The organism is Octadecabacter algicola (assembly GCF_021532625.1).
In the GTDB taxonomy this organism is placed as follows: domain Bacteria; phylum Pseudomonadota; class Alphaproteobacteria; order Rhodobacterales; family Rhodobacteraceae; genus Octadecabacter; species Octadecabacter algicola.
In genome coordinates this window covers 1-230,686 of the sequence record NZ_JAKGAR010000004.1, presented here as the reverse complement: position 1 = coordinate 230,686, position 230,686 = coordinate 1, and the positions used below count along the sequence as shown (strand labels likewise).

Below are 230,686 nucleotides of genomic sequence, written 5' to 3'. Positions count from 1 at the left end.
GTGGCAGCGTCAGCCTCGATTAAAGCCTGAACGCGATATCCAAGCGGGGTTTGAGCTTGCGAAACTCAATCCGTTGGACGGGGTGAACGGTATGCCCTTTGCGGGTGATGGTTGCCCAGTCGATCAACAGGCGACCACGGATAGCGACATCTAGGACGTCTTGGTTTATTTTGTGTTTGTAGCCTTTGAAGAACATTTCGCGGTGCGCTTTGGTGATGCCAGCGCTGTCGACCTCTTCTAGCGGGGTTTCACGGTGGATGTCGCATTTCAGGAAATCCACGATGTCGTATACGGCCATTTTTCGGCGCGCTTCTGTGAAATCGAAACCATAGGTCATCCCCGGCCCAAGCATCATGTTTTCACTATGAAAGTCGCCATGAGAAGTCGCGTGAAGATCGTCGGTGTCGTTTACCTTCTTAAGCTGTTCACGCAGCATCGCACGCATCAGTTGGATATCTGCGCGGGGCGCTTGCATCTCGTTCGCTTCGAGCAAGACATCCAATTCCTTGGTCATCCAGTTGCCCCAGAACTTGTTCTTTTTGATAGGCTCATATTCGTGCATCGCATGAAGCCACAGTCCCGCACGGCGGAAGACCTGACGGCGGGTTTGTTCGTTGCCGACGGTTTGTAAGCGCTCACCAGCGGTCAGGTGGTCGAGGAATTCTGTCACGCAGAATTGCCCTGTCGGGGACAAATAGACAGGGGTCGCAATGCCGAGTTTTTCATATTTCGCGAAATGCGAGCTGAGGGTCTGCAACTCGGCAAATTCCTTTGCCAAGCGGCCATCGCTGTCGGCCTCATAGTCCAGTTTCAGTGCATAGACTTCGGGCCCAAGTTCGACCCGCCAGACTTGGCGGGTGTTCGGATAGGAAAGGGCCTTATAGATCAGCCGGTGATCGGGCATGCCAGTGAACCCTTTATGGGCGGCAAATTCGCGGATCATTGCATTCACGCGAGAGTCGATAAGAGGGGAGCCAATTGTCATGGGCCTAGTGTTGCGTGTAGCGGGGCTAGGGTCAAACGCTTGGTAATCCGTTGGATTGTTCGCCTGAACGCCAAAACCTATCCTAAAATACAGGCTAAGTTGTCCGTTTTCGCCACAATTGGGTCACCACATGGACGGGTTGGACGGCTAATTCATGTGTAGTGTTAGCCAAGTGAGGAGGCCGCACATGAGATATCAGCCGGAACTACAAGCCCTGTCCCCTTGGGTATCCGCCTTTGGCGTGACGCCTGATACACGTATTGCGACGCCTGAAGGTGAACGTCTGGCCGCTGATTTGGCGGTTGGGGATCTGATTAACACTCGCGATTACGGGCCGCAGCCGATCACGGGCCTTCGTGAGGCTCTTGCCGCTCCGTCCGAGCGCAACCATTTCCCCGTACGCATCGCCCAAGGTGCACTTGGGTTTGGATTGCCGCGCGCAGACTTGCAACTTGGACCACAACATCGGGTGCTGTTTGAACACATCCGCGTTCCGTTAATGTTTGGGGCAGAGGCCGTATTGGTGCGGGCGAAATCCCTCGCCGTGAGCCATGACCGCGTGAGCGTTCAGGATGCAAAAACCCCCACCAGTTTCATTCAAATTTCGGTCGCGAAACAAGGCATCATCTTTGCAGAAGGCGTGCCCGTAGAAACGATTATTCATGATGGCGCATGTGATCTTGGTTACATGACATTACGTTCATGGGAACTGATGGCAGCAGTAGCCTAGCGACGAACTTCAGAAAGTTGAGTTACAGGCCTGCGCTAAAGGGGCCACATCATCATATTGAATACGGTTGAGAGGTGCTGCGCGCGCCCAATCGACGCTAAGGGCAAACGGGTCCGAATAGGACATCCGGCGCGCCGCAGTGCTTTCCAGTTCTTGGATAAAGCTTTCGACAGCTGGTCTGCCGAATTCTTGAACCATTGCAGACAAAAGGCAGGCCTTGCCGTTGCGATCGGCGGCGGTCCAATCCCGATAGCGTGCTCCGCTGCCGTGAAGGACTAAAACCTGTTCGCGGATCGCTTCTTCTGAGGTCTCCCAACGCGATAACATATCCGCCTGTGCGGTGCTGGCGAAGAGGGTAAATGCGAATCCAAAACAAAGAGCTTTCATGGCTACGTTAGGTAACGTTCAGGCGAAAGCTTTGCAATAATATCTGCCGGCAATTCGGGTTGTCGGCCTGCAGTCAAATCGGCGACCAATTGGCTGGCGGCGGGGGCAGTTTGGAAACCGTAGCCGCCTTGGCCTGCCATCCAGATGAATGACGGATCATGCGGGTCTGACCCAAGCACAAGGTTGCGGTCAGGTGAGAAGCTACGCAGGCCAGCCCAGTTGGATAAAAGTCGGGTGACGGGTTCAGTGACATGTGCCTCGTATCGCGCAAGGCCTTCGGCGAGCACCATATCATCCGCCCACGCATCCATCGGCGGCATCGGGGCTTCTTCGGCGGGGGAGACGATCAGAGCGCCTGCGTCGGGCTTGCAATACCAGTTTTCCCCTGTTCCGAACATCATCGGCCAACTGGACACATCCAGCCCACCCGGCGCGGGGATACGTGCCATGGAGCGGCGCAGGGGCGTGATGCCAATCGGCGCGATCCCTGCCATTTGGGCCACAACGTCAACCCACGCACCTGCGGCATTCACAAGGGTTTTGGCGCTTAAGACGTCATCGCCGACGGTGACCTCCCAGCCATTCCCCGTGCGGGTTATGCCAGTGACTTCGGCAGAGGTGCGTACTGTGCCGCCATTCGCGCGGATGTCGCTGGCAAAGTTTTGCACCATGCGGTCGGTGTCTAAATCCCATGCTTCGGCGTGATATCCGACCCGCGTAACGGTCTCGTTGAGGATCGGCATCATCGCGCGGGCATCAGACAAAGATATGTCGTGCAGGTTCATTGATTTGAGGTCAGCCTCGAACTCTGCGTCATCGTCCTTGGTTCCGATAAGCAGGATGCCACGTGGGCTGGTGACGCCGCCGTGGGCTTCGAAATGGTGTTGTTTGCTGGCGGTATTCAGCGCGACGGTTGAGGGTGAGCCGTAGCATTCTTCGAACATCGCAGCCGAGCGGCCCGAGGCGTGGTAGGCCAGTGCGCTTTCGCGCTCAAGCACCGTTACTGACCCAAGCTGCGCCAACCGCGCGCCCACAGACACCCCAGCAATACCGCCACCGACAACGAGGAAATCGATCATGTCTACCGCGACCAAAGAGAACGCAAAAACAACCCGATTCCCCCGACTAAGAGGATAAGGATCATTAACAAGTCAAAGGCGCTCATCCGTACAAGAGTGAAGTTGATGCTGGCGATCACACCTACAACCAGCGCGATGACCGATCCGCCCGACAGCAGCCAGCCCAACCAGTTGCGGCTGTTGTAAAAGATCATGCCGACGCCAAAGGCGAAGGGAACCAGAACCAGACCTGTCGTGACCGGAAAGCCGCCAATCGAATACATTTGATTGCCCAGCCCAAACTGGGGCCGCACCATGATCCCCCGCAAGAGAAGATAGCCCCCCGCAATCATCATGATGATCCCTAAAAGGAACGATCCTTCGCCGCCCCGTGTTCCGCCTGCGCCCCGATATGGCATACTGAAACTCCACTTGTTGTTGCAGACACATTGAAGGCCCATTGCAAAAAGTTCTAGAAAATTCGTGTGACAGCGACAAATCTTCGGAACCGCTGCGTAGAATGCATAGATCAATTGTTAAAGGCTAATCGTATGACACATTTTCGGCTCACCTCGGCAGCAGCCTTAATCACCCTCGCGCCGTTTGCGGCACAGGCTCAGATTGACGGCGGGCAGATATCTTCTGACGCGCTTGTGTCTGATCCAACGGTGGTGGAATGCACTCTGACAGACGGAAGCGCCGCGTCCTGCCTTGAGATTACAGTTAAGTATCAACCTGACGACCTAGAGATCGGGCCGTTTTGCCCGACGACGATCGAAGACGAAGGTGGTATTTGGGACTGGGACGGCGATGAGGCCGGTTTGTACCGTATTGATGGTGAATTCCTGAAGATGCTCGATGACATGGGATATCATTTTTACGACGAAGACGGCACGGTCCATGTCTTTGATATCCGCGTTGAAGGGCCGACTGAGGCAAACGAATGTATCAGCGGGTCCGTCGATGAGGCCGTTGAAATGACCATGCTGATCCCGACCACACCGCAGATGGCGGATGCTCCGGTGTCCTTGGGGACCGTCGCAAAGGTGGGTGTGTCGCTCAGCGGTGTGCCGATTTTCGCGGATGCGCCGAGCGTTCTAGACACCGGTCACATGCCAGCGCTGGATGTTTGCGCGGGTCACGTTGATCCGGGGGGATGGTATCATTACCACGGCACCGCAAGCGATCTGGACACCGTTTATGAGCACAATGATGTCGATGGGTCCTGTGCGAATGCAATCCAAGATTCCAAAGCGCAGTTTGGCTATGCCTTTGACGGCTACGCGATCATGGGCAGCCTTGAACATGATGGCAGCGTTCCGCGCGACTTAGATGAGTGTGGCGGCCATATGGACGGTAATACATATCACTACCATTCAACCGGTGAATTCCCCAACTTGCCGACATGTCTTGTCGGGCTTCAGGCCGAGGATAATTTCAGCACCACGGCTGCGGCTGGCATTGGTTCAGCCGGTGGCCCCGGTGGCGGCCAAGGTGGCCCCGACGGTGGGGGACGCCCTGATTTTGAGGCCATCGCTTCGGATCTGGGCATTGATGCGCAGTTGTTGATGCAAGCGATGCAAGACGCAGGTGGCCCAAATGCAGATTTGGCCGCAGTAGCCTCCAGCCTTGGCATAGACGAAGCCGCCTTGCGCGCCGCTTTGCCACAACGCCCCTAATACGAACGAGCAAGACCACCACTCCCCAAGAACGAGAAAGGCCCGCCAGATTGGCGGGCCTTTCTGCATTTGCTTTAAAGAGCTTACTGCGGAATTTCAGCAGTCAGGCCTTCGACGTAGAACGCCATGCCAGCAAGGCCGTCATCACCAAAGTCAGCGGCGGTTTCGCCCTCGGCCAACCAAGGTGTGCCGTCTTGCTTGTTAATCGGGCCAGTAAAGGCGTGGTATTCACCAGACGCCAATTCTGCGACCATGGCTTCTGCGCTTGCTTTTACTTCGGCAGGGATCGCATCAGAGATTTCACCGATGCCGACCATGCCAGCGCCGATGCCATCCCATGTGGATACGGATTCCCATGTGCCATCCATGACAGCTTGGGTCCGTGCGACGTAGTATGGGCCCCAGTCATCAATGATGGAAGATACGCGTGGCATTGGGCCAAATTCAGCCATGTCAGACGCCTGACCGAAGGTATAGACAGTTGCGCCTGCTTCGTTGGCAGCTTGCGCGGCAGCCTGTGGTGCTGTGGAGTCAGTGTGTTGCAAGATCACGTCAGCGCCTTGTTCGATCAGAACGGAAGCGGCTTCTGCTTCTTTTGCAGGGTCGAACCATGTGTAAGCCCAGATGATTTTGAACTCGACATCAGGGTTCACTTCAAGCGCGTGAAGGTATGCGGAGTTGATGCCGCGAATTACTTCTGGGATCGGGAAGGACGCGATGTAGCCGATCACGTTGGATTCAGTGATCTGACCTGCAATGTGGCCTTGAACGGCACGGCCTTCGTAGAAACGCGCAGAGTAAACGGACACGTTGTCGGCTTGTTTGTAGCCGGTTGCGTGTTCGAACATCACATCTGGGAACTGTGCCGCAACGTTGATCGTCGGGTCCATGTAGCCAAAGGATGTGGTGAAGATCAGGTCAGCACCCTCAAGCGCCATCTGTGTCATCACACGCTCAGCGTCTGGGCCTTCTGGCACGTTTTCAACAAACACGGTTTCAACCGCGTCACCGAATGCTTCCTCTACGGCCAAACGACCTTGGTTATGTTCGTAGGTCCAGCCACCGTCGCCAACTGGGCCAACGTAAACGAAACCTACTTTTACTGGCTCGTGGCCATCTGCTGCCGCGATACCGCCCAACATGGCAGTTGCTGCTGCGCTCGCCAAAAGTGTTCTTCTAAGCATGTGTAATCCCCCTGTGGATTTCTTCGGTTATTAAGCGCCCCTATCGAGAGGCATGGAACGTCTTGCCAAGTGACCCTGGCGCTCCGCCGCTGGCCATAATGACCAGAACGAAGATGGTGGCAATATAAGGTGATGAGGAAAGCCATAGTGTTTCGTTAAATGGCCAACCCATCGCGGCGTAGAAATAGATCAGGACCGCGGCGATCAGAAGCCCCAAAGCCCAGAGCATCATCTTTTTCGTCACCGTCCGGAGCTTGATGGCTCCGATCAGAATGACGAGCACTGCCGAGATGAACAAGATTGCACTTAGGATATCGAGTAACGACAGCATTGCCGCCTGCAAATTCAACTGCAAAACGGTCACGCCGCCGAACAAATAAGCCCCAAGCAAAAGTCGCAGTGGTTTCCAGCTGGCGAAGACGACAATTGCCAGCGCGATCCAACCGGCACCTGCTGTAAGCCCGTCTGCATAAGTCGGTACCCGCACGATAGATAGATACGCGCCACCAAGACCCGCACAGGCCCCGCCAAACATGATCGCCAGAAGTCGTGTCCGCACAACGTGATAACCCAAAGCGTGGGCCGCTTCGTGGTTTTCACCCACGGCGCGCAAGACCAATCCTGCACGGGACTTATTCAGGAACCACCAGACACCAGCGACGATTATAAGTCCCACATAAACCATTGGATCGTGCTGAAACACTATGGGGCCAATCACCGGGATGTCACCGAGCAGCGGGATGTGCCAATCGGGAAAGCTAGGTGCTTTCACGCCGAGATACCCTTGCCCGAGAAGCGATGCGAGCCCGAGGCCGAACAGGGTCAACGCAAGACCCGTGGCTACCTGATTGGATAAGAAGAACTGCGTCAAGATGCCAAATATCAAGGCCATGCCTGCGCCGCCAAGCGCCGCGACAAAGAAGCCGACCCAGGCGTTGCCAGTCGCAATTGCCGCGACAAAGCCGAGCACAGAGCCGGAAATCATCATGCCCTCAACACCGAGATTGAGAACGCCAGAGCGTTCAACAACCAGCTCACCAATGGCGGCCAGCAAGATTGGCGTCGCTGCAACCATTAAAGACGCAAGAAGGAGGATCGGGTCGATTGAGCCTAGGTTCATCTCAAACGCCTCCCAGTCCGTGAATACTCAAGTGGATGGCCCCCACGACCATCGCGGCACCGCCCAGCATGGCTGCGAAATGATGCAAAGATGGACGATGTAAGCGATCCATCCAGCCACGCAGGCGAGGTGATAGACGCGTTGAGAACAGTGCGGCACTTAGTGCGACCAAGACTAGCACCACATGCGCGCCGATAAATACAGTCTGTGCGCTGCCGCTGAGCTGTGAATCACCAGTTATCAGGCCGTGCAGCATCCAAATCATCATCAGGCCCATCAGGGCACCCATCATCACCGGCTTGATCATGCCACCGCCCCCTGTTTGATCCGTACGCGGTAATTCGTCAGCACATCCACGGCCAAAAGGAAGAACAACAGCATGCCTTGGAAAACTTGGATCGCTGCACCCGGAAGGCCGAGGGACGACTGCGCCACGTCACCGCCGATATAGGTCAGCGCCATCAGCGCCCCTGCGAAAAGGATACCGATTGGGTTCAGGCGCCCCAAGAAGGCGACGATGATCGCGGTGAACCCGTAGCCCACATTGAAATCGATACTGACCAGTCCGGCGGGGCCCGAAACCTCCGTAAGGCCCGCAAGTCCCGCCAGTGCGCCCGATGTGCCAAGGCAAAACAGCACCAATCGCGCGGGGTTAACGCCCGAAAATGCCGCCGCGCGTGGGGCTTGGCCTGCCAGTTTGATTTGGAACCCGAGAATGTGTTTTGAGAACAGGATATAGGCGAAGATCACGGCGATCAGGGCGATAACGACGCCCCAGTGCATGCCGTAGCCTTGGTCGATCCAACTGCTTGATGAGGCGTATTGCGACAAGTTGCGCGACCCCGGAAAGCCCATACCTTCGGGGTTCTTCATGAGGCCAAGCGCCATTGAGGCCAGCAATTGTTCAGCCACATAGACGAGCATTAACGAAACAAGGATTTCGTTCGTGTTAAATTTTACCCGCAAGATTCCGGGGATCATGGCCCATGCAAACCCGCCCAAGGCCCCAGCAATCAGCATTAGTGGAAAGATAAGCCAGCGGGATTCCATGGGGTAAAACGCTAGGCCGACCGCCGCACCGCACAGTGCACCGATGATGTATTGCCCTTCGGCCCCAATGTTCCAGATGCCTGCCTTGAACCCAAGCGACAGACCTAAAGCGATCGCGACCAAAGGTGCGCCCTTCACCAAAAGTTGCGGCAGATAGAAAAAGTTGAATTCGCCAAACAGCGGTTCCCAAAAGATTTTCGAAAGCGCTTCGATGGGCGGCGTGCCGAGGGATGCAAATAGGGCCGCACCTGCAATCATTGTCAGGACAACAGCCACCAATGGCGCCGCGTAGGACCAAAATTGCGAGGGCTGGGGGCGTTTTTCAAGCGTCAACATGGGCGACCTCCATATCGTGGGCACCACCAAGCATGAGCCCGACTTCGTCGACCGTAAGCCCTTGCGCTGGGCGGAGTGGCGATAGCCGTCCTTCGTTCAGCGCGGCGAAATAGTCAGAGATTTCCATGAGTTCATCAAGGTCTTGGCTGATCACGATGACCGCGGCCCCCTTGGCCGCGAGGTCAAGTAAGGCTTGCCGGATCGCGGCGGCGGCAGACGCATCCACGCCCCATGTCGGTTGGTTCACGATCAAGACTTGAGGGTCTTGCAAGATTTCCCGCCCGATAACGAATTTCTGCAGGTTCCCGCCGGATAGGGACCGCGCAGCGTTGGCAGTTCCTGGCGTGCGAACGTCAAAGCGTTCGATTATTTCTTCTGCGAAGGTGCGTGCACTTGCCCAATCGATAAAGCCGTTCTTGGTGAGGTTTTTCCGCTTACGGCCCGTCAAGGCGGCGTTCTCGGTTAGGGACATGTCGGGTGCGGCGGCGTGGCCCATACGTTCTTCTGGGGCGGCACAAATGCCGAGACTGCGGCGCAAATCCGGCGCATGGTGGCCGATGTCTTGATCGTGAAAGAAGATGTTACCCGCTGGGGTTCGAATTTCACCAGACAGCGCCGCCAGAAGTTCATCCTGACCATTGCCCGCAACGCCACCGATACCAATGACGTCGCCCGCGCGGATATCCAGATTGATGCCTTTCAAAGACGTGCCAAATTCAGCGGGCGAGGCCACGGACAAGCCTTTGATCTTCATAAGCGTTTCGCCGGACTCCCCGATTTCGCGTTCGGGCACGTGCAGTGTGCCGCCGACCATCAGCTCCGCCATTTCGCGGGCACTGCTCGTGCGTGGATCACAGGTTCCTACGACCTCGCCAAGGCGTAGGACTGTGGCTTCATCACACAACGCGCGAATTTCTTCGAGCTTGTGGGAAATGTATAATATTGCGGTGCCTTCGGACTGCAATTTGCGCAGGGTTTCAAACAGGATTTCAACCTCTTGCGGGGTCAGGACCGAGGTCGGTTCATCCATGATCAGCACTTTGGGGTCTTGCAAAAGACAGCGGATAATTTCGACCCGTTGGCGTTCACCTGCGCTAAGGTCGCCGACGATACGCGATGGATCAAGCGGCAGGCCGTAGGTTTCCGATACCTCCTTGATGCGCGCGGCGAGGTCGCGCATGGGCGGTGGGTTTTCCATGCCTAAGGCGACGTTTTCCGCGACGTCTAAGGCTTCGAATAGGGAAAAGTGCTGGAAGACCATCGCGATACCAGCGGCACGCGCCACACGGGGTTCTGCAGGGGTGAATGGCGCACCCTCAAGCGTCATGGTGCCGCTGTCGGGTTTGACCAACCCGTAAATGGTTTTGACCAATGTGGATTTTCCAGCCCCGTTTTCCCCCAACAACGCGTGCACTTCACCGGCGCGGATATTGAAAGACACATCGTTGTTGGCAACGACTCCGGGATACGCCTTGGTGAGGCCTGATAGTTTCAGGAGAGGGTCGTTCATCCAGTTCGGTCCTTTGCGGCCATTCGTGCCGACGCAGAGATTAACGCCGCCGCAACGCCAACCGCAATGGCCTGCGGGTGCTTTCCAAGGGAAGGATCGCCTATTGGACAGGCAATGCGCGTAATTTGGGCAGGCTCATGCCCCATAGAGGCGAGCCGAGACCGGAAGCGCGCCCATTTGGTTGTAGAACCAATCAACCCGACGCTAGCGAAGTCATGTCGCAGAAGGGCATCGCACAAGGCGAGGTCGATGTCGTGTGAATAGGTAAGGATCAGATGATCCGCGTTTATCGGGGCATGCGGCACTGCAAGCACAGGCTTTGCTGCGACGAGTGGTGAAACAGTCGCTGCAAGCGTCTCGGGCATCCGTTCGTGCGTTGTGTCGATCAGCGTGATGTCACGGTCTTCTAGCGGGGCAAGGACATTTGCGATGGACCGTCCGACATGGCCTGCGCCCCAAATCCAAAGCGGCGGTTCCGTAAAAGTCGGCTCAGACGCTGTGCGGGTAAACGCTAGGGTGACAGACCCGCCGCAGCATTGCCCCAGATCAGGGCCCAGCGGGATAGTGCGTGTTGTGTCTTGGCCGCCTGATGTCAGCATGTCGCGCGCAATGCGGGCGGCGTCCCATTCCAAAGCGCCGCCGCCAATGGTGCCGCTTTGACGATCCGCCCAAACGCGCATGGTTGTTCCTGCATCACGCGGCGCTGACCCTCGGGTGTTTTGGACTGTGACCGTGATAAAATCGTTCATCCGCGGGCCCGTTTCACTGCCTGCAGAACTTCCTCGGCTGTCGCGGGCGCCTGAAGGTCAGGGTAGGTTGGTCCGCAGGCTGCGCAGGCGTCTGCTAATGCAAGATGAGCCGAGATTCCAAGCATGAACGGCGGTTCACCCACTGCCTTGGAACGATAAACCGTTTCGGCGCGGTTTTCGCCGTCCCAAAGAGTGACGTTAAAGACTTCGGGGCGGTCGCTGCAGGCGGGGATTTTGTAGGTGCTGGGCGCATGGGTGCGCAGTCGCCCAGCGTCATCCCAAACCAGTTCTTCGGTGGTCAGCCATCCTGCGCCTTGAACGTAGCCTCCTTCAATCTGCCCGATATCAAGGGCAGGGTTCAGAGATGCGCCTGCATCGTGCAGGATGTCTGTGCGAAGGATGCGGTTTTCGCCGGTGTTGGTGTCGATCACGACTTCGGTCAGGGCGGCGCCGTAAGCAAAGTAAAAGAACGGGCGTCCTTTGCCTGCGATACGATCCCACGCCACGTCGGGTGTTTTGTAAAACCCCGTCGCGCTGAGCGAGACACGGTTTTCATAAGAGAGCTTTGCGGCGTCAGAAAAGGACAGCGTTTTGTCAGCAACATGAACCTGCCCATCGTGGAAAGTGACGGTTTCTGGTGAGGTGTCATGAAGTTCTGCCATGCATGCCGCAATCCGGTCACGGATCGTATCGCAGGCATTTTGGACGGCCATCCCGTTGAGGTCGGTTCCCGACGAGGCCGCCGTTGCAGATGTGTTTGGGACTTTGCCAGTGTCCGTCGCGGTGATCTTGACTGCGCCAATGTCCACGCCGAACCGTTTTGCGGCGACTTGCGCGACTTTCTGGAACAAGCCTTGGCCCATTTCGGTGCCGCCATGGTTCAGGTGGATCGATCCGTCCTGATAGACGTGTACCAAGGCCCCCGCCTGGTTCAGGTGTGTGAGCGTAAAGGAAATACCGAATTTGACGGGGTTAAAGGCGAGGCCTTTCTTGAGCGTTGCATGGCTGGCGTTCCAATCTGCAACGGCGGCCTTTCGGGCCCGATAGTCTGCACCGCTCAGCAAGCTGTCCGTCATCTCGTGCAAGATGAAATCCGTGACTTCCATCGCATAAGGCGTGGTGTTGTCTTTAGGTGTGGCGTTCGGGGAATGCGCGCCGCCGAACCGTTTTCCTGTGCCAGCACCAGTCTGACCTGACGGCGTGTCATCCGCGGCTGCGTAGTAATTGGTGCGACGCACGTCGGCTGCATCAAGGTTCAAAGTGTGGGCAATGTGATCCATCGCCCGCTCAATACCGATCATCCCCTGTGGTCCGCCAAAGCCGCGATAGGCGGTTGCGCTTTGCATATTGGTTTTTAGACGGTGCGACGTGATGCGCGCTGCGGGCAGCAGATAGGCGTTGTCCGCATGCAACATGGCGCGATCGGCAACGGGCAGGGACAGGTCCTGCGCCCAGCCACAGCGTGTGTATTGCGTAAAGTCGATCCCGTGGATGCGGCCCGTCGCATCGAACCCCACGTCGTATTCAATGCGGAAATCGTGGCGCTTGCCGGTGATCATCATATCGTCGTCGCGGTCATAGCGCATCTTGCAGGGCTTGCCCGTAAGGGATGCCGCGATGGCGCAGCTAACAGCCAAAGCGTTGCCTTGGCTTTCTTTGCCGCCAAACCCGCCACCCATGCGGCGGATTTCGACGCGCACGCTGTGCATTGGCACGCCCAAGGCATCCGCGACTTTATGCTGGATTTCGGTCGGGTGCTGGGTCGATGAGTGCACCACCATGTCACCGCCTTCTTGCGGTAGGGCTAAGGCGGCTTGCCCTTCAAGGTAGAAGTGTTCCTGCCCGCCCATGTCAAAGGACCCCGTTAGGCGGTTGGGCGCGGCGGCTAGCGCTATATCGACGTCGCCTTTGGCGTAAATTCGCGGGCCGTCTTCAAAGCGTGAATCCGCAGCGAGCGCGTCTTCGATTGATAGGATCGGGGTGTCTTCGGAGTAAGTAACATCGCCCAGCCGGGCTGCGTTGCGGGCGTTGAGGTGGCTGTCGGCCACCACTAAAAACAGCGGCTGGCCAAGATAGTGAACACTACTGTCCGACAGTAAGGGTTCGTCGTGGATAGAGGGCGAGACATCGTTTTCAAACGGCAAATCATCTGCCGTTAGGACGTGGATCACACCTGGCACATTTCTTACGCGATCGAGGGTCATCGTCGTGATGGTGCCGCGCGCAATCGTGCTGGTGCCAAAGGCAAGGTGCAGCGTGCCGCTGGGCAATGGTACATCGTCAACATAGCGCGCAGTGCCTGTTACATGTAGGCGGGCCGCGTCATGGGGGAGGGGTTTTGAAACACTCATGCGCGGACCTCCAACACGTCGGTCTCATTGCCGTTCATGTCATCGAAATAGCGGTGCAACTGGCCGATAGCGGCCTCCATCCGGTAGTCGGCTGAGGCGCGCATGTCGGACATCGGTTGGAAGTCTTTGCGCAGGCCGGCTGCCGCGTTTGAAATGGTTTCGAGCGACCAAGGTTTTCCGATCAGGGCGGCCTCGCTCAATGGGGCGCGTTTTGGCGTGCCCGCCATGCCGCCGAATGCGATGCGGGCGTCCGTTATTTGTTCGTCTATTACCGTGATGTTGAATGCGCCGCAGACAGCAGAGATGTCTTGGTCAAAGCGTTTGGACAGTTTGTAGCACCGAAGTGCGGCGGCCGATTTCGGGATGGTAACGGCTTCGACAAACTCACCTGGTTTGCGGTCTTGTTTGCCATAGTCGATGAAGTAGTCCTCAATCGGGAGGTCACGGCGGGTATCGCCTTGGCGCAGGTGCAAAATTGCTCCGAGGGCGATCAAGGCCGGCGGGTTGTCCCCAATGGGTGATCCGTTGGCGATATTTCCGCCGATGGTCGCGGCGTTGCGCACCTGAAGGGACCCATAACGGCGGATCATTTCAGCATAGGACGGATGCAGATCGCCTACAGCGGCCAAAACATCGGTCATGGTAACACCGGCGCCGATGCGTAGGGCATCGCCTTGATCGTCGATCTTTTGCAGGTCGGTGCAGCGGTTCAGGAACGCTACCTCGTCGAGCTTTCCATCACGATCCGCGAAATTTTTGGTCACCCAGAGCCCAACGTCTGTGGCGCCCGCGATAAGCGTGCCTTCGGGATGGGCGAGGCACCACTGTGCAAGAGCATCGCTGGTTTCGGGTGCGGGGATTTGCGTTTCATTTGGAAGTTCAAGAGGCGTGTCGCGCACGTGATCTGGGATGGGCGCGTCCTCAGCCGATTTGGCGGCGCGGATGATGGGAGCGTAGCCTGTGCAGCGGCACAGATTGCCCGCCAACGCTTCGTTGTGATCTGTGCGGCCATTCAGGTGGGCCGTTGCCATCGACATGACAAAACCTGGTGTGCAGAACCCGCATTGACTGCCGTGATGATCGATCATCGCTTGTTGCACGGGGTGCAAAGTACCGTCCGGCGCCGCAAGTCCTTCGACGGTGCGAACGGCCTTACCGTGCAACTGCGGTAGGAAAAGAATGCATGCGTTAAGGCTGCGGGCACCGGTCGCGTCTGTGACCATGATCGAACAGGCCCCGCAGTCGCCTTCATTGCAGCCTTCTTTGGTGCCTTTAAGGTCGCGGGTCTCGCGCAGGTAATCCAGCAGCGTTTGCGTCGGTGGGGTGTCCACCTCCACGATTTCCCCGTTGAGAAGAAACGTCACGATCATATGAATGCTCTGCCGCGGTACTAATGTGCCGTATGGGCGCAAGGTCGATGCGGCGTAGACCCCAGCGCTGGAACGGATCAAAGCCGTTCAGGCTGGGATTGGCAAGCCCTTTGCCCAGATCAATCAGTCTTGGGCCGCAACCAAACGGTCGAGGTTTTCCATGCTGCCGGTCCAACCACTTTGGAATTCGGCGATCATTTCGGGGCCTACGAAAGATGAAACGGCGACGGTGACAGACAGGGATGATCCGGCGCCTTTTGCGACCAGTTCAAGTGTTACCAGACTTGCGCCAAGTGCCATGCCACCTGCTTCGATGACTTCTGTGTAAACGGCGCGGGTGGCGTCTTCGAGGTGATACCAGCGGGTGTGTGATTCAAACTCAGGAGCATCGGCAGGGCCACATCTTTGGTGGTCAGTGCCGCCGACACGAACGTCTGAGGACAGGGTTTCGAGAACCATGCCTTCGCCCGGCGCGCCCCATGTCGCGCGCATGTCCGGCTGCGTGAGAAGTGGCCATATGCGGGTAGGGTTCAGGGCGAGGTCACGGGTGAACGTGAACGTGTCGGTGCTGTTGTCGGTCATGATGTGTTCCTGTTGATTTTTTCGGCGAGGGTAGACAGGCGGTCAAGGCGCTGATCCCAGACGCGGCGTTGCCATTCGAGCCAACCCTGCAATTCCATCAGAGGCGCGGCTTCTATGTGGCAGGTCCGCACGCGGCCCTTCTTTACGCTGCGCACGAGGCCACTGTCTTCGAGCACTTTTAGGTGGCGCATGAAGGTTGGCAAGGCCATGTCGTGCGGGCTGGCAAGGTCAGACACAGAGGCCGGGCCATTGACCAACCGCTCGATTACAGCGCGGCGGGTTGGATCAGAGAGGGCAGAAAAGGATGAGTCGAGTTGGCTTTGCATGGGGTGCAGTATTGGGGGCGAAATCGCAGCTGTCAAGATACTTAGCTAAATAGCTAAGTATTGCGCGATCAGAAGTTAATCACGCGGGTTTACAGGGGGTTACGGTCGCGTATCGGCTGTCGTTACAATCGGGTCTTTTGGCTGTTGGCGCGGGCAGGTAGACTGGTCTTCATGGCTGATCCAAAATTCATTCACCTGCGCACGCATACGGAATATTCGCTTCTTGAGGGAGCGGTTCCTGTTAAAAAACTTAGCGGCTTAGCCGAGGGCGCGGGCATGCCTGCGGTTGCCGTAACTGATACAAATAACATGTTCTGCGCGCTGGAGTTTTCCGAATACGCCGCAAAGGCAGGCGTGCAGCCAATTATTGGGTGTCAGGTCGATGTGAGCATGGAAGGCGGCGACCCAAGAGGCCGCCCCACACCGCCCGCGCCGATCGTTTTGTTGGCGCAAACCGAAGCTGGCTACATGAACCTGATGAAGCTGAACTCCTGCGCCTATATCGACGCGAACGGGGAACTGCCGCAGGTTTCATTGGAGGATCTTGAGCGTCACTCAGACGGGTTGATATGTTTGTCTGGCGGCCCCGACGGACCGATTGGCCGTCTGTTGCGCGCTGGGCAACGCCCCGCAGCCGAAGCGATGATGATGAAATTGGCCTCGTCGTTTCCCGATCGCTTATATGTGGAATTGCAGCGCCATCCCGTGGATGGCGGTTTGCCCGAGGCCGAGGCGTTGTCTGAACAAGGCCATGTCGAGATGGCCTATGCATTGGACCTACCGCTGGTCGCCACCAATGACGTCTATTTCCCGAAGGCTGCAATCTATGAGGCCCATGATGCCCTGATCTGCATTTCCGAGGGCGCCTACGTCGATCAGAATGAACCGCGCCGCCGTCTGACGCCGCAGCATTATTTTAAGTCGCAAGAAGAAATGGTCACGCTGTTCGCGGATCTTCCCGAAGCGATCGCGAATACTGTTGAGATCGCAAAACGCTGCGCGTTCAAGGTTTATAAGCGCGATCCGATTCTCCCGAAATTTGCCGATGATGAGGTCGCTGAATTGCGTCGTCAGGCCGAACAGGGGCTAAAGAACCGTTTGGCGATTATTCCCCATGCGGCGGATGTGGCGGAATACGAAGCGCGGTTGGAATTCGAGTTGGGCATCATCGAAGGAATGGGATTCCCTGGTTACTTTCTGATCGTTGCGGACTTCATCAAATGGTCCAAGGACCACAACATTCCCGTTGGGCCGGGCCGTGGGTCTGGTGCGGGGTCTTTGGTGGCCTATGCGCTGTTGATCACGGACTTGGACCCACTGCGCTATTCGCTGCTGTTCGAACGTTTCTTGAACCCCGAACGTGTGTCCATGCCAGATTTCGATATCGACTTTTGCATGGACCGCCGCGAAGAAGTCATTCGCTACGTTCAGGAAAAATATGGTCGCGACAAGGTCGGCCAGATCATCACATTTGGTGCGTTGCTGAGTAAAGCCGCCGTGCGTGACGTTGGCCGCGTGTTGCAGCTGCCCTATGGGCAGGTCGATAAACTGTCCAAGATGATCCCTGTTGAGGGCGTCAAACCTGTCAGCATTGTTAAGGCGCTGGCCGATGAGCCACGCCTTCGCGAGGCCGCGAATGCCGAAGAGGTCGTGGACCGCTTGTTGACCTATGGCCAACAGATCGAAGGGTTGCTCAGGAATGCGTCGACCCACGCGGCGGGTGTTGTAATCGGGGACCGTTCGCTTGATGAACTGGTGCCGCTTTATCAGGATCCACGATCCGACATGCCCGCAACCCAATTCAATATGAAATGGGTCGAGCAAGCGGGTCTGGTAAAGTTTGACTTCTTGGGCCTGAAGACACTGACGGTCATCCAGAACGCAATCGATCTGATCCGCAAATCTGGCCGCGATATTCACATCGCTGCGGATGGTACGGAATTGTATGAACCCGCCGAGGGCGCGGTAAACGAGATCAACGCGATCCCCTTGGATGATGACGCGTCATACAAGCTTTATGCGGCGGCGAAGACAGTTGCGGTGTTCCAGGTGGAATCCAGCGGCATGATGGATGCGTTGCGGCGTATGAAACCGGACTGTATCGAAGACATCATCGCGCTTGTGGCGCTGTATCGCCCCGGCCCGATGGAGAATATCCCGAAGTTCTGCGAAGTGAAAAACGGAACCTCGGATCGCGACACGCTGCACCCGTCGATCGACCATATCTTGGACGAGACGCAGGGCATCATTGTTTACCAAGAACAGGTTATGCAGATCGCCCAAGAGATGGCGGGCTACAGCCTCGGCGGTGCCGATTTGCTGCGCCGCGCGATGGGTAAAAAGCTGCAAGAAGCGATGGACGCCGAGAAACCGAAGTTTATTGCAGGTGCGGCTGAAAACAACGTCGATAAGAAGAAGGCGCAGGAGGTTTGGGACCTGTTGGACAAGTTTGCCAACTACGGGTTCAACAAATCCCACGCTGCGGCCTACGCGGTGGTGAGCTACCAAACGGCCTGGTTAAAGGCGAACCATCCGGTCGAATTTATGGCCGGCGTGATGAACTGCGATATTCACCTGACGGATAAGCTCGCCGTTTATTTCCAAGAAGTGAAAAAGGGACTTGAGCTGCCATGGTCACCGCCATGTGTGAACACGTCACTTGCTACGTTTGATGTACAGGACGGCACGTTGGTTTACGGGCTTGGCGCGCTTAAGAACGTTGGCGTGGATGCCATGGGTCTAATCGTCGAAGGGCGAACAGCGGACGGGGGCAAACCGTTTGCAACGTTGTTCGATCTGGCCCGTCGTGTCGACCTCAAACGCGTGGGTAAACGCCCGATGGAGATGCTGACACGGGCGGGGGCGTTTGATGTGCTCGATCCGAACCGTCGCCGCGTGTTTGACAGTTTGGATGCCTTGGTGGGCTATTCCGCCGCAATCCACGACCAGAAGAACTCTAATCAAGTTAGCCTTTTTGGCGAAGCTGGCGATGATCTGCCGGAACCGCGCTTGTCTCCGGTTGAGGATTGGTTGCCAGCGCATCGCTTGGCGGAAGAATTCAAAGCTGTCGGATTCTACCTGTCCGGTCACCCGTTGGATGATTACATGGCAGCGTTGAAACGATCCGAAAAAGTGCTGACCTTGGATGAGGTCACTGCGAAGGCAGCAGGCGGTGCGTTCGTCGCCAAGATGGCCGGAACCGTGGCCGGACGGCAGGAACGTAAATCTGCGCGGGGCAACCGATTTGCCTTTGTTCAGTTGTCAGACCCTACCGGCCAATACGAAGTCACAATGTTCAGCGATACATTGGAAGTGGCGCGCGAGCACCTTGAGACCGGCAATCAGGTCGTCATCGGGGTTGAGGCCACGATGGAATCCGAACAGCTTAAACTGTTGGGCCGTTCGGTCACGCCTGCCGATATGGCCGTGGCGAACGCTGGGTCGTCAGGCTTGCGGGTTTTTGTTGGTGACGTTGGTGCGATTGAGACCGTGAACGGTATCTTGCAAAACGCGATCCGTGACGGTGTCAAAGGCGGGCGTGGTCCGATTACGTTTACCATTGATGATGCCGAATTAGGTGAAATCGATGTCGAACTCGACACTGATTTCCCAGTGAACCCGCAAATCAAGGGGGCCTTGCGCAGCCTAGGTGGGGTGATCGAGGTTCTTGAAATCTAAGCGCCTAGAAAATCCGCCGTTTGCGCAGAGTGATCACTGTCGCCAGCAACGTAAAAGCGCAAAGGGTGATCTTAGATGCGGTGCCCATGGTTCCGTCAATCAGGACGGCATGGGCCACGCTAAAGGAGACGATCAGCAGCCCTGTCGCCCCATGTACCCGCCGCCACAGACGAGGCGGGATACGCCACCAAAGACGCAAAAACGCAAAAAAGCCCGTCGCGATCAATAGCCACATCGCGAGAACACCCCAAAGGGAAAACGGAGTGGGCGAACTAAAAGTGAGCGCGTCGACCACATCGGGCGGGCTGGTGAGCCAAAGCGCGACGATGTGCAAAACGACCGACGCAATCAACGCACCACCGCAAATGCGGTGCACGCGGCGCGCGGGTCGGCCATTTATCCCCGCCAAAGCCTCCCCGACGAGAAGTGGCTGAGCTAGCAAAAGGATCATAGCGACAACGCCTGCGATCCCCGCTGCGATGTAGATCGGATCGCGGTAGGCCAGCAGCGGGCTTGAGGCCGCGTCTATCAGGGACCAAACCGATACCGAAATCAGGGCGATCCAAATCCAGACACGGGCAGAATTGCGGTCCGTCATGCAGGAGTGAGAACGAAACCCACGTTCAGGGATGTGTCAGAGGAGCGCTCGAGAATGGGGCGCAGGAAAACGGTCTCGAATTCGTCGCTGTCATAAGCGAGATGGCCATGAGCCTGTCCGAAGGCAGGGACGATCTGCGGCATCTCAAGGCGGAATGTCCCGTCGGCCTGTGTCAATGTCGCGCCGTGGCTGTGGGGGTCTCGTTCATGGCCTTCGGTGGTGTGCGCCCAGACCTGAATACGAATACCTTCTAGTGGGGCGCCATCACCTACTCGGCGCACGCTCCCTGTCATCCAAAATCCACCACCGCCGATTTTTTCAACGATGGGTGCATCGGGGCGATAGTTATTGGCTCCGCCTCGCATTGAAGGAGTGGGGGCTAAGGTCTGCGCATGGGCTGGTGTCATCACGCCAAAGGTTCCGGTTAGGGCAGCAGCACCTGTCAGGCTGGTCCCGCTTGCTATGAATCGTCGGCGGGTCTGTTTTAGATGTGTCATGGCTCTCACACTGTTTGCACTGCGATTGACCTAAGACTAGGGCGTTGGGCCGCCAAGGGAACCCATTGCGCGTAAATGTGATCGCGTTGTGTGAGGGCGGAGCGCGTAGTGGCGAAACCTTGCCTGCCATGAGGGTTATCTAGACGCATGCAGGGCGATCCGTTAAGAACGCTTTAATAACAGGTTAAAGGACGCTGAATGCGCCGTATTTTATTGGGTTTTGGGGTCGTCGCCACCTTGGCGGGATGTGGTGATCCGCTGCGCGATATAGCGCGGCTGAACGATGTGACCGTTTCTGAACGTTCGGCATCCGTCGCGCAGGTCCCCTCTGAGGCAGGCAACACAGGCGGCGGCTTGTTTGGCCGTCTTTTGAACCGCCAACCTGATGATCCGACGAATGCAGCCGTCGAAGCCGCCCTTCAGGACGCAGAAATCACACCCGCCGCTGGAGGTGTTGGAGCCGAAGACGCCGAGGTGATTGAGGTCTCCGTAGCGCCGGAACCAGAATTAGAACAACCGCGACGAGGCCTTGGTGGCCTTTTCCGCAGATCGCCCGATCGCGCGGCCCCACGCACGGGCCCTGATGCGTCTGATGTTGACGCAGGCACCGTCCTTCCATTTGGACAAATCGCCCGCGTTTGCGGAATTCCGCCCCGTGAACTTGGCGGTCAGGTTGATGCCGCAGCAGGGTATCGCATTTACGACACGTCACCGGGGTCAACGGGGTTGCGTCCGTTTTATATCACTGGCTTTAAAGACGACTGCGTTCGTACGTTCACGGGTGCTGTTGTTGTCACGGGCGATGTCGAAACCCACGAATTCGTCCGCTACCGCCCCAGCAACGAACGGATCGCCTATACAACCACCGACAACGCCTATGAGGCCCTAAAGGCCAGCGAATGTCGGGTTGGTCGCGGTCAGCCTTGTGGTGAACGCCGCACGCGTCTGGATCGCAACACGCAGTTCATCACCGTCTACAATTTCTTTGGTGGCACGTTTAGTGCTGTCCCGACGCAATGGGCGCAAATCTTGGTTCATGACGGCGAAGTGCTCGCGATGTCGATCAAGAGCGGTGAATAACGCCGTTTAGTAGTGCGGTGGTCGCTGATCGGCCAAGGGCACGGAACTGCCCGTGTCCATCTCGCGGCTGGCTTCGCGCTCCATCAACATTTTGACGCGGTGCGTCAGCTTGCTGATTTCCGTTTCCTGCCGCGCCACAATATCTGACAGATCGTCGACAGTGCGGTTCAGGTGGGCCAGTTGTTCTTCTAGGTGTGTTTGATCGCTCATACTGCTCATTAAGGGGCGTTGGGGTAATTTGCCAACCGCTTTCTTGGCCCCGCTGTTGCGTGGGGGCAGCGGGCGGGGTAAAGCGCGGGGGATATTATTCAACGAGCGGAGCCTGTCATGGCCAAGCAGAAAAAACCCCAACGTCCAAAGGCGCAAACCCCAAAGGGTTTCCGCGATTATTTCGGAGCAGAGGTTGCACAGCGTACAGAAATGTTGCGCGTGATCGCTGGGGTTTATCATCGCTACGGGTTCGAAGCGCTTGAGTCGGCTGCCGTTGAAACCGTAGAGGCGCTAGGCAAGTTCCTTCCGGATGTGGACCGCCCGAATGAAGGCGTGTTCGCGTGGCAGGAAGAGGATGAGAATGACAACGGCGATTGGCTGGCATTGCGCTATGATCTGACGGCGCCACTGGCCCGTGTTTTCGCGCAGCACCGCAATGATTTGCCAACCCCTTATCGCCGCTTTGCGATGGGTCCGGTGTGGCGCAATGAAAAGCCGGGACCGGGTCGGTTCCGTCAATTCTATCAGTGCGATGCCGATACAGTCGGGTCTGGCAATGTCGCCGCAGATGCAGAGATTTGCGCGATGCTGGCTGATACGCTTGAGGCCGTTGGTATTGAACGCGGTGACTATGTCGTGCGCATCAACAACCGTAAGGTTTTGAACGGTGTGCTTGAGGTCATGGGTCTGTCTGATGACGACCAAAAAGCCAACGTCCTGCGCACTATCGACAAGTTTGATAAGGTCGGCGAAAGTGGCGTGCGTGAATTGCTGGGCAAGGGGCGTCTGGATGCGTCTGGTGCTTACATTGACGGTGTGGGCCTGAGCGACGCTCAGGCGGAACCTGTATTGATGTTTCTGACCGCAAAAGGGGTAGATACAGAGTCAACTTTGGGAATGTTGGGAAATGCAATTCGGAACAGCGTAGTCGGAGCGCAAGGTCTTGATGAACTTCGACAGATGGCCGATCTCTTGGCTGCTGGCGGCTATGGTGCTGATCGGATCGTGATCGATCCATCAGTTGTGCGTGGCCTTGGCTACTACACGGGCCCCGTGTTCGAAGCGGAACTGACGTTCGAGATCAAAGACGAGAAGGGCCGTCCGCGTTCCTTTGGTTCTGTCGCTGGTGGTGGTCGTTACGACGACCTCGTGAAACGCTTCACCGGCCAAGAAGTCCCAGCGACGGGTGTTTCTATTGGCGTTGACCGCCTTCTTGCAGCCTTGCACATGAAGGGTCGTCTGGACACGGACACCACTGGGCCTGTTGTGGTCACGGTTATGGATAAGCACCGCATGGCAGATTATCAGGCGATTGTTTCTGAACTGCGCAATGCGGGCATTCGGGCCGAAGTCTACCTCGGTAATCCAAAAAGCTTTGGCAATCAGTTGAAATATGCGGACCAACGCAACAGCCCAATCGCCATCATCCAAGGCGGCGATGAGTTGGAGGCAGGGACGTTGCAGGTAAAAGATCTGATCCTAGGGGCGAAGATTGCAGAGACCGCGTCGCAGGAAGAATGGAGCGAGCGTCCGCAACAGTTCGAAATTCCACGCGCCGATCTGGTTGACCGGATCAAGGCGCTCTTGGAAGAGCAAAGCCAGTGAGCACAAACAGCCAAGCCTTATGGACCCGTGCGCGGGCCTACCAAGATAAGTTCGCAGCCCTTGGGGCTGTTGTAACGGATGCCGACGTTTTACAGCCTGCGGGTACTTTGCTGGACCTCTACGGCGAGGACATCCGTGCGCGCGCCTTTACCACGCACGATGCGTTGCGCGGTGAGCTGATGATGCGGCCAGACTTTACCGTGCCGATTGTGCAGCAACATATGGCAGTTGGTGCAGAACCGGCCCGATATACCTACGTCGGCAAAGTGTTCCGTCAACAGGAACAAGATGAAAGCCGTCCTACCGAGTATGTGCAGGTTGGTTATGAAGTCTTTGACGGTGCCGATCCTGCCGCCGCAGATGCCGAAGTGTTCGCGGCGATTTCAGAACTATTGAGCGACCTTCCGGTCACTGCGTCGACTGGTGATATTGGAATTTTGCGAGCTGCAGTTCAGGGCCTTGCGACAACGGAACGCCGACGTGCGGCGTTGATGCGTCATCTTTGGCGGCCGCGTCGTTTCAAGGCTTTGTTGGACCGTTTTGGCGGGCGAATGCCGATTCCTGCAAGCCGCACAGCACTTTTGGAACAGGCGGATCCGATGGCTGGAATGCCGCCGCTACTGGGATTGCGGACGGAATCTGAAATCGCGCTGCGGATTGACGCTTTGCGCGATGATGCATCCTCTGACCCCATTTCAAACGTCGAACGCGATTTGATGGATGCCTTGCTGAAGGTGCGGGAAACCGCGCCGAATGCTTTGACTGCTTTGCGTGATATTTCTGTTGATCTGCCGTCGATTGGCGTCGCAGTTGATGGTTTGGCCAAAAGGTTGGACGCATTGGCGGCGCGTGGCATTGATGTGGACGCCTTGCCGTTTGAGACCTCTTATGGACGTACGTCGATGGAATACTACGATGGTTTCGTTTTTGGCTTTGCTGCGGATGCCGAATTAAACCTACCACCTATCGCAACGGGCGGCCGGTATGATGCGCTGACCACTGTGCTTGGCGGTGGAACAGGCGTTCCTGCCGTTGGCGGTGTGATCCGTCCTGATCTTGTGGCCATCGCGGAGGGCGCGCAATGACGTTGAAATTGGGTGTGCCGTCTAAGGGGCGGCTAATGGACAAGACCTTTGACTGGTTTGCTGCGCGAGGTGTGATCCTTCGCAAGTCCGGATCAGACCGCGAATATGCCGGTGCAGTCGAAGGAATCGACGGCATCGAACTGGTATTGCTATCAGCTGGTGAAATTCCGCGTGAGCTGGATGCTGGACGCATTCATCTTGGCGTGACGGGATCGGACCTTGTGCGCGAAAAACTGTCCGGCTGGGACCAACGTGTGGTCGAGATTGCGAAGATGGGGTTTGGCGGCGCGGATTTGATTATCGCAGTGCCGAATGCTTGGATCGACGTGGATACCTTGGATGATTTAGATGCCGTTGCGGCGGCGTTTCGCGCCAACCACGGGTTCCGCCTGCGGATTGCCACAAAATACCACCGTCTGGTTCGGGATTTTCTGCGCGAAAACGGGGTGGCCGATTACCAACTGATCGACAGCCAAGGCGCCACTGAAGGCACCATTCGCAATGAAACAGCCGAAGCAGTTGCTGACATTACCTCGACCGGAGAGACCCTGCGTGCAAACGGGTTGAAAATTCTCAGCGATGGGATGATCCACTCGAGCCAAGCGACGCTGTTTCGCGGTCGTCGCCATGGGTGGTCACAAGAGCAACGCAATACGCTTAAGGCGTTGGACGAAAAGCTGACCGGCTAGCGCTATTTCAGCGCGGCCGGTTGCGATGGCGACGCTATAGAACGCCAATCTCCGCAAGCGCCGCGCTCAACGTTTCGGGCAATGCTTCTTCAGCTTCGCGGCCCTGCGGTAAATCCATCGGGGCGTCTTCGGGTTTAAGGTACCGCCAACCCTGAAACGGGCGCTTTAGAGTCGGGACAACACGAATGAGTTCGGGGTCCAGTACAATTGCACAACGCCGGATGCCATCCGCGCCGATGACTTCATCAAGGCGCAGCACTTTTTGGCGGCAGGCAAGCTGCCCTTTTATGACCCAATAAATTGACCCACCTTCAAGGATTTCAGTCTCGCGTTTTGGCCACATTCGGGTTACGTGACGTGGTAGCCCATCTGCCGTTTGGGCACGTTTCTCGTCTTGCCACAGAGTGAGATCTGAGACATTTTCCGTGCCAACGGACAGCTTTTGTAAATGAAGTATGTTCTTCAAAAGTTCCCCCTACATATGGTAGGGTAAGACCTTCTTAATGATTCTGCTACCATCCCAAAGGACCCGCCATGACCCGCTTTGCTGCCCCTATTGCCGAACAAATCTGGGACATGAAATACCGCCTGAAAGAGGGTGATGGTACACCGATTGATGCCACAGTCGAAGACACGTGGGCGCGGGTCGCAAAATCCTTGGCCAGCGTTGAAAAAAAGCCAAGCGAATGGGAGCCGAAGTTCTACAAAGCGCTCGAGGATTTCCGTTATCTGCCTGCTGGGCGTATCACAGCTGGGGCAGGGACGGACCGTGCCGTCACCTTGTTCAACTGTTTTGTCATGGGCACGATTCCTGACACCATGTCAGGCATTTTCGACAACCTGCGCGAGGCGGCGTTGACGATGCAGCAGGGTGGCGGGATCGGGTATGATTTCTCGACCATTCGCCCCAAAGGTGCTGTCGTTAAAGGTGTTGCCGCGGATGCGTCTGGTCCGCTGTCTTTCATGGATGTGTGGGACGCGATGTGCCGCACGATCATGTCCGCCGGATCGCGTCGTGGCGCGATGATGGCAACGATGCGCTGTGACCACCCTGACGTAGAAGATTTTATTACTGCCAAATCGGATGCGGCACGACTGCGGATGTTCAATATGTCCGTCCTTGTAACGGACCCGTTCATGGAGGCTGTAAAGGCCGATCAGCCTTGGGATCTGGTCTGGGACGGTGCGACTGTGCGCACGGTTCAAGCGCGTGAATTGTGGGACAGCATCATGTCGTCCACCTACAGCCACGCCGAACCGGGAGTTATTTTCATCGACCGTATCAACGAGATGAACAACCTCAACTATGTAGAGACCATCGCCGCGACGAACCCTTGTGGTGAACAGCCTTTGCCACCTTATGGGGCGTGCTTGCTGGGATCGATCAACCTTGCACGATTGGTGCATTTCCCGTTCGAAGAGGCCGCACAGGTCAAAGAAGACGAGCTGACAGAGTTGGTCGCAACAGCCGTTCGCATGATGGATAACGTGGTTGATGCGTCAAAGTTCCCGCTCGAGGCGCAGGCAAAAGAAGCCGCTGCAAAGCGACGGATCGGGCTTGGCGTTACGGGTCTTGCGGATGCTTTGCTGATGGTGGGCTTGCGCTATGGATCGGAAGAAGCGGCGCGTCAGACGGAAGTCTGGATGAAAGCGATCGCACGCGCCGCGTATCTGGCGTCGGTTGACTTGGCTAAGGAGAAGGGCGCGTTCCCGTTGTTCGATGCGGACCAATATTTGGCGTCGGGCAATATGAAACAGATGGATGATGATGTGCGTGATGCCATTCGCGAACATGGCATTCGCAACGCTTTGCTGACGTCCGTTGCGCCAACTGGGACGATTTCGCTTTATGCAGGGAATGTGTCCAGCGGGATCGAGCCGGTATTTGCTTATGCTTATACTCGCAAGGTCTTGCAAAAGGACGGCAGTCGCACCGAGGAAGAAGTCGTGGATTATGCAGTCAAGATGTGGCGTGATCTGCACGGCGATGTCGAATTGCCCGACTATTTTGTCAATGCGCAGACGTTGCCGGCACTGGAGCATGTCCGCATGCAAGCGGCGGCTCAGAAATGGGTCGACAGCTCAATCTCCAAGACCATCAACGTACCAGAAGACATAGATTTCCAGTCTTTCAAAGACGTCTACATGGAAGCATGGGACAGTGGCTGCAAGGGCTGTACGACTTATCGTCCGAATGAGGTTACAGGGTCGGTTTTGTCGGTCGCGGAAGATCCAAAACCGGAAGTGATCGCGGATCAGAACGTCGGTGACGTAATCTACATGACCGAACCGCTGGACCGCCCAGGTGAACTGACGGGGCAGACCTATAAGCTAAAATGGCCCGATAGTGAGCACGCGATTTATATCACAGTAAACGACATCCAGCATCAGGGCCAAAGCCGCCCGTTCGAGGTGTTCATCAATTCCAAGAACATGGAACACTTTGCGTGGACCGTCGCGTTAACGCGGATGATTTCAGCCGTGTTCCGCCGTGGCGGCGACGTGAGCTTTGTTGTTGAAGAACTGAAAGCCGTTTTCGACCCGCGTGGTGGCGCATGGATGCAGGGTAAGTATGTGCCGTCCATTCTTGCCGCGATCGGCGGAGTCATTGAAAAGCACATGGTTTCGACGGGCTTTTTGGCGGGCGAGGGAATGGGGCTGAAATCAGACCCGCATGCGGACGTCGTTCCGATGACACCCAAAGGCAACGCTTGCCCGAGCTGCGGCCAATACACGCTACGTATGGTCGAGGGCTGTATGACGTGCTCCGACTGCGGGCATTCAAAATGTGGCTGAGCCAAACGTTTAGGAACTTGTGAAACGACAGGCAATTCAGCGCCACTTTGGCTGAATTGCCTTCCACTAATCAGGTCTAATTCTTCCACTGATGTCTAAGTGTCTGAAAACATTAAGGTGATAGAACTCGGCCCTAGTAGCGGGCATTTTGATTTTCTGTAACGGCTTCAATTTCAATCATGCTTGATGTGTGCTTATTCGTTGCGGCTAAAAAACTAGAGACGGCTATGTGTCAAACCGTGTTTATTGATGGATTTTTCACCAAAGTGGTATGACGTCTCACGACACTAAGGGCGGAAAGCTGACTTTCGCTATGCTCGCAAATTGTAAATGCGCAGCCATCCAAAGCAGACGTTGGCTGCTCCAGCGAGTTCACAACGAATGGCGTTCAAGGTAGTTGCTTTGGCTTGTTCTTCAGATTGAAATTTGCAGCATTGCACGAACACCGAAGCCCGTCGGGCGAAGTACCTTTGGGCGTGATGTACAGCCAAGAACCGCAGTCATCGCATTGCGCGCACGCCAAAAGATCTTTGAACGCTTGAACAACCGGCTTGAAGTCATTCGGACTAAAGTTGGCCCACTCATTGAAGTGTATTGCCTTGTTGATCGTCCAATCTTCCTCACCCTTATGGGTGTTTGCCTGCTTTAGCCGCTGTCTACGCGCGAGTGCCTCGGATTTTTGGTCTTCGTTACCCCAAGATTGCGCCGAGTCGATGGCCTTACCTAAAAGGTCTGACAGCCTGGACATAGCACTTGGTAAGAGCCCTCCAAGATCGTAGCTGTTGTCAGCTCGAAAGACAGTTTGTGCTCCCAGTTGATCCGCTAGCAATCGAGCGACAAACTCCATGTGACGCCGCAATATCGGTGCAGCAACTTCGACCTTGCCCTTCGCCAAGGCTGCATCAATCTCTACCCAAATCTCCGGGTTGGACTCCACCAAAGGACCAGTCTCCACTGACCAACTGTCAAATATCATTGACGTCTTTCGCGACACCAACTTCGATGAGCGCATCTGCTCTGCCCAAACTTTGTCGTGCGTTGCTATTATGAATTGCGTGTCTGGAAATTCCGACATCAACAGCTTGCAGAACTGGTATCTATGGTCTGCATCGACTGACATGACTACGTCATCAAGCAGCGCGACCGTAAAGCTATCGCCGAGTAGCCGCTTCATCAAAGCAAGGTAGAGACAGACCCCCATTCCGTCCTGATGTCCTTCGCTATGGAAAGCCCCTGGCGGGAAAAGGCCCCGCTCATAAAAGTTCACATCGAAATCGAGACGCCCTTCAGTGGCCTTAAATCGGGCGACGAACTTCTGCTCGTCGCCATCATTCAAGATGCGGTAGAAGTTGCTGAAGTCATCCTCCACAGCCTCATATAGCTCGTCGAGCTCAGACTCCATTGCCGCGCACCATGCGTCGTAAGCAACTTTCCCGGCGTCACGAGCCTTTTGTGCCTTTTTCTCAGCCTGCCGAGCTGCTTTGTAGTCCTTAAACCTTTGTTCTGCGTTGATTAGAAAACTCTGTGCGGCCAAGGTCGCTGACTGGTCGGGCTTCGCACGTATCGCGTCAACAAAAGCCGCAAGCTTTGCTTCGAAGTCTTCCGGAATGTCCGGCCATCCGGAAGTTAGCCAATCCCTGAGCTCCAATATCTCCGTAAATGACTTTAGCCGTTCCTGTAGTGAGGCGAGGTTTTTGCCCCAAGCCGTCACGCTAGCCAAAATCTCGGTCGCGTTTTCAAGCTTCGCAATACGATGCGTTTCGATCAAGAGCGCCTTCAGGGCTCCAACCTCCGTTGAGAGCGCCGACGCATGATCCAAAAGTTGCTGCTTAAGTTCCCCAGCAGCGTTCGATTTCTGCTGCTTTGCATGCAGATGCGAAAGTAGGTGTGCTTCATCTGGCCATTCATGGTCGCACATCGGACATGCGGGGCCATCGACCAATTTCAATCCGCGTTCTACCAACTCACGTTGCTGCAGCGAAACAAGGAGCTGCGCGTCATTTTCAAGTTGCTCGATCTGAACAACAAGCGCCTGCGCGTCTGGCGAATTTGCCTGGCCAAACCCCGCTATCGCCCTAGTCAGCTTGTCTAGTTCAATCAGTGCGGCAGGCTTGTTGAGTGATTTTTCTTGGCTAGGCTCTGCCAAGCCTTGGTCGATGACGGTCTCGGCCGTAATGGCATGATGGACCGCGAGGCCGAGCAGCTCGCGCTTTGCATTCACGGCTCCCAGCATCTCGGCTGCAGACAATGAGGCAATCTCCAAGTGCTGCATCAAGGTGTTTTTCTTGTTTAGCGTATCCTTTTCAGCTGCGATCGCAGCCCGATTGAGTTTGCCAGAAGCAGTGTTCAATGCCGAACGAGTCTGGCCCAGTTCATCGATCTTCAAAATCTCTTGAATTTGCGCAGAGCGTTTTGTTGGTTCGACCAGGATGAACTTCAAAATTTCCCGTCTCGCCAAAGTGATTTCGGGATGCTGAGCAACCTCATCCAATATCGCCACGATGTCCGGATCGCTTGGCTCAATCATTTGATTTTTGGGGGCAGAAATCTTACGGGTCAGCTTGGCATTCTTGCCCAGCGTCGGAAACGATACTTCGAGCTCTACGAATGCCGCATCTGGGAATTTGATACGGTCAACGTGCGGACCATGATCTCCGAGCGACAACCCTTTGGTTCCCGGTCCGGTCAGACGACCAATCTGACCTGTGAGTGCAAATTCAATTGCATCGATGACCCCGCTTTTTCCCGAGCCATTCGGGCCAGATACTGCGAAGGATTTTTCGGCAAAGTCGATGTCCAGCTTCCGAATGCCGCGAAACTCCTCGATATGCGCCGAAGCAATCTTGATCATAGGATCTCTCCACCGTCCGGGAGGGCGAAGATCGCGGCAAGATCGTCCGGTTTGATCTTCCCGTCTGCCTTTAGGAGCGCTTCAAGCTTTGCGGTCTTCGATTGATCGAATGTCTCATTTTCGTCCAGGGTCTGGAGGAACTTTCTTACAACTGCTTCTTGAAGCGACGCCATATTTCACCGTTTCTGCTTAATCCAATTAACTATAGGTTGAGCGGCGCATTTCAGGAAGCGGCAATCGTCAGCCTTACTTATAGTCTCCACCTCTAGTGATCTTGCTCGACATCCCGCAGAAAACAATCAAGAGTTGCAGAAGCAAATAGTTTTGGAGAACGTATGTACGCTGGAGATGATTTTCAGTTGCTAGAAGCGCGCACTGCAGATGTGCCCGTAGAAATACCCTGGCGACGGAAAGGTATTCCGTACATCAACCCTCACGCATTTTTTAGTCGAATTGCCCATCCAAACGGCGAGCAGCACGAGCAACTCACCGCCATCATAGGCAAAAATGGAACGGGTAAATCGCATCTTCTAAGTGCAATTATTCAGACTTTCTTGCGCGTTGAGGAATTACAAAGAGGTAAGCGAAAACAGATTAGGGGCGTCCTGCCGTTAGACTTGTTAGTCTACCAGGTTGATGGTCACAATTGCACGATCACTCAAAGAAAAGATCGTACAATTACTGCGCACGTTGATGGTCGCGAAGTGGCACCAGAAGAGCTCCCGCTGCCTAGACGCATCGTTGCGCTGACGATCAGTCCCTTCGACAAGTTTCCGGTGCCGCGAACGATTCCAAGGTCAGTGGCGCCATTGGAAGTTGCGTCACCAATGTATCGCTACCTGGGGCTACGAGACAATTTCGGGAAAGCTTCGATCCGGACACTGCTCTTTCGCTCTCTAAGCAGCCTGTTCGATAGTTCCGATAACAGCGCACTGCGCCGTAGTAACATTGGCGCAGTTTTCGATTTTCTCGGCATGGTTCCCATGGTCACAGCGGTCTACCGGCTCCGGGAAAAGTCACTACTGCGTGAGTTTGCAAACGGGCTCGACCCTTCTGTGTCCAACAATGAACCATACTCGAGGAGAAGGTTACTTGACGACATCATGCGAAGTGAACTTACAACTGCAAATTTGAGGGAGTTGGCCAATCTCGCGCTGAATAAAGCTGAGCGTAGTCAAATCGAGACACACGCGGATCTCCAATCGGGGTTCCAAGATCCACTTTTTCTCGAATTGCAACCATTGCGCCGTGCGGGCTTTCTTAGTCTCTCTGGTGTTGGTGTTGAGCTCATCGATGGTGGGCCTACGGACTTGCTTCAGGCGAGTTCCGGTCAGCTGAGCATGGTGTCTGCACTTATCGCGCTTGCATCGGTTATCGAGAATGGCAGCCTAGTGCTGATTGATGAACCAGAGCTCAGCCTGCATCCAGAATGGCAGGTCAAGTACGTCGATCTTCTTCTGCGCACGTTCGCGCGATACAAGGGCTGTCACTTTGTGGTGGCGACGCACTCGCCAATGGTGATCTCAGAGCTGCCAGAGCATGCTGAAGTCATTTCTTTGGATCAAGAAAAGCTTCCTTCGAAAAAAGAACTTCAAGGGCAGTCGGCAGACTATCTCCTTGCTGAAATCTTCGGTACGCCGACACCAAATAATCTCCATGTACGGGACCGCATAGTCAGCGCTTTGCGCATGATAGCCAACGGGGATGTAAATTCTGCGGCATTTTCGGAGACTCTCGCGGACCTACGCAAATTTGCCATTGAGTTGGAACCCACTGATCCGGCAGTTGAGCTGATCAAAAATGTTGAAAATGCTGCGCGGGACGCTGGGACAGAAGCTCAACCATGAATCCCGTCCAATACAGCGCGCCCAATAAGACACTGGTTGATGCATTTGAAGCCCGTCAGCCTGATGAGAAGGACCCGAAGTACTGGAATGACGATGAAGTTAACTCAGTGCGTGCGGAAATAAAGGACCACTACATTGCTGAGCAAGGACGCCAGTGCTGCTACTGCGGTCGTAAGTATCCTACCGGCAACAAAGCGGTTTGGGATGGCGAGCACATAATTGCAAAGAACCTCGCCCCGCAGTTCATGTTCGAACCGCGCAACTTGGCTGCATCATGCAAAGACTGCAATATAGCGAAACATGAGGATGAAGTGCGGGCGAACCCCAAGCGTAAGAGCTTTCCCGACCAGTCACAGAACTACGTTATCGTTCACCCTCATTTCGACAACTACAATGATCACATCCGTTGGTATGGTGAGGTGGTGCGAGCGCTTACACCGAAGGGTAAAGCTCTGATAATCATGTGCGATCTCTTACGTTTTGGTTGCACAAAGGCGGGCTTAGAAGTCGCCCCCCCGAACGCGCAGGTGGATGGGATGATAGGAACTATGGTGGACCCACAGGCAACACAGGCGGACAAGGCAACCGCAATCGAGTTGTATAGTGCTTATGTGAAGGCACGAGCGCAAAAACCAGCAGACTAATCCGAAGCTTCGAATAAGCTCCGCACGTCTACCCCTAGTCACTTCAGAAAACCGCATTGGCAGCGAATGACCGGTCCGGTGAAGCTGCGCTGCGGCACAACGCAATGGGATAAACGGCAGCTTAGGGCCGTTCGTGTCGTGAGTTCTCGGTTAATAACCTATGATGCTGCAAAGCGGAGAATGGCCGCTATGAGCCCACTTTGAACGATGCTGCAGTATGCCCGAATGACTGAAGATCACACATTCCGGACCTTGGACTTTGAAAGTCGACACCGCGGCGCAGAAAAGGCACATTGTAGAACACGGAAGTTCAGGTAGTATTTTATCTTATGAAAATCTTGCTTGCAGAAGACGATGAAACGTCTGCCGAATACGTTCAAAAAGGTTTAGTTGAGCAGGGCTTTGTAGTCGATTGGGTGACGGACGGTCGGGAGGCATTAACCCATTGCCTTTATAACGAAGTCGACCTCCTAATAGCTGACCGAATGATGCCGGGGATGGATGGGTTGTCGCTTGTGAAGTCGTTGCGCTCGGCTAAGGTTGAGCTTCCAGTTATTTTTCTAACGGCCTTGTCCGATGTAGAGGACCGTGTCGATGGATTGATGGCGGGGGGCGACGATTACATGGTCAAGCCATTCCATTTTTCGGAACTATTGGCACGGATCACGGCGTTATCCAGGCGCCCCAAGGAGACTGAGCAGCGAACGAAACTTACAGTGCATGATCTCACCCTTGATCTGTTGGAGCGCACGGCAAACCGGCAAAGCCAAACAATCGAACTGCACAACAAGGAGTATTCCCTACTTCAACTTTTGATGGAAAACGCGGGACGCGTGATTAGCCGCACGATGATCCTAGAGAGGGTTTGGGATTTCAACTTCGATCCAGGGACGACAGTTGTTGAAACGCATATTAGCAAGCTACGCCAGAAGATCGACAAGCCTTTTGATGTGACGTTGCTGCATACCATGCGCGGGATGGGATACACGATCCGTGCGCCTAGATAGCCTAATCCGCAGTGAGCCGTTTAAAGCTACCTTTCGGGTGCTCTGCGTCTTTCTGGTTTTGTATTCAATCGCATCTTGGGCGCTCATTAAATCGGTTGAGACAACCTTGCGTGAGGACCTACAGGCTCTCATTCGTGTTGAAACGGAACTGTTGAAACAGATCTATCGCGATGAAGGAACGACAGGGCTGGTTAGTGCGATAGACACATTAGGGAAGCAAAGCCGCAGCACTGACCGCGTCTACGGCCTCTTTGATGAACGCAATCTCAACCTCACAGGACCGATTTCTGCTCAACCAGATTTTATCGGATTTGGAACACGCGATCTCAGTGTTCTGACCGGCGGTCGAATTGCCGGCCTGTTCGTTCTGCAGGTGGATCATTTTGATGCGCTCACGGTTATAGTTGGTCGCAATGGCGATATGATCGCGCATGCCCGAAAACGTCTCCTGTTCGGGCTTGTCAGTTTTGGCATACTTTTGGGTGCGGCCACGTTGACTTTAGGGCTCTGGGCGGCGCGGCGGTCACAGGTTCGTTTGAATGACATGGAGGCTGCACTTCGCGACATATCGACGGGTCAATTAGACAGGCGGCTGCCTGTTGGATCCAAGAATGATCAGTTTGACCGTGTATCGGCGCGCATGAACGCAAATTTAGCGCAACTTGAGCGACTTGTATCGAGTGTGAAAACTACTGCTTCAGCCATCGCGCACGACCTTAAGACACCGCTTTCCCACGCGCAGATCGCAATGCACCAAGCCGCAGATGCCGTCACGGCCAATGAGTTGGCCAGCAGCAAGATTGCGGACGCGCTTGCTGAAACTGATAGGCTCAACACTCTATTTGAGACGATCCTTCGTCTGTCGAGCATTCAAAACGCAAAGGATCGTAGGAATTTTTGCAATGTCTCACTTTGGGATGTTACCGACAATGCCATTAGCTTCTTGGCGCCAATGGCGGAGGAAAACGGCCAGACACTGAAGCTCTGCGGGGTCGAAGCGCAGATAGACGCAGACCCTGACATGATCCAGCAGGCGGTGATCAATCTTGTTCAAAACGCAGTTGTTCATGCGGGAACAGGGGCTTCAATTGATGCTGTGATTGCATCCGATACTGACGCCGTTTCACTGATCATTAAGGATACAGGGCCGGGCATTTTAGAGGTCAGCAAAGAAACCATCCTTGAGCCGTTTGCGCGCGGCGCGTCCGATCGTGGGACGCCGGGTCATGGCTTGGGGTTAGCGATTGTTAGGGCGATTTCTGAATTGCACGATGCCCAAATCTCCCTCGACAACACATCTACGGGGTTCGAAGTCTCGCTACGTTTTCCTATCCTCAAAAATTCCTGAAGTTCGCGACAGGTTCACGCAATCTAACACAATTAACAGCTTAGTCAGTTCTGACTGGCGTGCCCCCCCCCGAACGGGCTCCGTACAAGGCAGAACGGTCACTCACGGAGGGCGCGCTTTGCCATCTAAAATGTTTGGCGTAGGATTATGAAAAACAAGAGGGACTAAAATGGACTACGCCGAACTCACCAAAGCATTTGGGGCATTTTTTGCGATTATGAACCCATTTGTGAACTTGCCGATCTTTCTGGCGCTGACTGCGGGTTTCACGATCGCGCAACAACGGACACTGGCGCTGAAGATCACGATATTCTCAGCAATTATGTGCGTAATCATCTTGTTCGCAGGCCAAAAAATCATCGGTTTCTTTGGCATTACCGTTGATCAGTTTCGGATCGCCGGTGGTGTTGTATTGGCCCATATTGCGTGGTCCATGCTGAACGGAAGTAGTATTACATCGCACCACGGCACCGACAAAGAACAAGATCACATGCAAGATCTGTCCGGTCTTGCGTTCTACCCAATTACCTTCCCGATGATCGTCGGACCCGGCACAATCGCAACGCTGATAATCTATGCCGGACATGCCAAAGGGATGACTGGACTGATCGCCGTTGGTGGCGTCGTGGGGGTGATTCTTGCGATGCTGTTTGTTGTGCTGTTCTTTGCCTCGTTCTTTGGCAAGGTTCTTACAGATACGATGCGCGTTATCATGACACGTCTGATGGGTATGATATTATTGGCAATCGCAGTTGAGATGATCGTTGCGGGTATAAAAGCTGTTCTTCCGGGGCTGGCATAAGGGGACGAAAATGAAACTGTTTAATCCAGACAACCACACCAAATCCGAAGATCATAAGCGGCTCTACGCTTTGTGCGAAATGGCCTACACAGTGGTTGATTTCTCTGCAGCAGCACTGTTCGTCATCGGAAGTTTTCTGTTCTTCAATGAAAGTACAACCTACTTCGGAACATGGCTTTTTGTCGTCGGGTCCGTGCTGTTTGGGTTGCGCCCCACAATTAAGCTTTATCGTGAGATCGGATACCTTAGGCTTGGTGATTACGACGATATCGCCAAAGGATGAAACGTGCAGGTCGGTTGGTACTTCAACGCCTATGATTGCCCTCCTGACGAGGCGGGGTGCGGATCTACAGCCATGCACTTCGGACCAGTCGCTTCAATTCAACGGCGAATGAGCTAGATTACACGGAGTAAATCCAATGACTGAATTTCTGCTCACTCTACATCTACTTATCGTAGTCGGGTTTACCGTTCGTATCTTGTTGCGAGATGATCTTTCACCACCCGCACGACTGGCATGGTTCATTGTCCTGATGGTGCTGCCTTTTGTCGGTAGCGTTATCTACTTTCTGTTTGGGGAAATCGATCTTGGGAATAAGGCCAATAAACGCCATACAGAAATCTTCGATCAAATCCGAGCTAAAGCGACTCATCTTATGGGAAGCAAGGAGGAGGCAAACCGCCTGATCGATCCCCTTTACAGGTCCGCGTTTCAGTATGCGGGTTCGATCAACGGATTCCATACAGTCGAAGGAAATAGGGCCGAGTTGATGGCGAATGCGGCTGCGACCAATGCGCGCCTGATTGCTGACATCGATGCCGCGCAAAGCCATGTCCATGTCCTGTACTATATTTGGCTGGGCGACCAAACCGGCACAGACGTTGCGCACGCCTTGATCCGTGCCGCGCGCAGGGGCGTTATCTGCCGCGCCATGGCGGACGGTTTGGGGTCGCGGGCCTTGATCAAATCGCCTCTGTGGCAAGACATGAAGGATGCCGGTGTCCACATGGCAGCGGCTTTGCCGTTGAACAACTTGATCCGCACACTTCTGACGAGCCGGTTTGATCTTCGAAATCACCGCAAAATAACCGTCATCGATAGCAAGATAACCTATTGTGGAAGCCGGAACTCCGCTGATCCCGAGTTTCTGGTTAAAGCGAAATACGCCCCATGGGTCGACATCATGCTGCGGTTTGAGGGCCCCATCGTTGCGCAGAATGAATTGCTGTTTCTCAGTGACTGGATACAGGCAACAGATGAAAACCTTGATGAGTTCGAATTAACCGCCGCCGCAAAGCAGGGCGGGTTCGCGGCCCAAGTCATGGGCGACGGGCCAACTGAACGCAAAGGGGCCACCCCGCAGCTGTTCGCGAGCCTCATAGCATGTGCGCAAGACACTTTGACACTTTCAACGCCCTATTTCGTGCCGGATGCTACCGTGCTGGAGGCGCTTTGTGCGGCCGCGCATCGTGGTGTCATCGTTACTTTGATCTTCCCACAAACCAACGACAGCTGGATCGTGGCTGCCGCAAGTCGAAGCTACTATCGCAAACTTCTGTCGGCTGGGTGCGAGATACATGAATTCAAGGGCGGGCTGCTCCACGCCAAGACGCTCACGATTGATGGTAAGGTTTCTTTGATTGGTTCCTCAAACCTCGACTTGCGCAGCTTTGATTTGAACTACGAAAACAACATCCTGTTGCAGGACAATGAAACAACTGCGGCAATCCGAAAACGCCAGGGTGAGTACATTATTCAATCAGACCGGGTCGCGCTGTCGGATGTCATCGCTTGGCGCGCGCATCGACGCATCTGGAACAACGTCATAGCCACCATTGGTCCGGTACTTTGAAAGGATAGTCCTTATGACAATGCTCGATATTACAATGATCGCAGGGTTGGTGATCGCCTTTTTCATATTGGTCAGCGGACCAGTACGAAACAACAAAGGGTGGTCGGCGACGGTCACACCTTTAGCATCGATCATTGGTAGTGGCTTCTTGGTGTCGGTGCCTCTCTTGGCCAGTGCGATTGGCATTTGGGCCGTGGCCGCCGTTGTTGGTTTGACATTCTTGGCCTTCTTGATTGGCGGTGCCATTCGCTACAACATTGCGAAGGGCGAACCTATCTTTGACGCGGCTGAAGTTGGCCACCCGATAAAGTCGATTGAGACACTTTCGCATCTGGTTCTGATAGGTGCGTACTTTATCTCAGTTGCGTACTACCTCGTATTGTTGTCTGCATTTGGCCTAAAATTGATCGGCTGGAATGACCCGTTTTTAGGAAAGGCCGTGGCGACAGCAATGATCTCGGCAATTTGTTTCGTTGGTGCAACCAAAGGGTTGGAGGGCGTCGAGCGTGCAGAGAAATTCACTGTCAGTGCTAACCTTGCGGCCATTGCTGCACTGCTGGTGTCTTTGGTCATTTTTGGATTCACGCTGCCAGAAACTTATAGTTGGACAGCGGCCTCGAAACAGACTCACGAATTTGATTGGGACACCCTTCGGTTCCTGATGGGGCTTTTGATTATCGTACAAGGCTTTGAGACAACACGTTTCATGGGGCAGATGTATAGCGGAAAGGTTCGCATATCCGCAATGAAACGTGCACAGATCGTTTCTTCATTGGTTTACGTTTGTTTTTTCATTCTGATGATCCCACTGTTCCCTTACTTCACGTCCACAGCGGATGTTGCCGGATTTATTGATGTGATTGGGCGCGTATCGCCTTGGTTGCCCTATGTTGTCACTGCGGGTGCAATCGCCAGCCAGTTTAGTGCCTCCGTAGCAGATTCGATTGGCGCAAGCGGATTGGTTAGCACGACAACCAAAGGGCACATTACCCCGAAACACGCCTACCTTGTTATCGGTGCCGTTGCGATTTGCGTTATTTGGTCAACCGATGTGGTGTCCATCGTTACTCTCGCCTCGCGAGCGTTTGCACTGTTTTATGCATTGCAATGCGTGGTTGCCGTTCTCGTCGCGCGTCACAAAGGCGATAGTGGCAAAGAGAAGTGGTTTGGTTTCCTGGCACTTGTTGCATTTGCCATAGCGGTTCTGGGGATTCCGGCCAGTGGCTAACTTCAAAAAGAATTAAACTTCGGAACAGGTCAAATTGAGGACAGGTCCTTACGTCTTTGTAGCAAATGCAAATGGAGACGAAAATGCAAAGAATCAAAACTCAACACCGTTCAATTGGTGCCCTCAGCGTCATAGCAACCCTTGGCGCGATGGTGTCGACTTCCGCTATGGCCGCTGCAAACGGCGGCAACGGTTATGTAGAACTTGTCGAGGATGTAAGCCCCGCCGTGGTGTTCGTAGAAGTTACGGCCAGTGTTCAATTGGCGGGTGCTGAAGCAAGCCCTATGGACGACCCTCGCTTCGAAGAATTCATGAAACGATTTGGCGGTGAGATACCTCAACAAGGCCGCAGCACCCCTCAACAGGGCGTCGGTTCCGGCTTTATCATTTCTGATGACGGCCTGATCGTGACCAACCACCACGTCATTGATGGCGCGGCACAAGTCACGATCAAGATGGCCGACGGTGAAGAATATGATGCGACCATAATCGGCTCTGACCCGCTGACAGATATTGCTCTGTTAGATATCGAAGGCGATGATTTTCCGACAGTTTCATTTGGCTCATCTGACGAACTGCGCGTTGGCGAAGAAGTGATCGCAGTCGGCAGCCCCTTTGGCCTTGGTGGGACGGTGACGTCTGGCATCATCTCTGCCAAATCCCGCAATATCAACGCGGGCCCGTTCGATGACTATATTCAAACCGATGCTGCTATCAATCGTGGAAACTCAGGTGGCCCTCTGTTCAACATGGACGGTGAAGTTGTTGGCGTGAACACAGCGATCTATTCACCAGACGGCGGTTCGGTTGGGATCGGCTTCTCAGTTCCAGCCGATCTAGTCACAAACATCGTGGCAGACCTAAAGGATGATGGTGAGATTGAGCGCAGTTGGCTAGGCGTTCAAATCAAACCCGTGAGCGAAGACGTCGCGCATGTGCTTGGGCTAAAGGCTGGCGAAGGCGTGATGGTCGAAGACGTTGTGGCCGATAGCCCTGCGGAAGCCGCAGGTATTGAGAATGGCGACGTGATCTTGCGGTTCGCAGGACAGGACATTGTTGAACTGCGTGATCTGACGCGGGGCGTCGCAAACGAAGCATCTGGGTCAGTTGCCGAAATCGAAGTGTTCCGCGGTGGCGAGCAATTTGCGCTCGAGGTCACTCTGGAAACTCGTGAAGACAAGGAAGCTTAAGGCCAATAGCCCGATGACGAACGGCCCAAATCTACGACACTTCCGGGTGTGAGGTTTTCTCTCACCCGGAATAATCAAAGGAACTTAGAATGACTGGATCAAATGTGCTGCGCGAACGACTGGACGCGCTTTCTGCAAAACTCAAGGAAGTAACAGCCTCAAAGCATGCAAAGAACCGCTGGCATGATGGCCACACAGCAACGAATGCAGAGCTGTCAAAGCGGTATCACGACATTAAATCTCGTGTCGACGAAGACGTTGAACATGAGGATGCGTTAGGAAATCATGTGTCCGATTTAGAGTACTCTTTGCGAGAATGGCTGGAAGACCTCAATTATTCAACGGATTGATCTCGCTGCATGTTGAGCAACAATAACGGCCATCCAGTACGCAAAGGCGAATTTAGAAATGACTAACCTTCCAGAAGATGATGCGGCCACTGAAACCCGGCGTGACTTCCTATATTACGCGACCGCTGGCGCAGGTACTGTTGCAACTGGCGCTGCTGTTTGGCCGCTAATTAATAGTATGAACCCTTCCGCAGATGTGCAGGCACTCTCAAAGATCCGTGTCGATCTGTCAGAGATCGAACTGGGGACGCAGCTCACCGTGATTTGGGGTGGGAAGCCAGTGTTCATCCGGCGGCGTACGGAAGAAGATATCCAAGAAGCCCAGAGCGTCGACGTTGACGCATTACCCGACCCGATTGATAGAAACCAAAACAAGCCCGGACTGCCTGCAACTGATGAGAACCGCGCATTGGACGAAAGCGGAGAATGGCTCGTCATGATCGGAGTCTGCACACATCTGGGATGTGTTCCGCTTGCCGATTCCGGCGATTTCGGTGGTTGGTTCTGCCCATGCCACGGGTCACATTATGATTCCGCTGGGCGCATTCGCAAAGGGCCTGCTCCACAAAATCTTCTTGTTCCGACAGCTAAGTTCACATCCCAAAGTATACTGGAGCTTGGTTGAGTTTGTTTGAGATTAGGCTGCCAAGTTCATGGGCTCTGAACAACATCCGGAGGAACGCAATGTGTGAAGACCGGCCGTTAAATAAATCTGATCGAAAGTCTGCTTTGTCCGCATTGCGGTCATCGCACCCCGAAATTGCTGCGCTCCCACTGCAATGACCGCTTAGGGAAAGCTTCGCTGCAGCGTGGCGCCCCATCGCGAGCGGCAGCTTTGGGCCGTTCACGTCATTCGACACTAGGGGCGGGAAGCGGTCATTCGCTGCGGCCGCGCAGTATTCCTGGGAGGGGCGCGAAAGCTGCCATTTAGTGAGTTACCCTGATAGAGATTCCCTTGACCGATTTGGTCTTGGCATCGCACCTAACGGCGCATCCGGTTCACTAGATCAGTTCGCGAGTCAATCACGCTGAATAACGAAGCGGGCCGCTATGCCGGTTGCCGTGTCCTCAAATGAGAGGGAGCCACCATGTAGCTTAGCTATCGTCGCTACAATCGTCAGGCCCAAGCCGTGACCATCGATCGTCGCCGTGTTCTCGCCACGCTGAAACGGTGCTAACAGGTTTTCGATGTCGGCAGCAGTGCTTTGAGACCCCTCATCCTCAACCAAAATGGTGACAGTGCGCGCGTCCGTTTCCAACGATACAGTGGCGCGGCGCCCATATTTAAGTGCATTGTCTATCAGATTGGTTATGGCCCGTTCGAGGGAAACAGGCCGTCCCGAGACGACAACATCGCGATCGTTGGACAACACTCCGTATCCTTGGCGGGACATGAAAATCGATTTCGCGCCTGGCATGATGACGTCTTTGACAATTCGGAATGTAACAGGCCTGCCGACGTCTTGGTAGTTTGCAACAACCGCATCCAAGAGTGACGTCAGCGACAGGTTGCGTGGTTTCTCAGCGCCCATTTCAACATGCGTGTAGGTTAGCACACTTTCGATGATGCCCGTCATGCTATCGAGGTCTGCTTCGAATTTGCGCCGCAGTTTTTGATCTTGAACCAAAGCTGCACGCAGGCGAAGCCGAGTGGCCGGAGTGCCAAGATCGTGGCTGACACCCGACAGAACCGCGGCTCGACCCGCCAATTGCTCGCGTTCAATTTCAAGGTAACTGTTTACCGCGCCAACGATTTCCTGCAGTTCCTGCGGGCCTTCGGCTTCATATCGGGTGGGTCCACCGACGCGACGGCGGTTTCGCAATTGCCCCGCGAAAGCTGAGAAACTGGAGGGGAGGTTCAGCGCCACCGTCATAAGAATACCAGTCCCGATGACGGCTACCAACCCCGCCAGAATGCGTCGATCGGGCGGCAAAGCGGCACAGCCCCATATCCTTTGGCCATCAAAGTGGACCCAAGCGCCATCGCCCATGCGGGCCACCACAAACGGGTCGCTGCAAAAAACTGCCAGCTTACGGGTGATCTCTCCCATGGTTTCAGCGGCGGTCTGGCCGTCGCGATGAGGCAGATCCGCAAGGCCATAGGTGAGGCTCGGGGATAGGATGGCCATTGTCACGGCGGCCCCGGTTGTCTGATTGGCGGCATCGGGCAAGATTGGAACGATGGTGATTAGCGGCGCCTTAGGAGTGCCATGGATTTGGCGAAATGTCCCAGCGTTTGCATGGATTTGATCGACGTCGGGTAAGGCGCGCATCGATACCCCCTCCGGTGGTGCCGTGCCATTTTGCATAGCGTAATACAGTGTCACACCGGCAGCGTAGGCACTGGCGCTGTGGGCGCGCCAACTGGCGGAGGATTTCGTCCACGTCCAAAGGGTGCCCGCACCGATAACAAGGGCGGCCAGCACCAGCGTAGGGCCAATCACGCGCAGGCTGTTGAACCTGACGCTCATGTTTCAGAGACCTCGACGTCCACAGCAAAAACATACCCGACGCCCCGCTCCGTCTTAAGAATCTGAGGATCCTTGGGGTTGGTTTCGATCTTGTTGCGTAAACGGCCAACAAGCACATCAATCGCCCGGCCGGAAGCTTCGTTTGCGGTCTGGGTTTCTCCAGTGACATCCAGTGACGTCGCGATTTCTTCGCGTGTCAGGGGGATATGTGGATTGGCGAGGAGCACTTGCAGCAAGGCGGTTTCACGGCGCGACAGGGTGATCTGGATATGTGCGGGTGACAGGACCTCGCCCGATTTGGCGTCATATAGCCAGCCGCTGAAACGGAATGAGTTGGTGTTGCGGCGGTGAACAAGGGATGCGGAGCGGCGCGTGCGTGACAACACGGCCTTTACCCTCGCCAACAACAACTCTGGGTTAAAGGGTTTGGCAATGTAGTCGTCCGCGCCAACGGCGTAGCCTTCCATACGTTGGCTGTCCGCGGATAGGGCGGAAACCATGATGATCGGCACATCCTGTTCTGCGCGCAATTGGCGGCAGATTTCCAACCCGTTTTCATCGCCGAGCATTACGTCAAGCAACACGAGGTCAACGCGCCCTCCATCGATATGGGTTCGCACTTCTGCCTCGTTGGCGGCCGGCAATGCTATTGTTCCATTTTGGCGTAGGAACTGCGTCATCATCTGACGCATGTCCATGTCATCATCAACAACTAGGATTCGTGGAATTGCCATGCATTGCCCCTTTCTGATCTAGTTCTATGTAACATCGTGCAACAGAATCCACGCCTTCGTAACGTTGTGTAACGAACCTGCCGAATAATTGCATGATCAGTGTGAAAGGCCGCATCCCAGCCGTTGCATGGCTGAAGCTGGGGCACCAAGGTCACGGCACTCTGCCCGTGATGGGCATTTCTTTGGGAGGAAACCAAAATGAAATCTTACGTATTGAGCACCGCATCCGCGATTGCAGTTTGTGCCGCTGGCCCAGCTTTTGCTGACGGTCACGCGGAAGCTGAAGTTCTGCACTACTGGACATCTGGCGGCGAAGCTAAGTCCGTTGCCGTTCTACAAGAAGAATTTGCGGCCAACGGTGGCACTTGGACTGACATGCCAGTCGCTGGCGGCGGCGGTGACGCGGCTGGTACAGCGCTGCGTGCACGTGTTCTGGCTGGCAACGCACCGACAGCAGCGCAAATCAAAGGCCCAGCCATTCAGGAATGGTTCCAAGAGGGCGTTCTGGCTGATATCTCTGCCGTTGCGGAAACTGAAGATTGGGCAAACTTGCTGCCAGCATCCATCGCAGCACACATGCAGTGCGAAGGCACTTGGTGTGCGGCTCCTGTAAACGTTCACCGTGTTGACTGGATCTGGGCAAACACAGAAATCCTTGCCGCTAACGGTATCGAGATGCCGACGACTTGGGACGAGTTCAACGCTGCAGCCGAAACACTGCAAGCGGCGGGCATCATCCCGCTCGCACACGGTGGTCAGGCTTGGCAGGACGCGACTGTGTTCGAAACTGTTGTTCTTGGTCTTGGCGGAGCTGAATTCTATCAGGCAGCTCTCGTAGACCTTGATCCAGAAGCATTGACATCTGATACGATGGTTGCTGTTTTCGATCAGATGCGCACCATGCGCGGCTACGTTGACGAAAACTTCTCTGGCCGTGACTGGAACCTCGCTACTGCAATGGTCATGAACGGCGAAGCCGCATTCCAAATCATGGGTGACTGGGCAAAAGGTGAATTCATCGCTGCTGGTAAAGTGCCGGGTGTTGATTTCACATGTGCATCCACTCCAGGTGATGGCTACCTCTACAACGTCGACAGCTTTGCAATGTTCGAAGTTGACGGCGAGGAAAAAGCAGCTGGTCAGGCGCTTTTGGCTGAACTCATCATGGGGCCAAACTTCCAAGAAGTGTTTAACATGAACAAAGGCTCCATCCCGGCACGTACAGACGTAGATCTGTCCGGCTTTGATGAGTGTGCGCAGATTTCCGCGGCTGACATGGCGTCCACCAACGAGGGTGGCACACTGATGCCATCTTACGCACATGGCATGGCGCTGTTTGGTGCGCAGTCTGGCGCGATCACGGATGTTGTGACAGCTCACTTCAACTCTGACATGTCCTCCGCCGAGGCTGTTCAGATGTTGGCGGATGCTGTTGCGAACTCCCTGTAATCGCTAGCGATTACTGAAACCGGTCCCATCCCGTTCGGGGTGGGGCCACCAAACAAAGGGGGGACATCACATGACACGCTGGTTGCAAGACAACATGCCAAAGATCGTATTGGCGCCATCATTCATCATAGTCATGGTGTTTGTGTATGGTTTTATCGCCTGGACCGCATGGGTGTCGCTGACTCGCTCGCGGCTGATGCCGCGCTACGAGATCGACAGCTTTATTCAATATGAACGCCTTGCCGCATCTCCGCGCTTTGAAACCGCGATGGTCAATCTTGCCATTTTTGGCACGCTGTTCATTGTGATCGCCATGGTGCTGGGCCTGCTTCTGGCAATTCTGCTAGACCAAAAAATCCGCACTGAAGGGGCGATCCGCACGATCTACCTTTACCCTATGGCTCTGTCGATGATCGTCACAGGCACCGCATGGAAGTGGATCCTGAATCCTGAGCTCGGGATTGAGGCAACAGTCCAAGGCTGGGGCTTTGCCGGTTTCGAGTTCGGATGGCTCGTCGATCCTGACAAAGCGATCTACACGGTTGTGATTGCCGCGATCTGGCAGAGTTCCGGTTTTGTGATGGCACTGTTTCTAGCTGGCCTGCGGTCTGTGGACGAAGAAATCATCAAGGCCGCGCAAGTTGATGGCATCCCCACATGGCGCGTCTATTCTGCTATTATTATTCCGTCGATGGCCCCGATTTTCCTCAGTGCGTTTATCGTGCTGGCGCACCTTGCGATCAAAAGCTTTGACCTTGTCATTGCCTTGACGGGAGGGGGCCCCGGATATGCTACCGATCTCCCCGCGACCTACATGTATGCGATGGCATTTTCGCGCGGTGATATTGGTCAGGCGGCCAGCTCTGCCATGGTGATGATGCTCGTCGTCTTCGCGATTGTTGTCCCCTACCTCTATTCGGAATTGAGGACCAAAGATGACTGATTTGTCTTACAACCCGTCCCGCGGCCAAAGCCCGGCAACAAAAATGGCTCTGCGCATTGTGCTTTATCTCCTGCTGGGCCTGTTCGCACTGTTCTATTTGATGCCGCTGTTTGTGATGCTCACAACCTCGCTCAAATCGCTGGATGAAATCCGCACGGGCGATTTGGTGTCATTGCCACGAGAAGTGACATTTGATGCGTGGCGCACCGCATGGTCCACTGCTTGTACAGGCATTCAATGCGAAGGCGTGCGCCCCTACTTCCTCAACTCGCTGCTTATTGCGATCCCTGCCGTGATGATCTCGACTCTTGTAGGCGCGCTGAACGGCTATGTTGTGGCGCAGTGGCGGTTCAAAGGTGCAAACATCTTCTTTGCGCTGATGCTGTTTGGCTGCTTCATTCCGTTTCAGGTGGTTCTGCTTCCAATGGCGCGGATGTTGGGGATCATGGGCGTCGCGGGCACTATTCCCGGCTTGATCTTTGTTCACGTGATCTACGGCCTCGGCTTTACCACGCTGTTCTTTCGCAACTACTACGTCAGCATCCCATCAGAGCTGACAAAGGCGGCGAAAGTAGACGGCGCAGGGTTCTTCCGCATCTTCTGGTCGATCTTCCTCCCCCTGTCTTTGCCGATCATCGTTGTGACTGTCATTTGGCAGTTCACCCAAATCTGGAACGACTTCCTATTCGGCGTGAGCTTTAGCCAAGCGGGCACACAGCCTGTGACGGTCGCTCTCAATAACATCGTAAACTCAACCACTGGCGTCAAAGAATACAATGTAGATATGGCCGCTGCGATCATCGCCGCCTTGCCAACTCTGTTTGTGTATGTCGTTGCCGGCAAATATTTCATCCGCGGTCTGACCGCAGGTTCTGTGAAAGGATAATTTCCATGGCCCCCATTTTAGAAGTGAAGAACCTGTTCAAGAACTACGGCAGCACCGAAGTCCTGAAAGACATCAATGTGTCCATCGACGAAGGCGATTTTCTTGTCCTCGTCGGCCCGTCGGGTTGTGGTAAATCCACGCTGCTGAACTGCATCGCAGGGCTGGAGCCGATCACCGGAGGGGATTTGTTCATTGGCGGGCAGAACATGACCAACGTCAGCCCCAAGGATCGCGACATCGCGATGGTGTTCCAATCTTACGCCTTGTACCCGACCATGACGGTTGCAAAGAACATCACGTTCGGGATGAAGGTGCGCGGCATTGATCAGGCGACACAAGATGCCAAGCTCAACCAAGTGGCGACGCAGCTGCAGATCGAACCCCTTTTGCACCGTAAACCGGGGCAATTGTCCGGCGGCCAGCGCCAACGTGTAGCCATGGGGCGCGCCCTTGTGCGTGACCCCAAGCTGTTCCTGTTTGACGAACCGCTGTCCAACCTCGATGCCAAACTGCGCGTTGAAATGCGCACCGAAATCAAATCGCTGCACCAACGCCTTGGGGCATCCATGGTTTACGTTACCCACGACCAGATCGAGGCCATGACACTGGCTACCAAGATCGTTGTGATGAAAGGTGGGATAATACAGCAAATCGGCACCCCTGCTGAAATTTACAATCGCCCTGCCAATTTGTTCGTTGCTGACTTCATGGGGTCCCCTGCCATGAATCTTATCCCCGCCAAAACTCGTATGAATGGCAAAGGGATGCTGGTTGAAATAGACCGCAAAGACGGTGACCCGATAGTGCTGACAGATACACGCAACAAGGACTTGCCCGAGAATGTGATCCTTGGCGTGCGTCCGGAAGACATTGCCGATGCTGCACTTGGCCGCGCCGGGGAGACGCAGGAAGCGGATTGCGTGATCGACATTGTCGAACCTGCTGGTGCCGACACTTTTGCGGTGATGCAACTTGGCGGCAAACATGTAACAGCGCGACTGCACGCCGAGACGTCCGCGTTAGCGGGGCAAGCCCAACGTCTTACGTTTGATCTTGGAAAGGTGTCCTACTTTGAACCTGAAACTGGGCTTCGATTGAACTAGCACATGCGTTTGGTAGCTGACATTGGGGGGACCAACGCGCGTATCGGGTTGTGTGAGGACGGCAAGATCGTGCCAGAGACGATCCAAAGCTACGCAAATGACCAGTGGCCCAGTTTTTATGAAATGCTAGCGAGCTACCTTAAAGGCCAGTCACCCGCAGAGCTTACTGAAATGGTGATTGCAGTTGCAGGTCCTGTCAGAGATGCCCGGGCTGAGTTGACCAATCGAAATTGGGTTATTGAAACCGCAGGGTTGGAAAAGTCATTCGGTATCGTGCAGGCAACTCTGCTTAATGATCTAACCGCCTTGGGACATGCGGTGTCTGTTCTTGCGCCTAAGAGCCTCCAAACTCTCTACCGAGGCCCAAAGCCCTATCCGCAGGTCGGGCAATCCTTGGTTGTCGGGGTTGGAACCGGCTTCAATGCGAGCGCCATCATCAAGACCAAGGGGGCGGTGAATTGCCTGAGCGCAGAGGTAGGGCATATTTCAATGCCACTCAGCATATCTAAGGGCCTTGAAAAGAACGGCGTGCAAGTTGACAGATTTCCAACCGTCGAATCTTTGTTTTCAGGTCGGGGCTTCAGTGCATATTGCCAGATTGTCAGCAATGACAACAAGCTTCAGGGTGTCGATGCAATCGCAACGTACGGACAACCGGATGCGACCTTTGCAACTTCTGCTGTGGATCAATACGCGGCCCTCTTCGGCCAACTGTTACGCGAATTGTGTCTGGTCTACATGCCGGACTCCGGTATCTACCTTGCAGGCAGCGTAGCGAGGGCGGTAACTGCCAAATCGGCGGGTCATTGTACTGAAACCTTTGCAAGGCATTGCGATATCCGAGACGTACAATCTTCTGATCTGTTCACAATTTTGGATGACCACGCGGCACTCAACGGGTGCACTGCATTCGTGCAAACGAGCTAGGTATAGTCCGAGTGAACCTCGTTTTTCTTGCACGGCAATTCGAAATGAGGCGTGGACGTTAGAATCTCAGAATGCAAATCTGCTATGGAGGGCCGCATTGTCTGCACCGTGATTTCGACACAATCCTGATCTCGCGCTCTCAGCGAACGGCCGGTTTGACGGGCCGCAACGCAGCGAGGCGAGTGCGCGATGAATGTCTCTTGTGGGCCGTAAGTGTCAGCCAACATCGCCCCCGGAGGCCGGGATGCTGCAGGGCGGAGAATGATCGGATAGAGCCCAGAATGACTGATGCTGCGTCATGCTGGAATGACTGCTGTACGAAGGATAGCTGGAAAGGTCCGGCTCAACTTGTTTCATAAGGGTTGGATAACGGAACGGGCTTCTTTGCGTTTGTACAGAGCAATGGCCAATGGCATCTTGTGAGAGAACACTGAGCAGGAGCAATAATGCTAATTAAAGTTGGCGATGATCGCACCTCAAACATTGATCTGGTTCTGGCAGGCCTTTTGTCCTCAATAGCAGGGGCGCTAAACGCCGTCGGATTCCTTATTGCAGGGACGTTTACAGCGAATATGACGGGCAACATTTCGGCCTTTGCTGACAGCTTTGCAAATGGTGCCGTTGTTATGTCGATGTCGTTCTTGGGTCTGGTCGCAGCGTTTATCTGTGGTGCAAGCATAGCGGCCTTGGTCATACAAGCGGGAGAAAAGAGGAACCTTCGGTCAATCTACGCCCTCGCAATAACTGCCGAGGCCGTCATACTTCTGCTGATTGGCGCGGCGCTTATTCTGTCGTTCGCTCACCCTCATGAGACATTTCCAGTCTTTGTTCTCAGTTTCGTTATGGGACTTCAAAACGCGGTCACGACGATGATCTCACGGGCGCGGGTACGCACAACCCATGTGTCAGGAATGGCAACCGATATAGGAATCGAGCTGGCGGCTGCAGTAGGTGACGCAAAGTCTCGGAAAGATGCCTCGCCAAAGCTCAAACTACACAGCTTGACCCTCGTCAGCTTTACCATTGGGGGCGTCAGCGGGGCGCTACTGTTTCAACTTGTAGGGAGTTGGTTGTTTGTGATCGCTGCGTCTGTGTTGTTGCTCATAGCTGTCCCTGAAGCCCTCCGAGCGCATCGTACCTGACTTCAGCTTCTGACTCCCGAAAATGACAGCCTATTGAACGGTTCGCAGAACCGTAGATTGGCGAACTTAAAGCGAAGGTCTGAAAGGCCCGCTCAGCCGACCTCGGACATGTCTAAATGTTGCGCGACCCTGTCAATGTCGGCTTTCTGGAAGCTGCGTCGCAGCAACTGGCTAACTCGCGAAGGTCCGGTTTGGGCCGTTCGTGAACATGTTGCCCTTCGCTTTGGGGCCGTGACGCCGCACCGCCGCTAACGGCAGGTTGCGGACCTTCGCTGCGCCCGCGAACTAGTTCAGGCGATCAGAGTACAGCGGACGCAAGGGACCGCCACTCAGTTTCTTCGATGTGCAAACGCAGCTAATGTATGGAGCGAGGTCATTGCGTAAGAGGTGGTTTCTTGCGGTGTCTACTCACAACATTAGATGCAGCTTTTATGCAGGCGATTTGCGCTGAAATGCAAGAAGGCCAGTTGTTTGGGACTCTTGCATTGGTCGCGCTACAGCCAAGAGTCGTCGCCGCGCCATAGACGCATCAACGGACGGGAAAACCTCTCGGCACCATAAGCTACAAGCGCTTTGCGATGACGCCAGCCGGAGGCTCGTAGTAGCTTGTTATTGTTCTAGCAAGTCGTTCAGCGATCAAGGTAGTATGTGATATTCAAGCGGACTATGCCATTTTCGTTAGATTGCCGCGCCTGAACAATTATACGCGCATCGTCTTTCACTAGTATTTCGCGCGTTCGGCCTCCCACCTGTTCCTGACTTGATGTAAAACCGAGCCTTGCTGACGCGGCGGCTGAACGAGCAATAAGCTCTCTATGGGCTGGTTCGATTTGTCTTATATTACTGCCACTATCCAAACCGTAAATGCTGATCCCGCAAACTGATTGTCTCGTTTCATGTGGCCTAAAGCGAACCGAAACAGAAGATCGAGTCGCCAGCAATTGGACTTTCGGTCCCTCTTTTTCCCACGAACCAGACGATAGTACATAGCCAAACGCAGCAAGGGAAATGTCGCTTTGCTGGTCATTTTCAAGCGCATTCAAACAAGCCGCCGTCGCAACATCGACTTCTGCGCCGAAGTTTAATGGCGGTTGTGATTCCGCCACAGCAATCTCTTCCGCAGTCAAGGCTTTGTCAGGCAGATCACAGGCGGTCAATCCAAAGAAGGCGGCTGCCATTAGCGTCGCACTTTGGAATGAACGAAAGTTATGTCCAAAGCGTGCCGTAAAGATTGTCATCAAAAACACTCCAGTTTGCGCGCATACGATGGGAAAAAGTTTATAAGCGCAACAGGTTTGTCACTGTTGCGAAATTTAACTAAGATCACGGCGGCGTCCGCTGACTAATTGCAAGGAAATAGCTTTCACGCATGAGACACCCATAGGTGATGACGTCAGACAGTTTTTGAGGTTATCGAGCATGTGCAGAATCTTCCTAACACTTATGATTTCAGCCCTAATTCCGACGGTTCCGGCAAATGCACAAAGTTTGGCTGATCTAACAAAACTGTCAGATGCCGTTTGGTCGGTATCCGCCTCTCAGTCCGACAACATACGCGTCCTCGAAGACGTCGCCCTAGGTTATTATCCGTCGGCTACTTTCAATGATGACACACTTCAGGTCCTTCAATCTGACTGGGCTGATGACGCCCAACAATATTCCGTTCATTTTCCCAACTACGGTCGACTTGACTCGATAACCTGTATGATACTGAACACAGGGGGGATTGCCCGCGTTAACACCCTCATTACGCAGTATGGGGATGATGTGCGCGACCACCTTCCGCCTCCGCTCCATGAGTTTCTTTGGCCGACATTGGCTGAAGAGCTGAACAAAAATATTATATCGATTCAGATATGTAGTGGTACCTATCACCCACCTGAAGATCGGGTAAACTACAGCGCCTGGAACCAATGGTATGACTTTCTTGAACTACAGTTTCAAGCTGCAAACATGAAGGTATATCGACAGACAAGCCCGTCTGAATCGTATTTGGCAGGTTTCCTGACTGCTGAGGGAGATGTGTGCGAAGAGAATAGCTGCATAATTGCAGCCGGACCATTCAGTGTCGTGGTACCTGAATTGAATACCAATCAAGCTACTTTTGCGGTGATGTCGGTGATACGTCCGTAATGATCAATGTCGCTCAATCTGAACGGCAAGAAAGACGTATACAACAAGCCCAGCTGAAAAATTCCGAGACTCGATCTAACCGGATGAGTCAAACTCTCAAAGTATAAGCCGACAGAGCTTCTAAGAACGCTGACGATGTCTAGAGGCGGCGCAAGGCCTTTCACCGTCCAATCAAATCTAACAATGCCAGAACCATTTCAGCGCTCCAACGAGCCTAACAACAAACCCTCTCTTAGCAAATGACCCTATTTGGACCCATAGGTGTTGACGTCAGACAAAAACACCTGACGCAAAAATGGCCGCCTTAGGGCGGCTTTTTTTATGTTTTGATGAAATTAACTGTGGAAAACTTATACTGCATCGAATGGAAGTCTAGCCTGTACAATGGAAATAGCCTGTATAATAACAAGGGCTTATAGATTTGAGTGGGCCTGAATTGGTTGATTTTTCAACTTGTTGATGCGCCAAACAGTGGCTTTCAAACTTTGTTGATCTATCTTCGCCGGCTCACCTAACAATTGCGTCAATCCAGTCACGGAAACATGCGACTGCGGAACGGATTTTGCGGTCTGGGTCGGCAACTAAATAAAAGTTCTGGGTGGTGGGGACAGCCTGTTCGAAAGGAATAACTAAATCGCCGCGCTTGACGTAGTTTTCAGTAAACAAGGTATCCACAATTGCGATACCGCGACCCGCCGCAAGACTTTCGAGCGCAAGTAACGAGGATTCCACCGATATCCAAGTGGGCGGAACCGCACTATCCACCCCCAATTTACCAAACATGCGCGGCCAGTCGTTTTCGGAACCAACAATACTAACAATGTCTGCATTCTTGAGCTGACTTGGATCCCCTTTCAGAGAATTGGCAACTTGCGGGCTGCAAATCAGAGAAGCGTGACCCCGCCTTAACTGCCAAATGTCGCGTTCTGGCCAGTCGCCGTTGCCATAGCGAATATCCACGTCGATAGTTGCATCATTCAGCCGATCCGACCACACAGTGGTCGACACCACGATGTTAATCTCCGGGTGCAAGGCGCGGAATTCGTGCAATCTGGGAACAAGCACAATCACCCCAAACGAGATAGACGCACGCACGTGCAGTGTCGTCTTTTTCTGGGTCTGGAAAAGCCCGTCCGTTGCGGTCTGAAGGTCGACAAATGATTGCCGAACAGGTTGTGCATAGGCCTGACCGATGTCTGTCAATTCGACACCCTTCGGCAACCTTTTGAACAGCTTCATCTCAAGTGTTTCTTCGAGCAGCTTGATATGTTGGCTAACAGCCGCGGGCGTGAGACTTAATTCATCTGCAGCAGCTGCAAAAGATCCATGGCGCGCTGCGGCCTCAAAGGTGCTCAGCCAGGTTACATGCGGAAGGCGTCTCATGGCGGTGTCCTAATCGTTCTTGTAGCACAATTGCCGGCATTTTTATTGCCAATCAACCCTCGATGCGCAATCAAAATTAGGTCTAAGCCGCAAGTTTGTTTGTTTGCGCAGGCGCGTCTGGTCGGCTCTTTTGGTGGCTCCTAGTAAGGCGGACGCACACTTTGTATACCTGTGATTTTGATTACATCATTGTTGGCGCGGGATCTGCCGGTTGCGTTTTGGCCAACCGGCTATCCGAAGGGGGTAGGTTTACTGTAGCCCTGCTTGAAAGTGGGGGGAGTGATGCGCGTTTCTGGGTCAAGGTACCTTTGGGCTATGCCGTTAACGTCGCCAATCCTAAAGTGAATTGGGGGTTTCGCACCGAGGCCGACGAAGGGTTAAATTCCCGTTCTATCAGTTGGCCCAGAGGGCGGCTCATTGGCGGCTCGAGCTCGATAAACGCAATGACCTACATAAGGGGGCTGGCGCAGGATTTTGATGATTGGGCGCAGGCGGGTGCTTCCGGCTGGCACTGGGACAACGTGCGCAGTGTTTTCGAGCGTTTAGAAACCCACTCCGAGCTTACGCCAGATGGGCGCCACACGCGCGGTGATGGGCCGGTCTGGGTGTCGGACTTGTCTGACCGCATGATGCCGTTCTCTGACACCTTTTTGGACGCAAGTCGGGACGTCGGCCATTCTGTTATCCCTGACCTGAACGCAGACGGGGCTGACGGCATCGGATATTACCGCAGCACGGTGCGCGGCGGGTTAAGGTGGTCTTCTGCGGACGCGTTCTTGCGGTCTGCAAAGCGGCGCGCGAATTTGCGCATTATCCGCAATGCGGATGTTGCTCGTTTGACGATTGAGCGCGGGAGAGCCACTGGCGTCTCCTTTGTTCGAGGGGGGGAAACCAGCCAGATCACCGCCCGCAAAGAGGTTATTGTGTGTGCTGGCGCGATCAATTCCGCGAAATTGTTGCATTTGTCGGGTATTGGTCCCGCCGCGTTACTGAAATCTCACGGTATTTCGGTGGTGCGCGACCTGCAGCAGGTTGGGCAAGGGTTGCAGGACCATTTGGCCATTTCCTATCAATTTGGAGCAACAGAACCGACGCTGAACACGCAGTTGGGCGGGATATTGGGCAAGCTTCTGATGGGCGCGAAGTATTTGCTGACTCGTTCAGGCCCATTGTCTGTGCCCGTCAATCAGGTGGGTGGGTTTGTACGCTCAGATCCGCGCAAACGAATGCCGGACATGCAAGTTTACTTTAATCCGGCGTCTTATGCGATGACGCCGTCAGGCAAAGCAATTCTTGATCGCACTCCCGGCTTCCAGATTTCAGCACAGCCGTGTCGTCCGACGAGCAGGGGGCGTGTCGAGATCGTGTCGTCTGACCCGCTGGTTGCACCCAGCATCCAGCCTAATTCGCTCGCGACGGATGAAGACAAGGGCGCAGCTGTTCAGGCGGGCAAGGTTCTGCAGAAATTTGCCGCGGCAGAAAGCCTGATGGCCGTGACAACACAAGCCAAAACACCTGACTTGATGGCGCTGGACGACGATGGTTTGCTTTCTGATTTTAAACAACGTGCCTCTACCGTCTATCATCCGACCTGTACGTGCCGGATGGGGCGTGATGAAAAGACATCGGTCTTGGACGCACGTTTGCGAGTTCATGGCGTTGGCGGAGTGCGTGTGGTTGATGCATCTGCCTTTCCCAACATTACCTCCGGCAATACAAATGCACCGACAATGATGTTGGCCATGCGTGCCGCCGATTTGATCTTGGAGGATGCTTTGTGAAACTTGCCACGTTAGAAACCTTTGTGGTGGGCAATCCGCCGCCGCGCCATGGTGGCCGATATTTCGTCTTTGTCCGCCTAACGACGACCTGCGGCATCACGGGCGTTGGCGAGATTTACAACGCCACATTTGGCCCCGATATCTGCTGTGCTATGGCCCGCGATATGTTCTCCCGCCACTTCGAGGGGGCCGATCCCCACCACATCGAGGCCCTGTTTCGCAAATCCTATGGGGCGGGGTTCACCCAACGGCCGGACGTTAGCGTCATGGGCGTTTTCAGCGGCTTGGAAATGGCCTGTTGGGATATTGTCGGAAAGGCAGCTGATACGCCTGTTTATGAGCTTTTGGGAGGGCGCGTAAACGACCGCTTGCGCAGTTATTCCTACATATATCCAGCCAGCGGTGACGTTTATCCGGACCCCGAAACACCCAATGCCTACAATGATCCCGCCATCGCCGCCGAAGTGGCCGTAAGTATGGTCGAACAAGGTTTCACCGCCTTAAAATTTGACCCTGCCGGACCGTTTTCGATTTATGATGGTCGCCAGCCCGGACTGGAGGATATTGCCCTTAGCGTAGCATTCTGCCGTGAGATCCGTGCAGCCGTTGGGACGCGCGCGGACCTTCTGTTTGGCACGCATGGTCAGTTCACGGTATCTGGTGCCAAGCGCATGGCACGCGCGCTAGAGCCCTTTGATCCGTTGTGGTTCGAGGAACCCATCCCGCCTGAAAATCCCGCTGATATGGCACAGGTCGCCGCCTATACATCCATCCCGGTCGCCGCCGGAGAGCGGTTGTGCACCAAGCACGAATTTGCCCGTATGCTTGAGGTCAGCGCCGCGTCAATTCTGCAACTCAATCTCGGGCGTGTCGGTGGCTTGTTGGAGGCCAAAAAAATCGCATCGATGGCTGAAACACGTTCAGCCCAGATTGCGCCGCACCTTTATTGCGGCCCCATCGCCGCGTCTGCCAACATTCACATAGCCACCTGCACCCCGAATTTTTTGATCCTCGAAAGCATCGGCACATTTGATGGGCCGTATATGTCCGCCGTCAAAGGCGGGATCACATGGGACGACGGCTATATTATTCCGCCAACTGCGCCCGGTTTGGGGCTGGAACTGGATGACGCTGCAATTGCAAAACTGCCATACAAGGACGACGCGCTTCACCTAGAAATGGCGCAAACACCAATCACACCATGACAAAGGATTTCTCATGCTAATACTCAATAAATTCTACATTGATGGCGCGTGGGTTGATCCTGCGACTGATACAACAATGCCCATTATGAATCCCGCCACGGCAACACAGATTGGCACGATAAGCATGGGCCACGGGGCGGATGTTGACCGCGCCGTGGCCGCCGCCAAGCGCGCGTTTGAAACGTTTTCAATGACGTCCAAAGAAGAGCGCCTTGCGCTCTTGGAGAAGCTTCGTCTTGAAACGAAAGCCCGTCTGGGTGACCTCGCCGCTGCAATGACATCGGAAATGGGCGCGCCCGCGACGATGTCGCTTGAGGTTCAGGCCGATGCCGGACTTGGCCACCTTGAGGATTTCATCAGGGCGCTCGAGGAGATGGATGAGGAAGAGGTTTTGCCAAACGGTGACATCATCACCCGTGAACCAATAGGGGTTTGCGGCCTCATTACGCCATGGAACTGGCCGATCAACCAGATCGCCTTAAAAGTGGTTCCAGCGCTTGCCACTGGCGCGACCTGCGTTCTTAAACCGTCGGAACACACACCGATTTCCGCGCAAATCTATGCTGAAATTGTGGACGCTGCCGGATACCCGGCCGGTGTATTCAATCTTGTACAGGGGGATGGGCCATCCGTGGGCGCCGCAATGTCACAGCACCCCGATATCGACATGATGTCGTTTACCGGGTCGACCCGTGCGGGCACTGCTGTTTCGCGCGATGCAGCCAGCGACATCAAGCGTGTCACGCTTGAGCTTGGCGGCAAATCACCCAATCTTGTGTTCGCTGATGCCGATCTGCCCAAGCGCGTTGCCGAAAGCGTTGAGGGTTGTTTTTACAACACCGGCCAGTCTTGCAATGCACCGACGCGCCTTCTGGTGGAGCGCAGCTGTTACGACGAGGTTCTGACCCTCGCCAAAACTGCAGGCGAGGCCCAAACGGTCGGCGACCCCGCGCAATTGGGCGATCACATCGGCCCGTTGTTCGACAAAATTCAATACGACCGTGTGCAAGAAATGATTCAGGTCGGGATTGATGAAGGTGCCAAGCTGCTGGTCGGCGGACTCGGCAAGCCTGAAGGTCTTGAAAACGGATGGTTCGTGAAGCCCACGATCTTCTACGATGTTGACCACGACATGCGGATATCGCGTGAGGAAATCTTTGGCCCTGTTCTTGTGATTACTCCTTTTGACGGCGAAGAAGACGCGATCGCCATGGCCAATGACACCGACTATGGATTGGCCGCCTATGTGCAATCCGGCGACGAAGCGCGCGTGTCACGCGTTGTGCGGCGTCTGCGTGCGGGGACGATCCAGATTAACGGGCGTGGGCCGGATTACGGGTCGCCGTTCGGGGGCTATAAGCAATCTGGCAACGGACGCGAGGGTGGGGTGTTTGGCCTTGAAGACTACCTAGAAGTGAAGGTGCGCCCACCCTTCACGCAGTAAGACCCAGACTCGAAAACAAAACGGCGCGGAAGTCTCCGCGCCGTTGTTCTATCAAGGGCAGCTTTGATCACAGCCCTTTAGACGCGATCCTATAGGTACTGCGCATCGCGGCACGGTCGGTATAGCATCCGCGTAAATGGCGGCTTCCGCTTTCAGCGACATAGCCTTCGCGGCCATGCACGATGCGATGATTGTCAAAGACAATGCAATTTCCTGGCTCTGATCGGAATTTCATAACAAAGCGGTCGTCTTGCATCATGCGGATGAACTTGATGAAGGCGGGGTAATAAGTGTCCAGCAGCTCTTGCGGGAGGTCCATCGTATCCTGCAAGTGCTGGGAAATCGTTACGCCCGTCACATTGCCGTTTTGATCTGTTTCGATGACCCGCTGATGAGATTGGTAATCAATGGTGTCGTGGCGATAAAAGAACGGAATTTTGTGTGTCGCAAGCAGATCAAACGCATCGGGGTCTTCGTCTTTCAACGCCATCGCCACAGCAATACCATCCAAGAACAAGGACGCGCCGCCATCTACGGTGTTTTCGATACAGTGCAAAAATTGAACGCCGGGAGCAGCTTCTTCACCAGGAAGGTCCGTGTGCATTTCCAACGGACCTGCGGTGAACGCCAGATTGGTTGGGTTGATCTCAACACGGACATTGAAAAACAGGCCTTCGCCAGACGGGGTGACAGGGCCGATTGCTTCGACCAGATTGGGCAGGCTTTCCTCTGACGGGTCCATGTCCGTGACAATGGCAATACCGCCTTCGATCAACGCCCGTGTGAGTGCCACGCGACCTGCCGCAGAATCGATAACATCAGCTTGTGAGACACGCGGAATATGAGCGAGGTGGTCACTGTACCAAACGTGACGCGGCAGGTCCGCGATGTCAGTTGGTCGACCTTTGGTGGCAATGTCCTCGAGAAGCTGAAGGGAAATTTCGCTTGTGGTGTCTTCCGCTTCCCAATCAATGATCACTGCGCCCTCTCGCAGAGCAAGCGACTTTGCTTTGGGGGCTTGGGACAATTGCGAAACATCAAAAATCCGTTCGCGGGTTTGTGGGTCAATATTCGAGTTACTCGCATCACGCAGCCAGTAATAGTTGAAATACTTTGGGCCGTTCGAAAGCTGGATCACCGCGCCGCATTCCTGAAGATCAAACTCTATCTGTGTCATATCAATCGTCTTTTCTGAAGGGGTGTAGGTTATTGGGCGTAGATGTTATTTTCTGCATCAAGACGCATACGTATTTCCCGCAGATGCGCGTCGGCCTGCCCGGGGTAATCATCAAGTTCGCGCGCCGTTTTTTCCGCGATGTCATCGGATAGGACACGCAATTTTTGACCGGTCTGCAGCGCGCGGACATATGTTTCAGCCGCACGTTCAAAATAATAGAGCCGGTTGAATGTATCCGCGACCGAAGCCCCCACAACAAGAACACCGTGGTTGCCCATCACCATGACCTTCTTGGCAGGGTCAGACAGCATTTTAGCGCAGCGGATGCCTTCGTCCTCGAAAGCGAGTCCGCCAAAGGCGTCATCGACAACGTAGCGATTAAAGAAGGTCGCCGTATTCTGATCGATCGGAAGGAGGGTGCTGTCCTCCAGACAGGCCAGGACGGTCGCCCAGATCGAGTGGGTGTGCATTAGGCATCGTGCATGTGGGCACTGCCGGTGTATCGACGCATGCAGACCCCATGCCGTGGGATCAGGCGCATTGGGGCCGGATAACACATCTGGGTCATTGGCATCCAACAGTAGCAAATCAGAAGCACGGATGTTCGAAAAATGCACTTGATTGGGGTTGATCAAAAATTGCGTGCCGTCCTCGTCAACCGCGAGGCTGAAATGATTTGCGACCCCTTCGTGCATGTTCAGACGCGCAGCCCATTGAAAGGTCGCTGCAAGGTCGGTCCGTTCGGGCCAGTGATCCATGTTCGCGCCGCTCATCGTTAGCTGGCCAAAACGGGTTTCGACAAGCCAGTCGGAATTACCTCGTATCCAGCCTCCTCTGGTTCGTCGTCTACCAGCTCTGTCGGAAAGCCGGGGGCTGTGATCTGTAGGCCTGTGGCGTCTTCGAGGCGGCGGATGATGTTGGGGGACAGCTCACGTTCGCCGTACTTGGCAATTCCGTCATCAAAGATCTCAACCAGCAGCGGGCTGATCTCAAGCGGCACATCTGCAGCCGCGGCCAAGCTTTGAAATAAACCAATGTCCTTTTTCACAAGGTCCATCGTAAAGGAAACGTCGCGTGATCCATTCAAGATCAGCTGGCTTTCGGTTTCATGAACGAAGGATGTTCCTGAGCTGATTTTCATAGCCTCATAGGTCGTGTTCAGATCAATGCCCGCGGCCTTCATGGTTACAAGCGCTTCGCAACATGTCAGCAAATTGGCAGTCGCCAAGTAATTCGTCATCACCTTAAGCGTTGAGGCCGAGCCGATTTCACCGGTATGCAGAACCCGCCGACCCAGCGTCGTCAGAGTTGGCAGCATCCGTTCAAACGTGGCGCGATCGCAGCCCGCAAAAATCGAGATGTTGCCCGTATCGGCGCGATGGCACCCGCCTGAAACAGGGCATTCGATTGCTGAGCCCCCTTTTTCCGTTACGAGCGCGGCAAGGCGTTTCACTTCTGAGACTTCAGTCGTGGACATTTCCATCCAGATTTTCGTCTCGTCAACATGGGGTAACATTGCCTCGACGACGGCTGCGCAGGCTTGTGGGGATGGCAAACAGGTGATGACAGCGTCGCACGATTGCATAAGCGCCGCTGGACTGTCGGCGGCCTTTGCACCCTTGGCGACAAAAGCGGCCACCAATTCGGGGTTGAGATCACAAACGGTAAGATCAAACCCGTTGCGCAACAAACTGCCCGCGAGCTTGCTGCCAACATTGCCAAGCCCTACAAATCCCATTCTCATATCGTTCTATCTTTCAACCGGTGCTTCATTCCGTTTGATTTTTAGCCATGGGTAATTTGGCATAAAGCAATTAATTCAAGGGCTTTGGGGCTGTATTATTTAAGGGTCCTTCTTGCTCAAAAGCACTGCGCAACTTTTCACTGCTAAACCCACGCAAGAACTATGGCGGGCAGCGACGCAGTATTTCGACAAGGTCGCGAACGTCCGCTGCGGGCCGGGAGTGCCGGCATCGGATGTTTTATCTGTGCAGTTGTATCGGTGCTTAAAAAATCAGCTGTTAGTTCAATATTGGGAGTTTGAACTCAGCAGTATTTCTCTGGTCCGATCCATTGGGATGCAGAATAACGGTCACCGTGAGCCCAACCAATTGGTAAAGTGGCCTCAATCGCCTGAAGGTCATCAGGCGTCAAAACGCGATTGGCGGCTTGTAACAGTTCGCCGAAATGCGCGATTGAGCGCGTTCCCGGAATAGGGATAACGTGATCACCCTGCGCAAGAACCCATGCGATAGCCAAACCCGCAGCCGAAAGATTCATGTCGGCCGCCAGCCCCCGGAACGAGGCTGTGGCAGCGAGGTTGGCGTGGTAATTGGGCGTCATAAAGCGCGGATTGTTTTTGAGGAAGGGGAGGTCTTGCACGGCCTCGAAGCTAATTGGAGCATCGGTCAGCAATGAGCGACCTACCGGCGAGAAAGCAACCGTTGCAACGCCAAGTTCGGCGCAGGTTTGCAACAAGCCCAATTCGGGGGACCGGGTGGAAAGCGAGTATTCTGACTGCACAGCGGCCACTGGATGTACTGCATGGGCGCGGCGTAGCGTGGTGGGCGCGATTTCGGAGAAACCGATCGCCTTGGCTTTGCCTGATTTAACGAGAGCGGCAAGCGTCTCGGTCACCTCTTCGATAGGAACATTCGCGTCGCGACGATGCAGGTAATAAAGATCAACCGCCTCAACACCTAAGCGTTTCAAGCTGTTGTCGAGCTCGGTTTGCAAATGTTCAGGAGAATTGTTGAAGATATTGCCGGGACCGTTTGGGTTCCGCGTAATTCCGCCCTTGGTCGCGATGCAAAAGTGATCGCGCGCATGCGGATTGGATTTTAGATAGCTGCCGATGACCGTTTCAGACCGGCCCATGCCGTATACGTTGGACGTGTCGAGATGCGTGACGCCGACGTCCAGTGCCATGTCCAAGATCGCATGGCTTTCGTGCTCGTTGGTCGCCCCGTAAAAGTCGGAGAAAGACATAGCGCCGAAACCAATCGGGTGGATCATTGGTCCGTCGCGACCAAGCTGCCTGCTTTGCATAATCTGCCCCCCTATTTTCCCTTATGAGAACAATTAGCTGGGAGGACCTTCGTGAGCAACTATTTGATGCGGATCTTGTCGTTGAGGCGACAGGTGTTCAGGCCGTGTCCGGTACCTTTCGTGAAACGCTGATTGAGAGGCCGAGTTGCAGGCAGATAATATGGGTGGGGCTCGCGGCTCCACCCATATTTCATTCTTACAATCAGAACCTTCTTCAAAGGCTTCTTCTGACTTTAGGCTGGGGTGTCTTTAGCAGGAGCCTGCGCTTTTGGCGCGGGCTTGGCCTCAGGCTCGGTTACGTCGAGCATTTCGTTAGCCGCGCCGGCGACGCCGTTTTCAAGGCTGATACCCAGTTCCTTACCAAGAGCTTGCATCGCAGGCATCTGGAGCGCCATTCCTAGGACCGAGTCCAGCGCTTGATTGACTGGCGTACCCGTCGCACCTGAACCGTCGCCGCCCCCTTCGCCGATGCCACGACCCATACCGGTTACCTGATGGATTTTGATCGAGTCGATTTTCTCGGCGGGCTTCACCATCTCCGCAATGATCTTTGGCATGGCCTCAAGGCTTGCAAGGCGGACTTTCATCGCAACGATTTCGGCGCTCAGCTCGTTTTCGGAGTTTGCAATCGCGGTCTGTCCCTCGGCTGTCGCCAACAGGTCGGTCTTTTTGGCCTCTGCACGAACGGTCATCGCGTTCGCATCCGCCTGCGCTTCTTCGAGTTTGGCAGCAGCGCGGTCGCTTGCCGCGTCTTTCTCGGCTTCAGCCGCAAGACGCACACCGGTTGCCATACGTTCCGCTTCTTTCTGGGCCTCGATCAGTGCGATTTGCTTTTGACGCTCTGCTTCGGCAACAGCGCGAGCCGTTTCAATCGCCTCAGATGCTTTCTTTGCCTCTGCGCGGGCGTTGTCTGCCGATGCACGGGCCTGGCTTTCTTCTTCAGACTTGCGTGCGACGATGATCTGACGTTCTTGATCAGCCACTTCAAGCTCACGCTCTTTGGCGATCTCGGCTTCGCGGATTGTGCGTTCGCGCTCAATCTCGGATGCGCGGACTGCACGTTCGCGTTCAATGCGGGCCTGTTCCTTGGCCTGATCCGAAGCTTCTTGATTGCGCGCAATCTCAGCTTCTTGGCTGGCCTGCAAAGTCTTGATTTCACGAACCTGAGAGATCGAAGCCTCTTCTTGTTCGCGGTCAATCTCGTAGCGCTTTTTCACGGCTTCCATTTCCGACTTGGCAACTGCAACATCCGCTTCCGCCGTAATCTCAGCACGTTCTTTGCGGGACGTGGCGATGACGGCTGCCAGCTTTTGCATACCGACCGCGTTAAATGCGTTGTTTTCGTCAAGCTGCTCGAAGGGTGTTTGATCGAGGGCCGTGAGGGACACGGCTTCAAGCTCAAGCCCGTTTTTCAAAAGGTCCTCTGAGATAGCGTTCTGCACCTCTTGAACAAAGCTCGCGCGATTTTCATGAAGCTCGTCCATTGTCATTTGAGCAGCAACGGCACGCAGACCATCAATCAGCTTACCCTCAATCATCTCGCGCAATTGCTCGACGTGGAAAGTGCGGTCACCCAAGGTCTGGGCAGCACGTGAAATCCCGTCCTCAGTGGCGTTGACCGAGACGTAGAATTCTACGCCAACATCAACACGCATCCGGTCTTTGGTGATCAGCGATTGCTCGTTCACACGCGACACCTCAAGGCGCAGGGTCTTCATGTTAACCTTTGCGATTTCATGGAGGAACGGCACGACAATTGTGCCCCCGTCCATGATGACCTTTTTGCCGCCTGACCCTGTTTTCACCAAGCTGGTTTCTCGCGTAGCACGTTTGTAAAGACGAGCCATGATTAGGCCGATAAAAATAAGCAGTCCGATGATCGCACCGGCAATGATAAGAATTTCAGTAAATTCCATTATGGTCTCCTAATTAGGGTTTGAATTATGTTTGCGGGCCATCCCGCTTAGATGACAAAAAACTTGTCACCGCGTTTTCGGATCAAGGTGACATCGCTGCCTTCTGGAAAGACCCCGTCGTCGTCTAGGGGTTCCACCCGCAGGTAGTGGATGTTGCCATGGCGGTCCTTGATCTTAACTTCGGCAGGTTTGCCACGCATGGCGGTGCCTTGGGTAATGGTGCCGCGATGACCGCCCAGAAATCGAGTGCGCATGGCGCTGGTTTCTGTCTTTGGCATGATCAGAGCGACCCAATTCGCGATGATCCGCGTGACCGCGATTGCGGGCACCAATGAGATTGCAACAGCTAACCAAGTGAACAGTGGGACCCCAATGGCGCTGGTCGCGATAGATTGCACAATCAGACCCGACAGGCCGAACAATGTCAGGAAGGATACGAGCCAGATCAAAAAAGGCACATCTCGCGCTCCGAGCCAGCCCAGAAGACCCGCAGGTGTCGCCGGCGCATCGCCGATATCCGCTGCAACATCCATATCCAAGTCGGCAGCGTCGATATCAATATCGGCGGACAAATCAAAGTCCGCATCGATGTCGATATCGGGCCCTTCACCACCCAATCCCAAAACAGTTGCACCCAGAAGTGAACCCAAAATTTCAAGAACAAACAGGCCAACCACGACTGCGAGCGCAATTGAGAACGGTAGCGCTTCGGGCGCCAAAAACACATTGATCATTATCTCTCCTTCGAGATTTATATAGGTATTAATTGTAAAAATGTTAGGTATATATGTGCAAAAAGTTCAAATATACCCTAAATAAATTGATACAACTGTGGATTTTAACTAAAGGATAGGGTGAATGAGTTACGGAAAAGTGCTAAGGATGCGATATGCCGGACTTTTTACAGCGTCGACGATTGGCCCGAATTTTAGATCGAAGTGCCGACAGGCTCGCCGATGTTCAAAAACCTGAAAAAGGGTGGATAGCGACGATGCGGTTGGCGCTTGGCATGTCTGCCGAACAAGTGGCCAGGCGCAAGGGCGTAAGCCGAAATGCCGTCTATCAAGCTGAGCGCAGTGAGATAGACGGGGCGGTTTCCCTCAAGCAGATGGAAAAAATTGCGCAGGCCATGGGTGGGAAATTCGTTTATGCAATTGTCCCTGATGCGCCGATAGAACAGTTGAAGCATAAGCAAGCTATGCTGCGAGCCCATGCACTGGCCAAGCTGGAGCCTGAATTTGCGAATTGGTCCAAAGATGAACAGCAAGACTGGTTAGATGACGCGGCGGCTCAGCAAGTACATGACATGCCGTCTGATTTCTGGGACAGCAATAGTTTGGGGCTCTAACACCAGTATTTGAAGCGGCACTCTGCTAGAGCAATACCAAGACAAAATCCGCATAGGCCGTGCTGCGTGGCGGTTAGAACTATTGAGGGGCTGAAAATGCTCAACCCCTCAATAAGTTTTGCTTCAATTTCATTCAGGCGTCAGGTCATCTGGCATATTCTGGAAGCAAACTGGACGCACGAACCTACGGATCGAGAGGGTTCCAACAGAGGTCGCTCCGAAATTGGTAGACGCAGGGTATGGCCCGCCATGCACCATAGAATCGCAGACTTCGACACCAGTCGGAAAACCGTTAGCCAACACGCGACCGGCCTTGCGTTCAAGCATCGGCATCAAGTCTTTTGCAAGCGCCGTATCCGCCCCATCCATATGAAGTGTGCACGTCAATTGCCCCTGCAGGGACTTCGCAATCTGGATCATCTCTGCATGGTCTTTCACGCGGACGACCAAACCAAGCGGGCCAAACACCTCTTCGCCGAGCTCTTCGTTTGCAAGCCATTCTTCGCCTGTGGTGGCGTAGAGATAAGGAGTTGCATTTCGCATGTCACACGTCGAAGTGACCAATTCGGTCACGCCTTTCGCGCTCGAAATGCGATCGCGGCCTTGGCGAAATGCATCTGCTATACCATCAGTCAGCATCGTTTGTGCTGCCGTGACCTGAAGGCCCTCGGTGGCGGCTTCCACAAATACATCAGCGTCAGGGCTGTCGATCACAATCGTAATGCCGGGGTTTGTACAGAATTGCCCAGCCCCCATTGTTAGCGATGCCGCCCATCCAGCTCCGATTTCGCGACCGCGGTTCGCAGCTGCAGCCGGTAACAAAAACATTGGATTGACTGAGCCGAGCTCGCCAAAGAACGGAATTGGGATAGGGCGCTGTGCACATAGATCGAACAGGGCGCGACCACCGCCTAGAGAGCCTGTAAAGCCAACTGCATTTATCAATGGATGTTGGACCAATGCCGTTCCAACGTCCCGCTTGCCACCTTGGATGAGTGAAAAAACACCAGGATTAACGCCACAACGCGCGATAGCTGCGTGAATTGCTTCGGCAATAATCTCAGCCGTTCCTGGATGGGCGCTATGCCCTTTGACAACGACAGGACATCCAGCAGCGAGCGCAGATGCGGTGTCCCCACCCGCCGTTGAGAACGCGAGTGGAAAGTTGGACGCCCCAAAGACGGCGACAGGCCCGATCGGACGTTGCACCATTTTGAGGTCGGGACGTGGCAGCGGTGCGCGATCAGGCAGGGCTTGGTCGTGGCGCCGATCAAGGTAATCTCCAGCCAGAATGTGGCTCGCAAAGAGGCGCAGCTGGCCGGTCGTCCGGCCGCGCTCTCCTTCTAGGCGCGCTGTCGGTAAACCGGTTTCTTGTGTCCCGATTTCGGTAATTTGGGCAGCACGCGCTTCGATTTCATCGGCGATTGCGTTCAGGAATTCAGCCCGTTCCTGACGGGTCGAATACCCGTATGACCAGAAGGCTTCCTCGGCTGCAGTGCAGGCGGCGTCGACCAACTCAGGCGTTCCGACAGAGTAATCGTGGCTTGGCCCATGTGAAGGCTCAGACGCAAACGTTTGCGCGCCAGTAACCCAAGCGCCAGCGATCAAGTGTTTTCCGTGGGGCGTGAAATTCATTGTTGAGTTCTCTTTTTGTTGTTGTCGCGATGGTATGGAAATTCAAGGCTTAACGGCCGTTCTTGGCGCGCCATTCGTCGAACTCTTTTAGGTTTTCTTCTTTGGTCGCAGGATAGAGGCCCGTGATCGTCGCGCCGTCTTGCACCTTACTCAGCGCGAAATCTTCGAATGCGGTCATTTCAACGGCTTCGATGGCCACTTCGTCGGCCATATGTGCGGGAATAACGATCACGCTGTCATCGTCACCGACGATAATATCACCGGGAAATACGGGTGCGTCACCGCAGCCAATCGGCACATTGATGTCGATGGCTTCGTTGGTGGTAAGGTTTGTCGGGCTGGATGGACGGTTGTGATAACTTGGCATTTCAAGTTCGCCGATATTCATTGCGTCCCGAAACCCCCCGTCGGTCACAACACCCGCTGCACCGCGCACCATCAACCGAGTGATTAAGATGTCACCTGCTGAGGCTGCCGTTGCACTTTTTCGGCTATCCATCACCATGACATGACCCGGAGGGCAGGTTTCAATCGCGTGACGTTGCGGGTGTTTGGGATTGCGGAACTCGACCAGTTGGTTGCGGTCTTCACGGGCTGGCATGTACCGAAGCGTGAATGCGGGGCCGACCATGTTTCTCCCTTTTCGTTGCAGCGGGTGCACGTCCTGAATGACCTGACTGCGCAGACCACGCTTATAAAGCGCGGTCGCCAACGTGGCGACAGACACTGTTTTCAACCGTTCAAGAGTTTCTAGAGAAAGGGGGTGTTCAGACATCGAATTTCCTTCTGTATCGGAATGAGGATTATGGGGGAAAGCGCGTTTGGTCATGCTTGGCCACTCAATTTATTGTGCCGGATGGACGAAAAGAGAGAGAGCCCGATAAGCCCCGCACCAGCCAAGCCGGTGATGACTTCGTGCACGTGCCAGATCGACTGCGCATACATGATGATGGACAGCGCCAACACAGAATAGAACGCGCCGTGTTCAAGGTAACGAAACTGCGACAGGGTGTTCCGCTCAACCAGCATGATTGTCATTGAGCGGACGTACAACGCGCCGATGCCAAGGCCGATTGCGATCAGGAAAAGATTGTTCGTTAGTGCGAACGCCCCGATCACGCCGTCAAAGGAAAAGCTGGCGTCGAGGACTTCAAGGTAAAGGAAGGCGCCAAACCCACCCTTGGCAGCCGCCGCTCTAGTTTCCTTTTCGGCATCCAAGAAATGCGCCAAGAGCTCAACCGCGAGGAACGTAACCAGCCCACAAATCGCAGCAAATAGGAAAGTCGCACTTTTAGCGTCAGGAAGAACCACTGACATCAGCAACGCTGCGCAAAGAACAAAAGCGATCTCAAGGCCGCGAATAGACGCCCATTTCCTAAGGCGGGATTCAATCAGCTTGATCCAATCCACCTCTTTTGATTGGTCCAGAAAATACGTCAAGGCAACCATCATCAGGAACGTCCCGCCAAATGCGGAGATCCCGATATGAGCCTCGTCCATGATCCGCGCATATTCTTGTGGGTCGGTCGCCGCAAGGACAACGGCGGCCACCGGACCGATGTGGGCGGCGACAACAACAACGAGCAATGGAAAGACGATCCGCATGCCAAAGACCGCAATGAGAATACCCCAAGTCAGGAACCGTTGTTGCCACTTTGGTTCCATTGTCTTGAGAATGTTAGCGTTGACGATTGCGTTGTCAAAACTCAATGAAATTTCGAGGATCGCCAAAATAGAACCGATCATAAAGAACGATAGCGCGCCCGCAACGGTTCCGGTCGTTTGATATCCAAGCCAGTACGACAAGGCCAAACCAGTGGCGGTGAACAAAAACGGCCAGCGGAAGTATGAAAGTGTCGACTTCATTTGAGGCCCCTTTGTATGTGGATGGGTCCGTTGACCGATAGACAAAGGCGCGCGTGCTGAGGTCCGAGCGTGAACGGAGACTGCACAATGATGTGTTCGGGCGTCATGGATTCGCCCCCTGTAGTTCATCCAGCGCGATGCGACGTGTGGCTTGGATTTCGGGGTCTGGGCTTAAACTCGCAGCGATCAAATTGCGGGTATAGGCTTCGCGAGGGGCGTCGAAAATTTGCTCAACCGGACCCTGTTCAACGATTTTGCCGTTCTGCATGACGATCACTCGATGGGCGAAGTCACGGACCAAAAGCAAGTCGTGAGCGATGAAAAGGTAACTTATACCCAAATCGTCTTGTAGCTGCTTTAACAGCGTCATTACCTGCGCTTGGATAGAGACATCCAACGCGGAAACGGCTTCGTCGCAGACGATCAGTTTCGGTTCTAACGCCAAGGCTCGTGCGATCGCGATACGTTGTCTTTGGCCACCGGAAAATTGGTGGGGATGGCGATACATATGATCTGGCTTCAATCCCACCTGTTGCAAAAGTTCGCAGACCCGCGCCTTCCAGTGCTGTTTGTCGAGGATTTCAGGATGGATCACAAAAGCCTCTGAAATGATGTCATAGATCGACATCCGCGGATTCAGCGATTGGGTCGGATCTTGAAACACCATTTGAATGTCGCGGCGTACTTTGAATAGGTCTTTTCGGTCCATTTGGACGAGGTCACGACCTTCAAAAAGCGCTTCGCCGCTGGTGGCGTCTTGCAGCCGCAGCACCGTCTTTGCCAACGTGGACTTGCCGGAACCGGACTCGCCGACGACGGCCACAGTTTCCCCCGGCAAAACCGTCAAACTGACCTCATCCAACGCAACGAAAGCGCCGTAATGCTTTGAAAGTTTTTCGATTTGGAGTATCGGCGCCGTTTGATCCAACTGCTGCGCCATAATGCCATTGCCCGGGATCGCCGCAATAAGCTGCTTTGTGTAGGGATGCTGAGGGTTGTGATAAACATCGCTCGCGCTTCCTGTTTCAACAATCTCACCGGAATTCATGACAACGACCCGATCAGCGATTTCCGCAACAACACCAAGGTCATGGGTGATCAACAAAAGCCCCATACCAGTCTCTTGTTGGAGTTCCTCCAACAAGGTCAAAATTTGGGCCTGCACTGTCACATCAAGCGCAGTTGTGGGTTCATCGGCAATCAAGATGTCCGGTTTCAACGCAAGGGCCATCGCGATCATTATGCGCTGGCGTTGGCCACCAGAGAATTGATGAGGGTAGGCGTCAACCTTGGTCTCGGCGTTGGGGATACCTACGCGTTCTAACAGCTCTATGGTTTTAGCTCTTGTTCCGGCTTTGCTTTGACCGTGTGCGGTCATTGTCTCGGCGATTTGGAAGCCAACAGAGTAGACTGGGTTCAAGTGGCTTAGTGGATCTTGAAAAATCATCGCGATGCGGCAGCCGTTAAGTTTTCGACGCTCTTCAGCGTGCATGGTAAGAAGGTCAGCCCCCTCAAACAGGATTTCGCCTGAGGTAATTTCACCTGGTGGCATATCTATTAAGTTTAGGATCGCAGATGCCGAGACGGATTTGCCTGAGCCGGACTCGCCAAGGATGGCTAAGGTTTCACCGCGATCCAAATGCCAATTCACATCGCGTACCGCATGAACCGTGCCATGGGTTGTATGGAAATCAACCGATAGGTTACGGACATCTAAAAGGCGTTCACCCATTTTTCTTCCTCACGATTTCAAGACGCCAGCGCTGGGCAGGGTCGAGCGCAGTCCGAAGCCAGTTCGATACGAGATTCAGCGAAAGCGTAGTTAGGATGATCGCAAGTCCCGGCCAGAATGACAGCCACCACGCCGTAGTCAGATAGGGCCGCCCCTGTGACACCATCAAACCCCATGTGATTTCAGGCGGTTGAATTCCGATACCGAGAAAGGACAACGCAGATTCCGCGAGCATGACAAACGCAAAATCAAGCGTTGCGATTGTGATGAGTGTCGGAAAGACGACCGGTAGGATGTGGCGAAAGATGATGCGCCCATTCGAGGCCCCCATCACTTTGGCGGCTTGCACGAACATGCGCTCGCGTACTTCCATGGTTTCGGCACGTGCAGTCCGCAAGTAGACAGGTATCCGCGTAATGGCCAAGACGATCACCAAGTTGAACACTGAACTGTCCAACATGAACAGCACGATCACTGCGAGCAAAAGCGACGGAAAAGACATGATAATGTCAGCCAAACGCATAATGATCTGACTGATAATTCTGGACGTGTAGCCCGCTATCAGCCCCAAGGTTGTGCCGATCAGGAGTGAGAAAAAGACAGCGCCCGCGGCAACGAAAATAGTATTCTGTGCCGCGACGATGATCCGCGCAAGCAGGGGGCGTCCCAAGGCATCACCGCCAAGCCAATAGGGCCAAGCCGTCGAGAAATCGAACGGCGGTGCGTTACGCCCCCGCAAGTTTTGTTTGGTTGCGGCATCTTCCAATAGGAAGGGCCCAACAATGGCGCACAGCAAGACGATCAACAGAAAGACAACCGAAACGAACGCGAATTTATCATTCCAAAGCATTCGCATTGTCCGGATCACCGGATTGGGTGCCTCGGTGACATCGGGTAGGGTTGTATCTTGGTCTTGGGTATTGGTCATTGATTAGTACCTGATGCGGGGGTCGAGGATCGAGTAAAGGATATCGATCACGAGATTCATTACGAAGATAGCAGTCGCGGTCAGCATGATGGCGGCCATCACGACCGTGAAGTCCCGCTGCAGGATCGAGTCGATCATGAGTTTCCCGACGCCGGGAAAGCCGAAGATGGTCTCGACAACAACAGCACCGTTCAACAGCGCTGCTGCCTGATCGCCAATGACCGTGATGACGGGCAACAGCGCATTGCGGAGCGCGTGTACAAAGATAATTGCTTTGTTCTTGATCCCTTTGGCACGGGCGGTTTTGACGTAGGCCGAACTGAGCGCCGTGATCATCGAACCACGGACAATCTGTAAAATGAGGCCAAATGGGCGAATGAACAAAACGCTTACAGGCAGTATCCAATGCCACACGGTTCCCGTCCCCGACGTCGGGACCCAGCCAAGGTTCACCGAAAAAATCACAATAGCGACGATGGCAATCCAAAAGTCAGGTGCGCTTGCGCCAATCAAAGAAAAGAAAGTCGCGATGCGGTCGAAAACCCCACCAACATGGAACGCTGCAAGCGACCCCAAAATGATTGAAAAAACAACGACCAACGACATGGTGACAACAGCGAGCTGCAGCGTCCAGCCAAAGCCACGCAAGACGACGTCGATTGCGGGTTCTGAACGGCGGATAGACTCGCCAAAATCTAAACGGACGAGATCGCCCAGGTAGTTGAAAAATTGAATGAGCAGTGGGTCATTAAGACCATGGATTTCCCTAAACTGATTTCGGCTCTCTTCGGATGCATCAAGCGGCAAATACAAACCTGTTGGATCGCCCGTCAGTCGGCTTAGAAAGAACACCAGCAGGATCAATCCGACGAGAGAAATGGCGCTGGCAATCGCACGTGATCCCAAGAATTTTAGCATTTCGATTGATCCTTGAAAGAGGGCAGCGCAGGCCGCAACGCAGCCTGCGCCGATTTCAGATTAGTTGAACTGAATTTGTGAAAGTTGCAGTTCGCTATTGGTCCGTATGGACGGTGTGAAATCCAGACGTTCATTGACGCGGCTGAACCCAACCATGTGGAACAACATAACGTCCGCAATAGATTCCTCGTGGAGGTACGTGAAGAGTTCGCTCCACTTTGCTGCACGCTCGTCACCTGTTGCCGCCGTAGCGTCGACAATCATTGCGTCAACGTTTGGATCCAAAAGACCGGATTGCTGACCGTCCGAATGGTACTTGAAGTACATCGAGAAGACAGGATCTCCGTTTGCATTGTCGTGCTGCGCTTGGATCAGCTGAGGACCACGGTCTTCAGGGAACGGTTTGGCATAGCGTTCAAGCCATTCAGCGACTTCAACCATTTCGAGCTTCATGTTGAAGCCGACGTCCTGATACATGGCAAGCAGGGCTTCCATCGTCTCAAGTACGTTTGCGAAGTTGTTTGTCCGGCCGATCAACGTGATTTCGGTTTCGATGGCAACTCCATCAGCAGCTGCCTCTGCCAGCAATTCACGCGCACGCTCCGGATCGAATGGGTAGGGCGCAAGGTCACGGTTGTAGCCGATTGTTGACGGTGGCGTCATGCCTGTCGCCAGCAAAGTGCCGTTGGCAAGGATCGTGCCTACGAATGCTTCACGATCAACTGCGAGGCTAAGTGCTTCGCGAACCCGACGGTCATTTAGCGGTTCTTGTGCATGTTCGATGCGAAGGAACAACGTTTCAGAGTTTGGATAGGAGAAGTCCAACGCATCGTCTGTCGCATCTTGAAGCGCGATGTTGGGTGCAATGTCGGCTTCGCCCGCAGCAACCATGGCAGCACGAACAGCGCTATCGCCACGGAAGACATATGTCGCGGATTGTACGGTTGGTTGCTCACCCCAATAGTTTGGATTGGCATTCAACGTGATGGATTCTCCGCGAATGTATTCGTCAAAGGTGTAAGGCCCTGTGCCGATCGGATGATCGACAAAACTGTCCAATGGCGTATCGGACGGCGTAACCGTCACTGTCGACATCAACATGGGCAAAATCGGCTGAGCCGGGCTGGCTGTCACGTCGATTGTGTATTCATCGATGATGTTTGTCGTGATTTCGATACCGCCAAAGAACTTTGCGCCAATCTCACAAGCAATATCGGGTGATTTCATACGTACGAGCGAGTGCGCGACATCGTCAGTCCGCATGTCTGTGCCATCACTAAACGTCACATCTGGGCGCAGTGTAAAACGCCATGTGCCGTTGCCCATGTCCTCCCAGCTTTCGGCCAAGCGTGGCTGAAGACCTGTGTTCGGGTCCATTTCGGTTACAGTTTCTGAAATGTTCTGGAAAAGCACACGTCCAACATTGGATTTCGTGGCCGAACAGGGCTCCACAATTTCAAGCTCTTCCGACAACACAACGGTCACGGAATTTTCCTGAGCTGCCACGCCAAACGCGACGTTTGTCGCAAGCGCCGAGGCTAGCAAAAGGTGTATTTTACGGTTCATCTTATCCTCCCTAAGTGATGAGGCTCTCGCAATCGACGCATCAACAGACGGCAAAAAGCGGATCCCCAGCCCATAGGATTGAGAGTTTTCAAAATCTTGTAAATTTCAAATTTGGATTGCAATGATACACTTATTGGATCAATCATTTGGTCGTTACATAAGCCGCAAAGGGAAACCAATGGCGCAAGGGCAGTTCGAATACTTCCAGATGAGATGCTTTGTGGCAGTCGCAGAAGAGCTCAGTTTTCGACGGGCAGCCGACCGGATGAACATGACACAGCCGCCGCTGTCGCGTCAGATAAAGTTGCTGGAAGAGCGGGTGAATCTTGTCTTGCTAGAACGCAGCAATCGTCATGTTCGTTTGACGTCAGCGGGTGAAAATTTTTATCACAGTGCTGTCGATATTATTCAACGATCAGAACACGCTGTCTTGAATGCACGGCAAGCGGAAAGGGGTGAAACGGGTAGCGTCGCAATCGGTTTTGTGCCCTCGGCGGCGTTCAAATTCATGCCCTTGATCGCTCAACGAATGGCTGTCGAAATGCCCAAGGTGACGTTAACGCCAATCGAGATGATGGGATATGAAGTTATCGAGGCCCAGCGTTCAGGTCGTATCGATTTGGGGCTTACAAGAATGGAAAGCCAAAGAAACGAAATTGAACGGGAAAGGGTGGTAAGTGAACCCTTCATCTTGGCGATACCAAAGGGGCATCGGCTAACGCAAAAAACAGATCTAACGATCTCGGATTTTGACGGAGAGCCCTATATTGCCTTCACGAAGGACCGAGGCGGGTACCTTAAAGAGACCCTCAACGCCCTTTTCAATGCGTCCGGAATCGTGCCGAATACGCAATTGGAAACCAGTCAAACCCATGCAGTGATCAGCTTTGTCAATCACGGGCTTGGGTTCGCGTTCGTCCCTCGGTCGGCGAGAATAATAGAAATGCCCGATGTGGTTTACCGTGAGATTGAGCTGCCTGCCCAATTTCGATCCGACATGTATCTGGTTTCTAAATCAGGCGGCGGCTCGATCGTCAGAGACCGTGTCCGAAGCCTCATATCAGATGTCTTGAGGCAGTTCAGAGAGACCGATTGAAGGCGATATTCCCAACCAAAACCAAATCGTAATATCCTGATCGCAGTTGCGAAGACTAGTTTCCGGCGCGTCATTTCTTGAAACCTAATACTTGCGCAATCGTAAAGGGGTGAAATTCGCCCTGTGGCCCGACCCAGCGTCAAACTGGACACCGTATTGGCAAGCTGCGCTTATCTCCAAAATAGGAGGACGTCGTGACTGAACCAACCAAAGCGGAAATACTTGAAATCGTAACCAAACGATCAAAAAATCGGATCAAAGGCAGTGTGCGGCTTGAGATGCCCGATATGGCGACGATCTATGTCGATGAAACCGGCGCTATCGAGAGCGATCAAGCCGCGGATATCGTTCTGACTGCCGACTCTCGCGTATTCTATGAGATTGCAACTGGTGTGAAAAATCCAGCAAAGGCGTTTATGATGCGCCAGTTAAAAGTCGATGGTAACCCGATGAAGGCTCTCAAAATAGGCGAAATATTGAGCTCCCAAGATTAGGGCCTTGTGCGGCATGTAGCCGATTTTCCACACAAGACCCTGATGTGGTGCCTAGTGCGGAAAACGGGTCGAATTGGTTTGGTGTGACAAACGCGAAAATAGATGGTGGTTAAAGGGAAGGGTATGCTGTACTTCTCTTTCTTGATTATTCAATAAAATCAATGGCCGAATTTCGCGACGCCAAAGGTATTTGGGTTGCCCAGCAGACACATCTTACCTCGGAGCGCTTTGGCAGCTTTGATGCCCAATGAAGAGATTATTATGACAAGAAATGCGCAAGAGTTGTCACAATGGTTTTGGGGCCCGTTCTTGTCGGATTGGCTTGCGCGTGTTCAGGACGGCGAGAATGGCGTTTTTGATGCCCTTGATGTGGACGGCAACCCTGACCTGACATCTGGCAAGACGCTTTTGGCGCAAGCCAGGACGTTATTCACGATTGCGCATATTGCACTGGCGTCCGGTAATCCCGCGCACGTTGAAGCGGCTCGAAAGCAGGCGGAGTTTGTTAAGAAGTTCCAAAAGACAAAGGGGCTTTATCGATGCAAAGCGACGCGAGACGGGACCGTTTCCGGGCGCGAAGAAGATGACGTAGCCCGCAGTTATGATCAGACTTTTGTTATCCTTGGGTTTGTAACTTGGAACAAAATCTCACCGTCTGCCGAAGTGAGCACCCTGATTGATGAATGTTGGGACGCCTTGCAATCCCACCTGACGGACCCTGATACAGGGTTGTTGCGAAATGACGATAGTGGTGCGGATACTGGACCTGCGCAAAACCCGCACATGCATTTGTACGAAGCCTGTTTACAAGGATTTCGCATGACGCAAGACCTCATTTGGCTTGAACGGGCGGCGAGTTTGCGGGCCGTTGGACTGCAGTATTTTATGGATGAGAACAGCGGCAGTATAGCCGAGTTCTTGACCCCTGATTTGCAGCCCTTGGCCGGTGGTGATGGCCAACGGCGCGAAGTTGGGCATCAATGCGAATGGGCTTGGCTTTTGTTGGAAGAGGCGGAGCTGGCCAAGACATCGACCCCAATCGATCCAGCTGGCCGTTTGGTCAAGTTCGCAGATGTCTATGGTTTTGCTACAGAAGGGCTGTTTGATGGCGCGGTCTATGATGCTGTGTCCTCTGCCGGGGATGTCGTTGAAAACACGTTCCTCATGTGGCCCCAGACCGAGGCCATCAAGATCTTGGCGATCCGTCATGTAGCGGGAGACACAACCGCAGGCGAAAGAGCGCAGCGCCTGATGTGTTTGATGTTTGAACGTTGGTTTGCTGGCTATACGTATTTCGTTAATCAGCTTGACGCGGACGGTACTGTCCTTTGGGATGAAGGGCTAACTCGACTTATGTATCACCTTGTCATCGCCATGAGCGAAGGTGCGCGGGCTGGTCTTTGGGCGGATATCCCAAAAGCATAAGGCTGATGCGTTTGACGTGGTCAGGGCGGGCCCGATTAGCCACACTCTTGCCGAATTCGTCGCCTATGCGGGTCGCCAGATGATGATGCTGTGCCTATAGGTTAGCAGTACCGTCACGCAGAACACATAAGTTGGGGAACTAGATGCGTCTATTGTCAGTTATTTGCGCCGGGCTTTGTGCTGGGCTTTTAGGTGTCGCACCAGCGAGCGCGCAGGACCGCGAAACACTTGGTTTCGGGCGTCTTCTTACCAATGATTTCTTTGGCGACAACGAGGACCGCTGGCGGACAGGGTCGTATTCTTACTCCTTGGTTCGCGGTTACGACTACGACGGGAGCCTGCCAACGACACCAGGGGCAATCCTCGAGTATCGCCTGCGCTCGGAGCTCATCGCACCGTCTGCGTTGAACGGTTCCGGGTCCAACGATCGTGCATATGTCGGCGCGCTGTCGGCTGGTCTACATACGCATTTCGCGCGCGGTGGCCTGGATATCACAGCAGGTGTCGATCTAGTTGCGGTCGGGCCGCAAACCGGAATGGCCGACATGCAAGACTGGTTCCACGACATTGTAAGCGCACCCAATATTTCTAGTTCAGTTGAATCCAATCAGGTGGCGAACGCCGTCTATCCGACCGCTTTAATGGATGTGTCTTATCCGATCGTAATCGGACAACGGACACAGTTGCGACCGTTCATCGAAACTCAATACGGCGTCGAAGACTTCGTGCGAGTGGGCGCTGATGTGCTGATTGGTGAGGTCCTGCACAACGACCTTTGGATCCGTGACAGTGCGTCTGGTCAGCTTTATAGCGGGATCGAAGAGGGTGTCGCCGGAAACGGATTTGTACTTGGTGCAGATTATGCCGTTGTCGGTGACAGCGCTTATTTCCCAGCAAATTTCGGTACTGTTGCAGAAGATGAACGTTTTCGCGCACGGGCAGGGATGCATTGGCGTCTTGGGCCGAACGTCTCTTATTTTTATGGCGTAACGTATCTTAGCGAAGAGTATGTTGGCCAACCTGAGGGCCAATTCATCGGGTCACTGAAACTCAATTTCAACTTTTAAACAAAAAGTTAACGGCTTTCCTTAAAGTCACTTGATCGGTTTGAATCACCTCTGTTAACGTCTGCTTCAGAACCCTGCACGCAGAGGCGGGGCAAGACAGAGGCAGTAACGGGCATGAAAACGGGCTTTAAGGGCACGTTCGTCATTTCCTGGTCACAAACGGAACTCGATGGGTTCTGGTCGGCACCGCTTGAAAACTTGCGGGTCGGGACAGCGTGGTCGTGGACAGGCGAAGCGGTGCGGGTGGATGGACCCGCAGACATTCTACCATTGGGCGACGCTGCGGGCGAAGCCGACATTCGAGCGCGGGCTGCAATGTCCGTACGCCGATTGCTACGGGCAGTTGAAGTCAACACATCACGGCTTGATCTGGTTCAGGTTGATGCTCCCCATTTCGAACAGAGTTTCACCGTCACAGACGGACACGAGACGTGGACAATAACGTTAATCGAAGGTGCTGTACCATCGGCACGTTTGTGTATGTTCATCGGTGAAATTCCGCCGCGCACCGCAGACCTTTGGATCGTAAATCACACGGTCGATCTGAAATCCCGTGACCAGAACGATGACCCAGCCGGTGGTGTGATCTGCTTTACGCCCGGCACCATGATCCAAACTGAAAACGGGTTGATGCGGGTCGAAGATATCAACGAAGGTGCGCGCGTTCAGACAAAAGACAACGGTTGCCAAGAAGTGTTGTGGACGGGCGCGCGACGCGTCACTGGTGCGCGGCTCTATGCGATGCCGCATCTGTGCCCGATCCGTTTGCGGGCGGGATCATTGGATAACGATGTGCCGGATGCCGGCCTGCTTGTCAGTCCCGATCATCGTGTCATGGTCAAAGGCGCGCGGGCGCGGGCCTTGTTCAATACGGACGAAGTTCTGGTGGCAGCACGTGATCTGGTGAATGATCAATCGATCTATGTTGACCGTTCGTTGCGTCAGGTCGACTACATCCACATGCTTTTGCCGAGCCATGAAGTAATGTTTGCCAATGGTGTCGAAAGCGAAAGCTTCCACCCCGCCAGCGCAGGCCTTGAGACACTTGATGAGCACGATCGCGCACGCCTATTCGCGCAGGTGCCCGAGATCGCTGCAGACGTCAACGCTTACGGTGCCTATGCGCGCCGTGTGGTTTCGGCATCTGAAGCAGCTATTCTACGCCACGACGCTGCTTAAGCGATGCGGCCGCTCGCCAGCTTTGTGAAAGGCCACTGGCAATTGCTGGTTTTGGCGGCACTTCTCTTTGCACTTTGGGACACGGACTACGTTTGGCCCTTGCGGGTAATGATCGTGCTTTTTCACGAGTTATCCCATGCTGGCATAGCTCTTCTGACGGGCGGGGAGGTTCTGGAGCTGACTATAAACCGGCGCGAGGGTGGTCAGGTCTCGTTTCGAGGCGGAAGCTATATTTGGACAGCAATGGCTGGATATCTTGGATCACTCTTCATCGGTGTGTGCTTATTCCTGATGGGGGTGCATACCCGATTGGATAGATACGTGACGATAGGGCTTGGGCTGATTATTCTGCTAACAACCGTCCTATTCGTTCGCGAATGGTTTGCGATTGCCTTCATGACCGTAACAGCCGTTGCCTTAATCGCGATGGGCTGGAAACTACCCCGTCAGATATCTGATCTGTTTTTGCGGCTTATTGGGCTGGTCAGCATGCTTTACGTTCCATGGGACATCGCCGTTGATACGATTTTCACGGGCAACCGCACCTCCTTGATGGCTACGGATGCTCAGGCAATTGCCTATCAGCTCGGCCTGACGGAAAAGATTGTAGGTGTGCTCTGGGTTATTGTTGCTTTGACTGTCACGGCACTGACACTGCGGTTCGCATTGCGATCGCCCAGCAACTTGGTCTTTCGGAGCACGTCAGATTTGCGTTGACTCATGATTGGCTCGCGCGTAGAGGGGCCGTTCATTGGTGTTGGTGGTTCCCGCAAGGGAGTGCCTGTCGGGCTTCGGCCAGAGGACAACGCCCTTCATAGCCCGCTTTGGGCGCTCTAATCGAAGGAGATCAGCGTATGACTAAACGTACCGCTGCCAAGTACAAAATTGACCGCCGGATGGGTGAAAACATCTGGGGTCGTCCGAAATCCCCTGTTAACCGTCGTGAATATGGCCCAGGCCAGCACGGTCAGCGCCGTAAGGGCAAATTGTCCGACTTCGGTATGCAGCTGCGCGCCAAGCAGAAGCTGAAAGGCTACTACGGCGACCTGACAGAGAAACAGTTCCGCCGCATCTTTACAGAAGCTGAACGTGTAAAAGGCGATACAGGTGAAAACTTGATTGGTTTGCTTGAGCGTCGTTTGGACGCTGTTGTGTACCGCGCCAAGTTCGTTCCAACTGTTTTCGCAGCGCGTCAGTTCGTGAACCACGGCCACGTCAAAGTGAACGGCAAGAAGGTAAACATCCCATCTTACCGCGTTAAAGAAGGCGACGTTATCGAGATCCGTGACCGTTCCAAGCAGAACGTTGCAGTGATCGACGCTGTTGCACTGACTGAGCGTGACGTTCCTGACTACATGGACGTTGACCACAACAAAATGACAGCGACATTCGTGCGCACTCCTGGTCTGGGTGACGTGCCGTATCCGGTCATGATGGAACCAAACCTCGTCATCGAATATTACGCTCAGAACTAAGTCTGGGCAGGGCGCACGCGCGCCGTTAAAGATAGGGCCTGCCACCTTCTGTGTGGCGGGCCTTTTTTGTTTTACGATCCGAAGGAAAGATCATGGCGATCACACCACAGCCTGGCATTATGGAAATTGACCTTTATGTCGGCGGCAAAAGCCATGTGGACGGGCTCAGCAATGTGTTGAAACTGTCCTCAAACGAGAACCCCTTGGGGTCTTCTGATGCCGCCAAAGAAGCCGTGGTGCGCGCGTCGCATACGTTGAATAGATATCCTTCGTCTGATCACGCATCCTTACGCGAAGCGATCGGTGACGTTTGGGGCCTGGACCCAGAGCGCATCATTTGTGGCGCTGGGTCCGACGAAATCATCGCATTCCTATGTCAGGCCTATGCCGGGCAGGGCGATGAGGTAATATACACAGAGCACGGGTTTGCGATGTATCGCATCGGAGCCTTGGCCGTCGGCGCAACCCCTGTTGAAGTAGCTGAACGAGAACGGGTCGTGGATGTCGATGCTATTCTGGCCGCCTGCACGAAGAAGACCAAGCTGGTCTTCATTGCCAATCCAGCAAACCCGACAGGTACGATGATCGGTGAAGCAGATGCCACACGGTTGGCCGAAGGTCTGCCTGAACAAGCTATTCTGGTGCTAGATGGGGCCTATGCAGAATATGTTGAGGGTTATGACGCCGGAAAACAGCTGGTTGAAAGCCGCGACAATGTTGTGATGACACGTACGTTTTCGAAGATTTACGGGTTGGGCGGCCTGCGGGTTGGCTACGGTTATGCGCCAAAGCCGATTCTTGATGTCTTGAACCGCATTCGTGGGCCATTCAATGTCTCTTCGGTAGGTTTGGTCGCGGCAGAAGCTGCTGTGCGTGATACCGCCCACACCGAAAAGTGCCGCGCGGAGAATGCCAAGCAGCGTGAATGGATGGCTGGGGCACTGGCCGAAATGGGGTTGCCGTCGGATACGTCCACGGCGAACTTCATTCTGGTGCGGTTTCCGTCCGCGGATGAAGCCAAAGCCTGTCACGATGCGCTGGCCAGTCAGGGCATCCTTTTGCGCTACGTTGCCAATTACGGTTTGCCAAACTGTATCCGGATCACCGTCGGTGATGAGGCGTCCTGCCGCCGTGTCGTCCACGCGATTGGGCAATTCAAAGGAGCATCCTAATGGCTGTTATGTATGACCGTGTTGCGTTGATCGGGCTTGGCCTGATCGCGTCATCGATGTTCTGGGCCATGAAGCGCGCCGACTTGGCGGGCGAAGTCGTTGGCTATGCCCGTTCAGAAGAAACGCGTTCTACCGCCCGTAGAATAGGGTTGTGTGATCGCATATGCGACAGCGCGATTGAGGCCGTTGAAGGCGCTGATTTGGTCATCCTATGCGTGCCAGTGGGCGCTATGGATAGCGTCGCTGCGCAGATCGCACCACACCTTAAGTCAGGCGCTGTTGTGTCGGATGTGGGTTCTGTAAAGCGGGCGGTGATCGACGCGATTGGCCCACACATTCCAGAAGGCGTACATTTTGTTCCTGCACACCCGCTTGCGGGGACAGAACAATCGGGGCCTGAGTCTGGCTTTGCGGAACTGTTTGATAACCGTTGGTGCCTGCTGACACCTAATGGGGCTGACACGTTTGAAACAGCGAAGCTGCGTAAATTCTGGGAGGCCTTGGGGTCCAAGGTCGATGAAATGGAAGCCGATCACCATGATCTGGTGTTGGCCGTGACATCGCATACGCCGCACTTGATCGCTTACACGATGGTTGGTGTGGCCGATGACTTGGGCCGCGTGACGGACACAGAAGTCGTCAATTTCTCGGCGGCAGGTTTTCGTGATTTCACGCGCATCGCCGCGTCCGACCCAACGATGTGGCGCGATGTGTTTTTGAACAACAAAGACGCGACTCTGGAAATTCTGGGCCGCTTTACCGAAGAACTGTTCGCTTTGCAGCGGGCGATCCGGCAAGGCGACGGCGATCACCTGCACGACTATTTCACCCGCACTCGCGCGGTTCGTCGTGGAATTATTGATGCGGGGCAGGATACAGACGCCGCGAATTTCGGCCGTTATCCGGCGAAATCATGAGGGCGCTGGCGGCTTCTCTAGTGCTTGCGCTTGTGGCGTCCTGCTCACGCGACGCCCCCGAGGCCGAAGCGCAAGTTGGCCCGGGAAATGTTTGTGGTGATCCGCAACTGTTTGGCGAAAGGATTGGTACCGTAGACGGTTCTGGCGCGTGCGGTGTTGAAAACGCGGTACGGCTGACGTCTGTGTCTGGTGTTACGCTTTCGACGCCAGCTACGATCACCTGTGGCACCGCGCGTGCCCTAAAAACATGGGTCGAGACGGGTGTTCGCCCAGTTGTCGGCGAAACGGGCGGCGGCGTGTCGTCGCTGCGTGTTGTGGCGCATTATTCGTGTCGCACCCGTAACAATCAATCCGGTGCGCGCCTGTCAGAACACAGCTTTGGTAACGCGATTGATATCGCAGGGATTGGCTTGGCTGATGGGACCGAAATGACGGTTCTTACGGATTGGGGAACGTCTGGTTATGGCGCCCAGCTACGCCAGATGTGGCGCGCGGCCTGTGGTCCGTTTGGCACGGTCCTTGGCCCCGAAGCTGATCGTCATCACCGCGATCATTTCCATTTTGATACCGCAGATTACCGCTCTGGCAGCTATTGTCGTTAACGAAGACGCGGAGCGGGACCCAGCGGAAGCGGCCCCAGTGACATTTGGCCGTCGGTGATCATCAGTGTGGTCGTCAACGTATCGGTAATATGGGGCGTCTCATCCAAACTGTCGATTATGCCCACGTAGAATAGACGTTGCTCGTCTGGGATCGCCCCAGCGATCACTGCGAGGTCTAGGACGGTTTGCCAGTTGCGCGCCGATAGCGTGATCGAACCGTTCAGAAGCCCTGCCTGATCAGGGACAACGTCACCAATCGCGGACAAAGACATCTCGCCCCACTCAAACGCAAATTCATGGATGCTCAGCATGTCAATTCGCGGTGGTGTTTCGCTGGCTCCGTTAAGCTGAAGGGGCGCGGACAGCACAACGTCGCCATCAAGGCGCAGGCTTTCAATGACTGCAGGTTGTGCGTTCTCAGGATCGAGCAGTTGCCGCAAGGCGTCGGGTAGAACGATCGCACGGGCCTCTATGTAGGCGTCATAGGTCTGGGTCGTTTCTGGAGTCAGGCGCATAGCCGCAAAGAGACGCGCAAGGGTTAGTTCCGCACCCTCCTCGGATTGTAGGCGCGGATTGAGCAGTTCTAGCTCAGCCTGTTCAAACGATAGGGATGCATTGGCACTGACCTGACCACGAGCGACCATTTCATCTGTAAACAGTGTCAGCCGCTCACCATCAATGATGAATACCTGTTCTTGGGGAAAGTAGGCGCGCACGTTGTTGGGCTGATAGGACAAAGCCAAAAGTTGAAAGATCGACGTTTCCCACCGCACAGCCGCATCGGGGCTATCAATAACAAGGTCTGTCAGCGTCGTGTCAAAACGAGACGGAAAGCCGCGCGTCTTGAGGGCGGAATAATCAATGTCCATCGGACCAGCATCGATTTCAACAAGGGCCTCTGCCAATCGCGATTGGATTTGCGATTTGCCGACGAACCAATATCCGCCATAAAGTAGGGCGAGAACAACGACAGCGACGATCAGTTTACGCATCTTTGGGCCTTTCACGAGCCAGTTGTTTGGTGTTTAGAGGAGCCGCAATGAAAGGGCCATGGCTTATGACAATGTGGGTGTTTGGGTACGGATCTTTGCTGTGGAATCCCGGTTTTGAACCAGTCGAAGCCGTGACAGCAACGCTGTCAGGTTATCACCGCAGCTTTTGTATGCTGTCGATTCACCACCGTGGCACAGTTGAAGACCCCGGATTGGTGTTGGCGCTGGATGAAGGCGACGCGACCTGCACGGGTGTTGCGTTTCGTGTCGCCGAGCATGATGAAGATCGTGTTTTGGCAGACCTGCGAGAACGCGAGCTAATTTCAAGCGCCTATGTTGAACGCCATTTGCCATTGGCGCTGCAAGACGGGCGCGACGTGGACGCGCTGGCCTATGTGATCAACCGTGACCACGAACAATACTGTCAGTTCGACCTTGAACGCCAAGCGCAGATGATCGCGCGGTCAGTCGGCGGGCGTGGCCCGAACCCTGAATATCTGTTCAACACCGCAGAGCATTTGGTGAAGATGGGGATCAGCGACCCTGATATGGACTGGTTGGTTAATCGCGTGCGTGCGCTGGGTTAATTTTGTTTGGGAAATGCGCGGCTTGCGCATATGTTAACCGCAACAAACAACAAAGAGGTGCCTGATCCCATGGCAACAGGGGACGATAAGGCCGAGCCGCAGTTCTCCCAACCTTGGCGCCAGATCATATTGATGCTGGTCGGCTTGGGCTTGGTCTGCGCAGGTGTCATCCTAGCCTTTCCGCGAGTCGGACCGGTCTTCTTGGCGAACCCCTACTTGAATGGGTTCATATTCGTCGTTTTCATTATCGGCGTGATGTCTTGTTTTTGGCAGGTCTGGCAGTTGATCAAATCGGTCAGCTGGATTGAGGGATTTGCCGGCGAAAACGAAGCCACGCAGCTTATCCAAGCTCCGGGCCTGTTGGCGCCGTTGGCGACGTTGATGCGGTCGCGCGGGGCGCGGATGCATCTGACGTCAAGTTCCAGCCGCTCTATCCTTGATTCCGTCTCTCAGCGGATCGATGAAGACCGAGAGATTACGCGATATATTGTTAATACTTTGATTTTCCTTGGCCTTCTGGGGACTTTTTATGGCTTGGCGACGACCGTTCCCGCCTTGGTGGACACGATCCGGTCTCTCACCCCGAATGAGGGCGAAAGCGGTGCAGATGTGTTTGTGCGTTTGCAGGCGGGGCTAGAAAGCCAGTTGGGCGGTATGGGAGTGGCCTTTGCGTCGTCCTTGTTGGGGCTTGCTGGGTCACTGGTTGTTGGGCTGTTGGAACTGTTTGCAGGCCACGGACAAAACCGATTTTACCGCGAACTCGAAGAGTGGCTGTCCTCGATCACCCGCGTCGGCCTTGCAGCGGGGGATGAAGCGGACGGTGAAACCACCGCAATGGCAGGTGTCGTTGACCATATGGTTGATCAAATGGAACGCATGCAAGACATGTTTGCCGCCTCAGAGGCGAGCCGGACAGAGGCCAATGAACGCATCGGCGCTTTGGCCGAAGTCGTAGAAGAGTTGGCAAAGAATACCGCAGGCACCGATGCAACAGAGCAGCTGTCCCGCGTCGCCAATGCGCAAGAACTATTGATTGTTGCGCTGAAAGATACTGGAATGGAAGGCATCGATGCCGAAAGTCGTATGCGGCTCCGGTCTATTGATGTGGGGATTTTGCGTATTCTCGAAGAAATGGCCGCTGGCCGACAAGAAGTCATTCACGATCTGCGCGCCGACATGGCCGGCCTAACCAAAGCTGTGCGCCAAGGCACGCGAGAGGCGCGCAAAACCAATCAGGACGGCACCTAAGCCATGGCGTTGAGCCGCAGAACAGGTGCGCGGTTCCAAGGCTCGATTTGGCCGGGGTTCGTTGATGCGATGACCGGCCTTTTGCTGGTTTTGATGTTTGTGCTGACCATATTCATGGTGCTGCAATTCGTTCTTCAAGAAACGATCACAGGTCAGGAAACTCAGCTGGACGAACTGTCGGCCGAAGTGGCCGCACTAGCGAACGCACTGGGGCTTGAGCAGGATCGCTCAGCCACGTTGGGGAACCAAGTCGGGGTTCTGGCGGGTGAGGTCACAGGACTGCAAGCGGATTTGACCGAAAGCGAACGTGCGGTGGCTGAGCAAAATGCGATAATCGCTCGTCTCACTGGAGAACGTGATGAGCTGTCAGCCGCTCTGTCAGACGCAGACACGCAGATCACGGGCTTTGAGGCACAGGTTGCAGGGTTGTTGGCACAACGCCGTGAGGCGCAGGTCACCATCGAGGGATTGGAAGCGCGTGAGGCTGAGCTACTGACAGCGCAAGACGCGGCGGCACTGGCGCTTGCGCAGGCCCGCACAGAGATTGACGAAGGCGAAGAAGCCGCGCGGTTGGCCGCCGCCCGTCGTGAAGCCCTTGAGGCGATGGTCGCAGAATTGGAAACCGAAGGGGCAGCGGCACAAGAACAGATCAACGAGTTGGAAGCCGAGTTGTTGGTCGATGCCGCCGCGGCGGAGGCGTTGCGTGAAAGGCTGGCAGGGGCAGACACCGAGATTACGGCGATGACGCTCGCGCTTGAGGAACAACGCCAACAAGCTGAAGACACTCTGACGTTGTTGGCTGCTGCTGAAATCGCGCGCGATGAACTCGACCAGAATCTTGCGATTGCATTGCTCGCTCAGCAAGAGGCGCAGGCCGCCGCCGACGCCATGGGGCTGGATCGCGACGCTTTGGCCGAGCGATTGGCCGCCGCTCTGGATGACGCAGGAGCGACAACACAAAGCATGGACGCGCTCGAGGCCCAGCTCGCCGATGCGCTGATCGCGCGTACTGGACTTGAACAAGAGTTGCAGACCGCCACGACGGATCGGGACACATTGGGCGTTGAGTTGGCGGCAGCGGTTGCGGCGTTGGCTGCAGCCCAGTCTCAGTCAGGTTTGGCCGAAGCGGATAATGATCGCCAGACAGCACTGTTGGCGCAAGCGAATGCCGCATTGGCGGAACAAGAAGCACTGTCATCAGAGAGCCAGCGTCAGGTAGCCCTGCTGAACCAACAAGTGACTACGTTGCGCGGGCAGTTGGATCAGCTACAGGGGCTGCTTGACTTGGCGAACGACGAAGATGTCTCGGCTAATGTGCAGATCGAGACCCTGACCCAAGACCTTAATACGGCAATGGCGCGAGCGCTGCTGGCGGAGCAGCGTAACAACGCGCTTGAGGCAGCGGAAGTTGCACGGCTTGCTGCCGAAGCCGAAGAACTTGAGCGGTACAGGTCTGATTTCTTGGGGTTGTTGCGCGTTGTTTTGGAGGACGTGGACGGGGTGCGGATCGAAGGCGATCGGTTCGTATTCTCGTCTGAGGTCTTGTTTGAGCAGGGTGCTGCGGAGCTGTCGGCTGAAGGGCGGGGCGAGATTGCGAAGGTTGCTCAGATATTACGGGACGTCGCGAGTGATATTCCCGACGAGATTGAATGGGTCATCCGCGTCGATGGCCACACTGATAATGTGCCGCTGTCGGGTGCAGGGGAATTCGCGAATAATTGGGAACTTAGCCAAGCGCGGGCGCTTTCTGTCGTTCTTTATATGGTGAATTCACTAGGTATTCCGCCAGACCGGTTAGCCGCGAACGGGTTCGGACAGTATCAGCCGATCAACCCAGGGGATACGGACGCCGCCCGCGCCCAAAACCGCCGTATCGAATTGAAGCTCACCGAGCGGTAATCCAATGGAGCGGCTACACCGCCCATGATTTTTGGTGTGTTGTGTTGGCGTGAGCCAATCGCGGTTAGGGGAGGGTGACTGTGGCGGTCTGGCGATCCAGTTCAATGCCGTCACGGCTGTGGATTACGACACCGGTGTAAATGCCAGATTGCCAGCCTGCGTCTGGCGCGTTCAATCCACCTGCGCGCATGAAGAGGGCTTGTTGGCGATCTAGGACATCATCTGTTTCAAACAGCGGGCCGTCGGGACCATCGATTGCAATGTGCAATAAGTCACCCGGTCGTGCCCCAAACGCAAAGGCCCAAAGTACTATGGGCGCGTTTGCGGATAGTTCGGACGCTGCTGCTGTTCCAGCTTTGACGTCGAGATATTCCGGCACTTTGTCGGCAAACCCAGTGGTTATTAGACCTCCAAGCGGAGTGTCGAGCGGCAGGTGCCAAAGTGTGACATCTGAAGGTTCATTACACGTGATCTGACCGTCGGGATCAAACGGATCCACCATATTTCCGTCACGGCGCACAACGATATGGACGTGGGGGAATTGGGTGCGCCCTGAAAGGCCGACTTCGCCAAGAATATCGCCGGTTTCGACGATGTCCCCTGTTTGCACAACGACAGAGCCTTCTTTCATGTGGCAATACTGGGTTTCCCAACCATCGCCGTGGGCGATGACCACGCCATTGCCGCAGTCCCGTCCATTGATTTCGCCAGCAAGGTCGGGGGTATAGATGACGTCACGCATGTCGTTGCGGACGCCGCGCACCGTGCCGGAGGCCGACGCGAGAACGTCAACACCAGCGTCCATGTCAGCGAGCGAGTGCAGGCCGAAGTCAGTGCCATTATGCGTGTCATAGGACAGCGCGCCGCATTGGAAATCTGAAGCAGCTTCGCTGGGGTCGTGATCGACGTAGTTCTGGATATAGCAGGTCTCACCGAGCACGCAGTCGATCGGGAGGTCCAATTGAAAATCCCGCGCCATGGCGGGCATGGCGCAGGATATCATAAGTGCAGTCAGGCGTATCACTAGTCCGCAGCGAGAAGCGGCGGTTTGTCTTTTGAGATACGAGCCTTTTCTGGTGGTTCGATCTGGAGATCCAGTTCGCCCTTTTTGGTACCAACTTTGACGTGGCCACCTTTGGCCAGCTGTCCGAATAGCAGTTCTTCGGCCAGTGGTTTCTTGATGTATTCTTGGATGACGCGGCCCAAGGGGCGCGCACCCATTTTGTCGTCGTAACCTTTGTCGGCCAACCATTCGGCGGCTGGGCGGGTCAGTTCGATGGACACGTTGCGATCCATGAGTTGTGCTTCGAGTTGTAGCACGAACTTTTCGACCACTTGCAGGATAACTTCTTTGCCGAGTGGCGCGAAGGAAACCACCGCGTCAAGACGGTTGCGGAATTCCGGCGTGAACGTCTTTTCGAGGGCTGCTGTGTCTTCGCCGGTACGACGATCACGACCAAAGCCGATCGCCTCTTTCGCCATCTCAGAGGCACCTGCGTTGGATGTCATAATGATGATGACATTGCGGAAATCCGTTGTCCGACCATTATGATCAGTCAGTTTGCCGTGATCCATCACCTGCAGCAGGATGTTGTAGACGTCCGGGTGAGCCTTTTCCATTTCATCAAGCAAAAGCACGCAGTGCGGGTTTTGATCGACGCCGTCGGTCAACATGCCGCCTTGGTCAAAGCCGACATAGCCCGGAGGCGCACCGATCAGACGGGAAACCGCGTGTTTCTCCATGTATTCGGACATATCAAACCGCAAGAGTTCGACGCCCAAAGTATCTGCCAGCTGTTTGGCGACCTCGGTTTTACCTACACCTGTTGGGCCTGCGAACAGGTAGTTGCCGATGGGTTTTTCAGGTTCACGAAGGCCCGCACGGGACAGTTTGATTGCCGAGGACAGCGCGACAATGGCGTCGTCCTGACCGAACACGACCCGCTTGAGGCTAGATTCGAGATCCTTGAGCACCTCAGCGTCGTCTTTCGTAACGTTCTTAGGTGGGATGCGTGCGATTTTCGCGACGACCGCTTCGATTTCCTTGGCGCCAATGGTTTTACGGCGTTTGGATTCCGCGACCAGATGTTGAGCAGCGCCCGCTTCGTCAATTACGTCAATCGCCTTATCCGGCAATTTGCGGTCGTTGATATAGCGCGCGGCCAATTCTACAGCAGATTTGATCGCGTCAGCAGTGTATTTGATCTGGTGGTGGTCCTCGAAGTACGGCTTCAGTCCTTTGAGGATCTTGATGGAATCCTCAACAGACGGTTCGTTCACGTCGATCTTTTGGAAACGACGGGCCAAGGCACGGTCTTTTTCGAAGTGCTGGCGGAACTCCTTATAGGTCGTAGAGCCCATGCAGCGCAGTTTTCCGCCTGCCAAAGCAGGTTTCAGCAAGTTGGACGCATCCATCGCGCCGCCGGACGTCGCGCCAGCGCCAATCACGGTATGGATTTCATCGATGAACAGTACGGCGTCATCGTGATCTTCCATTTCGGTCATCACAGCCTTGAGGCGTTCTTCAAAGTCGCCACGGTAACGGGTGCCTGCTAGCAGTGCGCCCATATCCAAGGAGTAGATTGTAGTGCTAGACAGAACGTCAGGCACTTCACCTTCGACGATTTTTCGTGCCAGACCTTCGGCAATGGCAGTTTTGCCAACGCCTGGATCACCAACGAGCAGAGGATTGTTCTTGCGGCGGCGGCACAGGACCTGCACGCAGCGTTCAACTTCGTGACTGCGACCGATCAGTGGATCAACATCGCCTTCGGAGGCTTTGACATTGAGATCAACGCAGTATTTGGCCAAAGCGCTTTCGTCTTTGCTTTCTTCGCCAGCGACATCGGCTTCTTCGTCCAGAGTTGGCGCACCAGAAACCGGGCGGCTTTCGCCGAATGCGGGGTCTTTGGCGACACCGTGGGCGATGAAGTTCACAGCGTCATAACGAGTCATGTCCTGATCTTGTAAAAAGTAGGCAGCGTTACTTTCGCGTTCCGCAAAGATCGCGACAAGGACGTTGGCGCCCGTGACTTCGGTACGGCCAGAGGATTGTACGTGGATCGCAGCACGTTGAATGACGCGCTGGAATGCGGCCGTTGGAACGGCTTCAGAACCTTCAACCTCGGTGACGAGGGTTGAGAGGTCGTCGTCGATAAAATCCTCGAGCGTTTTGCGAAGTTCATCCAGATCAACGGAACAGGCCTTCATTACGCGGGCCGCGTCAGGTTCATCAACCAACGCGAGCAACAGATGCTCAAGCGTGGCGAGTTCGTGTTTTTTGGCATTGGCAAGCGCCAAGGCGCCATGAATGGACTGCTCAAGCGTGGTGGAGAATGATGGCACGTTGGTGCTCCTTCTTGATCGAGGGTCTGCCGGGTGTTTTCGGCCCGACTAGACCGTGGCCTCTTATGATTAAGTTTTGGCTTATTTCGCCGAGCTTCAAGGGAAAACTGGGCACAAAACCGTTACTGAGGGCCGAAAGTGGCTGTGAAGTCTCTTTTTTGGGCAAGCAGGTAAGGGGTTGGAGGGTTATTGGAACGTATCGCGTTTTTTTCTTACCGCGGCAAAAACGTCAGCCGGATCTTGGTTTACCATGCTCATTGCGGATTGCAGTGCGGGAACATCCGCCCGCAAAAAGGGGTTGGTTCGTTTTTCTAGCCCCAGTTCGGATGGGACCGTCGGAAGCCCCGCAGCACGGGTCTTGGTGATTTCGTCTATACGAGAGATAAGGTCAGCATTCTGTGGTTCAATAGTCAGAGCGAAACGTGCGTTGGTTTCTGTATATTCATGACCCGAACAAACCCGTGTTTCATCGGGCAGGATGCGCAGTTTCTGCATCGATTTCCACATTTGCGCTGGCGTGCCTTCAAAAAGGCGACCGCAACCTAATGCCATCAAGCTGTCAGCTGTAAACACCACCCCTGCAGCTTCAACGTAGACCGCGATGTGATTGATCGTGTGGCCCGAAACGTCAAAGACCTGCGCTTTTGCACCACAGATGGTCAGATCATCCCCTTCGCTCACTGCCAAATCAAGCGGGGGCAACCGGTCTGCGTCGGCGGCGGCACCGATCACCCGTGCGTTGCCGCGCAAGGCGGGAAGCCCATCAACATGGTCCCAGTGATGGTGAGTCAGCAAGATATCGGTCAGCACCCAGCCCTGTGCATCTAGAGCAGCTTGGATGGGCGCGGCTTCGGGGGCATCGACCAACAAGGTCTCCCCGCTATCTGAATTGTGCAGCAAGAACGCGTAATTATCTTCGAGGCAGGGGACGGTTAACAGTTCAAGAGGCATGGCATTGGCGTCCTTGATGGGTATGGTAGCGGTAATTGTTACTGAAAGACGGTGCCTGCGCAATGCATCTAGACGTGCATGATCTGAGAGAATTCTATTATCGCAGCACGTTGGGGCGTGCGGCCCAAAAGGTGATCCGCACCGAACTTACTCGGCTTTGGCCTGAGGCAAAGGGTCAAACGGTTGTTGGGTTCGGTTTTGCGGTGCCATTATTGCGACCCTTTATGGATGATGCGCGGCGGGTCATTGGGTTGATGCCGGGACCGCAGGGAGTCATGCCGTGGCCAGCGGGGCAGAAGAATGTCAGCGTTCTTTGCGAAGACACGCTTTGGCCCTTGGCGGCAGGGTCAGTCGATAAACTGGTTCTGCTACATGGCCTAGAAACATCGGATCACCCGATGGCTTTGCTGGATGAGTGCTGGCGGGTCTTGGGGCCAGGTGGGCGTGCGGTCTTTATCGTGCCAAACCGCGCTGGTTTGTGGTCGCGCGCGGACAACACTCCGTTTGGCTTTGGGCGGCCTTATTCGCTGGGACAATTGGAAAGCCAGCTTCGGTCCGTTGGGCTGATCCCTGTAAAGACACTCTCGACACTCTATCAGCCGCCATCCTCCAAACGGATGTGGCGAAAGTTGGCAGGGACCATTGAGAACGCCGGTCATCATTTGCCAGTGTTCGCCGCCGGAGGGGTCCTAATGGTCGAAGTCACCAAACAGGTGCCGCAGCCCAAGCGCCCCGGTTTGACCGAAGCGGTCAAGCGGCCCCTGCGCGTACTCGAAGGGATGGGCGGGCCGGTTGTTAAACCAGTCTGACGACAAAGTGAGTCGGAATCAGTTCTTTCGACGGCTATGCTTTCGATCCGAGCTCGCAAAAGTTATCAGTGCCTTTTCCATTTTGCCCGCACTTTGTGCCAAAACGCCGCACCCCGTTGCTTTTTTTTATCGCAAAACTACGAACCCTAACGCCTCTTTTTGCGCGCATCTGGTTGCAAAGGTTAAGGAATGAGCGGTTCCGCGCGCTGATAACGCTAAAATCGCTATTTTCTGTTTTCGGTATGCAAAGGTGTACTGAAACCGCAGGCGTTAGCGATTTGCATCGCAAGGCGGTTGCCCCATGTGAAACCCTCTGCTACATCCGCCGAGAATTAACTGCCCCGCGACTCTGTGGGGCTTTAATGTGACCCCCCAAAGCCTTCCACCGAAGGGCCGGGGCCAAGACATCGGAAGGGTGGACGTGTCTGAATCAGCTTCGATTTCCTCCGGCATCGCAACTCGCTATGCCACAGCCGTCTTTGACCTGAGCAAAGACGCCAAAGGCCTTAAAGGTCTTGAAACAGATATTAACGCTTTGTCTGACGCCCTTGCAGGCAGTGACGACCTGAGCGATTTGATCTCGTCCCCACTATATAGCCGCGACCAACAGGGCGCTGCGATTGGGGCCGTTGCAAAGAAAATGAAACTCTCAAAAACCATGACCAACACGCTCGCGCTTATGGCGTCCAAGCGTCGCTTGTTCGTGGTGCCGCAGTTGGTCGCGTCTTTGCGTGACATGATTGCAAAGGAAAAGGGCGAAGTAACGGCTGATGTCGTTTCTGCCAAAGCCCTGACCAAAGCCCAATCCGACAAGCTGGCAAAGACGCTCAAGGCGTCCGTTGGCTCTGACGTGATTATCAATGCGACCGTTGATGAAACTCTCATTGGCGGTCTTGTCGTTAAAGTTGGCTCCAAAATGATCGATACGTCGGTCAAGGCGAAGCTCAACGCCCTCCAAAACACTATGAAAGAGGCCCGGTAATGGCGATCCAAGCTGCGGAAATCTCCGCGATCCTCAAGGACCAAATTAAGAATTTCGGCAAAGAAGCCGAAGTTGCAGAAGTTGGCCGCGTGCTGTCCGTCGGTGACGGTATTGCGCGTGTATATGGCCTCGATAACATTCAGGCTGGCGAAATGGTCGAATTCCCAGGTGGAATTCAGGGCATGGCGCTGAACCTCGAAGCTGACAACGTTGGTGTTGTTATCTTTGGTTCTGACCAAGACATTAAAGAAGGCGACACAGTTAAGCGTACAAACGCGATTGTGGACGTTCCAGTTGGTGATGAACTGCTCGGCCGCGTTGTCGACGGTTTGGGTAACCCATTGGACGGCAAGGGCCCGATCAAAGCAAAGAAACGTGCGATTGCAGACGCTAAAGCGCCAGGCATTATCCCACGTAAATCCGTTCACGAACCAATGGCGACTGGCCTGAAGTCCGTTGACGCGATGATCCCAATTGGCCGTGGCCAGCGAGAGCTGATCATTGGTGACCGTCAGACTGGTAAGACAGCGATTGCTCTCGACACCATCCTGAACCAAAAGTCTTACAACGAAGCCGCTGGCGACGATGAAAGCAAAAAGCTCTACTGTGTATACGTGGCTGTTGGCCAAAAGCGTTCCACAGTTGCTCAGTTGGTTAAGAAGCTCGAAGAAGCTGGCGCGATGGAATACTCCATTGTTGTTGCTGCGACGGCGTCTGACCCTGCACCACTGCAGTTCTTGGCACCATACGCTGCGACTGCCATGGGCGAGCACTTCCGCGACAACGGCCGCCACGGTCTGATCATCTATGATGACCTTTCCAAGCAAGCGGTTGCTTATCGTCAAATGTCCCTGCTTCTTCGTCGCCCACCAGGCCGTGAAGCGTACCCAGGTGACGTTTTCTACCTTCACTCCCGTCTGCTCGAGCGTTCTGCTAAATTGAACGAAGACAACGGTTCCGGTTCTTTGACTGCTCTGCCAGTTATCGAAACTCAGGGTGGCGACGTTTCCGCGTTTATTCCAACCAACGTGATTTCCATCACTGATGGTCAGATCTTCCTTGAAACAGAACTCTTCTACCAAGGTATCCGCCCTGCGGTTAACACTGGTCTGTCTGTTTCTCGTGTTGGGTCTTCTGCTCAGACGAAAGCGATGTCTTCTGTTGCGGGTCCAGTTAAACTGTCCCTCGCTCAGTATCGTGAGATGGCAGCGTTTGCTCAGTTCGGTTCCGATCTTGACGCCGCAACACAGCAGTTGCTGTCCCGTGGCGCGCGTTTGACTGAATTGATGAAGCAAGCTCAGTACTCACCGCTGACCAACGCAGAGATCGTTACGATCATCTTCGCGGGTACAAACGGCTACCTCGACAAAGTCGAAGTTTCCGAAGTGGGTGCATGGGAAAAAGCATTGCTGAAGCACATGCACGCAAACCACGCCGATGTTCTTGATTGGATCACTAACGACGATCCTAAAATCAAGGGCGATGCCGCTGACAAGTTGAAAGCTGCGCTCGACGCGTTCGCCGCTGACTACGCTTAAGGAGATCTATGCCCGACGTCTTTGTTTGCCTGACATGCAAAAAGCAACGAACTAAAAAGTTCTATGCCTGTGAGGGCTGCGAAGACACCGGGCCTAAATGGATCAGACAAGAAGTTTCGGAGAAGAAGTTTGAAATGTTAAAGAGAGAGGAACATGGGAAAAAGATGCTGCTGATTTTTTTAGCTCTGACATTTGCCGCTGTTGTTCTGTCTGGAACACTAATGAAAAAGGGGGGGTGATGCCGAATGGCTAACCTTAAAGACCTTAAAAATCGGATCTCGTCGGTCAAATCGACCCGCAAGATCACGAAAGCCATGCAAATGGTCGCGGCCGCAAAACTGCGCCGCGCCCAAGAAGCAGCCGAAATGTCCCGTCCTTATACGGAACGTTTCAACGCTGTGATGGCTGGACTGGCTGCTTCGGCTGGTGGTGAGGGTGCGCCCAAACTGCTTGCTGGGACGGGTTCCGATAATGTGCACCTGCTGGTCGTCATGACCGCTGAACGTGGCTTGTGTGGCGGTTTCAACGGCAACATTGCCAAGAAAGCCAAAGCACACGCTGCTGATCTGAAAGCAGCTGGTAAAACTGTGAAAATCATCACAGTTGGCAAAAAAGGCCGCGACGCAATCAAGCGCGACCTTGAGCAAGATTTCATCGCCCACGTTGACCTCACTGAGGTTAAGCGCATCGGCTATGAAAATGCTCAAGATATCGCACGTGATGTTCTGGCCCGCTTTGACGGTGAAGAATTCGACGTAGCAACGATCTTCTATGCGAAGTTCGTAAACGTCGTCACTCAGATCCCGACTGCACAGCAGATCATCCCGTTTGAAGCGCCTGAAGGTGCGGATGCGGACAGTGGTACACTGTACGACTACGAGCCTAGCGAAGAAGCAATCCTTGCTGACCTGCTACCGCGCGCAGTTGCGACACAAATTTTTGCGGCTCTGTTGGAAAACGGCGCATCCGAGCAAGGTGCTCGTATGTCGGCGATGGACAATGCGACCCGCAACGCTGGGGAAATGATCGACAAACTGACAATCGAATACAACCGATCCCGTCAGGCCGTCATCACGAACGAGCTGATTGAAATCATTTCCGGCGCGGAAGCGCTGTAAGAGAACCGGAGAAACGATAATGGCTAACGCAAAAGGCAAAATCACGCAGGTGATCGGCGCCGTCGTCGACGTCCAATTCGATGGCGAACTGCCAGCGATTTTGAACGCGCTGACAACAGACAACAACGGTAAGCTGCTGACACTCGAAGTTGCTCAGCACCTTGGTGAAAACACAGTGCGCGCCATCGCGATGGACGCCACAGAAGGCCTCGTTCGCGGTCAAGAAGTGACTGACCAAGACGCTCCAATTTCCGTACCAGTTGGTAACGGCACATTGGGTCGCATCATGAACGTGACTGGTGATCCAGTTGACGAGCAGGGTCCTGTAAAGGCAACTGCACGTCGTTCGATCCACGGCGACGCACCAAAATTCGAAGACCAGTCCACAGCGACTGAAATCCTCGTGACAGGCATTAAGGTTATCGACCTTCTCGCGCCTTACACGAAGGGTGGTAAAATTGGTCTCTTCGGTGGTGCGGGTGTTGGTAAAACAGTTCTCATCATGGAATTGATCAACAACATCGCGAAAGTACACTCTGGTGTGTCCGTGTTCGCCGGCGTTGGCGAGCGTACACGTGAAGGCAACGACCTTTACCACGAGATGATCGAATCCGGCGTTATCGTTCCTGATAACCTCGAAGACTCCAAGATTGCTCTGGTCTACGGCCAGATGAACGAGCCTCCAGGTGCGCGTATGCGTATCGCTCTGACGGGTCTGTCCCTTGCGGAACAATTCCGTGATGACACAGGTTCCGACGTTTTGTTCTTCGTGGACAACATCTTCCGCTTCACACAAGCTGGTTCCGAGGTGTCCGCGCTTCTGGGTCGTATTCCTTCCGCGGTTGGCTACCAGCCAACACTCGCGACAGACATGGGCGCCATGCAGGAGCGTATTGCTTCTACTAAGGGCGGTTCCATTACGTCTGTTCAGGCCGTTTACGTTCCTGCGGATGACCTTACTGACCCTGCACCGGCGACATCGTTTGCTCACTTGGATGCGACTACGGTTCTTGACCGTGCGATTTCCGAAAAGGGTATCTACCCTGCGGTTGATCCACTGGGTTCCACATCCCGTCTTCTCGATCCGCTCGTAATCGGCGACGAGCACTACAAAGTTGCGACAGACGTTCAGCAGATCCTGCAGCGTTACAAATCCCTTCAGGATATCATCGCGATTTTGGGCATGGACGAATTGTCCGAAGACGACAAAATGACTGTTACACGTGCGCGTAAGCTTGAGCGCTTCTTGTCCCAGCCGTTTGACGTTGCCAAAGTGTTCACCGGTTCCGACGGTATTCAGGTGCCACTGGAAGACACAATCGCATCCTTCAAAGCGGTTGTTGACGGCGAGTATGACCATCTTCCAGAAGGTGCGTTCTACATGGTCGGCGGCATCAGCGACGTGATTGCAAAAGCTGAGAAAATGGCTGCAGACGCAGCTTAAACCTCGGACGTAAGGAGCCTAACAATGGCAGACTTCAAATTTGATCTCGTGTCTCCTGAGCGCCGTTTGGCGGAAATGGATGCAACCGAAGTTCAGATCCCAGGTGCGGATGGGGACATGACGGCTATGGCCGATCACGCTCCAACCATCACCACGCTGCGCCCTGGTATTTTGGCCGTCACCCATGCGGGTGGCGTCGAGGAATACATCGTATCCGGTGGTTTCGCCGAGATCAGCCCAACAGGCGTTTCCGTTCTAGCGGAAAAGGCGATCCCACGGGCCGAGATCACAGCTGAGCAGATGCAAAAGCTGGTCGATGAAGCGCATGCCGCTCATCAATCTGCGGCCGAACTTGGCCAAGGCGTTGATGAAGCGGACATGATCCGCAACGCAATGGTTGACGTGGCAGGTCTCGTCGGCGCGTAAACGCAGGTCGTATTGAATTGAAAAATGGCGCCCTATTGGGGCGCCATTTTTTATTTGCCACAGTCCCCAATGGTGATTTTCTTTGTGGTTTTGAGAATTCTATTCTCAACCTGAAAGTGTTTTGCTAGTTATTTTTCAAGTAATTGGAGAATACGATGTTTTTAAATACCGGACTTAAGATCACCACGTTAATGATGGTGTTTTCCCTGTCGGCCTGCATTGAGCCGACCGCGACGCAACAACCTGAGGCCGTAAGTGTGCCAGCATCTGCAGCTGTTGATGAAATCAGCACGGCCCCAAATCCGATTGTCACAACGAACTTCGGAGGGGGGAGCTTTCGTTGGTCGGCTACGGCCGGGTTTGTGTATCGATACACCGCTATCGAGCGAAACGGAGAAGTCTTCATTTGTGGCGTCAATGCCCGTCGCGGAACTGGTATTCTGAACCGTTTTAGCAGAGAGGCTCTTCAACAGGCGAGCGTGGTATCGAACGGCAGGACGATCTTACGTAATTTGACATTCTTTAATACGGTATCCAATGCAAACTGGGGGACCAGATTGATGGGGACAGAAACGGCGTGCAAATCCACAGGGCGGTCTGTTGATGACGTGCCGCTTGGCTCCATTAGCATTCACTTCCGTGAAGGTCGCTACAACCTCTGAACCGGGCCTGCGCTAGCAGACCCTGTAAATGCCACGACTTTTGGGCCTATTCGTATCGGGTGACGGATAGGCCAAGCGAGGTATGCCAAGTGGGTCTAAACCGAGATCTTGTTGACGGCACTTCGTCTCAAGCGGCGAACTGATACCCGTTTACCGCTGGCCTGCGCCCGCCCAAGCGCGCGACATGGCTTTATGCAAAACCGTGCCTACAACTTCATCTTTATCACCCTCATGATCGACGCAATTGGCATTGGCATTGTCTTTCCAATCATGCCCGTCCTCATTGCGGTATTGGCGGTCCTCGCGGACGATTATGTGATTATGGCCATGGGGAGCGTGTTTTGGATTCTGTTAATCCGGCTTAAGAAATTTCAGAAAGGGCACCCAAATTGGGTGCCTTTCTCGTTTGAATAAACCTTTTCCTATGTTTTTAAGGCGGTCTGACATAGGAAAAATATCATAAAACAGATTTGTATTCCCCTTATTTTATGGACCGAAAGCGTCTGGGTGCATTGTGAAATAGTGGTGAACTACAAAACTGTAACACCGTGATTGTGTTTCTGTTCGTTGCGACTTTCTTCATGGCGGCCTTACTTTTTGAGTGAGCGGTCGTTTGGGAGGAGCAGACAATGTTAGTATCTTATACAAATATTTTGAATCCGAAGGACGATGAGCCGGAAGGCGATCATGGTGGTTCACCACCACCACCACCACCACCTCCGGGTCACGGGGCCCACGGTGACACGACCGGCGAAACGATTTTTGGCACCAACGGAGACGATCTTCTCTATAGTGGCGCAGGAAACAACCGCGTCATCGGCGAAGATGGTGATGACATTCTTGTCAGCGACAACGATCAAAAAGACCTTTTGTTCGGAGGCAGGGGGAATGACCACATCATATTTCGAGGTGAGGATGGTCGTGGACGCGCTGTAGGTGGCTATGGCGACGATCTGTACGATCTAACCGTTAACAACGGGACAGGCCAAATTCACAACTATGACTATCACGGAAATGACAACTTTATCCTGCGTTTTGAGGAGATCGAAGTAATTTCACACGGTCATCATTTGCGGGGCGATCGCACAACCAACGAGGTACTTACTAACTCCGACGAGCTCCTTTTTGCGGATGAGTTTCATTTCGTTGATATCGCAAATGTCAGCAGCAAAATGATAGGGCGTTTTGAGGACTTTGACGCAAGCCGAGATAAACTGTTTGTAGAAGGTTACGAAATTGATCTCTTTGCCTCTGATTACGGCGTTCCAGTTCACGCGGACTTTGATGTGGATGTTGTCCAATATGACATTCAATCACCGCTAAAGGGATCAGGCGTTCGTACCGACACCAACACAGACGATCAGCAATGGCTTTTGATTTCGACATCATCTGGCGGCCATATATTTTATGGCTTGGAAGGTCCTCGTGTGGACGTGCTGGGGTTTGGAGACGCGAACTCAGGTGACGACGAGGCACACTTCATACCACCACATGAAATTGAAGGTATCAATTTCGATAAGCTAAAGGATATAAGCTATGTCGATACTAAAGCGTATGTCCCTTTAGATCAGACTGTTGATCTGGATAAACTTGGCTTCGTGATAAACGACTATGACAAGAACCCCGAGGACGTTGAGCGGGTCATAACTGGTAGTGAATACGGTGATCGTATCGCTGGAGGATTGAACGATGATTCAATTGTCGGGCACCAGGGCAATGACATGATTTGGGGTGGATCTGGTGACGATTCAATCTCAGGCGGCGACGGCGACGACATCCTTGATGGTGGTGTCGCAGAACAATTCCAACTGAGTGGGACATTGGTTGACGGAAACGGCGGCAAAGTGTTCCGTCTGTACCACGGCACACTCGACCGGGATCCTGATGCCCGTGGCTTTGATGGTTGGTCTGATCGTCTCGAAAAAGGGCAATATAGCTTAACTGAGGTCGTAAACGGGTTTATCAAAAGCGCCGAGTTCAACAATAAATACGGCAATACCACCAACGCGGAATTTGTAACGTTGCTCTACAACAATGTTCTAGATCGAAACCCTGATGACAATGGGTTGTCAGCTTGGTCTGATCGCTTAGAACTCGGTGTTGAGCGCGCTGATGTGGTTCGTGGTTTTACGCAAAGCCAAGAATACATTAGAAATTCTGCAATCGACTGCGTTACCTTTATGAGCGAGATTTACGAAAATGATACGCTCGAAGGTGGCGGGGGCAACGACACATTTGTGTTCTCGGATCGGTTCGGGTCAGACACCATTACGGATTTCAACAAGGTTGGATCGGATGTGATTGATCTCTCAGATGTTTCATCAATCTCAGATTGGTCGGATCTAAAGAGCAGCCACCTTAGAACGCTGAACGGTGACGCTGCAATCGATGCAGGGGATGCTAATTTTATCCTCCTGAATGACGTGAATGTTAACGATTTGACGGCAGATGACTTTCTCTTTTGATACGCAGTTAACGCCAGATGCCTTGCTGGGCTTCCAATAAGTTTGGGATGCATGTGCTCAGTTTGTTGTGAATAAGTTAATCCCAGAACGATGTCAGGATGGTTTGCGCAAGGTCTTGTAAGCGGCCAGCGAACCCCGTTATGTCGGTTCATGCAAAACCGCGCCTACATCTTTATTCTGATCACCCTGATGATCGACGCAATTGGCATTGGCATTGTCTTCCCAATCATGCCCGACCTTATGGCGCGTGTTGGTGCGGCCAGTACGGGTGAGGGGGCTCTGTGGGGTGGGGTTCTGATGGCGTCTTATGCTGGGGCGCTGTTCCTGTTTGCGCCCATCGTTGGCAGCTTGTCAGACGCGTACGGGCGCAAGCCCGTGCTTATTGCGGCATTGGCGGTCCTTGCGGTCGATTATGTGATTATGGCCATGGCGAGCGTGTTTTGGGTTCTGCTGATTGGGCGTATCCTCGCGGGGGTTGCTGGCGCGACTTATACTACCGCGACGGCCTATATTGCGGACATTTCCAGTCGCAAGGAACGGGCAGCGCGGTTTGGAATGATCGGTGCGGCTTTCGGGGTAGGGTTTGTCATGGGGCCGGCAATTGGCGGCGTTGCCGCGAGTTGGCACATCGCCGCGCCGTTCTGGATTGCTGCGGCCATGTCTGCATTGAATGTCGTGTTTGGTGTATTTGTCTTGCCTGAAAGCCTGCCACCTAAAAAACGTCGCCCCTTTGGCTTTCGAGACCTCAATCCGTTTAAAGCCATCATCGACGCTTTTAAAATCCCCGGCCTCGCAATTCCGTTGGTCTGCCTATTCGTGTTTGAGTTCGCCAATATGGTCTACCCGACACTTTGGGCTTTTTTCACTCGGGAATTGTTTGACTGGTCTGCGGCGATCATCGGGGCGTCGCTGGCTGGATATGGTATCCTGCTGGCTGGCGTCCAAGGCGGGCTAATGCCTGTGTTCATTTCGCGTTTTGGCGAGTTTCGGACTCTTCAGATCGGCATGATATCGGCATTGGTCGGGTTTGTTGGCTTTGGTTTTATTTCGACCGTAACGGGGCTTATTCTTGTTCTGATCTTTGCTGCGCTCTCGGACTTATCACCACCGATGATGACGGCGATGGCAGCCAACACGGTAGGCGAAGATAAACAAGGATTGGTCCAGGGGGTTATCGCATCGTTGTCTTCTATCGCTGCGTTTTTAGCACCGCTGGTGGCCACAGGGGTCTTTGAAACCTTTGTGGACGACACTGGGATTTACCTCCCCGGGGCGCCGTTCTTGATGGGGGCGGTTTTGGTAATAATGATTATTCCATTGATCTATCGGCTGCGTGGCGTTGCTCAATCTTGACCCGACGGGCCAGAGACAAAACTTGGGCTTAAATCTGCCCAGATTTGCATTTAGGGATGGTAGGGGATGGACAATGGTCCCTTTGGGCCGACGGAAAGACATGAAAAGACTAAGAAATCACTTGATCGGAGTGGACCATGGCGATGTGGTGCTTTTTTCCGACTTTGAACATGATGGCGTGATGTGGACGGGCGAAGGGGCCCGCCAAACGCGTGCGCATGTGGAATTTTCTGAAAGCTTCCGATCCAACCCAGTGGTTCAGGTGTCGCTGTCGATGTTTGACATGTCCAACAGCACCAATGCCCGCGCGGATGTGCAGGCCGAAGACATCACTACAGACGGGTTTGCTATCGTGTTTCGCACGTGGGGCGACAGTAAAATCGCCCGCGTGCGCGTGTCATGGCAAGCCTTCGGTGAACTGCGTCAGACCGATGAGTGGGACGTGTATTAACGTCAGACGTTGGAATACATGACTTCGTAAATCGGTTGCAACGTCTTGTGATCAAACAAGGAAGATACGGATGTGCCGTTCCATGTGTTCATAATCGCCTGAGCAAACATTGGCGCGGTTGGCACGATGCGAATATTCTTGCAGGCTTTCACCGCGTCCGTCGGCTCAATCGTGTCCGTAATCACGAGGTTCTTCATCACAGAGTTGCTGACCCGTTCGATCGCGGGGCCGGATAGAACGCCGTGCGTGATATAGGAATGAACTTCCTTGGCGCCGTGTTCCATTAGGACCTCAGCCGCTTTGCAAAGCGTGCCGGCTGTATCAACGATGTCATCCACGATCAGGCAAACACGGTCTTTTACGTCACCGATAACTGTCATTTCAGCAACTTCGCCGGGCTTTCCGCGGCGCTTGTCAACGATCGAGAGTGGCGCGCCAATCCGTTGCGCCAGATCGCGGGCACGGGCCACACCGCCAACATCAGGGGACACAACCATTACGTCTTCCATTTGCCCTTTGAAGTGGTGCATGGCGTCCAGCGCGAAGACAGGGCTGGCATAAAGGTTGTCCACAGGAATATCGAAGAACCCTTGGATCTGGGTGGCGTGCAAATCGAGTGTCAGTATGCGTTCAATGCCGGCTTCGACCAACATGTTGGCGACCAGTTTGGCCGTGATTGGTGTACGCGCCTTGGATCGGCGGTCCTGACGTGCGTAACCAAAGTAAGGGATTACCGCAGTGATGCGGCCAGCAGATGAGCGGCGCAGCGCATCGGAAATGATCAGCAATTCCATCAGATTGTCGTTGGCTGGGTTCGATGTGGGCTGGATGATATACATATCCTCGCCGCGGACGTTCTCGTAAACTTCGACGAAAATTTCACCGTCGTTGAAACGTTCAACCCGTGCATCCACAAGGCCGACGTTGATGCCGCGATGCATAGACATGCGCTTGGCGACGTTTTCGGCCAATGGCAAGTTGGCATTACCGGAAATGAGTTTCGGCTCGATGAGGTTTGGCATGTGCAGGGGTCCCAGATGACAGATTCGTGACGTTGACACGGCGTAGCACGTCCTTAGGGTCTGACCAACAAACCAAGCACCGCTCAGGAGCACTAAATGCCAAATATCGACTATTACTTCGCAACCATTTCACCATTTACCTATCTGGCCGGACCAAAGTTCGAAGAGATCACAAAGAAACACGGTGCGACGGTGACGTATAAGCCGTTGGACATCATGGCGTTGTTTGCCCGTACCGGTGGCGTCCCGCCGAAAGACCGTCACCCGAACCGTCAGGAATACCGCCTGCAAGACATGCGTCGTCGTGCGATTGTCACGGGCCAGCCGTTTACAATGAAACCAGCATTCTGGCCGACAAACATGGCGCCGTCATCCTATGCGATTATCGCGGCACAAAACGCGGGTGGTGACGTGGGCGCACTGGTCAACGCGCTGACACGCAGCTGCTGGGCAGATGATAAGAACATCGCCGAGGATGACGTCATCCGCGCCTGTCTAGAAGAAACAGGGTTTGATCCTGCCTTGGCAGACAGTGGTTTGCTCGAAGGTGCAGACACTTACGCGCGCAACCTTGAAGAAGCCGTCGCAAAGGGCGTGTTTGGCGCACCGTTCTTTATCTCGGACGCGGATGAACGGTTCTGGGGCGAGGACCGCCTAGACGATCTTGATCGTCACCTTTCTGGCGATTTCTAAGCGTTTAGGGCGGCGAGGAACGCATCCACGCCGTCCGACCCAACCGACCAATCACAAACCAAACGGCCAAGAACGGGTTCGTCGTCATTCCCGTCGAGCGATCCCATAACGTAATATTGGGCACCTGCCGCTTGTACCTTTTTGTGCAGGCCACGGGGCATTTCAAAGAACATCAAGTTTGCCTCAGGCTCGTTGGGGAACGACACGTCATTGTGCGCGCGCAACCCATCGGCCAGACGCTTGCCTGAGGTGTTCGCAGAGGTTGCCAGTTCGTGCCATAGGTTGTCCGTCAGATAGGCTTCCATCTGGGCGGACAGGTAGCGGTGTTTGGAAAAAAGATGACCGCCGCGTTTGCGGCGCAGCTCAAATTCCCAAGCGTGTTTCGGGTCAAAGAAGATAACGGCTTCGACGCCCATCAACCCGTTCTTGGTGCCCCCAAATGACACGCAATCAACGCCGGCTTTCCATGTCATCTCGGCTGGGGTGCAGCCCAACGTCACGATCGCGTTGGCAAAGCGCGCGCCATCCAAGTGGGTCGAAACGCCGAATTCACGGGCGATGCCAGTGACGGCCTTAATCTCATCCAGCGTATAAACGGTACCTTTTTCAGTGACCTGCGTAATGGACACTGGCCCGCGCTGGGGCCCGTGCACGCCACGGGTTTCTTCGGCGTCCAGTGCGGTGCGCAGGGTTGCCGCTGTCATTTTGCAGTTGTCGTCCCCGACCAACGTTAGCTTGGCACCGCTATAAAACTCTGGCGCATTACATTCGTCTTCGTTGATGTGACTGGGCTTGGTGCAAAAGATCGTTTCCCAGGGCTTTGTCAGTGTCGCCAAGGCAATCGAATTGGCGGCTGTTCCTGTGGCTGCCAGATAGACGGCGGCTTCGGGTGCTTCGAACAGATCGCGCACCATCGTTGTGACACGGGCCATTTCTTCGTCGGCGCCATAGCCAAAACGAAATCCTTCGTTTGCGCGCATCACAGCATTCATCACAGATGGGTGGGCTGGGCCGGAATTGTCTGAGGCGAAAAACATTTAATATGGCTCCTCGATTATGTGGTCTTCCCAGTCGTCTTCTGGGGTATTGGCTTCACTGACCGTCAAGTCTTGGACCGACACACCCGCATCATGAACCGATTGCGCGGTGCCCGACAACAAGGGGTGCCAGTGAAACAGCGGCTTGCCTTCATGCAAAAGACGGTAAGCGCATGTTTGCGGCAACCAATACATATGTTCCTGAATGGTACTGGGTGTCAGCACGATGCATTCGGGGACATAAGTGTGACGCGTTTTGTAGGACGTGCAAAGGCAATCACTGTCATCAAGTAGCTTGCAGGCGACGCGGGTCAAAACGACTTCTCCACTGTCTTCGTCCTCAAGCTTGTTCAGGCAGCATTTTCCGCAGCCATCACACAGTGCTTCCCATTCGGGTTGCGTCATCTTTGTGAGTGGAACGTGGGCCCAGAATTCGGGCCGCACATCGCTGCGATCAATCGGATCAGACATGTGACAGAATTTCGCGCGCGCGGTCGCAATCAGCGTTCATCTGAGTGATCAGTGCATCAAGGCTGTCGTATTTTTCTTCGGGTCGCAGGTAGTCCACAAGTGCAATGCTTAGTTCAGCGCCATAAAGATCACCCGCAAAATCAAAGATATGGCTTTCGCAGTTGGGCGTGTTCACGCCAAACGTCGGCCGAATACCAATAGAGGCTGCGCCATCATAGCTGCCTTTGTGGGGGCCATCCAGAACGTCGACTTTGACGGCGTAGACGCCAAACCTTGGCTGATGCAGCCCTTGGATCGACATATTGGCCGTCGGAAACCCAAGGTCTCGTCCGCGTTGGTCGCCTTTGATGACTGGTCCGTCGATGCGGTGCCAGTGTCCTAACATTTCAGCCACGATGCGCAGCTCGCCATCGCTAAGTGCCGTGCGGATCGCCGTTGATGAAACATGGCCTGCAGGCGTGGCGAGGAGAGGGGCAATCGTTACGCCAAATCCAAACTCAGCGCCGAACGCTTTCAGGTCTTCTGCGGTTCCTGCGCGGCCTTTGCCAAAACAAAAATCTTCGCCAACAACAACATGGGTCAATCCAAGGCGGTCTTTGATAAAGGTCTTCGCGAACTCTTCAGGGGATAGCTCGGCAAGGGATGTATTGAACGGCACCTCATAAAGGCGCTCAACGCCCAGCTTTTCAAGGCGGTGGGCCTTGGTTACGGCATTCATCAATCGGAATGCTTTCCCATCTGGCGCAAAATATTCACGAGGATGAGGTTCGAACGTCACGATCCCCAAAGGCGCGTCGCCCGCAACACTGCGGGTCAGATCAATGACGGCTTGATGGCCAAGGTGCACGCCATCGAAGTTACCAATGGCTGCAGCGGCGCCGCGATCTTGTGGGGCAATGAAATCTGGGTCTCGAATGATGCGCATAAGGCATCGGTAGCCCGCAAAAGCGCGGGTTACAAGTCAGTCGAATTTACGCGACGGGGCAAGCACGACAGCTTCGCCTTTGAGAACCTTTTTACCGTCGATTTCGCAGTAGGTTTCCATGGTGACGCGGCGCTTGGCGATGTCCATGTCAGCCACAGTTACAACAGCTTCAACCATATCTCCGGGGCGCACAGGAGCGAGGAATTTCAAGCTTTGCCCAAGGTACACCGTCCCATGCCCGGGCAACTGTTCGCCGATAACCGCGGAAATCAGGCCCGCTGTCAGCATGCCGTGCGCGATTCGCCCCTCAAAGATTGTGTCCTGCGCGTAGGCATCGTCCAAGTGAACAGGATTGCGATCCGTAGAGACTTCGGCAAACAATTCGATGTCGCGATCAGTGATGATCTTTCGCAAAGACCGAGACATGCCGATTTCAATGTCTTCGATACAGATGGTTCCGCGGGGCGCATTGTCGAGCATGTTTTGATCCATGGGGTAATAATAAAACTTCTACCGAAGATTGGTTGAAATTTTATTACTTTGCAAGCGCAGCAATTGTCAAGGTGTTCTTGAGTTACCTTAGGAACCCAATCGAATAGGTCGGCGTTACCATTTCACTAGCAATATAGGCGTCTAACGCGTCTTGATCTGGTTGCTCGGCGGTCTTCGTTTCAGCGGCTGACAGTCCGCCTGTGATAAAGAGCGTGTCGATATCTTCTTGCTGGCCGCCCAGCACGTCCGTGCGAATCCCATCGCCAATGGCAATGATCCGAGGGTCCGACATAGAACCCGAAAGTGCGGCATACCGGCGGCGCGCGAGGTCGTAGATTGGGGGGTGCGGTTTCCCGAAGTAAAGGCTTTCGCCGCCCATTTCGGTGTAAAGCGCAGCCAAAGCGCCTGCACACCATTCGCGGGTTTCGCCGCGATCGACGATAATGTCTGGGTTAGCACAAAGCAGTTTCAGCCCCTTGGATTTCGCATAAAGGAAATCTGCACGGTTCACGTCGACGTCGGCTTGCGTATCAAACGGCCCGCAACAAACGATGCCTTCGGCCTGATCCAGTGGTACTTTTTGGATATTCACGGGGTTTTTGATGATGCTCAGCGGTTTGAAGAAATCGTCATCACGGGGTGTTTCGCCCATGAAGTAGACCTTTTCACCGACAATACCGCGAAACATCGCGGCGCGGGCGCTGTCGCCTGAGGTCGCGATAGCGTCCCAGCAATCATCGGGGGCGCCCATTTCCGCAATTTGTTTGGCCACAGAATCCCACGGACGAGGGGAGTTCGTAACGAGGACAACATTGCCGCCCGCGGCGCGGTAGCCCTGCAAAGCCGCCACCGCATCTGGATAGGCCGTGATGCCATTGTGCACGCAGCCCCAAAGATCGACGAAAGCCACGTCATACTGATTGGAAATTTCGGCGAATGTAGTGACGATCTGGGACATGGGCTTACCTCTTGTTAGCAAACACGGTGCGCAACGCAGTGCTTAGACGATCTGTACAGACCGTAGGCATAGAAAAAAAGGGCGTCGATCATTTGATCGACGCCCCCATTGTCTGTCATTTGGAAAGTCTTAGACTTTCAACGCCGGAATGATCTGTTTCTTGCGGCTCATGACGCCTGGAAGAACAACGTTGTCGCCTGTCACCGTCGCGCCGAAAGATTTCTCAGCGACTGTTTTGGTCAGGTCGTTCGGGATCAGCATTGTTGCTTCTTCGTTCAGGATGTCGACAACGAACAAGAGAACCTGATCAACACTATCCTCAGATGCAACGCCTGTCATGCTTTCCATGATGGATGCTTTGCGGTCCAGAACGATTGCAGGGGCAGTTGTTTCCAGAACGGAGACGCGGAATTTGGTGCCGTCGACTTCGTATTCTTTGGAGTCCATGCGTAGGAGTTCTGCGTCAGAGAATTCAGACACGTCGGATTTGGCCGCGAACATTTCAGTCGCATAATCTGCGATGGACAGGTTCAACTCACCAGCGAGCTTTTCAGCCAGTGCCTTGTCTGTGTCGGTTGTTGTCGGGGAGCGGAATTCCAACGTATCAGAGATGATACACGACAGAACCAAGCCTTTAACGTTGTCCGGCATCTCTGCGGCAACGTCACCCATCAGGTCGTGCATAATTGTCGCTGTGCATGCCAGCGGGCGGATCGTAATGTCGATCGGGCCTTTTGTTTCCAGACCGCCAACCAGTTTGTGGTGGTCGATGATCGCCGTAACGTTCGCCCCATTGATGTTGGCCGGCAGTTCGGCAGGGTTATTGGTGTCAACAATCACGCAGTCCTGATCGTCAGCGACGTCATCGATAATGTCTGGCTGTGCAAAGCCCCATTTTTTCGCAACGAAAGCCGCTTCGGTGTTTGGCGTGCCAAGCAGTTTCGCTTCGGCTTTGGTGCCAGTGTGGTTCATGAACCACGCCCAAATTAGGGCAGAGCCGAGGGAGTCTGTATCGGGGGCCTTATGGCCGAAAACGAGAGTTGTCATTAAGAATGCGCCTATTACCGGTTGGAATTTGGGGCCTTATAGGGCGCGCCGTTCTGCCTGTCACCCCTACGCATAGGCATGGCTGATTTGACGCGGGCAGGCAGCTCAAGCGGATGAGGCTATAGCCCCAACTCAGCGCGTTTCTTCTTGGTAAGTGCGGCGACGGCCATCTCGTGGGAATAGGTGATGTGGTTTTGCAACTCCGCATCTGACAGCCCGGGATCACGGGTGTCTTGCAGCCATTTCATCCCGCGTGAGGCAAGGTAGGGCGCGGGGCGAATACCTTGCATGTCCGGCAGCACTTCAAAGGCAATTGGCGAGACTTTGAACGTCACGGCGGTTTCGCCATTGTTCCATCCAAGAACGGCGAACAACTTACCGCCGACTTTCCAGACATCCGAATTGCCCCATTGAACGACATGGGTCGCCTGCGGGAGGGATGCACAAAAGGCGTTGATGTCTTCGCGGTTCATACAGGCAGTTTGCTGGCTTGGTTCGCTGGTGTAAATGCTGTTAATCTCGTCATCATGAGCAAACCTCGCGAAGCAGATTTATACGCCCCCGTCAAAGCCTACCTTCAGCGGCAAGGATACGATGTAAAGGGCGAGGTCGGGGCCGCCGATGTCGTCGGGCGACGTGGTGACGAAGTGGTTATTGTTGAGCTCAAGGTCGGGTTCTCGCTGGCGCTGTTTCATCAAGGGATTGAGCGCTTGGCGGTGACCGATGACGTGTACGTTGCTGTGCCTGCTGGCGGAAAAAATAAAGCCCTGCGATCCAACGTGAAATTGGCACGCCGTTTGGGGCTTGGTGTTCTGACTGTGCGGTTGCGGGATGGGGTCGTTGAAGCATTGGCCGATCCGGGGCCGTACGCAGCGCGCAAGATCAAGAAAAAGAAGACCAAGATGTTGCGCGCCTTTGATCGATTGGATGGCGACCCGAATGAAGGCGGGGCGACGCGGCATGGAATCGTGACAGGGTATCGGCAAGACGCGCTTAAGTGTGCTTTGTATCTGGTGAATTCAGGGGCCGAGAAAGGTGCAATCGTTGCTAAGGCCACGGGCGTCCCGGTGGCCACAAGGATCATGCGCGACAACCATTATGGATGGTTCGAAAAGGTCGAAAAGGGCGTGTATTCCCTGACACCCAAAGGGCAGCAGGGCGTTAAGGATTGGGGCGATGTCCTCGGCTGACGGGTCAAAGCGGCGAGATCGTCCAGCCTTCGTTTTCAAGCAAACGCAAGACGCCTTTTTCACCGATCAGATGCGCGGCGCCGAAGGCCACAAAGACATTTGCATTATCGGCAGCAGCTTTTTCGATCACTGGAATCCAGTTCGCGTTGCGCTGCGTCAGCAACATTTCCTCTACCATGGCCATTTGTTCTTCGAAAACGGCAGGATCCAAGTCAGGTAGAAATTGTTGTGTGTAATAGCTCATCTGCCAAGCGTGGGCGGTTTGGCCCGCAAAGTAGTCTTCAACCAGCGTGACCATGAGCGCGTCGGACATGTCAGGCTCAAGCAGCCCCATGCGCAAGGCATCTACCTGTTCGTCAAAAGTGCCTGACGTCAGCAGAGCGAACATATCTTGCCACGGTTCGAGCGGGGCTACAGGGATGTCGAGCGTCGCAGCTTGGTCCATCAAAAGCGCATCAAGCCCGCCTTCGCCGCTCATCATTTTGGTGGCAGCACAGGTTGGAATGGCCAACGTCAAAGCGAGAAACCAAGGCTGCATTTTGGCTGCCATGAAACTTGGAAGCCCACGGTCTTCGGCTGCCTCGCTGATCGCGTCCCATGTGGTGTCGCTCAGCAGGTCTGGCAGGGTGGGGCCATCGGTAATCACCAACATGTCAGGGTTTTGCGCCATATAGGTCTGTATGTCGGCTTGATCTTGCTGCGTGGCTTCGACCAGCAATAAATCGGCAGCCGTCAGGCGCGGCAGAGCAACATCAAGGGTTGCGGCATGGCGCGGGTCGGGCAAATGCATCGTGCCAAGGATGGTGACAGTGTGGCTGTCTTTTTGGGCCTGCCAATAATTTCCCGATGCATAAGGTGTCGCCGCAACGGTTTCGTTGATCTCGACCAATTCTTGCGGCGTCAGATAGGTTTCAAACCGATCTCCGCTACACAGTGCAAAGGCCGGAAGAGGCAGAGCAAACGCAAAAATAGTAGCAAGCAAACGCGACATGGTATTCCCTTGGATGGTTACCTGTTCAACTTAGGGTGCGGGGGCATACCGTGCAATGTGCCAACACAATCATGCTAGGAAAACGGCTTGATCCAACGCAAAGTGGCTTCGCCTTTATGTGTTAGTCTACGCTTGAAGAGGGGATCACATGACGGATCATTCACACGAGCCACAAGACATTTCCGCTCGGATCGGCGAGCCAAAGGGGCGCGGGGTTCTTCGTGACGCTGTCTATGGCGCGATCGACGGGACGGTTACAACATTTGCCATCGTTGCTGGCGTCGCGGGCGCTGGGCTGTCGCCGTTTGTGGTCGTCGTGCTGGGTCTTGCCAATGTGTTGGCGGATGGGTTTTCCATGGCAGCGGCCAATTATTCCGGCATCAAAGCCGAACAAGACAACTATAAACGTATCCGCCAGATCGAAGAGCAACACATCAACGACCACCCCAAGGGCGAAAGGCTTGAGGTGCGGGAAATCTTGTCTCGTAAAGGGTTGAGTGGCCGTGTTCTGGATCAAGCAACGGACGCGGTAACCCAAGACAAAGAAAGCTGGATCGAGTTGATGATGGAAGGCGAGTACGGATTGGGCGGAATCGATCCACGCCCTCTACGCGCCGCACTTACCACGTTCGTGGCGTTCCTTGTCGCGGGCATGGTTCCGGTTTCGCCGTTCCTGTTTGGATTGGATAACGCGTTTCAGCTGTCCGCATGGATGACCATGTTTACGTTCTTTTGCATTGGCGCACTAAAAAGTCACTGGTCGCTCACACCGTGGTGGAGGTCCGCACTGGAAACGATGCTGATCGGCGGCGCTGCCGCTGGGCTGGCCTTTGGCGTTGGTAACCTATTCAACGTCTAGCGCCAAACCAAGTTCAAAAACGCCTAAGGTCTGCGGTCGAGGCAGGGCGTGCCAATTATTTTCCGGTAGTTGTTGACTCACCCATTTTGCTTCCTTACCTATCCGCTGCTAGCACTCATATGACGTGAGTGCTAACGACCCCCAATAAGGGGCCGGAGATTTAAAACTGTTAAGCTAGGGAGCTACAGAAATGGCTTTTACACCGCTTCACGACCGCGTCGTTGTTCGTCGCACTGAGGGCGAAGAAAAGACCGCTGGCGGTCTGATTATTCCAGATGCCGCTAAAGAAAAACCAGCCGAAGGCGAAGTTGTATCTGTTGGCGAAGGCGCCCGCAAAGACAGCGGCGAGCTGATTGCAATGGCTGTTAAAGCTGGCGATCGCGTGCTGTTCGGCAAATGGTCCGGCACCGAAGTCACCATCGACGGCGAAGAGCTGCTGATGATGAAAGAATCCGACATCATGGGCATCCTGTCCTAAGTCGACCGATCTAATTTCGAAATTCAAAAGGAGCTAATCAATGGCTGCTAAAGACGTAAAATTCGGGACAGACGCCCGTAACCAGATGCTCAAGGGTGTGAACATCCTTGCAGACGCGGTTAAAGTTACACTCGGCCCAAAAGGCCGCAATGTTGTGCTGGAGAAATCCTTCGGCGCGCCACGCATCACCAAAGACGGTGTTTCTGTTGCCAAAGAGATCGAGCTTGAAGACAAGTTCGAAAACATGGGCGCACAGATGGTTAAAGAAGTTGCGTCCCGCACCAACGACGAAGCTGGTGACGGTACAACAACTGCGACTGTTCTTGCACAAGCCATCGTTAAAGAAGGCATGAAAGCTGTTGCCGCTGGCATGAACCCAATGGACCTGAAGCGCGGCATCGACCTCGCGACAGCAAAAGTTGTGGACGCAATCGTCGCAGCTGCACGTCCTGTTGCAGACTCTGCGGAAGTTGCAAAAGTCGGCACGATCTCCGCAAACGGCGAAGCCGAAATCGGTGGTCAGATCGCAGACGCTATGCAGCGTGTTGGCAACGAAGGTGTTATCACTGTTGAAGAAAACAAAGGTCTCGAAACAGAGACTGATGTTGTTGAAGGCATGCAGTTTGACCGCGGTTACCTGTCCCCTTACTTCGTCACGAACCCTGACAAGATGACAACAGAACTCGAAGACGCAATCATCTTGCTGCACGAGAAGAAGCTTTCTTCCCTCCAGCCAATGGTTCCACTTCTCGAGTCCGTGATCCAGTCCGGCAAGCCACTCTTGATCATCGCTGAAGATGTTGAAGGCGAAGCTTTGGCGACACTCGTCGTTAACAAACTGCGCGGCGGTCTGAAAATTGCAGCTGTTAAAGCTCCTGGTTTCGGCGATCGTCGTAAAGCCATGTTGCAAGACATCGCGATCCTTACTGGCGGTCAGGTTATCTCCGAAGACCTCGGCATGAAGCTTGAGAACGTCACAATCGACATGCTTGGTTCTGCCAAGCGCGTTTCCATTACCAAAGACGAAACAACAATCGTTGACGGTTCTGGCGAGAAGGCCGAGATCGAAGCACGTGTTGCTCAGATCCGTAACCAGATCGAAGAAACAACATCCGACTACGACCGTGAAAAGCTGCAGGAACGTGTTGCCAAGCTTGCTGGTGGTGTTGCTGTTATCCGCGTTGGCGGCATGTCCGAAATCGAAGTGAAAGAACGTAAAGACCGCGTTGATGACGCTTTGAACGCGACACGCGCGGCCGTGCAAGAAGGCATCGTTGTTGGCGGTGGTGTTGCTCTGGTTCAGGCCGCTAAGGGTCTTGACGGTCTGGAAGGCGCAAACGCTGACCAAACAATCGGTGTTAACATCGTTCGCAAGGCTCTCGAAGCCCCACTGCGTCAGATCGCTGAAAACTCTGGTGTCGACGGGTCCGTCGTTGCTGGCAAGATCCGCGAATCCGATGACAAAGCATTCGGTTTCAACGCTCAGACAGAAGAATATGGCGACATGTTCGGCTTCGGCGTTATCGACCCTGCAAAAGTCACACGCACAGCGTTGCAGGATGCAGCATCTGTTGCTGGCCTGCTGATCACAACTGAAGCTATGGTTGCTGATAAGCCATCCAAAGATGGCGGCGCCGGTGGCGGCATGCCAGACATGGGCGGCATGGGCGGCATGGGCGGCATGATGTAATCACAAACGCAAAGCGTTTGTGACCAGGGAGCAAAGCGGCAGTTGTTTCGAAGAAACAATGAGAGCTTTGAAGTCTATTGCCTAAAGATAGAAAGGGCGGCCTAGAATGGGCCGCCCTTTTTCGTGTGAAGACTCATACGTAGTTGGAGAGTTGGGAGCGGAAGGTCGGCTATTCGGGACTTTTCAGACCTTCGCTGCAAGTGAACCAATGTCTGGTTTGAGGCGCCATCCTATTCGGACCGTGAAGCATCTTCGCACATCTCTGTTCGTTCTTCGGATGTCATTTCCAAAATTCGGCTTTCTGCTTCAGCGAAGTAATGATCATACGCCAACTGGAACTTCTGTTGATCAACGCGATCAAAATCGTACTGTCCAGCCACACCATCGTACCCAAGAAAGACCGGCGTGAGACCGCAGGTTTGGCGTACCGCGATTAAGTTTGCCAAAGATTCAGCATCCTTGTCCAAACTGCTTCTTGAAATCAGCACTAGTGTAGCGATGAGAAGCGCGGCCAAGGATACGAAGAGTTTTTTCATGCTCAATTGGGTGCTGCTTTGTTGCCTTCGATCATCGCCAAAGCAGACGTTAGCTACAATGCGCAAATATGACAACTTGGGCGCAAACCCGTCATTCGCTACAGCTTCCCATCTCTGCCCTTCAAGTCTTCTATTTCAAAATTGCCTCAAGTGGATCGTAGAGTGGCGCGTCCTTGTCGCGCCATGCCACAGCGGCGAGGGATTTGGGGCGGACGTTCATAGCTTCTAACTCATCCCGTGTGACCCACCGACGCATGGAAACGACCTGTTCGGGGTCCTGCCACGCATCATCCAGCGTACCCTCCACAAGGCCGCAGCGAAAAAACAGTTCGACTTGATGGAAGTCGCCGTCGGGGTCGTGGAATTCGTTGGCCAAGCATAGGGCGCCCACGGTGACGGTCAGCCCCGTTTCCTCGTGAATTTCGCGGGCGAGGTTTTCTGGCAGGCTCTGGTGTAGTTCGGCCCCGCCCCCTGGTGCGCACCACAAATCATCGCGCCCGCCATAGGCGTTCACCAACAACAGCCGGTCTTCATGGATCAGAATGCCGCGTACGGCGAGGCGAATAGGGCGTGTCATAGGGGCAGAGTGACGCGGTGCGAAAGGTCAGGCAAGTCTGACCTTATTTTTTATCGCGGGCGGGTTATGTAGGGACCATGAAACGGATTTTTACGATAGCTTTTTTGGCCTTGGCCCCAGTCTCGGCGTTTGCGGAAGATTGCGTTGTGCTGTTGCACGGGTTGGCGCGGTCCGAGACGTCGTTTCTGCCATTGCAGGAATTATTGGAGTTTGATGGCTACCACGTCGTCAATAGGGGCTACCCGTCAACCAGCGCAGACATTCGCACTTTGGTGGATCAAAATGTGCCACAAGCGGTGGCAGCATGTGGAAACAGGCGCGTGCATTTTGTGACCCATTCCATGGGCGGCATTTTGGTGCGGGTGTATCTATCCACCGATCGCCCAGAGATTATGGGCCGTGTCGTGATGTTCGGACCACCCAACGACGGATCGCAACTGGTTGACGTGCTTGGGGATTTGGAACCGTTTGAATGGATCAACGGCCCCGCAGGCATGCAGCTTGGCACGGAAGAAATAGACGAAGAGGGCGCGCCGCTGAGCCTGCCATGGCCGGGATATGAATTGGGGATCATCGCGGGGGATCGATCCCTGAACGCCTATTACTCGAGCCTTATTGATGGGCCTGATGACGGCAAGGTTAGCGTGGCATCAACACGATTGGACGGAATGCAGGACCATATCACTTTGCCTGTGACGCACACGTTCATGATGAACAACCCGCTGGCGATGCGCCAAGCGATGGAGTTTATTGCTGAGGGGCAGTTTGACCGCTCTCTCAGCTTAAGTGGCGTGATGTTTGGCTTTCAGTAGGGCTACTTGGCCGGACCTGTAACCGTATTGATGTGACCCATCTTGCGACCGGGTTTGGCGTCAGCTTTGCCGTACAGGTGGATTGCCGTGTTGGTCGTGGCGATCTCGGGGAGGCGATCTACGTCATCGCCGATGAGGTTTTCCATAACCACGTCTGAGTGACGCGTGCCATCACCCAAGGGCCAACCCGAAATCGCACGGATGTGTTGTTCGAATTGATCGACGGCGCAGCCCGCTTGGGTCCAGTGGCCAGAGTTGTGCACACGCGGTGCAATTTCATTGACGATGAGCCCGTGGGACGTGACGAAAAGTTCGACACCCATGGTGCCTACATAATCCAGCGCGTTCAGGATGTTGGCGGTCAGAAGTACGGCATCCGTGCGTTGCGCGGGCGACAGTTTCGCGGGCAATGTTGTGGTGTGCAATATGCCATCACGGTGGACGTTTTCGCCGGGATCAAAGCATGAGATCGCACCGTCAGAGCTGCGGGTGCCAATAACCGACACTTCCATACTGAAGTCGATGAAACCTTCAAGGACAGATGGCGCGCCTGCCATGTCGGCCAGTGCTTGTGGGGCGTCATCTGGCGAGATCAGGCGAGACTGGCCCTTGCCGTCATAGCCCAAACGACGGGTTTTCAGGATCGCGGGAATACCAATTTGATCGATCGCGCGTTCAAGGTCTTCGGCGGTTTCCACAGCCGCATAGGGGGCCGTTTGTAGGCCGATGCGGGTCAGAAAATTCTTCTCGATGAAGCGATCTTGGGATGTCGCCAATGCGTCGCGGTTAGGATGGATCGGGGCGATAGCTTCGACAATATCGAGCGCTTCGGTCGGGATGTTTTCGAATTCGTAAGTCACCACATCACAGGCATTCGCGAAGGCCGTAAGCGCTTCTGTGTCCGAATACTCGGCCTTGATATGCGTATGGGCGACATGGGAGGCGGGGCAGTCTGCCTGTGGTTCAAAGATACAGGTTTTGAAGCCAAGGCGCGACGCTGCCACCGACAGCATGCGGCCCAATTGGCCACCGCCAAGGATGCCAATGGTGGCACCAGTTTTCAGCACGTGAGGTTGAGTATCAGTCATCACTTGGTTCATCCGGAATAGAGGCTGACAAGGCATCGCGCCACGCGTCGAGGCGTTCAGCAAGAGCGGTGTCTTGCAAGGCTAAGATACCAGCGGCCATAAGTGCGGCATTGGCGGCCCCTGCGGCGCCAATCGCCATTGTCGCGACGGGAAACCCTTTGGGCATCTGCACGATGGAATAGAGGCTATCGACACCAGAGAGCGCTTTGGTTTGCACAGGTACGCCAATCACGGGCACGCGGGTTTTACTAGCCATCATCCCCGGCAAATGCGCAGCACCGCCAGCTCCGGCGATTATTGCCTGCAGCCCACGTCCCGCGGCTTCTTTGCCGTAGGTCCACAGGCGGTCAGGCGTGCGATGGGCCGAGACAATCTTAGCCTCGTACGAAATACCCAATTCATCCAGAAGCGTTGCAGCTTCGCGCATGGTGGGCCAATCGGACTGGCTGCCCATAATAATGCCGACGGATGGGGTCATGTTTGTGCGCCTTTCATTCTGAAGGGGCTTTATAGCGGGCAGGCGGGCAGGTGCAATCAGCCCAGCCGTTTAAGCAATGATATCAGGGGTTGTTCGATCCTCAAGCACCGCGATTTTGTCTTTCAGCTTGAGCTTCTGTTTCTTCAGGCGCTTGACCGTAAGCATGTCTGCCGTTCCGGTTTCCTGAAGCGCATGGATTGCCTCATCAAGGTCACGGTGTTCTTGTCGTAGTACGCCCAATTGAATGCGCAGCACTTCGTCAGTTTTCATAGGGGTGCTGTTGTTCACGAGCGAATCCATATTGTCAGGGCCGTTGGCCATAGATGTATGTGCAAACGGTAGTTTAACAAAGTAAAACCACACACATACGCTTGCAACAGGGCAGATGACCCCCCATATTTTAATCAGGCCGCCACTCTTGGGGCCATAAAATTTGACTGTCGCTTAACGTAAGGACGTGTCGCATGACGAAACTATCACTTGGAACGCATCCGTTCCTTCTTGGCTTTGAAGAGTTGGAGCGCTTGGTTGAACGGACAGCAAAGTCCGGCAACGAGGGTTACCCCCCTTACAACATCGAACAAACCTCGCAGACGACTTATCGCATCACGTTGGCTGTGGCCGGCTTTGCGGAGGCTGATCTTTCGATCACGGTTGAGGATAACCAGTTGGTGATCCGTGGGCGACAATCAGACGACAGCGAAGGGCGCGTGTTCCTGCACCGTGGAATCGCGGCGCGCCAGTTCCAGCGGTCTTTTGTGTTGGCTGAAGGTGTCGATGTGGGCGAAGCAATCATGGAAAACGGGTTGCTGCACGTCGACTTATCACGCGCAGTGCCGGAGTCTGTGGTGCAGACGATTAATATCAGAAAGGGTTAAGTCATGGATACGAAATTCAATTTTGCCGAAATGGGCGACCGTGTTGTTTATGTGAAATCCGTAAATGTAGCCGAACTGCCTGAAGAGGTTCGCGAAGCCGCTGGTGATCGTGAAGAATTATTCGCGGTACACGACAGCGAGGGGCAGCAATTGGCATTGGTCGCTGATCGCCAGATGGCGTTTGTGCTGGCGCGCCAAAACGACATGCAGCCGGTTACCGTTCATTAAGTCTTAGTCGAGGCTCGGCTTGCCTTGTGACGTGCCAATGGCGACGGCCGATAGCAATGCAACGGCGATGCAACTTCCGTAGGCAAATGGAATTAGCGTGTAAAACAGCTCGGCTGAGCCATTCGCTAAGAAGCGGCTGCTGCCGAGCGCCAACGCGAATAGCCAGCTGAGCGTCGAAATACCTGCGATGCAGGCCATTGGCAGTCTTAAAGACTTGGGCATATCCAATATGCTTTTGCCCAGTCGCTGCTCAAGGCAGGGCACTGCATAGAGGCCGATCACCAAAGCGTTCACCGTTAGAACCGTAACGACCAGTACTTTCGTGAACAGTTTTGGGCTGAAGTTTTCCAAAACAAAGCCCGTGCGCAAATAGATGAGCGCGAGGCCAGATGCCCACATCACAACAATCGCGGCCCACACAATGCGATGGCAGATGTGGAGCATGTCCAGCAACGCTTGATCGACAGTAGAGCGAATACTGCGGAAGACGTTGAAGTCCGCGAAGAATGACGCTCCAATCCCGATGGCTACTGCAAGTAAGTGAATGTAGCGAACACCATCATCGATAAGCGTGGTGATCAAAAGGTCGTTATTCATAAAGTGCGGCCAAATTATTCGTACTCATAACACGCCCTAGAAAGAGCGGGGCCGACTGCGATGAATTAAAGCAGGACCTTGCGCAGTAGTCGCGATTTTAACAATTGGTCGCAATAGAAAAGTCATTGATATGATCCGCTTGCGGTAGATATGTGTCTTCTGCGTTTAGGAAATGCGAAAAAGGCGCGAGCTAGATGCCCGCGCCTCTTTATTGGTCGATTTTGAAAGGCTGTTCTTCAACCTTGCCGATTTATTCAGCGGCAATCAGGCCCATGGATTCGAGCTTCAGGATGACCTGATGTGCGCAGTTGTCGACGTCGACGTTCTCGGTCTCAACTGACAGTTCTGGGTTGACCGGAACGTCATAAGGATCAGAGATCCCTGTGAATTCCTTGATCTTGCCTTCGCGGGCCAGCTTGTAGAGGCCTTTGCGGTCGCGCTTTTCGCACTCTTCAATGGACGTTGCGACGTGCACTTCGATGAATGCACCGAAAGCTTCGATGTCTTCACGAACGGCGCGGCGTGTCGTTGCGTATGGCGCGATTGGCGCACAGATCGCGATACCACCGTTCTTAGTGATCTCGGATGCAACATAACCGATGCGACGGATGTTCAGATCGCGGTGCTCTTTAGAGAAACCGAGTTCGGAAGACAGGTTCTTACGAACAATGTCGCCATCCAAAAGCGTTACCGGGCGACCGCCCATTTCCATCAGCTTCACCATCAAAGCGTTGGCGATTGTGGATTTGCCTGAGCCGGAGAAGCCAGTGAAGAACACTGTGAAACCCTGCTTGGAGCGTGGCGGCTTTGTGCGGCGCAATTCCTTGACGACTTCTGGGAAGGAGAACCATTCAGGGATTTCCAGACCTTCGGCCAAACGGCGGCGCAGTTCTGTTCCAGAGATGTTGAGGATCGTGACCTTGTCTTTGTCTTCAATCTCGTCAATCGCTTCGTACTGTGCGCGTTCGTCTACCCAAACCATGTGTTTGAAGTCGACCATTTCGATGCCCATTTCTTCTTGGTGGGCACGGAACAGGTCCTGTGCGTCGTAGGCACCGTAGAAATCTTCACCAGCGGAATTGGACCCTGGACCCGCGTGGTCACGGCCAACGATGAAGTGTGTACAGCCGTGGTTCTTACGGATCAGGCCGTGCCAAACTGCTTCGCGTGGGCCTGCCATACGCATGGCAAGGTTAAGCAGGGACATCGCTGTTGTGGATGCTGGGTACTTGTCCAGAACTGCTTCGTAGCAACGAACGCGTGTAAAGTGGTCAACATCGCCCGGCTTGGTAAGGCCCACAACAGGGTGGATCAACAGGTTGGCCTGTGCTTCGCGTGCTGCGCGGAATGTCAGTTCTTGGTGCGCGCGGTGCAGCGGGTTACGTGTTTGGAACGCAACTACTTTGCGCCAGCCCATTTTGCGGAAGTAAGCGCGCATTTCGTTTGGCGTGTCGCGACGGGCGCGGAAATCGTAGTGAACCGGCTGTTGGATGCCTGTGACCGGACCGCCAAGGTAAACTTTGCCAGCTTGGTTATGCAGGTAGTTGACCGCAGGGTGCGCGTCATCATCGGCGCCGAAGACCTTTTCAGCTTCCTTGGCTTTGTTTGGTACCCAATTGTCGGTGACAGTCATGGTCGCCAAAATGACGCCTTCTTGGTCGCGCAAGGCGATGTCTTGACCAGCTTCAAGGGATGCTGCGAATTCTTCGGACACATCCAAAGTGATCGGCATTGGCCAAAGTTCACCTGTTGTCAGGCGCATGTCGTCCACAACGCTGTCGTAGTCGGCTTCGGTCAGGAATCCCTTAAGTGGGTTGAAGCCGCCGTTCATCAGCAATTCAAGATCGCAGATCTGACGCGGTGTCAGATCGTGGCTGACGAGTTCGCCAGCTTCAACTTTAAGCTTCTGTGCCGAGTCGTAAGAGACATACAGCTCTGGGATCGGGGAAAGGTTGTGTTCCATAAGTTTGGTCCTGTTACTAAGAGATGTGAGGCCGGATGCACTGCCCGTAAGTTCGGCATGTAGCGCGTCATATTCGGCAAGTTTTCGAGCTAGAAATTGAGTTGTAAGGCGGTTCTTTTCGCCCGCGCCACGTGCCGTGATGGCATAGGTATGGCGCGCACGTTTGTCGGGGCCGTTGCGGTCTTCGATGTTTACAAGGCCGGCTTCGGTAGCTTGTTTTAGGAGTGCGTTAAGTCGACCTAAAGATACGCCGATCGCCTCTGCCGTCACCCGTTGGGACGCATCAGGTGCGAGATCCAACTGCCGTAACAATCGGAACATTTGGTCCTCTTGTTCGGTTGTGATTTTTGCGGGCGACATGGCCATCAGGCGCGACTCACTGTTTGTTCAAGCGTGAACATAGTGTCAGAGTTTGTTCACGCAAGAACAAACTTACGTGCTGATCGTTTTTCCTGATTGTGGTCGGGAGTTGGAGGTTATTGTTTCGAAATCTCACCTTATTTGGCGATCACTTTCGTTACTGTTTCCGTGTTGAGGGGGGGAGAGCGGGCTGGGTCCGTACGAATTTACAACAACAAAAAATAATAGTAAGTTTTTCTAATTAATCGGACAAATTTTTAGAGTTACGGAGAATTACTATGAGACTGATTTCTACAGCCGCAGCATTGGTGGCTTTTTCGTCACCAGCGTTTGCTGCAACCCTCGATTTTAGCGGCGACATTTGCACAGGTGGCGGTGCCTGTTCTAACGGCCTTCAGATTGACCAAGCTTATGGTGACATTGCTGGTGAACTAGATGTCGTTTGGGATGCTGACACAGCGACCGCTGCCAATGAGAACGTATTGTTTTGGAATGGCAACTATGAGGACCTAGGATCGGTTGCTTACTCGCTCAGTTCGGGGACGGGCATGTCGATTACTTTCGCTGCGGCGGCTGGTTTCGATGCCTTACTCGATGGGTTCAGCATTGCTCGATATGCTAACCGAGTGGTGACAACGAGTATTACTGTAGTCGACTTGGCAGACAGCTCCGTACTTCTGGATACTGGTGATTTTGAAACAACGTTTGACGGCAGTCTTGATTACGTTCTCAACGCACAGTCAAGCGCTGGCTTTGAGATCTTTTTCGGCCCAGATTCTTGGAATGTCGGTATTTCGGACATAGCTTATAGTTCAGCTGCAACGGCAGTCGTCAATCCATCTCCGGTACCATTGCCTGCCGCTGGTTGGATGCTTTTGGCTGGACTTGGTGGAATGGCTGCCGCGGGTCGCCGCAAGAAAAGCTAAGTTTTAGTTTGGCTAAAAAATATGAACGGCGGCCCGTTTAACGGTGCTGCCGTTCCATTTTGTATGCATTGTCTCAATCACATTCGATCGTGCGACTTCATCTAAGAACCTACACTCTATCCACAAAAAGGTGGCGGCGTGGAGAGTTAAACCGAAACAGACTCCCTGAGTGAAGCGAGTCTTAGGTTACCTTATTGTCTAGTCTTGTTCGGCCAGCCAGCGCTCAACCTCAAGCGCGGCCATGCAGCCCATGCCTGCAGATGTAACCGCTTGGCGGTATTTGTGGTCGGTCAGATCGCCTGCGGCATAGATACCGGGGATGGATGTTTCGGTGCTGTCTGGTTTTGTAACAACATAGCCGCCCATGTGGGTTTCGAGGTGGTCTTTGACCAGTTCGTTTGCGGGGGCGTGGCCGATGGCGATGAACACGCCCTTACAGGCGATATCGGTGATCTCGCCAGTCTTGACGTTCTTTGTCTTGATGCCTTCAACACCCAATGGGTTGTCAGTGCCATAGACTTCTTCGAGCTGGTTGTCCCAGAGCGGTTCGATCTTCGGGTTTTTCATCAAGCGGTCGATAAGGATCGCTTCTGCGCGGAGCTCATCGCGGCGGTGAACCAATGTAACCTTGGATGCGAAGTTGGTGAGGAAAAGCGCCTCTTCAACAGCTGTATTACCACCGCCGACAACAACGATTTCTTGGTTGCGATAGAAGAAACCGTCGCAGGTGGCACAGGCAGATACGCCGAAGCCTTTGAATTTCTCTTCCGTCTCAAGACCCAGCCATTTGGCGCGCGCGCCAGTGGCAAGGATGATCGCGTCGGCGACATATTCGGTGCCGCTGTCTGATTGGCAGACAAACGGCCGCTTAGAAAAATCGATGGAGGTAATGATATCGCCGATGATTTCAGTGCCCATTGCCTTGGCGTGAGCTTCCATGCGGACCATTAGGTCCGGGCCTTGGACTTCAATGTCGCCGGGCCAGTTTTCAACTTCGGTTGTGGTGGTCAGCTGGCCACCTGGTTCGATGCCCTGCACAAGGATCGGTTCCAGCATGGCGCGGCTGGCGTAGACACCAGCGGTGTAGCCTGTCGGGCCGGAGCCGATGATAAGAACTTTGGTTTTGCGGGTGTCGGCCATGGCTGTAAATCCTCTTTGGTTGAGATGGATATACGCAGCAACAGGGGCGGGTAAAAGGGGGCGTGGTACAATGTCACCAACCCGTGACGGTATGATGGAAAATTACCGAGGCGCGAAATATTGTTGCGCAGGGTTAATGTCTGACGTATGAATCGACGCAACTACAGGGGATTTGCGCCATTATGCCAGGACAGAAGCTGGATGAGATCGATCGGATGATTCTTGCAGAGCTGCAAGCAGACGGCCGAATGACCAACGTTGAATTGGCAAAACGAGTCGGCATCTCGGCGCCCCCATGCTTGCGCCGTGTGCGCACACTGGAAGAACAGGGGTTCATTCGCGGCTACCATGCAGATGTGAATTCCCGCGAGCTCGGCTTTGAGGTGCAAGTCTTTGCTATGGTCGGGCTTGTGTCGCAAGCCGAAGTGGATCTCAGTGCGTTTGAAGCGAAGTGCCAAGATTGGCCGCTGGTCCGCGAATGCCACATGCTCAACGGCGAAGTAGATTTCGTTCTGAAATGTGTGGCGCCAGACCTACGTACATTCCAGAACTTCCTGACCGAAGACCTGACCAGCGCTGAAAACGTCGCCAGTGTGAAGACCTCGCTTGTTATTCGCGGTGCAAAAGATGAACCTGGCGTGCCGTTTGATGTGCTCGAAGAACGGTTAAGTAAGGACGCTTAAGTTAAGCGACCACTCCGAAATCCAGATCATGTAAGGACAAGCGCGGGTGCATTAGCATCCCGAAGTCTTCGATCCGCTCAACGTGCGGGAACAGTGTCAGATACAAAGCCAGATGATCGCCGCGCAGGCCAAGTTCGTGACGTGCACCAGGGTTGTGGCTGTCGAGTTCGACGCCGTTCGCAACGATCCGTTCGTGGGACATAAACCCAATCTGGAACACTTGAACCGGCGTTTGCGGTGTGATTTCGACGATATTCACACCGTCCACGAAATCGACAGCAGGGACAAAGGCGGCCTCGTGACCGGTCACGCGCTGCAACTGCGGTGAGCGGTGATAAAGGCGGGCAGATGGCCCAAGCAGTAAGTCAGGCATTGGACGCCCAATGCCGAGCGCATCTGCAGCGACACGGATGAGTTTGCCCATCCGGGAATCTTGGCCTGACGCACCGGGAACAAGTGTCATTGATCCACGCCAGCAAACCGTTTGGAAACCGTTGGTTACCGTTTCTACTTTGTCACCCGGAAGAATATCTTCGATTGCGACCATACCTCGATCGGTTTTCAGCAATGCACCACGCGCAAGCGAACTAAAGCTGTCTTCGAAAGATGCATGTGCGGGAGCATTGCGTGTAAATTCGTCAATGTCGCCATCAGGAGTAAGATGGACGACCTCATATCTGCGCATAAGAGGCTGGGCGCGCTGAGGTCGTCCTTCAAACTGAGCTAACCGGGCTGAGGAGGCCACCGGTGCTGTATTATTTCGTGCCGCCGCGAGGCCTGCGGTGGCGGAGGGGGTCATTCGTATCATGCGATCACCAAAATCCGGTCGGTCACATCATCTGTTGGCCCCCGCCAACAACATCTGAGGAGAGTTGCGTTAGCTAAAATGTGGCCGATTGTGCCTCGTTTCGTCAAACGAATTTGAAAGATCGGTGCATATTGGGGTCAATCACCGCGGAGTGGCTTGGATTGTTCACGTCTCGAAAACAGCGCTGCCACATTTGGCGTGTCGCGGTAGGTCTGTTTGGGGGCCAGAACGAGAATCGCCGCCCCCAGAGAATGCAACAGGGGCGGCGATTCTATTGCTGACGGGCGGGCCAGCGATGTTCAAAAGGACTAGGCTGCCGATCTAGGCAGCAGGGCGCATCGTCCGAGAAGGCGTAGCCGCAAGCGTCTCAACGGCGCGGCGGCTTGCGATAAACGCTTCGCGGCGCAGGCCTCGTTCCCACGGCATTTTCGTTGTGCATTTTTGTGCTTCGCGAATAGTGGATTTGATCCAACGGTTTTGTTTGGTCATGGGGTTTGCCTCATGGTTCTGTGTGTTTGCTCGATGGATACAAACTGACGGCGCAAACGGGCATGAGTTGGGCCAGATCGGGAAGAATCAAATTTTTGCGGGTCGCAAACCCGGTAGAATGTGACAGCGGGGGGCGCCAGTGAAATGGCGCGCAAACCTCATGTTTTAGGGCTTTGGGCAACAATCATATGCCGGAGGGCGGGATTGTTTCGCGCTGACTGTGGCACGGTTTAGGCCATGAAAGCCTAATTGGCGTCAAATTCAGCCTGAAGGCCCTAATGTAATTGCCGCGATCAATCGGCCGTAGTCAGCGTCTTTGTTATGAGTCGCACGACGGTAGCTATAGAAACGTTCAGCGTCGCTATAGGTACAGTGACGTGTCCATTCTGCAGTGCCGACACCGGCCTCACGTAATCGGTGCAGCCCCAAGGCGGGCAGGTCAAATTGGTATCTACCGTCCTCGCCATTGGCAAAGAAACGGGCGAAGGCCATGTCTTGCGCGATAAAGTCTTCGAAGAATTCGGGCCCGACTTCATAGGCGCGCTGCGAAATACAGGGCCCAATGACGGCACAGGTATTTGCGCGAGAGGCCCCCAAATTTTCCATCGCATCAAGTGTCGCTTCGAGGACGCCGTCCAAGGCACCTTTCCAGCCGGCATGGGCCGCGCCGATAACGCCAGCCTCAGTGTCAGCAAAAAGAACAGGTTGGCAGTCCGCAGAAAGAACAGACAGCGCGACACCCGGGGTCGCGGTGACCATAGCGTCTGCTTTTGGGCGATCTTTGCTCGGACCGGTCACAGTAATCACGTCTGGGGAATGCACCTGATAAACCCCCATCAAGTCATGCTCACCCACGCCCATCGCATCGGCCACGCGCGCCCTGTTGATGGTGACTGCTTCGATTTGATCGGAGCTACCGGTTCCGCAGTTCAGCCCTTCAAACACACCAGACGAGGCGCCACCGCGGCGGGTAAAGAATCCATGCCGGATCGGTGAAAGGCTGTCAGTCGTGATGATTTCGAGTGTCATGGTTCAAGTCCTGCGGGTGGTGGTGCACCGTTGGGGTAAATCCCAATTACTTTAAACAAGGAACCCATTTCCGCGGGGTCCGTCAAGCGGCGGTGTGCGGCAACCAGCGTGTCGAGAGCATCTCCGCTCAGAGGCGCGGCCAAAGTCTGGGCCCGCTGCGTGATGCCGAGGCGTTCAAGAAAGACACCCTGCGGTGTCAGGCGTGTGTACTTTGCGGGCGACGAGGCCAGCGCGATGGCCTCGAAATCCACATGGGCTGTGATGTCTGCCTGACCGGGGGCGGCAAAAGGGTTAACGGGGGCGTGGTCTTGCACGGCTTGCAATGTGTCTCCCAGCGAACGCCAATCCCCATAGTCAACGATGAGCGCAGTGCCACCGTGGGCGTCGATGCGGGATGCAATGACGGACGTGATTGCGAGGAGCGCTGGGCAAATCTCGACGATGTCGCCGTCTTTGGTGTCTTGCAAACGGTATTCAAGCTCTGGAACGGGTTTGGCCGGGGACAGGGCGCTCACCAATGCGTTGCCTTCAACGGTGACTTGTACTTCGCGCCAGCCTGAACCATCGCGTTGGAACTGGCGGATCGGTAGGGCGTCAAAGAATTCATTGGCGATTAGAAAGAGGGGCAGATCGGGCAGGGTCGTGGTGTCGTCGTGCCAAGTAGCACTGACACGCTTGGCTTGTTCTGCCCGCAGTGTGGGCGAGGCTTCGACAAGGTGGATCTGCGCGGCCGCGTGAAAACCGGGTACTTTGGCTGTGGCCCGCAACAGGTCTGCCATCAGCGTTCCGCGCCCCGGGCCGAGTTCGGCCAAGCAAAACGGATTTGGTTGGCCTTGATCGATCCATGCCTGCGCAAGCGACAAGCCTACAAGTTCCCCAAACATCTGGCTGATTTCCGGCGCCGTGATGAAATCTCCCGCTGCGCCAAGCGGGTCGCGCGTGCTGTAATATCCATGCTCGGGATGCATCAGCGCTTCGGCCATATAATCAGCCAAGGTCATGGGCCCATCCGCCGCGATACGGGCCGCCAGCAAGTCAGTTAGCGCCGTCATGTGGTCGACTTGGCCATGCGGCGGGTGATGATCACAAGCGCAAAGCCCACAAGGATCATCGGCAAGGACAGCGCTTGGCCTTGGGTCAAACCCCAGTTGCCAAATTCATAAGCCCAACCGATTGGATTGTCGGTGGATGTGAATTGTGCGTCTGGCTGGCGGACGAATTCCACCGCGAACCGCGACAAGCCGTAGCCCATTAAAAACACGGCCACGAGGGACCATTGGCGTTTCAGCCAGCCCCGTGAGAATGCGAGGAACAGGATAATTGCACCCAATAAAAGACCTTCAAGACCAGCCTCATAGAGTTGGCTGGGGTGACGTGGTACTTCGGTGCCATTGTAAAACCACTCGCCTGCTACGGCACAGGCCTGGTAGGTCGGATCAACACACATGCTCGGGAATTTCATACCCCACGGCAAATCCGTTGCACGGCCGTAAAGTTCGGCGTTGATGAAATTGGTGATCCGAACAAGGAAAATCGCAGGCGTAGCGGTCAGGGCGAGGACATTTGCAACGTCACCTATAGCGGCCCCGTAGCGGCGGGCACAGAAGAACACCGCGATGCACACCCCGATAAAGCCGCCGTGGAACGACATGCCGCCATCCCACACGCGAATGATCGAGAGCGGGTCTTGGCGGAATTGGCCATCGCCGTAAAACAACACATACCCGATGCGACCACCGAAAATGACGCCGAGAACAATCCACGTTAGCAAATCTTCGATTTGGTCTCGGTTCAGGGGGGCTGTGTCATTGCGCCAAAGGTTGGGGCGTTTGATTGCACGTGCCGCAATCCACCAGCCGATGAGGATGCCGACAATATACCCCATCGCATACCAGCGCAGCGCGAAGGTGAAGCCAAACAGCGTGATCGAAAAGATCACGGGTGAAATCTCTGGAAAGGGGATCGACGTCAACATGGGCCCTTTAGTGCCTCAGGGTGCGACGATGTCAACCGTTTGAACGGGGTTGTTATGGGGGGAAGGGCTGCCCATATAGGGATAAGAGATCAAGGAGAGTACCATGCAAACCCGCAACAAAGTTTTTGACGACCTGTCGCAATTGATGACCAATGCAATGGGCGTGGCGCAGGGCGCTAAGGATGAGGCATCAACTGCAATGTCAGGCATGGTTGACCGCTGGCTGGCCGACCGCGACTTCGTGACGCGCGAAGAATTCGATGCGGTTCGCGTCATGGCGCAAAAGGCGCGCGAAGAAAATGCAGCACTTTTGGCGCGTATCGAGGCGCTTGAAGGTAAGTAAGCAGAGCGGCTTTGCCGCACGTGGTATTTGGTTTTATTGGGGCTGCCGTTTGGTGGCCCTTTTTAATGGCATTGAGGGGCGAACCGGACGAGGGTCGCTGACCCCGCTACATCCCCCCGAGGTATTTACGAAGCAACGGTACGCGCTAGAGGCGTCCGATTGGTGGAACCATGGTGCCGCAAACAAGGCTTGTGAGAATGCGCGGTACGGGTGGTATTTGAGAAACAGGGAACAGGGCGCGATCTCTCAATAGGGGAAGAAGGCGGCTGTCGGATTGATACATCGGTGTGAAACCCCACGACATAGCTTGGTATATTCTTGTGTGCAGGCGGCGGGCACGGGCATAGGCGGGTAGGGCGCGGGCGACAGTTCGGGTCGCAAGAGCACGGGACAGGGCCTGTGCATCGAGCAGGGCCATGTTTGCCCCTTGGCCAAGCTGAGGCGATGCACGATGTGCCGCGTCGCCGATGTGTACGAGGCGATTGTTGTAAGGGCGGTTCAGGGTACCGTGGCTATAACGAGCCATTGTCATTTGATCCGGATCAGTGATTTGATCAAGGAACGGTGTGAGCGCAGGCCAGAGTGATGTGGCCTCTGACTTCCATGCGTCGATGCCGTTTTCGCGCCATGCTGTATAGGCGTCTCGTGGGAGGGACCAGAACACCGCCGCCTTGAATCCGGTTTCGCCAGCAAATGAACCGATTGGCAGCGCGCCGATCATATGGGACGCCCCGAGATAACGTTGACTTAGGTGGTTTTTCGGTAGTTCTGTGTCTTCGGGCCAATCGACGGTTCCCCAGATCGCGCCGTAGCCGAGCGGGTTGGCCTTGATTGGCGATAAAGGCGACCCCGCACCTGAGCTATCAATGCATAAATCGAACGGCCCAAAGATGTCGCCGTGAGCTGTGAAAACCTCAATGCTTTCTGGATCCTGGCGAACGGAGGTCACGTCCGCAGAGGTCACAACCTCAATACCGGTTCGTTTCTCCATCGCTTGCCAAAGTGCGTCAAACAGTGCCGAGCGGTGAATTGCTAGTCCATAGGCATTGGGGTCAACAAGGTCATACGTCACATCCAGCACACGCCGACCGTTCTGCGCCTCGAGGCCAAGCATGTGGGTGACGCGGTTGCCATATCCAAGGGTTGTTTCCAAGGCACCGACTTCGCGCAAGACATCTTGTCCGACAGGTTGAATGACCAGACCTGAACCGACAGGTTTCGGTGTGTTGAACTGATCGAAGATCGTGATCTTATGGCCTTGATCCGCGAGGAGGCACGCAGCCGTCAGACCACCCATTCCGGCCCCGATTATGGCGATGTGCATGACAATAAACCCCTTACTACCTTAATATAGAATCGATGTAGAAACCGTATGGGTAAATGCCGACAGCGGGGCAAGGTCGCGGGACGCAAACGCTGCACTTTACCCTCGGCGCAGGCGGCCCTATAAGCCGCCCTATGGACACTCGCATGATCCAGATTATTCGAATTATATCCCCGACGCTGTGACCCCCACACGTCGGAGCAGAGGTGTTGAGTTATCGCACCGTCCCAGCCTTTCCAATTTGACCGATCTAAAGGACGCCCCAAATGTGCGCCGATAAGACTGAAACACCCGAATACAAAACAACGTTGAACCTGCCGAAGACGGATTTCCCGATGCGGGCCGGATTGCCCAAGCGCGAGCCTGAATGGCTGGCCCATTGGGATAAGCTCGACGTTTATGAAACGCTGCGCGAAAAGGCCAAGGGCGAGACCCGCCAGCCGTTCACGCTGCACGATGGCCCTCCTTATGCGAACGGCCATTTGCACATCGGCCACGCGCTGAACAAAATCCTGAAGGACATGGTGGTGCGGTCCCAGCAGATGATGGGCAAAGACGCGCGTTACATCCCTGGTTGGGATTGCCACGGTCTGCCGATCGAGTGGAAGATCGAAGAAAAGTACCGCGAAAAGGGTAAGAACAAAGACGACGTTGATGTTGTTGAATTCCGTCAGGAATGCCGTGATTTTGCTTCCGGTTGGGTCGACATCCAACGTGATGAGTTCAAGCGTTTGGGCATCACTGGTAAATGGGATGACCCTTACCTGACGATGAACTTCCACGCTGAAAAAGTGATCGCTGAGGAATTCCAAAAGTTCTTGATGAATGGCACGCTCTATCAAGGGTCCAAGCCTGTGATGTGGTCCCCTGTTGAGGAGACGGCGCTGGCTGAGGCCGAGGTGGAGTACCACGACAAAGAGAGCTTTGCGATCTGGGTGAAGTTTGCGGTGGATGCAGGCGACCTAGCTGGCGCGAAAGTTGTGATCTGGACGACAACTCCTTGGACTATCCCGTCCAACAAGGCGGTCGTTTATGGTGCCGACTATTCTTATGGTTTGTATGAGGTGACCTCGACGCCGGATGAATGCTGGGCCGAGGTCGGCGAAAAATTCTTGCTGGCTGACAAATTGGCTGGCGATGTTTTCGCTAAGGCACGTCTTGAAGAAGGCCAATGGACCCGAGTTCGCGATGTGTCTGCTGATGAGCTGGCAGGCCTGTCGTTGCAGCACCCGCTGAACGGTGTTGAAGGCGGCAACGGCGAATGGGATGACCTTCGCGATTTCCGCGCGGCTGACTTTGTGACCGACGACGAAGGTACAGGGTTTGTGCATTGTGCGCCATCCCACGGGATGGAGGAGTTCGAACTCTACCGTGATCTTGGCATGTTGGCCGAAGTCATCACTTACAACGTGATGGACGATGGCACCTTCCGCGAAGACATGCCGTTCTTTGGTGGCAAACGCATCCTTCGTGCCAAAGCCAAAAAAGGCGATTGGGAAGGCGATGCCAATGGCGCAGTCATGTCCAAGCTGGCTGAAGTTGGCGGGTTGTTGGCGCGTGGCAAGATCAAGCACTCTTATCCGCACAGCTGGCGGTCCAAAGCGCCGATCATCTTCCGCAATACGCCGCAATGGTTTGCCGCGATTGATAAAGAAGTTGGCGATGGCCAAGACACATACGGCACCACGATCCGTGAACGCGCTTTGCGCTCTATCGATGAATTGGTGACATGGACCCCGCAAAAGGGACGTAACCGTCTGTTCTCTATGATCGAAGCGCGGCCTGACTGGGTTCTGTCCCGTCAGCGGGCTTGGGGTGTTCCACTGACGTGTTTCACCAAGAAGGGTGCTCAGCCTACGGATGCGGATTACCTGTTGCGCGATCCTAAGGTTAATGCGCGGATTCTTGAGGCGTTTGAGGTCGAAAGCTCTGATGCGTGGTATGCAAAGGGCGCCAAAGAGCGTTTCTTGGGTGGGGATCACAACCCTGATGACTATGATCAGGTGATGGACATCTTAGATGTGTGGTTCGATTCTGGGTCTACACACGCGTTCACATTGCGTGACCGCGAAGATGGATCCGAAGACGGGCTTGCCGATCTCTACCTTGAGGGCACCGACCAGCACCGTGGGTGGTTCCATTCTTCGATGTTGCAGGGCTGTGGCACCATTGGCCGCGCGCCGTACCGTGGTGTTCTGACACACGGGTTCACGCTGGACGAAAAGGGCATGAAGATGTCCAAATCCATCGGCAACACCATCGTTCCTGAAAAGGTCGTCCAGCAGTATGGCGCGGACATCCTGCGTCTTTGGGTGGCGCAGGTTGATTTCACGAATGACCAGCGGATCGGGGATGAAATCCTCAAAGGTGTGGCAGACAGCTACCGCCGTTTGCGCAACACCATGCGGTATATGCTTGGATCACTCGGTGATTTCGATGCGTCCAAGTCCGTAGCCCGAGACGACATGCCTGAGCTTGAGCAGTTGATCTTGCACAAACTGGCAGTTCTGGATGGCGTCGTGCGCGAAGGTTACGCGAAATACGATTTCCAAGGTGTGTTCCGCGCTGTGTTTGATTTCGCGACATTGGACCTGTCGTCGTTTTATTTCGACGTCCGTAAAGATGCGCTGTATTGCGATGGTGATACGAAACGCCAGCGTGCTGCACTGACGGTTCTGGATGCCCTTTATACACGTCTAACCAGCTGGTTGGCGCCGATCCTGATCTTCACGATGGAAGAGGTTTGGCTTGAGCGCAATGGTGGCGACACATCTGTCCACTTGACGGATTTCCCTGATACGCCGGCTGAATGGCGCGACGATGTTCTGGCCGCACGGGCTGAAACGGTTCGTGCTGTGCGTCGTGTGGTAACGGGCGCGCTCGAAGAACAGCGTACGGCCAAAGTGATCGGGTCGTCGCTGGAAGCAGCGCCAACCGTTTATCTGTCACCTGAGCTGGCGGCGATCATCACCAACACCGAAACCTTTGCGGACCTTTGCATCACCAGCCAGATCACGGTTCTCGAAGGCGATGCCCCAGAAGGTGCGTTTACATTGGACGATGTCGCAGGTGTTGGCGTGGTCTTCGGTATGTCCGAAGGTGAAAAATGTGCCCGCTGCTGGAAGATCTTGCCGGATGTAGGCAGCCACAGCCATGCAGGTGTTTGCGGGCGTTGTGACGAGGCTTTGAGCTAAAAGCGCAGGTTTCGGATTGCCGAAGCGATAAGAATTGGTGAGGGTGGGCCTATGCCTAGCCTCACCATCCACTCCCAGTTTGGCCCATTGACCCTTTGGGAAGAAGACGGCGCGATTGTGCGCGTTGAATGGGATGGTGACGGGTCTGACGACACGCCATTGTTGAACGAGGCCGCGCGGCAGTTGCGGGCTTATGACGCTGGGCAACTGCAGGACTTTGATCTTCCGTTGCGTGTTGCTGGGTCCGATTTTCAGCGCGCTGTTTGTGATCAAATGGCAGCGATCCCGTTTGGAGATACGGTGACGTACGGCGACATCGCTAAGGCGCTGGGCCAGTCGGCGCAGGCCGTCGGGTCTGCCTGTGGCGGCAACCCCATACCTGTCATTATCCCGTGTCATCGGGTTATGGGGGCTAAGGGCCTAACTGGATTTTCAGGCAAGGGCGGTGTCGAAACCAAAGTCGCCTTATTGCGCCACGAAGGTGCGGGCGGTTTCCTGATCTAGGCGTCTTATCCGTTGGGGCCGTGAAGCACCTGTTGCATGGCGCCTGCACCAAGAAGGTAGAGCGACGTTATCATCAGCCCCCAAAAGACTGGGGTAGGTGGTTCGAACCCAACCCACGCTGAAACACCCGCAAACACGGTCCACGCCAGAGCCATCGGCAAAGAGATCGCCCGCCAGCGGTCTGTCCGTACAGGGTGGATGAATTTCACGGGCACGAACATTGTCACCGCCAGCACTGCGACGAGTGCCAAACAGGCCCACCACGGCGGGGTTAGAGCAAACAAAACAAGGATCACCATGTTCCAGCATCCCGGAAATCCGGAAAACGAATTGTCGCTTGTTTTCATGCGCGTATCGCAAAAATATAATGCCGATCCAAAGGTGATCACGATGATAGCCACCCAGCCTGACCAGCCATCCATCAAGCCCGACGCATAAAGCGCATAAGCTGGAATAAAGACATAGGTGAGGTAATCGATAATCAGGTCCAGCAGGACGCCATCAAACTGCGGCGCATGTTTCTTAACGTGATAATGACGCGCCAATGGCCCGTCGACCCCATCCACCGCAAAGGCAACGATCAACCAAACGAACATCATCGCCCAGTCTTTTTGAATTGCTTGCAACATCGCTAGCATCGCAAAAACGGCGCCAGTGGCGGTGAAAAGGTGAACGCCTAGCGCTTTGGTCTGTGCGGGAGTCATTGAAGTCATCCCCGTGTCATGACGGATTTGAAGCAGCAGGGCAACCGCTGCATGGCGCTTGGGTTATCCAGCGGCCTTTGGGTGCGCCGCGTCGTAGACTTCCATAAGGCGGGCGGTGTCGACGGCCGTGTAGGCTTGTGTTGTCGACAGCGACGCGTGACCGAGCAGTTCTTGAATTGATCGCAAATCGCCGCCAGCATTCAATAAATGGGTCGCAAAACTGTGGCGCATGGCGTGGGGTGTCGCTGTGGCTGGCAAACCCAATTGCATCCTTGCCTGCGCCATCACCGACTGAATCGCCTTGGGGTAAAGTGCACCGCCGCGCGCGCCTCGAAAGACCGGCTGGTCGTCTTCTGGCGGGAACGGGCAGGCACGCAAGTAAGCGTCTACAGCCGCACGGGCCGCGGGGATTACCGGAACCAACCGCTCTTTGCCGCCCTTACCCATTATGCGCAACGTGGCGGGCAGGGGGACGTCTGCGCCGGTTAGCCCCAGCGCCTCGGAGATACGCAAGCCGCACCCGTATAAAAGCGTCACAACCGCGACATCGCGTTGGGCGATCCACGGTTCGCGGGCTTGTAGTTCGACGGTGTCGATCATTGCACGGGCGGCATCCACGGCTAGTGGGCGTGGTAACTTCTTTTGGAATTTAGGTGAGCGTGTAGATAAAACGGCAGTCGGTTCAAACCCTTCGCGATCCGCCAGCCACCGATAGAATGATTTTACAGCAGACAAAGATCGCGCCAACGACCGCGCCGACACACCGCGCCCCCGTTCATGGGCCATCCAAGACCGCATGTCGGTCACAGCGATCTTCGAGATTGGGCCAAGTCCCTGCGCCTCACCGTGGTGCTGGGTCATAAAAGACAAAAAACCAAGTACGTCAGTTTGATAGGCCGTTAGTGTGTTTTGCGCAGCCCCCTTGAGCGCGCGTTGATGGTCCAGCCAATCCGCCAATGCGCGGGATAGGGCTGGCGATACCATCAGCTTAACCAGTGCCGCATGACGCGTTCAAAGACGCCGGCAAAGAAAGTTAGCAAGTCGGTGCCTTGCTGAGGCGTGAATTGGTGCGGGTCTTCAGCACCAAAGATCAACATGCCCGGCAAACGGCCATCGCCAAGGTTCAAACGCAAACAGGCCTCAGAGCGAATGTACTCCGCCTTGTCACCAAAGACTTCAACGTCGTCAGTCTTCACTTGGCGCAAAGTCACTTGGCGCGCAGGGGCGGAGCGCCCATGGCTGATATAGTTTTGCACAAAACCCGGTTCCGCGATCGACAACACATCACTGAGCCGTGCAATCGCTGGGTCGGCTTCGGATGTTGAAGACTCCAACACCAAACGCACAGCATCCACGCGTAAGATGTCAGAGACGTCGCCGCGAAGATCATTCAAGAAGTTTTCGAACTTGCCCGCGTCCATCATCCGCAAAATAGCGCGGTGGATCTGGTTAGTACCCGCAAGGTTTTCATACGCCGCCGCTATCACGTTGCGGTGTGTGTCTTCCAGGCGGTCAAGACGCCCTTCCAACCGCTCCATCGCGATACCGCGAAGATCGACGATGTTGCCGCCAAGGTTTTTCTCATTCGCAGCGACCAGCGCGCGCATGATATCCTGATCCTCAAGCAAGGCTTCGGGGTCGGACATGATTTTGGACCGAACGTCATCGTTCAGGAGGGGATCACTGCTCATTTTGGTCTTCTCTTATTGATTGGGGTCGTATCTAGCAGACGCGCGCGGGCTCACGCTAGGATTATTTACGATGAATCCAAAGTGTTGCAGGGCGACACTCATGTAGAATGCCGCCCTGCCGAAATGATTTCACGATGACGCTCGCGGCGATAACCGCGAGAGCTTTGGAATTAAACGATTTTGATGTTCGCTTTTGCAGCGTCCTTCAGGAACGCGGCAAGACCATTGTCCGTCAACACGTGGTTCGCCATAGCTTTGATCACATTCGGCGGCGCAGTCGCGACGTCAGCACCGATCTTGGCGCATTCAGACATGTGGTTTGCATTGCGGATAGACGCTGCAAGGATCTGCGTGTCGTAGCCGTAGTTGTCATAGATCGTGCGGATGTCCTCGATCAGCTCAAGGCCATCTAGGTTGATGTCATCAAGGCGACCGATGAACGGGCTGATGAATGTCGCGCCCGCTTTGGCCGCCAAAAGCGCCTGATTTGCAGAGAAGCAAAGCGTCACGTTGACCATATTGCCTTCGCTCGACAGTACGTTACAGGCCTTAAGGCCGTCCCATGTGAGCGGCACTTTTACGGCGATGTTGTCTGCGATCTTCGCAAGCTTGCGGCCTTCTGCGATCATGTCGTCGGCGTCTGTTGCAACAACTTCTGCGGAAACCGGACCACTGACGAGGTCACAAATCTCTTTTGTCACTTCAAGGATATCACGGCCGGACTTGGCGATGATGGAAGGGTTGGTCGTAACGCCATCTACCATACCCAAATCATTGAGTTCGGTGATAGCGGCGATATCTGCGGTATCTACGAAGAATTTCATGTGTGCGACTCCGGCGTTATGAATTTAGCGCAGGGATACCCTAATGCGCGACGCTTCGAAAGGGTTGGTTGAATGCCCGTTGAATGACTGGAGCGGCAGGTGTCTAATGCGGCTTCGGGGCAAGTAGGAGAATCCCATGGACCTTTCACTTTGGATGACTTTTGTGGCGGCAACTGTGGTCTTGTTGATCATTCCTGGGCCGACGATTGTTCTGGTTCTGACCTACGCTTTGACCCAAGGTCGGCGCGTTGCTGTGGCTTCCGCTGCGGGGGTCGCTTTGGGGGACTTCATTGCCATGACCACGTCATTGGTAGGGCTTGGGGCATTGGTTTTAGCGTCCGCCACATTGTTCAGTGTTCTTAAATGGGTTGGTGCGGTTTATCTTATCTGGATGGGTATTGGCATGATCCGTAGCGCGGGGGGCGCGACGTTAGGCAAGATCGAAGACGCGCCACAGCTGAGCGCTGGGGCCGTTTTCCGTAACGCCACAGTGGTGACCGCGCTGAACCCAAAACCCATCGTCTTTTTCATCGCCTTCGTGCCGCAGTTCATTCGGCCCGAGGCGGCGTTGCTCCCGCAATTTTCAATCCTGATCGCAACGTTCGTGGGCTTGGCGGCGTTGAACGTCGTGATCTATGCGGTGCTGGCTGACCGTTTGCGCAGCACCATCCGCAAACCCAACGTGCTGGGCTGGATGACCCGCATCGGTGGCAGTGTTTTGATCGCCATGGGTGTGCTGACCGCGACGTTGCGAAAAGCAGCCTAGGATGACGCAGGACTTCTTTCATGAAGGTGATTTGGTGGGCGTTCTAACGACGCAACCGATTGACCGCATGTTGGACTACAAAGCCCCCGAGGGCGGCTGCCATTTGGGCGCATTCGTCGAAGTGCCCCTTGGCCCGCGCAAAGTGCTGGGCGTCGTTTGGGGCAAAGGGCAGGGTGATTTTGACTATGCCAAGGTGCGGAAAGTCATTCGCGTCTTGGACGTAGCCCCGATGGCGGACGAGATGCAGCAGTTCTTGCAGCGGGCAGCCGATTATACGCTGACGCCCATGTCTGCGATGCTGCGTCTTGCGACCCGCGCACCGGGTTTGGGCGATGCCCCGTCCATGCGCAAAGTATACCGCTTGGGCAGTGAAACACCAACTCGCATGACGGATGCCCGTACTAAGGTGCTTGAAGTTCTTCGCGAATACGGCGGGTTGGCGTTTACATTGAAAGAAGTCGCAGACATGGCTGGGGTTACGTCCTCGGTGGTCAAAGGCTTGGTCAAACTCGGGGCGGTATCAGAAGAAGATAGCCCGCGCGATCTGCCGTATCCAATGCTTGACCCGGACTATGGCAGCAAAGAACTGACCAAAGACCAGCTCGCTGGCGCAAAAATACTGCGCGAAGCCGTCAGATCAGGGGCTTACGGTACGACCTTGCTGAAAGGCGTCACTGGTTCGGGTAAGACCGAAGTCTACCTCGAAGCCGTAGCCGAATGTCTACGCAGCGGCCGACAGGCGCTTGTGCTACTGCCCGAGATCGCACTGACATCAGAATTCATTACTCGTGTTGAAGCGCGGTTCGGCATGAAGCCCGCCGAATGGCACAGCGGTGTGACAATGACAGAACGTCGCCGCTGCTGGAAAATGGTCGGGCAGGGTGCTGCACAATTGGTCGTCGGTGCGCGCTCGGCACTGTTTTTGCCGTTTCAGGATCTCGGGCTGATCATTGTCGATGAAGAACATGATACGTCTTACAAACAAGAAGACGGGGTTCTATATAACGCGCGGGATATGACGGTGCTGCGGGCGTCGCTGAATTCTGCGCAGGTGGTGCTGGCAAGCGCGACGCCTAGTCTTGAAAGCTGGGCCAATGTCGAGGCCGGAAAATATGCCCGCGTCACGCTCGCGTCGCGTTATGGGGTTGCGGTTCTTCCTAAAATGTCGGCGATCGATATGCGGGTTGAGGACCTTCCCGCAAGCCGTTGGGTGTCGCCGTCTTTGCAACGCATGGTCCAGACACGGCTAGAAAAAGGCGAACAGTCGCTGCTGTTCCTGAACCGTCGCGGCTATGCGCCGGTGACGATTTGTCGGGCCTGTGGCCATCAGATCGGCTGTGATCATTGCGATGCGACGATGGTGGAACACCGGTTCCTGAAACGCTTGATGTGTCACCAGTGCGGTGAGACCAAACCCATGCCATCCGTTTGCCCGTCGTGTGAAGCCGAAGACAAACTGGCGCCCGTCGGCCCCGGTGTGGAACGCATGGCTGAAGAGGCGCAAGAGCTGTTCCCGGATGCAAAGATCGCGGTGCTAAGCTCGGACCTTTATGGATCGGCGCGGGCGCTCAAAGAGCACATTGAAAGCATCGCACGCGGCGAGGCGGATGTGATCGTGGGAACCCAGTTGGTTGCCAAGGGGCATAACTTCCCCAAACTTACTCTTGTTGGGGTCATCGATGCCGACCTTGGTCTGCAAGGCAGTGATCTTCGTGCAGCTGAACGAACATTTCAATTGATGCGCCAAGTCGCGGGCCGCGCAGGGCGCGCGGAAATCGAAGGTGAGGCTGTGATGCAGACGTTTCAGCCAGAACACCCCGTGATCCGCGCAATTCTGGGCGGCGACGAAGAAGCGTTCTGGGCCGCGGAGGCCGGAGAGCGTAGGGCAGCAGGCGTTCCGCCTTATGGGCGCATGGCAGGCATCGTGCTCAGCAGTTCGAACGTGCAAGAGGTCTTTGACCTCGGCGCGGCGATGGCGCGTCAAGACGGGCCGTTGCGCAAAATTGGGGCGCAAGTCTTTGGCCCTGCGCCAGCGCCTATCGCGCGCATCAGAGGGCGGCATCGTGTGCGCTTGTTGGTGAAGGCCGAAAAATCCGCACCATTGCAGCAAGCGTTGGCGGCCTGGGCGGGGCAATTCAAGCTGCGTGGTGAATTGCGCATGGCGATCGATATCGACCCGCAGAGCTTTTATTAATCAAGACGACAGACCAACTGTGCAAAAATGCGGGTTCGACAAATCATGGGGGCAGGCGTATGGCGGAAGGTATGAAAACCCTGCCGCTCTCAGACGCTCGAAACCTGCCGCTCTGGCGTCGACCTGTCACGCTCTTGTTCTTGATGGCCGCGGCAATGCCAATAGCGTTTTCGACGTGGTTGGCGCTGATCAATAACTTCGTGATCGAGGTCGCCAATTTTGACGGCTCGGACATTGGCTGGCTGCATACTGTACGCGAAATCCCCGGTTTCTTTGCAATCGGCGTGATCGCCCTGTTGATGCTGTTCCGAGAACAGGTCTTAGGGCTGGTGTCGCTGATCTTGCTAGGGGTCGCGACAGCGGTAACCGCACAGTTTCCGTCCATGGGCGGGATTTTGACGATCACAATGCTCAGCTCGATCGGGTTCCACTATTACGAAACAGTAAACCAGTCGCTGCAATTGCAATGGATCGACAAGCAGCGCGCGCCGCAGCTTTTGGGTTGGATCATTGCCGCTGGGTCTGGTGCGACGTTCGTGGCCTATGTTCTGATTGTGCTAACGTGGGAGGCCATCGGCCTGTCTTACTCAATGGTCTTTTGGGCATCCGGCGGGCTGACAGCGGCGATCGGGTTGTTCTGTATGTTTGCCTACCCGCAATTCGAAAGCCCAAACCCCCAGCGCAAACAATTCGTGCTGCGCAGGCGATACTGGCTCTATTATGCGCTGCAGTTCATGTCGGGTGCGCGGCGGCAAATCTTTGTGGTCTTTGCCGGCTTTATGATGGTCGAAAAGTTCGGCTTTGCTGTGCACGAAGTCACGTCGCTCTTCTTGATCACCCTTCTTGCCAATATGGTTTCTGCCCCCTTGGTTGGGCGTGCGGTTGGTGTGTTCGGGGAACGCAATGCGCTGGTGTTTGAATACGTTGGCCTTGCGGTGATCTTCTTCCTGTACGGCGGGCTTTATTATTTCGGCTGGGGCGTGGTTCTGGCCTCGGCGCTTTATGTGTTTAATCACCTCTTTTTCAGTCTGGCGCTGGCGCTTAAGACTTACTTTCAAAAAATCGCCGACCCGCAAGATATTGCACCAACAGCGGCCGTGGCGTTTACAATCAATCACATCGCGGCAGTCTTTTTGCCGGCGTTGTTGGGATACCTCTGGCTGACATCACCCGGATTGGTGTTTTTGGCAGCGGCAGGAATGGCGATTGTATCGCTGCTTCTTGCTTTGCTGATCCCGCGCCACCCAGAGCCGGGATATGAATCAATTATTGACCGCGCCAATCGCGCTAGACCGGCGGAGTAAGCCATGACGACCTTTACAGCCCTTACCACCCTGACAGGAAAACCCGCCGCAGATGCGCTGGGCGCCGCGATGGAGGACATGGATCCGACGCCGATGGGCGTTGGCGTGTTTGAGGTCGAAGATGACAGCGGGTTATGGGAAGTGGGCGGCTACTTCGAAGGTGAACCCGACGAGGTGGCACTCGCATTGCTTGCAGCAACCTTTGGTGCCAAGCCCTTTGTGGTGTCAGAAGTTCCCGAAACTGATTGGGTGGCCCATGTGAAACGGGAGTTGCCGCCTGTCGAGGCTGGACGCTTCTTTGTTTATGGCACGCATGACGCGGACCAGTTGCCTGAGGGGCGCATTGGTCTGTTAATCGATGCTGCGATGGCATTTGGCACGGGGCACCACGGAACGACGCTGGGGTGCCTGAAGGCCTATGATCGTTTGCTAAGCGACGGGCAGTCGTTTGACGATGTTGCTGACGTTGGCTGTGGGACGGCCGTTTTGGGAATGGCAGCCGCCAAGACCGGAACTGCAAATGTCATCGCCAGCGATATCGATCCTGTCGCTGTGGATGTGGCTGTAGCGAATATGGCAGCCAACGATATGGGCGACGCAGTCACATGTGTGACGGCAGCAGGGTTTGATGACCCCGCCCTTTCTAAGGCTGCTCCGTTTGATTTGATCTTTGCCAACATCCTGAAAGGGCCGCTGATCATGCTGGCCCCAGACATGGCAGCACACACAAAACCCAACGGAATCGCGATTCTTTCCGGGTTGTTGAACGAACAGGCCGAAGAAATCACATCCGTTTATGCACAGAACGGATACAATCTTTTGCACCACGACCAGATTGGTGAATGGTCAACATTGACGCTAGGGAAAGAAACATAGTTTAAACGTAATTAAAGCGAATTTAGCCTGATTTTTAAGGGTTTGCCTTATTTCCGCCTCATTTGGCGTGGATTTTGGCCACGTTCGGTGGGGGCCGAGTAATGTTAGGCTGTTAAATGACGATTGATGCTTCGTTAGATAAACGTTTGAAAAAGGTTGTGCGGACGCACAACAAAATGCGCCGCAATGGCGTGGTGCATCGTGTCGGCCGCGATGGTTTGATCCGTTCGCGCCCTCGTTTGATCCGCCCACGGTTTCCTCTTAAAGGCGCGCTCATCATGGTGGGCCTCTTGATTGCTTTCAAATCTTTGATGTTTGCGCAGATCGGATCTGGGAACTACGCGCTCAAAGTCGACGATCTTCGTCAAGGAACGATGGTCGAACAAGCTGGCGCTGTCCTGATGCAAGAAGAACCAATTACCGTCGCGACGGGTGGTTTCTTGAGACAGTTTTTCTTTAGCGCTAATTAGAATTCTGCCACTTCGTCATGTGTTTCGACGAGGTGATGTGTTGGTTTGATAAAGTTTGGGCGTCTCCTCACCGGTAACCGGTTCGCCCTAAGCAAAAAAAAGCGCCGCGTCCGATAATCGGGCGCGGCGTCTTTTTGTGTTTACTGCTTCGGCGTAGCGGAGCGAAGTAAGCCGGATCAGCGGATCAGGTTACCTTTGGCGATGACTTCAATATCGCCACGAGTTAGGCCGATGTCGTCAAGTTCGCGAGCGGACAGTTTGTTCAACGCTTTGCGAGTCATGCGTTCGTCGTTCCAAGTGGCGATTGTGCCGAAGAACGAAAACAACGGAGAACCGGATTTCGTGGATGTGGTGCGGATGTCGATGGCGGCCATGGAAAGTCTCCTGATTGATGTGGGCTGGCGCCGAATAAAAGGGCTTGTTCTGAGGCTCACTTAGGGGGTCCGTTTCTTGACTGCAAATGCAATAATCACAAAGGCGATATGCGGTTTGCGCATGGCCTAATAAATTCCTAACGGAATGTTTTTTATATCTATTTTTTGCACAAAAAAGTGTCGCTCATAGCGCTTTGGGTGGCGTTTTCTTACCTCGGACACGTATGGCGCCTGAAGGTGGGACGCGAAAAGGGCTAGGCGGATGTTCGCCTTTTGTGCTAGGTCAAACCTTAACAAAGAATAAAACGAGCAGAATGAGGGGCGCTAATGCGGGTTTTGGGCATTGATCCAGGTCTCAGAAATATGGGCTGGGGGGTGATTCACGTTGATGGATCAAGACTAAGCCATGTGGCAAACGGTGTTTGTGTGTCCGGTACGGGCGATCTCGCGCAGCGGCTGATGAGGCTTCACACAGCCCTGAGCGAAGTGGTGTCAACCTATGCGCCTGACACTGCGGCGGTCGAGCAAACTTTTGTAAACACCAACGGCGCAGCGACCCTAAAGTTGGGCCAAGCGCGCGGCATTGCGATGTTGGTGCCTGCACAGGCGGGTCTGAGCGTTGGCGAATATGCCCCCAACAGCGTGAAAAAAGCTGTTGTCGGCGTGGGTCATGCCGACAAGGGGCAGATTGCACATATGGTTAAACTGCAATTGCCGGGGGTTGATTTGGCGGGGTCAGATGCGGCGGATGCTTTGGCAATTGCGATTTGCCACGCTCACCATGCGCAAACAGCCCACAGAATTTCAAAAAGGGTGAGTGCATGATTGGACGTATCGCAGGCCGGCTTGAATACCGCACCGCGGATCATGTTTTGATTGATGTTAAGGGTGTGGGTTACATCGTCTTTGTCAGTGAGCGCGTGATGGCATCCTTACCTGCCAATGGTGAGGCTGTGGCGCTGTATACCGATCTGTTGGTGCGCGAAGACCTGTTGCAACTGTTCGGGTTCTCGACGCTTGTGGAAAAGGAATGGCACCGTCTATTGATGTCAGTTCAAGGGATCGGCGCTAAGGCGTCGATGGCCATTTTAGGTGGCCTAGGTGCGGATGGCGTCAGCCGCGCGATTGCGCTTGGTGATTGGGCTGCAGTGGCAACGGCAAAAGGTGTCGGGCCAAAGACGGCCAAGAAAGTAATTCTTGAACTAAAAGACAAAGCCCATGCCGTGATGGCGATGGCAGGAACCGGTGCTGTGCCTGTGGCGGGCGGGGGCGCGTCGCTCACCGCTGAAGCGGCGGACGACGCTGTCCTCGAGCCGGTGCCTGGCCCTATCGTTGCAGATGGTGCGGCGCAGTCGGATGCATTGTCAGCTTTGGGCAATCTTGGCTATGGGCCGTCAGATGCTGCAAGTGCCGTGGCGCAAGCGGCGGGCGAAAATGAGGGTGCCAATGCAGAGACCCTCATTCGCGCTGCGTTGAAGCTGTTGGCGCCGAAAGGCTAAGTGAGGTTTAAGACCTTGCGGGAGATCGAGATGACAGACCCATCAATGCAGCCGGAACGACAATCCGAGGATTCCACCCATGAGGGCGATCGTGCCTTGCGGCCGCAGGTCTTGGACGAATTTATCGGGCAGGCCGAAGCACGGGCGAACCTGAAAGTGTTCATTGAGTCCGCAAAGCGACGTGGCGAAGCAATGGACCACACGTTGTTTCACGGGCCTCCGGGGTTGGGCAAAACAACCTTGGCGCAGATCATGGCGCGGGAACTGGGTGTTGGGTTTCGGATGACGTCTGGTCCCGTATTGGCCAAGGCGGGCGATTTGGCCGCGATCCTGACCAATCTGGAAGCGCGCGACGTCTTGTTCATTGACGAAATTCACAGGCTCAATCCGGCTGTAGAAGAAGTGCTTTACCCAGCACTAGAAGATTTTGAGCTGGATCTTGTGATCGGGGAAGGGCCTGCTGCGCGGACTGTTCGGATCGAACTGCAGCCATTTACCCTGATCGGAGCAACCACACGCATGGGGCTGTTGACGACGCCGCTACGTGACCGTTTTGGAATACCGACACGGTTGCAATTTTACACGGTGCCCGAACTGCATGACATCGTCACCCGTGGCGCACGCCTAATGGGCGCGCCAGCAACAGAAAGCGGGGCACAAGAGATCGCCAAACGGGCACGCGGCACACCCCGCATCGCTGGCCGCCTGCTGCGCCGCGTGGTTGATTTCGCGATCGTTGAAGGGAACGGCACCGTTACCCATGAAATTGCGGATAAAGCGCTGACACGTTTGGGCGTGGATGAGCTTGGCTTGGATGGTGCAGACCGCCGTTATTTGACATTGATTGCTGAGAATTATCAGGGCGGACCAGTTGGAATTGAAACCCTGTCTGCTGCGCTGTCTGAACCGCGCGACGCATTGGAAGACGTGGTTGAACCCTATTTGCTGCAACAAGGGTTGATCCAACGCACGCCGCGTGGCCGAATGCTGGCGCAGAAGGCGTGGACCCATTTAGGAATGCCTGCGCCTAAAGGTCAGGGCGACATGTTTGGCGGGTAGCGATTTTTTGCGGTGACGTTGAAGGTCTGCGAAGAGCCCAAGGCTACTTATCATATTACGGTTCATTGCAAGTCCCGAACAACCCTGAAGCCGCCGTTGTCGTTTCGAGTATCTTCATCTGCGCGACCTCGCTGAGCGACACGTGAAAATTCAACAGAGGCGAGATACGATCCTCCCCGTGTTGCCCTTCGACAGGTCAATCCAACACTTTTGTCGCGCCATTCACTGGCCGTCGACCACCCTGCATAACTGTTTGTATAACAAGAACTTGTAAGCTCAGTGACATTGCCAGACATATGTCGAAGCCCCCAAGCGTTGGCCGCGTCGAGGTCGTTGACGGTCACAGGATTGTATCGAAAAACTAGGCGTTCCTCACCGAGGCCATACGCGCGCTCCGTCGCTTCACCATTAAAGTTCGCTTGATCTGTGTTGATGGTATCACCTTGAGCAAATCGCGCTTGAGTGCCCGCACGCGCAGCGTATTCCCACTCCGCTTCTGTAGGAATCCGGTAAACATCTGCTCCCACAGTTTCGTTTAGCCATTGGACGTAGGACACAGCATCAAGATAGGACACCCCGACAACGGGATGATCATCCGTCAGGTAATAATAGGGCGATTCAAATCGGAGCGGGCTGCGCAGGGTGTATTCTGTCGGCACAAAGCCATTACAGCCGCCCGCAATAACACAGGCCATCCACTCCCCGCGGGTGATTTCGTTGCGTCCCATCGCGATTGGCATATCCATGACGACTTGATGCAGCGGGCGCTCATCGGCCTCGATAGCTGGGTCGCCCGGTTCGGCACGATAAAGCCCTCCGTCTACGGTCGCCATTAAGTTGAAACGCGCCTCACCGACCGGCGCGCCCATCCGAAACCCACCCAGTGGCAACACGATCATTTCTGGGCATACTGAACACTCTCGAAACATCTCGAGAGTTTTGACGTTGTGCCCCTCGCCGAGCTCAAAAATGTCTTGTGCGCTAGCTTGTTGAACATCCGAATAAAGCAGAAATGCTAACAAGCATGTAATTGGAAGTTTTGATTTTTTGGTAAACATGCCCTTGGTTGGCCTGCAAAGCTGTCAATCAAATGTAGTTATTGTGTTTTTAGCATGGAAGGCAATCAGCGATACGTTTCAGACAACCTATAGGTCGAAAACGTTTCGATGAATGGCAGCTTCGTCCCGCATTGCTGACATTGGGAAGGTTTTGAGCGAACGCCCTTAGAGCGCGTTTTGTGGGCGTTTGCGAGGCGGGGTTTTCGATCATTTATGAATGGCGTATCAAAACGCCATGACAAACGTACAAAATATCGAACCTCTTTTTACCCGCGCTGACGGCAACTACCTGTGCGCGCGATGGGGGCGTCCAATCGTCCCAGTAATTTTCGGGGTTGAAGACGACACCGTTGGCTTATTCAAGGGTGCGATTGAAGCGATCTGTGTCCTGTCCGGCGCGAAGATGGATGAGTTGGATTCAGAATTTGGCGTCAACCTGATGGTGTTCTTTTGCCGTGATTGGGACGAGCTGACAGGTGTCAAAGACCTCGACCATATGGTGCCTGAACTGCGTGATTTGGTCGGGCGGTTGATCAAAGCGGATGCCAACCAATACCGAATTTTCCGATTTGATGAGGCCGGCGCGATCAAAGCCTGTTTTGTATTCCTGCGAATGGACGACGCGTTGGAGCAAGTGCCAGCAGACGCTTTGGCGTTGACCCAAGCCGTACACGCCATTGTCCTATGGTCAGAAACCGCATTCAAAAAACAGTCTCCACTTGCGCTAATAGATGGGACTGCTGTTGTGCGCCCCGATATCGCAGGCGTGATCCGCGCGGTATATGATCCGGTGATGCCCGTCGTTGCGCAGGACCCAAGTCATGCATTGCGGCTATCAGCCCGCATGGAGGTTGCAGAATGACACACCGTTTTCCAGTACGTGTTTATTACGAAGACACCGATCTTGCTGGGATCGTTTATTACGCAAATTACCTGAAGTTTATTGAGCGTGGCCGCAGTGAGTGGGTGCGTGAACTGGGCGTTGATCAAGCGGCGATGAAGCGCGACGAGGGTGTCGTGTTCGCGGTGCGCCGTGTGGAGGCCGATTATCATTCCCCAGCTCAGTATGATGATGAGTTGGTGGTGACGACGGAAGTCGATGCGGTAACCGGCGCGCGATTGATCGTGCGTCAAAACGTTGAACGCGATGGCAAGGTGTTGTTCACGGCGCTCGTGACCATCGTTGCGATCAATGACGCTGGGGCACCCGCACGGCTTCCGGCGGCTTTTCGCCGAAATCTACATTAGAAACTGCACTTAACGGCCAGTTTACGCGCGTTTTGTTGGCAATTCTGTGCAAGCTGCGTTACATCTGTATTCAACAGAGGCCAAAATCGGTCCAAAACGCAGAGCAGGCAGTATCAAATGGTAGAAGATTTCACGATGTGGGCGTTGTTCGCCCGCGCGACCATTACCGTAAAAATCGTCATGATCATCCTTATCGTCGCGTCCCTATGGTCGTGGAAGGTGATCGTGGACAAGTATATTCAATATCGCAAAGCCCGCGCCGAAGCGCGTGTTTTTGACGACGCTTTCTGGTCCGGCAATCCATTGGATGAGCTGTTTGACCAAATCGGTGCGACGCCAAAGGGCCAGTCCGAAAAGATTTTTGCGTCAGGCATGTTGGAATGGCGCAGGTCCCACCGCCAAGACGGCGGGTTGATCGCGGGTGCCACCGCGCGGATTGATCGAAATATGGATGTGGCAATTGCCAAGGAAACCGCAAGCTTGCAACGCGGGCTGACCGTTTTGGCGACCGTCGGGTCTGCGGCTCCGTTTATCGGGCTGCTTGGGACCGTGTTCGGTATCATGAACGCGTTCATCGAGATTGCGGAACAACAAAACACTAACCTCGCGGTTGTCGCACCTGGCATCGCCGAAGCTTTGTTGGCGACGGGCCTTGGTCTTTTGGCGGCTATTCCAGCGGTTATCTTTTACAATAAGCTCAGCGCGGATGCTGACAGTATCGTCAATGGCTACGAGGCGTTTGCGGATGAGTTTGCAACGATCCTTAGCCGTCAGTTGGATTCCTAAGCCATGGGCGCGGGTGTCATTCAAAAAGACGACGGGGGCGGGCGTCGCGCGCGGCGTCGATCCCGTCGGTCTCGGCCGATGTCAGAAATCAACGTCACGCCGTTTGTCGATGTTATGTTGGTATTGCTGATCATCTTCATGGTGGCGGCTCCGTTGTCGGTGGTCGGTGTCCCTGTGAACACGCCAGAAACAGCAGCCAATGCATTGCCAACACCTGAAGAAGAACCGCTGACAGTTACATTAAACGCCGACGGTGGTGTCTTCATTCAAGAAACGGAAGTAGAGCGGGCTGAATTGGTCAGCCGTCTGCGCGGGATCGCGGCAGAGCGTGACAGTGACCAGATTTTCCTGCGGGCAGATGGCGTGAATGCGTGGAACGAAGTGGCTCAGGTCATGGGCGCTCTGAATGCTGCGGGATTCAACAACATCGGCTTGGTGACGGATATCGGCGGGCCGACGCTCGACGGCGGTTCAGGCAACTAGGGCGGTAATCGCGAATGAGCGCTGGCACCTATATTTCAGGCATCGGGCATACGGCACTGATCGTATGGATGGTTGTCGGCTGGGGCATGTCCTCTGAGCCGTTGCCGTTCGAGATCACCGAAGTGTCCGTGGTCTCCGGCGATGATTTCGCCGCGATGACGCAAGGTGCGCAGCCCGAACTGCCGCCAAGCGAACCTGCCGCGATTGAACAGCCGCCCGTTGATGAAACGCCACCAGCGCCAGAGGTTGAAACACCCCCCGTTGTGCCAGAGGCCCCTGCACCTGTTGAACCGCCAGCGGTTGAAACACCGCCCGCGGCGCCAGATTTGACCGTGCCGGAAACTGTTGTCACGGACACGCCGCCTGATGTGCCTGATACGCCGCAAATCATAACGGCACCGCAATCGGCGGAATTGGGCAGCAGCTTGCGCCCTGTGCCGCGCCCAGCACCGCGCGTTGCGCCAGAAAGCGTAGCACCCCCTGAACCCGACGCGACCGTTGCGCCTGAGGAAACAACCGCGGCCAGCGATCAAGCAGAGGCACCTGTCGAAGAAACGACAGAGCCAGCTGAAGAAACCACGGCACCTGTAGCTGCTGCCGATCAGATCGTGACCGAAGCTGAAGAACCATCTTTCGCACCTGAAATTTCCAGCCGCCCACCGTCACGGCCTGCAAGTGTAGCTGCCGCGGCCCAAGAGGCCGATCAATCTGTGGTCGATGATGTGTTGGCTGACATTCTAACCGGAGAAACCAGCACGCCAGCTGAACCTGCGCCGTCTTCTACGCCGACGGCGGGCCTGTCGGGTGGGCAGTCAGGTGGGCAGTTGACCGACAGTCAAACGGCAAGCCTCTTGCGCCAGATTGGATCATGTTGGACTCTTGGGGCGGTCTCAACTGCAGCCATGAGTACAATTGTGACCGTTCGGTTCTCAATGGATGCAGGGGGTATCCTTGACACAGGGAGTATTCGCATGACGGCGTTCGCAGGCGGATCTGAAACAGATGCCGCAGTCATTTTCAGAGCGTCTAAATCGGCCCTTGTGCGGTGCCGAACCTATGGCGGACGTACTTCATATGACGTTCCACAAGAGCAATTCCAGACACGACGTGATTTGCAACTTGTCTTTGATCCGTCTGAAATGAGGCTGCGATGAAACGCGATGTCCAAAAGATGAACGGCAATGATCTGCCGCTTAAAATTCTCCCCGTTGATAATGGGGCAAAACCAGTAAGAATGAGAGCCATGATGACAAAATTTATGACCTTCTTGACCACCTTGGTTTTGGCTTTAACGTTGGTTGCTCCTGCAAGCGCGCAGGAGGAAATGATCGACTTGGGAACGATACGCATTGGCGTCATCGAAGCTTTGCCCTTCGCAATACCGACCCTTCAAGCTGAGGTCGCGGGCTCAGAACAAATGGCCAGCGATATCAGCCGCGTCATTGCTGAAGATTTGAACGGCACGGGACTATTCCGCCAGATCCCATCGTCGGCGTTTATCTCAACGCCGGGTGCCTTTGGGACGCCTGTTGCTTTCGCCGACTGGCGCGCAATCAATGCGCAGGCCTTGGTGACGGGCGCTGTGGCGGTAAACGGGTCGCAGATTACGGTTAAGTTCCGCCTTTATGATGTGTTCTCGGGCTCTGAGATGGGCGAGGGGTTGCAATTTGTTGGTACCACGGATGGTTGGCGTCGCATGGCGCATAAAGTGGCCGATGTGGTCTACAGCCGTATCACGGGTGAGGCGGGTTACTTCGACAGCCGCGTCGTGTTTGTTGCGGAAACAGGCCCCAAAGATGACCGGGCCAAACGGCTTGCGATCATGGATTACGATGGTTCGAATGTTCAGTATCTCACCGACAGTGCAGCCATCGTTCTGGCTCCTCGGTTCAGCCCGAACGGCGATCGCATCCTTTATACCAGCTACGAAAGCGGGTTTCCGCGCATCAATGTCTTGAATGTCGCGTCTGTTACACGCCAGCAATTGACCACGTCAGAAGGCGACATGGCGTTTTCCCCTCGATTCAGTCTTGATGGTCGTCAGGTGATCTATTCGCTGATTCAAGGCGGTAACACGGACATCTTCCGCACGGATTTAGCGACGGGCCAACACCAGCGTCTGACCAACACGCCGGCGATTGAAACTGCGCCGAGCTTTAGCCCAGATGGCAGCCAGATCGTGTTTGAAAGTGATCGTTCCGGTACTCAGCAGCTTTACATAATGTCCGCTAATGGCGGCGAACCACAGCGAATTTCCTTTGGAAACGGGCGATATGGCACACCTGTCTGGTCCCCGCGCGGTGATTTGATTGCATTCACCAAACAAGAGGCCGGGCGGTTCCACATTGGCGTAATGCGCACAGATGGCACCGAAGAACGCCTTCTGACGTCGTCTTTCTTGGACGAGGGTCCGACTTGGGCGCCCAACGGCCGCGTCATCATGTTTGCCCGTGAAACCCAAGGGGCTGACGGCACCACAGCCTTGTATTCGGTTGATATCACCGGCCGTAATTTGCGCCGGGTTACAACACCACAAGGCGGGTCTGATCCTTCATGGGGGCCATTGCAGCAGTAAGCATGCGCAGATCACGCATTCGCGATTCTCAATTCAAGTCGGGCGTGCTAAGCTGCGTCCAAACGAGCATATAATAAAAACGGGACAGACCCATGACACATCTTACAAAAGCCATTCTCTTGGTCGGTACATTGGCGCTGGGCGCTTGTACAAACGCGGACCGCTTCGACAATACTGACGCAGCTGATCTGAATTCTCAGAACTTGGCCGCCGCGAACACAGGCATTGACCAGACAGCGCTGACAGGGGCCAATAACCCAGCCAGCCCACAGTATTTCAGCCAAACCATTGGCGACCGTGTATTGTTTGAAGTCGATACATCCACATTGACGGCCCAAGGCCGCGCGACCTTGGATGGTCAGGCCGGATGGTTGGCAACCAATTCCGATTATCTTGCCGTAATCGAAGGTCACGCTGACGAACAGGGCACACGTGAATATAACCTCGCGCTGGGTGCACGTCGCGCGAATGCTGTGCGCGAGTATCTGATTTCCAAGGGGCTGGCATCCAGCCGCGTTCGCACCGTATCTTACGGTAAGGAACGCCCGTTGGCCGTATGTTCGGATGAAAGCTGCTATGCGCAGAACCGCCGTGCCGTGACGATCATTTCGATCGGCCAAGGTAGCTAAACTCTGCTGGGGGACGACATGCTGAGAACGATTTCTTTGTGTTTGGCGCTGGCCGCACCTGCCGGACTGATGTCCAGCGCGGCCTTTGCACAAGATCAGACATTGGCTGACATCCGTGCAGAACTGACGACGCTTTATGTTGATGTGACAGGATTGCGCAATGAACTGGTGGCTTCCGGCCAATCCGGTCAGGGCACGGCAGGGGCGACTCCGCTGGACCGTCTCAACTCCATCGAAGCCGAACTCACACGTCTGACCTCAAAAACCGAAGAGCTTGAGTTCCGCATCACGCGACTGACTCGCGATGGGACCAATCGCATTGGTGATCTGGAATTCCGCCTCTGCGAACTTGAAGCAGGCTGTGACATCGGCGCGCTTGGCGAAACGCCCAGCCTTGGTGGCGTGGATGTTGAACCAACAGCAGCCGTTGTGGAAACACCCGTAACGAATGCGCCGTCTTTGGCCGTGGCAGAGCAAGAAGACTTCACGCGGGCGCAGGAGGCGCTCGCTTCCGGTGACTTTCGCAGCGCCGCTGACCTCCTTGCGTCCTTCAATGAGAATTATCCCGGTAGCCCAGTAGCTGCAGACGCGCATTTCTTACGTGGACAAGCGTTTGAAAATTTAGGCGAGACGAGCAATGCCGCCCGCGCCTATCTTTCGGCGTTTTCAGGCAACCCAGAAGGTAACATCGCCCCTGCTGCCTTGATGAAATTGGGTGTAACGCTCGGGGCCTTGGGCGAGACACAAGATGCTTGTGTTACATTGGGCGAAGTCAACGTTCGCTTCCCCGGAGCGCCAGAGGTCGGCGAAGCACAAAACGCGATGGCGACGCTCGGGTGCGGTTAGACCAAGATTGGTTGATGACGCAGGGCGAAGATGCCGCTTTGCTGCATTTTGTTGATACGATTTTCATGGGAGAGCAGCCCGACAAGGTCGCCATTGCCGTGTCCGGCGGCGGGGATTCAATGGCGCTGCTGCACCTCTACATGCGCTGGTCAAACCAAACAGGTGTTCCAGTTATCGCGGCGACTGTGGATCACGGTTTGCGGGCTGAGGCCGCTGACGAAGCTGCTTTTGTCGGGGCGTTTTGCGCAGATCATCAAATTCCCCACAGTATTCTGAAATGGGATGGCACAAAGGCCGTTGGAAATGTGCAAGCTGCGGCGCGGGATGCACGGTATCAGCTTTTGTCGGACTGGGCATGGGAAAACGGCGCTGAAGCGATTGCTTTAGGGCATACGGCCAATGACGTGGCTGAAACCTTCCTCATGCGCTTGGGGCGCAAGGCGGGGCTCGATGGGCTGGCTGCTATGCCGCCTGTCTTTAGCCTTCACCGTTCGCAATTCGTACGCCCGCTTTGGCAACAATCCCGCGAGGAATTGCGGAACTACTTGCAGCGTCATGATGTGCCTTGGATTGATGACCCCTCTAACGAAGACTTAACGCAAACTCGCCCCAAAGCGCGTAAGATTTTGACGGCCCTAGAACCGCTTGGAATTGATGTCGAGGGATTGAAGTCGACGGCGGCGGCGTTGGCGTCTGCCAAAAGCGCAGTTCAAAGCTATACTTGCAACGAAGCGCGGCGGCTGGTCACTGCGGATCGCGGGGATGTCTTAATCCAGACCCGATCACACCCGCCAGTGCACCCCGACGTGGAACGCCGCCTAAGGCTTGCGGCGGTGCGATACATCAACGGCAAGGGCTATGCGCCAAGGGAAAGCGCGTTGATCAATCTGGACGTGGCATTGACGACGCAGGCCCGTCACACGGTTGGCGGCTGTATTGTATGCAAAGAAGAGGGCGCTTTGCGGTTTGCGCGCGAGGTAAAGGCGACCGAACCGATGATTGAATGGCGCAATCGGTCGCATGGCCTCTTGTGGGATGCGCGGTGGCTTGTGAGCGAGGAGTCACAGGCCTTTGACATGGCCAATTTGACCGTCGGTGCGTTGGGTGAACACATTAAGGATGTGCCTGATTGGCGTGAATCGGGGCTACCTCGGGCTTCTCTCATGGCCAGCCCTGCCATATTTCAGGGTGAAACTCTTGTTTCGGCACCTGTTGCAGGTCTTAGTAACGGATTTATCGCGCGCATTGTCGCGGATTTCACGTCTTTACTGGTTTCCCGTTGAACTCGGCAGCTAAGGGTCTATCTTAGGCAAGTGGTCACTAAATCTTAGGTTTTGTGAGCCAACTGATTTTCTAAAGGAGTGTCGCCTTGGGCAACGCACGCAATCTGGCCTTTTGGGTCGTGCTATTCGTTCTTGTTATTTCGCTGTTCAACCTCTTTGGGAACACCCAAAGCAGTGCGCAATCTAACGAGAAGAGCTATTCAGAATTTGTGCAGGCAGTTGAAGCTAGCGCGGTCGCCGAAGCGCGCATTGATGGTGAGAAACTCACGTATCGTGGGGCCGATGGCCGCACCTATGTCGTGGTCCTTCCTGAAGATGCGGAAGTCACCAGTCTCTTGATCGAAAAAGGCGTTCCCCTGTCCGCTGAAGCCCAAGAGCAATCGGGTATCGCGACCTTCCTTGTCGGGCTTTTGCCATTCCTGCTTTTGATCGGTGTTTGGATTTACTTCATGAACCGCATGCAGGGTGGCGGCAAAGGTGGCGCAATGGGCTTTGGCAAATCACGTGCCAAACTGCTGACCGAAAAGGCAGGCCGTGTGACGTTTGATGACGTGGCCGGAATTGATGAAGCTAAAGAAGAACTTGAAGAGATCGTTGAGTTCCTGCGCAACCCGCAGAAGTATTCCCGTCTTGGCGGTAAGATCCCGAAAGGTGCTTTGCTTGTTGGCCCTCCTGGTACTGGTAAAACGCTTTTGGCACGGGCCATCGCGGGCGAAGCTGGTGTGCCGTTCTTCACAATTTCTGGTTCTGACTTTGTCGAAATGTTTGTCGGCGTGGGTGCATCCCGCGTGCGCGATATGTTCGAACAAGCCAAGAAGAACGCGCCATGTATTCTGTTTATCGATGAAATCGACGCTGTTGGCCGTGCCCGTGGCGCTGGCCACGGTGGCGGTAACGATGAACGTGAACAGACGTTAAACCAATTGTTGGTTGAAATGGATGGCTTTGAGGCCAACGAAGGTATTATCATCGTTGCGGCCACCAACCGTCGTGACGTGTTGGACCCAGCCTTGCTGCGTCCAGGCCGTTTTGACCGTCAGGTGACGGTGCCAAACCCAGACATCAAAGGCCGTGAAAAAATCCTCGGTGTGCATGCACGCAAAGTTCCACTTGGCCCCGATGTCGATTTACGGATCATTGCACGCGGAACTCCTGGTTTCTCGGGGGCCGATCTGGCCAACCTCGTGAACGAAGCTGCCTTGATGGCTGCGCGCATTGGCCGACGTTTTGTGGCAATGCTCGACTTTGAACAGGCCAAAGACAAGGTCATGATGGGCGCGGAACGTCGTTCCATGGTTATGACAGACGCCCAGAAGGAAATGACCGCGTATCACGAAGCAGGCCACGCAATTGTGGGCATATCACTGCCGAAATGCGATCCGGTCTATAAGGCGACAATCATTCCACGCGGCGGTGCGTTGGGCATGGTAATGTCTTTGCCCGAAATGGACCGCCTCAACATGTTCCGCGACGAATGCCACCAACGTCTTGCTATGACGATGGCTGGTAAAGCGGCTGAGGTAATTAAATACGGTGAAGACCACGTATCCAACGGTCCTGCAGGTGACATTCAGCAGGCCAGCCAATTGGCCCGCGCTATGATCATGCGGTGGGGCATGTCCGATAAGGTCGGCAACATTGATTATGCTGAGGCCCATGAGGGATACTCTGGCAACACCGGTGGTTTCTCTGTCTCAGCCGAAACCAAGGGGTTGATCGAAGAAGAAGTGAAAAACTTCATCGAAGCAGGCTACCAACGTGCGCTTGAAATCCTGAAAGACAAGAACGAAGAGTTCGAACGTCTGGCTCTGGGCCTGCTTGAATATGAAACTCTGACAGGGGCCGAGATCAAGCGCGTGATGGCGGGCGAATTGCCCCATGATGACAATGATGATGGCACCGATGTGCCACCTGCATCAGGCAACTCAGTGACAGCGGTTCCAAAAACCAAGCCGCGCAAGCCAAAGTCGCCCGATCCGGACCTTGAACCGGAAGCGACATAAGCGACACGATCCTAAACCCCGCAGGCCAACACGCCCGCGGGGTTTTTCATTTCTATGCATCATACAAGATATCACAGATGGTCGCTTGAACCCGTCAGGAACAGGCGGCACTCTCCACCCAAAAGGAGACCTGCCATGCCTGCGTTAAAACCCACACATTTCACTGCGGAAATCATCTGGCTCGGAGCCGTTATGAATAGCGATCGTAATGAGTTGACCGCCCCAGCCCGAGAAAGCCTTGATCTGACATTCGAAGGCGTTGCAGGCGCATTTCACGCGGGCCTTACACGACCAAGCTGCAGTCGTGTCAAATCGCAATATGAGCGTGGCACACCGATCAAGAACGAACGCCAGCTGAGTATCGTAAGCCAAGAAGAGCTCGACCAGATTGCCAAAGAGATGGGTGTTGATGCAATTGATCCTGTTCGGATGGGGGCGTCTATGGTCGTGAGGGGCATAACTGACTTTAGCCATGTGCCGCCGTCGTCGCGTCTTCAGGCCGCGAGCGGGGCTACCGTTACAATCGATATGGAAAACCGCCCCTGTCAGTTTCCTGCAAAATCCCTCGTTCTGGATCATGGTGACCTTGCTAAGGGGTTTAAGCCAGCAGCGAAAAACCGACGAGGAGTCACGGCTTGGGTCGCGGCTGAGGGCCGCGTTGCACTTGGTGATATCTTGACACTTCACATCCCGGATCAACCCGTCTGGACCCCCTGATCCACCAACCCTAAGCCCCGCAAGAATTACCTTTCAAATGGGTCGTGAAAAAAAATCCAAAAATTTCACGATTTTGTTTGTCCGATAAGATTTTTTGCGGAATAGTTTTTCTGTCACGAGCTGCCCGACGATTCCGGCATCGAAAATGTCGTAACCGCATGGTGCTGACTGTTTGTCGACGTGCTTACTGACAAATGAAGACGGGCAATTTTGCTCATTAGGGAGAAATTGAAGTGGCATACAAAACCGATATCGAGATCGCACGGGAAGCGAATAAGAAACCAATCCAAGAGATTGGTGCGAAACTTGGCATCGGGAGCGATGATCTTTTGCCTTACGGGCACGATAAAGCAAAGGTTAGCCAAGCCTTTATCAACGGCGTCCAGAAAAACGAGAACGGCAAGCTGATCCTTGTCACGGCAATCAACCCGACACCCGCAGGCGAGGGAAAGACAACGACGACAGTGGGGCTTGGGGATGGCCTGAACCGTATTGGCAAGAAGGCTGCGGTTTGTATTCGCGAAGCCTCGCTTGGGCCGAACTTCGGTATGAAAGGTGGCGCCGCGGGAGGCGGCTACGCACAAATCGTTCCGATGGAAGACATGAACCTTCACTTTACGGGTGATTTCCACGCGATTACCTCAGCGCATTCACTGTTGAGCGCGATGATCGACAACCACATTTATTGGGGTAATGAGCTGGAAATCGACGTACGCCGCGTTGTGTGGCGCCGTGTTGTTGACATGAACGATCGTGCGCTACGCCAGATTACGGCATCTTTGGGTGGGGTTGCCAACGGGTTCCCTCGCGAAGCAGGGTTTGACATTACAGTGGCGTCCGAAGTGATGGCGATCCTGTGTCTGTCCAAAGATTTAAAAGACCTTGAGAAACGTTTGGGCGACATGATCGTAGCTTATCGCCGTGATCGCAGCCCTGTTTTTGCACGTGACATTAAAGCGGACGGCGCTATGACCGTGTTGTTGAAAGACGCGATGCAGCCCAACCTTGTGCAGACGTTGGAAAACAATCCGGCCTTCGTGCATGGGGGCCCGTTCGCCAATATTGCCCACGGCTGTAACTCGGTGATTGCCACGACCACCGCGTTGAAGACGGCTGATTATGTGGTCACGGAAGCGGGCTTTGGCGCTGACCTTGGCGCCGAAAAGTTTCTGAACATCAAATGCCGCAAAGCAGGGCTTTCGCCTGATTGCGTTGTGCTGGTCGCGACGGTGCGTGCGATGAAGATGAATGGTGGTGTCGCCAAAGGCGATCTGGGTGCCGAGAACGTTGCGGCCGTAGAGAATGGTTGCGCCAACCTTGGGCGCCATATCGGCAACCTGAAATCATTTGGCGTGCCTGTTGTCGTAGCGATCAACCACTTCGTGACGGACACCGATGCCGAAGTTCAAGCCGTGAAAGATTATGTTGCAACCCAAGGGGCCGAAGCGATCTTGTCCCAACACTGGGAACATGGGTCCAAAGGGTCCGAGGCATTGGCGACGCGCGTTGCAGAAATTGCGGACAGCGGCATCAGTCAGTTCGCTCCGCTTTACCGTGATGACATGTCGTTGGCGGATAAAGTTCAGACTGTCTGCAAGCGGATCTATCGCGCTGACGAAGCCCTGATGGATCAAAAGATCCGGGACCAGCTGAAACTCTGGGAAGAACAGGGCTACGGCGATTTGCCCGTTTGTATGGCGAAGACGCAGTATTCGTTCTCGACGGATCCGACATTACGTGGGGCTCCTACGGGGTTCTCGGTGCCGGTTCGTGAAGTGCGCTTGAGCGCTGGGGCTGGATTCATTGTCGTCGTCTGCGGTGAAATCATGACGATGCCGGGGTTGCCGCGGGTGCCATCCGCAGAAAATATTCACTTGAACGATGATGGCCAAATTGAAGGCTTGTTCTAACACGTAAAAGGTGGGACGTCGCTATTTAGTGGTTGCTAAGACGCGCCGCCCACCTTCCCATTCGGGACAACATTGAGGGATTGAAATGACAGCTACAGTAATCGACGGCAAAGCCTTTGCGGCCAATGTACGCGGCCAAGTTGGTGATCACGTCGCCAAATTGAAATCCGAACACGGCATTACGCCAGGATTGGCTGTTGTGTTGGTGGGCGAAGACCCCGCGAGCCAAGTTTACGTTAAATCCAAAGGCAAGATGACAGTCGAAGTTGGCATGAAGTCGGTAGAGCACCGTCTTGATGCCACTGTATCGGAAGCTGAGTTGCTCGCGGTTGTGAACAGCCTCAATGAAGACCCGACGATCCACGGTATTCTGGTGCAGCTGCCGTTGCCGGGCCATCTTAACAGTGATTTGGTGATCAATTCGATCGACCCAGCAAAGGATGTGGATGGGTTCCATATCTCAAACGTTGGCCTTTTGGGCACCGGACAAAAATCTATGGTGCCTTGCACGCCACTGGGTTCATTGATGATGCTGCGGGATCATCACGGCAGCCTGTCTGGCATGAATGCAGTTGTGATTGGCCGGTCGAATATTGTCGGTAAACCTATGGCGCAGCTTCTGCTAGGCGATAGCTGTACTGTTACGATTGCCCATTCTCGGACCAAAGACTTGCCTGCGGTCGTGCGCCAAGCTGACATCGTGGTTGCCGCCGTTGGTCGCCCGCAAATGGTGCAAGGCGACTGGATTAAACCAGGTGCGACTGTGATCGATGTGGGCATCAACCGCATTGAAAAACCTGAAGGAGGAACACGGTTGGTTGGAGATGCTGATTATGACAGCTGTGCTGCCGTCGCAGGCGCCATCACGCCCGTCCCCGGCGGCGTTGGGCCGATGACAATCGCTTGTCTGCTAGCCAATACGCTAACCGCCTGTTGCCGCGCTAATAATTTGCCTGAGCCTGTCGGTTTGACTGCCTAAGTCTTTCCCAACGTAACCCCATTGTATAGCGTTTGACGTGTAATTAGTTGATTCTATATCGTCATGTGTGTCTGGGGGGACGTGGTGAAGAAGCAGTTTTCTAGCGTTATCGCTACTTTGAAAGAAACGGTTACGCTTGTAATCTTTTTTGTGTGGTTAATTACAACCGCTGTTGTGTCACTTTCTGGCCCATTCGGAACCTATGAAGCATTGTCGCTTTCCGGGCGTTTTGGCTATTGGGGCGCAATACTTGCTGTGGCCGCGGTCATCGCCATCGTTGCGCGCGTTGTTTGGCGTCCAATCATAAAAAATGACCCTCCGTGGTTTGAGGACGTGTTGGTCGCTGGAACACTTGCAATCGGGTTTGGGCCAGTAGCAGTCTTTTTCAATGCGAAAGTTTGGGGCGTCCAAGAACCTACATTAACATGGCCTTTGGTAAGTTTGATTACTTTCCTCATCGGTATCGGCTCTGTTGTGCTAAGGCATTTCATTCAACACAAAACCTTGATGCCCCCAAAGGCTAGATCGCGTGACCGTTTGCTGGATAGGATCGGAGCGCCAGAAGGAGTCCGACTAAAGAGGGTTAGTTCAGACAACCACCACATCGTTATCAAGACCACTGATAATCAAGTTTATCGCGAATTGATGAGGCTGCGGGATGCCGTCGCAGATATAGATGTCGAACCGGGTATTTGTGTTCACCGATCTCATTGGGTCGCCCTGTCGCAGATCACAGCAGTGGAAACTACAGATGGTCGTGAACATGTCAGCATGCCTTGTGGATGCAAACTGCCGGTCGGTCCCAAGTATCGATCTAACTTAGTGGAAGTAGGAAAGCTTAGCGCTTAAGGCAGGCTGAAATCGGAACAGCCACTGCTTTCTTGCCCGTGAGGATGGCCACACCCGCGGACTCCATCAGCCCCGATAGATCGGGATCCCGAACTGAGAGCCCACCCGTATAAGCGCCGAACGCGGGCAGGATGAGTTTAACCTTGTCCAATAGAAAACAAGCGCGCTGAGGAAGGCCGGTAGGCCCTGCTTTGGGGTGGTAGTGACCCGAGATTTCGCCGCGGGTCGCTTGGTCGGTTATGTGGCGAAAGGTTATCCTGTCTAAAACGACTTCGCCGCGGTGTGTGCCGCCAATGTCCACAGGCCCCGCATCATGGTTGCCTTCGATCCAAATCCAGTCTCGACCCGCTTGAAGGCGCGTGAGTGTTTTACGTGCGTCGTCAGAAACGTTGTCCGCCGCAGTCAAATCATCAAAGCTGTCGCCCAAACAAACAACGCAAGCCGGATCGGTGGCTGCTATTGCTGCTTCTAGTCGCCAAAGGGTTTCTCGGGTCTCATATGGGGGCAAGAGTGTGCCGCCGCGCCGCGCAATTCGTTCGGATTTCCCCAAATGCAAATCAGAGACGCACAGCAACCGTTTTCTTGGCCACCAAAGGGTGCCATCTGGCCGCGCGACAAGGTCAGCGTCGCAGAAGGTGAACGCAAAATCCGACATGTCACCGTGCTTGCCTGAAATGCACGGGCGGGTCCAGCGGTCTTATATGTCGGATAAGCCGGCCTCGCGCATCAGTTCTGCAGCTTTGTCCTGTAGGAGTTTGTCGCGCCCTTCGCCAAATACCGGAATGCGCCCTGGTTCCAAAAACAACGGCGCAGCGAGCGGCGTGATGCGGTCAACGACGATATGATCGACTTGCCCCTTTGTACGCTGCAGCATTTCTTCGATGCGACCAAAGTCGACCATCCCGCGCATGGCTTCTTCGCGGGTGATCCGCAACATCAGATGATCGGGGTCGTATTTGGCCAAAGTGTCATAAAGAATGTCACTAGAAAACGTGGCCTGCCGTCCGGATTTTCGGCCCTGACGGCTGTTGCGTTCAATCAGGCCCGCCACGGTTGCGGCGATGCGGAACGTGCGCTTCATAACGGCGTTGCCTTGCAGCCATGTTTCTAGCCCGTCGCGGATGTTTTCAGGGGCAAACAAGGGCGCAACATTGGTGACAGGGGTCAGCCCCCAGATCAACAGCGCGTAATCCGTCACTACAAAGCCAAGCGGATTGAGACCTGCAGCCTCCATACGTTGCGTTAAGATCAAACCCAGCGTGCGATGGGCATTCACCCCCGCAAATCCATAAACGACCATGTTTTCGCGGCCGTCTTGGGGGAAGGTTTCGACCTGAATACGCCCAGCTTGTGGCAGTTTCGACATCTCCCGCTGAAGCTGAAGCCACTCAGTGGTGTGAGCAGGTAGCAGTGGCCAAGTGTCACGATTGAACATGGACAGGATACGTTGGCTGAGTTGGGTTGAGGTCGCGAACTTCGTTCCCGAAAACGTTGCGACTTTGGGCGTTCGTCCCTTCTCTCGGCTGACTTCCACCACCAGTTGGTTGAGCCCTTCGTAGCGTACGATTTGTCCACCGATCAGAAAGGTATCGCCTTGCGTCAGGGTGGCTGCGAAACTCTCTTCGACTTCGCCCAAGGTCTTAGGAGAGCGGCGAAACTTTACCTTCAGCGTCTCGATGTCAAAGATTGTTCCGATGTTCATGCGGATGCGGGCGGCGGACCTTGGGTCGCGCAGCTGCCATGTCCCGCCGACCTCTTTCAGGCGTTTCCATTGATCATAGGCCTGTAGAGCGTAGCCACCCGTCGCACAGAATTCGAGACAATCATCAAACGCCGCACGGCTAAGGGTGCTATATGCACCGACCGTCTTTACCTCTTGGAACAGGTCTGTTGCATCAAATGGAGCAGCACAAGCTGTGATCAGGATATGCTGGCATAGGACGTCTCGTGGGCCATCCCCCTTGGGATCACCGTCAAGGTCGCGGTCTTTTGCGGCCTCAAGTGCCGCGACACATTCCACAACTTCGAAACGATTGGCGGGGACCAGAACTGCCTTTGAGGGTGCATTGTATCGGTGATTTGCGCGCCCGATCCGCTGGATCAGTCGTTTGACGTTTTTGGGCGCGCCGATTTGCACCACCAGATCCACGTCTCCCCAATCAATGCCAAGGTCCAGTGATCCTGTGCAGACAATCGCCCGTAGATCGCCGCGCACCATAGCGGCTTCGACCTTGGCGCGTTGGTCGCGGGACAAGCTGCCGTGATGGATGCCAATTGGAAGGGCGTCGTCATTGGCGAGCCAAAGGTTGTGAAAGTAGATTTCAGCCTGTGCTCGCGTGTTGTGAAAGATGAGCGTGGTCTTGTGCTGTTTCACCATGTCTAGCACTGCGGGGATCGAATATTTAGCGCCTCCGCCCGACCATGGTGGTTTTTCTTCGGTTACGAGCATAGAAATATCTGGGTCTGGCCCCGGGTCAGCCAGCACGATGGGGCAGGGATCAGGATGCTTTGCCAGCTCGTGGGCAATGGCGGCAGGGTCTTCGACTGTGGCAGATAACCCAACCCGCCGCAGATCGGGTGACATCGCTTGAATGCGGCTTATTGCGAGCATCAATTGATCACCCCGTTTGCTTTCGGCGAGTGCATGGATTTCGTCTATAATGATCCGTTGCACCCCCTTGAAAATACGTGGGGCGTCTTCGTAACTGACCAACAACGCGAGGCTTTCAGGCGTAGTCAGCAGAATGTGAGGCGGGTCTGCACGCTGTCTTCTTTTCTGGGTATAGGATGTGTCGCCCGTTCGATCCTCAACCCTTATCGGCAGGTCCATTTCGGCAATTGGCGTGCCAAGGTTGCGCTTGATATCCGCTGCAAGTGCCTTGAGGGGCGAAACATAAAGCGTGTGCAGCCCGTCGTGATCACCGTCGGAAAGTTCGACCACGCTAGGAAGAAACCCCGCCAACGTTTTGCCGCCGCCTGTAGGGGCGATCAACAATAATGACGGCTCGCTAGAACGATCCAACATCTCTTGCTGATGGGGATGGATCGACCAGCCTTTCGTTGAGAACCAGTCAGAAAAGTGAGCGGGTAAATCCATCCCACCAAAGTGCGGCAAGAGAACAGAACGTCAAGCTGGAAAAGGCAAAAGGCCCGCTGTTCGTTTGTTGCGAACAGCGGGCCTTGAAATAAAGGGAGTGTGTAGGGCCCCGTTAATGTACGATCTTTTCTTCTTTGACGAACATGTTGGCCCATGCGCGATCAATCAAATCCGGAGACATCTGATATGGAATGCCTTCAAATTCACAGATTGCGATCATCTGGTCGATCAAGAAGATCGGCTGATAGTTGGCGTAGATATTATCAATCGTCGGGTATTTCTTCTGCAAGAGGTGCACGAGAGCGGCCTCATCCAACGGGATCTTCCGTTTGCGCGCCATCATCGCGAAAATCTTTAAGAAGCCTTCTTGGTCAGGCCCGTCGATCTTGATCTTGTAGAAAATACGACGCAACGCCGCTTTATCGAAAATCTCGTTGGGGTGGAAGTTGGTGGAGAAGATGACGAGCGTGTCAAACGGCACCTCGAACTTTTCACCAGACTGCAGCGCAAGGATATCGCGGTTTTCTTCCAGTGGAACAATCCAACGGTTCACGATGGCCTGTGGGGGTTCGGCTTGGCGACCAAGGTCATCGATGATGAAGATGCCGCCAGAGGATTTCAACTGCAACGGCGCCTGATAGGTCCGTGCGGTCGGGTTATACACGAGGTCGAGCATGGAGACGGTCAATTCACCACCTGTTACAACCGTTGGGCGTTCGCATTTCACATAGCGAGTGTCATAGCGGCCAGACGTGCGGCGCAAAGAATTTGGGTCATCAACGTCAGCTTCGGCAGCGGAATGCACAATCGGGTCAAAGACTGTGATCACCTGACCTGAATATTCGATGGCACGAGGGATAAAGATCTTGTCACCCAGCGCATCACGAATACCGTTTGAAATCGCGGACTTACCGTTGCCCGGAGGGCCATACATTAGGATCGAGCGACCTGCGCCAACGGCGGGTCCAAGCTGGTCCAAAAGGTCGGGTGGTAGGATAAGGTGCCCCATGGCTGCGATCAATTGATCGCGGGTGACGTGGATATTACGGATGGACTGACGTTCGACTTGTTCGCGGTACACTTCCAGCGGCACGGGCATCGCACCGAAGTATTCAGACTGTGCGAGAGCATCCAGCGCACGCGCTTTGCCTGCATCCGTCAACTGATAGCCCATCTCGTTGCCATTGTTGGCGTTCAAGGTACCTGTCGCTTCGCAAAGTCGTTGTTCGCGGGCTTCGTCAACAATTTGCTGAGTGACGTTAATCGGCAAACAGATCGCTTTGGCGATTGCGGATACGTTTTCCAGATTGGTCCGGAACATCGTTTTGATCAGAATGTCTCGGATCATCACTGGTGAAAGCGCCATTGCCTCAAGGGTCTTAGGTGGCGGCGGTGCCATTACGCCTGAAACTTGCATGTTCATCTCTATTTGCCCGTGTCTTTGCGCCATTTTGCGCGTTTCTGTGGCCCAAACACACACTTCAGACGGATTTCGCCCGAACGCGTGGAAAGGTTTACATAAATGGGTTTGCCTGACTATTGTGTCGAAAAAAGGGACAAAACCGTTCCAGAGGCAGGCATGAACATTAAAAATCAGACGGTTTCGACCGTATTCCTAATCGTTGTACTCGTGCTTTTGGGGGGAGTGGCCGTTCTAAAGGGCGGCCTTTACGTTGGAAAACACGAAGGCGACACGCTGCACCTGATCCAGATTGTGCTGCGCATGGCCGACGGGCAGATCCCGCATTTGGATTTCATGACGCCGATTGGTGTGCTGGCGTTCTGGCCGATTGCCATGCTGGTTAAGGCTGGACTTGGTATTGGTATGGCAGTGATCTGGGCGCAGGTTCTTGCTGCGGTGGTCTTCTTGCCAATGGTTATCTGGATTGCGGGCGTACGGATGCAGCCATGGTTGGCGCGTTTGTTTGGCTTAATCGTCATGGTGATGTTGTTGGCCCTCGTTCACGGCGAGTCAGAGCAGTCCATTTCGATTTCCATGCATTACAATAGATTGGCATGGGCCGCAGCGTTCTTGGCCATTGTCGCAGCTTTGATCCCACCAAAACGCGACAGCCAATCAGGGGGGGCCGCCACTTTGGATGGCATAATTATTGGTCTTTTGGTCTGCGTAATGGCGCTTATCAAGATGACTTATTTTGTCTCTTTCGCCGTTCCAATTGTCTTGGCGTTGGTATTGACGGGTCAACGTCGTGCTTTGGGTGTTGCAGTCATGACAGGCCTTGTGGTCGTCGCATTGATTACGGCCTTCACAGGCGTTGATTTCTGGATGGCTTATGCGGGGGATCTGCTCACGGTAGCTGGATCCGAAATACGCTCGGCACCGGGGGAGTCATTTTCTCTTGTGATGGGAGCACCAGCCTATTTGGGTGGTTCGATCGCCGCTGTCGTGGGGGTGGTATTTCTTCGACAAGCCAAGGTCGCGACTGGTGGCCTAGTACTTTTGTTGCTTTTGCCCGGTTTCTTCTATGTCACGTTTCAGAATTTCGGCAACGATCCACAATGGTTGCTTTTGTTGGCTGTATTGTTGTTGGCGCTGCGCCCTCAGGCTGAAGACGTTGTGAACAGTTGGGGTTGGAATCTGAAAGATGCTATTGGCATCGTTGCGGCCATCGCGATGGCCTTAGCGATACCGTCGTTCTTTAACCTCGCGTCTAGCCCGTTCCGGCATTTGAACGTTGAGACGGCCAAATACGCTCCCATCTTGCCGCGCAGCGGAGTCCATACCGACTTGCAAGGGTATGATCTGCGTGTGAACCGCGTTGATGCGCGGGTGGCGTTGGACGGTCAAGTTGCGGGGCTGGCACAGTATCCAGACCGCTCGACTGTTCCCGACTTCATGGGTGTTGAAATACCAACATGCGCTGTTGAACTTGGACTGCCAAACATCATGGACACAATCACGCGCGAGCTCGAAGCCGAAGGGTTGGCGCAAGGCAAGTCGCTCTTTGCGGCGGATGTCTTCTCGAGCCATTGGGTGTTTGGTGAGCTCGAACCTTTGGATCAAGGTGCGCCGTGGTATTATGGCGGTGTGCCGGGTTTGCAGGACGCGGATTATGTATTGTTGCCGCTGTGCCCAGTCGCGCAGTCAGTGCAAAAGATAATCTTAGGAGATCTGACAGAGATGATCGAGGCAGGGGACATCACACTGACAGAACTTCGTCGCACCGAGCTATATATTCTGTACGAACTAGATCAGTAGTAGCAGCGGAAACGCCAGATAGATAATCAGCACAGCGCCCATCGGAAATCCGAGGGGGAACCGTTTCCCTTGGTCCCAGCTTTCCCAATCTGGAACGAGGTTTCGTACCGCCGGAATAGCCTTTGCAATGCGATGAATAAGAAGGCCTGCAAAGATACCCGCGCCAAGTAGAATAAAGATAAATCCGACGTCGTCTAAGTGCACAAAAGGTGCCGCAGATGCCAGAAATTTACTATCGCCAGCCCCCATGGCGCCAATCGCGTTCAGCACCATTGCGATGATAAGAACGACGAAGAAGTGACTGTAACGCCACGCATATTCGGAAAACGGCATCACGAAAACACCGACAACGACGAACACGATTGCCAAGGCATCCGTGGACCATGTGGGGATCTTCATCGCCCGCAGGTCATTCCACGCCACATAGATGCACAGCGGCGCTACGAATATCAAAAACGCAATCGATTGCGTGACCGTAACCGAGACCACGTTTAGTTCGTCACGTTGTCTTCGAGCGCGCGTAAGGAACGTACTGCGGCTTCAAAGTGTTGCGGGTGCGTGTCGATCGCTTCGCGCAGTAAGCCGCGACCGATCGTCAGGTCGTTCTGTTTGATTGCTGTCAACGCAAGCGTATGGAGCAATTGCGCGCGTTCGATCTGGCTCATCGGAATGACGGGCAGGTCGTAGTTGCGCTGCGCACCACGGGCCAAAACAAGGTTGTTCTTGGCGGTGAACAGATCAGCATCATTGCGCAATGCGTCAGTGAACAAACGTTCAGCACCAGCATAATCGCCTCGTGTCAGTTTGGAAAAACCCCAGTTGTTCAAAACGCCAGCGGGTGACGTGGTGAGCCCAACTGCAGTTTCATAGAAGCTGTCGGCGTTGTCCCATTCTTCGTTGCTGTCCGCGACCATTGCTTCGAGGCGATAACGCTTGAATGTTTCATGTGTCGGGGGAATGGAGTCCAGCACGGCTTCGGCAGAGTCCCAATCATTGGTCCGGATCATCGCATCAGCCAAATCGATCTTGTCGTTTGTCAGGCTTTCTTCGTGATCTACAACCGCTTGCCATGCAGTCACGGCCTCAGAGGGGCGGCGGGCACGAACAAGAGATGTTGCAAGCCCCCGCATCAAGTCAATGCGGCCGGGGTCGTTTGCTGAGGCCCGAAGGAAATAGTTCACGGCCTCGTTCGGGTCCGCAACGGTCAACATCACATCGTTGAGGTTGGTTTCATCGACGACATTCACGTCTTGCAACGCACGTTCAACCTGTGCATCGCCAGATTGATCGCATGCGGATAACGCAAACGAGCCCATTAGGGCTGCGGAAAGAAGAATAGGGTGGCGCATGTTTTGCGTCCTTTTACTGCTCTGTCTCTTACAGTGTCGACAGGAGGACAAAGTCGCCCGTTCCCCGCCGCACCAATTGGAACGGTTCGTTCTCTTGTTCACCAGTATTAAACGGATTTTCCAATTTAGCGAGCGCCAAGCGTAGGTTGTCACGTATTTCGTCAGAATTGCCGTTATCCGTGGCAAATGCGCGACGGAAAACCTGTGCCGCTTCCGAGGTTTTGCCTCGTTCCATCAATATTACGCCCAAATTGTTCCATGCGGCTGCAAAAGCAGGGTCTTCTTCGACGGCGCGTCTCAGGAGTTGTTCGGCTTGTCCCAAGCGGCCCAGCTTTAGGTTGGCAGAGCCAAGGGCCGATAACGTATCGACGTTCAACCCTTGCTGGCCGGCGGCCCGCGTATAGGCACGCAGCGCGAGGTCGTATTCCCCAGCAGCCATTAGGCGATGGCCAACCATTAGACCATCAATATCAGACGCGCCCGCAACACCAGGTGCAAAAACTCGGTCCCCATCAGAAGGCGCAAAGCCGCCCTGACCACAGGCGGTCAGGACGGCGAAAGCCGATATCATCATTCCTGATTTGAGCATCTTTGCCTTTAGAAGTTTGCCTGGTTCAACGTTACGTAAATATTATGAACAGATGGGCCGATGAGGATAATAAGAAGCGGCGGAACCGTCAACATCATCGTCGCGAGTGTCATTTTTGTCGGCAATGTGTTGGCTTTTTCTTCCGCCCGCATCACCCGTTTGTCCCGCATTTCCGCAGAAAACACGCGCAAGGCTTCGGCAATGGATGTACCGAACTGTTGGCTTTGGATCAGAACGGTCACGAAGGATGCGATGTCGGACACGCCGCAGCGCTCGGACATGTCCCGCAGAACTTGGGTTTTGTCTTTACCAGCTTTCATTTCGTGGCTGACAGTTTCATATTCTTCGGCCAGGGCAGGGAAACCTGATTTCAGCTCTTGGCTCACGCGGATAATGGATTGGTCCAAAGACTGGCCCGCTTCTACGCAGACAAGCATCATGTCCAAGCTGTCTGGAAAGCCATTAATCATTTCTTCTTGGCGCGCCTTTTGGCGTTTGCCGACCCACCATTTGGGCAGGTAGTAACCTGCCAGACCCGGAATAAAGATCGACAGCAAAGTCGACTTGGTTGACGGATCACCGGTAGACGATTTGTAGATCGCGTAGACAACGCCCAATAAGAGCAAGCCAATACCCAACGCAAATTGGGCGAAGTGGTATGTCTTCACTGCGGATTTGGTGCGGTAGCCCGCTTGGATCAGCTTTAGGCGGATGGCGGTGTATTCTTCGACATCTTTTGGTTCCAGAAAGTCGGAATATTTGTCCAGCTTGTCTGTCCCCTGAGACGCACGCAACGCTTCGGGCGACTTGCCCATATTGGCCGCGCTGTTGGCCTTGAGCCTATCAAGAGGATCTTCCTGCTTTTGAAACATGGCTGGCAATACCAGCAGGATCAGCAAAACGCCGAGCATACCGATCGCCATGAGCGGACCGAACGGGCCAAGCAGATCGATGAGTTTCGCGTTGATTGTATCTAGAAGGCCCATTTTGGTTACACCTTAATGTTAACGAGACGACGCATAACGATCACGTTTGTGATCAAGAAACCGGCCACAACCAGACAGGCCGGAATGAAGGCAGATGTTTCTTTGACATCGTCGTAGTAGTTCGGCTGGATCAGGTTGATGCCAACAAGGGCCGCCAAAGGAAATACGGACAAGAACATGCCGGACCATTTCGCCTCAGCGGTGATCGCTTTCACGCGGCGGAACAATTTGAAACGGGCGCGGATCACCTGTGCCAAACCGTGCAAAATCTCAGCGAGGTTACCACCCGCAGTCTGCTGAATGGTCACAGCAACCGCAAGGAACCGCATATCTTGCATGTCCATGCGCTCGGCCATTTGCTTGAGGGTATCACCCATGTCGCGGCCATAAGCCGCTTCATCCGAAATCACACCCATTTCAGTACCAAGAGGGTCGGGCACTTCTTTGGCTACAATCGCGATAGCAGAGCTAAACGGGTGACCAACGCGCAAACTACGAACCATCAGTTCAACCGCATCTGGCAGCTGTTCTTCGATCATAGCGATACGCTTCTTGGCCTTGCTGTTGACCCAAAAGAAAATGCCTCCGACGCCCATTGCGATAGACACAGCTGCGCGAATTGGGAGGGATGTGGCTGTGCCGACAGTGAGGCCCATAAACGCAACGCCGGACATGACAACCATCATCATTATCAGTTGTGCAGGGGAAAACGCGATGTTGGCCTTTTGGGCCTTGTTCGCCAAAAGTGAGTACAGCGGGATTTTTTGAGAATCCATGTGCTGGCTCATCTCCTTGCGGAGTTTGTCCAGCACCTCTTCGCGGTTGCCGCCTTTTTCAAGCAGATCCAGGCGACGGTTCACCTTGTTGTTGAAGTTGATGCTTTTGCCGAATGCGACAAGGTAGACACCGTTCACCAACACAATACAGGCCACAAAGATCAGGGCATAGATGATTGGTTCAGCTGAAATGGTCATGTTTCTAAAACCTTATTGCGCTGCGACGGGTTCAAAGATTGCAGGCGGCAAATCGTAACCCCAAAGCTTGAAGCGCTCAGAGAAGTGGGACCGCACACCAGTCGCCGTAAAGTGGCCAATGATTTTGTTGTCAGGTGTCAGGCCAACGCGCTGATACTTGAAGACTTCTTGCATCGAGATAACGTCGCCTTCCATACCGGTGATTTCAGTAATGGACGTCATACGACGCGAACCATCCTGCAGACGAGACGCCTGCACGATCAGGTTCACCGCAGACGAAATCTGAGAACGAACCGCCTTAAGTGGCATTTCGATACCGGCCATTGCGATCATGTTTTCCAAACGAGACACACCATCACGCGCAGAGTTGGCGTGAATTGTTGTCATGGAACCATCGTGGCCTGTGTTCATGGCCTGAAGCATATCGATAACTTCTTCGCCACGGGTTTCACCTACGATGATACGGTCAGGTCGCATACGCAGTGCGTTTTTCAGACAGTCCCGCGGGGACACTTCGCCTTTTCCTTCAACGTTCGGTGGACGGCTTTCCATCCGGCCAACGTGCGTTTGTTGCAGCTGAAGTTCCGCAGTATCCTCAATTGTTAGGATGCGTTCATCGTTGTCGATGAAGGATGACAAGGCATTCAACGTGGTCGTTTTACCAGAACCCGTACCACCAGACACGATAATGTTCAGACGAGTGGACACAGCGGCCTGTAGATATGCGGCCATTTCCTCAGTGAAGGCGCCGAACTGCACAAGGTCATCGATGCCGAGCTTGTCCTTCTTAAACTTACGAATGGAAACGAGCGATCCATCAACCGCAACTGGCGGGACCATGGCGTTGAAACGAGAGCCATCCTGAAGGCGCGCATCGACGTAAGGGTTGGATTCATCGACACGACGACCAACCGCCGAAACAATTTTATCGATGATCCGCAGCAGATGCTTTTCATCTTTGAATGTGATGTCTGTCAGCTGAAGTTTACCTGCGCGTTCCACGAAAATCTGCTGTGGGCCGTTCACGAGAATATCGTTCACAGACTCGTCTTGCAGAAGTGTTTCCAGCGGCCCAAGGCCTTTTACTTCATAGAATAATTCTTTGGTCAGTTGCTGGCGTTCTTCGCGGTTCAAGACCACGCCCATTTCTTCCAAGCTTTCCTGGGCAATGGCTTGAATTTCAGCTTTCAGATCTTGGTCGGTAGCGTTTTCCAGCGCGGCGAGGTTCAGGTTGTCGAGCAGGGATTTGTGAAGTTCCAGCTTGATGTCACCCAGACGCTCTTTGCGTTTCTTTTCTTTGTCTCCAGCACTTGCAACCGCCTTGACGGGCGCTTGCTTCATGACCGTAGAACGCGCGGCGGCAGGTTCTGCAGCCGGCGCCGGAATTTTCGTCACATTGCTTGCAGCTTTTGGCGCGGCAGCAGTGGCTTTTGCCACCAAAGGATCGGTCTTTTTATACTTGGAAAACATGGTGTTCCACCTTTATGCAGTTGCGGCTTCGTCGGCTGAATTCACTGCGTGAACCGACTGGGCAAGCTTTGCGATTTCTTTGCGTAACGGATTTTTTGCAAGGCCTTCGGCCAAGGGGACGCCGTGGTCGGCATTCTGAGGCACGACCTTACCGCCATCAGGAAGTAGAACTTCGATCGAAATACCCAGGCTTTCTGCCAAACGTTTGATGCGGCTTTTGCCGTTCAAATCCGTGAATTTCGGCGCGCGGTTCAAAACGAACCGTAGCTTCTCGAATGGAAGTTGTTCAGACTGCAGCGCGCGTTTGATCCGCAATGTATTTTGTGCCGAACGCATGTCCAATTCGAGCGTCGCGAAATAAACGTGAGCGGCCTGCAAAACTGTTTCGCTCCACTCAACCATGGTCTTTGGCATATCAATCACGACGTAGTCGAAGTTCGTGCGCGCCATTTCGATGAGGCGGTGAATGTCTTCCGGTGTGATTAAATCCAATGGAATCAGATCGGTTGGGGCTGTTAGCACCTGCAGTTTCTGTTCGTACGACAACAGGGAATACATAAAGGATTCGCTGTCCATGCTTTCAGTATCTTGCAGCATCTCGAACACAGCTTCGCGGCGCGGCAGGTCGAGGTACGTAGATGCGGATCCAAATTGGAAATCCAGATCCAACAAGCAAACACGTGGGCCTTTTTCCGGCTCCGCGCCTTTAACCTTCGGTGGCTGAATGCTGGCTAGTTCCCAAGCAAGGTTCACAGCCAAGGTCGTGGCACCTGTACCGCCAGCCATACCTTGAACAGGAATGACGACGCCGTTGTGGGTGCCAGATGCCTTCAGAGTGTTCTGAATTTCTGGTGCAATATGAGTAGGTTCTGGTGGGGTCAGGACGCGTTCGATTGCTTGTGCCAATTCACCTTCTGGAAGAGGGTAGGGCACAAATTCGTCGCCGCCATCGCGCAGCAAGCCATGCAGTGACGCCGGAGAAACATCCTCGGCAATTAGCAAGACTTTAATATCTTTTGTTTTTGCAGTGCGAATGATCTCTGAGATGATCGAAAGATCAGCCTCATCTTCTTCATCCAGTGCGATCGCTAGGAATTCGAGCTCGGATGCTTCGGGCTGTTCGAGGAACGGTAATGCGTCCCCAAACCCGAGATCACCCCAGCTTTCGCCTAGGCAGGCTTCCATGTCTTCAATCAATAAATCAAAGTTTTGTACGTCCCGGCTTATGGTACATGCAGTGATAGGCTGTGGTTCAGGCTGTAACATATTTAAACTACTCATTGCCTCTTGATCCTCTAACTCGACGAAGTGCGGCAGATTCCCTGCCCACCGATTTGACGGTCCCACGTGCAAAAAGACACAACTGGGGCTCTGTTAGATCTGTTTCTGATCCCAGAAGGAGGCAAGATTGGGGCCAGAAAGGCCCATTTGTGCGGTATCTGTAGACGGTGAGCCAAAAAACGCGCCGTTGTTTCCGAATTTGACCTGTTTTGGATGCGAAAAGGGGCCTCGAAAGGCCCCTGACTGTCGCTTTGACTGTGGTTGCGCGGTTTAGACTTACTGCGCGATCGACTCGATACCTTCGGCTGCTAGGCCTTGAGGTGCTGTTGCACTATCCACGTATTCGCGGAAAATCACTTCGGCGTAGCGGCCGTTTAGCGGCATGTCGTTTGCTGTGCTCACCCAACCGGACACTTCTGTCACTGTGCGACGATTGCGGCGTTCTTGACCCTCGGTGACGATCAATGGCTGTGTTTCACCAAAAGAAACGACGGCTTCAAGCCGATCACGGCTGATCCCCTGACTTGTGAGGTAGAGAACGGCGGCTTCCGCGCGGCGCAATCCAAGACGACGGTTATAAGACGTCGACCCCACAAGGTCCGTGTGGCCAAAGACTTTGAACCGGATTTCTGGGAACTGTCGGATCCAAGACGCCTGCTGCTGCAGCGTAGCGCGTGCATTGGCATCAAGAACCGTGGAGTTGAACGCGAACGTTACGGACGTGTTCACTTCATTCGAGAAACGACGGTTCAAGTTCAGCATCATGGCGCTGCCATCCGTTTGAACCTGATTGTTGTTCATGGTTGCATTGCCAAAATAGCCACTGTCGATTTCTGAACCCGCCTCACGAGTGTTGAAATCACGCCATTGGGTGGCGGTGCCGCCAGTGCAACCCGTAAGGGCGAGCACTGTTGCGGTAAGAACTGCTGTCGTTTTCATTGCCCCAAATCCCATTTCTTAGTCCAACACGTAGCCATAAGAGCCGCTGAAGTCCTGACGTGCAACCTCTCCTGCGCCACCTTGTTGTGGTGCATTGTCTGCTGCAACGCGGCCAAACAAGAACAAGTCACGTTCGGTCGGTGGGCGGACACGATCCGTTGGAAGGGCCAGAGCCTCACCACGGGTCGGGGTCACAAGATGCGGTGTCACGATGATGACGAGTTCTGTTTGCTGGCGGGCATATTCCGCAGAGCGGAACAATGCGCCAAGAACCGGAATGTCGCCTGCCCATGGCACTTGGCCAGAAAGGTCAACGAAATCATCAGACAAGAGACCTGCAATTGCAAAGCTCTCTCCGTCACGCATTTCAACTGTCGTTGAAGTACGGCGTGTTTTGAAAGCATCGACGCTAAAGCCGTTCGAAGTAAATCCGTTCGCTGGATCGAGTGACGAAACAGACGCGTCGAGTTCTAGATTGATAATGTCACCGTCGATAACCCGTGGAATAAAGTTCAGCTCGATGCCGAAAGGCTTATATTCAACGGTAATTGTGTCGGCGTCTTGTGAAACAGGCACAGGATACTCGCCGCCCGCCAAGAAGCTTGCTTCCTGACCGGACAAAGCAGTCAGGTTTGGTTCAGCCAATGTACGAACAACGCCGCGGCTTTCCAAAGCTTCAAGCAAAATGCCGACCTCGATGCCGCCGGCGTTGAAGCCAAACAAGAATGCGCCTGAGTTATCATTGGTACCAGGCGTGTTGCCGGACAAGGAATTAGCTTGCCCCGCGGCAGTAACTGTCGAGCCAGTGCCGAGTGCTAGGCCCAGGTCCCCGCCCAATGTGTCGCCGCCCAAGGCCAGTGAAGAGCTGAGAGACTTGGAAACAGAACGCTGCATCTCTGCAAAGCGAACGCGCAACATAACTTGCTGGGTACCACCAACCGTCATCAGGTTAGAAACCCGTTCAGGTGCGTAGCGATCCGCTAGTTCCAGTGCGCGATCAAGACGTGCGATCGAAGAAACGGTGCCGGAAAGGACGATACCGTCATTTGCGGTGCGAACTTCGATGTTTTCACCCGGAAGGATTTGCTCCAGACGTTCTTTGAATTCTGCAATGTCCGGAGTTACGTGGACTTCGACGTTGGTAATAAGTCGCCCGTCGCCCCCCAAAAGGGTCAGCGTTGTTCGCCCCGGAACCTTACCCAGCACGTAGATAGTGCGATCCGAAAGCGAAGAAATGTCCGCGATCGAAGGGTTTGCGATGGAAAGTTCTGTGAATGGTACATCGCTTTCAACCACGACGGCCCGGTTCATGGGAACGTTCAGCGCGCTCGAAGGAGCGCCCCGCATAACTTGCAAAGTTTCCGAAGAAACCATGGAAGGGATACTGCTAACTGCAAAGGCGAAACCAGTAATGGCTGCCTTCAATAATCTATCATATGTCATATGTGACTGCCTCTAATGCCACGCCCGATGCAGGCTTTTGCCCGTCATTGAAATGAACCTGCGCCAAAACTGCATTTTTTGCAAGAATCAATACACTGGAGCGGAAACTTTATGTGGATAAGTTGCAACAATCAGCGCAGCCAAGCACTTAATCCATAAAAAAAGACGCCACAGCGGGGCTGGGGCGTCTTTCATGTTGAGGTTGCATTTGTGCAATTGGACATCCCTGCGCGGGCGCTGTCCCTTTGCCCAAGGGCTATCCTTTAACTCATTCTGGACAAGGGATCGGGATTTCGACGACCTCTGTTCCGTTGCGTTGTCGGATTGTGCAGACTTCTTCCTCTTGCAGTTCGGGTTCTACTTCGCGAGCGACGAGTCCCAGCAGGCTGGCTTGGTCGACCTCAATCGCGCCAGCAACGGTATCATCTTCACGACCCACAAGAGACAGTGACAGATTGCCAGTGGCTTGGGCTTGCGCCAGTGCAGCCACTTGATCCGGTGTGACCTGAACAGTGACCGTGCGGGCGATCGTTGCACCTGAACGGCCGCTTTCCGAGGTTTGGTCAATTGCGACCAATGGAATGTTCGCTTGGATAAGTTTGGTTACTTCGCCGCCACGTCCGCCATCAAAGTTGTCCACGCGACCCGTCCAATAGACGTCAACGCGGTCACCAGGAGAAAGGAACCCGGATACACCGGACGAAACATCCACTTCGATTGCAAAAGCGCGCATACCACGTGCGAGAAGGGCGGTGATACCGGCCACTTCACCTGGTTCGGTCACTTTAACAGCCAGGATAGGTTCGTTTGCTTCAAGCTGACGCGTGACAACGCGCATTTCTTCGGGTCCATCTGGGAACAGATCTTCTAAAGTGAAGAACACACCTTCCGGAAGGAAGGGTTCAGCGTATTTGATAATGATGACGTCTTCAGGGGCGATTTGTTCGCCGTGTTCAATGACACGGTTAACCCCATACACGTTAACGGTCTGAACGGCTTGTTGGTTTGCCGCTCGTTGTTGTGCAAGGGCTGCATTTTGCTGTTCAAAATATCCCTGCACCATGTAGATAGCAAAGCCTGCAAGGCCCATGCCAACTATAAGGACAAGTCCGAAAACTGCTCGCATTGTCTTTCCTTCCGGATTTCGCTGGTGGAAGCCAACGTCGACATAGTTGTCGCGTCTGTGGGCTACGGTTTTTCTCGTTTAACCTGTTTTTTTACCCATGTCGACGCGGGGGGGATTAGAATTCCACTACTGTAACGGCACTCATTGTTCCAGCGAGACCAGTTGCTTGGTCTGTTGCGCCGCGACCGACAGTGGTAATGACCGCGATGCCAAGGCCGACAATCGCGGCTGTCAGAACAACCCAATCTACTGTGACTGCGCCGTCTTCCTGTTTGCGGAAGGACTTGATAAAATTGAACATTGTTAGCTCCTCAGCTAGATATAAACTTGGTATATCTGTGGCGATTGAATGTGGCAGAAAAACGAGCACACAGTGTTCGTTTGTAGAAAGCGCAGCTCGGGTAGGCTGCAGACGACAACGGGCCACATCAAAGATGCAGCCCGTCGTTCAAATCTTGAAATCTGACTTAGTTGTAGTTCGCGATGGTCTGCGCAGAAAGCTGTGAGCTAAGCTTGCGGCTAAGCTCCATGGTGCCTTCACCAACAACAGTCAAAACCGCAATTCCGAGGCCAACGATACACGCTGTCAAAACAACCCAGTCAACTGTAACTGCGCCGTCTTCATCAGCACGAAAGGTTTTGAAATAGTTAAACATAGTTGTCTCCAGTAATATGTCGGCGAACGTGTTGGGTCCCAGCCAGGAAGGCTGAGACCCGATTAGCTTAAAGAGCAGAGAAGTCTGGAACCAGATCATTCACTGTGGCCAAGTCGCCGGACAGTGTGTCGGAAGCAGACATAGTACCGCCACCAACAGATGTCAGAACTGCGATGCCGAGGCCAACGATTGCGGCTGTCAGAACAACCCAGTCAACAGTTACGGCGCCGTCTTCGTCGTTGCGGAAGTTTTTGATAAAGTTAAGCATGTGTAGTCTCCACGTGTGTGTATTGAATAAGGGGGGTGACCTCAGCCAATGACTGGCCGAGGTCGAATTGAATTAAAGAGCAGAGAAGTCTGGAACCAGATCATTCACTGTGGCCAGATCGCCGGACAGTGTGTCGGAAGCAGACATAGTACCGCCACCAACAGATGTCAGAACTGCGATGCCAAGACCAACGATTGCGGCTGTCAGAACAACCCAGTCAACAGTTACGGCGCCGTCTTCGTCGTTGCGGAAGTTTTTAATAAAGTTAAGCATTGTATTCCCTCCTCAGGGTTTTCTCAGTTTCACTATCTTAGGCGGTTCGCTCTGTGCACCGGCCTCTTGTTGATGCGCTTGCCGTCTTGATGAGGAGTTTTTGCACTTCGAATGGGGCAGGAATTAGACAGCAATCGTGCAATTTTGCATCCTCTTAACTTTTTGCCGGCAATTCAGTTAAGTTATTGTTTTTCAACAAAAATAAAGTATATATAATTTCAATCATACCAAATCACGTTTCGAAAACGTGTCCAGTTTGCCTAGTTGTTGCTGGATTGTTCACGAATATGTGGATTAGCGATACGATTGTCTGCTACATTGCCCTTAACACGAGGCAGGCAAGGACCGCACAAATGCGGCGTAGCAAGAAAACAGTGACATTGTTCGCGCAATGTGGGGCATTGGCGCTCGCCGTCGGCTCTGCATCTATAAGTGCGGCAGAAAGTCATCTTTCCCAAAGTGACTTTACATTCAGGCGCGTTGGCGTTCCGCAGGCTGGGGCTACAAACCGGATAACCGTACAAGTCGCACCAACCGCGCCGTCTGGGCCATCGGCGCCATCCGCCGCTGGTTCGGCCAGCGCTACGCCCCGCGCACCGAGTGCACCAGCGATCGCAGGTCTGGCCCCCGCGCCAAACGGTGTCGAATGGTATTGGGAGGCGATTTCGCCATCTCTGGACGATGCCCACAGCTTTAGCCTTGAAAAAGCAGTCGCCGCGTTGCGCAGCGCACCCGAGGGACAAGCCGTTCCAGCGCCTCGTTTACAAGGTATGACGGAGCTGGCTGACCGTTTCGGCGTTGAGATATTAACGGCATCAATTGGCACAAACGTTTCACCGGCCTTGGTTCTTGCGGTGATTTCAGTCGAAAGCGCTGGGCGTGCTGACGCAGTTAGTTCAGCGGGCGCACAGGGACTTATGCAATTGATGCCGCCTACAGCGGATCGGTTTGGCGTGACGGATGCATTTAACGCTCAAGACAATATTAAGGGCGGCACGGCATATTTGGATTGGTTGCTAAACGAATTCGATAACGGCGTTATCTTTGCTCTGGCAGGTTATAATGCGGGTGAAGGCGCCGTTCGTAATAATAACGGCATCCCGCCCTATGCCGAAACGCGGGCCTATGTTCCCAAAGTCCTTGCAGCATGGGAAGTGGCGCGCGGTCTATGTATTACACCACCGGAATTGGTGACAGACGGCTGCGTTTTTGCCGTCAACGGGGGATAATGTGCCTGACATGAATAACGGCAAGCCTCTCGTTCTGGACGCGGACGGAACATTGTTACGCACGGACATGTTGCTAGAAGGCATCTGGAAAGGGTTCGGAACCGACCCTGTTGCCACTCTCAAGGCATTCGCTTTGGTTAAGGATCGCGCCGCATTCAAAGCCGAAATTGCACGTATTGCGCCCTTGCGGGTCGATCTTTTGCCTGTCCACGAAGATATAGCGACAATGGCGCTTGTTGCGCGAGACCAAGGTCGCGAGCTGGCGATTGCCAGTGCTTCGGATGTATCGGTCGTGCAGCCCTTGGCAGATCACTACGGAATTGAGCGGGTCTTTGCGTCCGAGAATGGTGTGAACCTCAAAGGGCAGGCCAAAGCGGATGCACTGGTCGCCGTCTATGGCGAATCGGGGTTTGATTATGCGGGCAACGATAAGGTGGATCGCCTGATTTGGGATCATGCGGATCACGCAATTGTCGTTGGCGATGCCGGTGGCGGTGCAAAGGGGCTAGAGAGTGTGACAAAGGTGAGGGGCGGTTGGTCACCCCGCGCCGTGCTGAAATCCATGCGGCCGCACCAGTGGGTGAAGAATGTTCTGCTGTTCCTGCCACTGATCGCAGCACACGCCTTTTTTCTGGATACCTTTTTGGCTGTTTGCCTTGGGATTGTTAGTTTTTCGGCGGCAGCGTCCTGTATTTATATTGTGAACGATCTGCTGGACATAGAAGCCGACCGTTTGCATGCCACAAAATGCAAGCGGCCATTCGCGGCCGGAACAGTCCCAATTCCTATCGGGATGCTGACGTGCGTCGGGCTTGGTGTATTGGCACTGGGGCTGGCGTTTATGCTGTCATGGGAGATGTTTGGTGTCGTGGCCGTCTACATGGCGCTCTCCCTCGCTTATTCGCTGCGCCTAAAGCGCTTGCGCTGGATCGATATCGCGACTCTTGCGTCTCTCTATACGTTACGCGTCGTTGCAGGCGCTGCGGCCAGTGGGGTGGACGCATCGGTCTACATGCTGATCTTCATCTTTCCCGTATTTGTCGCTCTTGGCTGCGTTAAACGCATGACGGAACTGGCACTTGCAAAGGATGACCGGCGACTTCCTGGGCGCGGCTATGCGCGCGGCGATATGGGTGATTTGTTGAACATGTCGGCGCTGGGCATGGTGGGTGCTTTGGTTATCTTCTTTTTGTATTCATACTCGGATCAGGCATTATCTCTTTATCCGGATCAATGGCTGATGTGGTTTGCCTTGCTGCCGATAGCAGCGTGGCTCTATCGGATGATCCGGCTCGGCTATATGGGTAAAATGGACTATGATCCGATCGTGTTCGCGATGACGGACATGCGTGGAATCGGATACCTCCTGATCACGCTTTCTCTGTTATTCTACGCGGCTGGATTGTGGACCGAATGGTTTACCCGCTTATTTGGCTGACAACACAAAGGCGGGCGATAACAATACGCCTAGATCGACATCTTTTTGAAGATCGGTTCTGGGATCAGTTTAATCACAGTCATCACAGGCCACCAAATCCATTTCGTATAGAGAGTATTGCGTTTCTTGCGCAGGGCCTTGTGGATGTCAGCGACGACTGCATCAGCTGTCGTCATGAACGGCTGATCACCCAGCCCTTGGGTCATAACCGTGTCAACTGGACCCGGTTTAACGGTAAGAACGTGGACTCCATTGCGTCCCAATTGGTTGCGTAGCCCACTGAGGTAAGTCGCAAAGCCAGCCTTAGCTGCCCCATAAACATAATTCCCGACACGCCCACGATCACCGGCAACAGAACCGACACCGACAACGGAACCGCTTCCCTGTTCGCTTAGGACGGGCGCAAGCATCTGCAAGAACCGTGCGGGGCCAGTGAAGCTGTCAGCAATTGTTCCATCCACGAGGGCAGGGTCAGCGTTGATGTCATCTTGGCTTGGCATAGAGCCGACGAACACGGCGCAATTGATCGTGCCGCCTGTGGCAATCGCGGCATCAATGATCGGTTGAAAGGTTGCGGGATCTCGTGCGTCAAAAGCAACCGGGGTAGCACCAGTTGCACTGCGCGCAGAGGCGTCAGCGGCGCTCGCCTCAAGGTCGTCCATGCGGCGACCGGCAAGGATCACGTGCGCGCCAGTTTCGGCGACGGAGCGGGTGAATGCCTTGGCGATGGTAGAGCTTGCGCCAAGGATAATCCAAGTATCGGTCATAGTTTACGTCCTTAAGTCTAAACGGCGTGTCATGTCGGTTTGTAGGTGTTTGTGCGGGTCGGCTTTGGCCGTGGCAGCCGCCCATTTGGGGTGGTCGGTGTACATCGATTTGATTGCTGTGCCCGTGCTGAGCGCGTCTTTGGCAAGGTAGATGCGGCCATTGGCCTTCAACGCGAGGGATTCTAGCTTGGCAATCAGATCTCGGGCAGCGGGCCGGTTTGGGAAATCAATCGCCAATGTGTAGCCTTCCATAGGGAAGGACATGTAGCCTGCGCTTTCCCCATTCAGCCCCGCGCCCATGCGTTTGAGCACTGCGAGAGGGGAGGCGAGGCCAGAGCTTGCAACCTTTTCCATCATCTCACGGAGTACACTGGATTGGTTTAGCGGAACGACGCATTGGAACTGATGAAATCCACGCCTGCCATAGAGCTTGTTCCAGTCGTGGATTTTATCAAGCGGGAAGAAGAAATCGTTGATGGGGCGTACAACCGTTCGGCCTGATTTGGGAACGCGACGGTAATAGAGAGCATTGAAGGCCCGCACGATGGGACTACTTAGGGCCAGATGTGGCGCGTCAAAGGGGATCTTTTTTGATCCGCGCGCTGTGGGTTTTAGCCCGCGGCAGATTTCACCTTCTTCAACAATACCACGACCAAGCGAAGTCCCCGTCGCCATCGCGTCAATCCAACCGACCGTGTAGGGCGCATCAGACCCATCCAGCAGGGCGATATGGTGGTCCCAATCTGTGGCGCGTTGTTCGCTGACCAACATCATGTCCCCACGAGCCTGAGACAGTTGCAGCGTTGCCTGAACTATGATGCCTGTTTGGCCAAGACCACCGCAGGTGGCTTTCCAAATGCTGCCGGATTTTGGCGTGATCGTTTTGGTCTTTTCGCCTTGGATCAATGTGATTGAGGTCACGTGTTGGCAAAAGCTGCCAACATGATGGTGGTTTTTGCCATGCACATCCATGCCAATGGCGCCACCGACTGTTGCAAACCCAGTGCCCGGAAGCACAGCTGGAAGCCACCCTTGGGGCGCAAGCACGCGGGCAAGTTCGCCCAAGGAAATTCCAGCTTCGACGGTCAAAAGGCCTGTGGTTCGATCAAATGCGATAATCCGATCAAGCTGTGTTAAATCTTGTGCTGTACCGCCCGTAATCAGGGCGGCGTCGCCATAACTGCGGCGATTGCCGATTGCGGGGGCGTTGGCGTTTATTTCTGATTGTGTATTTGGCCGCGCAAGGACACCATTCGCGCGCAAGGCGCGGCCCCAGCCAGCATATTCAGTCGAGTTTCGATCGGTCATTTGGTTTCGGCCTTTGCTGACATTCGCTCGGCGAGTGGAAAGACCGCCAAACCAATCAGGATCGCAAACCAGAGTGTTGTAAGGCGAATGACTGCGGTTGCGGGGATGGATATCTCTAGCGGCACGCCTTCGAGTGCCAACAAGGCGACCATAGCCGCCTCAGCCCCGCCGACGCCGCCTGGTGCACCCGTTAGGCCACCCGCGAGGGTCGAGAATGTGAAAATAGCAATGGCTTTGGCAAGGCCAATGTCAGCGCCCATCCACATCAATAAGATGTGAAATGCATAACCTTCCGCGACCCAACCGATCAGACCGAGCGTCAGCGCCGTCGCCATGATCGGGCCACTTGAGAACACCCCAAGGGACTTTGCGGCGATACGGATCCGTGCCATCAGACGGGGAAAACGGCCAATGACGCGGTAAAGAAGGGTGATGCACGCCGCGAGCAATTTAGGACGGGTCGCAACAAATGCTGCGACCAAGGCGAGTGCAGCCACAGGCAACGCCATCGCAATACCTCCAGCAGACATGGCAATGCAGCCTGCAAGGATCAAGGCCATCGCGGCAAGGTCAGATGCGCGATCCATCAACACCAGTGGGGCTGTGCGCTCAACCGCCCAACCGGTCTCACGGCGTAACCAGCGCATACGGATGAGTTCGCCGACCCGACCTGGTGTTACGGACATCGCAAACCCCCCAAGAAAGTGGCGCAAATCTTGCATCAACGTCGTCGGGAGCCCTAATCGGTTTGAAAACAGGTGCCACCTCGCGCCTCGAAACAGGTAGTTCACAAGGCTAAGGGCGAGAAGGGTGGCAATTTGGCCAAACGTCAATTGCATCAACTGGTGCTTGGTCTCTTCCCAACCGGTTGCGGCGGCTAGCCCCGCCAAGCCAGCAATCACAAATGCAAACAGGGCAGCCAATAGCGCGATGTCACGCCAACGGCGCCCTGTACCCTTACGGGCGGGCGTGGAAGCGACCTGAGATGTGTTTGAACTGCTCATGCTCATCCTTTCGCGATTAGCGACAGAATAGGGCGACACTATGACTTTGTGCACGATACGGAAACGGTTTTGCGGGGGCAATCGTCAAACAGGGGGGCAAGGCGCCGAATAGAAAACGCCGGAAACAATATATATGCTTCCGGCGTGGTTTAATGGGCCTCAATCAGCAGCAGGCTTGGTCGCCTTAGATGATTGTCGCTTCTGTCGCGGCGCGCAGATCGTCCTCGCTGACGCCATCAGCGCACTCAACGATCTTCAACCCACCTTCAACGACGTCCAGAACGCCAAGATTGGTGATAATTCGATCAACAACGCCCTTACCTGTCAGCGGCAAAGTACATTCTTTCAGCAGCTTACTGTCGCCATGTTTGTTGGTGTGATCCATCACGACGATCACGCGGCCAACGCCAGCAACAAGATCCATCGCGCCGCCCATACCTTTGACGAGCTTGCCCGGAATCATCCAGTTCGCAAGGTCGCCCTTTTCGTCAACTTCCATCGCGCCAAGAATCGCAGCCGCGATTTTGCCGCCACGGATCATGCCGAAGGATTGCGCTGAGTCGAAATAGGCTGTGCGGTCCATTTCAGTGATGGTTTGCTTGCCCGCGTTGATCAGGTCAGGGTCTTCTTCGCCTTCAAATGGGAAGGGGCCCATACCAAGCATGCCGTTTTCGGACTGCAGCGTGATGTCTTTGTCACCGACGTAGTTTGCAACGAGTGTCGGAATACCGATGCCAAGGTTTACATACCAACCGTCTTCGAGTTCTTCAGCTGCGCGTGCAGCCATTTGGTTACGATCCCACATTATGCTTTCTCCCGAACGGTGCGCTGTTCGATGCGCTTTTCGTGGTCGCCCTGAATGATCCGGTGCACGTAAATGCCGGGCAAGTGGATGCTGTCGGGGTCAAGCGAGCCTGTTGGCACGATTTCTTCGACTTCAACGACGCAGGTTTTTCCGCACATGGCGGCAGGCGGGTTAAAGTTGCGTGCGGTTTTGCGGAACATAAGGTTGCCGGTTTCATCTGCCTTCCATGCCTTCACAATGGCGAGGTCGGCAAAGATACCGTTTTCCATGATGTAGGTTTCCATGGCGCCATCAGCGCCTGTGGGAAAATCTTTGTGTTCTTTGCCGTCCGCGATCACGGTGCCAACGCCAGTTTTGGTGTAAAACCCGGGGATGCCGCAGCCGCCAGAACGCATGCGTTCGGCCAGTGTGCCTTGTGGGTTGAATTCCAACTCCAGTTCACCGGACAAATACTGACGCATGAATTCTGCGTTTTCTCCAACGTATGAGCTGATCATCTTTTTGACCTGACGAGTTTGCAGCAAAATGCCGATCCCGAAATCATCGACGCCCGCATTGTTAGATGCAAATGTCAGGTCTTTGGTGCCAGCATCCTTAATCGCGCTAAGCAGCAATTCAGGAATACCGCAAAGGCCAAACCCCCCCGCTGCGATAAACATGCCGTCATGTAGCAACCCATCAAGGGCCGCAGCGGCGTTTGGATAGATCTTCTTCATTTAACCCCCCGTGTAAATTTGCCGCATTCAAGCGAGCGGTTGACGGGAAGTCAATGAAATTGCTGCACCGCAGCGCAATTTAATGGCAAAATTTTCTGATCGCGGGCATCAATCTTTCTTGGGGCTTGCTTTCTTCTTTGTCGTTGCCTTCTTTGCGGCCGGTTTTTTCTTAGCCGCGGCCTTTTTCGCCGGCGCTTTCTTCTTTGCGGGAGCCTTGCGCGCGACTTTTTTGCCGGCCTTAGCTGCGCGTTCTTCGATCAGCGTCACCGCTTGCGACAATGTCAGGTCAGCCACTTCGATCGTATCGGGGATCGTCGCGTTGATTTTGTCCCACTTTACGTAGGGGCCGTATTTGCCATCAAATACATTCACCGGACCGCCAACATCGGGGTGCTCGCCCAATTCGCGCACTGGCACAGCGGCTTTGCCGCGTTGGCCACGGCTGGCGACCTTGGCGGCCAGCAGCTCAACGGCGTGGTTCATGCCAACGGTGAACACATCGTCAAGGGTCTCGAGGTTCGCATTGGTGCCACCACGATCGGACGTGGATTCCGCGTGTTTCAAATAGGGGCCATAACGCCCGATGTTTGCGAAAACGTTGACGCCATCTTCGGGGTGTTTGCCGATAAATCGGGGAAGGGACAGCAGCTTGACCGCAGTCTCCAAAGTAACCTCTTCTGGCGGCCATTCTTTTGGAATGGATTGGCGATTCGGCTTTTTGTTTTCTTCCGTGACTTCACCACGCTGGGCGTAAGGGCCAAAGCGGCCCTTGTGAATCCAGATTTTGTCGCCGTCATCTTCGCCAAGCATTTTGCCTTCTGGTGGAATGCCGGACGTGTCTTCGGCACCAGGAGGGCCGAACGCGCGGGTGTATTTGCATTCCGGATAGTTGGAACAACCGATAAATGCACCGCCAGAACGGGCCGTGCGCATCGACAGACGTCCAGTCCCACAGTTCGGGCAAAGGCGCGGATCAGTGCCTTCTTCGTTTGGTGGGAATATGTGCGGTGCAAGGACTTCGTTAATTTTATCAAGAACTTCAGTGATGGAGTTGTCCATCGCCTCGTCAATAGTGGTTTTGAAGTCGCCCCAGAAATCAGCAAGCACCTTTTTATAATCGGCGTCCCCAGCGGAGACGTGATCGAGGTCTTCTTCAAGTGACGCTGTATAGTCGTAGCCCACGTATTTGCGGAAATAATTGGTCAAGAATGCCGTGACCAAACGCCCCTTATCTTCAGGGATCAGACGGTTCTTGTCTTTGCGAACATACTCGCGATCCTGAATTGTAGTCACGATGGATGCATAGGTGGACGGGCGCCCAATACCGAGCTCTTCCATCCGTTTGACCAAAGTCGCCTCGGTGTAGCGTGGTGGTGGTTGCGTGAAATGTTGTTCGGGGGTGACCGAGTTTTTGCTCAGCACTTCGCCCTCGGCCATTTGCGGCAGGCGTTTGTCATCGTCATCAACAATATCTGTGTCGACATCGTCGCGGCCTTCTTCGTAAACGCGCAAGAAACCGTCAAACAGCATCACTTGACCTGTGGCGCGCAATTCGACCTGACCATCATCGCTGCCGATATCGACGGTTGTGCGCTCCATGCGGGCAGCAGCCATTTGGCTGGATACGGTACGTTTGTAGATAAGGTCGTACAACTTGCGCTGGTCCGGATCGGCGATCTTGGCGCTTTCGGCATCCAGCATCAGGTCGGTCGGGCGCACACATTCGTGCGCTTCTTGGGCGTTCTTGGCTTTGTTTTTGTAGATCCGCGGCTCGGCTGGGACGTATTCCTTGCCGAACTTGGTCGCGATCGCGTCGCGCGCGGCGGTTACAGCTTCGGGTGCCATGTCGATGCCGTCGGTCCGCATATATGTAATCAGACCTGCTTCGTACAAACGCTGCGCGGCGTTCATTGTCATTCGTGCACCAAAACCGAACTTACGGCTGGCTTCTTGCTGCAAGGTTGATGTCATGAACGGAGCGGACGGGTTGCGATTGGCGGGCTTCGCCTCGACCCGTTTTACGCTAAGGTCGCGGGACATGACCGCCTGTTGGGCCAATTCGGCCTGCGTTTCATTCTCGAGGTCAAACTTTTCTAGCTTCTTACCCGCAAGAACCGTCAGGCGGGTTTCGAAATTCTGGTTACGCGGGGTTTGAAGTTGGGCCCTAACAGACCAGTATTCGCGGTTGTTGAACGCCTCGATCTCCATCTCGCGCTCTACAATGATCCGCAAGGTGACCGATTGCACACGGCCTGCGGATTTCGCACCGGGCAGGCGGCGCCACAACACAGGGCTGAGCTTGAACCCAACGAGGTAATCAAGCGCGCGGCGCGCGAGGTAAGCGTCCACCAACGGCTGATCCACGACACGCGGGTTTTTCATCGCTTCGGTCACAGCGGATTTTGTGATCGCATTGAACACAACGCGGCTGACTGGCGTGTCTTTCTTGATGACTTTGCGTTTGCGCAGCGCCTCTTCGAGGTGCCAAGAAATCGCTTCCCCTTCGCGGTCGGGGTCGGTCGCGAGGATCAGTTCGTTGTCGTCTTTTAAGGCGTCGGCGATGGCCTTAATGTGCTTCTTACTGTCGCTGGCGACTTCCCAAAGCATGTCAAAATCGTTGTCCGGATCAACGGATCCATCCTTAGGGGGCAAGTCGCGAACGTGCCCATAAGATGCCAGAACAGTATAGTCAGACCCCAAATACTTGTTGATTGTCTTAGCTTTAGCCGGAGACTCGACGACAACAACAGGCATGGGAATCCTTTCAAAAGATACAAATCCGAACGTCGCGCAAAATGTGGGTGGGGTTGGGGGATTGTCAATGCAACATCTTGAGAATGAATTGACGTTGCGACAATTCCCCGCTGCTAGGGGCCATTTTGTTGCCTCGTTTTTGGTCTAGTACATCGGAAACTAGAACTGTCTAGCAATGAGGTGAGAGCAAATGAACGAAGTGGTCATAGGGATATGCGTGTTTGCGGTTATTGCTGGTTTTCTTTGGCTTGAACGTGCACTCGATCGTCTCCCTGCGTCTCATTGGGTTAACCAGCTGCGCAAAAAATGGGGCCGTGATGGTTACAGTACAGACGGCGATTTCGGTGACGGTGGTTGCGGCGACTAGCGTAGATTAGTTGGCCCGTGCTAACAGTCCGCCAGCCTGTCGTACGACCTTCCCATCCAGTTCCAAATCCATCAATATGGGGGCCACCGCCGTTGGCGCGGCATTAAGCATCCGCAACAATTGATCTTCGGCCATCGGGTTTGGCCCCAGACGAGATAGGATATCTTGGTGCAGTAGGGCGGTATCATGCAGATTACGAGTTTCCGGTTCGGCAGCAGGGTCAGGGCCTTGGAGGGGCTGCTCTGCTTGCTGTAAGGGCAGCTTTGGCGCAGCTGTTTTTGGGTCACCTAGAATTTCAAGAACGTCAGATGCGCCACGGACAAGGGTCGCGCCGTCGCGTATCAGCATGTTGCACCCAGATGCACGGGCATCAAATGGATGCCCTGGAACCGCCAAAACATCGCGGCCTTGGTCAAGTGCGGTGCGTGCGGTGATAAGGCTGCCTGACTTTGCGGCTGCTTCCACAACAAGTGTTGCCATGCTCATCCCTGAGATAATTCTATTTCGAGCCACAAAATGGCGGGCCATGGGGTGCAGTCCAATCGGTTGATCTGAAATGCGCAGGCCGTCTTTCGCGATTTTAAGGGCTAAGGCCGCGTTTTCGGCAGGGTAGATCACATCAACCCCGCCTGCGACGACGGCAACTGTTCCACTGGAAAGGGCAGCGTCATGCGCCACCGCATCGATCCCGCGAGCGAGACCGGAAACAACGGTGAATCCTGCTTCCCCAAGTTCGCCGGCAAGTTTTCGGGCCATTCGCGTGCCAAGGGATGATGCGTTTCGCGCACCCACCAATGCGATCATCGGCCGAGACATAACTGCGGTCTGTCCCATCATCCAAAGCATCACGGGGGCATCGTCAATTTCAGATAAGGCACTTGGGAAGTCTGCGTCGCCTTCAAACACCAAACGTGCTTTAGCGGCGCGCCCTGCTTTCAGCTCTGCGATTGCTACACCTTCGGGGCAGGGGCGATAATCAGACACTCCGGCGCCATTCGCGATTTCAGGGAGTGCGGCCAAGGCGGCGTAAGCGCTGCCATATTCACGCAACAGACGCCTGTACGTCGCCGGCCCAACTCTACGAGAGCGCAAGAGGCGGAGACGGTTAAGCCGATCGTCTTCCGTGGTGGGTGGGAGTGGGGGGTGAGTGGAAGAAGTGTGGTCTTCGGTCATCCTGATCTCCGCCTGTTGCAGAGTTAGGTTTAGGATCGCAAGGTTAATGGAAGGTTATCAATTCTGGTGCGCGTTCGATCTTTTTGGCAGTCGCCCCATGAGGCCCCAGAAAGCAGCCATACCGAACGGGTCCGACACCGCAATGAAGAATGCAATATGCGGGGACAACGTTTCCATTGTCTTCGACTAGATGCCCCATGCGACTTCGGAGCCCGAGAGAGCCGGCGTTCGAACCAAATTTCTTGGTATCGTAAAGTTGGCCGCAGCGATGGGTCTAGTCGTCTTGCACATAAATATTCACGCCAATCGCTGTAGGGTGAAACACTCGAACTGCGCCCCAGTACAGCAGGGCCAATATAATGCCGATGCCCATAAAGCCGATAACTTCAGGATGAAGGAAAAACCGTCCACCATTCAGCAAAATTGTTGTCAAAAGGCCGCCCAGTGCACCGCCCAAAATGGCAACGCCCCATCCAGCATAGCCTTTCGTGGCGGCCCAAGAGCTGGCCGGGACCGCACCTAATAGAACAATCCATGAAAAGAGCGGAGAGATCACCAAAAGGAACGCCATTGAGCCAATCATTTCGGGCGTGTCGCCGCCAAAGTAGGACACGAGCGTCAGCACGCCTTCTATTAGGGCACCAATCGCGGGCGCGCCGAATAGAATCGCGAGTGTTCCCGTTAAGACAGGCCAATACCCGGCCTTTGAGATACCTGCTGGTGCTGTGCGCCAAAACGGAAACCGTGATGTTGTCACGCGGCGGCTCCGCCAACGGTGAGACCACCGATCATCAAGCTTGGTTGACCAACGCCAACAGGCACCCATTGGCCTGCCTTGCCGCAGTTGCCGATACCAGGATCCAAGGCCATGTCATTGCCGATGCCGCGAATCTGCTTCATCGCCGTCGCACCGTCACCGATCAAAGTCGCGCCTTTAACAGGTGCGCCGACTTTGCCGTTTTTGACGCGGTACGCTTCCGTGCAGGAGAAAACGAACTTTCCGTTGGTGATATCCACCTGACCGCCACCGAAACCAATGGCGTAGATCCCGTCCTTCAATCCCGCGAGCATGTCCTTGGGGTCCGCATCGCCTCCCAGCATATAAGTGTTGGTCATGCGTGGCATCGGAATATGGGCGAAACTTTCACGGCGTCCGTTCCCCGTCGGGGCGACTCCCATCAGGCGCGCATTCTGCCGATCTTGCATATAGCCAACCAGTACACCGTCTTCGATCAATACGTTCTTGGCGCTGGGCGTGCCTTCGTCATCTACAGTGATTGACCCACGCCGATCCGGAATGGTGCCGTCGTCCAGTACGGTCACACCTTTAGCGGCAACCTGTTGGCCCATCAGACCCGCAAAGGCGGATGTGCCTTTGCGGTTGAAATCACCCTCAAGCCCGTGGCCCACGGCCTCATGCAGTAAAATTCCGGGCCAACCTGGCCCAAGCAAGACATCCATGACGCCAGCGGGCGCGGCCTCGGCCTCTAGGTTGACGAGGGCGATTCGTAGCGCTTCCTTTGCGACGGGCTGCCAGTGTGAAGGGGATGTCAGCCCGATGAGACCCGCACGGCCACCGCCGCCCGTTCCGCCAGTTTCGCGACGGCCGTTTTCTTCGACGATCACCGAGATGTTAAGGCGGCTCATCGGGCGAGTGTCTGTTACCAACATGCCGTCAGGGCGCAAAATCACGACTTCCTGGTGAGACGCGGCAAGAGTGGCGCTGACTTGCACAACGCGCGGGTCCAGATCACGACAGAAGGCATCGATTTCCTTCAATAGGTCAATTTTCGCGGGGAAGGTCGCTTCGGCCATCGGATCCGCGTCGGTATAGAGAACCGTATTTGTGCGGGCTGGGCCATCTGCTAAAGATCCGCCGCCATCGCCGACGGCCAGACGGGTCGTCGCAACGGCGCGGCGTAAAGCGTGTTCATCAATTGTGGTGGAGTGGGCGTATCCAGCGACTTCGCCCCGTACCGCACGCAACCCGAACCCTTCGGATGCGTCATAGCTGGCTGTGCGAATGCGCCCATCATCAAACGACAAGACTTCAGAGCGGCGTCGCTCGAGAAACAATTCGCCGTCATCCGCCCCCGCAGTTGCATCACGGACCATCGCCAGAGCAGTTTCCTGATCCAAATTTGTTTCAAACGGGCGGAAGGGGTCGTTAGACATTGGCTTATTCCAGTCTGTTTCTTTGATTTAGATCAAAAAGCGACCCTTTGACACAGCAACAGTGAGGGCAATCTCTTGAGTTGGCTCACAGGATATGGGATGACCGCGTCTGAATACAACGGGATTCCGTTTGGAATCTCTTGGGAATTAAAGACTGCGCGGGGCCGCGCCATTATCACAGGGATCAAAAAGCAGATGATGACATTTGTGAAACGACTGGGCTTAGCCGCCGGCGCAGCATTCGGCGCAAACGCCGCAACAGCGCAGACTGCAATCGAAGACCTCGAAATTGTGGGCGCTCCAACGCCCGGTGCCATGGGCTTTCAGCCTGCCGCAACTGAACTTGCGCGCGATTTGCAGTGGCTGGATGGTTTCTTGCTCGTGATCATTACGATCATTTCCTTGTTCGTCGTTGGTTTGCTGGCATGGGTGATCCTGCGCTACAACGCCAAGCGGAACCCAGAGGCCGCGACATTCACCCACAACTCTCCACTCGAAGTGGCTTGGACGATTGTTCCGATTGTGATTCTTGTCTTTATCGGCGCGTTTTCCCTGCCGATTCTGTTCAAGCAGCAGGAAATTCCTGAGGGCGATATCAACATCACGGTGACAGGTTACCAGTGGTTCTGGTCTTATGAGTACACAGACGAAGATATCTTCTTTGAAAGCTATATGATTGGCTACAATGAGGGTAACTTGAGCGATAATATCGTCGCACAGCTTGAAGAAGCCGGTTATTCTGAGGACGAGTTCCGCCTTGCGACAGACACTGCCGTTGTTGTGCCGATGGGTGCGACGGTTGTGATGACTGTTACAGGTGCTGACGTGATCCACTCTTGGACGATCCCAGCATTTGGCGTGAAGCAGGATGCGGTTCCTGGCCGCTTTGCCCAGCTTTGGTTTAACGCAGAACGTGAAGGCATCTACTTTGGCCAGTGTTCTGAGTTGTGTGGCAAGGACCACGCCTACATGCCGATCACCGTCAAAGTCGTACACCCTGACGTATATGAGGAATGGCTCGCCACTGCGCGCGAAGAATTCCCAGCCTAAATTAGAGTGGGGTGGGGCGAACCCACCCCCTCACATTCTTTCGCCACTGTTAGGTGGGTGACGCCCACCTGCCCAAAGGAAGCACATGACCGACGTGACCAATCAAACACAGATGCAAGAAGCGCAGATGGGCGATTATTTCGCCCTGATGAAGCCGCGCGTTATGCAGCTGGTCGTGTTTACTGCCCTCGTTGGTTTGCTGGTTGCTCCTGTAGGCGTTAACCCGTTTGTCGGTTTTGTTGCGGTCTTGTGTATCGCAGTTGGGGCCGGGGCTTCGGGTGCTTTGAACATGTGGTGGGATGCCGATATCGACGCCATCATGAAACGTACCGTCAACCGTCCGATCCCATCGGGTGCGGTACAGCCGGGTGAAGCCTTGGCCATTGGCCTGACACTGTCCGTGTTCGCCGTCGTTCTGTTGTTCTTGGCAACGAACATTCTGGCGGCTGGCCTGCTGGCCTTTACGATTTTCTTTTATGCCGTTGTCTATTCTATGTGGCTGAAACGCTCGACCCCGCAGAACATCGTGATCGGTGGCGCCGCTGGCGCCTTTCCTCCGATGATTGGTTGGGCTGTCGCAACAGGAAGCATTTCTATCGAAAGTATCCTGATGTTTGCGCTGATCTTCATGTGGACTCCGCCGCACTTCTGGGCGCTGGCGTTGTTCGTAAAATCTGACTACGGCGACGCAGGTGTGCCGATGTTGACCGAAACGCACGGTCGTACGGTAACACGCAATCATATCCTAGCTTACTGCCTGCCGCTGGTGGCTGTGGCGCTTGGCCTTGGATTTACGTCCATCGGCGGACCATTCTACTTGCTTGTTGCTGTCGTGCTGAACGTTTGGTTCCTGAAAGGGTGCTTTGCGATCTGGAAACGTACGGACGTGGACAGTGATGCGGACAGCCATGCGGTTGAACGCCGTACATTTGTCGTCTCTATCTACTACCTGTTTGGCCATTTCGGTGCGTTACTGATTGAAGCGATCTTGCGCGCTTACGGGCTGACAGCTTGGGCGGGGTGGTGATCCATGGCGATTAGGGTTGAACACGAAATCCACACACGCCGCAAAGGCCGTAACACGGGTGTATTCCTTCTCCTGGTCGGCATGGTCGGCATTGTTTTTGGCCTGACTGTGGTTAAGGTTTTGGGATTGACTGACGTGCGCCAGCTAGAACGCTTCGATCATGTTGCTCGCCCTCAACTGGAACCTGGCGCGATGGAAGCCGCACAACAGCGTGCTGATGATGCCGCCGCCCAGGGCGAGGCATCCGAATGAATCTGAACCCGTTTAACCGCATCCCTGATGGACCATCGCGCACTGCAGCGCAGGCGGTGTCTGTGGTTGTGTTGATGGGAGGATTGGCTTGGGCGTCCGTACCATTTTACGATTGGTTCTGCCGGGTCACAGGGTTTGGGGGCGTCACGAGTGTTGCGCAGTCCGGATCTGAAACGATTCTGGACCAGACGATCACCGTCCGCTTCGAAAGCTCCACAGCGCGTGACATGCCATGGACATTCAAACCCGTGCAGCGGGAAATGGAAGTTCGCATCGGTGAAACGGTTCTTGCTTATTACGAAGCAACGAACCCGACAGATGAACCGATTGCCGGTGCCGCTTCCTATAACGTCGCCCCTTATGAGGCAGGCGCGTTCTTTGAAAAGATCGACTGTTTCTGTTTTGAACAGCAGGTGCTGCAAGCTGGTGAAACCGTTTCGATGCCTGTTTCCTTCTTTGTCGACCCCGCGATCGTCGACGATTATGAAGGGCGCTATATCCATACGATCACGTTGGGCTATACATTCCACCGGAATGATCTGCCCGAAGAAACCCAAAACGCAGCTTTGGATTCGACCCAGAGCCCCGACTTAAACTAACGACTTGAATTGAAGACCAAACCCACAAGGGAAGACAGCCATGGCCCACGAAAAGAACCACGACTATCACATTTTGAACCCCTCAATCTGGCCATTGCTGACCGGCGTTGCCGTCTTTGTAATGCTGTTTGGTGCGGTTATTTGGATGGATTCCTCTAGCAACCCTTACCTGTTCTTGATGGGCTTTATTGGCGTGCTTTACTGCATGTACGCATGGTGGGCTGAAGTCATCGTTGAAAGCCACCAAGGCGATCACACGCCGGTTGTTCAGATCGGCCTACGCTACGGTTTCATCATGTTCATCATGTCCGAAGTCATGTTCTTTGCAGCATGGTTCTGGTCGTTCTTCAAGCACGCCATGTACCCAATGGGGCCACAATCCCCTGCGATTGACGGTCAGTTCCCGCCAGCGGGCATTGAGACATTTGACCCTTGGCACCTACCATTGATCAACACGTTGATACTGCTTTGCTCCGGTGCGGCAGCAACTTGGGCGCACCACGCTTTGGTGCACGAAGACAACCGCGAAGACGTTAAGTACGGCCTGATCCTTGCTGTTGTTTTGGGTGTGATCTTTACGATCTTCCAAGCCTATGAATATAGCCACGCGGCATTTGGTCTTGCTGGCAACATCTACGGCGCGAACTTCTTTATGGCGACGGGCTTCCACGGGTTCCACGTTGTGATCGGAACGATCTTCCTGTTCATCTGCTACCTGCGTGTGCGCAAAGGTCACTTTACCCCTGAGCGTCACATCGGGTTCGAAGCGGCAGCTTGGTACTGGCACTTCGTTGATGTGGTTTGGCTGTTCCTGTTTGCAGCTGTCTACGTCTGGGGCCAGTAAGGCACCTTGACGTCAGCCATGTGACACGACAAGACGCGCAAGGTGCATCCTTGCGCGTTTTTCATTTTCAGGGACTTTCATGCGGACACTCCTCTTCCCTCTGGTTATCGGTCTTGGCGGCATTGCAGTCCTGCTGTGGCTGGGGTTTTGGCAGGTTGAACGTCTTGCATGGAAAGAGGGTGTCATCTCCGACATTCAAGACCGCGTAGCGCAAGACCCGGTACCGCTTCCCGAAATAGTCGACCCCGCATCAGACAATTACCTGACAGTAATCATGCAAGGTGCCGCAACAGGCGCCGAGATCCGGTTTCTGGATTCCGGCACCGCAGCGGGTACAGGTCACCACATTATCTCAGCATTTGAACTGACCGACGGTCGACGTGTGATGTTGGATCAAGGTTTGCTGCCGCTTTATGCCGAAGAGGGCGAAGCACTGACCGACGAAGTGACCGTTCAAGGAAATTTGGTTTGGCCCGACGACACGGCCGATCCTTTGAACGTCGGGGACGAATGGTATGCCCGCGACGTCGACGCAATGGCACAGGCATTGGAAACCGAACCAGTCTTCGTAGTGCTGTCTGCGGCAACCGCTTATGATGCCCGCCTAACACCGTTGCCCGTCGATACCCGCAACATCAAAAACGACCATCTGGAATACGCGATTACGTGGTTTCTTCTGGCGGTGGTCTGGTTGTCGATGACAACGTTTTACATTGTGCGTTCAAGACGCCAAAAAGTGGCCTGAGGAGGCCGACTGACATGAAATATATCTCTACCCGTGGCGAAGCGCCAAAGCTGACATTCGAAGAAGCAATGATGACTGGTCTGGCGCGCGATGGCGGTTTGTATGTCCCCGAGACAGTGCCGACGCTGACCCAAAATCAGATCGCGGCGATGGCGGGCCAATCCTACGAAGAGATCGCATTCACTGTCATGCGCCCTTTTATTGGCGATACCTTTACCGATGACGAATTTCGCGGATTGATCGGCGCCGCCTACGCGGACTTCAACCATGCCGCCCGCGCGCCGCTTAAACAGCTCGACAACAATCACTTCCTGTTGGAACTTTTCCACGGCCCGACGCTGGCGTTCAAAGATTTCGCTATGCAGCTGATTGGCCAGATGTTCCAAGCCTCACTTACGCGATCAGGCAAACGGATCACGATTGTTGGGGCGACGTCCGGTGATACAGGATCCGCTGCGATTGAAGCGTTTCGTGGGCTTAGCAATGTGGATGTCTTTATCCTGTTCCCCGACGGTCGCGTGTCGGATGTTCAACGCCGTCAGATGACGACGCCATCGGAATCCAATGTCCATGCGCTGGCGCTCGATGGTGATTTCGATGATTGCCAAGCTGCGCTGAAAGACATGTTTAACGATTTCGAATTCCGCGATGGGGTGAACCTCGCTGGCGTAAATTCGATCAACTGGGGGCGCGTATTGGCCCAAGTTGTCTATTTCTTCTCTTCAGCCGTCGCACTTGGTGCGCCGCACCGCAAAGTTAGCTTCACCGTTCCGACAGGTAATTTCGGGGACATTTTTGCGGGTTACATCGCTAAGAAAATGGGCTTGCCGATTGAACAATTGGTCATTGCGACGAACCAGAATGATATCTTGCACCGCACACTTGAAACAGGCGCACAGGTCAAAGAAGGCGTGACACCGTCGATCAGCCCATCCATGGATATTCAGGTGTCGTCCAATTTCGAACGCGCGTTGTTTGATGCCTATGGGCGCGACGGCGCCGTCGTTGCTGAGCAAATGGAAGAGCTCAAGGACAATGGCGCATTTACGATCAGCCAAGGTGCGATTGAAATGTTGCGCGACACGTTTGATTCTGGCCGAGCATCCGAGGATGAAACATACGCTACAATCAAATCCGAGCTAACACGTTCTGGAGAGTTGCTTTGCCCGCATTCTGCAGTTGCCGTCAAAGTTGCAGATGAACACCAAGGCCCGACACCGATGATTACTCTGGCGACGGCGCACCCCGCCAAATTCCCAGCGGCTGTGGAAAAGGCAACGGGTCAGCACCCGCCACTGCCACCACATATGGCAGACCTTTTTGATAAGCCCGAGCGAATGACACAGGTTCCAAACGACCTCGCGGCGTTGCAATCTCTCATTAAGGAGCGGCTGAACACGTGACCGTCCAACAACATACGCTCTCTAATGGGTTTCGCATCGTCACCGAACAGATGGCAGGTCTGAAATCCGCCTCTATCGGCATTTGGGTGACCGCTGGGGGCCGCGACGAACGCGCCGATCAGAATGGTATCGCGCATTTCCTTGAACATATGGCGTTCAAAGGAACCGAACGACGCACTGCATTGCAAATTGCCGAAGCTATCGAGGACGTGGGCGGCTACATCAACGCCTATACTTCGCGCGAGATGACAGCCTATTATGCCCGTGTTCTGGAAAACGATGTGCCGCTGGCATTGGATGTTCTGGCAGACATTCTGTTGAACCCCGTATTCGATCAAAACGAGATTGAAGTTGAGCGCGGTGTGATTTTGCAAGAAATCGGTCAGGCTCATGATACCCCTGACGATGTGATTTTCGATTGGCTTCAGGAAGAAGCCTACCCGAACCAAGCGTTGGGCCGTACGATTTTGGGCCCAAGCGAACGGGTGAGCAGTTTTTCACGCGCGGATCTGTCGGACTTTATCGGCGAACACTACGGCCCAGATCAAATGATCCTGTCGGCAGCCGGTGCCGTGGACCCAGATGAGCTTTTGGCGCTGGCCGAAAAGTTATTTGGCCACCTGCCACCGCGTTCCCTCCCGCACACGCCAGAAGCGGCGGCATTTGCAGGCGGAGAACGCCGTGTCGTTAAAGGGCTTGAGCAAGCTCATTTCGCGCTGGCATTTGAAGGGCCGGATTACCGCGACCCCGGAATTTACGCCGCGCAGGTGCACGCCATTGCTATGGGCGGGGGCATGTCTTCGCGTCTGTTCCAAGAACTGCGAGAAAACCGCGGGCTTTGTTATACGATCTTTGCACAAGCAGGGGCCTATGCTGATACGGGCTTGATGACTGTCTATGCCGGCACCTCCGCCGATCAACTTGGCGATCTTGCGACCCTGACGATCGACGAACTGAAACGCGCCGCCGATGACATGAGCGCCCAAGAGGTTGCGCGCGCGCGATCACAGATGAAGGCCGGCTTGCTTATGGGGCTGGAAAGCCCAAGCAACCGCGCGGAACGTTTGGCCCGCATGGTGGCGATTTGGGGCAAAGTGCCGACAATCGAGGACACAATTGAACGGATTGATTCCGTGACAACAGGGGATGTACGCGCATTCGGGGCCGATTTGGTGACACGTTCTGCAGCTGCAATGGCGCTCTATGGCCCAATTGACGAGGCACCGACCCTTGAGGCGCTTAAGGCTAGGTTGGTGGCCTAATGTTGCGCACAAAGCGAAAGGTCCGGATTGAGACAGACCGACTTACGCTTCGTCCGCCAATCCATTCGGATTTTAGAGCGTGGACAGCTTTGCGCCAAGAGTCGCGGGAATTTTTAACACCATGGGAGCCTACTTGGGCCAGCGATCATCTGTCTCGCAAGAGTTTTACAAATCGAGTGTATTGGGCCCAACGGTCTGTCTCAAACGGGACAGCTTTGCCCTTATTCTTGATCCGACGCAGTGACGAAGCGCTACTTGGCGCAATAACTTTGGATCACATTCGCCGCGGGCCTGCCCAAGCAGGAACGACAGGCTATTGGATTGGCGAGCCGTTTGCGCGGCAGGGCTATATGCGCGAGGCGATTGGAGCCGTAGTGCATTATGCTTTCACAACGCTCGACCTTAGCCGCATCGAGGCGGGGTGCTTGCCCCAGAATACGCCGTCCCGGGCATTATTGGAAAAGTGCGGCTACAAATACGAGGGCGTCGCGCAGAGCTATTTGCAAATCAACGGTCGCTGGCGCAACCATGTGTTATACGCCAACCTGCGCCATGACCGTCGAGGTAAGACAGACGTAGGGTGATAGGTTCGGCGCATGCGTCCTGCTGCATTGCACTATCAACCTGATAGCCTCGCCCGAGCAACAATGGCGAACCGTAGGGATCGAGATGACATTGAACAATGCTGATGAAAGTTTTGTCGCGCGGTTGCGTGGGCTTTTGCCTGACGCGGCGTTTCAAGCGGATCCGACAGGGTTTCTGCAAGAACCGCGTCGGCGATGGTCGGGGCGTGGGGTCGTGGTTTCGCCTGCCTCGGTAGATGAGGTTTCGACGTTGATGGCCGCTTGTTTTGAGGCGCATGTTCCTGTGGTGCCGTTTTCCGGTGGGACCGGATTGGTTGGCGGACAGATCACCGAAGAGCTTAACCCGATCATTCTGTCGCTGGCACGGTTGAACAAAGTTAGGGGCATCTACGCCGATGAAAACGTCCTTGAGGTCGATGCAGGGGTCATTCTTGCTGATGTCCAGCAGGCGGCGGCTGATGTCGGGCGATTGTTCCCGCTGTCTTTGGCCTCTGAGGGATCCGCGCGGATGGGTGGGCTACTGGCGACGAATGCGGGCGGCTTGAATGTCATCCGGTACGGCAATGCACGGGCGCAGTGTTTGGGACTTGAAGTCGTGCGGGCTGATGGCACGATTTGGAACGGCATGAGCCGCTTGCGCAAAGACAACACCGGGTATGATCTTCGGGATCTGATGATCGGGTCCGAGGGGACGTTGGGCGTCATTACAGGCGCTAGCCTGCGAATGATGCCACGCCCTGCGGATGAAGCAACTGCGATGTTTGTGGTGCAAGATCCAGCTGCGGCAGTGGCACTGCTTTCGAAAGCGGGGGATCAACTCGGTGAAAGCATAACGGCGTTTGAGCTTATTCATAGTCAAGGTCTCGATTTCCTGGATGAAGTGGCGCTGGACTACCGTGCACCGTTTGCGACGACACCCGAATGGTGCGTTTTGACGAAGGTTGGAGTTGCTCAAGGTCAATCTGCTCAAGCCGCGCTTGAGACCCTGTTTGAGGCCGCTGGTGACCTGATCCTCGATGGGGTGATCGCACAGTCACAACAACAGGCAGATGATATGTGGACCATCAGGGAACAAATACCCGAAGGCAATCGCCGGATCGGATCGATTTCGTCGCACGACATTTCGGTGCCGATTTCCACAGTGCCAGAGTTCATCGCAAAAGCGCCAGACTGCTTGGCGCAGGTCGGCGCGTTTAGGATAAATTGCTTCGGGCATCTTGGGGACGGCAACTTACATTATAACGTCTTTCCCCCCAAAGGGCGCGCCCGCGATGAGTTTACCAACCAACGTGAGGCCATCAAAACGGCTGTTCATGATCTTGTTCATCAGTACGGCGGATCCGTCAGTGCTGAGCATGGTATTGGGCGTCTGAAGGTCACGGATTTAGAAACCTATGGTGATCCGGCAAAGCTCGTGATGATGCGGGCGATCAAGGATGCGCTTGATCCGCGTGGCATTCTTAATCCTGGTGCTGTTCTCGCGGCGCGGTGACCTTGCACTGGGCGGTCCTGCGTCGTAACAGGGCGCGGACAAGGAATAAGGGTGAACTATGCCAGTTCTGGTGATGAAATTCGGCGGCACAAGCGTCGCGACAGTCGACAAGATCAGGCGCGCGGCCAAGAAGGTCGGTGTTGAGGTCGCAAAAGGGTACGACGTTATTGTGATCGTGTCCGCGATGTCCGGTGAGACCAATAAACTTGTGGGTTTCGTTAACGACACGTCGCCGTTGTATGATGCGCGTGAATACGATGCGATCGTATCATCCGGTGAAAACGTAACGGCCGGGCTTATGGCGCTGACGTTGCAAGAAATGGACGTGCCCGCGCGCAGCTGGCAGGGCTGGCAAGTGCCGGTTCAGACAACAAGCGCCCACGCCAATGCGCGGATCGAAGAGATCCCGACAGAGAACATCACTGCCAAGTTCGGCGAAGGTATGAAAGTTGCCGTCGTCGCTGGTTTCCAAGGGATCAGCCCAGAAGGTCGGATCACAACGCTTGGGCGTGGTGGGTCCGATACGACCGCCGTGGCCTTTGCTGCTGCATTCGATGCTGAGCGTTGCGACATCTATACTGACGTCGACGGGGTCTATACGACCGATCCACGCGTCACGGATAAGGCCCGCAAGTTGGACAAAATTGCGTTTGAAGAAATGCTCGAACTCGCGTCGCTGGGTGCCAAGGTTTTGCAAACGCGGTCTGTTGAACTGGCTATGCGATACAAGGTGCGCCTACGCGTGCTATCATCATTTGAAGAACAATCTGACGAAGCCGGAACGCTCGTCTGTGCGGAGGAAGAAATCATGGAATCCAACGTAGTAGCAGGCGTCGCCTTTAGCCGCGACGAAGCAAAAATGACATTGATCTCTGTGGCGGACCGCCCGGGCATCGCTGCTGCAATCTTTGGTCCTTTGGCCGAAGCAGGTGTAAACGTCGATATGATCGTGCAAAACATCTCTGAAGAGGGTCGCACGGATATGACTTTTAGCTGCCCGATTGATCAGGTGGCCCGCGCCGAAAAAGCGATGGCAGAAGCGAAAGCTAAAGATGAGATAAATTTCCATGATCTGGTCGCGGATACTGACGTGGCCAAGGTATCCATCGTTGGGATCGGGATGCGTTCGCACGCGGGCGTTGCGGCGAAAATGTTCGCAACATTGCGCGACGAGGGTGTGAACATCAAAGTCATCACCACATCCGAGATCAAAACATCCGTTCTGATTGACCGCAAATACATGGAACTGGCTGTTCAGTCGCTGCATGATGCGTTTGAGTTGGAAAAAGTGGCATGAGCCTGATTGTTCGCCCCATTGACGTCGCGCACCACGCGGAATGGGACGGACTCTATGCGGCCTATGCCGAATTTTATGGCGTAGAACAGACCGCTGAAATGCGCGACCGCGTGTTTGAATGGCTGACCACTCATGCCCATGAAGTGAACGGCTTTTGCGTCTTCAACGAAGGAGAGATAGTTGGGATCACCCACTACAGGGTCTTCGCACGTCCTCTGGCTGCGGCAACAGGTCTGTTCCTTGATGATCTGTTTGTTTCCCCCGAGGCCCGTGGGACGGGTGCGGCTGGCGCATTGATTGATGCTGTACGCGGCGAAGCCCAGAAAAACGGCCACAGCGTGGTGCGCTGGATCACAGCCGAGGACAACGCCCGTGCGCGCGGCCTTTACGACAAGATCGCGGAACAGACAGCTTGGGTGACCTACGACATCAAAGTTTGACGCAAAAAGCGTCTTTAGTTGAATAGTTGCCGCAAAATACTGCGGCACCTAAGCACATTGCAAAATGTCTCCAAACCTTCATGGTATGACCATTGCGGCAGCGTTCTCCCACAGGTAGTGTTGTTGTCGCGCGTGTGGGAGTGGAAATGCCTCAAGGATTTGAATCTGAAAGCCGAAAGCTGCTTGGGCGGTTGCGCGATGTCATGGCGAGTGGCGTCGAGGGGCAAGCGCGTCTGGACGAGATCGTTGGCTTGATTGCATCCTCGATGCAGGCAGAAGTGTGTTCGATTTACCTGTTTCGCGACGCCGAAACGCTGGAACTTTGCGCCACACAAGGCCTTGAGCAAGAGGCCGTTCATCAAACACGAATGCGCCTAGGCGAAGGTCTGGTCGGGCGTGTTGCAAAAACACGTATGGTCGTTAACACGGCGGATGCTCCTGCAGCCAAAGGGTTCCGCTACATGCCGGAAACTGGCGAGGAACGTTATTCGAGCTTCTGCGGTATTCCGGTGCAGCGCCTCGGCGAAACGATGGGTGTTTTGGTTGTTCAAAGCCGAGACCCAAGAGAATTTACCGCTGATGAGGTGTACGCCCTCGAAGTTGTCGCGATGGTTTTGGCGGAGATGAACGAGCTTGGTGTTTTTGTAGGCGAGGGGGCAGCCCTGCGCGCCCGTCACCAAGAACCCGTCCTATTCAGAGGAACAGTCGGTCAGGAAGGGGCAGCCGGGGGCAATGTCTACCTGCATGAACCGCGCGTAGTTGTAACCAACGTTATTGCCGACGATCCAGAAGCTGAAACCGTGCGTCTGCGCGAAGCCGTCGATACGCTGCGGGTCTCCGTGGATGATATGCTGACCCAAACTGCGACAGTAAATACTGATCAAAAACAGGTACTAGAAGCCTATCGCATGTTCGCCAACTCCCGCGGTTGGATGCGTCGGATGGAAGCGGACATCGCCCAAGGCTTGTCTGCGGAAGCCGCAGTTGAGAAAGAGCAATCGCTGGCGCGGTCGCGGATGGGGCAGGCAGACCATTACCTGCGCGATCGTCTGCATGATCTCGATGATCTATCCAACCGGTTGCTGCGAATCCTAACGGGGCAGAACGCGCAGACAGGGGCTGACATGCCCGACGCGCCTGTTCTTGTCGCCCGCAATATTGGTCCCGGCGAATTGCTGGAATATGGCAAGGCGCTCAAAGGGATCGTGCTTGAGGAAGGCTCAGTCGGAAGTCACGCGGCAATTGTTGCACGCGCATGGGCAATTCCATTGGTCATCCGCGCTAAAGGGATCACGACCGAAGCTTTGAATGGTGATCGCATTCTCGTTGATGGGGAACAGGGCATTGTCCACTTGCGGCCCGACGACACCGTCAAAGCCGCTTTTGGTGACAAGATCGCGATGCAAGCCGCGGCACAGGCGCGCTATGCTGGCATTCGTGATCTTCCTGCCATGACAAAATGCGGAACGGTCGTGTCTTTACACATGAACGCTGGCTTGATGGCTGACCTTCCGTCGCTCGAAAGCTCGGGCGCTGAAGGTGTCGGATTGTTTCGGACCGAATTGCAGTTTCTTATCCGCAGTCAAATGCCGAAACGTGCTGAGTTATCAGCGCTTTATGCGCGAGTCATGGATGCTGCCAAAGGCCAGCGGGTAGCGTTTCGCACGTTGGATATCGGGTCGGACAAAGTGCTGTCCTACATGAAGGCAATCGAAGAACCCAACCCTGCCATGGGCTGGCGTGCGATCCGAGTTGGCCTTGAAAAACCAGGCGTTTTGCGGATGCAGCTTCAGGCGTTGTTGCGGGCGGCAAATGGGCGGCCATTGTCCGTGATGTTCCCTTTCGTTGCCCAGTTGGAAGAATATCGCGCAGCACGCGCCGAGTTCGACAAAGCGATGGCGCGGGAGCGCCGTCTGGGCCATCCTGTTCCCGACGATTACAAGATCGGCGCAATGCTTGAGACGCCCAGCTTGGCATTTGCCCCTGATGTATTCTTTGAGGAAGTCGATTTCATTTCGATTGGCGGCAACGATCTAAAGCAGTTTTTCTTTGCAGCAGACCGCGAGAATGAACGAGTTCGCCGTCGCTACGATACTTTGAACGTGAGTTTCCTGACGTTCCTTGAACAGCTTATTGCACGCTGTAAGGCTCATAATACGCACGTCAGTTTCTGTGGCGAAGACGCGGGACGCCCGATCGAAGCCGCCGCATTTGCAGCCCTTGGCTTACACAATCTGTCGATGCGGCCAGCCTCAATCGGGCCGGTCAAACATATGCTTCGCCGGATTGACCTTGGGGAGGTTAAGTCGATCATCGACGCGTCCCGTACACGGGGCGACCAATCTGCCCGTGGGGCGATCAGCGATTACCTTCGCGGTCAGGTATAGGCTCAGGTTTCAGGCCTTTAGAAGCGGGCCCGTCAGTTTGGACAGCTCTTCGTGGAAAGCATCCGCGACCTCATTCTCACCGAAATCACGGGCGAGGGATCGCAGCCCGAAATGAACATGAGCGATGTCGGTGTAATAGCTGACAAAGGTGTAGTTGGTGCCTGCGCCCGCCGCAGCGCCCAAGATTGGCACAGCCTGACCTGCAAGTTTTTGACCAAGGACCGTGGCGAATTGAGGTGCTACTTTGCTGATCAGTTTATTGATCGCGGCCCCTGACAGCCCGATGCGTGCGCCGATGAAACTCGTATCAACGCCATCGTCTTCTTTGCCGTGGCCACCTTTGCCAAACACCATCAGGCATTGGGCGCGGGTTTCTGGAGCGGTCGGGTCTTCGCCGTGCGTTTCGGCAACATGCTGCACGGCGCGAAAAATCATTGTTGTTGCAATGGGGAGTTCGGCAAGGGCTGTCGGCAGACCGCCAAGCCCACCAATTGCACCCGAAACCGACGCAAGAGCTTTGTGCGCACGATCAGACGCAACAGCGCGTCCGATGCCACCACGACTGCGTCCAGCCGCATCATAACTGGCCCGCAATGCGCGCACGGCTGCTCCGTCCAGACGGGTGCGGGTTGTATCAGGCAGTAGCTTAAGTCCGTCTTCGACTTGTCCTCCAAGGAACGTCACCACTTGCATGAGCACTCCAGACGCCGCGTGTTGGCGGGCGGCGAGGGCCTTAATTCGAGCACGTTCTGCCTCGTTTAAGGGGGCAGGTGGGGTACGGGGGGTGATGTCTCTCATTGTGTCGGGATCAGCTGTCATACCTTTAATATGGGCATGAAACTGCGGTTTTCAATTAATCGAGCGAATCAAGCCGCTTGCGCACACGCCCACGAACACCCGCCCATGGGCCAAACCCGAGGATACGATCAGGGTTTGTTGGAGGCGGCATCACCACGCCATTTAGCGGGCGAAACCCAAAGCGTTCGTAATAGGGCGCGTCACCAACCAGCAGCACACGCGGCCAGCCAGCTGGTGCTGCGCGTTCCAAGACATCACGGATCATGAGCCCGCCAAGGCCTTCGCCTTGCCGAGTGGGGTGCACGGACACAGGACCAAGCAGCAATGCATCATGGGCCTCAATGCGGATCGGCCAGCATCGGATCGCGCCGCCAATCTCTCCGTCATCGTCTTGTACGACACTGCAAAATTCGGGAACGGGTGGAACGTCATCGCGCAGACGATACGACGACAACGCCTTGCGCCCAGGCGCAAAGGTTAGGTCATAGAGGGCTTCAACGCCCCACCAATCATCGGCTGTTTCTTGTCGCAGTTCCATGCGCTTAGGTTTCTTCGTGTTTTGCTTTCAATGCAAACAAGTTATTGATTTGCCAAATCGTAACAAACGGCCGAGGCAAAGATGTTTTACCAACCCAAAGATGGCCACGGCTTGGCCCACAATCCCTTCAATGCTGTTGTAACACCGCGCCCGATTGGCTGGATTTCTACTCGTGGGGCGGATGGGGCGGACAACCTTGCGCCGTATTCTTTTTTCAATGCGGTTGCTTATGAGCCTCCGCAGGTGATGTTTTCATCGACCAGCGTGAAAGAGGATCGCGGGGACACGAAAGACAGCGTCGCCAATATTCGTGAAACAGGGGTCTTTGCGGTCAACACTGTTGAATATGCCATGCGCGATGCAATGAACCGTACGAGTGGCATGTGGCCACGCGAGACCGATGAATTCGTTGACGCTGGAATCGAAAAGGCGGCTTGCCAAACAATCAATTGCGCCCATGTTGCGGGCGCACCTGCGGTTCTTGAATGCCGTATGACCCAAATCGTCAAGATCGAAGGGGCCGCGAATTTCGCGGTATTTGGCGAGGTCGTCGGCGTTCATCTGCGCGACGATTGCATGGTGGACGGTGCATTTGATGTGACGCAGTTCCAGCCGTTGGCCCGCGGTGGGTATAAGGATTACTCGGTTGTGCGCGACGTCTTCCAGCTCGTGCGGCCTGATGAATAGCGCTTAATGCACCACGAAATAGCGCACGAGCCCGTAAATGTAGAAGACCGAAAACATCAGGTTTAACCACTTGAGTTGGGGTTCCGTGCGCAGCCAGCCACAATAGCACCAGATGATGCAAAATGGCAGGCTGAGCGACATGGCCAATAAGTGCCACCCTTGAACAACGGCCAGCGTTGATCCAACGCCTAACACCACTGCAAATTGCTTCATCCACCGCTCATAGGCGGCGAGGGCCATAAGACCGTTTCTCACTCCGATTGCTCCAAGAATAGGCGTCCCGTGGACCCGGGTAAGTGCGCCTGTAATATCCTTAGAACATCAATGTGTTCGGATCAATGCCCGCCGATGATGCCCGTTTTTACAGAGTAATCGACCGCGATTTCGTAGTCAGGGTCATCGTCACTATCCACAACCAAGTGGCCGGCCTTTGACAACAGCTGATGGCAATCGTGGGTCAAGTGGCGCAGTTGAATTGATTTGCCGTGGTCTTCGTACTTGGCAGCGACGGCTTCGATGGCTTGCAGCGCGGATTGGTCAGCGACGCGGGACCCTTCAAAGTCGATGATGACTGATTTTGGATCGTCGTTAACTGTGAACAACTCGACGAAGCCTTCAGCCGAGCCAAAGAATAGCGGGCCGTTGATTTTGTAGACCTTTGCGCCCTCTGGCGTGACGTGGGTGTTCGCGTGGATACGGCGCGCGTTGGACCATGCATAGGCGAGTGCAGACACGATAACACCAACAACAACGGCAATCGCGAGGTTTGTCATCACGGTCACAACAGTAACCAAAACAATGACGAAAGCGTCCATGCGCGGCACTTTGGTCATCACCTTGAACGAGTTCCACGCGAAGGTGCCGATCACAACCATGAACATCACGCCAACCAATGCGGAAAGCGGGATTTTCTCAATCAGGCCCGATGCAAACAGGATGAATGCCAACAAGAACAACGCCGCAACAGTACCAGCGATGCGCGTACGACCGCCGGATTTCACGTTGATCATCGACTGACCGATCATCGCACAGCCACCCATGCCACCAAAGAAACCTGTGACGGTATTGGCTACGCCTTGGGCGATACATTCTTGGGATGCGCCGCCGCGTTTGCCAACAATTTCACCGACCAAGTTCAAAGTCAGTAGGCTTTCGATCAAGCCGATGGATGCCAAAACAAGCGAGAAGGGCAGGATAATATACAAAGTCTCAAGCGTAAGAGGGACCATCGGAATGTGGAACGGTGGCAAGCCGCCTTCGATACTCGCGAGGTCACCGACCAATAGAACATCGAGGTCTAGCGCGATTGCTAGAATGGCAACGATGCCAATGCCCGCCAATGGCGCTGGAATCAGGTTTGTGATCTTCGGCCAAACCCAAATGATCGCCATTGTCAGCGCCGTCAGTGCCAACATGAGGTAAAGTTTCGTTCCAGTCAGCCATTCGCCATTTGGGATCCCGTGGCTGCCGCCATGTGCTGTTCCGGGCACTTGGAACTGGCCAAGCTGGGCAAGGAAAATAACGATCGCGAGGCCGTTAACAAAGCCCAACATCACCGGATGAGGCACAAGGCGAATGAATTTTCCCCAATGCATGAACCCGACGACGAGCTGAAGCAGCCCCATCAAGACGACCGCAGCAAACAAATATTCTATACCGTGCAAGACCACAAAAGCAGTCATGACAACGGCCAAAGCACCGGTCGCTCCGGAAATCATCCCCGGGCGACCACCAATCAGCGCGGTAACCAAGCCGACGATAAACGCCGCATATAGCCCGACCAGCGGGTCAACACCTGCCACGAATGCAAAGGCAACAGCCTCGGGCACAAGCGCGAGAGCAACAGTCAGGCCGGACAACACCTCGATGCGCAAGCGATCAGGTGTCAGATTGCGGCTTGAGGGCTTTAGATCGGCGTCTTCAAGACGACCAACAAGATTAGCGAGGATGGACTGACGCAACGGAGCACCTAATTGTTTGGGGTTCTTTGGCCGCCGTGTAGCCCAAGGTGCCTGCGCTGTCACCCCTTGGATGCCATTCGAGGGTTTTATGGGCCGTTTGACGATTTGAACTCTTCACAAGTTGGGACATGCACGGCAGGGTTGAGAGACAACAAGGCGGGGATTTATGCAAACTAAACTCGGAATCATCGGCGGATCGGGCCTTTACGATATCGAAGGCTTGGAAGACGCCAATTGGGTGTCGGTAGACAGCCCGTGGGGCGCACCTTCGGACGATGTTTTGTGCGGCACGTTGCACGGCGTTGAGATGGTATTTTTGCCGCGCCACGGGCGAGGGCACGTGCATTCGCCAAGCACTGTGCCGTATCGCGCCAACATAGACGTATTGAAACGACTTGGTTGCACTGATGTTATCTCAGTCTCGGCGTGCGGCTCGTTTCGCGAAGAAATGGCGCCGGGAGATTTTGTGATTGTCAGTGACTTCATTGACCGAACCTTTGCGCGCGAAAAATCGTTCTTTGGCACCGGCTGTGTGGCGCATGTCAGTGTGGCGCACCCAGTGTGCTCGCGCCTTGGTGACGCTTGTGAAAGTGCGGGCAAAGCCGCTGGTGTGAACGTCCACCGTGGCGGCACCTATCTGGCAATGGAAGGTCCGCAATTTTCGTCGCTCGCCGAAAGTAAGCTTTATCGTGAGGTCTGGGGCTGTGACGTGATCGGCATGACCAATATGCCCGAAGCGAAACTCGCCCGCGAGGCGGAGCTTTGTTACGCGTCAATCGCGATGATCACGGACTATGACAGTTGGCACCCTGACCATGGTAGTGTCGATATTTCCGATATTATCGCGACGCTAGGGGCCAATTCCGCAGCGGCCAAAACGACGGTGGCAGGGATTGCGCAAATCCTGTCTGGTGAACGCGAGCCATGCCCTTGCGGATGTGACCGAGCCTTGGAATATGCAATCATGACAGCGCCGGATGCACGCGATTCAGCTCTCTTGGCTAAACTGGACGCTGTTGCAGGCCGCGTTCTGTGATCCGCAGTATTCTTGCATGGATCGTGGGGGGCGTGGTTGCGGCCCCTGTGTTTGCGCAGGAATACGTAACCACAGACGGCCCGTTGAGCGACACAGACTTTTATCGACTGGTTTCATGCGCTGCGCGACCCGGGGAAGGCTGCAATGAGCCCATCATTCATTGGGCAAACCGTGTCGTTACGGTTACATTTGCGCCGATCCCGATTGGCTATCGAGAGGAACTTGCGCGCGAAATGGACCGCGCCCTTGGGTCTGCAGTCGCGCAGATCAACGGCGCTGTCTCGGGCGTTACTGTACGACGCGTTTCGAAATCCCAGCCTGCGGACATTGTTATCTATCTGCAACCCATCCGCGCAGGTGACGCGGTTCGCGGAACAGGATACCCCCAGTTGGACGGAACACCGATTGGCGCGGCCTTGGTGCAAGTGTTTTGGGACGAAAACCTTAAGCTTACGGAAGCGGCGATCGTCTTTGCTGGCGATCTTCCGATTGAGCAGGCCGGTTCAGTTATGATTGAAGAACTCAGCCAAGCAATGGGTCTCATGACCGATATTCGAAACCCGCACTACAACACGTTGTCGGTCTTTTCCGAGGACAGTAACAGTGTCGCAAAACTTGGCCGCCAAGACCGAGAGGCGTTGCGACGTCACTACCCAAACAACCCCTAACCGCTAACAAGGAACCAAAATGAAACCGCAACGAAAGACCGTTCAGGACTATATCCGCACCATCCCCGACTTCCCGCATGAAGGGATCATGTTTCGTGATGTAACGACGCTTTTTGCTAATCCACGGGGGTTTCGCATGGCGGTGGATCAGTTGCTGCACCCATACGCGGGCGAAGACATTGACGTTGTTGTTGGCCTTGAGGCGCGGGGGTTCATTTTGGGCGGCGCGATTGCGCACCAGCTGGGCAAAGGGTTTGTTCCGATCCGAAAGAAAGGCAAACTGCCAGGCAAAACGATTGAACAGGCATATTCGCTGGAATACGGCGAGGCCGTGATGGAAATGCATGACGACGCCATCGAAGCAGGCGCAAAGGTATTGGTCGTGGATGATCTGTTGGCGACGGGTGGCACTGCAGAGGCCGGTATTAAATTGCTGGAAAAGCTAGGCGGCGATGTTGTGGGCTGTGCGTTTGTTATCGACCTGCCAGAACTCGGCGGGCGCGAAAAGCTTGTGAAGCTGGGACATGAAGTTCACATTTTGTGTGAATTTGAGGGTGATTAGGCCGATTGGGGCTAGTTGGCTTTGCGTTTGGGCATAAACGGTAGAGGGGCTACGGGCACACCATCCTCGATCAACTTTTTGGCCTCGTCCAATTTGGCCTCGCCGTAGATCGCACGTTCGGGGGCGTCTCCGTCGTGCATCTTGCGGGCTTCTTTGGCAAAACCTTCACCAACGTATTCGCTGTTTGCTTCAACGTCTTTGCGCATTTGGGTAAGGGCGGTCTCCGCATCTGATTGTGGTGACTTAAGCTCGGGCGCCTTTGATTTTGACTGAACACTAGGTGCCATCAAAGACCGCTTAACATCGCTGGACCCACAAATCGCACAAGACAAATGGCCCGCATCCGCGAGCGCATCAAACCCGTCGGACGATTGAAACCAGCTGTCGAACTGGTGGTCTTCGTTGCATATCAATGTATAGCGGATCACAGTTTTTTTGCCCTTTCTCTCCTGTAGACATAGGGCGGCGGGCAGGACGCGGCAACGGCCTAAGCTGTTTTTGGTTTGAAATTCAGGATAATCGTAGAGAGTTCCGGATCATCAACAAGTGCCGCGGCTTTCTTGCGAGGCAGCCATTTTCGCGTGCGTTCCTTGCGTTCGGGCCACGTTTTCAGGACTTTCTTCACCTTTAGCGGATAGACGACCGCAAGGCAGGGTAGTTCATCTTTGGAAAAGGTTTTGGAATAGCTGAAAACGCCTGCAGGGCGTACATGGACTTTGCCGCGCACGCCTGCTTCTTCATAGGCTTCGGTTGCGGCGGCATCCATCGGGGTTTCACCGTTCATGGGCCAACCTTTTGGCACGATCCAGCGTTTCGTGCGGCGGGATGTCACCAAGCAAATCTGGACCTTACCATCCTTGATCCGATAGCAAAGCGCTGCGAACTGCGTGCGCAATTCAGTCTTGGCGCCTTTGCCTAGCTCAATTTCTTGTTGCTGAATTTCGCCCATGCCTGTCGTTCCGGCTGTTGCCCTTCGTGCGCGTTAGTGTGCACTATTCGTCGAGCGCTTATCCTACGGAATAGTAATGGAAATGCAACGAAGCACCGGACGGAATACAACAAGATTTGGCTGTGCAGTGGCACTGTCGGTGTTTCTTGTGTCGCCAGCGGTGGCAGATGATGTGACGGTTTTCGCTGCTGCGAGTCTGCGCGACGCGGTCTCGGGCCTAGCTGAAACCTATGAGGCTGAAACGGGCGACAACGTCACATTGGTGTTTGCGGCCTCGTCGACCCTAGCGCGGCAAGTGGTGCAAGGTGCGCCTGCGGATGTGGTTTTGCTGGCAGATGTGGATTGGGCTGACTGGTTGGTTGATGAGGGTGGGGTTGAACAGGTTGCTGCGTTCGCGCGCAACAGCCTTGTGATGGTTGCACTGGATGGTCACACAATTGATGATCCCAACAGCATTCCCGACATTCTGTCCGATGGCTACATTGCAATGGCGCAGGTCGATGCTGTTCCCGCTGGACGCTATGGCAAGGCGGCGTTGGCTTCCCTTGGGCTGTGGGACACTTTGGAATCGCGTATTGTTCAGGCCAACAACGTTCGTGCTGCGTTGCGGTTCGTGACAAGCGGCGAGGCGGCATTCGGCATAGGCTATGCGAGCGACCTTGTGGCGATCCCTGATCTGCGAAAAGTGTACTGCTTTGCTGAAGAAACCCATCCCTCCATCGTCTTTTCTGGCGGGTATGTTACCGATCACGGTGCGCAGTTTTTCGAGTATGTTCGAGGCGATGTCGGCCAAGGGATACTATCTGAATGGGGGTTCACACCGGTGATTGATCAATGAATGAGCTCCTCGGACCTGCTGAATGGGCGGCTTTGTGGCTGTCGCTCAAAGTCGCGTTTTGGGCGACGTTGTGCAGCTTACCAATTGGTTTTGGCGTGGCATACGTCTTGGCGCGTGGGCGTTTTGTTGGCCGTCAGGCGTTGAACGTCTTGGTGCACCTGCCGCTTGTGATGCCCCCTGTTGTGACGGGTTATCTTTTGCTGCTTGGGTTTGGACGCACTGGCCCTTTAGGGGAACTGTTTGAAAACCTGTTTGGTTTGGTCTTTGCCTTCCGCTGGACTGGGGCCGCCTTGGCCGCCGCGATCATGGGGTTCCCATTGATGGTGCGTGCCATCCGTTTGTCGCTAGAGGCTGTCGATTCAGGTCTAGAGGAAGCCGCAAGCACGCTGGGTGCATCGCGCTTTAAGGTCCTGCGAACTGTGACATTGCCGCTCGCGTGGCCGGGGATATTGGCGGGTGCGGTGCTTGGGTTTGCCAAAGGAATGGGGGAGTTCGGAGCGACGGTAACGTTCGTGTCAAACATACCGGGGCAGACGCAGACGCTGGCCCTGTCGATAGATACCTTGCTGGATGTTCCGGGCGGTGAACCCCTTGCGCTACGGTTGGCCATCGTGTCGATCTTAATCGCGGCGGTCGCATTGATCATAAGTGAGGTCCTCGCGCAGCGGGTCTCAAAGGCGAGGGCGCGCTGATGCTGTCAGTTGATATAGCCAAAACATTCGATGGCTTTACCCTAGACGTGGCCTTTGATGCGCCTGCGGGTATCACGGCGATTTTCGGTCCGTCAGGATCTGGCAAAACGAGCGTCATTCGAGCGGTCGCGGGGCTTTTGCCTTGTGAACGAGCACAGGTAACCTTGTCCGGCGTTGAATTAACCCACTTAAGGCCTTGCATGAGGAAGGTTGGATATGTCTTTCAAGATGCACGACTTTTCCCGCATATGACGGTGCAAAAAAACCTGCGTTACGGTGGTTCCCATGACGAAGAAGCCGTCATTGCGGTGCTTGGACTGTCAGCCCTGTTGGACCGTTCTCCGGCGACCCTGTCGGGTGGTGAACGTCAGCGCGTTGCCCTTGGCCGTGCTCTAATGTCGGCACCGGAACTCTTGTTGATGGACGAACCACTGTCCGCCCTTGATGCCCCACGAAAGGCCGAAGTGCTCCCCTATATAGAAGCGCTGCGCGATCAGACATCGATCCCGATCCTATACGTCAGTCACGACATGGGAGAGGTTGCACGGCTCGCACGTAATATAGTTGTGCTAAATAAAGGTCAGGTGGTCCTGTCGGGTGACATGGAAGATGTGTTGTCTGATCCAGCCGCTGTGCCCTTTCTTGGTGTGCGCGATGCGGGCGCGGTTTTGACGGGGCGTGTCGTTGGGCATGCGGATGACGGTCTTACTAAAATTGAAACGGGCGCAGGGGCCGTTTGGGTGCCCGGCGCTGTTGGCCGTGCGGGCGGAACCGTGCGCGTGCGCGTTCCTGCGCAAGACATCATTCTGTCGCGCACGCAGCCTGAAGGGCTGAGCGCGTTGAATGTTCTGCCGGTCACGATTGCAGCGCTTGAACGGGGCGGCGGGCCTGGCGTTGCTGTGGCATTGCAGGCGGGTGATTCAAGACTTTTGGCGCGGGTAACGAAGCGGTCGTGCGACGGCATGGCGCTGCAAAAGGGGGATCGTATTTTTGCGATCTTAAAAGCGACGGCGATTGCCTCAACCGATGTTGGTTAGCGGTACGTCGGGATAAGATCGGTCTTTGTAGGGGTTGCTTCATAAACGGCGCGCGCAATCGCTCTGCTAAGACATGTTGCACCGGCGGCGCCGATTGCGGCGAAGGTTGAAACGTCGACGGGCGTGTCCTCATTTGTGGACACACCAAACACCAAATCTCCATCAAGTGGGGTATGCGACGGTACGATCGCGCGCGCCATTCCGTCATGTGCTGTGACCGCCAGCCGGTGACACTGAACTTTGCTGAGCGGTGCATCCGTGGCGACAATCGCGATGGTAGTATTGGCACCCCGCGCCGCGTGGAGCCCCATGGCCTGTTCCTTGAGGCTCGGGTCGGGGCATGTGTAGCCAACGGCGGGATCGGGGCCGAGGCCCCCGAACTCACGATCTATTTCAAACGGCGCCGCCCAGAAATAGCGGTCCCCTGATGTTGTAACGCTACCCATTGAATTCACCACGACCAAAGCGCCAACGGTGGTTCCGTCCGGCAAAACAACGGAGGCAGACCCGAGCCCGCCCATTTGCCGTGCCGCCATTGCGCCTGTGCCCGCGCCATGACTTCCGATCGCGAAATCATCAGCCGCAGTATCAAATGCCGCACGCCCAAGGGCAGCGTAGGGGTTCGCATCCCAGTCCTTGTCGCCGCCGTTTATCAGGTCGAACACAATGGCACCGGGAACGATGGGGACGGTCACATCGCCGACAGCAAAACCGCGCCCTTTGTCACGCAATCCAGCGGCCACGCCGCTACAGGCATCTAACCCAAAAGCCGATCCTCCAGACAGAACCAAAGCATCAACTTGCTGCACGGTTTTGTCAGGCGCAAGAAGGTCCGTTTCGCGTGTTCCCGGCGCGCCGCCCATGACATGAACGGATGCTGTGAAAGGCTTGTCCGCAACCAAAACTGTGCTGCCGGATTTCAGGTGGTGGTCTTGCGCGTTGCCCACCCGTAGGTTTGCGATATCCGTAATCAGGTTTCGAAGTCCGGGTGCATATGTCATGGCTTTGCCGTTTGCTGTGATGACTTTCTCAACTGTGCCTTGGAATACCGATAACCGCCAGATGCCGTGGCGGCGAAATTATCTTTCGCAGTGGAAAGGCCTGCGTGTGGCTGATACGACGTCTTAAAGAGAGACGACGGAGACTTGATATGAGTGCTACAGCCAAGAAACGCGCGCCAATGGCGGATGATATCCGCGCAGCCAAAGGGGGCACTCCGCTGGTCAGCTTGACCGCCTACACGACGCCCATGGCAGAAATGATGGACGAACATTGCGATTTCGTCTTGGTCGGCGACAGTGTTGGTATGGTGCTCCATGGTCTGCCATCGACGCTGGGCGTAACGATGGAAATGATGATCATGCACGGGAAAGCCGTGTTCCGCGGTCTAAAGACAGCGATGATGGTCATCGACATGCCGTTTGGCAGCTATGAAGAAAGCCCCGAACAGGCCTTTGCAAATGCCGCGACACTGATGGCCGAAACAGGCGCGGGCGCTGTTAAGCTGGAAGGTGGCGTTGCCATGGCTGAAACGATTGCGTTTCTCGTGTCGCGAGGGATTCCTGTTATGGCGCATGTGGGGCTGACGCCTCAGTCGATCAACACTTTGGGCGGATATAAGGTGCAAGGTCGCGGCGATGCGCGGTCTGTCCTTATGGATGACGCGCAGGCTGTGACAGATGCAGGGGCTTTTGCAGTGGTGCTTGAAAAGGTACCGGCTGGGCTGGCTGACGAAGTCACTGCGCAAATCGCCATTCCGACTATCGGTATCGGGGCGAGTGCTGGATGTGACGGTCAAATTCTGGTGGTCGATGACATGCTAGGACTGTTCACGGCCTTTAAGGCCAAGTTCGTAAAGCGCTATGCGCATCTGGGTGATGACGGCGAAGCGGCCATCGCCGCCTATGCGGCTGAGGTGCGGGCGCGCAGTTTCCCGGCGGAAGAACACACTTTTGCTGACGAGGTCCCAAGCAAATGACCGCTCCTATAGTTAGGACGCTCGCCGAACTTCGCCAAATGACGGCGGGGTGGCGCAAGGCGGGCGAAGCAATCGGAGTAGTGCCGACAATGGGAGCGCTGCATCAGGGGCATTTGTCGCTTGTACGGGCCGCAAAGGATCACTGTGACAGAGTGATCGTTACAATTTTTGTGAACCCCAAACAGTTCAACAATCCCGAAGATTTGGAAAACTATCCACGCACCGAACATGACGACGCCAAAAAATTGGCGTCTTTTGAAGTCGATGCAATTTACGTTCCAGACGCGGACCAGATTTATCCGGATGGGTTTGCGACAAATGTATCAGTCAGCGGGCTGACGGATATGTTGTGCGGTGCTGCACGCCCCGGACATTTTGATGGCGTTGCGACCGTGGTGAGCAAGTTGTTCCTACAGACGCAGGCAGACAAAGCGTTTTTTGGAGAGAAAGATTATCAGCAGCTTCAGGTCGTTACACGACTGGCCGCTGATCTAGATATCCCGATTGAGGTCGTCGGTTGCCCTACGATCCGCGAAGAAGACGGGCTGGCGATGTCATCGCGCAACCTGTTGTTGTCGGACCGCAGCCGGATCAAAGCGCCACTTCTGGCTGAGGTTATGGACGATGTCGCGGCGTCGCTTAACGACGGAAAGACAATGTCAGAGATTGTTCCGGACGCGACAGCGCGCCTATTGGCGGCTGGGTTTAATGAGGTGGACTACCTTGAACTGCGCGATGGGGCGGACCTTTCCTTGCTGGACAGCATGAAGCCGGATGCGCGCCTGTTTGCTGCGGCATGGCTGGCCGGTGTGAGATTGATTGATAACATCGCGGTTTAATCCGGTTCATGTAAGGTTTTTTGATGGGGCACATTTTTGATCTGACGTCCTCGCAGGGTTTCAACCAAACTATGTATTGGGTCGGGCTTGTTGCGATGTTTCTGGCATTCTCTGTCGCACTTGTTGGCCTCGCTAATTACGTGCCCGGTGGTAAAGACGAGTCGCAAGAGGACAACTGGTCAATGCTCTTTGCCACGTGGCGCGACAGCTTGATCGTGACGCTGTTGTACACCTCGCAGAGCTTTTTGTGGCATTTCTCAGCGTTCAGCAATTTGACGCAAATTCAATCGGAAGCAGTCTTTCTTTATGCTCCACTGGTTGTGCCGACCCTTGGGTTCATTGTGGACGTATTGATATTTGTGATTGTCGCGATGCGAATTCTGGCGCTGTCTCGTTGGATTTCGAGACGTGGGAAGGCCGATTGATTGGGGTTTCTAGGTGTCGCTATCTAGAAGAATCTGCACGAGGCTGCGGGCCATAACTTCTACGCTGTCCATCATGTCATCCACGCCAATGTATTCGTCAGGTTTGTGTGCCAGTTCGAGAATGCCAGGGCCATACGCAACGCAGTTCTTTAGCTTGCCGATTCTGTCGATGTGCTTTTGATCGTACGTACCGGGGGAGGCGATAAACTGTGCGGGCGCGCCAAGTACCTTTTCGATCTGTGTCGCGAGAGTCGTGGCAATCGGCGCATCGCGGTCCGTCATCGAGGGCAGCACGTGGTTGAGTTCGGTCAGCTTATACTCGAACTTCGAGCGACTGGATTTGAGGTCGTTCAAAATATTCGTCACTTCGGCGCGGACTTGGTCTAGCGGCTCTTCATCAAGGAAACGTCGGTCAATAACGATACGGCAAGAATCCGGCACGCAATGGGCAGGCAGACCTGTGAAATCGTCAGCTTGTTCGTTTTGGCCGCCATGAATGGAATTGATGTTCATGGTAGATTGGCGGGCGCCTTCTGGCACGACAGGCATATCCGTGCGCCGTGTGGCCATTGCGGGAAACAGGTCTGTTTCGAACTTTTCCAACACGGCTCCCATGTGGCGCACGGCACAATCGCCTAGGAATGGCATTGAGCCATGGGCGATTTCACCAAAGGTTTCGATCTCGGCCCACCAACCGCCGCGATGCCCGAGGCACACGCGGTCTTTGTTCAGAGGCTCTGGAATTATGACGTGTTGCACACGGGACGGGCTAAAATATCCCTGCTGCGCGAGGTATGCGACGCCACCATAACCACCGGATTCCTCGTCCGCGGTGCCAGAAATCTCGATCGCCCCAGAGAAATCAGGGAATTCTTCGATGAAGGCCTCGGCTGCAATAATGGAAGCTGCCAGTCCGCCCTTCATATCGCAGGCCCCACGTCCGTAGATTTTGCCATCGATAAGGGCGCCACCAAATGGGTCTTGGGTCCAGCCTTTCCCGACTTCAACCACATCTGTGTGACTGTTGAAGTGGATGCAGTCCCCAGTGCGTGTTCCTTCGCGGCGCGCGATGATATTCCAACGGGGATATTTTTCGCTGTCACCGGGGGTGCCATGTGCCCTCACCAATTCCGTTGTGAACTTCGAGCGTCTTAATCTTCGGTCCAAAAAATCGCAGATTTCGCGGTAGTTTTCGCCGGGCGGATTCAGGGTAGGAATGCGAATTAGATCTTGCGTCAGGGCAATCAGGTCGTCGCGTTTTCCGGCGATACGGGAGAGTAGAGGCTCAAGATTGGTCATGACGCGACTATCTGTTCACTTATACAAACCCGCAAGAGGGCAGGTTGAAAGGCCTTGTCTGGAATCCCCTAGAGTGGAGGCCTGATCGGTGGAGAAAACCTTGGGTTGTATCTGTGTTTTTCACGAATCTTAGGATTGTCGCAATTTTGGCAACAAATGAGGGTCTCTGAAGTAATTACTACGCAATTGCGAACAGTGATATGAGCTTGAATGGAGAATAATACGCCTTAGAGTGAGTGAAACGCTTTGTTTTTCCCCGTAGGTTAATTGTTCCCCAAGTGGGGTTAATTTATCCATACTGCTATAATTAGCTGAAAATTGGATGAATATGGCTGAAATAACGCAGTATTGTTTTGTTTATTAGGACAGAATGTTTCCATTACGTAGCGTCAATTTTGCCCGATCTTTACCCATGCGTAAACACCTGTCCAAAAGGGCACCCTCTTTCTGACATTTTTCGCTTTTTCTGCCTCATTTCTGCCTGTATTGAGAAGGGGTCCTACTGGGGGACATGCCGGCTAACTGGGGTTGTCGGATCAAGATTTCGGTCTTGGTGAATGAGTGGTGTCTGCGGAAACGGGTCTATCCCTTTCTATGTGCGGATGAGAGTGTGATCGCTTTTGCGGTCAGTGTGTTTGTTGGTTTGTGGCCGGAATATCCCATCCTACAGATACGCGTCATCAAAGGAGCGGCCGATTGGCTGTTTCGAAGGGTAAGATAGGAACGACGATGTCTGATTATACAATTGACTGGTCCAATACCGATGTGGACGGCAACAACACAATCAATGGTCCGGACGGCACTATTGGAGTGAGTATTGCAACACCCAAGAATAGCGACGGTGACCAGTGGTTTGTTGAAAACGGTATGCTGAAGAACTGGGATGTCTGCAAAGATAGCTCAGCAGACATTACATTCTCCGAAGAAGTAACAGACGTGAAATTCACGCTTCTTGATGTTGATGCTCTCGATGAGATCACGATCATGACCAAGGACGCAGACGGTAACCCTGTCGAAGTTCAATTCGAAGCGACTGGCGTCCACTCCGTCAATGGCAACTCTGTAACTGGTACTCAGACCAACGCACCTGGCCCGGGCGCGGACAACAACGAACAAGACATCGAAATTTGCATTGCAGGCCCGCTCAAGTCCTTCTGGATTGTTTTGGATGATGGTCCAGAGCGCAATTACTCCGGCACGGTTGCCGTGAGCGATATCACATTCAACGTCGCTGAGAACGAAGATGGTTATGTTGATGGCACATCTGGCGATGATCAAATCATCGTAGGCCAATACGAAGACGAAGATGGCGATGAGATCGACGATAGCGACGCTCTCCTTCCTGGCGAAGCAGCGCAGGACGACATCGTTCTTGCGGGCGGCGGCAATGACCTTGTTATGGCGAATGACGGCGACGACGAAGTATACGGCGGTTCAGGTCATGATACGCTTTGCGGTCAGGACGGTGACGATGTTCTTTACGGCGAAGGCGGTAACGACATCCTTGAGGGCATGAACGATAATGACGTTATGTTCGGTGGGTCCGGCTCTGACACCATCTACGGTGACGCAGGCGACGATATCGCAACTGGCGGCACTGGTGGCGACAAAATCTACGGCGGTTCCGGCGACGATCTTTTGTCTGGTGCAAAAGGCAACGACGTAATCAACGCAGGCTCTGACGATGATGTCGTTTACGGCGGCGGCGGTTCTGACAGCATCCTTGGTGGTGCTGGCAATGACACACTTATCGGCGGCAACATGTCATTCGATGGCACGCAGGACTTCAACGACCTGTCCGCGGGTGATTTGGTCGAAGGTCAGTATATTGGCGAAGGCGTTTCGATTACGTCTGGCGATCCAAAGAACCCGGTCATGGTATTCGACACTGCGAACCCGACTGGCGGCGACAACGATCTTGCAACAAACAACCTTGGCAATGTTCTGATCTTGTCTGAGGACCGCGATGCGTCTGATCCGGATGACGAAGCACACGGTGGCACATTCAACATCACGTTCGAAGCGCCAGCGACGGTAACATCCATTACGCTTCTCGACATCGAAGAAGCCGCTTGGGTCAAGTACTACGACGTCAATGGCAACCTTCTTCAGCAGGTTGATGTTGTTACCGGCAACAACGGCCAAGAGACGATCACAACAGACCTGACTAACGTTGGTTCTATCGAAGTGATCCTTGCTGGATCCGGTGCGATCGACAATCTGACATATTCCATCCACCCAGACGACTGCGACACAGCGGACGTTATTTCTGGTGGCGACGGCCATGATTACATCGAAGGCAACGCCGGTAACGACGTGCTGTCCGGTGATGATGGTTGGGACGATATTTATGGCGGCGAAGGCGATGATAAAATCTACGGTGGCGCAGGCGGCCGTGATGATTTGTTCGGCGGCGCTGGCGACGATGAAATTTATGGTGGGTCTGGCGTTGATGTGGTCCACGGTGGCGACGGCAATGATTATGCCGAAACTGGTGATGACCACGACGAAGCCTTCATGGGCGACGGCGACGACACTGTTCTTGGTGGCGGCGGTGCTGACTGGCTGTACGGCGAAGACGGCAACGATGAACTAATCGGCGAAGATGGCGACGATATGCTGTTCGGTGGTGCTGGTGACGACGTCCTGAACGGCGGCGAAGGCGCTGACATGCTTAAGGGCGGCGATGGCGACGATCTGTTGATCGCAGACGCAGACGACACGGTTGTTGACGGCGGCGCCGGCGGCACAGACTTTGATACGTTGGACCTGACAGGCCAAGGCCCTTACTACCTCGACAATGTCGTGGAAGACAGCAATGGCAACGGTATCGACGGTACAGTTGTATTTGTAGACGCAGACGGTAACCCGACAGGCGAAACCCTGGCTTTCACTGAGATCGAAGAAGTGATCGGTGATGAAGTGAACCGTGGACCCGACGCTGTAAACGATACAGCAGAAGTTGACGAAGACGGTTCTGTCGACATCGACGTTCTGGGCAACGACTCTGATCCGGACGGCGACGATCTTACAGTAACCGATGCAACATCCCCGAACGGCACAGTCACCATCAACCCAGATGGCACGCTGACATTCGAACCGGATGAAAACTTCAACGGTGAAACAACAATCACTTACACCATCGACGACGGCAACGGCGGCACAGACACAGCGACTGTTACAGTCACAGTGAACCCTGTGAACGATGGCCCAGTCGCTGCAGACGATGCTGCCGAAACAGATGAGGACACACCTGTCGTCATCGATGTTCTTGGCAACGACAGCGACCCAGATGGTGATGACCTGACAGTGACCGATGCTACGTCCCCAGACGGTGACGTTACGATCAACGCTGACGGCACACTTACATTTACACCTGCGGATGACTTCAACGGTGAGACAACGATCACGTACACAATCGACGACGGCAATGGCGGCACAGACACCGCAACTGTAACCGTCACCGTGAATGCAGTGAACGATGGTCCAGACGCAGTTGACGCTGCAGACACAACTGACGAAGACACACCTGTCACAGTTGATCTGCTTGCCAACGACAGCGATCCAGAAGGCGATGATCTTGAAGTGATCTCCGCGACGCTGGTTTCCGGCGAAGGCGAGATTGTCGACAACGGCGACGGCACTGTAACCTTCACACCAGCTGAAAACTGGAACGGCGAAGCTGTGATCGAATATACGATCAGCGACGGCAACGGCGGTGAAGACACAGCGCTGCATACGATCACAGTGACACCTGTGAACGATGCACCAGAAGCAGTTGATGATGCCGACGGCACGGACGAAGACACAGCGATCACAGTTGATCTGCTGGCCAATGACTTTGACGTGGACGGCGACGACCTGACAGTGACATCTGCAACGGTTCCGGCTGAGCAGGGTACATTGGTCGACAATGGCGACGGTACAGTTACCTTCACACCAGCTGCGGACTTCAACGGTGAGGCGACAATCTCCTACACCATCGAAGACGAAGAAGGCCTGACAGATAGCGCGGTTCACACTGTTACTGTTAACGCCGTGAACGATGGTCCAGACGCAGTTGACGCTGCAGACACAACTGACGAAGACACACCTGTCACAGTTGATCTGCTTGCCAACGACAGCGATCCAGAAGGCGATGATCTTGAAGTGATCTCCGCGACGCTGGTTTCCGGCGAAGGCGAGATTGTCGACAACGGCGACGGCACTGTAACCTTCACACCAGCTGAAAACTGGAACGGCGAAGCTGTGATCGAATATACGATCAGCGACGGCAACGGCGGTGAAGACACAGCGCTGCATACGATCACAGTGACACCTGTGAACGATGCACCAGAAGCAGTTGATGATGCCGACGGCACGGACGAAGACACAGCGATCACAGTTGATCTGCTGGCCAATGACTTTGACGTGGACGGCGACGACCTGACAGTGACATCTGCAACGGTTCCGGCTGAGCAGGGTACATTGGTCGACAACGGTGACGGCACAGTTACCTTCACGCCTGCAATAGGCTTCATCGGTGAGGCAACAATCTCCTACACCATCGAAGACGAAGAAGGTCTGTCAGACAGCGCAGTTCACAAGATCACTGTCGAAGCGGGTATTCTTGACGGCACAGTTGAGGGCACTGACGGCGACGATCTGATCGACGGCGACTACTTGGGCGACCCTGAAGGCGACATCGTCGACAATGACGATGCGCTCATTCCAGGTCACGGACCAAACGACGATCTGATCGAAGCCTATGGCGGCAACGACGTGGTCTACTCTGGCGAAGGCGACGACACTGTTTTCGGTGGCGAAGGCAACGACATGGTCTTTAGTGGCGCCGGCAACGACACGCTTTATGGCGAAGCCGGTGATGACAAACTCGAAGGGTCCGGCGGGGACGACGAACTCTACGGTGGCTCTGGTAACGATGACCTCTGGGCAGGTGCCAATAATGACACCGTCGAAGGCGGCGCTGGCAATGATAGCATCGACGGCGGCGGCGGCGACGACATTTTGAGCGGCGGCACTGGCAACGATACGATCGACGGCGGCAACAATGCCGACATGCTGTTCGGTGGTGCTGGTGATGACGTTCTTGATGGCGGCTCCGACGACGACAAAATCGAAGGTGGCTCCGGCGATGACACAATCATTGGTGGGATTGGTGATGATGATCTGTGGGGCGCATCTGGCGATGACTCTGTAGATGGTGGCCGTGGTGACGATACAATCAGCACAGCTGAAGGTAACGACATCGTTGAAGGTGGTGACGGCAACGACATCATCGACACATCCAACGACCAAGTGCCTCTGCCAGACCTCAGCTTTGGTGACATCATCCCCGCGGATGGCGACTACCCAGGAAGCTCTCCGACTGACGATCTCGACACTGTGTACGGTGGTGCCGGCAACGACACGATCACCACAGGCGATGACGCCGATTACATCGAAGGTGGCGAAGGTCATGATGTAATCGACGGCGGTATCGACGCTGACGAAATCTATGGCGACGAAGGTAACGACACCATTATCGGTGGCGAAGGCTCCGACGAGATCTATGGCGGCGACGGCAACGACACTGTCTATGCTGGTATCGCACCTGGAACTGACCTCTATGGTTTCCCTGAGCAGATCGACGATGATCTTGGCGATCCAGAGCCCGATAACGGTGACGACCTCGTTTACGGTGGAGCTGGCAACGACACGATCTTTGGTGCTGACGACAGCGACGTTCTTTACGGTGATGCGGGCGACGATGTCATCGACGGCGAAATCGACGATGACACATTGTTCGGCGGCGAAGGCAACGACACGCTTGACGGCGGTGCCAACGACGATGTTATCGAAGGTGGTGACGGCGACGATGTAATCACTGGCGGCACTGGTGTAGACGATCTTTCCGGTGGACAGGGGTCTGACCTGTTCCTCGGCGGTAACGGCGGTGACGTGGTTGTCGGTGGCGAAGACGCTGACAATAGTGATGTCGATGTTCTAGACCTCACAGGGTCCAACGTTGACTTCATCACATACGTTGACGGCGACCCAGAGGCAGGCGAAGTGACCTTCCTTGACGGTTCCACAATGACCTTCTCGGAAATCGAAAACGTCGTACCTTGCTTCACACCAGGTACAACGATCGCCACACCAAAAGGCGAGCGTCTGGTCGAAGAGCTTCGTGAAGGTGATCGCATCATAACACGTGACAACGGCATCCAAGAGATCCGTTGGGTTGGCCGCAAAGAGATGTCCGGTAAGGCGCTTGTCGCTAATCCGCACCTCAAGCCAATCTTGGTACGTGCTGGTTCCCTCGGGAACGGCCTGCCAGAGCGTGACATGTTGGTGTCTCCAAACCACCGGATGCTGGTCGCATCAGACAAAACACAGCTCTATTTTGAAGAGCGTGAAGTTCTGGCCGCAGCCAAGCACCTTGTTGGCTCTGAAGGCATCCATGCCGTTGATGTGATGGGCACAGCCTACATTCACTTCATGTTCGACCGCCACGAAGTGGTCTTGTCGAATGGCGCATGGACCGAAAGCTTCCAGCCTGGCGATTACTCACTCAAGGGTATCGGCAACAGCCAGCGCAACGAAATCTTTGAGCTCTTCCCTGAGCTTCAAGAAAAGCAGGGCTTGGAAGGTTACCAGTCCGCACGTCGCGCACTGAAGAAGCACGAAGCCAAGCTTTTGGTTAAGTAAAAACGAGCAGCTTCGCTCGGGCGGCGTTGATCGGCTGAGTGAAGATGAAAAAGGGTCGGGGTGTGGTTGCACGCTCTGGCCCTTTTTTGCGTATAATACTTAAGTTTTCTGATGATTGCCTTCGAAACGGAAACAATAACGCCGGTTTTTCGGATTCCGTCTGGAAAAAGGTTCGGTGATTATGCAGCGGTATTTCCCCTAATATGCGCATTCAGGATAGCTATATTGGATTCCGACAAGATGAGGGCGTGCCTTTGAAGCGCTGATCATTCTAGGGGATTCTATTGTGGCCACACTTACAGGAACATCGAACGGTGATACGCTGGTAGGCGGGTCCGACGATGATGTAATTGCGGGCTTGAACGGTCAGGATAGCCTCTCCGGAGAAGGTGGTAACGACACGCTTTACGGGGGAGATGGGAACGACACGGTTGAAGGTGGCGACGGCAACGATTCAATCGAAGGTGGTTCTGGTCAGGACACTCTTTTTGGCGGTGACGGCGATGACGTCATTCTTGATGACGAAGGGACGCAGAACCTTGGTCAGGATACGGTCTATGGTGGGGCCGGGAATGACACCATTTCGCTGAGCGGGAATGGCGATATTGCCTACGGCGGAACAGGCGACGACTTATTCAACATTTTGGCAGTGTCAAACTTCAACGGAATGAAGATCGATGGCGGTGAAGACACCGACGATACCGATAACGATGTCATCAATCTCACCGCGCTGTATCACGAATACCCTGACCTACAGATCATCTATGAAAACCAAAGCATCGATGGTGAAGACGGCCGCATTCTGATTAAGACCGCGCCGAATGGCCAGGAACTAGGTCGCCTCACCTATTCGAATATCGAAAGTATCATCTGTTTCACACCGGGTACGGTGATCGCCACACCACAAGGTGAACGCGCGGTTGAAACCCTTCGAGAAGGCGACAAGGTCTTTACGCGTGACAACGGCATTCAAGAATTGCGTTGGGCCGGTAAGCGGGACCTTGGCCCACTAGACCTGGCCATTTCACCAGATTTGCAACCAGTCATGGTGCGCGCCGGATCGTTGGGCGATGGCCTGCCAGAACGCGATTTGATGTTGTCTCCAAACCACCGTCTCTTGATGTCCGGCCAACGTGAAGCCCTGTACTTTGAAGAAACCGAAGTCTTGTCCGCAGCCAAGCATTTGATTGGCATGCCGGGTATCGAGCGTGGCCATGCTTCTGAGATTACCTACATTCACCTACTGTTTGACCGCCACGAAGTGATCTTCTCCAACGGCGCATGGAGCGAAAGCTTCCAGCCCAGCGATCACTCATTGAGTGGTGTAGGCGATGCGCAGCGCAAAGAGATCTTTGCTTTGTTCCCTGAACTGGACCAGTCCGGTACTCCGAAAGAATGGTCCGCAGCGCGTAAAGTCCTGAAAAAACACGAAGCCAAACTCTTGGTGGGATAAGCGTATGGCGCCAGCTCCTTCGCTTTGAGGGAATATCGCCCCAGAATCGGCACCGCGAATCCATCAAAGGATGCAAACGAGTCGCGAATGAGGAGAGATTCCCCGCGTCCATTCACAAGAACAGAGAAAAACGGGCTTTAGAGACCTCGAAACCGCGCTCAAGAGGGCAGGGAGCAGGGCTTAGAGGCTATTGTTTTGAAGATAGAACCTTAAAAATAAGGCTCCAAAAGAAAGTTCATCATTACATGCGCTTTTCTTTAAAAAAGGGGTTGCGGGTTTGGGTGACTGACCGTAGAACCCCCTTCATCAGCAACGCAGCAAGCGGCGC

At 54.5% G+C, this 230,686-nt stretch carries 223 protein-coding genes (1 of these 223 cut by a window edge); 120 read left to right on the top strand and 103 right to left on the bottom strand.

What is annotated here, in order from left to right:
- On the top strand, positions 1-23 hold the 3' portion of the coding sequence (locus tag L0666_RS16225) for a hypothetical protein (protein WP_235262435.1). 445 nt of this gene lie to the left of the window's left edge; 23 of the gene's 468 nt are visible here — the last part of the coding sequence; the start codon falls outside the window, past its left edge; its stop codon occupies positions 21-23.
- Here L0666_RS16225 and L0666_RS16220 read toward each other — a convergent pair.
- On the bottom strand, positions 20-985 hold the full coding sequence (locus L0666_RS16220; protein WP_235262434.1) for a phosphotransferase family protein: 966 nt from the start codon (positions 983-985) through the stop codon (positions 20-22). The genes L0666_RS16225 and L0666_RS16220 overlap by 4 nt on opposite strands.
- A 187-nt stretch (positions 986-1,172) precedes the next feature.
- Here L0666_RS16220 and L0666_RS16215 point away from each other — a divergent pair, with 187 nt between their 5' ends.
- Positions 1,173-1,715, top strand: a complete 543-nt coding sequence (locus L0666_RS16215; protein WP_235262433.1) for a Hint domain-containing protein — start codon at positions 1,173-1,175, stop codon at positions 1,713-1,715.
- Positions 1,716-1,724: 9 nt separating this feature from the next.
- On the opposite strand, the gene L0666_RS16210 is transcribed toward L0666_RS16215, so the two are convergent.
- The 3 genes from L0666_RS16210 to L0666_RS16200 are packed head-to-tail and all read right to left on the bottom strand — an operon-like array spanning position 1,725 to position 3,579.
- Positions 1,725-2,102 carry a hypothetical protein gene (locus L0666_RS16210; RefSeq protein WP_235262432.1) on the bottom strand — a complete coding sequence of 126 codons (378 nt, stop codon included), beginning with the start codon at positions 2,100-2,102 and terminating at the stop codon, positions 1,725-1,727.
- Between the two features lie 2 nt (positions 2,103-2,104).
- Complete coding sequence (locus tag L0666_RS16205; protein ID WP_235262431.1) at positions 2,105-3,181, bottom strand: NAD(P)/FAD-dependent oxidoreductase; 1,077 nt, start codon at positions 3,179-3,181, stop codon at positions 2,105-2,107.
- Positions 3,182-3,183: 2 nt separating this feature from the next.
- Positions 3,184-3,579, bottom strand: a complete 396-nt coding sequence (locus L0666_RS16200; protein ID WP_235262430.1) for a hypothetical protein — start codon at positions 3,577-3,579, stop codon at positions 3,184-3,186.
- A 132-nt stretch (positions 3,580-3,711) separates the two neighbouring features.
- On the opposite strand from L0666_RS16200, the gene L0666_RS16195 reads away from it, so the two are divergent.
- Complete coding sequence (locus L0666_RS16195) at positions 3,712-4,839, top strand: YHYH protein (RefSeq protein WP_235262429.1); 1,128 nt, start codon at positions 3,712-3,714, stop codon at positions 4,837-4,839.
- 83 nt (positions 4,840-4,922) lie between these two features.
- On the opposite strand, the gene L0666_RS16190 is transcribed toward L0666_RS16195, so the two are convergent.
- The 10 genes from L0666_RS16190 to L0666_RS16145 form a co-directional block, all read right to left on the bottom strand.
- A complete protein-coding gene (locus L0666_RS16190) occupies positions 4,923-6,023 on the bottom strand; it encodes a BMP family ABC transporter substrate-binding protein (RefSeq protein ID WP_235262428.1) in 1,101 nt (366 codons plus the stop codon).
- A gap of 40 nt (positions 6,024-6,063) precedes the next feature.
- On the bottom strand, positions 6,064-7,143 hold the full coding sequence (locus L0666_RS16185) for an ABC transporter permease (RefSeq protein WP_235262427.1): 1,080 nt from the start codon (positions 7,141-7,143) through the stop codon (positions 6,064-6,066).
- A 1-nt stretch (position 7,144) separates the two neighbouring features.
- Entirely contained in the window at positions 7,145-7,450 is a 306-nt protein-coding gene (locus L0666_RS16180) for a hypothetical protein (protein WP_235262426.1), read from the bottom strand.
- The gene (locus L0666_RS16175) at positions 7,447-8,529 is read right to left on the bottom strand and encodes an ABC transporter permease (protein ID WP_235262425.1); all 1,083 of its coding nucleotides are present in this window, start codon (positions 8,527-8,529) and stop codon (positions 7,447-7,449) included. Before L0666_RS16175 ends, L0666_RS16180 begins: the two co-directional genes overlap by 4 nt.
- A complete protein-coding gene (locus L0666_RS16170) occupies positions 8,516-10,039 on the bottom strand; it encodes an ABC transporter ATP-binding protein (RefSeq protein WP_235262424.1) in 1,524 nt (507 codons plus the stop codon). The genes L0666_RS16175 and L0666_RS16170 overlap by 14 nt, the downstream gene beginning before the upstream one ends.
- Positions 10,036-10,788: a xanthine dehydrogenase accessory protein XdhC gene (xdhC, locus tag L0666_RS16165; protein ID WP_235262423.1), complete on the bottom strand. Its 753-nt coding sequence runs from the start codon at positions 10,786-10,788 to the stop codon at positions 10,036-10,038. Before xdhC ends, L0666_RS16170 begins: the two co-directional genes overlap by 4 nt.
- The gene (xdhB, locus tag L0666_RS16160; RefSeq protein ID WP_235262422.1) at positions 10,785-13,139 is read right to left on the bottom strand and encodes a xanthine dehydrogenase molybdopterin binding subunit; all 2,355 of its coding nucleotides are present in this window, start codon (positions 13,137-13,139) and stop codon (positions 10,785-10,787) included. Before xdhB ends, xdhC begins: the two co-directional genes overlap by 4 nt.
- On the bottom strand, positions 13,136-14,509 hold the full coding sequence (gene xdhA / locus L0666_RS16155; protein WP_235262531.1) for a xanthine dehydrogenase small subunit: 1,374 nt from the start codon (positions 14,507-14,509) through the stop codon (positions 13,136-13,138). Before xdhA ends, xdhB begins: the two co-directional genes overlap by 4 nt.
- Before the next feature lie 123 nt (positions 14,510-14,632).
- The gene (locus tag L0666_RS16150; RefSeq protein WP_235262421.1) at positions 14,633-15,091 is read right to left on the bottom strand and encodes an SRPBCC domain-containing protein; all 459 of its coding nucleotides are present in this window, start codon (positions 15,089-15,091) and stop codon (positions 14,633-14,635) included.
- Positions 15,088-15,417 (bottom strand): ArsR/SmtB family transcription factor, encoded by a 330-nt coding sequence (locus L0666_RS16145; protein ID WP_235262420.1) that lies wholly within the window; start codon positions 15,415-15,417, stop codon positions 15,088-15,090. Before L0666_RS16145 ends, L0666_RS16150 begins: the two co-directional genes overlap by 4 nt.
- A gap of 171 nt (positions 15,418-15,588) precedes the next feature.
- On the opposite strand from L0666_RS16145, the gene dnaE reads away from it, so the two are divergent.
- Positions 15,589-19,095: a DNA polymerase III subunit alpha gene (gene dnaE, locus L0666_RS16140; protein ID WP_235262419.1), complete on the top strand. Its 3,507-nt coding sequence runs from the start codon at positions 15,589-15,591 to the stop codon at positions 19,093-19,095.
- A gap of 4 nt (positions 19,096-19,099) precedes the next feature.
- Here dnaE and L0666_RS16135 read toward each other — a convergent pair whose 3' ends face one another.
- Together L0666_RS16135 and L0666_RS16130 are read right to left on the bottom strand one after the other, a co-directional pair.
- Complete coding sequence (locus L0666_RS16135) at positions 19,100-19,693, bottom strand: ferric reductase-like transmembrane domain-containing protein (protein ID WP_235262418.1); 594 nt, start codon at positions 19,691-19,693, stop codon at positions 19,100-19,102.
- A complete protein-coding gene (locus tag L0666_RS16130) occupies positions 19,690-20,190 on the bottom strand; it encodes a peptidase associated/transthyretin-like domain-containing protein (RefSeq protein ID WP_235262417.1) in 501 nt (166 codons plus the stop codon). Before L0666_RS16130 ends, L0666_RS16135 begins: the two co-directional genes overlap by 4 nt.
- A gap of 198 nt (positions 20,191-20,388) precedes the next feature.
- Between L0666_RS16130 and L0666_RS16125 the strand changes: the two genes are divergently transcribed.
- Entirely contained in the window at positions 20,389-21,270 is an 882-nt protein-coding gene (locus L0666_RS16125; RefSeq protein ID WP_235262416.1) for a hypothetical protein, read from the top strand.
- 6 nt (positions 21,271-21,276) lie between these two features.
- Here L0666_RS16125 and L0666_RS16120 read toward each other — a convergent pair whose 3' ends face one another.
- Positions 21,277-21,480 carry a SlyX family protein gene (locus L0666_RS16120; protein ID WP_235262415.1) on the bottom strand — a complete coding sequence of 68 codons (204 nt, stop codon included), beginning with the start codon at positions 21,478-21,480 and terminating at the stop codon, positions 21,277-21,279.
- Positions 21,481-21,597: 117 nt separating this feature from the next.
- Here L0666_RS16120 and hisS point away from each other — a divergent pair, with 117 nt between their 5' ends.
- From hisS to hisG, 3 genes are read left to right on the top strand one after another with little or no spacing between them, the layout of a single operon-like run.
- On the top strand, positions 21,598-23,085 hold the full coding sequence (hisS, locus tag L0666_RS16115) for a histidine--tRNA ligase (RefSeq protein ID WP_235262414.1): 1,488 nt from the start codon (positions 21,598-21,600) through the stop codon (positions 23,083-23,085).
- Positions 23,082-24,170 carry an ATP phosphoribosyltransferase regulatory subunit gene (locus L0666_RS16110; RefSeq protein ID WP_235262413.1) on the top strand — a complete coding sequence of 363 codons (1,089 nt, stop codon included), beginning with the start codon at positions 23,082-23,084 and terminating at the stop codon, positions 24,168-24,170. The genes hisS and L0666_RS16110 overlap by 4 nt, the downstream gene beginning before the upstream one ends.
- Entirely contained in the window at positions 24,167-24,859 is a 693-nt protein-coding gene (hisG, locus tag L0666_RS16105) for an ATP phosphoribosyltransferase (protein WP_235262412.1), read from the top strand. Before L0666_RS16110 ends, hisG begins: the two co-directional genes overlap by 4 nt.
- 34 nt (positions 24,860-24,893) lie before the next feature.
- On the opposite strand, the gene L0666_RS16100 is transcribed toward hisG, so the two are convergent.
- Positions 24,894-25,325 carry a DUF1489 family protein gene (locus L0666_RS16100; RefSeq protein WP_235262411.1) on the bottom strand — a complete coding sequence of 144 codons (432 nt, stop codon included), beginning with the start codon at positions 25,323-25,325 and terminating at the stop codon, positions 24,894-24,896.
- Between the two features lie 68 nt (positions 25,326-25,393).
- Between L0666_RS16100 and L0666_RS16095 the strand changes: the two genes are divergently transcribed.
- A complete protein-coding gene (locus tag L0666_RS16095; protein WP_235262410.1) occupies positions 25,394-27,655 on the top strand; it encodes an adenosylcobalamin-dependent ribonucleoside-diphosphate reductase in 2,262 nt (753 codons plus the stop codon).
- Positions 27,656-28,043: 388 nt separating this feature from the next.
- On the opposite strand, the gene L0666_RS16090 is transcribed toward L0666_RS16095, so the two are convergent.
- Positions 28,044-30,506, bottom strand: a complete 2,463-nt coding sequence (locus L0666_RS16090) for an AAA family ATPase (protein WP_235262409.1) — start codon at positions 30,504-30,506, stop codon at positions 28,044-28,046.
- A 335-nt stretch (positions 30,507-30,841) separates the two neighbouring features.
- Between L0666_RS16090 and L0666_RS16085 the strand changes: the two genes are divergently transcribed.
- From L0666_RS16085 to petA, 11 genes are all read left to right on the top strand, one after another.
- Positions 30,842-32,353 (top strand): AAA family ATPase, encoded by a 1,512-nt coding sequence (locus tag L0666_RS16085; protein ID WP_235262408.1) that lies wholly within the window; start codon positions 30,842-30,844, stop codon positions 32,351-32,353.
- The gene (locus L0666_RS16080) at positions 32,350-32,997 is read left to right on the top strand and encodes an HNH endonuclease (protein ID WP_235262407.1); all 648 of its coding nucleotides are present in this window, start codon (positions 32,350-32,352) and stop codon (positions 32,995-32,997) included. Before L0666_RS16085 ends, L0666_RS16080 begins: the two co-directional genes overlap by 4 nt.
- A gap of 329 nt (positions 32,998-33,326) precedes the next feature.
- The gene (locus tag L0666_RS16075; RefSeq protein ID WP_235262406.1) at positions 33,327-34,004 is read left to right on the top strand and encodes a response regulator; all 678 of its coding nucleotides are present in this window, start codon (positions 33,327-33,329) and stop codon (positions 34,002-34,004) included.
- A 106-nt stretch (positions 34,005-34,110) separates the two neighbouring features.
- On the top strand, positions 34,111-35,352 hold the full coding sequence (locus L0666_RS16070; protein ID WP_235262405.1) for a HAMP domain-containing sensor histidine kinase: 1,242 nt from the start codon (positions 34,111-34,113) through the stop codon (positions 35,350-35,352).
- A 169-nt stretch (positions 35,353-35,521) separates the two neighbouring features.
- Positions 35,522-36,154: a MarC family protein gene (locus L0666_RS16065; protein WP_235262404.1), complete on the top strand. Its 633-nt coding sequence runs from the start codon at positions 35,522-35,524 to the stop codon at positions 36,152-36,154.
- A gap of 10 nt (positions 36,155-36,164) precedes the next feature.
- Positions 36,165-36,437: a YrhK family protein gene (locus L0666_RS16060; protein WP_235262403.1), complete on the top strand. Its 273-nt coding sequence runs from the start codon at positions 36,165-36,167 to the stop codon at positions 36,435-36,437.
- A 136-nt stretch (positions 36,438-36,573) separates the two neighbouring features.
- Positions 36,574-38,007 carry a cardiolipin synthase gene (cls, locus tag L0666_RS16055; protein WP_235262402.1) on the top strand — a complete coding sequence of 478 codons (1,434 nt, stop codon included), beginning with the start codon at positions 36,574-36,576 and terminating at the stop codon, positions 38,005-38,007.
- A 13-nt stretch (positions 38,008-38,020) separates the two neighbouring features.
- The gene (locus tag L0666_RS16050; protein WP_235262401.1) at positions 38,021-39,235 is read left to right on the top strand and encodes a hypothetical protein; all 1,215 of its coding nucleotides are present in this window, start codon (positions 38,021-38,023) and stop codon (positions 39,233-39,235) included.
- A gap of 83 nt (positions 39,236-39,318) precedes the next feature.
- Positions 39,319-40,425, top strand: a complete 1,107-nt coding sequence (locus tag L0666_RS16045) for a trypsin-like peptidase domain-containing protein (protein ID WP_235262400.1) — start codon at positions 39,319-39,321, stop codon at positions 40,423-40,425.
- A gap of 89 nt (positions 40,426-40,514) precedes the next feature.
- Positions 40,515-40,775, top strand: a complete 261-nt coding sequence (locus L0666_RS16040) for a hypothetical protein (protein ID WP_235262399.1) — start codon at positions 40,515-40,517, stop codon at positions 40,773-40,775.
- A 58-nt stretch (positions 40,776-40,833) separates the two neighbouring features.
- Positions 40,834-41,400 carry a ubiquinol-cytochrome c reductase iron-sulfur subunit gene (petA, locus tag L0666_RS16035; RefSeq protein WP_235262398.1) on the top strand — a complete coding sequence of 189 codons (567 nt, stop codon included), beginning with the start codon at positions 40,834-40,836 and terminating at the stop codon, positions 41,398-41,400.
- Between the two features lie 394 nt (positions 41,401-41,794).
- Here petA and L0666_RS16030 read toward each other — a convergent pair whose 3' ends face one another.
- Positions 41,795-43,246: a sensor histidine kinase gene (locus L0666_RS16030; RefSeq protein WP_235262397.1), complete on the bottom strand. Its 1,452-nt coding sequence runs from the start codon at positions 43,244-43,246 to the stop codon at positions 41,795-41,797.
- A complete protein-coding gene (locus L0666_RS16025) occupies positions 43,243-43,980 on the bottom strand; it encodes a response regulator transcription factor (RefSeq protein ID WP_235262396.1) in 738 nt (245 codons plus the stop codon). Before L0666_RS16025 ends, L0666_RS16030 begins: the two co-directional genes overlap by 4 nt.
- A 198-nt stretch (positions 43,981-44,178) precedes the next feature.
- Here L0666_RS16025 and L0666_RS16020 point away from each other — a divergent pair, with 198 nt between their 5' ends.
- The 6 genes from L0666_RS16020 (at position 44,179) to L0666_RS15995 (ending at position 50,430) form a co-directional block, all read left to right on the top strand.
- Positions 44,179-45,429 (top strand): ABC transporter substrate-binding protein, encoded by a 1,251-nt coding sequence (locus L0666_RS16020; protein WP_235262395.1) that lies wholly within the window; start codon positions 44,179-44,181, stop codon positions 45,427-45,429.
- A 70-nt stretch (positions 45,430-45,499) separates the two neighbouring features.
- Positions 45,500-46,372, top strand: coding sequence for a carbohydrate ABC transporter permease (locus L0666_RS16015; RefSeq protein WP_093995238.1), 873 nt, complete (start codon positions 45,500-45,502; stop codon positions 46,370-46,372).
- Positions 46,365-47,258: a carbohydrate ABC transporter permease gene (locus L0666_RS16010; protein ID WP_235262394.1), complete on the top strand. Its 894-nt coding sequence runs from the start codon at positions 46,365-46,367 to the stop codon at positions 47,256-47,258. Before L0666_RS16015 ends, L0666_RS16010 begins: the two co-directional genes overlap by 8 nt.
- Positions 47,259-47,263: 5 nt before the next feature.
- Positions 47,264-48,361, top strand: a complete 1,098-nt coding sequence (locus L0666_RS16005; protein WP_235262393.1) for an ABC transporter ATP-binding protein — start codon at positions 47,264-47,266, stop codon at positions 48,359-48,361.
- Positions 48,362-48,364: 3 nt separating this feature from the next.
- Complete coding sequence (locus L0666_RS16000) at positions 48,365-49,288, top strand: glucokinase (protein ID WP_235262392.1); 924 nt, start codon at positions 48,365-48,367, stop codon at positions 49,286-49,288.
- Positions 49,289-49,734: 446 nt separating this feature from the next.
- Complete coding sequence (locus L0666_RS15995; protein WP_235262391.1) at positions 49,735-50,430, top strand: YoaK family protein; 696 nt, start codon at positions 49,735-49,737, stop codon at positions 50,428-50,430.
- A gap of 629 nt (positions 50,431-51,059) precedes the next feature.
- Here the strand turns inward: L0666_RS15995 and L0666_RS15990 are convergent.
- Positions 51,060-51,668: a hypothetical protein gene (locus tag L0666_RS15990; RefSeq protein ID WP_235262390.1), complete on the bottom strand. Its 609-nt coding sequence runs from the start codon at positions 51,666-51,668 to the stop codon at positions 51,060-51,062.
- A 250-nt stretch (positions 51,669-51,918) separates the two neighbouring features.
- Here L0666_RS15990 and L0666_RS15985 point away from each other — a divergent pair, with 250 nt between their 5' ends.
- On the top strand, positions 51,919-52,563 hold the full coding sequence (locus L0666_RS15985; protein WP_235262389.1) for a hypothetical protein: 645 nt from the start codon (positions 51,919-51,921) through the stop codon (positions 52,561-52,563).
- A gap of 507 nt (positions 52,564-53,070) precedes the next feature.
- Here the strand turns inward: L0666_RS15985 and L0666_RS15980 are convergent.
- A complete protein-coding gene (locus L0666_RS15980) occupies positions 53,071-53,946 on the bottom strand; it encodes a LysR substrate-binding domain-containing protein (RefSeq protein ID WP_235262388.1) in 876 nt (291 codons plus the stop codon).
- Positions 53,947-54,107: 161 nt separating this feature from the next.
- Here L0666_RS15980 and L0666_RS15975 point away from each other — a divergent pair, with 161 nt between their 5' ends.
- Genes L0666_RS15975 through L0666_RS15965 form a run of 3 tightly spaced genes read left to right on the top strand, consistent with a single transcriptional unit; the run spans position 54,108 to position 58,376 of the window.
- Positions 54,108-55,727 carry a GMC family oxidoreductase gene (locus tag L0666_RS15975; protein ID WP_235262387.1) on the top strand — a complete coding sequence of 540 codons (1,620 nt, stop codon included), beginning with the start codon at positions 54,108-54,110 and terminating at the stop codon, positions 55,725-55,727.
- A complete protein-coding gene (locus L0666_RS17205; RefSeq protein WP_235262386.1) occupies positions 55,724-56,932 on the top strand; it encodes a mandelate racemase/muconate lactonizing enzyme family protein in 1,209 nt (402 codons plus the stop codon). The genes L0666_RS15975 and L0666_RS17205 overlap by 4 nt, the downstream gene beginning before the upstream one ends.
- A 13-nt stretch (positions 56,933-56,945) precedes the next feature.
- The gene (locus L0666_RS15965) at positions 56,946-58,376 is read left to right on the top strand and encodes an aldehyde dehydrogenase family protein (RefSeq protein WP_235262385.1); all 1,431 of its coding nucleotides are present in this window, start codon (positions 56,946-56,948) and stop codon (positions 58,374-58,376) included.
- Between the two features lie 67 nt (positions 58,377-58,443).
- Here L0666_RS15965 and L0666_RS15960 read toward each other — a convergent pair whose 3' ends face one another.
- The 6 genes from L0666_RS15960 to L0666_RS15935 form a co-directional block, all read right to left on the bottom strand.
- Positions 58,444-59,553 (bottom strand): TauD/TfdA family dioxygenase, encoded by a 1,110-nt coding sequence (locus L0666_RS15960; RefSeq protein WP_235262384.1) that lies wholly within the window; start codon positions 59,551-59,553, stop codon positions 58,444-58,446.
- Between the two features lie 29 nt (positions 59,554-59,582).
- Complete coding sequence (locus L0666_RS15955; protein ID WP_235262383.1) at positions 59,583-60,326, bottom strand: class II aldolase and adducin N-terminal domain-containing protein; 744 nt, start codon at positions 60,324-60,326, stop codon at positions 59,583-59,585.
- A 2-nt stretch (positions 60,327-60,328) separates the two neighbouring features.
- The gene (locus L0666_RS15950) at positions 60,329-61,297 is read right to left on the bottom strand and encodes an NAD(P)-dependent oxidoreductase (protein ID WP_235262382.1); all 969 of its coding nucleotides are present in this window, start codon (positions 61,295-61,297) and stop codon (positions 60,329-60,331) included.
- Positions 61,298-61,599: 302 nt separating this feature from the next.
- Positions 61,600-62,601, bottom strand: a complete 1,002-nt coding sequence (locus L0666_RS15945) for an aldo/keto reductase (protein WP_235262381.1) — start codon at positions 62,599-62,601, stop codon at positions 61,600-61,602.
- Between the two features lie 233 nt (positions 62,602-62,834).
- Positions 62,835-64,517, bottom strand: a complete 1,683-nt coding sequence (locus L0666_RS15940; RefSeq protein ID WP_235262380.1) for a flotillin family protein — start codon at positions 64,515-64,517, stop codon at positions 62,835-62,837.
- A gap of 47 nt (positions 64,518-64,564) precedes the next feature.
- The gene (locus L0666_RS15935; protein WP_235262379.1) at positions 64,565-65,251 is read right to left on the bottom strand and encodes a YqiJ family protein; all 687 of its coding nucleotides are present in this window, start codon (positions 65,249-65,251) and stop codon (positions 64,565-64,567) included.
- A 155-nt stretch (positions 65,252-65,406) separates the two neighbouring features.
- On the opposite strand from L0666_RS15935, the gene L0666_RS15930 reads away from it, so the two are divergent.
- Positions 65,407-65,865, top strand: a complete 459-nt coding sequence (locus L0666_RS15930) for a helix-turn-helix domain-containing protein (RefSeq protein WP_235262378.1) — start codon at positions 65,407-65,409, stop codon at positions 65,863-65,865.
- Between the two features lie 129 nt (positions 65,866-65,994).
- Here the strand turns inward: L0666_RS15930 and L0666_RS15925 are convergent, their stop codons facing one another.
- The 7 genes from L0666_RS15925 to L0666_RS15895 all read right to left on the bottom strand — a co-directional run bounded on the left by L0666_RS15925 (position 65,995) and on the right by L0666_RS15895 (position 74,510).
- Positions 65,995-67,500 carry an aldehyde dehydrogenase (NADP(+)) gene (locus tag L0666_RS15925; RefSeq protein ID WP_235262377.1) on the bottom strand — a complete coding sequence of 502 codons (1,506 nt, stop codon included), beginning with the start codon at positions 67,498-67,500 and terminating at the stop codon, positions 65,995-65,997.
- Positions 67,501-67,549: 49 nt separating this feature from the next.
- Positions 67,550-68,275, bottom strand: a complete 726-nt coding sequence (locus L0666_RS15920) for a ribonuclease activity regulator RraA (protein ID WP_235262376.1) — start codon at positions 68,273-68,275, stop codon at positions 67,550-67,552.
- 50 nt (positions 68,276-68,325) lie between these two features.
- The gene (locus L0666_RS15915; RefSeq protein WP_235262375.1) at positions 68,326-69,366 is read right to left on the bottom strand and encodes a DUF475 domain-containing protein; all 1,041 of its coding nucleotides are present in this window, start codon (positions 69,364-69,366) and stop codon (positions 68,326-68,328) included.
- 103 nt (positions 69,367-69,469) lie between these two features.
- Positions 69,470-71,098 carry an ABC transporter ATP-binding protein gene (locus L0666_RS15910; protein WP_235262374.1) on the bottom strand — a complete coding sequence of 543 codons (1,629 nt, stop codon included), beginning with the start codon at positions 71,096-71,098 and terminating at the stop codon, positions 69,470-69,472.
- Positions 71,091-72,026: an ABC transporter permease gene (locus L0666_RS15905; RefSeq protein ID WP_235262373.1), complete on the bottom strand. Its 936-nt coding sequence runs from the start codon at positions 72,024-72,026 to the stop codon at positions 71,091-71,093. Before L0666_RS15905 ends, L0666_RS15910 begins: the two co-directional genes overlap by 8 nt.
- A gap of 3 nt (positions 72,027-72,029) precedes the next feature.
- Entirely contained in the window at positions 72,030-72,944 is a 915-nt protein-coding gene (locus L0666_RS15900; RefSeq protein ID WP_235262372.1) for an ABC transporter permease, read from the bottom strand.
- Between the two features lie 60 nt (positions 72,945-73,004).
- Positions 73,005-74,510: an ABC transporter substrate-binding protein gene (locus L0666_RS15895; protein ID WP_235262371.1), complete on the bottom strand. Its 1,506-nt coding sequence runs from the start codon at positions 74,508-74,510 to the stop codon at positions 73,005-73,007.
- A gap of 121 nt (positions 74,511-74,631) precedes the next feature.
- On the opposite strand from L0666_RS15895, the gene L0666_RS15890 reads away from it, so the two are divergent.
- The 10 genes from L0666_RS15890 (at position 74,632) to L0666_RS15845 (ending at position 83,937) form a co-directional block, all read left to right on the top strand.
- Entirely contained in the window at positions 74,632-75,606 is a 975-nt protein-coding gene (locus L0666_RS15890) for a LysR family transcriptional regulator (protein WP_235262370.1), read from the top strand.
- A gap of 194 nt (positions 75,607-75,800) precedes the next feature.
- On the top strand, positions 75,801-76,100 hold the full coding sequence (locus tag L0666_RS15885) for an SCP2 sterol-binding domain-containing protein (protein WP_235262369.1): 300 nt from the start codon (positions 75,801-75,803) through the stop codon (positions 76,098-76,100).
- 261 nt (positions 76,101-76,361) lie between these two features.
- Positions 76,362-77,525 (top strand): AGE family epimerase/isomerase, encoded by a 1,164-nt coding sequence (locus L0666_RS15880; RefSeq protein WP_235262368.1) that lies wholly within the window; start codon positions 76,362-76,364, stop codon positions 77,523-77,525.
- 143 nt (positions 77,526-77,668) lie between these two features.
- Positions 77,669-78,592 carry a lipid A-modifier LpxR family protein gene (locus L0666_RS15875; protein ID WP_235262367.1) on the top strand — a complete coding sequence of 308 codons (924 nt, stop codon included), beginning with the start codon at positions 77,669-77,671 and terminating at the stop codon, positions 78,590-78,592.
- Between the two features lie 114 nt (positions 78,593-78,706).
- Positions 78,707-79,771 carry a Hint domain-containing protein gene (locus L0666_RS15870; RefSeq protein ID WP_235262366.1) on the top strand — a complete coding sequence of 355 codons (1,065 nt, stop codon included), beginning with the start codon at positions 78,707-78,709 and terminating at the stop codon, positions 79,769-79,771.
- A gap of 3 nt (positions 79,772-79,774) precedes the next feature.
- The gene (locus L0666_RS15865; RefSeq protein WP_235262365.1) at positions 79,775-80,488 is read left to right on the top strand and encodes a M50 family metallopeptidase; all 714 of its coding nucleotides are present in this window, start codon (positions 79,775-79,777) and stop codon (positions 80,486-80,488) included.
- Positions 80,489-80,625: 137 nt separating this feature from the next.
- Positions 80,626-81,246 (top strand): 30S ribosomal protein S4, encoded by a 621-nt coding sequence (gene rpsD, locus L0666_RS15860; protein ID WP_235262364.1) that lies wholly within the window; start codon positions 80,626-80,628, stop codon positions 81,244-81,246.
- Positions 81,247-81,338: 92 nt separating this feature from the next.
- Positions 81,339-82,418 (top strand): histidinol-phosphate transaminase, encoded by a 1,080-nt coding sequence (gene hisC / locus L0666_RS15855; RefSeq protein WP_235262363.1) that lies wholly within the window; start codon positions 81,339-81,341, stop codon positions 82,416-82,418.
- Positions 82,418-83,335 carry a prephenate/arogenate dehydrogenase family protein gene (locus L0666_RS15850; protein WP_235262362.1) on the top strand — a complete coding sequence of 306 codons (918 nt, stop codon included), beginning with the start codon at positions 82,418-82,420 and terminating at the stop codon, positions 83,333-83,335. The genes hisC and L0666_RS15850 overlap by 1 nt, the downstream gene beginning before the upstream one ends.
- Positions 83,332-83,937 carry an extensin-like domain-containing protein gene (locus L0666_RS15845; protein ID WP_235262361.1) on the top strand — a complete coding sequence of 202 codons (606 nt, stop codon included), beginning with the start codon at positions 83,332-83,334 and terminating at the stop codon, positions 83,935-83,937. The genes L0666_RS15850 and L0666_RS15845 overlap by 4 nt, the downstream gene beginning before the upstream one ends.
- Here the strand turns inward: L0666_RS15845 and L0666_RS15840 are convergent.
- On the bottom strand, positions 83,934-84,929 hold the full coding sequence (locus L0666_RS15840; protein ID WP_235262360.1) for a DUF2125 domain-containing protein: 996 nt from the start codon (positions 84,927-84,929) through the stop codon (positions 83,934-83,936). The genes L0666_RS15845 and L0666_RS15840 overlap by 4 nt on opposite strands.
- Before the next feature lie 65 nt (positions 84,930-84,994).
- On the opposite strand from L0666_RS15840, the gene L0666_RS15835 reads away from it, so the two are divergent.
- From L0666_RS15835 to L0666_RS15825, 3 genes are all read left to right on the top strand, one after another.
- A complete protein-coding gene (locus L0666_RS15835; protein ID WP_235262530.1) occupies positions 84,995-85,516 on the top strand; it encodes a gamma-glutamylcyclotransferase in 522 nt (173 codons plus the stop codon).
- Positions 85,517-85,585: 69 nt separating this feature from the next.
- On the top strand, positions 85,586-86,764 hold the full coding sequence (locus tag L0666_RS15830) for a biopolymer transporter ExbB (RefSeq protein WP_235262529.1): 1,179 nt from the start codon (positions 85,586-85,588) through the stop codon (positions 86,762-86,764).
- 3 nt (positions 86,765-86,767) lie between these two features.
- Entirely contained in the window at positions 86,768-88,663 is a 1,896-nt protein-coding gene (locus L0666_RS15825; protein ID WP_235262359.1) for a peptidoglycan -binding protein, read from the top strand.
- A gap of 64 nt (positions 88,664-88,727) precedes the next feature.
- Here L0666_RS15825 and L0666_RS15820 read toward each other — a convergent pair whose 3' ends face one another.
- From L0666_RS15820 to gloB, 3 genes are all read right to left on the bottom strand, one after another.
- Positions 88,728-89,642, bottom strand: coding sequence for a M23 family metallopeptidase (locus L0666_RS15820; RefSeq protein WP_235262358.1), 915 nt, complete (start codon positions 89,640-89,642; stop codon positions 88,728-88,730).
- A gap of 44 nt (positions 89,643-89,686) precedes the next feature.
- The gene (gene clpA / locus L0666_RS15815; RefSeq protein WP_235262357.1) at positions 89,687-92,008 is read right to left on the bottom strand and encodes an ATP-dependent Clp protease ATP-binding subunit ClpA; all 2,322 of its coding nucleotides are present in this window, start codon (positions 92,006-92,008) and stop codon (positions 89,687-89,689) included.
- Positions 92,009-92,194: 186 nt separating this feature from the next.
- Positions 92,195-92,959, bottom strand: coding sequence for a hydroxyacylglutathione hydrolase (gloB, locus tag L0666_RS15810; RefSeq protein ID WP_235262356.1), 765 nt, complete (start codon positions 92,957-92,959; stop codon positions 92,195-92,197).
- Positions 92,960-93,021: 62 nt separating this feature from the next.
- Here gloB and L0666_RS15805 point away from each other — a divergent pair, with 62 nt between their 5' ends.
- The 12 genes from L0666_RS15805 (at position 93,022) to L0666_RS15740 (ending at position 104,207) form a co-directional block, all read left to right on the top strand.
- Positions 93,022-93,768, top strand: a complete 747-nt coding sequence (locus tag L0666_RS15805; protein ID WP_235262528.1) for a class I SAM-dependent methyltransferase — start codon at positions 93,022-93,024, stop codon at positions 93,766-93,768.
- A 421-nt stretch (positions 93,769-94,189) separates the two neighbouring features.
- Positions 94,190-94,750 carry a F0F1 ATP synthase subunit delta gene (locus L0666_RS15800; protein ID WP_235262355.1) on the top strand — a complete coding sequence of 187 codons (561 nt, stop codon included), beginning with the start codon at positions 94,190-94,192 and terminating at the stop codon, positions 94,748-94,750.
- Positions 94,750-96,288 (top strand): F0F1 ATP synthase subunit alpha, encoded by a 1,539-nt coding sequence (gene atpA / locus L0666_RS15795; protein WP_235262354.1) that lies wholly within the window; start codon positions 94,750-94,752, stop codon positions 96,286-96,288. Before L0666_RS15800 ends, atpA begins: the two co-directional genes overlap by 1 nt.
- A gap of 8 nt (positions 96,289-96,296) precedes the next feature.
- On the top strand, positions 96,297-96,527 hold the full coding sequence (locus L0666_RS15790) for a hypothetical protein (protein ID WP_235262353.1): 231 nt from the start codon (positions 96,297-96,299) through the stop codon (positions 96,525-96,527).
- Positions 96,528-96,533: 6 nt separating this feature from the next.
- Entirely contained in the window at positions 96,534-97,406 is an 873-nt protein-coding gene (locus L0666_RS15785) for a F0F1 ATP synthase subunit gamma (RefSeq protein WP_235262352.1), read from the top strand.
- Between the two features lie 19 nt (positions 97,407-97,425).
- On the top strand, positions 97,426-98,850 hold the full coding sequence (atpD, locus tag L0666_RS15780) for a F0F1 ATP synthase subunit beta (RefSeq protein WP_235262351.1): 1,425 nt from the start codon (positions 97,426-97,428) through the stop codon (positions 98,848-98,850).
- Between the two features lie 24 nt (positions 98,851-98,874).
- Entirely contained in the window at positions 98,875-99,276 is a 402-nt protein-coding gene (locus L0666_RS15775; protein WP_235262350.1) for a F0F1 ATP synthase subunit epsilon, read from the top strand.
- Positions 99,277-99,431: 155 nt separating this feature from the next.
- The gene (locus L0666_RS15770) at positions 99,432-99,938 is read left to right on the top strand and encodes a hypothetical protein (protein WP_235262349.1); all 507 of its coding nucleotides are present in this window, start codon (positions 99,432-99,434) and stop codon (positions 99,936-99,938) included.
- Between the two features lie 192 nt (positions 99,939-100,130).
- Complete coding sequence (locus L0666_RS15765; RefSeq protein ID WP_235262348.1) at positions 100,131-100,352, top strand: hypothetical protein; 222 nt, start codon at positions 100,131-100,133, stop codon at positions 100,350-100,352.
- Between the two features lie 215 nt (positions 100,353-100,567).
- On the top strand, positions 100,568-102,403 hold the full coding sequence (locus L0666_RS17310) for a DUF4214 domain-containing protein (RefSeq protein WP_272492193.1): 1,836 nt from the start codon (positions 100,568-100,570) through the stop codon (positions 102,401-102,403).
- A 150-nt stretch (positions 102,404-102,553) separates the two neighbouring features.
- Positions 102,554-103,756, top strand: coding sequence for an MFS transporter (locus L0666_RS15745; RefSeq protein WP_235262347.1), 1,203 nt, complete (start codon positions 102,554-102,556; stop codon positions 103,754-103,756).
- Between the two features lie 100 nt (positions 103,757-103,856).
- Positions 103,857-104,207, top strand: a complete 351-nt coding sequence (locus L0666_RS15740; RefSeq protein ID WP_216035498.1) for an H-type lectin domain-containing protein — start codon at positions 103,857-103,859, stop codon at positions 104,205-104,207.
- Between the two features lie 2 nt (positions 104,208-104,209).
- On the opposite strand, the gene L0666_RS15735 is transcribed toward L0666_RS15740, so the two are convergent.
- Positions 104,210-105,229 carry a ribose-phosphate pyrophosphokinase gene (locus tag L0666_RS15735; RefSeq protein ID WP_216035499.1) on the bottom strand — a complete coding sequence of 340 codons (1,020 nt, stop codon included), beginning with the start codon at positions 105,227-105,229 and terminating at the stop codon, positions 104,210-104,212.
- A gap of 96 nt (positions 105,230-105,325) precedes the next feature.
- Between L0666_RS15735 and L0666_RS15730 the strand changes: the two genes are divergently transcribed.
- The gene (locus L0666_RS15730) at positions 105,326-105,922 is read left to right on the top strand and encodes a 2-hydroxychromene-2-carboxylate isomerase (RefSeq protein ID WP_235262346.1); all 597 of its coding nucleotides are present in this window, start codon (positions 105,326-105,328) and stop codon (positions 105,920-105,922) included.
- Here L0666_RS15730 and L0666_RS15725 read toward each other — a convergent pair.
- The 7 genes from L0666_RS15725 to L0666_RS15695 form a co-directional block, all read right to left on the bottom strand.
- On the bottom strand, positions 105,919-106,959 hold the full coding sequence (locus tag L0666_RS15725; RefSeq protein WP_235262345.1) for a threonine aldolase family protein: 1,041 nt from the start codon (positions 106,957-106,959) through the stop codon (positions 105,919-105,921). The two genes, L0666_RS15730 and L0666_RS15725, sit on opposite strands and share 4 nt — an antisense overlap.
- On the bottom strand, positions 106,960-107,430 hold the full coding sequence (locus tag L0666_RS15720) for a YcgN family cysteine cluster protein (RefSeq protein WP_235262344.1): 471 nt from the start codon (positions 107,428-107,430) through the stop codon (positions 106,960-106,962).
- Positions 107,423-108,355 carry a bifunctional riboflavin kinase/FAD synthetase gene (locus tag L0666_RS15715; protein ID WP_235262343.1) on the bottom strand — a complete coding sequence of 311 codons (933 nt, stop codon included), beginning with the start codon at positions 108,353-108,355 and terminating at the stop codon, positions 107,423-107,425. The genes L0666_RS15720 and L0666_RS15715 overlap by 8 nt, the downstream gene beginning before the upstream one ends.
- Positions 108,356-108,391: 36 nt before the next feature.
- Positions 108,392-108,835, bottom strand: a complete 444-nt coding sequence (locus L0666_RS15710; protein WP_235262342.1) for a MaoC family dehydratase — start codon at positions 108,833-108,835, stop codon at positions 108,392-108,394.
- Positions 108,836-108,929: 94 nt separating this feature from the next.
- Positions 108,930-109,805: a TIGR01459 family HAD-type hydrolase gene (locus L0666_RS15705; protein WP_235262341.1), complete on the bottom strand. Its 876-nt coding sequence runs from the start codon at positions 109,803-109,805 to the stop codon at positions 108,930-108,932.
- A gap of 129 nt (positions 109,806-109,934) precedes the next feature.
- Entirely contained in the window at positions 109,935-110,852 is a 918-nt protein-coding gene (locus L0666_RS15700; protein WP_235262340.1) for a manganese-dependent inorganic pyrophosphatase, read from the bottom strand.
- A 119-nt stretch (positions 110,853-110,971) separates the two neighbouring features.
- Positions 110,972-111,325: an MmcQ/YjbR family DNA-binding protein gene (locus L0666_RS15695; RefSeq protein ID WP_235262339.1), complete on the bottom strand. Its 354-nt coding sequence runs from the start codon at positions 111,323-111,325 to the stop codon at positions 110,972-110,974.
- Positions 111,326-111,379: 54 nt separating this feature from the next.
- Here L0666_RS15695 and L0666_RS15690 point away from each other — a divergent pair, with 54 nt between their 5' ends.
- Positions 111,380-112,042, top strand: coding sequence for a DUF2161 domain-containing phosphodiesterase (locus L0666_RS15690; RefSeq protein ID WP_235262338.1), 663 nt, complete (start codon positions 111,380-111,382; stop codon positions 112,040-112,042).
- A 4-nt stretch (positions 112,043-112,046) separates the two neighbouring features.
- On the opposite strand, the gene L0666_RS15685 is transcribed toward L0666_RS15690, so the two are convergent.
- Positions 112,047-113,033, bottom strand: a complete 987-nt coding sequence (locus L0666_RS15685) for a TraB/GumN family protein (RefSeq protein WP_235262337.1) — start codon at positions 113,031-113,033, stop codon at positions 112,047-112,049.
- 148 nt (positions 113,034-113,181) lie between these two features.
- Here L0666_RS15685 and L0666_RS15680 point away from each other — a divergent pair, with 148 nt between their 5' ends.
- The 3 genes from L0666_RS15680 (at position 113,182) to groL (ending at position 116,060) form a co-directional block, all read left to right on the top strand.
- Positions 113,182-113,892 (top strand): VIT1/CCC1 transporter family protein, encoded by a 711-nt coding sequence (locus tag L0666_RS15680; protein WP_235262336.1) that lies wholly within the window; start codon positions 113,182-113,184, stop codon positions 113,890-113,892.
- Between the two features lie 190 nt (positions 113,893-114,082).
- Positions 114,083-114,370 (top strand): co-chaperone GroES, encoded by a 288-nt coding sequence (locus L0666_RS15675; protein WP_235262335.1) that lies wholly within the window; start codon positions 114,083-114,085, stop codon positions 114,368-114,370.
- A gap of 40 nt (positions 114,371-114,410) precedes the next feature.
- Positions 114,411-116,060, top strand: coding sequence for a chaperonin GroEL (gene groL, locus L0666_RS15670; RefSeq protein ID WP_235262334.1), 1,650 nt, complete (start codon positions 114,411-114,413; stop codon positions 116,058-116,060).
- Between the two features lie 230 nt (positions 116,061-116,290).
- On the opposite strand, the gene L0666_RS15665 is transcribed toward groL, so the two are convergent.
- Positions 116,291-116,596: a hypothetical protein gene (locus tag L0666_RS15665; RefSeq protein ID WP_235262333.1), complete on the bottom strand. Its 306-nt coding sequence runs from the start codon at positions 116,594-116,596 to the stop codon at positions 116,291-116,293.
- 130 nt (positions 116,597-116,726) lie between these two features.
- Entirely contained in the window at positions 116,727-117,173 is a 447-nt protein-coding gene (locus L0666_RS15660) for an NUDIX domain-containing protein (RefSeq protein WP_235262332.1), read from the bottom strand.
- Between the two features lie 77 nt (positions 117,174-117,250).
- Here L0666_RS15660 and L0666_RS15655 point away from each other — a divergent pair, with 77 nt between their 5' ends.
- On the top strand, positions 117,251-117,985 hold the full coding sequence (locus L0666_RS15655) for an esterase/lipase family protein (protein WP_235262331.1): 735 nt from the start codon (positions 117,251-117,253) through the stop codon (positions 117,983-117,985).
- A gap of 2 nt (positions 117,986-117,987) precedes the next feature.
- On the opposite strand, the gene L0666_RS15650 is transcribed toward L0666_RS15655, so the two are convergent.
- The 3 genes from L0666_RS15650 to L0666_RS15640 all read right to left on the bottom strand — a co-directional run bounded on the left by L0666_RS15650 (position 117,988) and on the right by L0666_RS15640 (position 119,851).
- Entirely contained in the window at positions 117,988-119,073 is a 1,086-nt protein-coding gene (locus L0666_RS15650) for a 5-(carboxyamino)imidazole ribonucleotide synthase (RefSeq protein ID WP_235262330.1), read from the bottom strand.
- Positions 119,066-119,551, bottom strand: a complete 486-nt coding sequence (gene purE, locus L0666_RS15645) for a 5-(carboxyamino)imidazole ribonucleotide mutase (RefSeq protein ID WP_235262329.1) — start codon at positions 119,549-119,551, stop codon at positions 119,066-119,068. The genes L0666_RS15650 and purE overlap by 8 nt, the downstream gene beginning before the upstream one ends.
- Before the next feature lie 69 nt (positions 119,552-119,620).
- The gene (locus tag L0666_RS15640) at positions 119,621-119,851 is read right to left on the bottom strand and encodes a YdcH family protein (protein WP_235262328.1); all 231 of its coding nucleotides are present in this window, start codon (positions 119,849-119,851) and stop codon (positions 119,621-119,623) included.
- A 164-nt stretch (positions 119,852-120,015) separates the two neighbouring features.
- Here L0666_RS15640 and L0666_RS15635 point away from each other — a divergent pair, with 164 nt between their 5' ends.
- Both L0666_RS15635 and L0666_RS15630 read left to right on the top strand, forming a co-directional pair.
- Positions 120,016-120,429 carry an Hsp20 family protein gene (locus L0666_RS15635; protein ID WP_235262327.1) on the top strand — a complete coding sequence of 138 codons (414 nt, stop codon included), beginning with the start codon at positions 120,016-120,018 and terminating at the stop codon, positions 120,427-120,429.
- Between the two features lie 3 nt (positions 120,430-120,432).
- Entirely contained in the window at positions 120,433-120,657 is a 225-nt protein-coding gene (locus tag L0666_RS15630; RefSeq protein ID WP_235262326.1) for a DUF1150 family protein, read from the top strand.
- A 3-nt stretch (positions 120,658-120,660) separates the two neighbouring features.
- Here the strand turns inward: L0666_RS15630 and L0666_RS15625 are convergent, their stop codons facing one another.
- A complete protein-coding gene (locus L0666_RS15625) occupies positions 120,661-121,254 on the bottom strand; it encodes a hypothetical protein (protein WP_235262325.1) in 594 nt (197 codons plus the stop codon).
- Between the two features lie 250 nt (positions 121,255-121,504).
- Positions 121,505-123,583 (bottom strand): bifunctional sulfate adenylyltransferase/adenylylsulfate kinase, encoded by a 2,079-nt coding sequence (locus L0666_RS15620; RefSeq protein ID WP_235262324.1) that lies wholly within the window; start codon positions 123,581-123,583, stop codon positions 121,505-121,507.
- A 272-nt stretch (positions 123,584-123,855) separates the two neighbouring features.
- Here L0666_RS15620 and L0666_RS15615 point away from each other — a divergent pair, with 272 nt between their 5' ends.
- Entirely contained in the window at positions 123,856-124,503 is a 648-nt protein-coding gene (locus L0666_RS15615; RefSeq protein ID WP_235262323.1) for a VPLPA-CTERM sorting domain-containing protein, read from the top strand.
- A 198-nt stretch (positions 124,504-124,701) separates the two neighbouring features.
- Here the strand turns inward: L0666_RS15615 and trxB are convergent, their stop codons facing one another.
- Positions 124,702-125,643, bottom strand: a complete 942-nt coding sequence (gene trxB / locus L0666_RS15610) for a thioredoxin-disulfide reductase (RefSeq protein ID WP_235262322.1) — start codon at positions 125,641-125,643, stop codon at positions 124,702-124,704.
- A 182-nt stretch (positions 125,644-125,825) separates the two neighbouring features.
- On the opposite strand from trxB, the gene L0666_RS15605 reads away from it, so the two are divergent.
- Positions 125,826-126,326, top strand: coding sequence for an Lrp/AsnC family transcriptional regulator (locus L0666_RS15605; protein ID WP_235262321.1), 501 nt, complete (start codon positions 125,826-125,828; stop codon positions 126,324-126,326).
- Position 126,327: 1 nt separating this feature from the next.
- Here L0666_RS15605 and L0666_RS15600 read toward each other — a convergent pair whose 3' ends face one another.
- The 5 genes from L0666_RS15600 to lgt all read right to left on the bottom strand — a co-directional run bounded on the left by L0666_RS15600 (position 126,328) and on the right by lgt (position 130,627).
- Positions 126,328-127,011 carry a Hint domain-containing protein gene (locus L0666_RS15600; protein ID WP_235262320.1) on the bottom strand — a complete coding sequence of 228 codons (684 nt, stop codon included), beginning with the start codon at positions 127,009-127,011 and terminating at the stop codon, positions 126,328-126,330.
- A gap of 444 nt (positions 127,012-127,455) precedes the next feature.
- Positions 127,456-127,623, bottom strand: a complete 168-nt coding sequence (locus tag L0666_RS15595) for a hypothetical protein (protein ID WP_235262319.1) — start codon at positions 127,621-127,623, stop codon at positions 127,456-127,458.
- Positions 127,624-127,884: 261 nt separating this feature from the next.
- Entirely contained in the window at positions 127,885-128,652 is a 768-nt protein-coding gene (gene pgeF / locus L0666_RS15590; RefSeq protein ID WP_235262318.1) for a peptidoglycan editing factor PgeF, read from the bottom strand.
- Positions 128,649-129,704 (bottom strand): class I SAM-dependent methyltransferase, encoded by a 1,056-nt coding sequence (locus tag L0666_RS15585; RefSeq protein WP_235262317.1) that lies wholly within the window; start codon positions 129,702-129,704, stop codon positions 128,649-128,651. The genes pgeF and L0666_RS15585 overlap by 4 nt, the downstream gene beginning before the upstream one ends.
- Positions 129,701-130,627, bottom strand: coding sequence for a prolipoprotein diacylglyceryl transferase (lgt, locus tag L0666_RS15580; protein WP_235262316.1), 927 nt, complete (start codon positions 130,625-130,627; stop codon positions 129,701-129,703). Before lgt ends, L0666_RS15585 begins: the two co-directional genes overlap by 4 nt.
- 103 nt (positions 130,628-130,730) lie before the next feature.
- On the opposite strand from lgt, the gene L0666_RS15575 reads away from it, so the two are divergent.
- Positions 130,731-130,970, top strand: coding sequence for an accessory factor UbiK family protein (locus tag L0666_RS15575; protein ID WP_216035531.1), 240 nt, complete (start codon positions 130,731-130,733; stop codon positions 130,968-130,970).
- A 145-nt stretch (positions 130,971-131,115) separates the two neighbouring features.
- Here L0666_RS15575 and L0666_RS15570 read toward each other — a convergent pair whose 3' ends face one another.
- The gene (locus L0666_RS15570; protein ID WP_235262315.1) at positions 131,116-132,294 is read right to left on the bottom strand and encodes an FAD-dependent oxidoreductase; all 1,179 of its coding nucleotides are present in this window, start codon (positions 132,292-132,294) and stop codon (positions 131,116-131,118) included.
- A 266-nt stretch (positions 132,295-132,560) separates the two neighbouring features.
- Between L0666_RS15570 and ileS the strand changes: the two genes are divergently transcribed.
- Together ileS and L0666_RS15560 are read left to right on the top strand one after the other, a co-directional pair.
- Complete coding sequence (gene ileS / locus L0666_RS15565) at positions 132,561-135,488, top strand: isoleucine--tRNA ligase (RefSeq protein WP_235262314.1); 2,928 nt, start codon at positions 132,561-132,563, stop codon at positions 135,486-135,488.
- Between the two features lie 51 nt (positions 135,489-135,539).
- Positions 135,540-135,992, top strand: a complete 453-nt coding sequence (locus tag L0666_RS15560; protein ID WP_235262313.1) for a methylated-DNA--[protein]-cysteine S-methyltransferase — start codon at positions 135,540-135,542, stop codon at positions 135,990-135,992.
- Between the two features lie 5 nt (positions 135,993-135,997).
- On the opposite strand, the gene L0666_RS15555 is transcribed toward L0666_RS15560, so the two are convergent.
- From L0666_RS15555 to fsa, 4 genes are all read right to left on the bottom strand, one after another.
- Entirely contained in the window at positions 135,998-136,696 is a 699-nt protein-coding gene (locus L0666_RS15555; RefSeq protein WP_235262312.1) for a CDP-alcohol phosphatidyltransferase family protein, read from the bottom strand.
- Positions 136,697-136,759: 63 nt separating this feature from the next.
- Entirely contained in the window at positions 136,760-137,680 is a 921-nt protein-coding gene (locus L0666_RS15550; protein WP_235262311.1) for a tyrosine recombinase XerC, read from the bottom strand.
- Positions 137,680-138,387: a DUF484 family protein gene (locus L0666_RS15545; protein WP_235262310.1), complete on the bottom strand. Its 708-nt coding sequence runs from the start codon at positions 138,385-138,387 to the stop codon at positions 137,680-137,682. Before L0666_RS15545 ends, L0666_RS15550 begins: the two co-directional genes overlap by 1 nt.
- Before the next feature lie 170 nt (positions 138,388-138,557).
- Positions 138,558-139,211: a fructose-6-phosphate aldolase gene (fsa, locus tag L0666_RS15540; RefSeq protein WP_235262309.1), complete on the bottom strand. Its 654-nt coding sequence runs from the start codon at positions 139,209-139,211 to the stop codon at positions 138,558-138,560.
- Between the two features lie 136 nt (positions 139,212-139,347).
- Between fsa and L0666_RS15535 the strand changes: the two genes are divergently transcribed.
- The 5 genes from L0666_RS15535 to L0666_RS15515 all read left to right on the top strand — a co-directional run bounded on the left by L0666_RS15535 (position 139,348) and on the right by L0666_RS15515 (position 144,821).
- On the top strand, positions 139,348-139,977 hold the full coding sequence (locus L0666_RS15535; RefSeq protein ID WP_235262308.1) for a LysE family translocator: 630 nt from the start codon (positions 139,348-139,350) through the stop codon (positions 139,975-139,977).
- Position 139,978: 1 nt separating this feature from the next.
- The gene (locus tag L0666_RS15530; protein ID WP_235262307.1) at positions 139,979-142,171 is read left to right on the top strand and encodes a primosomal protein N'; all 2,193 of its coding nucleotides are present in this window, start codon (positions 139,979-139,981) and stop codon (positions 142,169-142,171) included.
- Between the two features lie 71 nt (positions 142,172-142,242).
- Positions 142,243-143,475 carry an MFS transporter gene (locus L0666_RS15525; protein WP_235262526.1) on the top strand — a complete coding sequence of 411 codons (1,233 nt, stop codon included), beginning with the start codon at positions 142,243-142,245 and terminating at the stop codon, positions 143,473-143,475.
- Between the two features lie 3 nt (positions 143,476-143,478).
- Positions 143,479-144,351, top strand: a complete 873-nt coding sequence (locus L0666_RS15520) for a 50S ribosomal protein L11 methyltransferase (protein WP_235262306.1) — start codon at positions 143,479-143,481, stop codon at positions 144,349-144,351.
- A gap of 116 nt (positions 144,352-144,467) precedes the next feature.
- Positions 144,468-144,821, top strand: coding sequence for a hypothetical protein (locus tag L0666_RS15515; RefSeq protein WP_235262305.1), 354 nt, complete (start codon positions 144,468-144,470; stop codon positions 144,819-144,821).
- A gap of 176 nt (positions 144,822-144,997) precedes the next feature.
- On the opposite strand, the gene L0666_RS15510 is transcribed toward L0666_RS15515, so the two are convergent.
- Entirely contained in the window at positions 144,998-145,195 is a 198-nt protein-coding gene (locus tag L0666_RS15510; protein WP_235262304.1) for a DUF1127 domain-containing protein, read from the bottom strand.
- A 327-nt stretch (positions 145,196-145,522) separates the two neighbouring features.
- Between L0666_RS15510 and ruvC the strand changes: the two genes are divergently transcribed.
- The 3 genes from ruvC to ruvB are packed head-to-tail and all read left to right on the top strand — an operon-like array spanning position 145,523 to position 147,753.
- Positions 145,523-146,020 carry a crossover junction endodeoxyribonuclease RuvC gene (ruvC, locus tag L0666_RS15505; RefSeq protein ID WP_235262303.1) on the top strand — a complete coding sequence of 166 codons (498 nt, stop codon included), beginning with the start codon at positions 145,523-145,525 and terminating at the stop codon, positions 146,018-146,020.
- Positions 146,017-146,694 (top strand): Holliday junction branch migration protein RuvA, encoded by a 678-nt coding sequence (ruvA, locus tag L0666_RS15500; RefSeq protein WP_235262302.1) that lies wholly within the window; start codon positions 146,017-146,019, stop codon positions 146,692-146,694. Before ruvC ends, ruvA begins: the two co-directional genes overlap by 4 nt.
- A 30-nt stretch (positions 146,695-146,724) precedes the next feature.
- Complete coding sequence (ruvB, locus tag L0666_RS15495; RefSeq protein WP_237693330.1) at positions 146,725-147,753, top strand: Holliday junction branch migration DNA helicase RuvB; 1,029 nt, start codon at positions 146,725-146,727, stop codon at positions 147,751-147,753.
- Positions 147,754-147,815: 62 nt separating this feature from the next.
- On the opposite strand, the gene L0666_RS15490 is transcribed toward ruvB, so the two are convergent.
- Positions 147,816-148,811, bottom strand: coding sequence for a formylglycine-generating enzyme family protein (locus L0666_RS15490; RefSeq protein WP_235262301.1), 996 nt, complete (start codon positions 148,809-148,811; stop codon positions 147,816-147,818).
- 235 nt (positions 148,812-149,046) lie between these two features.
- On the opposite strand from L0666_RS15490, the gene L0666_RS15485 reads away from it, so the two are divergent.
- The 14 genes from L0666_RS15485 (at position 149,047) to L0666_RS17370 (ending at position 163,119) form a co-directional block, all read left to right on the top strand.
- Positions 149,047-149,673: a hypothetical protein gene (locus L0666_RS15485; protein ID WP_235262300.1), complete on the top strand. Its 627-nt coding sequence runs from the start codon at positions 149,047-149,049 to the stop codon at positions 149,671-149,673.
- The gene (gene ybgC / locus L0666_RS15480) at positions 149,670-150,059 is read left to right on the top strand and encodes a tol-pal system-associated acyl-CoA thioesterase (protein WP_235262299.1); all 390 of its coding nucleotides are present in this window, start codon (positions 149,670-149,672) and stop codon (positions 150,057-150,059) included. Before L0666_RS15485 ends, ybgC begins: the two co-directional genes overlap by 4 nt.
- 117 nt (positions 150,060-150,176) lie before the next feature.
- A complete protein-coding gene (tolQ, locus tag L0666_RS15475) occupies positions 150,177-150,845 on the top strand; it encodes a protein TolQ (RefSeq protein WP_235262298.1) in 669 nt (222 codons plus the stop codon).
- Between the two features lie 3 nt (positions 150,846-150,848).
- Positions 150,849-151,328 carry an ExbD/TolR family protein gene (locus tag L0666_RS15470; protein ID WP_216035549.1) on the top strand — a complete coding sequence of 160 codons (480 nt, stop codon included), beginning with the start codon at positions 150,849-150,851 and terminating at the stop codon, positions 151,326-151,328.
- A 14-nt stretch (positions 151,329-151,342) separates the two neighbouring features.
- Positions 151,343-152,482: a cell envelope biogenesis protein TolA gene (locus L0666_RS15465; RefSeq protein WP_235262297.1), complete on the top strand. Its 1,140-nt coding sequence runs from the start codon at positions 151,343-151,345 to the stop codon at positions 152,480-152,482.
- Positions 152,483-152,574: 92 nt separating this feature from the next.
- Positions 152,575-153,903: a Tol-Pal system beta propeller repeat protein TolB gene (gene tolB, locus L0666_RS15460; protein ID WP_418888001.1), complete on the top strand. Its 1,329-nt coding sequence runs from the start codon at positions 152,575-152,577 to the stop codon at positions 153,901-153,903.
- Positions 153,904-153,995: 92 nt separating this feature from the next.
- Positions 153,996-154,532, top strand: coding sequence for a peptidoglycan-associated lipoprotein Pal (gene pal / locus L0666_RS15455; protein ID WP_235262295.1), 537 nt, complete (start codon positions 153,996-153,998; stop codon positions 154,530-154,532).
- Between the two features lie 18 nt (positions 154,533-154,550).
- On the top strand, positions 154,551-155,378 hold the full coding sequence (gene ybgF, locus L0666_RS15450) for a tol-pal system protein YbgF (protein WP_235262294.1): 828 nt from the start codon (positions 154,551-154,553) through the stop codon (positions 155,376-155,378).
- Positions 155,369-156,661 carry a tRNA lysidine(34) synthetase TilS gene (tilS, locus tag L0666_RS15445; protein WP_235262293.1) on the top strand — a complete coding sequence of 431 codons (1,293 nt, stop codon included), beginning with the start codon at positions 155,369-155,371 and terminating at the stop codon, positions 156,659-156,661. Before ybgF ends, tilS begins: the two co-directional genes overlap by 10 nt.
- An 86-nt stretch (positions 156,662-156,747) precedes the next feature.
- The gene (gene ftsH / locus L0666_RS15440; RefSeq protein ID WP_235262292.1) at positions 156,748-158,664 is read left to right on the top strand and encodes an ATP-dependent zinc metalloprotease FtsH; all 1,917 of its coding nucleotides are present in this window, start codon (positions 156,748-156,750) and stop codon (positions 158,662-158,664) included.
- A 135-nt stretch (positions 158,665-158,799) separates the two neighbouring features.
- Positions 158,800-159,381, top strand: coding sequence for an MOSC domain-containing protein (locus L0666_RS15435; protein WP_235262291.1), 582 nt, complete (start codon positions 158,800-158,802; stop codon positions 159,379-159,381).
- 233 nt (positions 159,382-159,614) lie between these two features.
- The gene (locus L0666_RS15430; protein ID WP_235262290.1) at positions 159,615-161,291 is read left to right on the top strand and encodes a formate--tetrahydrofolate ligase; all 1,677 of its coding nucleotides are present in this window, start codon (positions 159,615-159,617) and stop codon (positions 161,289-161,291) included.
- A gap of 85 nt (positions 161,292-161,376) precedes the next feature.
- Positions 161,377-162,270 (top strand): bifunctional methylenetetrahydrofolate dehydrogenase/methenyltetrahydrofolate cyclohydrolase FolD, encoded by an 894-nt coding sequence (gene folD / locus L0666_RS15425; protein WP_235262289.1) that lies wholly within the window; start codon positions 161,377-161,379, stop codon positions 162,268-162,270.
- Between the two features lie 84 nt (positions 162,271-162,354).
- Positions 162,355-163,119: a LytTR family DNA-binding domain-containing protein gene (locus L0666_RS17370; RefSeq protein ID WP_235262288.1), complete on the top strand. Its 765-nt coding sequence runs from the start codon at positions 162,355-162,357 to the stop codon at positions 163,117-163,119.
- On the opposite strand, the gene pdeM is transcribed toward L0666_RS17370, so the two are convergent.
- The 3 genes from pdeM to L0666_RS15405 form a co-directional block, all read right to left on the bottom strand.
- Positions 163,109-163,774, bottom strand: a complete 666-nt coding sequence (gene pdeM, locus L0666_RS15415; RefSeq protein ID WP_235262287.1) for a ligase-associated DNA damage response endonuclease PdeM — start codon at positions 163,772-163,774, stop codon at positions 163,109-163,111. The genes L0666_RS17370 and pdeM overlap by 11 nt on opposite strands.
- Positions 163,775-163,816: 42 nt before the next feature.
- A complete protein-coding gene (locus tag L0666_RS15410) occupies positions 163,817-166,216 on the bottom strand; it encodes a ligase-associated DNA damage response DEXH box helicase (RefSeq protein WP_235262286.1) in 2,400 nt (799 codons plus the stop codon).
- A 112-nt stretch (positions 166,217-166,328) separates the two neighbouring features.
- On the bottom strand, positions 166,329-167,639 hold the full coding sequence (locus L0666_RS15405) for an ATPase (RefSeq protein WP_235262285.1): 1,311 nt from the start codon (positions 167,637-167,639) through the stop codon (positions 166,329-166,331).
- Between the two features lie 156 nt (positions 167,640-167,795).
- On the opposite strand from L0666_RS15405, the gene L0666_RS15400 reads away from it, so the two are divergent.
- On the top strand, positions 167,796-169,436 hold the full coding sequence (locus tag L0666_RS15400) for a hypothetical protein (RefSeq protein WP_235262284.1): 1,641 nt from the start codon (positions 167,796-167,798) through the stop codon (positions 169,434-169,436).
- On the opposite strand, the gene L0666_RS15395 is transcribed toward L0666_RS15400, so the two are convergent.
- The 14 genes from L0666_RS15395 to L0666_RS15330 form a co-directional block, all read right to left on the bottom strand.
- Positions 169,425-169,925 (bottom strand): prepilin peptidase, encoded by a 501-nt coding sequence (locus L0666_RS15395; RefSeq protein WP_235262283.1) that lies wholly within the window; start codon positions 169,923-169,925, stop codon positions 169,425-169,427. The two genes, L0666_RS15400 and L0666_RS15395, sit on opposite strands and share 12 nt — an antisense overlap.
- A 2-nt stretch (positions 169,926-169,927) precedes the next feature.
- Positions 169,928-170,785 carry a tetratricopeptide repeat protein gene (locus L0666_RS15390; RefSeq protein WP_235262282.1) on the bottom strand — a complete coding sequence of 286 codons (858 nt, stop codon included), beginning with the start codon at positions 170,783-170,785 and terminating at the stop codon, positions 169,928-169,930.
- 28 nt (positions 170,786-170,813) lie between these two features.
- Positions 170,814-171,374: a tetratricopeptide repeat protein gene (locus tag L0666_RS15385; protein ID WP_235262281.1), complete on the bottom strand. Its 561-nt coding sequence runs from the start codon at positions 171,372-171,374 to the stop codon at positions 170,814-170,816.
- Positions 171,375-171,382: 8 nt separating this feature from the next.
- Positions 171,383-172,360 (bottom strand): type II secretion system F family protein, encoded by a 978-nt coding sequence (locus L0666_RS15380; protein WP_235262280.1) that lies wholly within the window; start codon positions 172,358-172,360, stop codon positions 171,383-171,385.
- Between the two features lie 5 nt (positions 172,361-172,365).
- Entirely contained in the window at positions 172,366-173,334 is a 969-nt protein-coding gene (locus L0666_RS15375) for a type II secretion system F family protein (RefSeq protein WP_235262279.1), read from the bottom strand.
- Positions 173,335-173,346: 12 nt separating this feature from the next.
- Entirely contained in the window at positions 173,347-174,804 is a 1,458-nt protein-coding gene (locus L0666_RS15370; RefSeq protein ID WP_235262278.1) for a CpaF family protein, read from the bottom strand.
- A gap of 12 nt (positions 174,805-174,816) precedes the next feature.
- A complete protein-coding gene (locus L0666_RS15365; RefSeq protein WP_235262277.1) occupies positions 174,817-176,085 on the bottom strand; it encodes a CpaE/TadZ family protein in 1,269 nt (422 codons plus the stop codon).
- A 276-nt stretch (positions 176,086-176,361) separates the two neighbouring features.
- Positions 176,362-177,024, bottom strand: a complete 663-nt coding sequence (locus L0666_RS15360; RefSeq protein ID WP_235262276.1) for an OmpA family protein — start codon at positions 177,022-177,024, stop codon at positions 176,362-176,364.
- A gap of 18 nt (positions 177,025-177,042) precedes the next feature.
- On the bottom strand, positions 177,043-178,467 hold the full coding sequence (locus tag L0666_RS15355) for a type II and III secretion system protein family protein (RefSeq protein ID WP_235262275.1): 1,425 nt from the start codon (positions 178,465-178,467) through the stop codon (positions 177,043-177,045).
- A 268-nt stretch (positions 178,468-178,735) separates the two neighbouring features.
- Positions 178,736-179,593, bottom strand: a complete 858-nt coding sequence (gene cpaB / locus L0666_RS15350) for a Flp pilus assembly protein CpaB (RefSeq protein WP_235262274.1) — start codon at positions 179,591-179,593, stop codon at positions 178,736-178,738.
- Positions 179,594-179,708: 115 nt separating this feature from the next.
- Positions 179,709-179,894, bottom strand: coding sequence for a hypothetical protein (locus L0666_RS15345; RefSeq protein ID WP_235262273.1), 186 nt, complete (start codon positions 179,892-179,894; stop codon positions 179,709-179,711).
- Positions 179,895-180,060: 166 nt separating this feature from the next.
- On the bottom strand, positions 180,061-180,249 hold the full coding sequence (locus L0666_RS15340) for a Flp family type IVb pilin (RefSeq protein ID WP_235262272.1): 189 nt from the start codon (positions 180,247-180,249) through the stop codon (positions 180,061-180,063).
- Between the two features lie 67 nt (positions 180,250-180,316).
- Positions 180,317-180,517, bottom strand: a complete 201-nt coding sequence (locus tag L0666_RS15335; RefSeq protein ID WP_216035577.1) for a Flp family type IVb pilin — start codon at positions 180,515-180,517, stop codon at positions 180,317-180,319.
- 72 nt (positions 180,518-180,589) lie between these two features.
- Positions 180,590-180,790: a Flp family type IVb pilin gene (locus L0666_RS15330; RefSeq protein WP_216035577.1), complete on the bottom strand. Its 201-nt coding sequence runs from the start codon at positions 180,788-180,790 to the stop codon at positions 180,590-180,592.
- A 353-nt stretch (positions 180,791-181,143) separates the two neighbouring features.
- Between L0666_RS15330 and L0666_RS15325 the strand changes: the two genes are divergently transcribed.
- Together L0666_RS15325 and L0666_RS15320 are read left to right on the top strand one after the other, a co-directional pair.
- Positions 181,144-182,019: a lytic transglycosylase domain-containing protein gene (locus tag L0666_RS15325; RefSeq protein WP_235262271.1), complete on the top strand. Its 876-nt coding sequence runs from the start codon at positions 181,144-181,146 to the stop codon at positions 182,017-182,019.
- Between the two features lie 10 nt (positions 182,020-182,029).
- Entirely contained in the window at positions 182,030-183,457 is a 1,428-nt protein-coding gene (locus tag L0666_RS15320; RefSeq protein WP_235262524.1) for a UbiA family prenyltransferase, read from the top strand.
- A gap of 29 nt (positions 183,458-183,486) precedes the next feature.
- On the opposite strand, the gene L0666_RS15315 is transcribed toward L0666_RS15320, so the two are convergent.
- The 6 genes from L0666_RS15315 to topA form a co-directional block, all read right to left on the bottom strand.
- The gene (locus tag L0666_RS15315) at positions 183,487-184,224 is read right to left on the bottom strand and encodes an SDR family NAD(P)-dependent oxidoreductase (RefSeq protein WP_235262270.1); all 738 of its coding nucleotides are present in this window, start codon (positions 184,222-184,224) and stop codon (positions 183,487-183,489) included.
- 3 nt (positions 184,225-184,227) lie between these two features.
- The gene (locus tag L0666_RS15310) at positions 184,228-185,532 is read right to left on the bottom strand and encodes an FAD-binding oxidoreductase (RefSeq protein WP_235262269.1); all 1,305 of its coding nucleotides are present in this window, start codon (positions 185,530-185,532) and stop codon (positions 184,228-184,230) included.
- Positions 185,529-186,536, bottom strand: coding sequence for a lysylphosphatidylglycerol synthase transmembrane domain-containing protein (locus L0666_RS15305; protein ID WP_235262268.1), 1,008 nt, complete (start codon positions 186,534-186,536; stop codon positions 185,529-185,531). Before L0666_RS15305 ends, L0666_RS15310 begins: the two co-directional genes overlap by 4 nt.
- Positions 186,537-186,720: 184 nt before the next feature.
- Positions 186,721-187,344: a 3-oxoacid CoA-transferase subunit B gene (locus L0666_RS15300; protein WP_235262523.1), complete on the bottom strand. Its 624-nt coding sequence runs from the start codon at positions 187,342-187,344 to the stop codon at positions 186,721-186,723.
- Complete coding sequence (locus L0666_RS15295; RefSeq protein WP_235262267.1) at positions 187,341-188,057, bottom strand: CoA transferase subunit A; 717 nt, start codon at positions 188,055-188,057, stop codon at positions 187,341-187,343. The genes L0666_RS15300 and L0666_RS15295 overlap by 4 nt, the downstream gene beginning before the upstream one ends.
- A gap of 108 nt (positions 188,058-188,165) precedes the next feature.
- A complete protein-coding gene (gene topA / locus L0666_RS15290) occupies positions 188,166-190,811 on the bottom strand; it encodes a type I DNA topoisomerase (RefSeq protein ID WP_235262266.1) in 2,646 nt (881 codons plus the stop codon).
- 190 nt (positions 190,812-191,001) lie between these two features.
- Between topA and L0666_RS15285 the strand changes: the two genes are divergently transcribed.
- Positions 191,002-191,178: a hypothetical protein gene (locus L0666_RS15285; RefSeq protein WP_235262265.1), complete on the top strand. Its 177-nt coding sequence runs from the start codon at positions 191,002-191,004 to the stop codon at positions 191,176-191,178.
- 6 nt (positions 191,179-191,184) lie between these two features.
- Here the strand turns inward: L0666_RS15285 and dprA are convergent, their stop codons facing one another.
- The 3 genes from dprA to tldD all read right to left on the bottom strand — a co-directional run bounded on the left by dprA (position 191,185) and on the right by tldD (position 194,526).
- Positions 191,185-192,351 (bottom strand): DNA-processing protein DprA, encoded by a 1,167-nt coding sequence (gene dprA / locus L0666_RS15280; protein WP_235262264.1) that lies wholly within the window; start codon positions 192,349-192,351, stop codon positions 191,185-191,187.
- A 274-nt stretch (positions 192,352-192,625) separates the two neighbouring features.
- Positions 192,626-193,108: a hypothetical protein gene (locus L0666_RS15275; protein WP_235262263.1), complete on the bottom strand. Its 483-nt coding sequence runs from the start codon at positions 193,106-193,108 to the stop codon at positions 192,626-192,628.
- Positions 193,105-194,526, bottom strand: coding sequence for a metalloprotease TldD (gene tldD / locus L0666_RS15270; protein ID WP_235262262.1), 1,422 nt, complete (start codon positions 194,524-194,526; stop codon positions 193,105-193,107). Before tldD ends, L0666_RS15275 begins: the two co-directional genes overlap by 4 nt.
- 195 nt (positions 194,527-194,721) lie before the next feature.
- Here tldD and coxB point away from each other — a divergent pair, with 195 nt between their 5' ends.
- From coxB to ptsP, 13 genes are all read left to right on the top strand, one after another.
- A complete protein-coding gene (gene coxB / locus L0666_RS15265) occupies positions 194,722-195,576 on the top strand; it encodes a cytochrome c oxidase subunit II (RefSeq protein ID WP_235262522.1) in 855 nt (284 codons plus the stop codon).
- Between the two features lie 85 nt (positions 195,577-195,661).
- Positions 195,662-196,603 (top strand): heme o synthase, encoded by a 942-nt coding sequence (cyoE, locus tag L0666_RS15260; protein WP_235262261.1) that lies wholly within the window; start codon positions 195,662-195,664, stop codon positions 196,601-196,603.
- A gap of 3 nt (positions 196,604-196,606) precedes the next feature.
- Positions 196,607-196,855: a hypothetical protein gene (locus L0666_RS15255; RefSeq protein ID WP_235262260.1), complete on the top strand. Its 249-nt coding sequence runs from the start codon at positions 196,607-196,609 to the stop codon at positions 196,853-196,855.
- The gene (locus L0666_RS15250) at positions 196,852-197,454 is read left to right on the top strand and encodes a cytochrome c oxidase assembly protein (protein WP_235262259.1); all 603 of its coding nucleotides are present in this window, start codon (positions 196,852-196,854) and stop codon (positions 197,452-197,454) included. Before L0666_RS15255 ends, L0666_RS15250 begins: the two co-directional genes overlap by 4 nt.
- A 40-nt stretch (positions 197,455-197,494) precedes the next feature.
- On the top strand, positions 197,495-198,298 hold the full coding sequence (locus L0666_RS15245; protein WP_235262258.1) for a cytochrome c oxidase subunit 3: 804 nt from the start codon (positions 197,495-197,497) through the stop codon (positions 198,296-198,298).
- Between the two features lie 79 nt (positions 198,299-198,377).
- Positions 198,378-199,043, top strand: coding sequence for an SURF1 family protein (locus L0666_RS15240; RefSeq protein ID WP_235262257.1), 666 nt, complete (start codon positions 198,378-198,380; stop codon positions 199,041-199,043).
- 14 nt (positions 199,044-199,057) lie between these two features.
- The gene (thrC, locus tag L0666_RS15235) at positions 199,058-200,446 is read left to right on the top strand and encodes a threonine synthase (RefSeq protein WP_235262256.1); all 1,389 of its coding nucleotides are present in this window, start codon (positions 199,058-199,060) and stop codon (positions 200,444-200,446) included.
- On the top strand, positions 200,443-201,708 hold the full coding sequence (locus tag L0666_RS15230) for a M16 family metallopeptidase (protein WP_235262255.1): 1,266 nt from the start codon (positions 200,443-200,445) through the stop codon (positions 201,706-201,708). The genes thrC and L0666_RS15230 overlap by 4 nt, the downstream gene beginning before the upstream one ends.
- The gene (locus tag L0666_RS15225; protein WP_235262254.1) at positions 201,708-202,292 is read left to right on the top strand and encodes a GNAT family N-acetyltransferase; all 585 of its coding nucleotides are present in this window, start codon (positions 201,708-201,710) and stop codon (positions 202,290-202,292) included. Before L0666_RS15230 ends, L0666_RS15225 begins: the two co-directional genes overlap by 1 nt.
- A gap of 85 nt (positions 202,293-202,377) precedes the next feature.
- Complete coding sequence (locus tag L0666_RS15220; protein ID WP_235262253.1) at positions 202,378-203,784, top strand: FAD-binding oxidoreductase; 1,407 nt, start codon at positions 202,378-202,380, stop codon at positions 203,782-203,784.
- 58 nt (positions 203,785-203,842) lie between these two features.
- On the top strand, positions 203,843-205,081 hold the full coding sequence (locus tag L0666_RS15215; protein WP_235262252.1) for an aspartate kinase: 1,239 nt from the start codon (positions 203,843-203,845) through the stop codon (positions 205,079-205,081).
- Positions 205,078-205,521, top strand: coding sequence for a GNAT family N-acetyltransferase (locus L0666_RS15210; protein ID WP_235262251.1), 444 nt, complete (start codon positions 205,078-205,080; stop codon positions 205,519-205,521). Before L0666_RS15215 ends, L0666_RS15210 begins: the two co-directional genes overlap by 4 nt.
- A 146-nt stretch (positions 205,522-205,667) precedes the next feature.
- Positions 205,668-207,908, top strand: a complete 2,241-nt coding sequence (ptsP, locus tag L0666_RS15205) for a phosphoenolpyruvate--protein phosphotransferase (protein ID WP_235262250.1) — start codon at positions 205,668-205,670, stop codon at positions 207,906-207,908.
- 9 nt (positions 207,909-207,917) lie between these two features.
- Here the strand turns inward: ptsP and L0666_RS15200 are convergent, their stop codons facing one another.
- Positions 207,918-208,727, bottom strand: coding sequence for an EcsC family protein (locus L0666_RS15200; protein WP_235262249.1), 810 nt, complete (start codon positions 208,725-208,727; stop codon positions 207,918-207,920).
- A gap of 34 nt (positions 208,728-208,761) precedes the next feature.
- On the bottom strand, positions 208,762-209,244 hold the full coding sequence (locus tag L0666_RS15195; RefSeq protein ID WP_235262248.1) for a GNAT family N-acetyltransferase: 483 nt from the start codon (positions 209,242-209,244) through the stop codon (positions 208,762-208,764).
- Between the two features lie 81 nt (positions 209,245-209,325).
- Here L0666_RS15195 and L0666_RS15190 point away from each other — a divergent pair, with 81 nt between their 5' ends.
- Positions 209,326-209,931 (top strand): flavin reductase family protein, encoded by a 606-nt coding sequence (locus tag L0666_RS15190; protein WP_235262247.1) that lies wholly within the window; start codon positions 209,326-209,328, stop codon positions 209,929-209,931.
- 3 nt (positions 209,932-209,934) lie between these two features.
- Here the strand turns inward: L0666_RS15190 and L0666_RS15185 are convergent, their stop codons facing one another.
- Together L0666_RS15185 and L0666_RS15180 are read right to left on the bottom strand one after the other, a co-directional pair.
- Positions 209,935-210,186 carry a peptidase gene (locus L0666_RS15185; RefSeq protein ID WP_235262246.1) on the bottom strand — a complete coding sequence of 84 codons (252 nt, stop codon included), beginning with the start codon at positions 210,184-210,186 and terminating at the stop codon, positions 209,935-209,937.
- Positions 210,187-210,266: 80 nt separating this feature from the next.
- Positions 210,267-211,892 carry a SulP family inorganic anion transporter gene (locus L0666_RS15180; RefSeq protein WP_235262245.1) on the bottom strand — a complete coding sequence of 542 codons (1,626 nt, stop codon included), beginning with the start codon at positions 211,890-211,892 and terminating at the stop codon, positions 210,267-210,269.
- Between the two features lie 166 nt (positions 211,893-212,058).
- Between L0666_RS15180 and L0666_RS15175 the strand changes: the two genes are divergently transcribed.
- From L0666_RS15175 to L0666_RS15165, 3 genes are read left to right on the top strand one after another with little or no spacing between them, the layout of a single operon-like run.
- Positions 212,059-212,928 carry an S-methyl-5'-thioadenosine phosphorylase gene (locus L0666_RS15175; protein ID WP_235262244.1) on the top strand — a complete coding sequence of 290 codons (870 nt, stop codon included), beginning with the start codon at positions 212,059-212,061 and terminating at the stop codon, positions 212,926-212,928.
- Entirely contained in the window at positions 212,925-213,596 is a 672-nt protein-coding gene (locus L0666_RS15170; RefSeq protein WP_235262243.1) for a DUF2927 domain-containing protein, read from the top strand. The genes L0666_RS15175 and L0666_RS15170 overlap by 4 nt, the downstream gene beginning before the upstream one ends.
- A 19-nt stretch (positions 213,597-213,615) precedes the next feature.
- Positions 213,616-214,158 (top strand): adenine phosphoribosyltransferase, encoded by a 543-nt coding sequence (locus tag L0666_RS15165; RefSeq protein WP_235262242.1) that lies wholly within the window; start codon positions 213,616-213,618, stop codon positions 214,156-214,158.
- A gap of 11 nt (positions 214,159-214,169) precedes the next feature.
- Here the strand turns inward: L0666_RS15165 and L0666_RS15160 are convergent, their stop codons facing one another.
- A complete protein-coding gene (locus L0666_RS15160; protein ID WP_235262241.1) occupies positions 214,170-214,586 on the bottom strand; it encodes a DUF1178 family protein in 417 nt (138 codons plus the stop codon).
- 59 nt (positions 214,587-214,645) lie between these two features.
- On the bottom strand, positions 214,646-215,107 hold the full coding sequence (locus tag L0666_RS15155; RefSeq protein ID WP_235262240.1) for an NUDIX hydrolase: 462 nt from the start codon (positions 215,105-215,107) through the stop codon (positions 214,646-214,648).
- Positions 215,108-215,183: 76 nt separating this feature from the next.
- On the opposite strand from L0666_RS15155, the gene modA reads away from it, so the two are divergent.
- The 3 genes from modA to modC are packed head-to-tail and all read left to right on the top strand — an operon-like array spanning position 215,184 to position 217,674.
- Positions 215,184-215,945, top strand: coding sequence for a molybdate ABC transporter substrate-binding protein (gene modA / locus L0666_RS15150; RefSeq protein ID WP_235262239.1), 762 nt, complete (start codon positions 215,184-215,186; stop codon positions 215,943-215,945).
- Complete coding sequence (gene modB / locus L0666_RS15145; RefSeq protein ID WP_235262238.1) at positions 215,942-216,637, top strand: molybdate ABC transporter permease subunit; 696 nt, start codon at positions 215,942-215,944, stop codon at positions 216,635-216,637. Before modA ends, modB begins: the two co-directional genes overlap by 4 nt.
- Complete coding sequence (modC, locus tag L0666_RS15140) at positions 216,637-217,674, top strand: molybdenum ABC transporter ATP-binding protein (RefSeq protein WP_235262237.1); 1,038 nt, start codon at positions 216,637-216,639, stop codon at positions 217,672-217,674. Before modB ends, modC begins: the two co-directional genes overlap by 1 nt.
- Here the strand turns inward: modC and L0666_RS15135 are convergent.
- Positions 217,671-218,675 (bottom strand): P1 family peptidase, encoded by a 1,005-nt coding sequence (locus tag L0666_RS15135; protein ID WP_235262236.1) that lies wholly within the window; start codon positions 218,673-218,675, stop codon positions 217,671-217,673. The genes modC and L0666_RS15135 overlap by 4 nt on opposite strands.
- Before the next feature lie 149 nt (positions 218,676-218,824).
- Between L0666_RS15135 and panB the strand changes: the two genes are divergently transcribed.
- From panB to L0666_RS15120, 3 genes are read left to right on the top strand one after another with little or no spacing between them, the layout of a single operon-like run.
- Positions 218,825-219,652: a 3-methyl-2-oxobutanoate hydroxymethyltransferase gene (panB, locus tag L0666_RS15130; protein ID WP_235262235.1), complete on the top strand. Its 828-nt coding sequence runs from the start codon at positions 218,825-218,827 to the stop codon at positions 219,650-219,652.
- The gene (gene panC, locus L0666_RS15125) at positions 219,649-220,491 is read left to right on the top strand and encodes a pantoate--beta-alanine ligase (RefSeq protein WP_235262234.1); all 843 of its coding nucleotides are present in this window, start codon (positions 219,649-219,651) and stop codon (positions 220,489-220,491) included. Before panB ends, panC begins: the two co-directional genes overlap by 4 nt.
- A 23-nt stretch (positions 220,492-220,514) precedes the next feature.
- Positions 220,515-220,916, top strand: coding sequence for a hypothetical protein (locus tag L0666_RS15120; RefSeq protein ID WP_235262233.1), 402 nt, complete (start codon positions 220,515-220,517; stop codon positions 220,914-220,916).
- A gap of 9 nt (positions 220,917-220,925) precedes the next feature.
- Here L0666_RS15120 and L0666_RS15115 read toward each other — a convergent pair whose 3' ends face one another.
- Positions 220,926-222,215 (bottom strand): acetylornithine deacetylase/succinyl-diaminopimelate desuccinylase family protein, encoded by a 1,290-nt coding sequence (locus L0666_RS15115; RefSeq protein ID WP_235262232.1) that lies wholly within the window; start codon positions 222,213-222,215, stop codon positions 220,926-220,928.
- Positions 222,216-222,944: 729 nt separating this feature from the next.
- Here L0666_RS15115 and L0666_RS15110 point away from each other — a divergent pair.
- Complete coding sequence (locus L0666_RS15110) at positions 222,945-228,905, top strand: cadherin-like domain-containing protein (RefSeq protein WP_272492192.1); 5,961 nt, start codon at positions 222,945-222,947, stop codon at positions 228,903-228,905.
- Between the two features lie 286 nt (positions 228,906-229,191).
- Complete coding sequence (locus L0666_RS15095) at positions 229,192-230,358, top strand: Hint domain-containing protein (RefSeq protein WP_235262231.1); 1,167 nt, start codon at positions 229,192-229,194, stop codon at positions 230,356-230,358.
- The last annotated feature ends 328 nt before the right edge of the window (positions 230,359-230,686 follow it).

Coding starts and splice junctions, on each gene's coding strand:
- L0666_RS16220 (WP_235262434.1), bottom strand. CDS start 985: ATGACAATTGGCTCCCCTCTTATCGACTCTCGCGTGAATGCAATGATC.
- L0666_RS16215 (WP_235262433.1), top strand. CDS start 1,173: ATGAGATATCAGCCGGAACTACAAGCCCTGTCCCCTTGGGTATCCGCC.
- L0666_RS16210 (WP_235262432.1), bottom strand. CDS start 2,102: ATGAAAGCTCTTTGTTTTGGATTCGCATTTACCCTCTTCGCCAGCACC.
- L0666_RS16205 (WP_235262431.1), bottom strand. CDS start 3,181: ATGATCGATTTCCTCGTTGTCGGTGGCGGTATTGCTGGGGTGTCTGTG.
- L0666_RS16200 (WP_235262430.1), bottom strand. CDS start 3,579: ATGCCATATCGGGGCGCAGGCGGAACACGGGGCGGCGAAGGATCGTTC.
- L0666_RS16195 (WP_235262429.1), top strand. CDS start 3,712: ATGACACATTTTCGGCTCACCTCGGCAGCAGCCTTAATCACCCTCGCG.
- L0666_RS16190 (WP_235262428.1), bottom strand. CDS start 6,023: ATGCTTAGAAGAACACTTTTGGCGAGCGCAGCAGCAACTGCCATGTTG.
- L0666_RS16185 (WP_235262427.1), bottom strand. CDS start 7,143: ATGAACCTAGGCTCAATCGACCCGATCCTCCTTCTTGCGTCTTTAATG.
- L0666_RS16180 (WP_235262426.1), bottom strand. CDS start 7,450: ATGATCAAGCCGGTGATGATGGGTGCCCTGATGGGCCTGATGATGATT.
- L0666_RS16175 (WP_235262425.1), bottom strand. CDS start 8,529: ATGTTGACGCTTGAAAAACGCCCCCAGCCCTCGCAATTTTGGTCCTAC.
- L0666_RS16170 (WP_235262424.1), bottom strand. CDS start 10,039: ATGAACGACCCTCTCCTGAAACTATCAGGCCTCACCAAGGCGTATCCC.
- xdhC (WP_235262423.1), bottom strand. CDS start 10,788: ATGAACGATTTTATCACGGTCACAGTCCAAAACACCCGAGGGTCAGCG.
- xdhB (WP_235262422.1), bottom strand. CDS start 13,139: ATGAGTGTTTCAAAACCCCTCCCCCATGACGCGGCCCGCCTACATGTA.
- xdhA (WP_235262531.1), bottom strand. CDS start 14,509: ATGATCGTGACGTTTCTTCTCAACGGGGAAATCGTGGAGGTGGACACC.
- L0666_RS16150 (WP_235262421.1), bottom strand. CDS start 15,091: ATGACCGACAACAGCACCGACACGTTCACGTTCACCCGTGACCTCGCC.
- L0666_RS16145 (WP_235262420.1), bottom strand. CDS start 15,417: ATGCAAAGCCAACTCGACTCATCCTTTTCTGCCCTCTCTGATCCAACC.
- dnaE (WP_235262419.1), top strand. CDS start 15,589: ATGGCTGATCCAAAATTCATTCACCTGCGCACGCATACGGAATATTCG.
- L0666_RS16135 (WP_235262418.1), bottom strand. CDS start 19,693: ATGACGGACCGCAATTCTGCCCGTGTCTGGATTTGGATCGCCCTGATT.
- L0666_RS16130 (WP_235262417.1), bottom strand. CDS start 20,190: ATGACACATCTAAAACAGACCCGCCGACGATTCATAGCAAGCGGGACC.
- L0666_RS16125 (WP_235262416.1), top strand. CDS start 20,389: ATGCGCCGTATTTTATTGGGTTTTGGGGTCGTCGCCACCTTGGCGGGA.
- L0666_RS16120 (WP_235262415.1), bottom strand. CDS start 21,480: ATGAGCGATCAAACACACCTAGAAGAACAACTGGCCCACCTGAACCGC.
- hisS (WP_235262414.1), top strand. CDS start 21,598: ATGGCCAAGCAGAAAAAACCCCAACGTCCAAAGGCGCAAACCCCAAAG.
- hisG (WP_235262412.1), top strand. CDS start 24,167: ATGACGTTGAAATTGGGTGTGCCGTCTAAGGGGCGGCTAATGGACAAG.
- L0666_RS16095 (WP_235262410.1), top strand. CDS start 25,394: ATGACCCGCTTTGCTGCCCCTATTGCCGAACAAATCTGGGACATGAAA.
- L0666_RS16090 (WP_235262409.1), bottom strand. CDS start 30,506: ATGATCAAGATTGCTTCGGCGCATATCGAGGAGTTTCGCGGCATTCGG.
- L0666_RS16085 (WP_235262408.1), top strand. CDS start 30,842: ATGTACGCTGGAGATGATTTTCAGTTGCTAGAAGCGCGCACTGCAGAT.
- L0666_RS16080 (WP_235262407.1), top strand. CDS start 32,350: ATGAATCCCGTCCAATACAGCGCGCCCAATAAGACACTGGTTGATGCA.
- L0666_RS16075 (WP_235262406.1), top strand. CDS start 33,327: ATGAAAATCTTGCTTGCAGAAGACGATGAAACGTCTGCCGAATACGTT.
- L0666_RS16065 (WP_235262404.1), top strand. CDS start 35,522: ATGGACTACGCCGAACTCACCAAAGCATTTGGGGCATTTTTTGCGATT.
- L0666_RS16060 (WP_235262403.1), top strand. CDS start 36,165: ATGAAACTGTTTAATCCAGACAACCACACCAAATCCGAAGATCATAAG.
- cls (WP_235262402.1), top strand. CDS start 36,574: ATGACTGAATTTCTGCTCACTCTACATCTACTTATCGTAGTCGGGTTT.
- L0666_RS16050 (WP_235262401.1), top strand. CDS start 38,021: ATGACAATGCTCGATATTACAATGATCGCAGGGTTGGTGATCGCCTTT.
- L0666_RS16045 (WP_235262400.1), top strand. CDS start 39,319: ATGCAAAGAATCAAAACTCAACACCGTTCAATTGGTGCCCTCAGCGTC.
- L0666_RS16040 (WP_235262399.1), top strand. CDS start 40,515: ATGACTGGATCAAATGTGCTGCGCGAACGACTGGACGCGCTTTCTGCA.
- petA (WP_235262398.1), top strand. CDS start 40,834: ATGACTAACCTTCCAGAAGATGATGCGGCCACTGAAACCCGGCGTGAC.
- L0666_RS16030 (WP_235262397.1), bottom strand. CDS start 43,246: ATGAGCGTCAGGTTCAACAGCCTGCGCGTGATTGGCCCTACGCTGGTG.
- L0666_RS16025 (WP_235262396.1), bottom strand. CDS start 43,980: ATGGCAATTCCACGAATCCTAGTTGTTGATGATGACATGGACATGCGT.
- L0666_RS16020 (WP_235262395.1), top strand. CDS start 44,179: ATGAAATCTTACGTATTGAGCACCGCATCCGCGATTGCAGTTTGTGCC.
- L0666_RS16015 (WP_093995238.1), top strand. CDS start 45,500: ATGACACGCTGGTTGCAAGACAACATGCCAAAGATCGTATTGGCGCCA.
- L0666_RS16010 (WP_235262394.1), top strand. CDS start 46,365: ATGACTGATTTGTCTTACAACCCGTCCCGCGGCCAAAGCCCGGCAACA.
- L0666_RS16005 (WP_235262393.1), top strand. CDS start 47,264: ATGGCCCCCATTTTAGAAGTGAAGAACCTGTTCAAGAACTACGGCAGC.
- L0666_RS16000 (WP_235262392.1), top strand. CDS start 48,365: ATGCGTTTGGTAGCTGACATTGGGGGGACCAACGCGCGTATCGGGTTG.
- L0666_RS15995 (WP_235262391.1), top strand. CDS start 49,735: ATGCTAATTAAAGTTGGCGATGATCGCACCTCAAACATTGATCTGGTT.
- L0666_RS15990 (WP_235262390.1), bottom strand. CDS start 51,668: ATGACAATCTTTACGGCACGCTTTGGACATAACTTTCGTTCATTCCAA.
- L0666_RS15980 (WP_235262388.1), bottom strand. CDS start 53,946: ATGAGACGCCTTCCGCATGTAACCTGGCTGAGCACCTTTGAGGCCGCA.
- L0666_RS15965 (WP_235262385.1), top strand. CDS start 56,946: ATGCTAATACTCAATAAATTCTACATTGATGGCGCGTGGGTTGATCCT.
- L0666_RS15960 (WP_235262384.1), bottom strand. CDS start 59,553: ATGACACAGATAGAGTTTGATCTTCAGGAATGCGGCGCGGTGATCCAG.
- L0666_RS15955 (WP_235262383.1), bottom strand. CDS start 60,326: ATGAGCGGCGCGAACATGGATCACTGGCCCGAACGGACCGACCTTGCA.
- L0666_RS15950 (WP_235262382.1), bottom strand. CDS start 61,297: ATGAGAATGGGATTTGTAGGGCTTGGCAATGTTGGCAGCAAGCTCGCG.
- L0666_RS15945 (WP_235262381.1), bottom strand. CDS start 62,601: ATGCAAAGCAGGCAGCTTGGTCGCGACGGACCAATGATCCACCCGATT.
- L0666_RS15940 (WP_235262380.1), bottom strand. CDS start 64,517: ATGGAATTTACTGAAATTCTTATCATTGCCGGTGCGATCATCGGACTG.
- L0666_RS15935 (WP_235262379.1), bottom strand. CDS start 65,251: ATGATCAATGTGTTTTTGGCGCCCGAAGCGCTACCGTTCTCAATTGCG.
- L0666_RS15930 (WP_235262378.1), top strand. CDS start 65,407: ATGCCGGACTTTTTACAGCGTCGACGATTGGCCCGAATTTTAGATCGA.
- L0666_RS15925 (WP_235262377.1), bottom strand. CDS start 67,500: ATGAATTTCACGCCCCACGGAAAACACTTGATCGCTGGCGCTTGGGTT.
- L0666_RS15920 (WP_235262376.1), bottom strand. CDS start 68,275: ATGTCTGAACACCCCCTTTCTCTAGAAACTCTTGAACGGTTGAAAACA.
- L0666_RS15915 (WP_235262375.1), bottom strand. CDS start 69,366: ATGAAGTCGACACTTTCATACTTCCGCTGGCCGTTTTTGTTCACCGCC.
- L0666_RS15910 (WP_235262374.1), bottom strand. CDS start 71,098: ATGGGTGAACGCCTTTTAGATGTCCGTAACCTATCGGTTGATTTCCAT.
- L0666_RS15905 (WP_235262373.1), bottom strand. CDS start 72,026: ATGACCAATACCCAAGACCAAGATACAACCCTACCCGATGTCACCGAG.
- L0666_RS15900 (WP_235262372.1), bottom strand. CDS start 72,944: ATGCTAAAATTCTTGGGATCACGTGCGATTGCCAGCGCCATTTCTCTC.
- L0666_RS15895 (WP_235262371.1), bottom strand. CDS start 74,510: ATGAACCGTAAAATACACCTTTTGCTAGCCTCGGCGCTTGCGACAAAC.
- L0666_RS15890 (WP_235262370.1), top strand. CDS start 74,632: ATGATACACTTATTGGATCAATCATTTGGTCGTTACATAAGCCGCAAA.
- L0666_RS15880 (WP_235262368.1), top strand. CDS start 76,362: ATGACAAGAAATGCGCAAGAGTTGTCACAATGGTTTTGGGGCCCGTTC.
- L0666_RS15875 (WP_235262367.1), top strand. CDS start 77,669: ATGCGTCTATTGTCAGTTATTTGCGCCGGGCTTTGTGCTGGGCTTTTA.
- L0666_RS15870 (WP_235262366.1), top strand. CDS start 78,707: ATGAAAACGGGCTTTAAGGGCACGTTCGTCATTTCCTGGTCACAAACG.
- L0666_RS15865 (WP_235262365.1), top strand. CDS start 79,775: ATGCGGCCGCTCGCCAGCTTTGTGAAAGGCCACTGGCAATTGCTGGTT.
- rpsD (WP_235262364.1), top strand. CDS start 80,626: ATGACTAAACGTACCGCTGCCAAGTACAAAATTGACCGCCGGATGGGT.
- hisC (WP_235262363.1), top strand. CDS start 81,339: ATGGCGATCACACCACAGCCTGGCATTATGGAAATTGACCTTTATGTC.
- L0666_RS15850 (WP_235262362.1), top strand. CDS start 82,418: ATGGCTGTTATGTATGACCGTGTTGCGTTGATCGGGCTTGGCCTGATC.
- L0666_RS15845 (WP_235262361.1), top strand. CDS start 83,332: ATGAGGGCGCTGGCGGCTTCTCTAGTGCTTGCGCTTGTGGCGTCCTGC.
- L0666_RS15840 (WP_235262360.1), bottom strand. CDS start 84,929: ATGCGTAAACTGATCGTCGCTGTCGTTGTTCTCGCCCTACTTTATGGC.
- L0666_RS15835 (WP_235262530.1), top strand. CDS start 84,995: ATGACAATGTGGGTGTTTGGGTACGGATCTTTGCTGTGGAATCCCGGT.
- L0666_RS15830 (WP_235262529.1), top strand. CDS start 85,586: ATGGCAACAGGGGACGATAAGGCCGAGCCGCAGTTCTCCCAACCTTGG.
- L0666_RS15825 (WP_235262359.1), top strand. CDS start 86,768: ATGGCGTTGAGCCGCAGAACAGGTGCGCGGTTCCAAGGCTCGATTTGG.
- L0666_RS15820 (WP_235262358.1), bottom strand. CDS start 89,642: ATGGCGCGGGATTTTCAATTGGACCTCCCGATCGACTGCGTGCTCGGT.
- gloB (WP_235262356.1), bottom strand. CDS start 92,959: ATGCCTCTTGAACTGTTAACCGTCCCCTGCCTCGAAGATAATTACGCG.
- L0666_RS15805 (WP_235262528.1), top strand. CDS start 93,022: ATGCATCTAGACGTGCATGATCTGAGAGAATTCTATTATCGCAGCACG.
- atpA (WP_235262354.1), top strand. CDS start 94,750: ATGGCGATCCAAGCTGCGGAAATCTCCGCGATCCTCAAGGACCAAATT.
- L0666_RS15790 (WP_235262353.1), top strand. CDS start 96,297: ATGCCCGACGTCTTTGTTTGCCTGACATGCAAAAAGCAACGAACTAAA.
- L0666_RS15785 (WP_235262352.1), top strand. CDS start 96,534: ATGGCTAACCTTAAAGACCTTAAAAATCGGATCTCGTCGGTCAAATCG.
- atpD (WP_235262351.1), top strand. CDS start 97,426: ATGGCTAACGCAAAAGGCAAAATCACGCAGGTGATCGGCGCCGTCGTC.
- L0666_RS15775 (WP_235262350.1), top strand. CDS start 98,875: ATGGCAGACTTCAAATTTGATCTCGTGTCTCCTGAGCGCCGTTTGGCG.
- L0666_RS15770 (WP_235262349.1), top strand. CDS start 99,432: ATGTTTTTAAATACCGGACTTAAGATCACCACGTTAATGATGGTGTTT.
- L0666_RS15765 (WP_235262348.1), top strand. CDS start 100,131: ATGCAAAACCGTGCCTACAACTTCATCTTTATCACCCTCATGATCGAC.
- L0666_RS17310 (WP_272492193.1), top strand. CDS start 100,568: ATGTTAGTATCTTATACAAATATTTTGAATCCGAAGGACGATGAGCCG.
- L0666_RS15745 (WP_235262347.1), top strand. CDS start 102,554: ATGCAAAACCGCGCCTACATCTTTATTCTGATCACCCTGATGATCGAC.
- L0666_RS15740 (WP_216035498.1), top strand. CDS start 103,857: ATGAAAAGACTAAGAAATCACTTGATCGGAGTGGACCATGGCGATGTG.
- L0666_RS15735 (WP_216035499.1), bottom strand. CDS start 105,229: ATGCCAAACCTCATCGAGCCGAAACTCATTTCCGGTAATGCCAACTTG.
- L0666_RS15730 (WP_235262346.1), top strand. CDS start 105,326: ATGCCAAATATCGACTATTACTTCGCAACCATTTCACCATTTACCTAT.
- L0666_RS15725 (WP_235262345.1), bottom strand. CDS start 106,959: ATGTTTTTCGCCTCAGACAATTCCGGCCCAGCCCACCCATCTGTGATG.
- L0666_RS15720 (WP_235262344.1), bottom strand. CDS start 107,430: ATGTCTGATCCGATTGATCGCAGCGATGTGCGGCCCGAATTCTGGGCC.
- L0666_RS15715 (WP_235262343.1), bottom strand. CDS start 108,355: ATGCGCATCATTCGAGACCCAGATTTCATTGCCCCACAAGATCGCGGC.
- L0666_RS15710 (WP_235262342.1), bottom strand. CDS start 108,835: ATGCTCGACAATGCGCCCCGCGGAACCATCTGTATCGAAGACATTGAA.
- L0666_RS15705 (WP_235262341.1), bottom strand. CDS start 109,805: ATGTCCCAGATCGTCACTACATTCGCCGAAATTTCCAATCAGTATGAC.
- L0666_RS15700 (WP_235262340.1), bottom strand. CDS start 110,852: ATGACAACTCTCGTTTTCGGCCATAAGGCCCCCGATACAGACTCCCTC.
- L0666_RS15695 (WP_235262339.1), bottom strand. CDS start 111,325: ATGAACCGCGAAGACATCAACGCCTTTTGTGCATCCCTCCCGCAGGCG.
- L0666_RS15690 (WP_235262338.1), top strand. CDS start 111,380: ATGAGCAAACCTCGCGAAGCAGATTTATACGCCCCCGTCAAAGCCTAC.
- L0666_RS15685 (WP_235262337.1), bottom strand. CDS start 113,033: ATGTCGCGTTTGCTTGCTACTATTTTTGCGTTTGCTCTGCCTCTTCCG.
- L0666_RS15680 (WP_235262336.1), top strand. CDS start 113,182: ATGACGGATCATTCACACGAGCCACAAGACATTTCCGCTCGGATCGGC.
- L0666_RS15675 (WP_235262335.1), top strand. CDS start 114,083: ATGGCTTTTACACCGCTTCACGACCGCGTCGTTGTTCGTCGCACTGAG.
- groL (WP_235262334.1), top strand. CDS start 114,411: ATGGCTGCTAAAGACGTAAAATTCGGGACAGACGCCCGTAACCAGATG.
- L0666_RS15665 (WP_235262333.1), bottom strand. CDS start 116,596: ATGAAAAAACTCTTCGTATCCTTGGCCGCGCTTCTCATCGCTACACTA.
- L0666_RS15660 (WP_235262332.1), bottom strand. CDS start 117,173: ATGACACGCCCTATTCGCCTCGCCGTACGCGGCATTCTGATCCATGAA.
- L0666_RS15655 (WP_235262331.1), top strand. CDS start 117,251: ATGAAACGGATTTTTACGATAGCTTTTTTGGCCTTGGCCCCAGTCTCG.
- L0666_RS15650 (WP_235262330.1), bottom strand. CDS start 119,073: ATGACTGATACTCAACCTCACGTGCTGAAAACTGGTGCCACCATTGGC.
- purE (WP_235262329.1), bottom strand. CDS start 119,551: ATGACCCCATCCGTCGGCATTATTATGGGCAGCCAGTCCGATTGGCCC.
- L0666_RS15640 (WP_235262328.1), bottom strand. CDS start 119,851: ATGGATTCGCTCGTGAACAACAGCACCCCTATGAAAACTGACGAAGTG.
- L0666_RS15635 (WP_235262327.1), top strand. CDS start 120,016: ATGACGAAACTATCACTTGGAACGCATCCGTTCCTTCTTGGCTTTGAA.
- L0666_RS15630 (WP_235262326.1), top strand. CDS start 120,433: ATGGATACGAAATTCAATTTTGCCGAAATGGGCGACCGTGTTGTTTAT.
- L0666_RS15625 (WP_235262325.1), bottom strand. CDS start 121,254: ATGAATAACGACCTTTTGATCACCACGCTTATCGATGATGGTGTTCGC.
- L0666_RS15620 (WP_235262324.1), bottom strand. CDS start 123,583: ATGGCCATGTCGCCCGCAAAAATCACAACCGAACAAGAGGACCAAATG.
- L0666_RS15615 (WP_235262323.1), top strand. CDS start 123,856: ATGAGACTGATTTCTACAGCCGCAGCATTGGTGGCTTTTTCGTCACCA.
- trxB (WP_235262322.1), bottom strand. CDS start 125,643: ATGGCCGACACCCGCAAAACCAAAGTTCTTATCATCGGCTCCGGCCCG.
- L0666_RS15605 (WP_235262321.1), top strand. CDS start 125,826: ATGCCAGGACAGAAGCTGGATGAGATCGATCGGATGATTCTTGCAGAG.
- L0666_RS15600 (WP_235262320.1), bottom strand. CDS start 127,011: ATGCGCAGATATGAGGTCGTCCATCTTACTCCTGATGGCGACATTGAC.
- L0666_RS15595 (WP_235262319.1), bottom strand. CDS start 127,623: ATGACCAAACAAAACCGTTGGATCAAATCCACTATTCGCGAAGCACAA.
- pgeF (WP_235262318.1), bottom strand. CDS start 128,652: ATGACACTCGAAATCATCACGACTGACAGCCTTTCACCGATCCGGCAT.
- L0666_RS15585 (WP_235262317.1), bottom strand. CDS start 129,704: ATGACGGCGCTAACTGACTTGCTGGCGGCCCGTATCGCGGCGGATGGG.
- lgt (WP_235262316.1), bottom strand. CDS start 130,627: ATGTTGACGTCGATCCCCTTTCCAGAGATTTCACCCGTGATCTTTTCG.
- L0666_RS15575 (WP_216035531.1), top strand. CDS start 130,731: ATGCAAACCCGCAACAAAGTTTTTGACGACCTGTCGCAATTGATGACC.
- L0666_RS15570 (WP_235262315.1), bottom strand. CDS start 132,294: ATGCACATCGCCATAATCGGGGCCGGAATGGGTGGTCTGACGGCTGCG.
- ileS (WP_235262314.1), top strand. CDS start 132,561: ATGTGCGCCGATAAGACTGAAACACCCGAATACAAAACAACGTTGAAC.
- L0666_RS15560 (WP_235262313.1), top strand. CDS start 135,540: ATGCCTAGCCTCACCATCCACTCCCAGTTTGGCCCATTGACCCTTTGG.
- L0666_RS15555 (WP_235262312.1), bottom strand. CDS start 136,696: ATGACTCCCGCACAGACCAAAGCGCTAGGCGTTCACCTTTTCACCGCC.
- L0666_RS15550 (WP_235262311.1), bottom strand. CDS start 137,680: ATGGTATCGCCAGCCCTATCCCGCGCATTGGCGGATTGGCTGGACCAT.
- L0666_RS15545 (WP_235262310.1), bottom strand. CDS start 138,387: ATGAGCAGTGATCCCCTCCTGAACGATGACGTTCGGTCCAAAATCATG.
- fsa (WP_235262309.1), bottom strand. CDS start 139,211: ATGAAATTCTTCGTAGATACCGCAGATATCGCCGCTATCACCGAACTC.
- L0666_RS15535 (WP_235262308.1), top strand. CDS start 139,348: ATGGACCTTTCACTTTGGATGACTTTTGTGGCGGCAACTGTGGTCTTG.
- L0666_RS15530 (WP_235262307.1), top strand. CDS start 139,979: ATGACGCAGGACTTCTTTCATGAAGGTGATTTGGTGGGCGTTCTAACG.
- L0666_RS15525 (WP_235262526.1), top strand. CDS start 142,243: ATGAAAACCCTGCCGCTCTCAGACGCTCGAAACCTGCCGCTCTGGCGT.
- L0666_RS15520 (WP_235262306.1), top strand. CDS start 143,479: ATGACGACCTTTACAGCCCTTACCACCCTGACAGGAAAACCCGCCGCA.
- L0666_RS15515 (WP_235262305.1), top strand. CDS start 144,468: ATGACGATTGATGCTTCGTTAGATAAACGTTTGAAAAAGGTTGTGCGG.
- L0666_RS15510 (WP_235262304.1), bottom strand. CDS start 145,195: ATGGCCGCCATCGACATCCGCACCACATCCACGAAATCCGGTTCTCCG.
- ruvC (WP_235262303.1), top strand. CDS start 145,523: ATGCGGGTTTTGGGCATTGATCCAGGTCTCAGAAATATGGGCTGGGGG.
- ruvA (WP_235262302.1), top strand. CDS start 146,017: ATGATTGGACGTATCGCAGGCCGGCTTGAATACCGCACCGCGGATCAT.
- ruvB (WP_237693330.1), top strand. CDS start 146,725: ATGACAGACCCATCAATGCAGCCGGAACGACAATCCGAGGATTCCACC.
- L0666_RS15490 (WP_235262301.1), bottom strand. CDS start 148,811: ATGTTTACCAAAAAATCAAAACTTCCAATTACATGCTTGTTAGCATTT.
- L0666_RS15485 (WP_235262300.1), top strand. CDS start 149,047: ATGACAAACGTACAAAATATCGAACCTCTTTTTACCCGCGCTGACGGC.
- ybgC (WP_235262299.1), top strand. CDS start 149,670: ATGACACACCGTTTTCCAGTACGTGTTTATTACGAAGACACCGATCTT.
- tolQ (WP_235262298.1), top strand. CDS start 150,177: ATGGTAGAAGATTTCACGATGTGGGCGTTGTTCGCCCGCGCGACCATT.
- L0666_RS15470 (WP_216035549.1), top strand. CDS start 150,849: ATGGGCGCGGGTGTCATTCAAAAAGACGACGGGGGCGGGCGTCGCGCG.
- L0666_RS15465 (WP_235262297.1), top strand. CDS start 151,343: ATGAGCGCTGGCACCTATATTTCAGGCATCGGGCATACGGCACTGATC.
- tolB (WP_418888001.1), top strand. CDS start 152,575: ATGACAAAATTTATGACCTTCTTGACCACCTTGGTTTTGGCTTTAACG.
- pal (WP_235262295.1), top strand. CDS start 153,996: ATGACACATCTTACAAAAGCCATTCTCTTGGTCGGTACATTGGCGCTG.
- ybgF (WP_235262294.1), top strand. CDS start 154,551: ATGCTGAGAACGATTTCTTTGTGTTTGGCGCTGGCCGCACCTGCCGGA.
- L0666_RS15435 (WP_235262291.1), top strand. CDS start 158,800: ATGCCTGCGTTAAAACCCACACATTTCACTGCGGAAATCATCTGGCTC.
- folD (WP_235262289.1), top strand. CDS start 161,377: ATGACAGCTACAGTAATCGACGGCAAAGCCTTTGCGGCCAATGTACGC.
- pdeM (WP_235262287.1), bottom strand. CDS start 163,774: ATGTCGGATTTTGCGTTCACCTTCTGCGACGCTGACCTTGTCGCGCGG.
- L0666_RS15410 (WP_235262286.1), bottom strand. CDS start 166,216: ATGGATTTACCCGCTCACTTTTCTGACTGGTTCTCAACGAAAGGCTGG.
- L0666_RS15405 (WP_235262285.1), bottom strand. CDS start 167,639: ATGAACATGCAAGTTTCAGGCGTAATGGCACCGCCGCCACCTAAGACC.
- L0666_RS15400 (WP_235262284.1), top strand. CDS start 167,796: ATGAACATTAAAAATCAGACGGTTTCGACCGTATTCCTAATCGTTGTA.
- L0666_RS15390 (WP_235262282.1), bottom strand. CDS start 170,785: ATGCGCCACCCTATTCTTCTTTCCGCAGCCCTAATGGGCTCGTTTGCG.
- L0666_RS15385 (WP_235262281.1), bottom strand. CDS start 171,374: ATGCTCAAATCAGGAATGATGATATCGGCTTTCGCCGTCCTGACCGCC.
- L0666_RS15380 (WP_235262280.1), bottom strand. CDS start 172,360: ATGGGCCTTCTAGATACAATCAACGCGAAACTCATCGATCTGCTTGGC.
- L0666_RS15375 (WP_235262279.1), bottom strand. CDS start 173,334: ATGACCATTTCAGCTGAACCAATCATCTATGCCCTGATCTTTGTGGCC.
- L0666_RS15370 (WP_235262278.1), bottom strand. CDS start 174,804: ATGTTTTCCAAGTATAAAAAGACCGATCCTTTGGTGGCAAAAGCCACT.
- L0666_RS15365 (WP_235262277.1), bottom strand. CDS start 176,085: ATGAGTAGTTTAAATATGTTACAGCCTGAACCACAGCCTATCACTGCA.
- L0666_RS15360 (WP_235262276.1), bottom strand. CDS start 177,024: ATGAAAACGACAGCAGTTCTTACCGCAACAGTGCTCGCCCTTACGGGT.
- L0666_RS15355 (WP_235262275.1), bottom strand. CDS start 178,467: ATGACATATGATAGATTATTGAAGGCAGCCATTACTGGTTTCGCCTTT.
- cpaB (WP_235262274.1), bottom strand. CDS start 179,593: ATGCGAGCAGTTTTCGGACTTGTCCTTATAGTTGGCATGGGCCTTGCA.
- L0666_RS15345 (WP_235262273.1), bottom strand. CDS start 179,894: ATGTTCAATTTTATCAAGTCCTTCCGCAAACAGGAAGACGGCGCAGTC.
- L0666_RS15340 (WP_235262272.1), bottom strand. CDS start 180,249: ATGTTTAACTATTTCAAAACCTTTCGTGCTGATGAAGACGGCGCAGTT.
- L0666_RS15335 (WP_216035577.1), bottom strand. CDS start 180,517: ATGCTTAACTTTATCAAAAACTTCCGCAACGACGAAGACGGCGCCGTA.
- L0666_RS15330 (WP_216035577.1), bottom strand. CDS start 180,790: ATGCTTAACTTTATTAAAAACTTCCGCAACGACGAAGACGGCGCCGTA.
- L0666_RS15325 (WP_235262271.1), top strand. CDS start 181,144: ATGCGGCGTAGCAAGAAAACAGTGACATTGTTCGCGCAATGTGGGGCA.
- L0666_RS15320 (WP_235262524.1), top strand. CDS start 182,030: ATGAATAACGGCAAGCCTCTCGTTCTGGACGCGGACGGAACATTGTTA.
- L0666_RS15315 (WP_235262270.1), bottom strand. CDS start 184,224: ATGACCGATACTTGGATTATCCTTGGCGCAAGCTCTACCATCGCCAAG.
- L0666_RS15310 (WP_235262269.1), bottom strand. CDS start 185,532: ATGACCGATCGAAACTCGACTGAATATGCTGGCTGGGGCCGCGCCTTG.
- L0666_RS15305 (WP_235262268.1), bottom strand. CDS start 186,536: ATGAGCAGTTCAAACACATCTCAGGTCGCTTCCACGCCCGCCCGTAAG.
- L0666_RS15295 (WP_235262267.1), bottom strand. CDS start 188,057: ATGAAGAAGATCTATCCAAACGCCGCTGCGGCCCTTGATGGGTTGCTA.
- topA (WP_235262266.1), bottom strand. CDS start 190,811: ATGCCTGTTGTTGTCGTCGAGTCTCCGGCTAAAGCTAAGACAATCAAC.
- L0666_RS15285 (WP_235262265.1), top strand. CDS start 191,002: ATGAACGAAGTGGTCATAGGGATATGCGTGTTTGCGGTTATTGCTGGT.
- dprA (WP_235262264.1), bottom strand. CDS start 192,351: ATGACCGAAGACCACACTTCTTCCACTCACCCCCCACTCCCACCCACC.
- tldD (WP_235262262.1), bottom strand. CDS start 194,526: ATGTCTAACGACCCCTTCCGCCCGTTTGAAACAAATTTGGATCAGGAA.
- coxB (WP_235262522.1), top strand. CDS start 194,722: ATGATGACATTTGTGAAACGACTGGGCTTAGCCGCCGGCGCAGCATTC.
- cyoE (WP_235262261.1), top strand. CDS start 195,662: ATGACCGACGTGACCAATCAAACACAGATGCAAGAAGCGCAGATGGGC.
- L0666_RS15255 (WP_235262260.1), top strand. CDS start 196,607: ATGGCGATTAGGGTTGAACACGAAATCCACACACGCCGCAAAGGCCGT.
- L0666_RS15250 (WP_235262259.1), top strand. CDS start 196,852: ATGAATCTGAACCCGTTTAACCGCATCCCTGATGGACCATCGCGCACT.
- L0666_RS15245 (WP_235262258.1), top strand. CDS start 197,495: ATGGCCCACGAAAAGAACCACGACTATCACATTTTGAACCCCTCAATC.
- L0666_RS15240 (WP_235262257.1), top strand. CDS start 198,378: ATGCGGACACTCCTCTTCCCTCTGGTTATCGGTCTTGGCGGCATTGCA.
- thrC (WP_235262256.1), top strand. CDS start 199,058: ATGAAATATATCTCTACCCGTGGCGAAGCGCCAAAGCTGACATTCGAA.
- L0666_RS15225 (WP_235262254.1), top strand. CDS start 201,708: ATGTTGCGCACAAAGCGAAAGGTCCGGATTGAGACAGACCGACTTACG.
- L0666_RS15220 (WP_235262253.1), top strand. CDS start 202,378: ATGACATTGAACAATGCTGATGAAAGTTTTGTCGCGCGGTTGCGTGGG.
- L0666_RS15215 (WP_235262252.1), top strand. CDS start 203,843: ATGCCAGTTCTGGTGATGAAATTCGGCGGCACAAGCGTCGCGACAGTC.
- L0666_RS15210 (WP_235262251.1), top strand. CDS start 205,078: ATGAGCCTGATTGTTCGCCCCATTGACGTCGCGCACCACGCGGAATGG.
- ptsP (WP_235262250.1), top strand. CDS start 205,668: ATGCCTCAAGGATTTGAATCTGAAAGCCGAAAGCTGCTTGGGCGGTTG.
- L0666_RS15200 (WP_235262249.1), bottom strand. CDS start 208,727: ATGACAGCTGATCCCGACACAATGAGAGACATCACCCCCCGTACCCCA.
- L0666_RS15195 (WP_235262248.1), bottom strand. CDS start 209,244: ATGGAACTGCGACAAGAAACAGCCGATGATTGGTGGGGCGTTGAAGCC.
- L0666_RS15190 (WP_235262247.1), top strand. CDS start 209,326: ATGTTTTACCAACCCAAAGATGGCCACGGCTTGGCCCACAATCCCTTC.
- L0666_RS15175 (WP_235262244.1), top strand. CDS start 212,059: ATGCAAACTAAACTCGGAATCATCGGCGGATCGGGCCTTTACGATATC.
- L0666_RS15165 (WP_235262242.1), top strand. CDS start 213,616: ATGAAACCGCAACGAAAGACCGTTCAGGACTATATCCGCACCATCCCC.
- L0666_RS15155 (WP_235262240.1), bottom strand. CDS start 215,107: ATGGGCGAAATTCAGCAACAAGAAATTGAGCTAGGCAAAGGCGCCAAG.
- modA (WP_235262239.1), top strand. CDS start 215,184: ATGGAAATGCAACGAAGCACCGGACGGAATACAACAAGATTTGGCTGT.
- modB (WP_235262238.1), top strand. CDS start 215,942: ATGAATGAGCTCCTCGGACCTGCTGAATGGGCGGCTTTGTGGCTGTCG.
- modC (WP_235262237.1), top strand. CDS start 216,637: ATGCTGTCAGTTGATATAGCCAAAACATTCGATGGCTTTACCCTAGAC.
- L0666_RS15135 (WP_235262236.1), bottom strand. CDS start 218,675: ATGACATATGCACCCGGACTTCGAAACCTGATTACGGATATCGCAAAC.
- panB (WP_235262235.1), top strand. CDS start 218,825: ATGAGTGCTACAGCCAAGAAACGCGCGCCAATGGCGGATGATATCCGC.
- panC (WP_235262234.1), top strand. CDS start 219,649: ATGACCGCTCCTATAGTTAGGACGCTCGCCGAACTTCGCCAAATGACG.
- L0666_RS15120 (WP_235262233.1), top strand. CDS start 220,515: ATGGGGCACATTTTTGATCTGACGTCCTCGCAGGGTTTCAACCAAACT.
- L0666_RS15115 (WP_235262232.1), bottom strand. CDS start 222,215: ATGACCAATCTTGAGCCTCTACTCTCCCGTATCGCCGGAAAACGCGAC.
- L0666_RS15110 (WP_272492192.1), top strand. CDS start 222,945: ATGTCTGATTATACAATTGACTGGTCCAATACCGATGTGGACGGCAAC.